Origin of the sequence: Mucilaginibacter sp. SJ (assembly GCF_028993635.1) — a bacterium.
In the GTDB taxonomy this organism is placed as follows: Bacteria; Bacteroidota; Bacteroidia; order Sphingobacteriales; family Sphingobacteriaceae; genus Mucilaginibacter.
Window position 1 is genome coordinate 977,499 of sequence record NZ_CP118631.1, and the last position, 230,686, is coordinate 1,208,184.

Annotated in this window: 176 protein-coding genes, 1 tRNA gene and 1 other RNA gene (2 of these 178 only partly in view); 79 read left to right on the forward strand and 99 right to left on the reverse strand. The window is 41.7% G+C overall.

Going from position 1 to position 230,686, the window contains the following annotated elements:
• From MusilaSJ_RS03905 to MusilaSJ_RS03925, 5 genes are all read left to right on the forward strand, one after another.
• Positions 1-85, forward strand: the final stretch of a protein-coding gene (locus MusilaSJ_RS03905) for a rhodanese-like domain-containing protein (protein ID WP_274988759.1). It extends 191 nt beyond the left edge of the window; only the last 85 of its 276 coding nucleotides appear in the window; the start codon falls outside the window, past its left edge; it ends in the stop codon at positions 83-85.
• A 28-nt stretch (positions 86-113) separates the two neighbouring features.
• Positions 114-1,166: an endolytic transglycosylase MltG gene (mltG, locus tag MusilaSJ_RS03910; protein ID WP_274988760.1), complete on the forward strand. Its 1,053-nt coding sequence runs from the start codon at positions 114-116 to the stop codon at positions 1,164-1,166.
• The gene (locus MusilaSJ_RS03915) at positions 1,166-1,573 is read left to right on the forward strand and encodes an acyl-CoA thioesterase (protein ID WP_274988761.1); all 408 of its coding nucleotides are present in this window, start codon (positions 1,166-1,168) and stop codon (positions 1,571-1,573) included. Before mltG ends, MusilaSJ_RS03915 begins: the two co-directional genes overlap by 1 nt.
• 11 nt (positions 1,574-1,584) lie before the next feature.
• The gene (locus tag MusilaSJ_RS03920; protein ID WP_274988762.1) at positions 1,585-2,565 is read left to right on the forward strand and encodes a YihY/virulence factor BrkB family protein; all 981 of its coding nucleotides are present in this window, start codon (positions 1,585-1,587) and stop codon (positions 2,563-2,565) included.
• Positions 2,566-2,663: 98 nt separating this feature from the next.
• A tRNA-Ser gene (locus MusilaSJ_RS03925) sits at positions 2,664-2,753 on the forward strand.
• A gap of 249 nt (positions 2,754-3,002) precedes the next feature.
• Here MusilaSJ_RS03925 and MusilaSJ_RS03930 read toward each other — a convergent pair.
• On the reverse strand, positions 3,003-3,143 hold the full coding sequence (locus MusilaSJ_RS03930) for a hypothetical protein (RefSeq protein ID WP_274988763.1): 141 nt from the start codon (positions 3,141-3,143) through the stop codon (positions 3,003-3,005).
• Positions 3,144-3,386: 243 nt separating this feature from the next.
• Here MusilaSJ_RS03930 and MusilaSJ_RS03935 point away from each other — a divergent pair, with 243 nt between their 5' ends.
• The 7 genes from MusilaSJ_RS03935 to MusilaSJ_RS03965 are packed head-to-tail and all read left to right on the forward strand — an operon-like array spanning position 3,387 to position 8,711.
• Positions 3,387-4,346 carry a fibronectin type III domain-containing protein gene (locus MusilaSJ_RS03935; protein ID WP_274988764.1) on the forward strand — a complete coding sequence of 320 codons (960 nt, stop codon included), beginning with the start codon at positions 3,387-3,389 and terminating at the stop codon, positions 4,344-4,346.
• Positions 4,347-4,354: 8 nt separating this feature from the next.
• Positions 4,355-4,858, forward strand: coding sequence for a hypothetical protein (locus MusilaSJ_RS03940; RefSeq protein WP_274988765.1), 504 nt, complete (start codon positions 4,355-4,357; stop codon positions 4,856-4,858).
• Positions 4,855-5,457 (forward strand): toxin-antitoxin system YwqK family antitoxin, encoded by a 603-nt coding sequence (locus tag MusilaSJ_RS03945; RefSeq protein WP_274988766.1) that lies wholly within the window; start codon positions 4,855-4,857, stop codon positions 5,455-5,457. The genes MusilaSJ_RS03940 and MusilaSJ_RS03945 overlap by 4 nt, the downstream gene beginning before the upstream one ends.
• 1 nt (position 5,458) lies before the next feature.
• Positions 5,459-6,727, forward strand: a complete 1,269-nt coding sequence (locus MusilaSJ_RS03950) for a hypothetical protein (RefSeq protein ID WP_274988767.1) — start codon at positions 5,459-5,461, stop codon at positions 6,725-6,727.
• Positions 6,709-7,083: a hypothetical protein gene (locus MusilaSJ_RS03955; protein WP_274988768.1), complete on the forward strand. Its 375-nt coding sequence runs from the start codon at positions 6,709-6,711 to the stop codon at positions 7,081-7,083. The genes MusilaSJ_RS03950 and MusilaSJ_RS03955 overlap by 19 nt, the downstream gene beginning before the upstream one ends.
• Positions 7,067-7,576, forward strand: coding sequence for a PulJ/GspJ family protein (locus MusilaSJ_RS03960; RefSeq protein WP_274988769.1), 510 nt, complete (start codon positions 7,067-7,069; stop codon positions 7,574-7,576). Before MusilaSJ_RS03955 ends, MusilaSJ_RS03960 begins: the two co-directional genes overlap by 17 nt.
• Complete coding sequence (locus MusilaSJ_RS03965; RefSeq protein WP_274988770.1) at positions 7,563-8,711, forward strand: type II secretion system F family protein; 1,149 nt, start codon at positions 7,563-7,565, stop codon at positions 8,709-8,711. The genes MusilaSJ_RS03960 and MusilaSJ_RS03965 overlap by 14 nt, the downstream gene beginning before the upstream one ends.
• Before the next feature lie 260 nt (positions 8,712-8,971).
• Here MusilaSJ_RS03965 and MusilaSJ_RS03970 read toward each other — a convergent pair whose 3' ends face one another.
• The 7 genes from MusilaSJ_RS03970 to MusilaSJ_RS04000 form a co-directional block, all read right to left on the reverse strand.
• Complete coding sequence (locus MusilaSJ_RS03970) at positions 8,972-9,499, reverse strand: hypothetical protein (protein ID WP_274988771.1); 528 nt, start codon at positions 9,497-9,499, stop codon at positions 8,972-8,974.
• A 1-nt stretch (position 9,500) separates the two neighbouring features.
• Positions 9,501-10,715 carry a hypothetical protein gene (locus MusilaSJ_RS03975; protein ID WP_274988772.1) on the reverse strand — a complete coding sequence of 405 codons (1,215 nt, stop codon included), beginning with the start codon at positions 10,713-10,715 and terminating at the stop codon, positions 9,501-9,503.
• Between the two features lie 5 nt (positions 10,716-10,720).
• Positions 10,721-12,649, reverse strand: a complete 1,929-nt coding sequence (locus tag MusilaSJ_RS03980) for a secretin GspD/PilQ domain-containing protein (protein WP_274988773.1) — start codon at positions 12,647-12,649, stop codon at positions 10,721-10,723.
• 8 nt (positions 12,650-12,657) lie between these two features.
• A complete protein-coding gene (locus MusilaSJ_RS03985; RefSeq protein WP_274988774.1) occupies positions 12,658-14,109 on the reverse strand; it encodes a GspE/PulE family protein in 1,452 nt (483 codons plus the stop codon).
• Positions 14,088-14,579 carry a hypothetical protein gene (locus tag MusilaSJ_RS03990; protein ID WP_274988775.1) on the reverse strand — a complete coding sequence of 164 codons (492 nt, stop codon included), beginning with the start codon at positions 14,577-14,579 and terminating at the stop codon, positions 14,088-14,090. The genes MusilaSJ_RS03985 and MusilaSJ_RS03990 overlap by 22 nt, the downstream gene beginning before the upstream one ends.
• A gap of 34 nt (positions 14,580-14,613) precedes the next feature.
• The gene (locus MusilaSJ_RS03995) at positions 14,614-15,039 is read right to left on the reverse strand and encodes a prepilin-type N-terminal cleavage/methylation domain-containing protein (RefSeq protein ID WP_274988776.1); all 426 of its coding nucleotides are present in this window, start codon (positions 15,037-15,039) and stop codon (positions 14,614-14,616) included.
• Between the two features lie 368 nt (positions 15,040-15,407).
• On the reverse strand, positions 15,408-15,707 hold the full coding sequence (locus tag MusilaSJ_RS04000) for an Arm DNA-binding domain-containing protein (protein ID WP_274988777.1): 300 nt from the start codon (positions 15,705-15,707) through the stop codon (positions 15,408-15,410).
• On the opposite strand from MusilaSJ_RS04000, the gene MusilaSJ_RS04005 reads away from it, so the two are divergent.
• From MusilaSJ_RS04005 to MusilaSJ_RS04020, 4 genes are all read left to right on the forward strand, one after another.
• Entirely contained in the window at positions 15,694-16,095 is a 402-nt protein-coding gene (locus MusilaSJ_RS04005; RefSeq protein WP_274988778.1) for a hypothetical protein, read from the forward strand. The genes MusilaSJ_RS04000 and MusilaSJ_RS04005 overlap by 14 nt on opposite strands.
• A gap of 340 nt (positions 16,096-16,435) precedes the next feature.
• Positions 16,436-17,746, forward strand: a complete 1,311-nt coding sequence (locus tag MusilaSJ_RS04010) for a hypothetical protein (protein WP_274988779.1) — start codon at positions 16,436-16,438, stop codon at positions 17,744-17,746.
• Positions 17,747-17,766: 20 nt separating this feature from the next.
• The gene (locus tag MusilaSJ_RS04015) at positions 17,767-18,699 is read left to right on the forward strand and encodes an RHS repeat-associated core domain-containing protein (RefSeq protein ID WP_274988780.1); all 933 of its coding nucleotides are present in this window, start codon (positions 17,767-17,769) and stop codon (positions 18,697-18,699) included.
• A gap of 4 nt (positions 18,700-18,703) precedes the next feature.
• Positions 18,704-19,366, forward strand: a complete 663-nt coding sequence (locus MusilaSJ_RS04020; RefSeq protein WP_274988781.1) for a hypothetical protein — start codon at positions 18,704-18,706, stop codon at positions 19,364-19,366.
• Between the two features lie 213 nt (positions 19,367-19,579).
• Here the strand turns inward: MusilaSJ_RS04020 and MusilaSJ_RS04025 are convergent, their stop codons facing one another.
• From MusilaSJ_RS04025 to MusilaSJ_RS04075, 11 genes are all read right to left on the reverse strand, one after another.
• The gene (locus MusilaSJ_RS04025) at positions 19,580-20,338 is read right to left on the reverse strand and encodes a hypothetical protein (protein WP_274988782.1); all 759 of its coding nucleotides are present in this window, start codon (positions 20,336-20,338) and stop codon (positions 19,580-19,582) included.
• Positions 20,339-20,758: 420 nt separating this feature from the next.
• The gene (locus MusilaSJ_RS04030; RefSeq protein ID WP_274988783.1) at positions 20,759-21,157 is read right to left on the reverse strand and encodes a hypothetical protein; all 399 of its coding nucleotides are present in this window, start codon (positions 21,155-21,157) and stop codon (positions 20,759-20,761) included.
• Positions 21,158-21,159: 2 nt separating this feature from the next.
• Positions 21,160-24,807 carry a DUF6443 domain-containing protein gene (locus MusilaSJ_RS04035; protein ID WP_274988784.1) on the reverse strand — a complete coding sequence of 1,216 codons (3,648 nt, stop codon included), beginning with the start codon at positions 24,805-24,807 and terminating at the stop codon, positions 21,160-21,162.
• Positions 24,808-24,884: 77 nt separating this feature from the next.
• Positions 24,885-28,784: a DUF5977 domain-containing protein gene (locus MusilaSJ_RS04040; RefSeq protein WP_274988785.1), complete on the reverse strand. Its 3,900-nt coding sequence runs from the start codon at positions 28,782-28,784 to the stop codon at positions 24,885-24,887.
• Positions 28,785-28,923: 139 nt separating this feature from the next.
• A complete protein-coding gene (locus MusilaSJ_RS04045) occupies positions 28,924-29,829 on the reverse strand; it encodes a hypothetical protein (RefSeq protein ID WP_274988786.1) in 906 nt (301 codons plus the stop codon).
• The gene (locus tag MusilaSJ_RS04050) at positions 29,822-30,745 is read right to left on the reverse strand and encodes a hypothetical protein (protein WP_274988787.1); all 924 of its coding nucleotides are present in this window, start codon (positions 30,743-30,745) and stop codon (positions 29,822-29,824) included. Before MusilaSJ_RS04050 ends, MusilaSJ_RS04045 begins: the two co-directional genes overlap by 8 nt.
• Entirely contained in the window at positions 30,742-31,287 is a 546-nt protein-coding gene (locus MusilaSJ_RS04055; RefSeq protein WP_274988788.1) for a hypothetical protein, read from the reverse strand. The genes MusilaSJ_RS04050 and MusilaSJ_RS04055 overlap by 4 nt, the downstream gene beginning before the upstream one ends.
• 8 nt (positions 31,288-31,295) lie before the next feature.
• The gene (locus MusilaSJ_RS04060) at positions 31,296-31,817 is read right to left on the reverse strand and encodes a hypothetical protein (protein WP_274988789.1); all 522 of its coding nucleotides are present in this window, start codon (positions 31,815-31,817) and stop codon (positions 31,296-31,298) included.
• A 939-nt stretch (positions 31,818-32,756) separates the two neighbouring features.
• Positions 32,757-34,289 (reverse strand): DUF1593 domain-containing protein, encoded by a 1,533-nt coding sequence (locus MusilaSJ_RS04065; protein ID WP_274988790.1) that lies wholly within the window; start codon positions 34,287-34,289, stop codon positions 32,757-32,759.
• A gap of 194 nt (positions 34,290-34,483) precedes the next feature.
• Entirely contained in the window at positions 34,484-35,593 is a 1,110-nt protein-coding gene (locus MusilaSJ_RS04070) for a deoxyribonuclease II family protein (RefSeq protein WP_274988791.1), read from the reverse strand.
• A gap of 290 nt (positions 35,594-35,883) precedes the next feature.
• Complete coding sequence (locus tag MusilaSJ_RS04075) at positions 35,884-38,622, reverse strand: bifunctional YncE family protein/alkaline phosphatase family protein (RefSeq protein ID WP_274988792.1); 2,739 nt, start codon at positions 38,620-38,622, stop codon at positions 35,884-35,886.
• Between the two features lie 158 nt (positions 38,623-38,780).
• Between MusilaSJ_RS04075 and MusilaSJ_RS04080 the strand changes: the two genes are divergently transcribed.
• Complete coding sequence (locus tag MusilaSJ_RS04080) at positions 38,781-42,170, forward strand: DEAD/DEAH box helicase (protein ID WP_274988793.1); 3,390 nt, start codon at positions 38,781-38,783, stop codon at positions 42,168-42,170.
• A 447-nt stretch (positions 42,171-42,617) separates the two neighbouring features.
• Here the strand turns inward: MusilaSJ_RS04080 and MusilaSJ_RS04085 are convergent, their stop codons facing one another.
• Positions 42,618-43,769 (reverse strand): beta-1,2-mannosidase, encoded by a 1,152-nt coding sequence (locus tag MusilaSJ_RS04085; protein WP_274988794.1) that lies wholly within the window; start codon positions 43,767-43,769, stop codon positions 42,618-42,620.
• 186 nt (positions 43,770-43,955) lie between these two features.
• On the opposite strand from MusilaSJ_RS04085, the gene treF reads away from it, so the two are divergent.
• Complete coding sequence (gene treF, locus MusilaSJ_RS04090; protein WP_274988795.1) at positions 43,956-45,548, forward strand: alpha,alpha-trehalase TreF; 1,593 nt, start codon at positions 43,956-43,958, stop codon at positions 45,546-45,548.
• A gap of 134 nt (positions 45,549-45,682) precedes the next feature.
• On the opposite strand, the gene MusilaSJ_RS04095 is transcribed toward treF, so the two are convergent.
• Positions 45,683-47,722 carry a kojibiose hydrolase gene (locus tag MusilaSJ_RS04095; protein ID WP_274988796.1) on the reverse strand — a complete coding sequence of 680 codons (2,040 nt, stop codon included), beginning with the start codon at positions 47,720-47,722 and terminating at the stop codon, positions 45,683-45,685.
• A gap of 31 nt (positions 47,723-47,753) precedes the next feature.
• Positions 47,754-49,082: a vanadium-dependent haloperoxidase gene (locus tag MusilaSJ_RS04100; protein ID WP_274988797.1), complete on the reverse strand. Its 1,329-nt coding sequence runs from the start codon at positions 49,080-49,082 to the stop codon at positions 47,754-47,756.
• A gap of 247 nt (positions 49,083-49,329) precedes the next feature.
• On the opposite strand from MusilaSJ_RS04100, the gene MusilaSJ_RS04105 reads away from it, so the two are divergent.
• Positions 49,330-50,259, forward strand: coding sequence for a GyrI-like domain-containing protein (locus MusilaSJ_RS04105; protein ID WP_274988798.1), 930 nt, complete (start codon positions 49,330-49,332; stop codon positions 50,257-50,259).
• 7 nt (positions 50,260-50,266) lie between these two features.
• Here MusilaSJ_RS04105 and MusilaSJ_RS04110 read toward each other — a convergent pair whose 3' ends face one another.
• From MusilaSJ_RS04110 to MusilaSJ_RS04130, 5 genes are all read right to left on the reverse strand, one after another.
• Positions 50,267-53,614: an FG-GAP repeat domain-containing protein gene (locus MusilaSJ_RS04110; protein ID WP_274988799.1), complete on the reverse strand. Its 3,348-nt coding sequence runs from the start codon at positions 53,612-53,614 to the stop codon at positions 50,267-50,269.
• Positions 53,601-56,903, reverse strand: coding sequence for a VCBS repeat-containing protein (locus MusilaSJ_RS04115; RefSeq protein WP_274988800.1), 3,303 nt, complete (start codon positions 56,901-56,903; stop codon positions 53,601-53,603). Before MusilaSJ_RS04115 ends, MusilaSJ_RS04110 begins: the two co-directional genes overlap by 14 nt.
• 70 nt (positions 56,904-56,973) lie before the next feature.
• Complete coding sequence (locus tag MusilaSJ_RS04120) at positions 56,974-58,512, reverse strand: RagB/SusD family nutrient uptake outer membrane protein (protein WP_274988801.1); 1,539 nt, start codon at positions 58,510-58,512, stop codon at positions 56,974-56,976.
• A gap of 10 nt (positions 58,513-58,522) precedes the next feature.
• A complete protein-coding gene (locus MusilaSJ_RS04125; protein ID WP_274988802.1) occupies positions 58,523-61,564 on the reverse strand; it encodes a SusC/RagA family TonB-linked outer membrane protein in 3,042 nt (1,013 codons plus the stop codon).
• Between the two features lie 507 nt (positions 61,565-62,071).
• Positions 62,072-63,682, reverse strand: a complete 1,611-nt coding sequence (locus MusilaSJ_RS04130; RefSeq protein ID WP_274988803.1) for a SusR family glycan utilization regulator — start codon at positions 63,680-63,682, stop codon at positions 62,072-62,074.
• Between the two features lie 475 nt (positions 63,683-64,157).
• On the opposite strand from MusilaSJ_RS04130, the gene MusilaSJ_RS04135 reads away from it, so the two are divergent.
• Positions 64,158-64,754, forward strand: coding sequence for a hypothetical protein (locus tag MusilaSJ_RS04135; RefSeq protein WP_274988804.1), 597 nt, complete (start codon positions 64,158-64,160; stop codon positions 64,752-64,754).
• A 171-nt stretch (positions 64,755-64,925) separates the two neighbouring features.
• Positions 64,926-65,342 (forward strand): RNA recognition motif domain-containing protein, encoded by a 417-nt coding sequence (locus MusilaSJ_RS04140; RefSeq protein WP_274988805.1) that lies wholly within the window; start codon positions 64,926-64,928, stop codon positions 65,340-65,342.
• An 82-nt stretch (positions 65,343-65,424) separates the two neighbouring features.
• Here the strand turns inward: MusilaSJ_RS04140 and MusilaSJ_RS04145 are convergent, their stop codons facing one another.
• The 7 genes from MusilaSJ_RS04145 to MusilaSJ_RS04175 form a co-directional block, all read right to left on the reverse strand.
• On the reverse strand, positions 65,425-67,161 hold the full coding sequence (locus MusilaSJ_RS04145) for a phospho-sugar mutase (protein ID WP_274988806.1): 1,737 nt from the start codon (positions 67,159-67,161) through the stop codon (positions 65,425-65,427).
• A gap of 273 nt (positions 67,162-67,434) precedes the next feature.
• Positions 67,435-69,534: a hypothetical protein gene (locus tag MusilaSJ_RS04150; protein ID WP_274988807.1), complete on the reverse strand. Its 2,100-nt coding sequence runs from the start codon at positions 69,532-69,534 to the stop codon at positions 67,435-67,437.
• Positions 69,535-69,581: 47 nt separating this feature from the next.
• On the reverse strand, positions 69,582-70,685 hold the full coding sequence (locus tag MusilaSJ_RS04155; RefSeq protein WP_274988808.1) for a S8/S53 family peptidase: 1,104 nt from the start codon (positions 70,683-70,685) through the stop codon (positions 69,582-69,584).
• Positions 70,685-71,740 carry a hypothetical protein gene (locus tag MusilaSJ_RS04160; RefSeq protein WP_274988809.1) on the reverse strand — a complete coding sequence of 352 codons (1,056 nt, stop codon included), beginning with the start codon at positions 71,738-71,740 and terminating at the stop codon, positions 70,685-70,687. The genes MusilaSJ_RS04155 and MusilaSJ_RS04160 overlap by 1 nt, the downstream gene beginning before the upstream one ends.
• Before the next feature lie 194 nt (positions 71,741-71,934).
• Positions 71,935-72,249 (reverse strand): HTH domain-containing protein, encoded by a 315-nt coding sequence (locus MusilaSJ_RS04165; protein WP_274988810.1) that lies wholly within the window; start codon positions 72,247-72,249, stop codon positions 71,935-71,937.
• A gap of 104 nt (positions 72,250-72,353) precedes the next feature.
• The gene (locus MusilaSJ_RS04170; protein WP_274988811.1) at positions 72,354-72,929 is read right to left on the reverse strand and encodes a dihydrofolate reductase family protein; all 576 of its coding nucleotides are present in this window, start codon (positions 72,927-72,929) and stop codon (positions 72,354-72,356) included.
• A 62-nt stretch (positions 72,930-72,991) separates the two neighbouring features.
• Positions 72,992-73,414, reverse strand: a complete 423-nt coding sequence (locus MusilaSJ_RS04175) for a DoxX family protein (protein ID WP_274988812.1) — start codon at positions 73,412-73,414, stop codon at positions 72,992-72,994.
• A gap of 157 nt (positions 73,415-73,571) precedes the next feature.
• On the opposite strand from MusilaSJ_RS04175, the gene MusilaSJ_RS04180 reads away from it, so the two are divergent.
• Together MusilaSJ_RS04180 and MusilaSJ_RS04185 are read left to right on the forward strand one after the other, a co-directional pair.
• Positions 73,572-74,552: a GlxA family transcriptional regulator gene (locus tag MusilaSJ_RS04180; RefSeq protein ID WP_090525495.1), complete on the forward strand. Its 981-nt coding sequence runs from the start codon at positions 73,572-73,574 to the stop codon at positions 74,550-74,552.
• Between the two features lie 230 nt (positions 74,553-74,782).
• A complete protein-coding gene (locus MusilaSJ_RS04185; RefSeq protein ID WP_090525492.1) occupies positions 74,783-76,177 on the forward strand; it encodes an arginine decarboxylase in 1,395 nt (464 codons plus the stop codon).
• 57 nt (positions 76,178-76,234) lie between these two features.
• On the opposite strand, the gene MusilaSJ_RS04190 is transcribed toward MusilaSJ_RS04185, so the two are convergent.
• The 7 genes from MusilaSJ_RS04190 to MusilaSJ_RS04220 form a co-directional block, all read right to left on the reverse strand.
• Positions 76,235-76,468, reverse strand: a complete 234-nt coding sequence (locus MusilaSJ_RS04190) for a hypothetical protein (protein WP_274988813.1) — start codon at positions 76,466-76,468, stop codon at positions 76,235-76,237.
• Positions 76,469-76,486: 18 nt separating this feature from the next.
• Positions 76,487-76,888 (reverse strand): hypothetical protein, encoded by a 402-nt coding sequence (locus tag MusilaSJ_RS04195; RefSeq protein ID WP_274988814.1) that lies wholly within the window; start codon positions 76,886-76,888, stop codon positions 76,487-76,489.
• Positions 76,889-77,150: 262 nt separating this feature from the next.
• Entirely contained in the window at positions 77,151-78,167 is a 1,017-nt protein-coding gene (locus MusilaSJ_RS04200; protein WP_274988815.1) for a PorP/SprF family type IX secretion system membrane protein, read from the reverse strand.
• Between the two features lie 2 nt (positions 78,168-78,169).
• A complete protein-coding gene (locus tag MusilaSJ_RS04205; protein ID WP_274988816.1) occupies positions 78,170-81,700 on the reverse strand; it encodes a PKD domain-containing protein in 3,531 nt (1,176 codons plus the stop codon).
• A gap of 658 nt (positions 81,701-82,358) precedes the next feature.
• Positions 82,359-83,063 carry an NUDIX hydrolase gene (locus tag MusilaSJ_RS04210; protein WP_090525482.1) on the reverse strand — a complete coding sequence of 235 codons (705 nt, stop codon included), beginning with the start codon at positions 83,061-83,063 and terminating at the stop codon, positions 82,359-82,361.
• A 174-nt stretch (positions 83,064-83,237) separates the two neighbouring features.
• Positions 83,238-84,998 (reverse strand): ABC transporter ATP-binding protein, encoded by a 1,761-nt coding sequence (locus MusilaSJ_RS04215; RefSeq protein WP_274988817.1) that lies wholly within the window; start codon positions 84,996-84,998, stop codon positions 83,238-83,240.
• Positions 84,999-85,033: 35 nt separating this feature from the next.
• Positions 85,034-86,827, reverse strand: coding sequence for an ABC transporter ATP-binding protein (locus MusilaSJ_RS04220; protein ID WP_274988818.1), 1,794 nt, complete (start codon positions 86,825-86,827; stop codon positions 85,034-85,036).
• 209 nt (positions 86,828-87,036) lie between these two features.
• On the opposite strand from MusilaSJ_RS04220, the gene MusilaSJ_RS04225 reads away from it, so the two are divergent.
• The 5 genes from MusilaSJ_RS04225 to MusilaSJ_RS04245 all read left to right on the forward strand — a co-directional run bounded on the left by MusilaSJ_RS04225 (position 87,037) and on the right by MusilaSJ_RS04245 (position 92,361).
• The gene (locus tag MusilaSJ_RS04225) at positions 87,037-87,669 is read left to right on the forward strand and encodes a MarR family winged helix-turn-helix transcriptional regulator (protein WP_274988819.1); all 633 of its coding nucleotides are present in this window, start codon (positions 87,037-87,039) and stop codon (positions 87,667-87,669) included.
• A 27-nt stretch (positions 87,670-87,696) separates the two neighbouring features.
• Positions 87,697-88,296, forward strand: a complete 600-nt coding sequence (locus MusilaSJ_RS04230) for a GNAT family N-acetyltransferase (protein WP_274988820.1) — start codon at positions 87,697-87,699, stop codon at positions 88,294-88,296.
• Positions 88,297-88,401: 105 nt separating this feature from the next.
• Positions 88,402-89,091: an ABC transporter ATP-binding protein gene (locus MusilaSJ_RS04235; protein WP_274988821.1), complete on the forward strand. Its 690-nt coding sequence runs from the start codon at positions 88,402-88,404 to the stop codon at positions 89,089-89,091.
• A 4-nt stretch (positions 89,092-89,095) separates the two neighbouring features.
• Complete coding sequence (locus tag MusilaSJ_RS04240; protein ID WP_274988822.1) at positions 89,096-91,654, forward strand: ABC transporter permease; 2,559 nt, start codon at positions 89,096-89,098, stop codon at positions 91,652-91,654.
• A gap of 20 nt (positions 91,655-91,674) precedes the next feature.
• Complete coding sequence (locus MusilaSJ_RS04245; protein ID WP_274988823.1) at positions 91,675-92,361, forward strand: arylesterase; 687 nt, start codon at positions 91,675-91,677, stop codon at positions 92,359-92,361.
• Between the two features lie 57 nt (positions 92,362-92,418).
• On the opposite strand, the gene MusilaSJ_RS04250 is transcribed toward MusilaSJ_RS04245, so the two are convergent.
• Both MusilaSJ_RS04250 and MusilaSJ_RS04255 read right to left on the reverse strand, forming a co-directional pair.
• Positions 92,419-93,432, reverse strand: coding sequence for a LacI family DNA-binding transcriptional regulator (locus MusilaSJ_RS04250; protein WP_274988824.1), 1,014 nt, complete (start codon positions 93,430-93,432; stop codon positions 92,419-92,421).
• A 191-nt stretch (positions 93,433-93,623) separates the two neighbouring features.
• Entirely contained in the window at positions 93,624-94,433 is an 810-nt protein-coding gene (locus MusilaSJ_RS04255; protein WP_274988825.1) for a hypothetical protein, read from the reverse strand.
• 273 nt (positions 94,434-94,706) lie between these two features.
• On the opposite strand from MusilaSJ_RS04255, the gene MusilaSJ_RS04260 reads away from it, so the two are divergent.
• A complete protein-coding gene (locus tag MusilaSJ_RS04260; protein WP_274988826.1) occupies positions 94,707-96,014 on the forward strand; it encodes a PQQ-dependent sugar dehydrogenase in 1,308 nt (435 codons plus the stop codon).
• A gap of 241 nt (positions 96,015-96,255) precedes the next feature.
• On the opposite strand, the gene MusilaSJ_RS04265 is transcribed toward MusilaSJ_RS04260, so the two are convergent.
• From MusilaSJ_RS04265 to MusilaSJ_RS04305, 9 genes are all read right to left on the reverse strand, one after another.
• Positions 96,256-96,759, reverse strand: coding sequence for a RidA family protein (locus MusilaSJ_RS04265; RefSeq protein WP_274988827.1), 504 nt, complete (start codon positions 96,757-96,759; stop codon positions 96,256-96,258).
• A 12-nt stretch (positions 96,760-96,771) separates the two neighbouring features.
• Positions 96,772-97,284 carry a hypothetical protein gene (locus MusilaSJ_RS04270; protein WP_274988828.1) on the reverse strand — a complete coding sequence of 171 codons (513 nt, stop codon included), beginning with the start codon at positions 97,282-97,284 and terminating at the stop codon, positions 96,772-96,774.
• Positions 97,278-98,504, reverse strand: a complete 1,227-nt coding sequence (locus MusilaSJ_RS04275) for a carboxypeptidase-like regulatory domain-containing protein (RefSeq protein ID WP_274988829.1) — start codon at positions 98,502-98,504, stop codon at positions 97,278-97,280. Before MusilaSJ_RS04275 ends, MusilaSJ_RS04270 begins: the two co-directional genes overlap by 7 nt.
• On the reverse strand, positions 98,504-99,466 hold the full coding sequence (locus MusilaSJ_RS04280; RefSeq protein WP_274988830.1) for a FecR family protein: 963 nt from the start codon (positions 99,464-99,466) through the stop codon (positions 98,504-98,506). Before MusilaSJ_RS04280 ends, MusilaSJ_RS04275 begins: the two co-directional genes overlap by 1 nt.
• Before the next feature lies 1 nt (position 99,467).
• On the reverse strand, positions 99,468-100,076 hold the full coding sequence (locus tag MusilaSJ_RS04285) for an RNA polymerase sigma-70 factor (protein WP_274988831.1): 609 nt from the start codon (positions 100,074-100,076) through the stop codon (positions 99,468-99,470).
• Between the two features lie 240 nt (positions 100,077-100,316).
• A complete protein-coding gene (locus MusilaSJ_RS04290) occupies positions 100,317-102,686 on the reverse strand; it encodes an ATP-binding protein (protein WP_274988832.1) in 2,370 nt (789 codons plus the stop codon).
• 297 nt (positions 102,687-102,983) lie between these two features.
• Complete coding sequence (locus MusilaSJ_RS04295) at positions 102,984-104,840, reverse strand: glycoside hydrolase family 35 protein (protein ID WP_274988833.1); 1,857 nt, start codon at positions 104,838-104,840, stop codon at positions 102,984-102,986.
• A gap of 276 nt (positions 104,841-105,116) precedes the next feature.
• Complete coding sequence (locus MusilaSJ_RS04300) at positions 105,117-105,971, reverse strand: sigma-70 family RNA polymerase sigma factor (protein ID WP_274988834.1); 855 nt, start codon at positions 105,969-105,971, stop codon at positions 105,117-105,119.
• Positions 105,972-105,982: 11 nt separating this feature from the next.
• Positions 105,983-106,981 (reverse strand): NAD-dependent epimerase/dehydratase family protein, encoded by a 999-nt coding sequence (locus MusilaSJ_RS04305; protein WP_274988835.1) that lies wholly within the window; start codon positions 106,979-106,981, stop codon positions 105,983-105,985.
• Between the two features lie 148 nt (positions 106,982-107,129).
• Here MusilaSJ_RS04305 and MusilaSJ_RS04310 point away from each other — a divergent pair, with 148 nt between their 5' ends.
• Positions 107,130-107,603 carry an Lrp/AsnC family transcriptional regulator gene (locus MusilaSJ_RS04310; RefSeq protein ID WP_090525447.1) on the forward strand — a complete coding sequence of 158 codons (474 nt, stop codon included), beginning with the start codon at positions 107,130-107,132 and terminating at the stop codon, positions 107,601-107,603.
• 10 nt (positions 107,604-107,613) lie between these two features.
• Here MusilaSJ_RS04310 and MusilaSJ_RS04315 read toward each other — a convergent pair whose 3' ends face one another.
• A complete protein-coding gene (locus MusilaSJ_RS04315; RefSeq protein WP_274988836.1) occupies positions 107,614-107,922 on the reverse strand; it encodes a hypothetical protein in 309 nt (102 codons plus the stop codon).
• Positions 107,923-108,155: 233 nt separating this feature from the next.
• On the opposite strand from MusilaSJ_RS04315, the gene MusilaSJ_RS04320 reads away from it, so the two are divergent.
• Both MusilaSJ_RS04320 and MusilaSJ_RS04325 read left to right on the forward strand, forming a co-directional pair.
• Entirely contained in the window at positions 108,156-108,431 is a 276-nt protein-coding gene (locus MusilaSJ_RS04320) for an ArsR/SmtB family transcription factor (RefSeq protein WP_274988837.1), read from the forward strand.
• Positions 108,432-108,509: 78 nt separating this feature from the next.
• Positions 108,510-109,718: an MFS transporter gene (locus tag MusilaSJ_RS04325; RefSeq protein ID WP_274988838.1), complete on the forward strand. Its 1,209-nt coding sequence runs from the start codon at positions 108,510-108,512 to the stop codon at positions 109,716-109,718.
• A gap of 70 nt (positions 109,719-109,788) precedes the next feature.
• Here MusilaSJ_RS04325 and MusilaSJ_RS04330 read toward each other — a convergent pair whose 3' ends face one another.
• From MusilaSJ_RS04330 to MusilaSJ_RS04355, 6 genes are all read right to left on the reverse strand, one after another.
• A complete protein-coding gene (locus MusilaSJ_RS04330; protein WP_274988839.1) occupies positions 109,789-111,036 on the reverse strand; it encodes a DUF4998 domain-containing protein in 1,248 nt (415 codons plus the stop codon).
• A 34-nt stretch (positions 111,037-111,070) separates the two neighbouring features.
• Positions 111,071-112,276, reverse strand: coding sequence for a DUF5000 domain-containing lipoprotein (locus MusilaSJ_RS04335; protein ID WP_274988840.1), 1,206 nt, complete (start codon positions 112,274-112,276; stop codon positions 111,071-111,073).
• A 39-nt stretch (positions 112,277-112,315) separates the two neighbouring features.
• Positions 112,316-114,292: a RagB/SusD family nutrient uptake outer membrane protein gene (locus MusilaSJ_RS04340; RefSeq protein WP_274988841.1), complete on the reverse strand. Its 1,977-nt coding sequence runs from the start codon at positions 114,290-114,292 to the stop codon at positions 112,316-112,318.
• A 19-nt stretch (positions 114,293-114,311) separates the two neighbouring features.
• Positions 114,312-117,800: a TonB-dependent receptor gene (locus tag MusilaSJ_RS04345; RefSeq protein WP_274988842.1), complete on the reverse strand. Its 3,489-nt coding sequence runs from the start codon at positions 117,798-117,800 to the stop codon at positions 114,312-114,314.
• Between the two features lie 242 nt (positions 117,801-118,042).
• Positions 118,043-119,188, reverse strand: coding sequence for a FecR family protein (locus MusilaSJ_RS04350; RefSeq protein ID WP_274988843.1), 1,146 nt, complete (start codon positions 119,186-119,188; stop codon positions 118,043-118,045).
• A 36-nt stretch (positions 119,189-119,224) separates the two neighbouring features.
• On the reverse strand, positions 119,225-119,758 hold the full coding sequence (locus tag MusilaSJ_RS04355; RefSeq protein ID WP_274988844.1) for an RNA polymerase sigma factor: 534 nt from the start codon (positions 119,756-119,758) through the stop codon (positions 119,225-119,227).
• A 445-nt stretch (positions 119,759-120,203) separates the two neighbouring features.
• Between MusilaSJ_RS04355 and MusilaSJ_RS04360 the strand changes: the two genes are divergently transcribed.
• Positions 120,204-120,599 carry a hypothetical protein gene (locus MusilaSJ_RS04360; protein ID WP_274988845.1) on the forward strand — a complete coding sequence of 132 codons (396 nt, stop codon included), beginning with the start codon at positions 120,204-120,206 and terminating at the stop codon, positions 120,597-120,599.
• 345 nt (positions 120,600-120,944) lie between these two features.
• Complete coding sequence (locus MusilaSJ_RS04365) at positions 120,945-122,636, forward strand: sensor histidine kinase (RefSeq protein ID WP_274988846.1); 1,692 nt, start codon at positions 120,945-120,947, stop codon at positions 122,634-122,636.
• Positions 122,637-122,705: 69 nt separating this feature from the next.
• Here the strand turns inward: MusilaSJ_RS04365 and MusilaSJ_RS04370 are convergent, their stop codons facing one another.
• From MusilaSJ_RS04370 to MusilaSJ_RS04380, 3 genes are all read right to left on the reverse strand, one after another.
• Positions 122,706-124,901 (reverse strand): carbohydrate binding family 9 domain-containing protein, encoded by a 2,196-nt coding sequence (locus MusilaSJ_RS04370; RefSeq protein ID WP_274988847.1) that lies wholly within the window; start codon positions 124,899-124,901, stop codon positions 122,706-122,708.
• A gap of 353 nt (positions 124,902-125,254) precedes the next feature.
• Complete coding sequence (locus tag MusilaSJ_RS04375) at positions 125,255-126,319, reverse strand: M20 family metallo-hydrolase (protein WP_091162833.1); 1,065 nt, start codon at positions 126,317-126,319, stop codon at positions 125,255-125,257.
• A gap of 193 nt (positions 126,320-126,512) precedes the next feature.
• On the reverse strand, positions 126,513-127,817 hold the full coding sequence (locus MusilaSJ_RS04380) for an MFS transporter (RefSeq protein ID WP_274988848.1): 1,305 nt from the start codon (positions 127,815-127,817) through the stop codon (positions 126,513-126,515).
• A 145-nt stretch (positions 127,818-127,962) separates the two neighbouring features.
• Here MusilaSJ_RS04380 and MusilaSJ_RS04385 point away from each other — a divergent pair, with 145 nt between their 5' ends.
• Together MusilaSJ_RS04385 and MusilaSJ_RS04390 are read left to right on the forward strand one after the other, a co-directional pair.
• Positions 127,963-129,249: a DUF2851 family protein gene (locus MusilaSJ_RS04385; RefSeq protein ID WP_274988849.1), complete on the forward strand. Its 1,287-nt coding sequence runs from the start codon at positions 127,963-127,965 to the stop codon at positions 129,247-129,249.
• Positions 129,250-129,253: 4 nt separating this feature from the next.
• A complete protein-coding gene (locus MusilaSJ_RS04390; RefSeq protein WP_022830549.1) occupies positions 129,254-129,475 on the forward strand; it encodes a PspC domain-containing protein in 222 nt (73 codons plus the stop codon).
• A 97-nt stretch (positions 129,476-129,572) separates the two neighbouring features.
• Here MusilaSJ_RS04390 and MusilaSJ_RS04395 read toward each other — a convergent pair whose 3' ends face one another.
• The gene (locus tag MusilaSJ_RS04395) at positions 129,573-129,932 is read right to left on the reverse strand and encodes a DUF1493 family protein (RefSeq protein WP_274988850.1); all 360 of its coding nucleotides are present in this window, start codon (positions 129,930-129,932) and stop codon (positions 129,573-129,575) included.
• Between the two features lie 204 nt (positions 129,933-130,136).
• Here MusilaSJ_RS04395 and MusilaSJ_RS04400 point away from each other — a divergent pair, with 204 nt between their 5' ends.
• Entirely contained in the window at positions 130,137-130,859 is a 723-nt protein-coding gene (locus MusilaSJ_RS04400) for an HAD family hydrolase (RefSeq protein ID WP_274988851.1), read from the forward strand.
• A 67-nt stretch (positions 130,860-130,926) separates the two neighbouring features.
• On the opposite strand, the gene MusilaSJ_RS04405 is transcribed toward MusilaSJ_RS04400, so the two are convergent.
• Positions 130,927-131,439, reverse strand: a complete 513-nt coding sequence (locus MusilaSJ_RS04405) for a GNAT family N-acetyltransferase (RefSeq protein ID WP_274988852.1) — start codon at positions 131,437-131,439, stop codon at positions 130,927-130,929.
• Between the two features lie 174 nt (positions 131,440-131,613).
• Here MusilaSJ_RS04405 and MusilaSJ_RS04410 point away from each other — a divergent pair, with 174 nt between their 5' ends.
• Positions 131,614-132,537, forward strand: a complete 924-nt coding sequence (locus MusilaSJ_RS04410; RefSeq protein WP_274988853.1) for a DnaJ C-terminal domain-containing protein — start codon at positions 131,614-131,616, stop codon at positions 132,535-132,537.
• A 12-nt stretch (positions 132,538-132,549) separates the two neighbouring features.
• Positions 132,550-132,837 carry a chaperone modulator CbpM gene (locus MusilaSJ_RS04415; protein ID WP_090526009.1) on the forward strand — a complete coding sequence of 96 codons (288 nt, stop codon included), beginning with the start codon at positions 132,550-132,552 and terminating at the stop codon, positions 132,835-132,837.
• Between the two features lie 23 nt (positions 132,838-132,860).
• On the opposite strand, the gene MusilaSJ_RS04420 is transcribed toward MusilaSJ_RS04415, so the two are convergent.
• Positions 132,861-134,546: a MutS-related protein gene (locus MusilaSJ_RS04420; protein ID WP_274988854.1), complete on the reverse strand. Its 1,686-nt coding sequence runs from the start codon at positions 134,544-134,546 to the stop codon at positions 132,861-132,863.
• A 92-nt stretch (positions 134,547-134,638) separates the two neighbouring features.
• On the opposite strand from MusilaSJ_RS04420, the gene MusilaSJ_RS04425 reads away from it, so the two are divergent.
• On the forward strand, positions 134,639-134,920 hold the full coding sequence (locus tag MusilaSJ_RS04425) for a hypothetical protein (protein ID WP_274988855.1): 282 nt from the start codon (positions 134,639-134,641) through the stop codon (positions 134,918-134,920).
• Positions 134,921-135,093: 173 nt separating this feature from the next.
• On the opposite strand, the gene MusilaSJ_RS04430 is transcribed toward MusilaSJ_RS04425, so the two are convergent.
• The 5 genes from MusilaSJ_RS04430 to kaiC all read right to left on the reverse strand — a co-directional run bounded on the left by MusilaSJ_RS04430 (position 135,094) and on the right by kaiC (position 139,993).
• Complete coding sequence (locus MusilaSJ_RS04430; RefSeq protein WP_274988856.1) at positions 135,094-135,870, reverse strand: enoyl-CoA hydratase/isomerase family protein; 777 nt, start codon at positions 135,868-135,870, stop codon at positions 135,094-135,096.
• Between the two features lie 86 nt (positions 135,871-135,956).
• Positions 135,957-137,624 carry a PAS domain-containing sensor histidine kinase gene (locus MusilaSJ_RS04435; RefSeq protein ID WP_274988857.1) on the reverse strand — a complete coding sequence of 556 codons (1,668 nt, stop codon included), beginning with the start codon at positions 137,622-137,624 and terminating at the stop codon, positions 135,957-135,959.
• A gap of 2 nt (positions 137,625-137,626) precedes the next feature.
• Positions 137,627-137,944: a circadian clock KaiB family protein gene (locus MusilaSJ_RS04440; RefSeq protein WP_274988858.1), complete on the reverse strand. Its 318-nt coding sequence runs from the start codon at positions 137,942-137,944 to the stop codon at positions 137,627-137,629.
• Between the two features lie 4 nt (positions 137,945-137,948).
• On the reverse strand, positions 137,949-138,245 hold the full coding sequence (locus tag MusilaSJ_RS04445; RefSeq protein ID WP_274988859.1) for a circadian clock KaiB family protein: 297 nt from the start codon (positions 138,243-138,245) through the stop codon (positions 137,949-137,951).
• Positions 138,245-139,993: a circadian clock protein KaiC gene (gene kaiC, locus MusilaSJ_RS04450; RefSeq protein ID WP_274988860.1), complete on the reverse strand. Its 1,749-nt coding sequence runs from the start codon at positions 139,991-139,993 to the stop codon at positions 138,245-138,247. Before kaiC ends, MusilaSJ_RS04445 begins: the two co-directional genes overlap by 1 nt.
• A 401-nt stretch (positions 139,994-140,394) precedes the next feature.
• Here kaiC and MusilaSJ_RS04455 point away from each other — a divergent pair, with 401 nt between their 5' ends.
• The 4 genes from MusilaSJ_RS04455 to MusilaSJ_RS04470 all read left to right on the forward strand — a co-directional run bounded on the left by MusilaSJ_RS04455 (position 140,395) and on the right by MusilaSJ_RS04470 (position 144,932).
• Positions 140,395-143,394, forward strand: coding sequence for a PAS domain S-box protein (locus MusilaSJ_RS04455; protein WP_274988861.1), 3,000 nt, complete (start codon positions 140,395-140,397; stop codon positions 143,392-143,394).
• The gene (locus tag MusilaSJ_RS04460; RefSeq protein ID WP_342457021.1) at positions 143,378-143,845 is read left to right on the forward strand and encodes a response regulator; all 468 of its coding nucleotides are present in this window, start codon (positions 143,378-143,380) and stop codon (positions 143,843-143,845) included. Before MusilaSJ_RS04455 ends, MusilaSJ_RS04460 begins: the two co-directional genes overlap by 17 nt.
• A 279-nt stretch (positions 143,846-144,124) precedes the next feature.
• A complete protein-coding gene (locus tag MusilaSJ_RS04465; RefSeq protein ID WP_274988862.1) occupies positions 144,125-144,631 on the forward strand; it encodes a ferritin-like domain-containing protein in 507 nt (168 codons plus the stop codon).
• Between the two features lie 22 nt (positions 144,632-144,653).
• The gene (locus tag MusilaSJ_RS04470; protein ID WP_274988863.1) at positions 144,654-144,932 is read left to right on the forward strand and encodes a hypothetical protein; all 279 of its coding nucleotides are present in this window, start codon (positions 144,654-144,656) and stop codon (positions 144,930-144,932) included.
• A 25-nt stretch (positions 144,933-144,957) separates the two neighbouring features.
• Here MusilaSJ_RS04470 and MusilaSJ_RS04475 read toward each other — a convergent pair whose 3' ends face one another.
• From MusilaSJ_RS04475 to MusilaSJ_RS04510, 8 genes are all read right to left on the reverse strand, one after another.
• Entirely contained in the window at positions 144,958-145,347 is a 390-nt protein-coding gene (locus tag MusilaSJ_RS04475; protein ID WP_274988864.1) for a hypothetical protein, read from the reverse strand.
• Between the two features lie 75 nt (positions 145,348-145,422).
• Positions 145,423-146,217, reverse strand: coding sequence for a DUF6438 domain-containing protein (locus MusilaSJ_RS04480; protein WP_274988865.1), 795 nt, complete (start codon positions 146,215-146,217; stop codon positions 145,423-145,425).
• Positions 146,218-146,228: 11 nt separating this feature from the next.
• On the reverse strand, positions 146,229-146,861 hold the full coding sequence (locus tag MusilaSJ_RS04485) for an HAD family hydrolase (RefSeq protein WP_274988866.1): 633 nt from the start codon (positions 146,859-146,861) through the stop codon (positions 146,229-146,231).
• A gap of 273 nt (positions 146,862-147,134) precedes the next feature.
• A complete protein-coding gene (locus MusilaSJ_RS04490) occupies positions 147,135-147,794 on the reverse strand; it encodes an MBL fold metallo-hydrolase (RefSeq protein WP_274988867.1) in 660 nt (219 codons plus the stop codon).
• A 282-nt stretch (positions 147,795-148,076) separates the two neighbouring features.
• Positions 148,077-149,417 carry a PhoH family protein gene (locus MusilaSJ_RS04495; RefSeq protein ID WP_274988868.1) on the reverse strand — a complete coding sequence of 447 codons (1,341 nt, stop codon included), beginning with the start codon at positions 149,415-149,417 and terminating at the stop codon, positions 148,077-148,079.
• Positions 149,418-150,071: 654 nt separating this feature from the next.
• Positions 150,072-150,830, reverse strand: coding sequence for a TIGR03915 family putative DNA repair protein (locus tag MusilaSJ_RS04500; RefSeq protein ID WP_274988869.1), 759 nt, complete (start codon positions 150,828-150,830; stop codon positions 150,072-150,074).
• Between the two features lies 1 nt (position 150,831).
• Complete coding sequence (locus MusilaSJ_RS04505) at positions 150,832-152,088, reverse strand: putative DNA modification/repair radical SAM protein (protein WP_274988870.1); 1,257 nt, start codon at positions 152,086-152,088, stop codon at positions 150,832-150,834.
• A gap of 151 nt (positions 152,089-152,239) precedes the next feature.
• Complete coding sequence (locus tag MusilaSJ_RS04510) at positions 152,240-152,680, reverse strand: Hsp20/alpha crystallin family protein (protein WP_274988871.1); 441 nt, start codon at positions 152,678-152,680, stop codon at positions 152,240-152,242.
• Between the two features lie 136 nt (positions 152,681-152,816).
• On the opposite strand from MusilaSJ_RS04510, the gene MusilaSJ_RS04515 reads away from it, so the two are divergent.
• Positions 152,817-153,263 (forward strand): acyl-CoA thioesterase, encoded by a 447-nt coding sequence (locus tag MusilaSJ_RS04515; RefSeq protein WP_274988872.1) that lies wholly within the window; start codon positions 152,817-152,819, stop codon positions 153,261-153,263.
• 123 nt (positions 153,264-153,386) lie between these two features.
• On the opposite strand, the gene MusilaSJ_RS04520 is transcribed toward MusilaSJ_RS04515, so the two are convergent.
• Together MusilaSJ_RS04520 and folB are read right to left on the reverse strand one after the other, a co-directional pair.
• Positions 153,387-154,784: an FAD-binding oxidoreductase gene (locus tag MusilaSJ_RS04520; protein ID WP_274988873.1), complete on the reverse strand. Its 1,398-nt coding sequence runs from the start codon at positions 154,782-154,784 to the stop codon at positions 153,387-153,389.
• Between the two features lie 2 nt (positions 154,785-154,786).
• Complete coding sequence (gene folB, locus MusilaSJ_RS04525) at positions 154,787-155,146, reverse strand: dihydroneopterin aldolase (RefSeq protein ID WP_090526249.1); 360 nt, start codon at positions 155,144-155,146, stop codon at positions 154,787-154,789.
• Between the two features lie 237 nt (positions 155,147-155,383).
• On the opposite strand from folB, the gene MusilaSJ_RS04530 reads away from it, so the two are divergent.
• From MusilaSJ_RS04530 to MusilaSJ_RS04540, 3 genes are all read left to right on the forward strand, one after another.
• Positions 155,384-156,565: an acyl-CoA dehydrogenase family protein gene (locus tag MusilaSJ_RS04530; protein WP_274988874.1), complete on the forward strand. Its 1,182-nt coding sequence runs from the start codon at positions 155,384-155,386 to the stop codon at positions 156,563-156,565.
• Positions 156,566-156,669: 104 nt separating this feature from the next.
• Entirely contained in the window at positions 156,670-158,766 is a 2,097-nt protein-coding gene (locus MusilaSJ_RS04535; RefSeq protein WP_274988875.1) for an ATP-binding protein, read from the forward strand.
• 143 nt (positions 158,767-158,909) lie between these two features.
• On the forward strand, positions 158,910-160,991 hold the full coding sequence (locus MusilaSJ_RS04540) for a tetratricopeptide repeat-containing sensor histidine kinase (protein WP_274988876.1): 2,082 nt from the start codon (positions 158,910-158,912) through the stop codon (positions 160,989-160,991).
• Positions 160,992-160,995: 4 nt separating this feature from the next.
• On the opposite strand, the gene MusilaSJ_RS04545 is transcribed toward MusilaSJ_RS04540, so the two are convergent.
• Positions 160,996-162,354, reverse strand: coding sequence for a GH1 family beta-glucosidase (locus MusilaSJ_RS04545; RefSeq protein WP_274988877.1), 1,359 nt, complete (start codon positions 162,352-162,354; stop codon positions 160,996-160,998).
• 298 nt (positions 162,355-162,652) lie between these two features.
• On the opposite strand from MusilaSJ_RS04545, the gene MusilaSJ_RS04550 reads away from it, so the two are divergent.
• The 8 genes from MusilaSJ_RS04550 to MusilaSJ_RS04585 all read left to right on the forward strand — a co-directional run bounded on the left by MusilaSJ_RS04550 (position 162,653) and on the right by MusilaSJ_RS04585 (position 169,164).
• Complete coding sequence (locus MusilaSJ_RS04550) at positions 162,653-163,120, forward strand: DinB family protein (RefSeq protein ID WP_274988878.1); 468 nt, start codon at positions 162,653-162,655, stop codon at positions 163,118-163,120.
• 42 nt (positions 163,121-163,162) lie between these two features.
• On the forward strand, positions 163,163-163,576 hold the full coding sequence (locus MusilaSJ_RS04555) for a hypothetical protein (protein WP_090525977.1): 414 nt from the start codon (positions 163,163-163,165) through the stop codon (positions 163,574-163,576).
• On the forward strand, positions 163,573-164,220 hold the full coding sequence (locus MusilaSJ_RS04560) for an SCO family protein (protein ID WP_274988879.1): 648 nt from the start codon (positions 163,573-163,575) through the stop codon (positions 164,218-164,220). The genes MusilaSJ_RS04555 and MusilaSJ_RS04560 overlap by 4 nt, the downstream gene beginning before the upstream one ends.
• Complete coding sequence (locus MusilaSJ_RS04565; protein ID WP_274988880.1) at positions 164,217-164,633, forward strand: c-type cytochrome; 417 nt, start codon at positions 164,217-164,219, stop codon at positions 164,631-164,633. The genes MusilaSJ_RS04560 and MusilaSJ_RS04565 overlap by 4 nt, the downstream gene beginning before the upstream one ends.
• A gap of 105 nt (positions 164,634-164,738) precedes the next feature.
• An RNA gene (gene rnpB / locus MusilaSJ_RS04570) (RNase P RNA component class A) lies at positions 164,739-165,125 on the forward strand.
• Between the two features lie 181 nt (positions 165,126-165,306).
• The gene (locus tag MusilaSJ_RS04575) at positions 165,307-166,692 is read left to right on the forward strand and encodes a sigma-54-dependent transcriptional regulator (RefSeq protein WP_274988881.1); all 1,386 of its coding nucleotides are present in this window, start codon (positions 165,307-165,309) and stop codon (positions 166,690-166,692) included.
• A 97-nt stretch (positions 166,693-166,789) separates the two neighbouring features.
• On the forward strand, positions 166,790-167,257 hold the full coding sequence (locus MusilaSJ_RS04580; RefSeq protein WP_274988882.1) for a DUF4488 domain-containing protein: 468 nt from the start codon (positions 166,790-166,792) through the stop codon (positions 167,255-167,257).
• 290 nt (positions 167,258-167,547) lie between these two features.
• Positions 167,548-169,164: a hypothetical protein gene (locus MusilaSJ_RS04585; protein WP_274988883.1), complete on the forward strand. Its 1,617-nt coding sequence runs from the start codon at positions 167,548-167,550 to the stop codon at positions 169,162-169,164.
• On the opposite strand, the gene MusilaSJ_RS04590 is transcribed toward MusilaSJ_RS04585, so the two are convergent.
• On the reverse strand, positions 169,161-170,027 hold the full coding sequence (locus MusilaSJ_RS04590; RefSeq protein WP_274988884.1) for a fructosamine kinase family protein: 867 nt from the start codon (positions 170,025-170,027) through the stop codon (positions 169,161-169,163). The two genes, MusilaSJ_RS04585 and MusilaSJ_RS04590, sit on opposite strands and share 4 nt — an antisense overlap.
• A 93-nt stretch (positions 170,028-170,120) precedes the next feature.
• On the opposite strand from MusilaSJ_RS04590, the gene lepA reads away from it, so the two are divergent.
• Together lepA and MusilaSJ_RS04600 are read left to right on the forward strand one after the other, a co-directional pair.
• Positions 170,121-171,908 carry a translation elongation factor 4 gene (lepA, locus tag MusilaSJ_RS04595; RefSeq protein WP_274988885.1) on the forward strand — a complete coding sequence of 596 codons (1,788 nt, stop codon included), beginning with the start codon at positions 170,121-170,123 and terminating at the stop codon, positions 171,906-171,908.
• 386 nt (positions 171,909-172,294) lie between these two features.
• Positions 172,295-173,176 carry a tetrahydrofolate dehydrogenase/cyclohydrolase catalytic domain-containing protein gene (locus MusilaSJ_RS04600; protein WP_112575444.1) on the forward strand — a complete coding sequence of 294 codons (882 nt, stop codon included), beginning with the start codon at positions 172,295-172,297 and terminating at the stop codon, positions 173,174-173,176.
• A gap of 80 nt (positions 173,177-173,256) precedes the next feature.
• Here MusilaSJ_RS04600 and MusilaSJ_RS04605 read toward each other — a convergent pair whose 3' ends face one another.
• Together MusilaSJ_RS04605 and MusilaSJ_RS04610 are read right to left on the reverse strand one after the other, a co-directional pair.
• Positions 173,257-173,595 (reverse strand): Rieske (2Fe-2S) protein, encoded by a 339-nt coding sequence (locus MusilaSJ_RS04605; protein ID WP_274988886.1) that lies wholly within the window; start codon positions 173,593-173,595, stop codon positions 173,257-173,259.
• Positions 173,596-173,616: 21 nt separating this feature from the next.
• On the reverse strand, positions 173,617-174,381 hold the full coding sequence (locus MusilaSJ_RS04610) for a hypothetical protein (protein WP_274988887.1): 765 nt from the start codon (positions 174,379-174,381) through the stop codon (positions 173,617-173,619).
• 321 nt (positions 174,382-174,702) lie between these two features.
• On the opposite strand from MusilaSJ_RS04610, the gene MusilaSJ_RS04615 reads away from it, so the two are divergent.
• Together MusilaSJ_RS04615 and MusilaSJ_RS04620 are read left to right on the forward strand one after the other, a co-directional pair.
• Positions 174,703-175,326 (forward strand): 7-carboxy-7-deazaguanine synthase QueE, encoded by a 624-nt coding sequence (locus MusilaSJ_RS04615; RefSeq protein WP_274988888.1) that lies wholly within the window; start codon positions 174,703-174,705, stop codon positions 175,324-175,326.
• Positions 175,327-175,365: 39 nt separating this feature from the next.
• A complete protein-coding gene (locus MusilaSJ_RS04620; RefSeq protein ID WP_274988889.1) occupies positions 175,366-177,270 on the forward strand; it encodes an OmpA family protein in 1,905 nt (634 codons plus the stop codon).
• A 95-nt stretch (positions 177,271-177,365) separates the two neighbouring features.
• Here MusilaSJ_RS04620 and recQ read toward each other — a convergent pair whose 3' ends face one another.
• Positions 177,366-179,558 (reverse strand): DNA helicase RecQ, encoded by a 2,193-nt coding sequence (recQ, locus tag MusilaSJ_RS04625; protein WP_274990437.1) that lies wholly within the window; start codon positions 179,556-179,558, stop codon positions 177,366-177,368.
• Between the two features lie 260 nt (positions 179,559-179,818).
• Between recQ and MusilaSJ_RS04630 the strand changes: the two genes are divergently transcribed.
• Positions 179,819-180,904, forward strand: coding sequence for a mannose-1-phosphate guanylyltransferase (locus MusilaSJ_RS04630; RefSeq protein WP_274988890.1), 1,086 nt, complete (start codon positions 179,819-179,821; stop codon positions 180,902-180,904).
• A gap of 70 nt (positions 180,905-180,974) precedes the next feature.
• Here MusilaSJ_RS04630 and rlmB read toward each other — a convergent pair whose 3' ends face one another.
• Positions 180,975-181,745: a 23S rRNA (guanosine(2251)-2'-O)-methyltransferase RlmB gene (gene rlmB, locus MusilaSJ_RS04635; RefSeq protein ID WP_274988891.1), complete on the reverse strand. Its 771-nt coding sequence runs from the start codon at positions 181,743-181,745 to the stop codon at positions 180,975-180,977.
• A 305-nt stretch (positions 181,746-182,050) separates the two neighbouring features.
• On the opposite strand from rlmB, the gene dnaB reads away from it, so the two are divergent.
• Complete coding sequence (gene dnaB / locus MusilaSJ_RS04640) at positions 182,051-183,616, forward strand: replicative DNA helicase (protein WP_090525995.1); 1,566 nt, start codon at positions 182,051-182,053, stop codon at positions 183,614-183,616.
• 78 nt (positions 183,617-183,694) lie between these two features.
• Here dnaB and chrA read toward each other — a convergent pair whose 3' ends face one another.
• On the reverse strand, positions 183,695-184,915 hold the full coding sequence (chrA, locus tag MusilaSJ_RS04645) for a chromate efflux transporter (RefSeq protein WP_274988892.1): 1,221 nt from the start codon (positions 184,913-184,915) through the stop codon (positions 183,695-183,697).
• A 96-nt stretch (positions 184,916-185,011) separates the two neighbouring features.
• On the reverse strand, positions 185,012-185,353 hold the full coding sequence (locus tag MusilaSJ_RS04650; RefSeq protein ID WP_274988893.1) for a tetratricopeptide repeat protein: 342 nt from the start codon (positions 185,351-185,353) through the stop codon (positions 185,012-185,014).
• Between the two features lie 45 nt (positions 185,354-185,398).
• Here MusilaSJ_RS04650 and MusilaSJ_RS04655 point away from each other — a divergent pair, with 45 nt between their 5' ends.
• From MusilaSJ_RS04655 to MusilaSJ_RS04670, 4 genes are all read left to right on the forward strand, one after another.
• The gene (locus tag MusilaSJ_RS04655; protein WP_274988894.1) at positions 185,399-186,136 is read left to right on the forward strand and encodes an electron transfer flavoprotein subunit beta/FixA family protein; all 738 of its coding nucleotides are present in this window, start codon (positions 185,399-185,401) and stop codon (positions 186,134-186,136) included.
• A 29-nt stretch (positions 186,137-186,165) separates the two neighbouring features.
• Complete coding sequence (locus MusilaSJ_RS04660; RefSeq protein WP_274988895.1) at positions 186,166-187,143, forward strand: electron transfer flavoprotein subunit alpha/FixB family protein; 978 nt, start codon at positions 186,166-186,168, stop codon at positions 187,141-187,143.
• 23 nt (positions 187,144-187,166) lie between these two features.
• Positions 187,167-187,766, forward strand: coding sequence for a bifunctional nuclease family protein (locus MusilaSJ_RS04665; protein ID WP_091164922.1), 600 nt, complete (start codon positions 187,167-187,169; stop codon positions 187,764-187,766).
• Positions 187,767-187,978: 212 nt separating this feature from the next.
• A complete protein-coding gene (locus tag MusilaSJ_RS04670; protein WP_274988896.1) occupies positions 187,979-189,238 on the forward strand; it encodes a nucleoside permease in 1,260 nt (419 codons plus the stop codon).
• A 125-nt stretch (positions 189,239-189,363) separates the two neighbouring features.
• Here MusilaSJ_RS04670 and MusilaSJ_RS04675 read toward each other — a convergent pair whose 3' ends face one another.
• A complete protein-coding gene (locus MusilaSJ_RS04675) occupies positions 189,364-190,080 on the reverse strand; it encodes a ThuA domain-containing protein (protein WP_274988897.1) in 717 nt (238 codons plus the stop codon).
• Between the two features lie 141 nt (positions 190,081-190,221).
• A complete protein-coding gene (locus tag MusilaSJ_RS04680) occupies positions 190,222-191,931 on the reverse strand; it encodes a GMC oxidoreductase (protein WP_274988898.1) in 1,710 nt (569 codons plus the stop codon).
• 186 nt (positions 191,932-192,117) lie between these two features.
• On the opposite strand from MusilaSJ_RS04680, the gene MusilaSJ_RS04685 reads away from it, so the two are divergent.
• From MusilaSJ_RS04685 to MusilaSJ_RS04715, 7 genes are all read left to right on the forward strand, one after another.
• Positions 192,118-192,963 carry an MOSC domain-containing protein gene (locus MusilaSJ_RS04685; protein ID WP_274988899.1) on the forward strand — a complete coding sequence of 282 codons (846 nt, stop codon included), beginning with the start codon at positions 192,118-192,120 and terminating at the stop codon, positions 192,961-192,963.
• Positions 192,960-193,244: an Rdx family protein gene (locus MusilaSJ_RS04690; RefSeq protein ID WP_274988900.1), complete on the forward strand. Its 285-nt coding sequence runs from the start codon at positions 192,960-192,962 to the stop codon at positions 193,242-193,244. Before MusilaSJ_RS04685 ends, MusilaSJ_RS04690 begins: the two co-directional genes overlap by 4 nt.
• A gap of 117 nt (positions 193,245-193,361) precedes the next feature.
• Positions 193,362-193,796, forward strand: coding sequence for an RrF2 family transcriptional regulator (locus tag MusilaSJ_RS04695; protein WP_090525408.1), 435 nt, complete (start codon positions 193,362-193,364; stop codon positions 193,794-193,796).
• A gap of 240 nt (positions 193,797-194,036) precedes the next feature.
• Entirely contained in the window at positions 194,037-196,127 is a 2,091-nt protein-coding gene (locus MusilaSJ_RS04700) for a ferredoxin-like domain-containing protein (protein WP_274988901.1), read from the forward strand.
• Positions 196,127-196,912 (forward strand): uroporphyrinogen-III C-methyltransferase, encoded by a 786-nt coding sequence (cobA, locus tag MusilaSJ_RS04705; protein ID WP_274988902.1) that lies wholly within the window; start codon positions 196,127-196,129, stop codon positions 196,910-196,912. The genes MusilaSJ_RS04700 and cobA overlap by 1 nt, the downstream gene beginning before the upstream one ends.
• Positions 196,890-198,398, forward strand: coding sequence for a siroheme synthase domain-containing protein (locus MusilaSJ_RS04710; protein ID WP_274988903.1), 1,509 nt, complete (start codon positions 196,890-196,892; stop codon positions 198,396-198,398). The genes cobA and MusilaSJ_RS04710 overlap by 23 nt, the downstream gene beginning before the upstream one ends.
• Positions 198,395-199,105: a phosphoadenylyl-sulfate reductase gene (locus MusilaSJ_RS04715; RefSeq protein ID WP_274988904.1), complete on the forward strand. Its 711-nt coding sequence runs from the start codon at positions 198,395-198,397 to the stop codon at positions 199,103-199,105. The genes MusilaSJ_RS04710 and MusilaSJ_RS04715 overlap by 4 nt, the downstream gene beginning before the upstream one ends.
• A gap of 324 nt (positions 199,106-199,429) precedes the next feature.
• Here the strand turns inward: MusilaSJ_RS04715 and MusilaSJ_RS04720 are convergent, their stop codons facing one another.
• The gene (locus MusilaSJ_RS04720; protein WP_274988905.1) at positions 199,430-202,378 is read right to left on the reverse strand and encodes a TonB-dependent receptor; all 2,949 of its coding nucleotides are present in this window, start codon (positions 202,376-202,378) and stop codon (positions 199,430-199,432) included.
• A 337-nt stretch (positions 202,379-202,715) separates the two neighbouring features.
• Here MusilaSJ_RS04720 and proB point away from each other — a divergent pair, with 337 nt between their 5' ends.
• From proB to MusilaSJ_RS04750, 6 genes are all read left to right on the forward strand, one after another.
• Complete coding sequence (gene proB, locus MusilaSJ_RS04725; RefSeq protein WP_274988906.1) at positions 202,716-203,795, forward strand: glutamate 5-kinase; 1,080 nt, start codon at positions 202,716-202,718, stop codon at positions 203,793-203,795.
• 3 nt (positions 203,796-203,798) lie between these two features.
• Positions 203,799-205,046, forward strand: a complete 1,248-nt coding sequence (locus tag MusilaSJ_RS04730; RefSeq protein ID WP_274988907.1) for a glutamate-5-semialdehyde dehydrogenase — start codon at positions 203,799-203,801, stop codon at positions 205,044-205,046.
• 761 nt (positions 205,047-205,807) lie between these two features.
• Positions 205,808-206,896 carry a tRNA 2-thiouridine(34) synthase MnmA gene (gene mnmA, locus MusilaSJ_RS04735; RefSeq protein ID WP_274988908.1) on the forward strand — a complete coding sequence of 363 codons (1,089 nt, stop codon included), beginning with the start codon at positions 205,808-205,810 and terminating at the stop codon, positions 206,894-206,896.
• 233 nt (positions 206,897-207,129) lie between these two features.
• A complete protein-coding gene (topA, locus tag MusilaSJ_RS04740; protein WP_274988909.1) occupies positions 207,130-209,523 on the forward strand; it encodes a type I DNA topoisomerase in 2,394 nt (797 codons plus the stop codon).
• 74 nt (positions 209,524-209,597) lie between these two features.
• Entirely contained in the window at positions 209,598-210,002 is a 405-nt protein-coding gene (locus tag MusilaSJ_RS04745; RefSeq protein ID WP_090525388.1) for a hypothetical protein, read from the forward strand.
• A gap of 65 nt (positions 210,003-210,067) precedes the next feature.
• Positions 210,068-215,674: an alpha-2-macroglobulin family protein gene (locus tag MusilaSJ_RS04750; protein WP_274988910.1), complete on the forward strand. Its 5,607-nt coding sequence runs from the start codon at positions 210,068-210,070 to the stop codon at positions 215,672-215,674.
• A 166-nt stretch (positions 215,675-215,840) separates the two neighbouring features.
• Here the strand turns inward: MusilaSJ_RS04750 and MusilaSJ_RS04755 are convergent, their stop codons facing one another.
• From MusilaSJ_RS04755 to MusilaSJ_RS04790, 8 genes are all read right to left on the reverse strand, one after another.
• Complete coding sequence (locus MusilaSJ_RS04755; protein WP_274988911.1) at positions 215,841-217,616, reverse strand: glycoside hydrolase family 9 protein; 1,776 nt, start codon at positions 217,614-217,616, stop codon at positions 215,841-215,843.
• A 249-nt stretch (positions 217,617-217,865) separates the two neighbouring features.
• On the reverse strand, positions 217,866-218,456 hold the full coding sequence (locus MusilaSJ_RS04760) for a porin family protein (RefSeq protein WP_176624508.1): 591 nt from the start codon (positions 218,454-218,456) through the stop codon (positions 217,866-217,868).
• Positions 218,457-218,627: 171 nt separating this feature from the next.
• Positions 218,628-220,058, reverse strand: a complete 1,431-nt coding sequence (locus tag MusilaSJ_RS04765) for a TolC family protein (RefSeq protein WP_274988912.1) — start codon at positions 220,056-220,058, stop codon at positions 218,628-218,630.
• A gap of 13 nt (positions 220,059-220,071) precedes the next feature.
• Positions 220,072-220,749: an ABC transporter ATP-binding protein gene (locus MusilaSJ_RS04770; protein WP_176624504.1), complete on the reverse strand. Its 678-nt coding sequence runs from the start codon at positions 220,747-220,749 to the stop codon at positions 220,072-220,074.
• 314 nt (positions 220,750-221,063) lie between these two features.
• Complete coding sequence (locus MusilaSJ_RS04775) at positions 221,064-223,460, reverse strand: ABC transporter permease (RefSeq protein WP_274988913.1); 2,397 nt, start codon at positions 223,458-223,460, stop codon at positions 221,064-221,066.
• 117 nt (positions 223,461-223,577) lie between these two features.
• Positions 223,578-225,971: an ABC transporter permease gene (locus MusilaSJ_RS04780; RefSeq protein WP_274988914.1), complete on the reverse strand. Its 2,394-nt coding sequence runs from the start codon at positions 225,969-225,971 to the stop codon at positions 223,578-223,580.
• A gap of 61 nt (positions 225,972-226,032) precedes the next feature.
• Entirely contained in the window at positions 226,033-228,411 is a 2,379-nt protein-coding gene (locus tag MusilaSJ_RS04785) for an ABC transporter permease (protein ID WP_274988915.1), read from the reverse strand.
• 114 nt (positions 228,412-228,525) lie between these two features.
• Positions 228,526-230,686, reverse strand: the 3' portion of a protein-coding gene (locus MusilaSJ_RS04790; protein ID WP_274988916.1) for an ABC transporter permease. Its footprint extends 227 nt past the window's final position; the window shows 2,161 of its 2,388 coding nt (coding positions 228-2,388); its start codon lies off the right edge, out of view; its stop codon occupies positions 228,526-228,528.

The following is a 230,686-nucleotide window of genomic DNA, read 5'->3' on the forward strand; positions in this document are numbered from 1 at the left end:
AGCACAAAACATATTGGAGCGGCATGGCTATAACAATGTGCGTAATTTACACGGCGGATTAGTTGCCATTCAAAAATTAAAATAAATACAACAAACACCATCTATTCAATATCATGACCGCGGAAAAACAAGGATCAGGCATACTGAAAAAATTTATTATAGCGCTGGTAATCATTATCGTTGTGCTTTTAGGCTTTACAGGTTTCAATTATTACCTTAAATACTTCGGCCCTAACGTTACTGATAAACAGGAGTACTTATACATTCACACCGGCGCTACTTTTGGCGATGTTTTTAAAACCATACAGGATGAGGGCATTGTGAAAGATACTGCTTCATTTGGCTGGGCTGCCCGTAATATGAATTATATTAACCGTGTAAAACCAGGTAAATATCGCCTGCATGAGGGTATGGGAAACCGCAAGCTCATCAATATGCTGGCATCAGGTACACAGGAACCTGTTAAGGTTGAATTTCATGGTTTAAGGCTTAAAGAACAGTTTGCAGGCTTTATCTCTAAAAAAATCGAACCCGATTCAATGTCAATCATCAGGCTGCTCGATTCGGCAAGTTTTGTAGGTAAATATGGTTTTACTACCGATAATGTATATACGGTGATCATGCCCGATTCATACCAGATGTACTGGAATACGAGCCCGGAAAAGTTCTTTAAACGAATGTATGACCACTATCAGGCTTTTTGGACACCTGAACGTAAACAACTGGCCGCTGCAATAAACTTAACCCCACAAGAAGTATCTGTCCTGGCATCAATAGTTGATGCTGAAGCGCTGCATGATGATGAAATGCCCGCCGTAGCAGGTTTATACCTTAATCGTCTTAAAAGAGGAATGAAACTGGAGGCCGACCCTACCGTGATCTTCGCACTGAACGACTTTACTATAAAACGCGTGCTTACCCGATATCTTTCATATAACTCGCCATATAATACTTATCTGCATACAGGTTTGCCCCCAGGTCCTATCATGATGCCATCGGTTAATGCGGTTAAAGCAGTGTTGAACTATCAAAAGAGCGATTATATTTACATGTGTGCTAAGGCTGATTTTTCCGGCTACCATGCCTTTGCCACCAACGTGGCGGATCATTTGGTTAATGCGCATAAATTTCAGCAAGCCCTTAACGAACGCAACATCCGCAGGTAATGTTTGAGCATACCACCAAAATCCGGGTGCGCTACGGCGAAACCGATCAGATGGGCTATATGTACTACGGTAACTATGCCGAATTTTATGAAGTTGGTCGTGTAGAGATGCTGCGCAGCCTTGGCCTTACCTATAAAGGCATGGAAGAATCGGGTATTATGATGCCTGTGCTCGAGCTTCAATGCAAATACCTGAAGCCTGCTTTATATGACGAGGAGATCAGCATCAGAGTGATCATGGATAAGCTACCCGGTATTCGCATCCATTTCAGGTATGAACTTACAAATCCCAAAGGCGAACTTATTAATACCGGCGAAACATTACTCGTATTCATTAACATGAAAACCAATCGCCCATGCCTGCCCCCACAGGATTTTGCCAACAGATTAATGCCCTTTTTTAAGTAGCTTTGGTTTAAATGAAATGGCTGCACCGCTTTTTACTCCGGTTTAGGTTCTACAGGTACATCATCGAGTGGACGAAGTCTGTCATTATTCCAGGTTTCAGGCCATTGCCTCTTTATACAGTTATAGACTTTTTTGTAAAAGAAATTACCAATAACTCGCTCATTAACCGGGCTTACGCATTAGCATATAGTTTCATGCTGGCCGTTTTTCCCGCCACCATTTTTTTGTTTACCCTTATCCCCTACGTGCCCATAAAACATTTTAAAGGCAACCTGATGATGGTACTGGCGTCTGTAATGCCTACAAATGCTTATATGGCATTCAGGGAAACCCTTTTTGATATCGTAAGCAATCAAAACGGCAAGCTCCTTTCGTTCGGTTTCCTAACAACCTTGTATTTTGCTACGAATGGCGTTATCAATCTCATGAAAGCCTTTAATAAATCCTCATTAATTGAGGATAAGCGGAGCTGGCTCAAAAGGCGCCTGGTAGCAACAGGGATTACCGTAGCTATAAGCTTTGCGTTATTGCTGGCCATTTCCATACTCATCCTGGGTCAATCTATTATCCGGTTTATCCAATCGCATGTAGCGTCTGAAAATCATTTTTGGGTTTACCCGGTTATGCTGTTCAGGTGGGTAATTATTGTAGTGATTATTTTTGTGACCATAGGGTGCTTGTACCGCTACGCTCCTGCACATAAAAAGAAATGGAATTTTATTAATCCTGGTTCCATACTGGCTACGGCACTGGCAGTTTTAACCTCACTGGGCTTTTCCTATTATATCAACAATTTCTCGTCGTACAATAAAGTTTACGGGTCCATTGGTACGCTCATCGTTGTGATGATCTGGATGTATATAAACTCATTAATTTTAATAATCGGGTTCGAATTAAATGCGTCCGTAGAGCTTTCCAAGCGTACAATTCGCATTGTAAAACCCCGATTTAACACTTTTCGGGCAAAAAAAACCGACCATTCAAAAAATTAACTTATTATTAATCAATAATTTATATAGATTATTTAATTAAATGAAAAAAAGTGAAATTCAAATTTGGCAATTCGCCCCGGATTTGTACTTTTGTCCCCGGAGAGTTGGCAGAGTGGTCGATTGCGGCAGTCTTGAAAACTGTTGAACTGTGAAAGGTTCCTGGGGTTCGAATCCCTAACTCTCCGCCAAGTATTATTCAATTAGAATCAAAAGCACTGTAAATGAATCATTTACGGCGCTTTTTTGTTTTTAGCCCTCTCGAAAATAAACCAATCAATCGCGGATCCATATCACGCACCATATCCTGCGTAAACTTAGACAGTGGGTGTTTGTAAATATCTTACGACTGATCGTAATTGCCAATGATCAGGCTGTTCAACATAACCGGATAAGATTGGAAAAAAAGGAGAGTAACTAAAAGCTACCGATGCATATCCTCACATGGTATCCATGAAAGATAAAGTAAATTGGTGAATACCGGGATTGTTTAACCAGGTATTGGATATGGAAACAGGTGAGTTGATATACACATTTGCTTTTGCTACTACTAACACAATCAGCTGATGCGTCAAATTCATAATAAGACTATAAATCGCGTATGCCCGCTGTGCTAAGCGACGATGTTGTATATGACTGATTACTTAGAAATTAAGTCTTTGTCTGTAAGTATTCAACCTTTTTCCCGGTCAATTTTAGGATCGCTCAAGATTACGACTGTTATTTGAGACCCAGTTAACAGAATCGGGTATGGGCGTTGCATACCTGTTTTCACAAAACGAAAAGCCGTCCCAGTTTCATATATTTTTTTTAATTTAGTCCCAATGAAACTTAAACCCGCACACATCTTTTTTACACTTTTTGCTATACCGCTGATTTTCCTGTCTTCCTGTAAGGATTTTATCGAGCCGAATATTGACAAACGTCCGGTTACCCTCCAAGCCCCTTCAGATAAATATCAAAGTACCAACTACAATATTAATTTTTGGTGGAATGAAGTCGAAGATGCATTGTCTTACAGACTCCAGGTCGTTTCTCCGGGCTTCGATACCATCGGCGGGCTTGTTGCAGACACTCTTATTAAAGGAAACCATTTTACGTTTACATTGGATCCGGGAGAATATGAATGGCGCGTAAGGGCAGAAAACGGCAGTTCCCAAACAGCGTTCAGTACCGCCAGCCGGCTTACTGTTATTCCTTCAACGCTGGCCGCCCAAACGGTGACGCTCAGTTCCCCGGCGAACAACACCATCACCAACCAAACCAGCGCTAATTTTAAATGGGGAGCACTTTTCAACGCTACTGTTTATCATCTGCAAGTGGATACCAACAATTTTGCCGACGCGAATAATATCCTGATTGATCAAACCATTCCTGGTCAGCAATACAATTATAAATTTCCGAAGGACCAGAATTATCAATGGCGTGTGAGGGCAGAGAACGCTACCGAACAATCCAAATGGTCTACAGTAAATAATATTGGTTTCGATTCTACCCCACCTGGGGGTGTCACGTTGTCTGCGCCCCAAAACAATGCAGTGGTTGCCAAACCAGTGAGCCTGCAGTGGAGCAAATCTTCCGGCACCGTCAATTATAAACTATATGTATACAAGGCGGATTCCACCACCCTTTACAGTACGGCTTTTCCGATGCTGTTGAACACCAATTCATACAGTTTTTCGCTTGGGGCATCCGGAGAACGGATTTACTGGCAGGTCTCCGCATTAGATGGCGCGGGTAATGAAAGCGTCCTTTCTGCGTTGCAAAGCTTCGCGCTCCAATAACAGGATTTATGAAGAATAAAAAGTCCACATATCTCCTTGGCGCAGCTGTCCTGATTGTTTGGAGCCTGATCATTTACCGTGTATTCAGCGCCGTAAATGACAGTGGATCGGATGAGCCTGTCATGACTGCTCCGGCAAAAAAGGAGGCATATAACGATTATGCCCTCCCTCCTGATACCACGCATTTATTGGCAAATTACTCTGATCCTTTTGGTAGTATTCAGCCGGTAGACACAATCCGTCATTTGCATGAACCCAGACCTCCGGTACAAATTAAACCACATACAACCGTTCCCGCCATGAGTTGGGATTTTATCCGATACGTCGGTTATATCCGCAACCCCGATTCAAAAAAACTGGTAGCCATGGTACATCTTAACGGAACTGAACTGATGATGAGCGAAGGTGATTTGAACGGTAGTCTGAAACTGATTAAAAACTACCGCGACTCGATCAGGGTCAGCTATCAGGGCAAAACAAAATTCATCCTCTTAAAACCGGCAACCCCATGAAGCAACTATTGACCTTTATACTACTTTTCCTGTTCTCCCGTTCCATGGCCCAAATGCCTGACTACGGGCTTTACAATATCCATATTACCGACTCCGGAAAAAATGTCCGCACGCAGGTAATTCCTTTTTCTGGCACAATACACCCCAGGGCAGGGCTGCTTTATTATTGGTTTGGCAATAACAGCGTCCACGAGCAGCAGGGAGGTTACAGCGGGAAACTGCTTAACGGCATCTACGAAGAATCTGATAAAAACCATCATCTCCTGCAACAAGGCACATTCAGGAATGGCCTAAAGGAGGGCACCTGGAAAACATGGGCCGAATCCGGACGGTTAACCAGCATCATTACCTGGGAAGCAGGCATAAAAACAGGAAAGTTCACCTATTTCGATAATAACGGTACCGAAATTCAATCCGGTATGTATAACCTCGGTCAGTTGGAAGGCAAAATCCTTTATTATCCGGGCACCGATTCTGCCAAAACCGTCCTTTACAAAAACGGAAAAATTATTCCTGCCCGAAAAGGCAACTTCCTGAAAAGGATCAATATTTTCAAAAAAGAAAAAAAGGAAAAAGTTACGCAAACACCAAAGCCATAACATGCTCAAAGCCTCCGCCCTGTATATGGTCATTGTGATCACGCTAGTGATAGGCCTGATCTGTTCTGCGCTAATTGCTGCAGCATACCTGTATAAAGCCCGGTACCAGGCGAAATTCCGCTCCGATCATCTGCAAAACAACCTAAATTCCGGTATTACAATACTGCTTAATAGTCGCGACAGCTCTTACAACGGTGGGCGAACTTTCAGCCTGTTCAACGGCGATGCCGACTCCGTAAGCCTAAAAAAAACGCGTTGGGGCGTTTTTGACGTATGTAGTATAAGTTCTTTCGCCGGCCGGGATACGCTGTACAAAGTATTTTCAGTGGCAAATGTTATTGACTCTAATAAATGGGCAGCCTTGTACCTTATCGATGAAGACCGCCCCCTCTCCGTCAGCGGCAACACGCTCATTCATGGCAATGTAGCAATCCCTAAAGCGGGTATCAGGACCGCTTATATAGACAACGAGGCCTATACCGGAGATCCTGACATCATCAGAGGTAAAACTTCGGATAGCGAAAGAAAACTACCGGCCCTTTCTGCCTCCGGGCTTGAAATGCTTAAAAAAGCATTGGCATTGGCACCGGCAGAAAGCGATCTTCCGGCAGTCACGGACAGCCTCAACCGGTCTTTCCTTAAGCCGGCCCTTACCTACAGCTTTGGCAAAAAGGTAAAAACCATTAGCCATATCAGCCTCAGCGGCAACATCATTTTGTATTCTGACACCACCATCAACATTGACAGTACGGCCCGGCTGAACAACATTCTCGTATTCGCAAAAGGAATATATGTTAACGCAGGTTTTCGGGGCAACTGTCAGCTTTTTGCCTCGGATTCCGTTAGCACAGGAAACCGTTGTTTTTTCAGTTACCCATCCTGCCTCGGCGTGCTTCGCCTTACCACAGGCAATACTATAGGGGTTCCTGCCAAACTGAATATTGGGGAAAATTCGGTGTGTGAAGGCATTGTTTTCAGTTACCAGGAAGATGAGCAGCAGCTCCCGCCGGTTATTTCACTCGGAAAAAAGACGACTATTCACGGCCAGGTTTATTCCCAGGGGATTTTAAACCTGAGAAACGGCGTCAGCATATTTGGCAGCGTTTTCACTAAGCGTTTTTTATACCAAAGCGAATTTACCCGATATGAAAACTACCTGATCAACCTATCCATCGATTCGCATTCGCTTTCACCATATTATTTAAGCAGCGACCTTGCGCCTGTTGCGGGCAGTTCCAAAAAGATCTTACAATGGCTGGAAGCAAACTAAATATACTCCACAAGGTCAGAGCATCTTCGATACTGGAAGTGATCGTTTCGATGATCATCATTATCATCGTGTTTGGTATTGCCATGATGATCTTCACCAATGTTGGCCGCCTCTCCCTGTCGGCCAAAAAGTTGAAGGCCGAGGCAATTTTACAGGAAAGCCTGTTCCGTGCCGAACAGGCAGGCAGCCCAACTGACCAGACAACGACTATTGATGATATGACCGTCAGGCAGGAGCTTATCCCCTTTGGAAATGAACCGAACCTGTCCGTCATTACGCTGACTGCATTTGATATCAGCCACGAACAGATAGCGCAATTTAAAAAAATAATCCTCATCCATGAAGCTCAACCATAAGATACAGGCATTCACAATCATGGAGCTAACCATAGCCATGCTAATTTCAGCCATCGTGATTGGTATGATGTACAGCGCCTATGCAATCATCAATCATTCCTACCAGTCTTTTATCGACCGGAATGGCGGCACCGCAACTCTGTCCCTCCTCGACCAGCGCCTCAACCGTGATATCAGTAAAGCCGAAAGCATATCGAGATACAGCAACACCATTATCCTGAAGAGCAGTCACGATACCGTCAGCTATCAATTCCTGCCCGACCGGGTTATTCGTAAAAAAGCCCTGGCCGATACATTTAAGGTAACCTCCGAAAATTTCAACACATCCTTTGAATCATCGCCTGTTGAAGCCGATCCTTCGCAGGGAAAAGAAAAAAGGATAGACGACTTGCAGGTAACCCTGGTACTGGATGGGCAGAAAATCCCTTATCATTATTATAAAATATATAGTTCTGTTAACCTTTTCCAGCCTTTGAACGATGCCATCCATTGACCTGAGCAGATATACCCCTAAAGAAGATCCAAAACCGCCCAAAAAAAGCGGCGAAAACAGCCTATCTGCTCTGCTTAACAAGGATATCAGTTTTGGGAGCCAGGAATTGAGTGATAAAAAGAAGGAAGCCCTTTACCTTGAGTTAAGTTCGTTGCTCCTGGCCGGTATCAACCTCAAGAGCAGTTTCGAACTGGTCACAGCCGACCAGGAAAAAGAGAAGGACAAGCAATTGTTCAACACCATACAAGAATCTGTGCTGAAAGGGGCACCATTTTCCCTGGCTCTGGAACAGACCGGTAAATTTTCCCTTTACGAGGTTTACAGCCTTCAGATTGGGGAAGAAACAGGCAAGCTTACCGAAGTACTTGAAGACCTCGCCAAATTTTACCAGAACAAGATCAAACAGCGTCGGAAAATCGTATCGGCGCTTACCTATCCGTGTGTTGTACTAAGCACGTCCCTCGGCGCGGTATTTTTCATGCTGAAATTTGTGGTACCCATGTTTGGCGACGTATTTAAGCGTTTCGGCGGACAGCTACCCTGGATTACCGAAAAGATCATCAGTGTATCGCAAGCCATGGAGAATAACTTTTACGGATTTATCACCCTTGTGGCCATCCTGGCCGGCCTGACCTGGTACAGCCGTAAAACCGAGCGCTACCGGCAGTTTGTATCCAGACTGGTACTGCGCCTACCCCTGGCTGGCAATATCGTTCAAAAAATCTATCTCGCCCGCTTCTGTAATTCCATGCGCCTGCTCATCAACGCTAAGCTCCCCTTGCTAAGAGCAATTGCACTGAGCCGCCAGATGATTGGCTACTATCCTATTGAGACTTCTCTACAAAAGGTAGAAGACGATATCCTCAAAGGACAATCCCTGCACCAGAGCCTGCAGCAATTTAAGATATACCCTGCCAAAATGATCCAGTTGCTGAAAGTTGGCGAGGAAACTAATCAGCTTGATTATTTTTTCGCTAAAATCTCCGAGCAATACATCGATGAAGTGGAATATAAAACCTCCACCATCAGCAGCATGATGGAGCCGCTGATCATCATTTTCCTGGGCCTGATTGTGGGTGTCATCCTGATCGCCATGTACCTTCCGATGTTCCAAATGAGTAATAGCTTTCAATAGCTTTTATCTGACATTGGATACATTCTTTTAAACAGCTTATCGAGATAATCCGCAAGATTGCCGTAAATGCAAATGAATAGCAAGCCCTGGCTAACACATGCAGGCTATGACGTTAGAATTTTACTCATCAGGCTTATATTAAAACGCGTAAAACATCTTGACCTGAGCACTTGGTATCCAAGTAATTTATTCAGATTAAGTAAAAAATGATTGCAGATCAGGTAAAGCAAAATGACGCTTCAGTTTCAGACAAGAACGAATTACTTTACTACCACTTCAAAAACAAGGTCTAATAAAATACTTTTAGGGCCCTCAGATGATTCACCCCGCGATGGCACCCTGAAAGAACAGGACCGGATCATACCTATACCATTTGCTGATGGTAATTGGTGCAGCAATCTCAACAATGAAAAAAAGTCTCCCGAAAAGGTCAGTTTCTGAAGTAAATACTTTTCGGTACGGTAGCTTTTATCCGGTACGGGCGCACCGACCAGTCTGACATTGTTTCTTTCCGCCAGCAGGGCTATCGAGCCGATCGCATTACTCCTGTAATTCAATGTATCTGCACGGTAAAGCGCGATAATCCGGTCCAGGTTTGCATTCTTCCTGTCCGTATAGCCCGGCTGTTCGGTTACGCTATGTTGTTGCATGAGCTGCTCTTTGTACTGTTTGTTCAGGGCTCTGGCCTCAAGTGTATGTTTAATAGCCAGTTCATAGGAAGCTACAGCCATCACCACAGCTGCCAGTACCAGTAAGTAATTTTTCTTAAAAGGCCAGTATTTCAGCATATTAATAGCCTAAAATTATGGTAAACAACCCGGTATTCAGTTCATTATTGAAATTGTAACTTTCGAGTTCCGCACTTTTTACCCATTTCTTTGATTTCAGTCGGGCCACCCATTCATTAACCGGGATGATCTGGGAAGATTCTCCGCGGATCAGTAATTTCCGATCTGTGAATTTCACACTGCCCAAACTCCGGTCAGCTGCGGCATCAACAGGGTCAATGTCGATTTGCTTAAGTATAATCCCGGCGGGCATTAATGCCGCCGCCTGGTCCACCAGACCGCTTTTGTTAATACCCTCTTCCCAACCAAGCGCGGTTAACAAAGATTCTTTTTGCCGGATCTCGTCAGCCAGGGCCCGAACATCCGTACTTGTCCTGGCCGAGGTACTAACCTCATCCGCCAAACGGGCATTCTCCGCATTCAGCCCGGAAAGCCATATAAAATTACCCAGTAGCAACACAAAAAAGAGCACAAGAACAAGCATGCCATTAACTCTGAATTTATGGTTACTGATCAAACCGTCCAATGTTGCCGCCAGATCTGGCACATCCGCTTTAACCGGGTTTACTTTCCCTGATAGCAATAATTGAAAAGCCGATGCATAAATCACGATAAGCGACTCATCCAGCACCTCGTTTTCAACCTTCATAGCGTAAACGGCCTGAAAGCCTTCATTGAAAGTGAGTTTTTCCCAATGTTTATCCGCCGAGCGCTCAACCCTAATACCACCGAACATCAATTCCTCATTATAGATGTTTAATTGGGGCAGAATATGCTCTACCGGAAAAGGCCCCAGGCTTAACATGACCGGCAAAAGCCCCCCTTCCATGAGCAAATCCAGCCATTTATCAGCCTCAGCCTTACGGATCACTGACACAAAAGAATATTTCCCGGAAGGAAAATGCTGCACATAAAAATCCTCCATGGCAACATTGGGTAGCACTGCTGAAAAATTCGCAGGGCTGATCTCCTCCACCCGCTCAAGCTGCTTGTACAATACACCCCGGCCCGAAATATTGATACTCAAAGGCACTGCTTGGCCAATATGCTTAATCAATTCATTCAAGCCAAGCGTTGTAAGCTTCTTTTCAAAAGTCAGGTTATGGCCATCCAACGCAACCTGACAGTAATTAAACGCAGCACTGCCGTCCTTCAGGACCGTAATCCCCAGTCCCCCTGCCTGTTTAATTCCGTAAAACCGGTCCAGTATTGCCATGTCCCTTATCGGATTATTGTAGATTTAATAAATAGTACGCTGACCACCTTGGATTTAGATTTTGTCCTACTGCTAAAAATCCACTTCAGCACAGGGATACGTGAAAGGATCGGGATACCCGAACCGCTTTCGTCGCTTTCCGTCCGTTCGATTCCCCCCAGCACGATGGTATCCTCGCTATGCACGCGCAAGCTGGTTTCAAACTTACTGATTGCCTGGGGCGGAGGTGAACCGTCTGTAGGTATGGACGTAAAATCAGAAATATTTACACTGATACCCAACGTAACCTCATCATTTCCGGATACCAACGGCTTGATCCCAATGGACAAGTCAGCATTTACCGCCTCATAAACATTCGAAAAAATAGACTGGGTAGCCGTAGTCGTGATGACGTTCTGGGTTGTATTTTTATAATATCTTTTACTTCCTATGCTCATCTTCGCCGTGTGGCCGTTCAAGGCAACCAACTTGGGGACCGAGCGGACATCAACGTTGTTACTTTCCTCCAATGCCTTCAGGCTGATATAAAAATTGGGGGTCACGTGTCCCAGGTTAATCGAACTATTTTTACTGAGGCTGCTCAGGAAACTGTTGATCGATTTGGCCCCGAAGGTATAGTCCAAACCCGACAACACCGTTCCTCCCGTTTTTACACTATCCGAAACACCAGCCGTAATCCCTGTAGATACCGTACGCGACTTATGAATATCAATCAGGGTCACCTCTACCAACACGCTCGGTACCAGGACATCCAGTTGCCTGATCAGTGCTTCCACCTCGTTGATCTGTGCGTCTGAGCCTGAGACCAGGAGCGTGTTCTGCTCCCTGAATTCTTTCAGCTCGATCCCCCGTTTCCAGTCTGCCGGGATCATCATCATCACAGTATCTATCGCCCGGTTTTGAAGATGGATCGCTCTCACCGATCTTAAACCTTCCTGTTTGCGGTCACCAATAATATAGATCCCGCCCTCCGAATGAAACGTATATTCCGTACTTTTAAAAAGCAAGTTGAGAAAAGTATCGTAACTGACATCATTCACATGCAGGGTGATATTACCTTTAATCTCGGAATAGATCGAGTAGCTCTTCCCTGTTTCTTGCGAAGCCTGCTTTACCAAATCGCTGATCGGCGCGCCGACAGCGTCAGCAGAGATCAGCTTCTGGCCATTCACCATCCTGACATATAACCCCGTTGCCCCACCTGCGACTGCACCTGTCGGCCTGAAATTTTTACGTACCGAAGTATTCTTGTCGCCGTTTATATATAATTCTTCATTTTCTCCCAAAGGCTGGAACAGGTAAAAACCATCGCCCGTTTTCACCATTTTCAATTCATTGGTATACGCCAGCTTTTCCAGCGCGCCGTCAAAAGGCGCACTTTCAATAAAGGCCGTTACCAATTTACCCTGCAGTGAGCCCGGTACAATCACATTTTTACCCGAAACCTGGCTTATCTTTTTAGCTACCGCAGGAAGACTGTCGTTCTGCAGTTCCAGCGAAAGCGCATTGCCTGCCTGTATATACTTTACATTGATATCTTTTACCAATGGCTTCACAAAACGATTGGGATCCTGAAAAGGGGTAATATAGATGATCGTACCCACCACAGTAACATCCAGGTTATACTTCTGTGCCATGAGCATCAGGATATTGGCAGCTGTGGCATTATTGAAATTGTCATAAACAACTATATTCAATGCTGGATCTACACTAATGTTCAGGTTATTGGCCAGTGCAAGTGTGTTCAGGTACTCCCGGATTGAAACCCCGCTAACCCGCAACTGTACCCGCTGCCCCAGACCCGGCACCCGGACTCCCAGATCATCCAGTTTTTGGTGAATCCCCTGGATACGCTCTGTCTCCTGTGCCAGGGCAGAAAAGCTAAAAGCCATCCCTAAAACAAAAAATAAAAAAAGTAAAAGTCTTTTCCCCATATCTCTTCTTAGTAATTAAATAAAAGCGGATATATCTCCTCGATCGACGTTAGTCCCATGCTAAAGATCTCAAAAGCATTCTCTGCCAAAGTATGAATACCACGCTCTGCCAGCAGCGCATGTACATTCGCATTCCCCTTTTTGATCTCCTCCGCCAGGTCAAGATCTACCGGGATCACCTCATAAACCGCCTTCCTTCCTTTATATCCCGTATAATAGCATTGCTCACAACCATGCGGCTGGTAATGAAGTTTTACCTCTTTTGAGGGACGGTACTGACGCGGGTACATCGACGGATCAAAATCATGCACTGTCTTGCAATGTGGGCACAACAGCCTGATCAACCGTTGTGCCACCGTCGTACTAAGCGTATTCGCCACCAGAAAAGGTGGAATGCCCATATCGATCAAACGCGATACTGTCCCCCAGGCGGAGTTGGTATGGATGGTTGACAACACCAGGTGTCCGGTCAACGCCGCACGAATTGCCATATTCGCCGTCTCGGGATCCCTGATCTCTCCTACCATGATTACATCCGGATCCTGCCTGAGGAAAGTCCGCAGCGCTGCCGCAAAACCCAGGCCGATTGATTCCTTTAGCTGTACCTGATTGACTCCTTCCAGCGTATATTCTACCGGATCCTCAATGGTCAGGATATTCCGGGTCTCCTTGTTCAGTAATTTCAGCGTGGCGTAAAGCGTCGTCGTTTTACCCGAACCCGTAGGCCCGCTGATTAGTAGGATCCCATTCGGGCGCTTAACGCCCTGCAGGTAATTTTCCAGATCGAAATCCGAAAAGCCAAGACTGTTCAGATCAATATTGGTAGCATCATTGTTAAGCAACCTGAGCACCACCTTTTCTCCGTACAATGTGGGCAATACCGACACCCGGATATCGAATTGATGCACCCCGCTTTTAAAATTGATCCTACCGTCCTGCGGCAGGCGTTTTTCAGCGATATCCAGGTTCGCACTAATCTTAATCTTATTAATCAATGCCGGGTAATCATCATTTTTGAGCAGGTACCGCTCCACCATATTCCCGTCAATCCGGATCCTCACCCTACATTTCTGTTCATATCTTTCTATATGTATATCACTGCTTTTCAAATTCTTCGCTTCCGAGATCAGGTCTTCAAGGAAATCATCACCCTGCTTCCCAACCTGGATTTGTCCTGTTCCCTCGGCCACGTTTTCCCGGAGGTAATACTTGGACAGTAATCTGGCAATCATTGTAACGGGCACAGGTTCCAAAATCACCTCGTTTCCCAGGAGCACTTCCAGTTCTACAGCCAGGTCGTTCTCATCAACGCCCGCTTCGCAATACAGCTCTATCCGTAAACCATCCCTCCCCTTAGGCAACACCCGGTAATGCCAAGCCTGCTCCTTGCTCAAAAAATGAATGTTCTCCGTCAATAAAAAAATCTCTTCCTGTTCCATTAATAAAACATCAGGCGCCATAACCAGAAATTGTTTGTTACATTAAAATGGAACAGGAACCAATCACAGCTTAGCATCAACAATAAAAAAAACGCGTAAAAGCCCACCAGCGGAATAAATAAAGCCACCCTTCCTGAAGCCCAACGCCAAAGCCTCCAGCAAAACAGCACCATTATAGAGGAAGCCACAAAAAAAAACGCAAAATTCAGCTCAGACAAATAGAACGCGATGGCCACCAGGAACAAAATATCCCCCAACCCCAAAAACCTCATGATATTCACAAACCGTCGCTTCCTGATTGAACAATACGCAGTTGTCATCAGGAGCACTAAGGCAATAAATTCAAGATTAAAAAACACTGGCAGCCAATACCCTCCCCAATCCCGCAGCCTGGAATAAGCCAAGCCGGCAAAAGCGATTGCTAAAAGCGGCGGCAAAAACCAGAACACCGCGCGTTCCTTAAAATCCTGGGCAGCAAAAACTCCGAGCATCGTCAGGATCATCAACTTTAAAAACAGCACCACGTCAATCGGGGGTTACCTCCTTTAGGTTCTTGTCCTGGTCAATCTCCCAGACATTGAACGTACCATTACCGTTAAAATCCACTACAGAAGTCGCCCTCGCCGTAAAGCCGGAACTGGAAACATTGACGATCTCGATCCGGTAATTAGCTTTGGCATCCTTGCCTTCTGTGCTCAACTTTTCCTGGATAAAACCCAACTCCGCCAAATCCTTCGAGTATTTGGAATGTTCATAGAAATAGGTCTTTTCCAACAACTGCAAATGATTAAGCTGTAATTTAGCTTCTGTAGTTTTGGCTTTCGTAATTAACGGCAGCAGGTTTGGCAGGATCAGTAAAATAAGGATACCGATGATTACCAGTACAACCAGAATCTCGGTAAGTGTATACGCAGGAAGGCGTCTTTGTGATCTCAATTTAGGTAATTTCATTATTTAAACTCAGTGCTAAGCTAAACAATATTTCCCTTAACGCAAACAAAATCAAAAATCAGTGATTAAATATTAATAATGTTACCGAATAATTAGCTTGGATTCCTTATGGCAACAAAAAATATCCCCCGGATATCAGTATTTACACTGGCATAAAGCATTAGGCTGAATAGCTGCTTTTCGCATATTTTTTGCTATGGTTCCGGCAATATCGCCAAAAGCAGTCTGTTTGAGTTCATTTCAGTCGATATGTTACTACGTTAATATACTTTAATACAGTTACTCACGGAATTTCGACTACCCAAAATAAAAGCAAATTTTTGGTCATTAAACAAATGTAGAAATAATTTGCAAAAATACTAAAAGTATTAGCATTTTTGCAACCCGTAATTAACAGCGCGTGTCAGAAACCAGGAGGGGACCTCTTTACCAGCAATCTGCAATTGCTGATAATAGGTAGTGATAGTAAACTCAACTTGTTCGAGGTAAGCGTTCGTTTCTTTGGCTTCCGGTACTTTTATGCGTAAGCCACCTTTTCCGCTGTCCCAATTTTCGACCTTTACGTAGTGCTTTAAAGCAAATCGCAGGCGCTCTTTGTTAACAGTTACAACGGCATAGACGTTGGTCACGCCGTCTTTCGCCTTTTCCTTTTTGATGGTGAAATGCACACCAAATGACCAGCCTTATCTCAATTACCAGGGACAATTCAAGTTCCCGGAGGTGGGCGGTTTGGCGCAAGGTGGGTTTAGTGATCTATTCGAGAATCATCATTTTACGATTGCTTATCGTATGCCCGCAGGTACGGAAGGCAGCGACTTCTTTGTAAAGTATCGTAACACTGCAAAACGGCTGGATTGGGGGTTGACTTACTTTAGAAAAGTAGAAAGCCTGCAGCCTGATCCCAAACGTAACTGGGTAGATGATGAAGGAAGGTTATATCCCAACACCGCGAAAGTAAAAACCAATTACTACGAAGTGTCCCTGCACTACCCGCTAAGCTGGTACAGCAGTTTGAATTTTACCACGGCACTCCGCAATGACCGTACTATATTTTAGCTACAGAAACATACAGTCTGAAGTTTGCGCCACTGCAAAGCAACTGGAGTATTTCGTCACTAAGTTATGAGATCAACAAACTAAGGCCCACACTACCCTTACTATACAAGGGCTTTTCAGCCAAAGCAACAATAGACCTGTTTAAAGGCTTTTCGCAAAAAGAGCAGGCGCCCACAGGCAGTACACTACAGTTGGCTTATCACCAACCGCTGCATAAGTACATTACGCTGGTCACGAGATTACAGGCTGGTTACAGCGGCGGCGATGCGCGGGTATTGTATAATCTCGGTGGCGTAGACAACAACCTCTCTCCGCGTGTTGACAGCAGTTGACCACGACTGTGAGCGACATCAAGACCAATGTATATGATTTTTCTGGTAGTCCTATTCAAACCAAAGTGTCGAAAGTAGTGGCGGGCAATACCACCTCTGTTGTAACTACTATCGGTTATGACCCGATGCGGCGAATTAACAGTATCGACCAGAGCTATAACGGCGCAACGGCTATAAGGATAGCCTCCTATGTGTATAACGAACTTGGACAACTGGTAGACAAGAAACTCCATAGCACCAACGGCGGATCGACCTATATGCAGTCTGTCGATTACCGGTATACCATCAGGGGCGAACTGCTGAGCATCAATAACAGCAAGCTGAGCCTGGATAACGGCAGTGGCAGCGGTTATACCAATGATGACAGCAACGACCTTTTCGGGATGCAGTTCCTGTATGATAGTGCCGATACCAATATTGGTAATACGGCTTACTATAACGGCAACCTATCGGCCATAAAATGGATGAGCAAGGACGGAAGCGGCGTAAGCAGTGTCGAACGAAGTTATAAATATACCTATGACGCCGTTAACCGCTACAAAGGCGAAAGCTATGCCGAGCGGGCAACAGCGTCCACAGGTACTTTCGGGAGTAATGTTGGCGGCTTTGACGAAAATGTAGGCCTTTATGACAGCAACGGCAACATTCAAACCTTAACCAGGAAAAGCTCTACACCCGGAACTCCTTCTATTAGCACCATAGACAACCTTAGCTATATCTATGATACAGCGAATCTTAATCAGCTGAAATCTGTAACAGATGCCAGCGGTAATGCTGGCGGTTTCAAAGGCGGCACAGGAAACTATGCCTATGATGCCGTGGGTAACCTGACGGCAGATCCTTACAAAGGACTTGGGATCACGTATAATGACCTGAACAAGACCAATGTGATCACGGTAACAGCGGGTACCAATCAACATATTGACTATACCTATGATGCCTCCGGGTCGGTAATCAGGAAACAACTGTATTATAATACAAACCCTGTAGTAACCACCGATTATATTGACGGCTTTGTGTATATTGGTAACTCCTTAAGTTATTTCCCGATGCCGGAAGGCCGGGTGCGTAATACGGGCAGTTCTTTAAAACCCGAATATATCATCAAAGACCAGCAGGGCAATGCCAGGATCAGCTTTGAAGAAAGTACAACTGCCGGCGTACCGGTGGTTAGACAGGAGAACAGCTATTACGGAATGGGCATGACTATCACCAACACCATGACTTTGCCTACAACTCCGAACAAAAACCTGTATAACGGCGGCACAGCGAATGGCAGAATGATTACGGTAGTGCGCCGGATTACTACCAAACACTGAACCGCAATTACGATGCGGCATTGAGCAGGTTTATTGCTGCAGACCCAATGGCAGAAGCAACAGAATCCATGAGCATTTACCAGTATGCCAACAATAACCCTATCATGATGAATGATCCGGAAGGTAATTATGCGCAGTCGTTGTATTACTCATTCATGAGTAACCCAGGGGCAGCAGAAGCAAGTCCTTTCTCTGATCCTAATTTCAACGCAAGAATGAGAGCAGCTTTTAAATTGCGCGGCAGCAATGACATGTGGAATACGGACGGTGGTGGTATTACCGGAGCCTGGCTTACCAATGATGCTGATGGATCTGGTGGTGGAGCAGGTGCGACCAAATTGTATGATGCAGATGGCGGCGGATTGATAGATAATGTTGACGATGCCATGGAAGCGGTAAGGCGTGCCAAATTTGAAGACGGTGGTTTTAGGATAGATTGGACTGAAGCAAATCCTGACAAATGGGGTGGTGTTTTAGGGAAAAGTAAGTTTATATCGTACGATAATACCGAACAGGAAAGTGGCCCAATGATGTTCCCAACCTCTCCGAATGTTTTTGTTTATAGAGTGAGAGATAATTTAATCAACACCAATATTTTTTACACCGAAAATTATATTCAGCTTGATATTCTCCATGGCGCATACAAAGTTGAACATGTTCAAGTTAACAATATTAACATTTGGATTCCTTACGGGTCTTTTTTACAAGGTCAAACATTGGATTATAAATTATCGTATTTAAGCGACGCATTAGCCGCTATGGTGGATGATATTCGGGAACGGGTAAATACCAGATGGGTTAATGGAAGCCTACGAGGATCACCTTCAATGGAGTCAGAGTTCAAACGCGAATTTAGAGCTTTGGTTGAAATGAGTTTTCCTGGAGTGGCAATAGATTTCAGACCAACGGTTCCAACTTGGACACCGTCGTTGATAATTCATAATATTTTTTAACAAGATGAAGAAAGAAGTAAAAAATATATTTTTATTGATAATATTGATCTGCTCTTTAAAAAAAACAATGGCACAAAATAGCAAAGACACATCTGGCCGCACGGTGCTCACATATAATACTGTAAACGCGGATTTTGGGCCCTTGAATGGCCGTGCAAAAATTATAGAAGCCACCATTGACTATTCGTTGATTAGTTTGGATGGAAAATTGTTTATGGTGTTTGCAACACCTGTGTTTAATGAAGGAAAATGGTGGATGGAACATTATGCAGAAGTTGGATCGATACAAAGATTAGTACTTCAACCGTCACATCAATACGAAAAACTCCAAGAGAAGTATTGTGAATTGCCTACATGGGTTGCAAAATTAACAGGGCTAACTTATCTTAGGTTAAATCAAGTATTTGTTGATCGGCTTGACTTATTGAAGGACACAGAAATTAAGTTTTTGGAATTTAATAACGTTAAGTTCCAAAATAAGCGAAGCAATACTCTTATTGATGATATAAAGAATTTGAAGCGTCTACGAGGAATCGCATACGATGATTCTGTTCCCTTAGATATAGTGCATTCATTGAAGATGGGTTGTGTGAACTGCGAATTGTATTTAACTACCGATGAGAGCCAAAAACAAAAATTTATGCACGATTTGAACATTGATCTATAATGCCATCAACCTAACTGGCCAAAAATGTCGGGCATGGTCAGTTAGGTTATTAAAGTGTTTTTAATAGGTATAAAAAAACAGACATGTTGTTCATGGTGCCTGAATACTGCGAAGGATGTCTTCCGAAAAATTGTTTATCAAATCTAACTTTTATAGCGAATATTTCCATAAAAAACGCCCATACATTCCGCATGGGCGTTTTTTATGGAAATATTACGGCAAGGGAATACTATAGATCACCAATATTGCCATTGCCGAACTTGTATCAATGGCCTGTTGTATCATACCTCCTGAAGTTCCGGTATTAATAAACCCTTCAACAACACCAGCCATATCACTTGTCACCTGTGCAATAAACTTGATTATGTTTTTCAGCTTACCTATGCTACCGGGATTAAACCCCTGAAAATTCAGCCAGTAGTAAGCGGAATAACGTGCAACCGACGCCGTACCAAGTATTGCCTGCTTTTCATTTAAAGACAGTTTTGCGTCTATCGCTACATCATTTTCAATGGCAATCAAATTCTGTTTGAGCAAGGTATAATCCGGGTTTTGTGGATTGGCCTTTTCAACGGTTTCAAACAGCTTTTGCAGCCAGGTCTTTGCTGCTGCAGAGAGCGGCGCTTTGGCAATGATGTTTCGGAAATGAGCCGCCGAATCAGCCAACACCCGGTTCAATGAGGCAAGCATTTTAGGACTGGCTTCGATGTTCATTACTTCATGACCAAACATAATAGTTGCCTGATTTACCTGCTCCAGTCTGGTTTGTTTGCGGTCATTCAGGTAAGCCAGCACATAATTAAGGCCGGTATTATGCCAAACGCCAACGCTGTCAAAAAGGTTTGCACTATTGGCAGGCTGTAAACCAGCCGTGGAAATTATTGCCGAATCAGACTGCTTGGTATCTGCTGTTTCTATGGAATTGCCGCCTTTTTTACAGGCTGCGGTGATTAAGGTAATAAATAATTGCATAAATGAAGCAGGAGCTTCCTCTCGACATGGCTTCGACAGAAGCCAATTAACAACCCTCACAACACCAACCGAAACTGGGCTGCACAAGGTAACATACCATCGAAGTATGTTTCCTCTCGGCTTGGCAAAATTAAGAAGAATATAATTCTATTTTTATTTATCGTTAATGATAATACCGCACGCCAGTTGAGGGAACCAATTGTCGCAGTTATTTTGTCAAAACCCCCAAAATAAAGTTTATGTTAAAAGTAATCACCATAACCCGTTTACAACAAAATCCCGGATGAACTAACAACCGGGATTTGCGTATTACTTACTCACATTCACTACTACTGGATTAACACTGTCACCAGCACAACCGCATAAGTGCGACACTCCAGTTTGGCCCTTCCTACCCAATTGCAGTTTTATTATAACGACTCAATAGTTGGATAACCATATTACTAAAACAAGTATTATTATGAGAAATGGCAATGTGGAATAGCATATCCATTTTTGAAAAGGATTAACTTTCATATCTTTCTTCTCATCAGTTACTATAATCCTCTTTAATTTTTCAAAAAAATACAGATAAGTTATAAATATTAGTATTCCAAGGATTAATTTGAACCATTCAAAATAGGTTTTATAATTGGCTTTTGATTGTAATATTTTATATTCCGGAAAAATTTTCAATGTAAATACTAAAAGTATTCCTCCAATTAAAACCCAGTGAAGACAATAATAATATATAGCACTGTTAACTGCTTTATCATCGTTGTCTCTGGCTTTAAATAATGCATAGAAACCAATTAAATAATATCTCAATATTCTTTTCATTTTTACCAACTTACTAAAGCGTGATTGGGCGTATTTAATGATTCATCTATCCTATCTCCAATACTTTTGCCCGTTGTTACCTTAAAACCAATATCCAGTAAAAAGTACCCCCCCGCTATCAAACTACCAAATCCTGAAACTGATATTCCGGCCATTGCACCATTAATCAAGTCTGAAGGTTTAATTGCACGATTATTAATAACGTTAGCAACAGTAAGACCGGCACTAACCAAAGCTAATCCCTTCGCGTATTTATCATATTTCGCTACATCATTTAAAGCTTCACTCCACGATTTATTGACAAAATAATTATTCTTAACCGCACTGAAAACAGATCTTACTATACCATTTTTTTGTAAATGATAGACATCATTTACAATATGGGCATTAGAAATATAAGACAAACCAGCGCCAGCAAACCCAACTATCGCATTAGCATAAAACATAGGATCATGCGTGTAGTCGTCCCCCTGATTGACATTCTCTGAATTTGGCGTACTTATTTCAGGCGCCCCATCCATCGGCTTAGCTTTTTTCCCATCGCTGTTATAGAATATCTGGGTCAAATTTATTTGGCCGCCATCTGAAATCATCCTGAATGCCTCATTATCTATTCCAGTGCCATTAACAAATTGAACTGTTCCTCCATTGTTACTTGCTATTTGAAGCGCTCTATAAAAATCCTGCGCTTCCTGGGCATTATCTGATGTCCATCCATTAGCCGTTTGCGTCCATAAACCATCTATATCAACAGAGCCGGCAGGGTTATTTAATACATACGCATAAGGAGAAAAACTTTCATAAATCTCCTGTAATGCGTCTGGCACTCCCCACCTACCTATCGCAGGATCATAAAATCTCGCACCATAATCATATACATTCAGCTGATCCTGGAACTCTTTATTATTGTAAAGATATTTATTTCCTCCATTTTGCTGGCGGTGCACGTTCAGGCCAAAGGGGTAATAATCATCTTCGCCAACCTTTCCGTTTGTCTGGTCAAACGTTACCCTGTTGTTGCCAAGATGATCAATCAGCCGGTACTCATAAATATAATTGCTTCCGGACCTAAGCGCATGGCCTTCTTCAGTTTGGATAAAGTCTATCGTGCCATCTGCTTTATACTGAATTCCCCCGATGTAATCAGTTGATGCCCCGGCACTTACTCTTCTCAACTTATTGCCGGCAGCATCATAGGTATAAGTTAAGTTTTTGCCGGGCACGCTGGCCGGTAAATTCAGCAGGTTATAGGTGATGGTACTCCCTTGGCCATCGCTGGTCGCATTTCCGTTAACATCATAGCTGTAGTTCCGGGTTATGCTATTGTTATTGCTGGTAACAGTTTGTAACTGGTTGCCGCTATAGATATAACTGAGGGTGCCGCTGTTTGGCCCAAAACGGGTCATCCCCTTTATGTTCCCGTTAGCATCGTATGTAATGTTGTTTTCACTGAATGCCTCTGCCGAATTACCTGCCGTCAAGCGGTTCAGTTGATCGTAGCCAAAGGTAACAAATTTTTGCCCTATACTCCCCTTGTTATATAACTGCTCTGAGATACTGCCATTATATCGCGGACTCCCGTTATTCGCCTGTACCGGCGTATTGTAATTAAGTGCCATACTAAACAACTTATCGGGGGTGGGAGCCACATTCGGATCATTGATCTTCGAAAGCCAGCCGCGTTCATTATAGGCATAGCTTGTGTTTTGCAAAAAAGATACACCGGCGTCGGTACTGTGCAAGTGTTTTATATTCAGCTGACCACGCTCATTATAATCTGCCTCACTTAGTAATACATTGGTTCCGCCGTTAAGTTGTTCAAATGTTTGCGTTTTACGGCCCATGTGGTCATAAACATAAACGTTAGCTACAGTTAACACGGGAGTTGTGGTGCTGGTGGTGTTATAATGTTTACGTGTTGTCGTGGTTACCGCATTCGTAAAGTCATAGCTAAAGGTTATTACGTCATAGTTGTTTATATTTGGTGTGCCGCCACCCAGGTAGTGCTGTTTGTAGGTTTGGATATTGCGCCCGAGATTATCATAGTAACTTACGTCCCAAAGCATATTAGCGGTACCCAGTACATTTATTTTCCGGCCGGTAAGCCGACCTGTGGTTTGGCTGCTTGCTCCAGATGGCATGGTATTAAACACCGGGGGCAGCCCGGTAATATTACTGAAGCTGTAGTCGTCATAATAGTTTATGCTCAGGTAAGTGCTGATGGCTGGATAGCTGTTGACAGCAGGATTATTGCCGACGACATATCCTATATTTACATCACTTTTATCGCGGGTATCCCATTGAACGGCTGCATAAATATTGGCCTGTAAAGTAGATTGTGCCATTACAGCGCCTGCATTCCACAATCCGGTCATAACTACCCTGCCTAAGGCATCATATTTGGTCACTGTCCATTGGTTGGTTAACCGCTGTATACCATCCTGGGTAAGTACGGGTTGGTTCAATTTATTGTATACCATGAATTCCCAGTCCCTGCCAGGCAATTTTTTTTGAATTAACCGGACCTGCTCATCGTAATTGTACTGATAGCACAGGTTGTCGAGCGTCGCTTTTACAGGCAACCCGGTATCGGCACTGCTCAGCGGCGGCAGTACAAAGGCAAGCTGTCCGAAATCATCGTAAACATAGTAAGTGGATAAAAACTGCAATACACCTCCTATATAATTAAATGTACGTTTAAGCACAACATTCCCATTTTTGTCTTTATATTCTTCGGTAGTACCGCCCCGGCCGCTCTTCCAGTTTTCATCTTTTAAAACCCTCACGGATAATTGATTAGCCGGATAGACGGCACCATTGTTATTGGATAGGGTGCGGGTAAGATCGCTGTTGACTGTTGCAGTATAGAGCAGTACCGCAGTACTGTTAGCAGTGTCACTTAAGGGGAGTGCATTGTTGAATTTGTAAACCATTTTCACGGTATGCCCAGTGGTATTACCGGCTACCGGTTGCCAGTCGGTCCCCGGCGCACCCTGTTCTGTTACCCGGTTCAATGGCGATGGCTCAAAGTTGGTTACCGCAAAGGGTTGGGGGTTATACACTATTCCATTGCTTTGCTGGGCTCCGGAAGCTGCTGTACTACCAGCGGGGTAATAAAAATTCAGCACGCCCGCACCTGCTGCAAGGGCGTCTGCTTTGTACCCGCCATCAGCCGTAGTTGCTGCATAAGGCAGGTATTTTCTTACTTCCCTGCCTAAAACGTCGTAAGTAAAAGGTTGCACTAAATCTTTATCTAACGGCGAACCCTTTACCTGGATGTTTTGAAGCTCTCTGCCCAACCCGTCAAAGTATTGTACCGTTTGCATGATATCACAGCTGGTTTTGCCCGTGGTACTAAATGAGCTCATTGCTGTACGTGGTGTGCTGGTAACGATGTAGTTTTTGCTCTGACTAAAATTGTTTGTTAGCAGTTGGCAGTCGGGATTAGCTATATACAAATTTAAGCTGCTACCTGCCGCTGCTGCAAAACTAAACGTAGGATTTAGTGTAATACCCGAATAATTATAATACGAGCCAGCAGCCAACGTGGCAGTATACGTTGCCGGCGGCGCCAGGTATGTACCAGTTTGTGCCTTTAAGGCGAGCGCACTAAGTGTAAAGCTCAAAACAAAATAAAATTGTTTGAGCATTGATTTTATTGTGATATGATTAGCGTTCATTATTTTCAGTTTTAAGGTATTGGTTTTGATAATGGTAATCTGTTATTTTAGTAGATCCCAATATTTTTTTCAGATCCGGTACCATTATTAATATTGACATTACTAAAACTAACATGGTTCCCGGCAACCGCTGTCCTTCCGCCCACATAAAAGTTATGGCTGTTGCTTGAACCAATGGTAGAAAAAGATACGCTATAAGTACCGGCAGGTAATACAAGTGTAGATGAACCCGGAGGGCATACATAACTTTTGTTATATCCGGTACCTGCGGAAAAGTTCAGTCCCGTTGAAAAATTTATCCCGATAGAATCCGATGTGGAGTTACTAAACGTAACTGTTATCGTGATGGCGCATACACAATTGGCATTGGCATAATTTTGACCATTTGCGTTAACCTCGTTTTGGGCCTGGTTGTCAGCATCAGCCTGTGAAATAAGCGAACTATAGGTTTGGGCGGGTACAACGTAATATACCTGTCCTGGTACCGTACCGGCTGCGCAGTTATTCCTTGTAAAGAGAGTAGATAAAGCCGTATTATAATATTTCAGCACACAGGTACCGTTTGCATTAGCATATGCCTGACCTTTCACATTAATATCGCTCAAAGCCTGCGCATTGGCATCTCCCTGAGATATCAAAGATGTATACTTGCCGACAGGAACTGTATAGCTTACCGCCGGACCGGGTATATAATTACCCGCGGGGCAATCATTTTTCAGAAAGCTTGCAGACTGTGCTATATTTGAAATTGGGGCAGCATAATTATAGGCATAGTTTTTAATAATATTATTGTTCGGATCTTTAAGATTAACAAGACGTGTAAAGTCGTCATATTCAAAATAGCTGCTTTGATTATTGGCATCGGTTGTGCTTTCAAGCTCAATTCCTTTGTAATAATTAGCTGTAGTCATTTGTGCGGTTTGCGGGCTTAAAGCTACTTGGTCAACTAAATTACCATTTGTATTAATGGTTACCGCAGTAATACCGGTTAGTACCCATTTGTATAAATTCCAATTACCGTTAATAGCAGTACTTACGCCATTTACTGTTACTGAACCGCTTCCTTTTGCCCATAAACTTACATTGTAATTGCCGGATGATAAACCGCTTTTCGTAATAGTACCATTATAGCTTTTTAAACCTGATTTACCTGACAATGATGAAATACCGGCCGGCGTGTAAGTCCAATTACCTAAATCATCCGTTTCGAACCCAGAGTAAGCAATCGTACTAAACGATGCATTATCAGCTTTAGCCAGCGTATTCCCAGATTTATCTAAAATAATAGCAGTTTTAATGCCTCCCTGGTTCTCAAATTCAACAAGCCTGCTCTTGCTATCGTAACTATTATATGTTAAGACAGGTTTGAAATTATGATCTGCAGGCAACAGAACAGTGCCCGAGAATGAACCAGGGGTGCCCAGCAAAGGCTTTGTCAACCGCGCCGTGTACGTTTTAAGCGGTCTGATAACTCCACTGCTTAGCGTCTGATATTCCGTAACATTTGATTGTATCAGGTAACTGCCCGAAGGCTTGGTTAGCCACCACTCTGTCAATACCGGCTGGTCAATGATATTATTAGTAACAAGTGTAGATAACGAACCGCCAAGACTGTAATCAAATGGATAATAAAAATATTTAGTTACTGCATTTCCATCGGAATTTAGTTGTGACGATGTGCGGGGCAAAAAATAATTCGGATCATACGTATTTTGGGTAAGCAGTTCGCTGGAAGCTGTTTCGGTTGTTGACGGATAGTTATATTCATGTGTAGCCTTCAACTCCATTCTCCCCGTTACAGGATAATAATTATTGAATTTGTATATGAATCTGATCGCGTAAGGGTCAGAACTCCCACTAGTATTTAAAACATCAACTTCTCCATCCTTTGACATATATAATGATCTGTAGTTATCATCAATCTTTTGTTGCTGAAATATGTTATATTCATTTACAATCCGCTTGGTCATCGCCCCGGTTGAAGAAAAATAAGTTGTAGTCACCGGTAGTCCCACAGCCCAGTAAGGCCGGTCCACCGGCCGGTAGGGATAATAATCCTTCGGGCTCCAAAGAGTAGTATAGCTCAGATCAGAGTACTCATATACAATCTTTCCGTTGTTGCTGCTGCCATTTTGCAGCACTTCTTCCACTCGCCTGTAACCGGCAAAGCTTCCGTCGATATTGGACAACGGATTTACAGGATTTGTAAACGAAGTTGTTATAGTATATTTTACATGAGGATTAGATGGCCACCCTCCATCATCATAGTAACCATTTTTAACAAAAGTAAATTCCGGCGTTTCCCCTATAAAGCCGGAAGACAAACCGTCAGTCTCCACATAATTATATTGTTTGATGATATCATTCTGTGGGTCTATCCCGTCATGTAAAATCCGTCTTTTTATACGTAATCCGGCTATAGTTACATTGCCACTACTTCCTCGTTTGTCATTTAACTCGTATTGAAATTCCTCAGAGCCGCCTGTTGGATAGATGATTCTTTTTAATGCTCCTAGTCTTGCATAATTCAGATCAGGCGTTCTATCTGCAGCCGGCCCCAATGGAGTGGGTATCACAAAAGCGGTAGCATTTGTTGAAGCAGTGGCGTTGGTTTTCCCATTGTAATAACCCCAAAAATCCAGACCAGCTTCTATGTATGAACTATTCACAAAAGTGCTGTGAGGCACAACAGTTTCATTTAAGTTTTGATCTAAAAAATAATCGAAAGCATAAATTGTCTGATTATTATTATTGCTGCTTACCAGGTCAATAGCATTTAAATAGTCATTCCTTTTCGTAGCAAAATATGTATTTGTTGTGGTTTGTGTATTGGTATAATTGGCAGTAGTGCCGGAATCCCAATAGAGATATTTCAAATAATAGGATTTTACAATCTCCTGCTGGGGGTTAAGTATATCAATCGATTTTAATAAAGGTGACGTAGCTGGATCGGTACCATCCAAAAAATAATTTAGATTAATTTTTGTTTGATCTGAAAAAGTAATACTCTGAAGATCTGCTTCTTTTGCTCCGAGTCCTCCAGAAATTGAAATACTCCCGGATGGCATGTCTGACCGTTTACTATACACTCCTGTCATTCCGGCTCCTGTCCATATTTGCCTGGGTATATATTGATACGTAATCGATTCTTCGCTAAACGGCGCTTCTATTTTAGTTAATAACCAAGATGATGGATACTCCTTCATATAATAGACAGCGGTAGGAGTCAGGCCCGGATTAGGATCCTCTTCTTCGGTTACCTCAGTCTGATTAAAGTAATATTTAATTCCGGCTTCATCAATTATCAGGAACGAGGCTAATTTAAATTCAGTAGTGCTCGTGAAATTGGGAATGACTTTCAATTTACTATCAGGTACTACTATCACCTGCTTGTCTTTACCGATATAAAACTTGCCTGATTTCCCCGGAATATTAAATTCAAAAATATCATGCTGTGAATCTGCCGTTCCGTCAGCATAATTAAAGGTTGGATCAGTATTGGATATCCTACTATCACCATCTGCCTTATATGTTATACCATTGTTGTATAAAACACCATTCCACTTGGTGATCGGGGTTCCATTTGATGAAGTTTCATTGGTTTGATAATCGTCTGGAATACCCCTTGTATGCCTGACAATGGCTCCACCAGCACGAAGCAGCCAGCCCCTCCCTGTTATATTAGTATATTCACTCGCTTTAATACCACCGGCACCGGTATAAGCCATGTGCATGCTGAAATCCAAAACCGACATCTTTTTTTCATATAATGGCAAATCTATATTCGCCATCCCAGTGAAGTTATTCATTGGTATATTGTCAATCTTGCTGAATGCATATGCATTCGGCGAGTGCATACTAAAATTATGCGTATAATCAGATTGGGCCTGGAGGGTTCCCTGTATAAATGAAGTAAAAAATAATACCAGTAATAAACGGTAAAACATAGTCTTTAGGTTAAAGTGAGTGAAAAGGCTTTATTATGTAAAATTATGTTGCTTGTTACAATTGTTGCATTCATTAAATCAACATGTCGTGAAAAGCTATCGATAACAATTAATCGGTTTATATTTATGATTGAAACATTTATTTGATTTTGTTGGCAAGTAGCTCCATTTTCTTGTTTAACCGATCAATTTGTTCCTGCTGTATTTTTAGTTTTGTCTCAAGAGCATAATTATTTTGTGATTGGGCTTTCACCTCTTTATCCTTCTCAATCAAATACAAAGTCAATTCTTCCACCTTTTTGAGTAACAGCTTATTCATCTCGCCAAGATCTTGCCCATCCTTTGCGATTTCCTGTTCTGAGGGTATTTCAGGCAAATGCTGGTGTTGATCAATATAAGTTTTAACTTCTGATAGGGGCGGCAGCTGATAGCTTGGTTTGAAGACATAGTCAGGCCATACATTATTAAGCTTAACTGTTACTGATGTTGCAATAGCACTGCCGTTTACCGCAAACTTGTAGCCTTTGGTATCATTTGTATTTATGGCTATATTCCCATTGGCGTCGGTAATTAATACAGGCAATATAGCCGGCGTAATATCGGTACCAATTGGTGTTTGGGAAGTAATGGTTTGCAATTGTGATTGCGCACCATTACCCAATTTACAAGACTTAACGGAGAACGCTGGCCAGTCCAGGGTACTGATAATATATATATCAGTATTACCGTTTGGATTGGCATAGGCTTTTATTGTGAAAGCGCTTGTAGCATTGCCATTTGTTACCTGGTGAATAATTAATCCCCCGCGATTACCTACATAATAGGTAGTTACTCCAGTGTTATTTGAACCCCAGCCACCGCCAAAAACATCTATTTGCAATTTGGCAGCATTAGAATCGTTATCAGGCGGAAGACTGCCAACTAATAAAGATACCCTGGCGGTGCCTCCTACATACTCATATGAGTATTGCGCATGCACTAAGCCGGGTAGTGAAATTAAGCCCAACAAAAATAATACTACTTTAAAAAAGTCTATTTTATTCATGTGATTTATTTATTTGTGATTCAAGTTTTTCTATCCTTTTATTTTGTTCTATTAGGTACAGAGTCAGTTCTTCTACCTTCTTTAACAAAAGTTTGTTCATCTCCCCAAGGTTCTGCCCCTCGTTGGCGATTTCCTTTTCTGAAGGTATTTCCGGTAAATGTTGGTTTTGGTCGATGTAAGTTTTAACTTCTGATAAAGACGGTAGCTGATAGGTTGGTTTGAAGACGTAGTCGGGCCACGCACTTTTTAATTTTACAGTAACTGATTCAGCTATTATACCACCGGCAACTGCCAGCTTATTGGTACCCATACTGGTTGTAAACTGACCAAGCTGCAACCTTCCGTCACCTGTCAGCCACATAAGCAGGTTTTCAGTATTGCTGTTATTGTGATTATAAAAAGCAAAACCTCCTGTATTTCCAGCGCCCTGGTTGGAAATAAAATCTGTTTCACCTGCTCCTGCAGTTCTATTCCAGCCTATTAAAACCTTGCTTGAGTTTGCCAAGAAGTTAGTGTTTACACCATCCAGATTGGTATTTCCCCCAAGCAAAGCGCCGTTTACATCCAAACTCATCGCCGGTGTAGTTGTATTTATGCCAACTTTGCCGGCAAAATAGCCTTGGCCATCGGCTCTAACACTGAAATTGACATTGCCATTGGTAACACCATCATAATAATAATTGGACGTTCCTGTTGGGTTGTCTGTCCATGCCCTGAATATTCCGGCAGATGGAAAAGCATAGGTTGATCCTAATTGATGACCAGTAAAAAATACTTGTCCTACCGAAGTCTGTGCTACTATTTTCGTATTGCTGTTCAGCGCATCGTTGGCGTCAACAGTTACAGTCTTCGTTTGCGCAAACGCCATATGTACTCCGGCCGAGACCACCAATGCCATTAAAAAAATTCTTTTCATCGTTTATTCTGTTTACTTTTTAGTTGTTTAACCTCTTTTTTCAGGATTGTTATCTCTTCTTTAGCCTCAATCATGTATAGCGTCATTTCTTCCATCTTTTTAAGCAAAATCTTATTAGCCTCGCTAACATCAAGACCGGTTTTGATCATCTCGGCCTCCGATGGGACTCCAGGTAGATGCTTGTTTTCCCGGATATAGCTTTTAACCTCATTCAAGGCCGGTAGCCTGTAATCCTTTTTGAAAACATAGTCAGACCATCCATTCAGGTCGATCACTACAGACTTAGCATGAATGGTACCATTAACAGACAGCTTCTGGTCAGGCGTTAGGGTGCCGACGCCAATATTCCCGGCTCCGTCAATAATAAGGTCATTCCCATAATACCATTGGGCACCAGTCCCCAGTTTATCAAAACTTCGCCGGGTCCCTAAGATCATTTTCCCGGTGGCATTACTGTTGCTTGTATTTCCCGCTACGGTTATTATCCTTGCCTGCCCCCAGGCGTTACTACCATCCGTATTAGCGGGAATAACGAATTCCAACTGAGCCCCTAAAGTTGTTGACCTGCCCCCGTGTTGGCCTGGATGGCCACATCATTATTATTGATGCTAATACTGTTACCACCGTCTATGGAAACACCATTTCCAACTAAATGTAAACGTGCAATAGGACCTGTCGTGCCAACACCCACATTACCGTTGTAAGTCCAGGTCATGGCGTGCTGATCGGGGATGTCATTTTGGTTACTGCCTCCATTGATAAATAAATCCACCTGTGATCCCCATACATTAGGGCCTCCGTGCCCTATTCTGAATTCCGCACTTTCATTGTAAGTATAACCGGAGGTACCTAATCTGGAAAGTTTAAAAACCGATTTGGTTGGTGCTAAAGCACCACCTGGTTTGCTTGTTGTTAGCTCTACAATCTGTAGATTACTTGAAGGTGTCGCTGTGCCAATACCTATCGCATTTGCAGTTGACGTAACAGTATTTGTTCCATTAGTTATCCACTGGGCATGTACCAATGAGGGACAGGTTAAAAATAGCAATAGTAAAAAGTTACTTTTATTCATGATGGTTGTAGTAAATGCTTATTTATAGCTTTAGGTCCGTGTTCAATCTGCAAGCGATAGATTATTGCTATTTATTGATTAGTTAAGAAATAAAATAAAAAGTTGGCAAATGGTTATCTACTCTTTTGCAACAAAAAGAAACTAATACCGAAAAGATGAAGCGTGGGTATCTATACCGAGCCTTGATAATGTTGAACTAAAATTGAAAATATCAATTTACATAACTCCGGCTGGCCGATATATGATGTTCTGATAACAAAAATTAGTCCCCATTAACAAAGAATAATATCCTGGCTGGTTTAATAACGGTGAGAGCCATGCCGAGGTTAGCAAGGCGACGTTTAATTGTTTCATTATTGTGATGGTTTAGATAAATAATATTTGTTACAAAGATATCAATTAAGCGAAAATTGCAAGCAAATTCTAAATATTATCTTTTCAACAATTATGTCGATGCTTTCTAAGCATATAGCAAAATAGGCAACTATTAAAGCATCACACCGCTTACTTCATAAAAAAAGTTGTCAATAAAATTGACAACTTGCCTAAAATAGTACTCTAAACCGGAGTCGAACCGACAAGCTTCCGATGCGCGTTACCGACCAGCGCGTCTTTGGATTCTTTTGTGTTAGGTTTGCAATTTTTCTATTTTAAAATAGTTATCTTTGTTTAATAAGCACAAGCGATTTGGTTCTATAAAGGTGATCTATTAGGTGACCTCTAATTGAATAAAAATACAAAACATTGGTTTACAGCAGAAGTTAAACAAGTTATTGTTCCCTAACTCTCCGCCAAGTATCTAAGCCCTGAAATAGCTGATTTCGGGGCTTTTTCTTATACAAGAATGGCCACACTCCTACCTGAACAAAATGGTTGATGTGACCAAAGGTAAGCGCTTGGGTTTGAAAAGACAGCCGATGCATTTAGAAAGGTTCCTGTCTACCGCACCGTTATAATCACACGCTGATAGCTGGTAAGAGATGGTGTGCCGTTATCAGTTGCCTGAAAAATAATGTGAATCGTTTGGCCTGAAACAGCGTCTTTCGGCACTCCGATCTGTGTTTGCCTGGCTTCGGGATTTAATATCGACGCTTTTCCCGGATAAGTTCCTTGTTGAAATTGCCACCAACTAACAGAAACCGGATTTCCGTCAGGGTCAGAAACGGCTCCGTTCAATCTGATCGTTTCGCCGGCTGCTGCCCTGACATTTAATGGCCCTTCTATTTTGGCGACCGGCTCGTGATTTGCTTTTGTATATATTGGCGTCACCGACCATTTAAGCCGGGCTGCAAAATCCCGCTGAGCGGCAGGAAAAAAGTCAGGGTACGTATTATTTCGGTCTTTCGGCGCAGCGAGTGAAGCTGCCATAGCCCGGGATGATGTATCGCTATTCTGGAAGAAGATGTTTTTAGCTTTAGGATCAATAAATCCGGTACCGCCCCAGCCTCCATAAGTGTCTTTTTCATATGCGCGTAATCCGTTGCCAAGCATGTTCATAAACGTTGGGTCATCGCCCTCCCCTAACCATGAACCTTTTTCCTGAACAGGCATCCACACAACATAACCCATTTTCTTCAACTCATCATTGGTATGGCCGACGAGACCAAAATAGTCCATAATATCGCCTTTTACCATTTGTTTTCCATCGCCCCATACCCTGTACAGTGCTCCCAATGGCCCCTTGCCTGATATATTTTCCTTCATCCAGGATGCTGTCATATAAACGGAATCCGGTGAAGCTGCATTTAGCTGAGCGCCATATCCATAGTTCGGTCCGCCTTTAAACTCGCGATATTCAATACCCGGCCAGTTTGGTTTAATGTAGTTTGCATAAGTATCATCCTGGTCACCGGAGGGAAGTAAAACCACCTTTCGATAAATTTTTAATTTTATTTGCTCCCAATTGGTGGTGGACTCATATTGTTCTTGAATAGCTTTTAAAGCACGCGCTATAGTGCTTTGGCCCCCCCATGCTGTAATAAATAATTGACCCGGTTTATCATCAAGTATCAGGGTTTTGATGAGATCTGAACCCGGCGAATCTTTTGAAATATCACCATCAAATTCAATATTTCCGATCCTGATTTTGCCTTTGAGTACATCAGGTGCAGGATAATTGGGATTATGTATTTTTAGATTGGGATAAACATTTGCATAGGTATACACAGCATCATGAATAAAATGCTCATCTTCACCCCACCGCCATGATTCACATGGGCACAAGTTTAATCCAAAGCGGGTATACTCCCGTCCCGGTACAAACCATTTGGTTCCTTTGCCATCTCCCTTCCAATGAAAAGCGCTGCTCGCGTAAATCAATCCTTCAATTTCAACATCACTGCTATATAGCAGGAACCGAATAAGCGAGTTATTATCATCCAATTCCGGATCGGCTGTAATTATGATGCGTGGTCTTGTTTTGTTGGGTAAGTTTTGAGCATGCGCAAGGCCGTTAATCGTAAAAAGAGCCATTAGTATAAATGCATACCGCCTCGCTCCGAAGCTAAAGTATTTCAGGTTTAAAATCATTGGCTGCACTGGTTTATAATTCTCTATCAAACAGAGACTTAAAAATAAACAAATCAGCCATAATATATATACAAAATCCCGCTTGAGCAGGTTTTTTGTATATATATTATGAAAAAGTTTTAAATTGTAAATTACGTTTACGGTTGTTCCCTCAATGGTGCTTCCGCATGAAGATGATGTGTTTTTTGGATCAGCACGTGAGCTTCGGTCCTGTTATGCCCCGGGGGCGCTAAAAGCAAACTTGTTTTGGACAAGCCCGACCACAAAGTTTGATTTTGAAAAGCGATAGTGCAACCGCCACGTCTCCTTTGCGAAATCATACGGTTGATATCGCCAACACAAACCCAGGGATCATGCAATGTAACTCCCCATTTGGCATGATCATGTGTTTCGGGCCAGGCCCAGTGCGCGCCCATGAAACCTAAGTTGATATACTTGATGTCAAAAGTTTTATGAATGCCGTCGCTATCGGCAATAGGTGGAATAGGGCCGCGGATCCAGGTTTCGATGTCCAAATCATCGTTTAGGATAGGCCCTACCAATTCGTTCCAAAAATCTTTATTCCATTCCCGGTTCTTGGCTATAACTTTGAATGGCATGCCGCCAATAGACTTTAAATCAATGGAGTCGCCCAAGGCAACCGGGTGGCTCGCCAAAGGCTGTGTCAGCGAATGCAACTCGGCAGTTGCGGGCAGGTTGGCGGTATTATGAAGATAGATTTGTGGCTCCTGGTGGTTCAGCATCTGTTTGGCAATAAGATTAGCGGTATCCAAATCCAACGAAATGCACAGGTAGGTTTGTCCGTATTTGGGCGTAGGATCTTTGATAGCACCGGGATCTGCAAATTTCGGCCATGAGTGAAGTAACCAAAATGCAGTTTTCGATTCGGTATCAAATGCCAATACTCCCTTGGTATGCCCTTTGGTGCCATCATCATGTTTATTGGCACTTTCGGGCATCTCGTCATTATAAAGAACCCATCCGGTACTCGGAGCCGGTGATTTAATGTTTTTGAATACGGAGTCCATAGTCAGGTTGAGTGCTCCTTTATCGCCATTCAAAACATTTGGAGACTTGGTAATCGTTCTTTTTCGGGCATCGGTATTTGCATCGACAGTGGAGTCGTAATAAACATATTCGTACCCTGTAGCTTTGTCGTTACCCACACCTCCGTCAAGTTGCGGAACTTTGTAGATAAACCACCAGTCGACTGGTGCGCCGTTCTCATCAAGCGCAGAAATTTTCATAATTTTTTTGGTTAAGGTTGAAAAATTGATTGATTAATCGCTTGCAGGCGTTGATGAGGTTTGCGATAAAGATAAAGCAATGTCGCGCACAGATGACCACGTAATTTCACGGTATTTACATGAGAATTTCCCGTATTTTTACGTATAAAACACTAAATCAATCATTAAAAGTTTAATGCGATCGGCTATAAAAAAACTCGCCATGTGGTTAAGACAGCGAGCTCTAAGCATACATATAATATTATACAGTTAACCTCTGAGCGGGATGTTGAAGTTAACTATTTTCTCCATCAATCATCATCGTCTTCATCTTTGCCCGCCAGTTTAGCGGGATAAGCTTTTTTACCCTTAGCCGCAAACCAAAGTATCCTGTTCATCACATCATCATTACCACCGTCAATATGATCGTATTCAGATCTTGATGATAACTGTGCAAAATGCAATGCAGAACCTTTGAGCGCAGAAAAAGGTTGGTTGATTTTATTAATCGGCACCTTGTTTTTTAAACTGGTATAAGTGTATGCAGATGGTTTGCCGGTAAAGCAATCAAACATAGGTAATGCAGTAGCATCGATGATATTCATTGGAGGTAAGCCCAATATTTGTTCAATAGAACGCACTATACAGGTTTGATTATAGTTTTTGCTCACTTTGTGCTGTAACCTGCTATACGGACTAATCACAAACCCTGTAGTGCGATATGCAGATACATGGTCCCACCCTGCCTGTGAATCATCTTCGGTAACAAATATTACCGTGTTTTTCCAGAAACGGCTTTTTGAAACTGCTTCAACAATACGGCCGAGCGCCAGGTCGTTATCAGCTACCATGGCGTCAGGTGTCGGGTAGCCTGGCCGGGTGCCTACAGTATGATCGGCCGATAGGGCCATGATCATCAGTTGTGGTAACTGATCACCGGGCTTTTGCTCATATTCATGAAGCTCTTTAATAAAAGCGGTGGCCCTTAACTGTTCATTGATCTTATGCTCGTCGGATCCCGGGAAGTTTTGCGACAGCATTGGCCTCACCCGCGAAATAGTGCTGGTATTTTTAAATTCAAAAGGCTTACCTGCTGTGTAGTTGCTATAAATATCGCTCCAACTTAACCTATCATCAAAATGCACAGCACAGGCTTCGCCGTAAATCCTGACTGTTTTGCCGTGATCGGCGGCATTATTCCAGATAAAGCCATTCCCGTCATAAACCAGGGCATCCTCCTGCACATGCGGATAACTCCTAAACCAGGAGCGTACACTTTTTTCAACATAATCGGTAACCATGGCAGCATCAGTCCACTGGTGCCCTTCGGCAGAGCATTTTCCGGAAGCATAATAGTTATCAAGCAATAAAAAATTGCGCGCCAAATTATGTTGATTGGGGGTAACACTATCACCATAAATGCAAAGCGATTTATTGCCTTCACCTTCAGGCATATCGCCCAAAACCTGATCATATGTGCGGTTTTCCTTGATAATATAAAGTACATGATTAAAAACCGAGGGCTCGCCGATACGCTCTGGTATGGGTTTAGGCGCAATGTTTTTGCGGGGCAGTAGCTGGGCTATCTGCTGGCGGAAACTCAGGTTTAGGTTTTGGACTTTTTGAGTATACTTTTTTAGCAAAGCATCATCGGGAATGGTTATCATTGATACTGTAGCCTTTGAATGGTGCGAGTTGTAAGCTGCAATATCTGCCCCTGAGGGTAAATCACCTTTTAAATTGCTTTTGCCTATCTCGTCAGCACTTACCCTCGAGCCTTCTCCTTCCAGGTTGGTTACAAATAAATTATTGCCGTCAACAGCCAATCCGCCGGGGTATGCTTCGGTTGGAATAAAGCCTTTCACTTCGTTAGTGCCGGTTCCTTTAAGAGATGTTTTACTACCCAATTTTACCATGGCCACAGCGTTATCCAAACCATTTGCTACATAAAGTATTGTGCCATCGGCATTAATGGCTAAAGCATTGGGAGTATCACCTATATAACTCTTTTTGCCAGGATTTAATTTAACATCAATCGCTGCTACATTTTGTAATGAACTTGTTGAAATTACCGATACCATGTCACTATTGCCATTCGCAACATAAACAAAAGCTTCATCGGCACTGTTGATAATGGCATTAGGATGCAGCCCCACAGTAATTTCCTTGATCACATCTCCCTTTGCCAAATCCATAACCATTACTGTTCCCTGCACGGTTGCCCCTGTTTTGGGATCGACATAAGCCTTACCATAGGGTACACCCGCTGTTTCACGCTTCAATGTATCGATAGCTTGCGGCCCGGCCCAATTGGTTAAAAATATCTTATCCTTTGCAATCGTCAACCCATAAGGTGCAACTCCGGTTGATCTCGTCCAAACGGTTTTATTATCAGTTAAATTGATCTTTACCAGTTGGTTGTTGCCGTTTAAAACTACATATAAGTAATTTATGCCATTTTCTTTATTGATAGCTAAATCGTTAGGCAATGCCAATGGCGATTCACCTTCAGCTTTAAAATTGAAAGTGTTTTGTATACTGATGTTGCCATCTTTCCAAATAGCTTTGAAAACGTAGGATTTTGAATCCTTACCCTTGCCTGCCGCAGCACTCCAATATATTTGAGTTTGACTATCAATATCCACAACTTTTAAGCCGGAGTAGGTGCTTGTAAGTCCGCGATAGCGGGAATCTTGTTTATAGGTCCAGCGATTGGAAACTTTCTTAGTTACAGTATCGATTATAGTAAGCCCATACCGGTCTTCGACAGCGATAAACCTGGTGCTCGGGATCAGTCTTACGTCCATACTATGATTTTCATCAGCAGCGTCGCCAAATGAAATCACTGTTCCTGCCGGATCAATAATACGGTTGTAAGGCATTAAAACCGGTAATATATGGCGATTTAGTGTACTGTCGTCATAAGCACTGTGCATATTAACCTGTTCATTATCGGAGATTTGTTTGTTGCCAGAAACGGTATGGCAGGCATATAGGCAAAAAGAAAGTGCTAATATGGATAGATGTGATAGTAATTTGGAATACTTCATAGTACTGAACTAAGTGGCTAAATTAAGGCAGATACGTTTACTAAAGGTAAATATTTGATAAAGAATATAATTGTTACATAGTTCACGAAAATGCATTGGTGATTGTCTTCTTTTCTATAATTGTTATGATATTTACCGGGTAACACATCAAAGCAAGAGTGATCAGGATAATCAGTTACCAGGAAAGCGAAAGCAACCATAATGTCATCATCAAAGGCGCAACCATAACCGACCTTAGCGAAAGTGTTATTGCCGCTCACGCAGCCGTCAGCATTTATTTTGACAAGCAAAGCTACAGGCAAATACTGGCCAAACATTTGGAAATTAACCACGGGGCTTTTACCAATCAGTCAGGTACAGTTGCCTTTCCCGAGGTAATTGTTACCAGTCATGAAGGGCAGCTGGCTCTTTCGTGCGGGTGCCATGCTACAGGTAATAAACTTTGCGAGCACCAGGCACAGGTACTATCGGCTATAACACAGCGTGATGAGTTACGGTTATTTTTTGATGACGAACTAAGGCATAAAAAGTTAAAAAAAGCAGCAGCTGATTACGGACTTGAAGAAGAACCTGATCTGGACAAGTTTTTCGAGGTAAGATCATTGTCTAAAAATTTCGAGATAGTCCCCCGCTCCATCGCGTTAACAGCCATTACCAAGGAGAGCCTTGCCAACTTGCAAAGTGTTATAGTCAACGACATTGCTGAACCGATTGGGCAACCCGGCGAGGACACTGATAAAACAACCTGTATCATACTAAAACAGCATAAATACTATAAATATTTATTTATTGAACTATATGCCGCACAAAGCACCAAAGATGGAAAAATCAAGAACCCATTGGTGCCTATTGCTCCTTTAGACCTGATCTGGGAAACGAACGACGCACAGCAACTCAAATTCTTTACCGGGGTACACAAGTTTCAAAATCATATTAACACGCAAAGAACTGCAACCGATATTGCTGCACTAAGGGCTATCGTTAAAAACCCGTTGGTCTACAGTTTCTACGCGCATGACAATACTGTTTCGGACAAGGTAACGGCTGGCTCGATAAGTCCTGTACTGGTTAAGAATTTTAAAAATGATCTCGAGTTGAAAGTAAATACCTGGGATGAGTTTTATGAAATAAGCGGCATTTTTAACATTGATGGTTTGCTGTACAATCTTAAGGATCTTGATATCAGGTATACCTATTTTATAGGTATAGGCAACGTACTTTATCTTATTGAAAGCCTGCAGGTATTAAATATTATTGACCTGCTGAAAAAGAAACAGGGTAGCCTGCAGATACATAAGAGTAAGTTTGCAGAATTAAAATCACACTTGCTTAATAAGCTGGAAAACAAACTCCGTATTGATTACACTTACATTAAACCTGCAACAGAGGAACAGATAATAAAAGACGGCTTTGACCAGCCTGCCGAGAAGATCATTTATCTATCGGACTTTGGCGCACATGTCATGATCATTCCTGTGCTGCGCTATGGTGAGGCCGAGATCCCTATCCGCACGCAAAAGCAGATCTACGGTACCGACGAAAAAGGCAACCAATTTTTAGTTAAACGGCGCGATGATGAGGAAATAGCCTTTACAGCCCTGCTTGTAAAACAACACCCTTATTTTAACGAACAGTTGGATAACGGCCTTGATTACTTCTACCTGCATAAAAGGCATTTTTTAGATGAGGAGTGGTTTTTAAATGTATTTGACGAATGGCATAACCACAAGATCGAAATACTCGGCTTTAACGAACTGGAAGGCAACAAGCTGAACCCGCATAAAGTAAAGATAACCATCAACGTAGTGAGCGGGATCAACTGGTTCAATACAGTTATCGATATAAAATTTGGCAAAAAAAGAGCTTCGTTGAAACAGGTTCACCAGGCTGTAAAAAATAAAAGCAAGTATGTACACCTTGATGATGGAACCCGGGGAATTTTACCCACCGAATGGATAGAGAAATTCACTGATTATTTTAATTCGGGAGAGATTGCTGATAATGACACGCTGCATACTTCAAAAAGTAATTATACTGCTATACAACAATATTACGACGAGGAAATGCTTGACGAGGACGTGCGAAACGAGCTTGCGATATACAACAGAAAGCTTACCGGTACAGAAACCATTGATGAAGTACCGGTTCCTCCTGGACTAAACGGAACGCTTCGCGCTTACCAACGCCAGGGGTTAAACTGGTTAAATTTTTTAGATAACCTTAATTTTGGCGGCTGCCTTGCCGATGATATGGGTCTGGGTAAAAGCCTCCAGGTGATTGCCTTTATCCTTTTACAACGCAGCAAAACCGAAAACAATACCAACCTTATTATAGTGCCGACCTTGCTCCTGTTTAACTGGCAGCAGGAGGTTCAAAAATTCGCGCCATCTATCAGTATTCATATTATTTACGGTGCGGAACGGCTTAAGCATACCAGGCACCTGCACCAATATGAAATTGTGCTTACCTCCTACGGTACTTTACTGTCAGATATTAATTTCCTGAAGGATTTTAATTTCAATTATATCTTTCTCGACGAATCCCAGAATATAAAGAATCCCGAATCGCAGCGCTACAAGGCTGTAAGGCTCCTGAAATCGCGGAATAAAATTACAATAACGGGTACCCCGATAGAAAACAACACGTTCGATTTATATGGCCAGCTATCATTTGCCTGCCCCGGTTTATTGGGGAGCAAGCAATATTTCAAGGATATTTATGCTGTTCCTATCGATAAATTTAAGGGCAGCAAACGCGCCGCTGAACTGCAGGAAAAAGTGAGGCCTTTCATACTTCGGCGCACCAAACAACAGGTAGCTACCGAACTGCCGGAAAAAACCGAAATGGTATTGTATTGTGAAATGAATCAGGAGCAGCGCCATATTTACGACTCATACGAAAAAGAATTCAGAGAATATATTTCGGCCACAACAAATGAGGAGCTAAAAAAGAGCTCAATGAACGTGTTAAAAGGGTTAAACAAATTGAGGCAGATCTGCGATTCGCCGATGCTCATAAAAGGCGAGAAAATGCATGGTGACGCATCGGCCAAGCTTGAGATGCTGATAGAAGAAATAGAAAGCAAAAAGCATCAGCATAAGATCCTCATATTCTCGCAGTTTGTATCCATGCTTGATCTTATCCGCAGGGAATTGATATGCCGTGACATTCGCTTCTCATACCTCACCGGTCAAACCCGCAAACGCGAGCAGGTTGTTAATGAGTTTCAGAATGATCCCGGCATCAGGGTATTCCTGATTAGCCTTAAAGCCGGCGGTACCGGTCTTAATTTAACAGAAGCAGATTATGTTTACCTCGTCGACCCGTGGTGGAACCCGGCTGTCGAAAATCAGGCCATAGACCGCTGCCATCGCATCGGCCAGGGCAAAAAAATTGTGGCGGTAAGGCTTATTTGCCCCGGCACTATCGAAGATAAGATCATGGTGATGCAGCAATCAAAAAAGGATATCGCCAATAGCCTGATCAGGCCCGACAGCGCTGTTACAAGTTCATTGTCAAAAGATGACCTGCTTGGTTTATTGAGTTAGTTAATTACTGTTAAGCCTTCATGCTACCCATCGTTATTGCGTTTTAGATTTTCGTAACCACGGGATGACTAAAAAAGTTACAATAGCGTGAGCAACTAATGACAGCCCAAAAGTAAACAGCACGATATATGATTTCCTCATCCAGGTATTAAAATAATCGAGGAAGGCCGACCTGTTTGTACCACTATATAAAGCAGCTAAAGCAAACACAGATAAGCCAGTAAGCCAAAGTGTTAGGTGCGAGTAAAAATAGCGTGATGGAATAATGCCGGCATTTGAAAACGAAGTGAATAACAAAATAACGTGAGCAATAAAAAGAATAACTGCCACTGAGATTAAGATATAAAGCATGATAAAGATTTTCAACTATGAAGATAAAACTTTAGCCATCACAATCAAAAGTTCTAAGTTGTATTTTTATCTTTAACAATAAACAAATGTCAAATACTATTCAACCGGATCAGGAGGTGCTGGCTTGGATGGATCATATATAGCTACAGCTACCCGCGAATCGGCACAGCCATAGTAAAGGAACCACTTCTTTTTAAAATAAACCATCCCTTCAATAAACACTGTTCCGTTAATATATTGACCACTTTTCTCAAAAGGTTCCATGGGCCTTAAGAAAGGAATATCAAGACGTGTTTTGAATTTAGACGGATCTTTTGCATCAAACAAGGCCTGCCCTGCACAGTATGAATTGGCGTTAAACCGAGTGTCCCTGCCTTCGGCAGGTTTGTTCTTACCGTTGTAAAATAGGATTATACCATTTTTGGTCATCAAAGCAGGCGGGCCGCACTCAGTTAAGTCACTGTCAAAATAACCATCACGCGGCGACATCAGTTCTTTCAGAGCTCCTTTATTATCGACCACAGGGGTCCAGTCCACCAGGTTTGCCGATGTCGCCGCGTAAACATGATGCTCGCCCCAGTATAGCCAATATTTTCCATTTGTTTTAATAATCACTTGTTTACCGTTTATCAACCGGGTTAATATGGATGCCGATTTACTGGCGATATTGAAAAATTTGCCATGATAAGCTGTTTCAAATATCGGCCCATGCTTTTTCCAGTGGACGAGGTCTTTTGATGTGGCCACACCTAATCTTGGCAGATCACGGTTCCATTCGGTGTAAAAAACAACATAGGTACCGCCGGGCGTAACGGCTACGCGGGGGTCCTCACAGCCTCCGGGCCATTCGTACTTTTTAGCAATATCATTATCAGGATACAGAACCGGGGTTTTCCTTCTGCTAAACCGAATTCCATCAGTGCTTTCGGCATACCCAACACGTGAAGTACGGAAGCCAATACCGATACCGTACAGATCTTCAGCCCGGTATAATACTATTATTTTATTGTTCCTGACGGTTGCGGCCGGGTTAAAAGTGTCATTGGCTTCCCATTGCACCTGCTTTTTACTCATCGGATCAAGAAAGCGGGAAACCGTATCCGGCGAAATAATGGGGTTGATATTTGCCGGCCGGGCAAAGCCACCAAACGCCCAGGAAGGCAGGGTATTAACCCGCAATTGACCATAGCATAGCTGGGCAAGTAATAACGAAAATATAATACTTCCCTTCCGTAAAAAGTTTATCATAATAAATGGCTTATGTGTTTGTTTTTAATTGGTCCATACTTTGATATCTATTATTTCCCTGCGATAATATCGCACAAAAAACCCTGAAAACAAATCAGATATCGGTTATATTCGTTCCAAAAATAGTAAATTTATAACCTGTTATAAACCAATTACCCATCCTGCAAAGGGTATAATTTTAGGCTGATGAGAAAACTTTTTTTACTCGCATTTTTATTCTTTGTAATTAACGCAAAATCACAAACGCTTACGCCCCGGCAACAATTTCCGGGATTGTTCGAGGCGGTTCAAACTTCAACCATTTTCCCGGATAACAAAACTTTTGTTGATGCTGTACCCAAACAGGACCCGGCGCTGATCATAAAGGCTTATAACGAACAGAAAGATCAGCCCGGGTTTAACCTGCAGGCATTTGTATTGGCCAATTTTAACGTACCTGTATCGCATAACAATTTTCAAACTGATATATCTGCTGGTATCCGCAAACATATTGATACTTTGTGGCAGGTTTTACAACGCCGACCGGATGAAGCAAAACCTTTTTCATCAACCCTGGCACTGCCTAACCCCTACATTGTGCCTGGCGGCAGGTTCAGAGAAATTTACTATTGGGACTCGTATTTTACCATGTTGGGTTTACAGGAAAGCCACCAGGTTAAAGTGATCCGCAATATGGTCGAAAACTTTGCTTACCTCATTGATAAATATGGCTTTATACCCAACGGCAATCGAAGTTATTATCTTACCCGTTCGCAACCGCCATTTTTTGCTATGATGGTAAACCTGTTGGCAAAAATTGACGGAGAGAAAGTATTGGTGCATTTCAGGCCGCAATTGATCAAAGAATATGAGTATTGGATGCATGGATGGGAGGCTGTACAAGCCAACCAGGCCACACACCGGGTTGTACGAATGCCGGATGGGCAGATATTGAACCGTTATTGGGACGAAAGTGATGAACCCCGCGAAGAATCATATATAAAAGATGTTAATGCCGCCAAAGAAAGCAAACAACCGGCAGCACAATTTTACCGCAACGTGCGGGCAGCGGCGGCTTCGGGTTGGGATTTCAGTACGCGCTGGTTTGATGAATCGGGTAAGTTGCCAACTATACAAACCACCGATATTATACCGGTTGATTTGAATTGCCTATTATATAACCTGGAAATGACTATTGCACGAAGTTTAAACCAACTTTCAAATGCAAAGCTTGCCAAAATGTATAGATATAGGGCAAACAGCCGCAAAAATGCTATCCTGAAATATTGCTGGAACCAAAAAACAGGCTGGTTTGATGATTACAACTGGCAGCTGAAACAACTATCTGCCGTGGAAACACTTGCAGGTGAGTTCCCTCTCGAATTTAAAATTGCCAACGATGAGCAAGCCCGCCTTGTGGCCGACGGGCTTAAAAATAATTTCCTGAAACCCGGCGGACTGGTTACTACCCTCAACTTCTCCGGCCAGCAGTGGGATGCACCCAATGGCTGGGCCCCGCTGCAATACATAGCTATAGACGGGCTTGAAAAGTACAATTACAATACACTGGCCAAAGAAATAGCCACCCGCTGGCTTAAACTTAACATCCGGGTGTTTAAACAAACGGGCAAATTGCTTGAAAAGTACAATGTGGTTGATACCCAATTAACTGCCGGCGGTGGTGAATACCCCCTACAAGATGGTTTCGGCTGGACAAATGGGGTATTACTGCACTTAGTAAACAGGTATCATATTGATACCCAGCAATTAGAAAGGGCTCCGGCAGAAGTTCAGAACTAAGTACCTGGTAAAGCAAGTTTCAGAAGCCAGACTGACGAAGTTTTTAAAAACTTCGTCAGTCTTCCATTCGCCAGTTCTCTCTCTGTCAAACGCAGGAGATGTTAAAGGGCATAATGTATAAAGTTATAAAACAGTTACTTTATTGTATAAGTAGCCTTATCCATTCCCACGCCTGTAATTTTCAATGATTTCCAGTTAGCAGGCAACTTGCTTTTAACTTGTACTATACCGGTTGGTGTAATATCCAAACCGCCAAAACCCATGAGCAAGCTTTGAATAATACCACCTGCGCCTGTAGCAAAATACGGATTGGTTCCACCTTTTGTTTCGGCAATTACCCGGAATGGCGGGTTTAGATTAGGTTCGTAAGCATCCTTAAAAAAGTGAAATGCCTTTTCGCCATTACCCAACCGCGAGTATAATAAGGCAAAAACGGCCTGGGTCATGGCAGGAGTACCTTCGTTAGGTACACGGGTTTCATAATATTCAAGGTCTTTCTTAATTTGTGCCGGATCGGTTATTGTTTTAAGCGGATAAGCTAACAGGTTAACATCAGCCTGTTTAATTCCTTCACCTTTATAAGAAGCATGTTCGCTGGTAACGCCATTATCCAACTTCAGGATCGGGATGTTTTGAGCAACATTTACCCAATCGGCATCGGCCTTTTCTCCCAGGATTTTGGCAGCAGCGGTAGCATTTAGCAAGTTAGCTTTCGCTGCGGCATTGGTGAAAGCATTATTGTCAATGTTTTCGGCCCATTCATCTGCAGCTACTACGTTTTTAATATCGTAATGACCGGGTCCATTGCGTTCAACTCTGCTTGCCCAGAAATCAGCAGTGGCTGAAAGTATTGGCCAACCTTTTTCTTTTAGCCATTGTTTATCCTGGGTTACGCAATAGTAATTCCACGCGGCCAGCGCTACATCCGCAGTAATATGGTGCTCAAACGGACCGCTCAACGCCCAAACCGGTGTTTCCTCTACCCCACTGTCAGCACTTTCCCAGGGGAACATCGCTCCTTTATACCCATGCGAAAAAGCATTTTTACGCGCGGCATCCAATCGTTCAAACCGGTATTCAACCATAGATTTGGCAATGTCGGGGTGTAAAACCAGCATAGCCGGATACATCCAAACATCACAATCCCAAAAAACGTGGCCATTGTAACCCAACCCCGAAAGTCCCATGGGTGAAGGTGAGTATGCTGTGCCAGCCCTCGAGAATGAATATAAATGATATAACATGCTGTGAATATCCTGCTGCGATTGATCGTCGCCTTCTATTTGGATATCGCTTGTCCACAGCTCACTCCAGGCCTTATTATGAAATTTAATTAGCCTGTCCCGACCTTCCAATTTGGCAAAAATGGTGAGGCGTTCGGCTTCATTCAGTGGGTCGACATGGTGTGCTGAAGTTATGGATGAACCAGTTACCGCATAATTATAAGTTTGCCCCGCAGCTATTGACTTGCTAAACTTCATAAGGTGCATGTTATTGTCCCACATTTCATGAATAATGCGCGGCTCTTGTCCATGCGGTTCATTGAATAAGAACGAAGTAGATGCACATAACTGCATTTTACCTGTAGGGCTCTTTGCTGTTGAAGTAAGCAAACTAATGGTTACATGCGGTCTGTCGATTTCGTTATAATAATTCTGCACTTCTTTGAGCGCATCGGGCGCTTCCATTACACTGGCCGATGTAATGTTGATGGCCTGTTTTGCTGTTACCGAAACATCCATCAAAACGGTAAAGGGCAGTTGCCGCAGCGAGTAATAAGTATATTTTATGGTCGCTTTATCGGCATAATCAAAGGTAGTAGTGAAGGCGGCGTGTTGCATATCCAATTCCTGCTTAAAATTGTTAATACTTTTAGCATCGATCCGTCTGCCATCTATTTCAAGGTACATATTAAGCAGGTTAAAACTGTTCAGGAAATTGCTTACCCGCCCCCTGCCGTACAGATCATAGGCGCCGGCCAGTACTACATTTTTAACCTTGAAAGGCTCCGGTGCTGATACTATCCCAATCATCCCGTTGGCTACGGTAATTCCGTAATAGTTTGCATGATCAATTTTGTCGGCTTTAATTTTCCATGGATCGATGCTTTGCGCCTCAGACACAGCAGGTGTTAGCAAAGCGAAAAACAAGCTCAATTTAAATATCTTGTTCAAAATCAATTATTTAATAAAAATAAATAAAATACTACTTAATTTTTAATTGTAACTTTTTCACCACCAGTTGACCAATCTCGGCGCCTTGTTTATTGCCCACAATACAGGCATTCTTAAAATGGATTCCTCCCATTACCCTTGACATCCCTGCTGATTTCGCGGCCGCCCGGAATGATTTAAAAGAAAGCGGATCGATCCCAAACTCCATTTCTGATGAATCTGTATATGCAAAATTATCACCGATCCTATTGGTAAGTACTTCGGCCGCGGCTGCCGAAATTACAGCATGGCCGCTACTATACTCCGGAAAGGGAGGCGTTTGAATATATGGGCGCCATTCGGCATCCATATATTTGGTAATTATGGTTTCGGGGCGAACGTAATTTGAGCGGTATTTAAGGTACCAGCAATTAATAAAGCCATCAAACAGAGCGATCGCCGTTTCGGTATAAACGCTTACTGTGGTTCCAAAATCAAATTTTTTAATTCTTGTGCCAATTGCGGTAATATTCATCCAGTGCCCTCCCGGCGAAAACTTCTTGGTCGCGAACGATGCATGGCCTACGACGTTGAGTTTAAAGGCATTATCATCCCAAAAATCGGCCTGATGTTTCTCTTCTTTGGTTAGGCTGTCAACTATTTGCTTTACTTCAAGCGCCTGTTTGTAAAAAGGACTGTTATGGTCTTTAACATTGAAAGCCGGCGGATCGGGCGGAATAAATTGAGCTGTAGAATCCAGCACCATGGGCCTGATCTCACCCCAATGGGCCTCAAGGGCCTGCGCGTACATGGGCGGCGTGGGAATCCAACGGCCATCCTGCTGTTTTACCGTGTATTTACTTGCCGACCGAGTTTGTGCGTAATGATCGCCTTTGCTCCACTTTAATATAAATTTAGCGACTTTATCAGCGTAGTTTACAGAGCCTTCGAATAAAACCGACGGCATACCTGCATCTTTAGCCTTCTTTTGAAGCTCATCAACATACTGATCCATACTTCCTTCCGGAAACGTTACCGCGTTGCCAACCGTGCAAAAGGCAAGCAACGAAGCAAACTGGTAATCAACAGCAGTATCTTTTGATGCTTTGGGTACGGCCGGTAAGTGTTTGATTTGCCCGGCTAAAGATCTAAAATGCTCAGGATCGCCGGAAGCTATAACTTCATAGGCCGCTATATTGGCATATACATAATTACGGGAGGCTGTAACCGGCGGAAAGTTATTTTCCAGTACAATATCATTAAGTTTTTTAACGGTTATACGATAAAGTTCGGGATCGTGGAGTACTTTTTCATAGTAGGGCTTTTTACAGGAAGTGAATAAAAGTAATACACCGGCAAGGCAAAATAAAAAGGATCTCATAAGTTATAAAATAGGTTAAAAACCGAACAGATACACAAGGAGAAAATCTGCTGGTTTTTTAATTGATCAACAGCCAATATAGGCTTTTTTTAGTACGCTACAGCATATTTACATTAGTTTTTTAACCCGATGAGGCACTTTTTTTATTTAATCAACAGGCGATATATTTTATAACAATATGCACCTGTTAATCCATCTGATATTATTAAATTTATCACCCCAAGGTATCCGCCTTTTTATAAACTAAATGAAGAAGATCTTTTTTATTATACTCACCATTATCGTAATTATTGTAGTAGCTAACATTTTGCTTCCCGAAAAACCTGTTATAGCACAAGACCTGTCAATTGATATCTCCGATGTTATTGCTGGAAAATTCCTCACCACCGAAAGCGGATGGGATAAATGGTGGCCCGGCACCAAAACCGGGGACAGGCAATACAATTTTAGAGGTGCAAAGATCAGTATCGATAAAATGACCAATAGCAGTACCTATCTTAAATTGAAAAAAGATAACCTGACCTTTAACGGCAAGATAAGTTATTTCGCCGACGCCGAAGGTTCTGTCAAGTTTAAATGGGATGCTGTTGATGAGAATAACGCCCAATTTTTATCACGGATAACTAATTATTTCAAAACCAGAGATGTCGAAAACCAGGTTGCGGAAATTTTACTTAGCCTTAAACATTTCCTTGAGGATGAAAGAAACGCATATGGCTATAGGATCTACTTAAATCATGCTAAAGACACAGTTTTGCTCGTTTCAGCTAATACCTATCCAATATACCCCTCATTACAAGCCATTTACAACACCGTTACAACCCTGCAACAACAGGCTGTCGGCCAGGGCGCCAAACAAACCAACTTCCCTATGCTTAACGTTACACAAACAGATGAACACGAATACCAGGTTAACGTTGCGCTTCCAATCAACAAAAAGATCACTCCTTTTCAAAAAACAAGTATAAACAACATACCTAAGGGGGGAAATTTATTGGTGGCCGATGTACGTGGCGGACAAGGTACGGTTAACAACGCCCTGGCACAAATGAAGATATACATGAAAGATCACAGGTTGATATCACCTGCCATGCCTTTTCAATTGCTTGTTACCGATAGACTGGCACAAAAGGACACCTCAAAATGGATAACTAAAATATATTATCCAATATTGTGATATTACGCTACTTGCTTAGTAACATTAACCGGCCATCATAGGTAACCGTGAGATAAGTATTGAAGTTAGTTGCCGTTTTCACTGGCGCCAGGTAAGTAATTTCCTGGGGGTTAATAGCCCCGTTTATTAAATAAGTTGGTGCATCAAATTGCTTTTTCTGTTTGTTGTAGTGTAAGCCAGCCAGACCGAGCGCATCGTACTTCCCTTCATAGGGCACAACGCCCCAAAAGTTTCCATTCAGCAATATATCGCCATTGTTATATTTTAGCATCGATTTAATTGGGGCCTGCTGATAAAGATATGGCAGTGCAGTAACCGAAGCAGCATGCAATACATCGCTCACAAAAATACTATTGAACTGGTTTACACTTAAACGATCATTGTCATCCAGTTTGTCCTTAAATACCTCAGTGGTGGTTTTATCGGCCATTTTTTGATAGCTGAGCCATTCTTTTTTAAGGTAGGGCAGTTCCTGCTCCAAATCATTTTTAGGGCGGAACGGGTAATAGAGGCCTTTATAAAAATATGATAATATCAAATCGTTTTTGCCATCCTTGTCCAAATCGGTATTATAGGCATAAAGCGGCTGATCGGCAGTAACATTATATTTATTATTCAATCCCCAATTGCCGGCGATAAGGTCGGCCTTGCCGTCGCCATCTATATCGCTTATGATAGCCGACTGCCACCAGCCTTTTTCCTTATCCAAAACCGGTGATGAAAAACGATTTAATTTTTTTCCATCATTCAGGAAAATGTAAACGGGTTGCCACTCGGCCGTAATCAGCAGATCGGGCTTGCCATTGTGATCGATATCAGCAATTGTTATACTGGTGACATATTGCAGGTTCGTGATTTGATCATATGCCTTATCGTTACTTATTTCAAACTTTCCGTTCCCTTTATTTATCAATATCGACGATGGCACGACAGCCGTGTAGTCTTTAAATGAAACGGCGCTGATAAATAAAATATCGTTCAGCCCATCTCCGTTAAAATCAAACAGCGTAATTTTTGATGCCTGGTAATTGAGGTTTGGTAAACGCTGATATTCAAACTGGAAATTGCCCTTATTGAGATATAACCGTGGCTGTACCAATTTCTCTGTTTCCTGGAAAGGATGGTTAGCGCTGATCACGATCAGATCGGCCTTACCATCGTTATTTACATCAGCCCATACAGCCTGCTCATCCGCAGTATATTTATCCTGATCAAATAATGGTACTTTCACTTTGGTAAATCCCCCCGATTTATCACCTGCAAGTATGTATTTTTCTTCGTCGGCTATGCCCCCTACATAAATATCATCAATGCCATCATTATTGGCATCAGCTACAGCAACTGCGGGGGTGTGCTGTAAATAGGTGTGCGGCAAAAGCGAATAATAGTTAAAGTCGGGAGTGTCGAAAGTTTTAACGTTGGCTAAAAGCTTTGCTTGTATAGATTTGCTGTCAAACTGTTTTTTATCGCTGATGAAAGCTTCAATAACCTCAGCTATAGGTTTACTATTTTCAACTGCTTTAGGGTTATATCTTAAAGTAGTTTTCTGACCGGGCCTAAAATCATTCACCACTTCATAACTATTGTCAGGCCATACCACTAACAACGATTCTGGTTTATCGTCAGGGGCAAATGTAAAAAGCAGTTCGTTATTCAAATTACTTTCGTACGCGCTGCTGGTTTGTATTTCCTGGTGATCGAGATGATGCTTTGACTTAAGGAAAAATTTAGTACCGATGCCATCACGGTTTAAAAGGTTATATTTTACAGTGTATTTAAGATAGCCCGGCTTGCTTTCTTTGCGGCCCTCCATTGTGGTATTGTTATAGATATATGCCGGCTCATCCATGTTGTTGGTCACAATATCGAGATCGCCATCATTATCTAAATCAACGGCAACAGATCCTGCCGATATAGATGCCTGCTGCATATCGTTGCCGTTAGAAACATCTGTAAATTTCAATTTATCCTCACCGTGATAAAAGTAATTATGCACACCGCCTTCGGGCATTCTGTTGATCTTGTCCTTATCAAAAACGCGATTTTGTTTATATGCCTGCATAACCATGGGGTCACCAAGATATTTCAGGTAGTCCATATCATTGAGACGGCGTTTAATACCGTTGGAGAAGAACATATCTTTCATTCCGTCCATATCAAAATCCTGCACCAGTGGCGACCATGTCCAATCCGTAGCAGAGTTCCCGCTGTACAAACTCAGGTCGACAAACTTATTGCCGTTGCCTACGTTCAATTGCATACAATTTTTTGAATATTGATAGTAATACCCGGCATTAACTTCCTGATTATAAATATCCAAAGGTTCGTCGTTGATGGTTGATCGTAACACCTTCATTTCCTCCGGAAGCATGTCGGTGCTAAGCACATCTAAATGGCCATCCTGGTTGATATCACTGATAGTATTCCCCATTGAAAAAAGGCTCGTATGTCCGAACGCACTTTTCAACTCTTCTTTAAATGTGCCGTTATGTTGGTTAACGTAGTAATAGTCCTGCTCAAAAAAGTCGTTACTTACATAAAGATCATCCCAGCCATCATTATTCAAATCACCTACACTCACACCTAATCCGTAACCAATTGGCGCCGAATAAATGCCTGAACCCGCAGTTACATCTGTAAAGTGTCCATTGTCATTCCTGAAAAGATGATCGCCGGCATCATGGCTGTATTTAAACCTTTGGGTTGAATCGCCATAGGTATCATTACTATGAACTGATGAAGTAAGCAGGAACATATCCAGATCGCCGTCTTTATCATAATCAAAAAACGAAGCCTGGGTAGAAAGTCCTGCAAAATCGATCCCATATTTGGCCGCGCTTTCGGTAAAAGTTAAATTACCGTTATTGATGTAAAGCTGATTTTTACCTTTAAAGGTTTTATAACCTGACACCACGCTTACGTAGATATCTTTAAATCCATCGCCATTGATATCAACTACAGTTACACCTGTTTTCCAATTCCCGGTACCTGCAACACCTGCTCTGTCGGTGATATCTTCAAACTTCATCCCTCCTTTGTTAAGGTAAAGTTTGTCAGGACCCTGGTTTGATACGAAATAAAGATCGGGCAAGCCGTCGTTATTAAAATCAGCAGTTGCTATGCCAGCACCGTTATAGAAATACAAATAATCTAAAACATTAACCGAATCGGATACTATGTTCCTGTTTTCGAAGGTAACACCCGTTTCATTAGCCGGGAGCAATTTAAATACACCTTCTCCGGCTTTTTTGGATTTACAAGAAGACAAGCCGGCAACACCAATACAAAGAAGGATAAAGAAATATCTAAGAATATATTTGGCAAACAGCATTAAATTGATGTTAACGTAGTTCATAAGCTTTAAGCGGTTCATCATTAATGCCAAACAGGTAATAATTTTTACCGGCTGCATTTCTTATACCTAACGATGAGCGTACCTGTCCGTTTAAATTGAGGCCCGTTTTGGCAGCTGGAAAATAAGAAAACCCATTTTTTGTATATTGATAAACAAGCCCCCGATTAGCATCAAGCCGGCCGACTTCGGGTTTAAAGCCGTAAAAGTTGCCTCCTAATATGATCTTCACAGTTCCGGTATTATTAAAATCTGCACACAAAATAGTATTTATCATAGATAACTGTGCATCGGCGGGCAGTGGTTTACAAATAAATTTTCCGCCTTTGTTAAAAAATACAGCCGAAGCCAGGAAATTCATTTGGTGCTTTTCGGCTCCATCAAGCATATCTGCAGGAAATACTTTGTCAAATGGTTTGCCTGCATAGTCGATATAACGCAGAAAACGTTTTTTGAAGATTGGCATCTGGCCCACTAAATCAGGCTTCATATGAAAAACATAGTTTACTCCATCGCTTTTATACATGGAAGTTACACATTCTTTTGTACCATTATTATCAAAATCCTTTACAAAAATTTCCATCGGCTGCTCAAACGAAGCCCTGAATTTTGAGTTAAGCCCGATGTTACCACCAATAATATCAAGGGCGCCATCGCCATCCACATCAGCAATTTCAAGACTGCTCCACCAGCCTTTGTAATTGGCCAGTTGTTTATCTTCAGCAAATTTCCCTTTGTTGTTTTTGAAGATCTTAATCCCCATCCAATCACCGGCAATTATCAAATCGGGCGAACCGTTATGATCAATATCAGCCCATTGGGCTGCTGTTACCATACCGAGCCTTGTATCCGCGCCCAATACCAATTTTGACACATCGGTAAAATGCCCGTTGCCTTCATTATGAAAAACAAATGATTGCGGCGAACATCCGTAAAGCCCGGGCACACTTCTGCCCCCAACAAAAAGGTCGGGTTTGCCATCGCCGTCATAATCGGCCGAAATAATGGCCGAGGCGTTAACAGCTGCATGGAGTGTTCTCTCAGGATCCCTATGAAAATTCCCTTTGCCATCGTTCACAAAAAAACGCGGATTGTAAACCGGTGTTTCAGCTTCATCGGCATTACCTCCTACTCCTATAATTAGGTCCTGGTCGCCATCGCCGTCAAAATCGCCAAAAACAGCCCCGGCATTTTCCAGGTATTCCTGCTTTTTAAAATCTTCAGGAATCGTTTGTTTAAACTTACCGTCCTTTTGCTGAATATAGATGCTGGCAAAGCTGTTTTTTGAACTTCCGAAATAAAAATCAGTCAGTCCGTCGCCATTAACATCACCGGTAGCCATATACGGATTTTCTGTCGATAACATCTGGAGCATCAGGCGCTCGTTATCGAAATCGATAAAATCATCCTCCTTATGTTTAGGAATGCTGTCAAATATCGATTTGGTAACATCGGCAAATAGTGTTTTAACAGCAGGCTTTGTCCAGTTATATTTCAAGCCGGCATCGGGTTGCTTAACTGTGTAAACTTTATCCGCGTTTACGTTTTTTAGCACCTGATAGGTATTACCCGGCCAAATCACCTGTACCGAATCAATTGATTTGTATTTACCTATACCTATTGTAAGTAAATTGGGCGATGTGCAACTTTGAAAACCACGTGTAGGCTGATTATAATAAATTAGCGAACTGCCCTTCATAAATACTTTTACCGTAGTACCTATTCCAAAAGTATTCAGACCTGTTCCTTTTAATTTTATTTGGATATGATGGTTCCCATTTTTTTCGGCATTGTTTTTAAAGATCGACACCTGGGCATTTTCGTTATTTACGATGAGGTCATTGTCTCCGTCGTTGTCGAGATCAGCGTAGGATGATCCGTTACTAAACCCTGGCTTATCCAAACCAAAATCGGCCGACTTATTAGTAAAAGTAAGGTTGTGATTGTTCAGATAGGCATAGTTAGATAAAGGCGACGAGGCCATTTTATCTGTAAAATCTTTATAATCAAATTTCTTCCGGCCTTCGGCTATCTTGGCCATGTTATCGCGGTTCCCTAAAAACTCAATATAGTCCTGATCGGTCAGATCTTTATAGATCCCGTTTGATACAAAAATGTCTTTCCATCCGTCATTATCCATATCAAACATAAGGGCTCCCCAACTCCAGTCGGTTGCAGCTACGCCAGAATAGAAGGCAGTTTCGGAGAACGTACCATCGCTGTTACGCACCTGCAGGCAGTTTTGCATGTATTGGTTATAATAGCCGTCGCGCTGCTTGGCTTTGATCACATCGTATGATTCAAACGAGGTCATTTTTTTTAAACGCCGATCGCCTTCAGGCAGCATCTCTGTAGTAAAAATATCATACTGCCCATCGTTATTGATATCGGCAATGTCCGATCCCATTGAGGCCAGGCTCAGGTGCCCCGTTTCATTTTGAATATCCTCTTTAAAAGTTCCGTTTTTTTGGTTGATATAGAGATAATCGCGCTCAAAAAAATCATTGGAGACATAGATATCAGGATATCCATCCTGGTTGATATCGGCTACAGAAACGCCTAAACCAAAACCTATATCGCTCGAATATATGCCCGCTTCTTTGGTTACGTTAGTAAAATGGCCACCATCATTACGATAAAGACGGGCACCACCCAACTCATCAACAACAGCACGCAGGTTTTTACTAAAATCAAATGACTCTATAGGCCTGAAAGAATTATTTAGTACAAAGCAATCCAGATCGCCGTCATTATCATAGTCGAAAAAAATGGCCTGGGTGGATAACCCATTATCTACCAGGCCATACTTTTGGGCTTCTTCCTTAAACGTACCATCATGCTGATTAATAAATAGTTCGTTGCCTTTTTCGTTGCCGCGGGCATTACCACTGTGGCAAACGTAAATATCAAGCCAGCCGTCGCCATTGATATCAACCATGGTAGCTCCGGTGCTCCAGTATTTGGTACCCTTAACCCCTGCCTTATCGGTTATATTTTCAAATTTCCAATTTCCTTTATTGATATAGAGTTGATTGCCGCCCATGTTTGATGTCAGGTAAACATCATTTAGCCCATCATTATTTACATCGCCAATGGCAACCCCGCCTCCATTGTAATAATTACGAAAGGTGAACACATTGGTACGATCCTGGTCATTGAGCTGATTAGCGAAATTGATGCCGATTGCCTCATTATTCTGCTGGGTAAACAGGGTTTGTTTATCACCACCATTACAGGCGCAAAAAATAGTAAGGATTAAGATAAGCAGAAACAGGGGTATTTTTGGTTGCATATACTTTGCGAAAAAACAAACGTAGCGGAAATTTCCGCTACGTTCCTTTCAATCAAATAAATCTCAAATATTAATAACCTGCGTTTTGTTTAAGGTTAGGGTTGGTATCAACCGCGCGTTGAGGAATTGGATAAACTGTTTTGCTTTTATCCGTTTTTGCGGGACGCTGATCAACCGGGTCATTAAATTTTTCAAAGCGGATCAGGTCATTCCTTCTCCAGCCTTCCCAGTAAAGCTCACGGCCTCTCTCAGCAAGCATGGCAGTTAAATCAACAGTTGCCATGGCAGTAGCACCACGTGGAACGCGGACAGAGTTAACAAGCTGTAACGCTGTTTGGCCCAATGGATCGGTACCACCGCGCAGAATAGCTTCAGCTTTTTCAAGTACCACATCGGCATAGCGTAAGATCACATAGTCATTTGAGGTATTATCATCGTTAACCGTATTATCAGCTTTAGGCTGCGGGAAGTATTTGAACACCCTGATACCCTGGGCTTCGGTTGAAAAATTGAGGTTAACATCAGGAGTAAAAATCAATGGCTTGCCACTACGTTGCGTTAACGCTTTGTGACCAGGACCATATTGCTGCCCGACAGCAAATCCAGCCCTTAAACCAACTTTATCAGTTAATCCCGGATAGTCTACCCCTCGGCGTTCGTCGGTAGCTTCAAATGAATTGTAAAAATCGGCCAGGGTAGTAAAGCCATTCCAACCGTCCGGAGTTTGGTTATAATGTAAGCCCATTCTCCAGCGATTTTTAGCTGGTGCAGGAGAAGATGTGGCTGTATTATAGAAGCCAAATATATTTCCATGTGATTGTTCTGAATTGTCCCACGCAAAATCCTGGAAGTATTTGCCGGCGGGCTCCAAAGTATATCCTGCTGCGGTAACCTTGTTGGCATATTCTATCACTTTATCCATATCTGCCTTAGCAAATGTAAACGGACCGCCAACTGTGGTTGCGGCGTAAACCGCCCTGTTTAAATAAACTTTTGCCAACAGTGCCTGGGCTGCCGCTTTATTAGCAACACCAATATTTGCGGTGGTGGCTGCCAGGTTAGCTTCGGCAAATTCCAAATCTTTGATAATAAAATCGGTAGCTTCTGCACGTTTCATAACGGTTGGAATGGATGAGGTTGGCGCATCGGGGTCACGCATTGGCTGCTGTCCGTACAAATCCACTACCTGGAACATAAAGTAAGCCCGTAAAAAACTTGCCTGAGCTTTGATATTGTTATCTGTTGCCTTTGAGATTACCTGTGTTGCGCGAAACACACCAATATTTAGCTGATCCCAGGTGTCATTTACCTGGTTGTGGGTAGGTGTCCATGTGTGTGTGTGCAATTTACGCCATGTACCAAAATCTCCCCAGTCAGTACCGCGGGTTGGGCCCATCATTTCATCTGTTGGGTGTTCCTGTAAAGCATAGGTATTGGCCTGGTCAGTTTGTCCATATAATTGTGTATAAACACCATTCAGTTCGGCCGATCCGGCATTGTTACCATATAACGATTTCGATCCGTAAAGTTTTTCATCCAGTTTTGCACAACCGGCTGCGGTTATCAGAACTAAGCTACAAAGAGCTGCTCGTGACGTAATATTTTTCATTTTCATGTTGTTAAAAGCCTGCGTTTAAACCTAAAGTGAATATACGGGCTTTGGGGTAAGAGGTATAATCGATACCCTTTGAAGCCACATCGTTTCGTTGTTTATCTGTGTTAATTTCCGGATCCAAACCTGAGTAACCAGTGATCAGGAATAAATTCTGCCCTGTAAATGATACCCTTAAAGTTTTTATCGCCTTAGATTTAAGTGGGAAGGTATACCCTAATGTGGCGTTACTTAATCTTAAGAAATCGCCCTTTTCAAGAAAACGAGTTGACACCTCACCAGAGTTAAGCGGGTTTTCATTGGTTGATGCTACTTCTTTTGTTACGTTACGACCACTAACAAGGTTGCCTTTGTAAAAGAACGCGTTTGCGGTGTTATTGTAAATATAGAAACCTGTGGCGGCATTCAGGAAGAAGCTTAAGCTCCAGTTTTTATAACTAAAGTTATTGGTTAAGCTGGCAGTAAATTTAGGGTTAGGGCTTCCTTGCAGTGAAGAAACATCGACACCCTGGGGATAGATACTAAAGCCATTTGCATCAAGTCCTTTGTAATTTGGAACATTGAAGGTATACAGCGGAACCCCATTGGTAATCAATTGTGAATAAGCACCTGAAAGGCCTTGTCCATCAATATTACCGGTAACAATGTAGTTTTTGAAGTTTTTAAGCGTATTGCTTATAAAGGTCATATTGTAAGCAATATCCCAGTTAAAATCTTTGCCCTGAATAGCAGCAAGATTTAAACCCACTTCGACCCCTTTGTTTATCACGTTACCATCCAGGTTTTTATAAATCCTTGATGAAAACGTTGGCTGGGCAATATCCTGGAAGAACAGCAGATCCTTAATTGATTTATTGAAGTAATCAACCGAACCGGTCAACCGTCCTTTTATTATAGAGAAATCGAGCCCTGCTCCATATGTGGTATTGGTTTGCCATTTCAGATCGGGGTTAGCCTGATATAAAGGAGCAACGGAATTACCCGGAAAATCCTGCAATTGCTGAACCGGCAATGATGCATAAGCCGGAATTTCCTGGTTACCGGTTTTACCGTAGTTTAACCTAAGGCTCAGATCATCAAAAAAACCTTCTTTAGGCATAAAACTTTCATTGGTTATGCGCCATTTTACAGCCAAAGCCGGGAAGTTACCATATTTATGATTGGCCCCAAAGCGTGAGGAACCGTCTCTCCTGATTGTACCGGTAACGATATAGCGGTCTTTATAGGAATAGTTTACACGTGCAAAATATGATTGTAGTTTGTAGCTGGAGCTATCACCAACCGGATAAGGCAGGTGGGTTTTAAAATCATCATAATTTTTAACTAATACACCGGCAGTTGATGTGCCGAAACCAAACTCATTACGGTTAAAGTTTTTGAAAGTCTGGTATGAATAACCGGCCAAAGCTGTAAGCGAACTTCCATCCTTCCACTTCTTATCATAGTTTAAGGTATGTTCCGTGGTATAATTTGTTAACTCATTGTGTGTAAGGATTGCAGTGCCATTGCCGGTTGGCGACGGAAAATTTATTTGCCTGATACCGATAGCATCCGTATAGCCGACAATTTTAGGGTCATAAAAGGTCTTTCTTAATCCCCTTGATATATCGGCGCCAAAGTTGCCTTTATACGAAAGACCTTCAAATAGTTTTAAGGTAAGTGTAAGATTATTCAAAAACCTGTTAATATTATCCCTGTCATCAATCTGGTTTAATAATGATACCGGGTTTCTGAAACTGTTACCATTAGGGTATCCTGCGTCATTATAACCATTTAAGTTAAAATACCGTCCCTGCGAGTCAAATACAGGCGCCGTAGGGTTTAGCTGTATGGCAGCACCTACCAAGCTTCCGTTAAAACCAGCATTATTGGTAATCGGAGCGTATTGATTTTTAACATTTGAATACGTTGATTGCAGGTCTAATTTAACTCTGTCTTTCAGGAATGACTTTGATGCATTAATACGTGCGTTAAGGCGTTTCAATCCGGAATTTTTTACAATACCCTGCTGATTGTCATAGCCAAAGGAAGCACGATAATTGCTCGTGTTATCCTTACTCGCACCGCCCAGACTCAAGTTATAATTTTGCGATATCGGACTGCGGAATATTTGCTTCTGCCAGTCTGTATTGGCACCGTAGTCAATACCTCCATCAGCTACAGGACCTGCATTTGCGCCAACTGCAGCTACCGCTTTTAAGAATGCATCTCTGCCAAGTACGTCATAACGCTTGGCAGTACTTGAGACACTTGTATTTGATGAAAATTGAATACCCTGGCCTTTGCGTCCTTTGCGCGTTGTAATCAAGATTACACCGTTTGCACCACGCGAACCGTAAATAGCTGCCGAAGATGCATCCTTTAATACTGATATATTTTCTATATCAGCAGGGTTTAAGAATGCCAGTGGATTACGTGCAGATGAGCTACCTGCACCAACGCCGTAGCCTCCGCTTGTACCCCCACCGTTGTCCAATGGCACACCGTCAACTACGTAAAGCGGACCATCGCCGGAGCGGATGGAACCAGCACCACGTATCGCTATGGTAGCACCAGCCCCAGGCTCACCACTTGAAGGAGTAACCTGTACGCCTGAAATACGGCCCTGAAGTAATTGATCAGGCGTTGAGATAACACCCTTGTTAAAATCTTTTGTGCTCAATGAGGCCACAGAGCCTGTCGCATCACGTACACGTTGTGTACCGTAACCGATTACCACAACTTCATTCAATGCTTTACTGGCCGATTCCATTTGCACATCGATTGATGTACGGCCGTTAATTGGCACTGTAACATTCAGATAGCCTACATAGGTAAATGTAAGGCTGCTTGTGGTTTGGGGTACTGAGATCCGGTATCCGCCGTCTACATTGGTAATAGTTCCGCCTGAAGCTCCTACAGCAGTAACTACCGATACACCAATTAACGAAGAACCATCTTTTTTGTCCGTTACTTTACCTGTTATCACCTTATTCTGGGCCATAGCAGGCTCCATCAAAAAGAGAAAAACAGCAAAGAAACATACGTTGAGTAAATGTTTAATTTGCATAAAACTTGAGATTTAGTTGAAATTGGTTGTTGTTTGGGTTTAGTTTTTAATCTGTAAAAGAGCCCCCTAACATTTATACGAAAAAATGCTAATTATGGTTTCAGGTTATCATAATAAATAATACCCAAAACATACGCATAATGTCACGCAAGCATCGCCCGTACCGGTAGATTAGCAGGTCTGTACAGGAAAAAGGTTAACAATGACTGATCGTTTAAAAATGTAATGGTTTACAATAATTACAGGTTAAATTCTGATGCAATTTAATTATAAATAAACTCAGAAAAACACTTATCGGTTGCGGTAAAGGTGAAAAGGGCTTATTTTAATATTTTTATAATTTTTTTCGATGTTTTTAAAATTTAAAAATCTGAAAAACAGATATTTATATAAAAAACAACAGTAAAAAATATAATGTTTTTTTAATCATTTATAATACTTTTTTTGCTAAAAACCCTGTAAGGTTTAGCTGCCTTACAGGGTTTTTAGCATTTATTTTCTTAAAAGTCAATCGTAGTCAAAAGCCTTAATATCCATAATCCGTTGTTCAAATTGATCCGGGTGCAGCGATTTGGCTTTGATCCTCATTTTGTAAACATAGATTGTATTGACAGAATATTCCAATATTTTGGCAATAGTTTCATTATCGGCAATACCCATCCTTATAAGCGCGAATATGCGAAGATCTGTATTTAATACTTCATCCTCATCAGGCCAGATCTGATCTTTCTCGGCAAACAGGCTGTTGAACACCGTAATAAAATTAGGGAAGATCTTTAAAAAAATATGATCAAAGCTGTAGTATAAACTCTCTCTTTCTTTTTTAATATCAATATTATTTACAAAAGTATGAATGGCATCGTACTTCTTCATCGAGAGCTTGGCATCAATGGAGATTTTCAAATTTTCGAGCTTAACTATATAGCCCGAAATGGCTTTAAAAAACTGCCCGATATATTCCTCTTTAATTTTTGCATCTTCAATCAGTTTCCCGTTTATGTGGTTTAACTGTACATTTTTCCCTTCAATTATTGCTTCTTTAACCTTCAACTTCTTTAATTGGTTGATGATCATCACCAGAAAAAAAACCACCAGCAATGCAAGCGAGGTAATAATTAACAGTAACACCAGGAAGCGGTTTTTTTGATGCTCGGTATTATTAAGCTCGGCTGCTGCTATTAATGGTAAAATTGAAGCAATCTGTATTTTACGCTGGCGGGCTCCGTAAAAGTCGGCATCGGCTTTTGCCAATTGAATGAAACTGTAAGCATCTTTGATGTTGCCCTGTTTATACAACAGTTCTGCCAGCGTATAAAGTGCAACCGTTTCACGGGTTGATGATTTGATATCGGCTATTGCAGCCCTCATCATCAAATTAAGGCCTTCCTGCCTTTCGTTATCTTCAAGACAGATGGCTCCCAATGAGCATGACACCATTGCCCGCAGGTGCATGGAAATTGGCATATCCTTCTCCAGTAATTTTTTAAACCGTATCCGCCCTTCTCCATAATTCTTTTCCTGGTAATCCTTCAAACCAAGTAAATAAGTATGCATTATATGGTCGTTACCGCAAAACGAAACCGCCGAATCAATGTATTTATTACCGGCCTTAATATAATCGGGACTAAAGTATTTGTCATTGCTGTAATTCGCCAGATCATAATTGCACCTGCCTAAAAAGAAATAGTAATCAACTTTATCGGCATTGCTCAGCGCTTTTACATTTACTTTTCGTAAATAGTCAAATGTTTCGTTAAACATCCCCGACGAAAGGAGAATAAAAGCCATTCTTACATAACTATAATACTCTTTTGGTTTATTACCGGTTACTTTGCTTAGTGATATCATTTTATCAACATAAACATATGCCGAATCAAACTGATATGATTTGTATTCGGTGTAAAGCTTGTCCCAGGTATCAAACCGTACATCATAATTGGTTTGCGAAAGATTTGATTGGTATGCCTTTAATTTTCGGATTCTTGCTTCTTTACTGCTATCATATATATTTTTTTTTGCGATTTCAGTTTTTAATTCTTCGAGTAAGGTATTAGGATCAGTGAATGCATTTGCCGAAAGAATAATTAATGAAAAAAGCAAACAGAAGATATATTTCATTTTTGGTATAAAGGTTTTAAATGGCGTACCGATCCGATGATTAATCAAACACACAATTTCTGCAAATCAAATACGGCAATAAATTAATTAAACTGCAACCAACAAGGCTATCATTTTAGGAGATAAATTGCACACCTATCCCCGGTTTATATTCTCAAATATATGGATTTACAGTATTGCTAATGCGTTTTAGTTTAGTTTTTTGATCAGCAGAGATTACACTGTCCGAACCTGAAAAAGATTGAGATCATGCCACTCAAACGACGAGTTTTGTTTTTAACCAATAGTTAACAAAAGCAGACAATATTTTCAATCACTGCGTTCTTTTCTATACAAGAAATACATAACTAATTAAAATATTGCAATAAGTTTAATTATATAAACTCATTGCAATATTTAAGTAAAAATTAATACAAACTAATTTTTAGGGCGAAGATGGCATCCCCCTTGTTTTTATTATTGTAAAACCTGACTTATGAAAGCATATTATGAATCTCTAACAACAGGCATCAAAACCCTATTGATTGCAATAGCCTGCCTTTTACCATCGCTGGTTTTCTCACAGTCTAAAACACCAGGATCGGTTGAGTATTTAAAATTTTGCAATGGAATTAGCGGACTGACACTTGGTGAGGACATTAGCCAAATTCCGGCCCGTAAGCTTACCTATTTAGATAATGATGCTAAACCCGATGCAGACAGCTGTATCCGTTATCAATATAAAGACAGTAGCTCATTGATACAGGGAGATAGTTTGTTATTAGATGCAATAGGTTTCCGCGTTTACAAAAACAAAATAGTGAACATTTATCTTTTCTTTAAGATGACTGACGCTTATAAAATACTGGACTATTTCTTAAAAGCATATGGGCCATTTACAGGGCGCCCGAACGCTTATGCTGATATTTATAACTGGGATACAACCGCACTGAATTTGTCATTGAGATACCAGGTAAAAACCGAGATGGGGGTAGCTATATTTAGCAATAAAAACCTTGAAAACGAAATTGCAGCCAACCGGCCTTCAGTACTCCTTAAAGATGCATATCAGTCGTTTTCTGTTTTGTATTGATGACGTTCTGTTATTAAGGGTTACAAAATGCCTCTTCAGGACCATTACTGACTTGAAAACAACGAATTATTAAATAAACTTTGGTTTTAACGCGAAAACATCCTTTATTTAAAAAAAATCAAACGAAATTTGTGTACGGTGGTTATCTATCATCTTAATCTCAATTTATAAATGGTCAAATTATTTGTAGGCGGCTTTCCTCTGGAAATGACAGAGCTGGAACTTGTTAAAATGATAGGTCCACATGGCGATGTGGAAACGATTAAAATTGTACGCGACAAAAAAACAAGGATATGCAAAGGATATGCATTTCTTGAAATGAAGGACCGCACCGGGGCCGAGAACGCGGTAATTGCCTTAGACGGTACGCCCATTGCCGATCGGGTATTAAGTGTAAAAATAAACGACGACTTTGTTAAGAAAACTCCTCCGCCACGTAAGTCATTTGGATACGGCAACAACAATAATAGAGGCACCGGTGACAGAACTAACAATACCCGAAACTATAATAGCCCAAGCAATTACCGGAGCAATAATGATCAGTCACCTGGAGGTGACAGACCAAGGCGCCCCAGAAAAACGATGTAACAAACCACTGATAGGTCATACTAAAAAAAATCCCGGCCAGATCTCAATCGGCCGGGATTTTTTCAAACATCATTATCCGTAGTTAAACACCGAGGTCCTGCATAATTGAGGCAATCTTAGCGTCAAGTTGTTTGTCTGTTTCACTGTATGTTTCTTTACTTTCAAGTTTGCCGTTCACACTGCAATAAAACTTAATTTTAGGCTCCGTGCCTGACGGACGGGCCGAAATGATACTACCGTCCTCGGTAATGAATTGTAAAACATCAGATACAGGCAATTCAATTGGTTTGCTTGTATTGGTTGCTAAATCAGTTTCAATACGTTTTTCATAATCCTTAAGCGTACTTACTTTTGAGCCGCCTAAGGTATCCGGAGGATTAGTACGGAATTTCTCCATCATTTCCTTAATTTCTTCGGCACCTGTTTTACCTTTTTTTGTGAGGGAGATCAGCTTTTCCTTATAAAATCCATATTGCACATAAGTATCAATTAACGCTTCAAAAAGACTGCTTCCTTTGTCTTTGTAATAAGCGGTCATTTCTGCGATGAAGGCGCTTGAAACTACAGCGTCCTTATCCCTTACAAGTTCGCCTATCAAATAGCCGTAGCTTTCTTCACCGCCACCTATAAAGGTTTGTTTACCCTCAAAGTGGGTCATTAACTCGCCGATATACTTAAAGCCGGTAAGAGTGTTATAGTAAGTAACATTCTTGGCTTCGGCTATGCGTTCGATAAGATTTGTGGTAACAATGGTTTTAACAATATACTCTTTACCGGTAAGCTTGCCTTTTTCTTCCCATGCGCTTAATAAATAATTGATCAGCATAGCGCCGGTTTGGTTACCATTGAGCAGGATAAACTCGCCATCGGTATTTTTCACAGCAATACCCACACGATCTGCGTCGGGATCTGTAGCCAATACCAGGTCGGCATCAGTTTCCTGGGCTTTTTTAAGGGCAAGTGTAAGCGCTTCCTTTTCTTCGGGATTAGGGTAAACTACTGTTGGGAAATTACCATCAGGAGTTATTTGCTCATCAACCAGGATCACATTTTCAAAACCAAACCGTTTCAGGGCTTGGGGTACCAATGTGATACCTGTACCATGGATTGGCGAATAAACTATTTTAAGATCTTTTTGACGTGCAATAGCATCAGGCGAAACAGAAAGTTCGGTGATCTTGCTCAGGTAAAGCTCGTCAATGTCCTCTCCTATTTCTTCAATATTAGCATCAACGCGGTTAAATTTGATGTCATCTATGCTGCTGATTGCAGCCACCTCGTCCATTACGGCTTTATCGTGCGGAGAAACAAATTGCCCGCCATCGGCCCCATAAGCTTTGTAGCCATTATACTCTTTAGGGTTGTGCGATGCAGTAAGCATTACACCGCTTTTGCAGCCTAAATGGCGTACTGCAAACGAAAGCTCGGGTGTGGGACGTAATGCCTTAAAAAAGTAAACATAAATGCCATTAGCTGAAAAAACTTCGGCCGTAATAGTCGAAAAGAAATCGGCATTGTTACGGCTGTCATGAGCGATAGCTACTTTGATTTTTTCGCCTGGGTAGGTTTTTTTCAGATAATTAGCTAATCCCTGTGTGGCGGCGCCTATAGTATACTTATTGATACGGTTTGAACCCGGCCCCATAATACCGCGAAGGCCGCCGGTACCAAACTCCAGATCGCGGTAAAATGAATCCGTCAGTTCAGTATATGCCTTATCGTCAATTAATTTTCGGATTTCCTGCTTTACATCAGCATCATAATTTCCTTGAAGCCATGAGTTTGCTTTTTGAAGAATGGTGGGGTCTAATTCCTGCATAAGTGGTTGTATATTTTCAATTTATCTGATTCGGTTTTGTTTTAAATATGATAATAAATAATCAAAACAGAACGCCTTAAAGTTAAATCATCTTTTTAATTATGCCAGCCCAATATGCAATAAGTTTTAAATATAATGTACAGCAAGAGCGGCACACCGAACGTTATCTGAACAAGATACTCCGGTAAAAGTTTTATCAACTTCAAGCTGTAAAGGCGTTGCCTTCCTTTGCCCTCGATTTATCGTTAGCCGACGAACCATTAATCAAATCTGTTAACGCCCTTTAGTAAACAAATTGAGTATCGGTATATCAACTAAAACCCCAACCGACCAACGAGTATATAATTTATTATCGCCGTAAGAGTTAGTTATCACGTCTTTATTGGCTCCTGTTAAACTAACACTACGCAAATTGGGAGCAACCTGGAAACCACCCGAAATTGAGATTGGTGTGGATGGTATGCCTATAGATAAAAACAAACCGGGACTTATGATATTCTTCAGCTCAATTTTTGGCACCTGTGCTACAGTAGCGCTGGTATCTTTTGCTATCGGGGTACTTTCGGATGTAAAGCGGTATGAGGCAAGTGCGCCGATATCAATTAAAGAAACAAAAACAGAAGTCGACCATTTTTTATCGCCCGTAGGAACAAATAATAAACGGTGCCCCCAGCTAAATGAAATTCCTACCGGTGCTGATAGTCCGTATGCGCCTTTATACTTTTCATCAATGCCATGCACTTTTTCGCTACCTACATAAGGGCCAACATAGGCGTTCAGAGCGACATTAAAAATAGCCTCGCGTTTAACGGTTGAACTGCCTACCGGTAAAGCAATTGCTTCAATAGCGTTTTTTACTTCGTCGCTGTTTTTCGCTTTTGATACCTCCGCGGCGAAATTGGCATATTTAATAAACATTTTATTTATTGCCGGCCACTCGGCGAACGCTGCAATTTTTGTTTCAAGTTCATTTATTTCTTTCTTTATGGCTGTTTTGGCGACTGCATCCTGTAGTTTATCATATTCTGCTTTTTTTTCTGCAAGATTTCTAACTAAATCCTGTTTTATCGGGTTGGTAACGACTTTATTAATAAACAGGTTATCGTAAACGCCGCTAAGCTCAACTATGGCCGATGGGTACTGTTTTTCGTAAACATCAATGTAAACGTTGCCAAGGCTACGGGCTGATGACAGATATTGATCAATCTTTGGATCTTTCCTGTCAATCATCGCTATAGTGATATTAGCCGGGTTGACATTTAAAAGCAATGGCGATTTCAATAATTGCTCAAAAAGGTTAAGGGATGAATTATAAAGCGCGTAATAATCCTGGTAATTAAAAGTGTTTTCACCTTTTTGCTGAAGCTGCTTTAAATTAATAAAATACCTGTTTACTATCGTTGCTTTTTGTATAAGTTCAATGTTATACTTCTGATAAATTTCCTCAAATTTTAAAAAGTCACCACTACGGTCTTTGAGGAATTGCCTCATAGAACCCTCTTTAAAATTAATATCTTTTTTTTCCAATTGCTGGTAAAGCAAACCAAGGTAGATTTGGAAAGTTACAGAGCTATTAAACAACATCTTTGCCGAATCGACATCAACCCAGTATTTATCTTTCTGATTTGAACGTAATGATTGTGAAAAAAGATCGAAAGCCTGCAATGCCGGATATACATTTTCATTTACAAGCCGTAAGGTGCCATTGTCTGCTTTATTAACCAGGTAGTTATGAAAAATATCCCCGGGATGGGAACCCTCATGAAACTCGTTGGCTATATACAAGGCATCAATGAAGATTATCCTGACATGAGGCATGGCAGCAAACAATTGATCCATGCACGGGTCTTCAATCAAATTGGAAACATTGGGAAGTAATAGTGCCAGATCTTTTTGAAATGATTCCCGGAGCAAATCGGTATAAGCGGCGTAGTTATAGATCTCAACATCTATAGCCGTAAGTGATTTGTAAGTAACCGGAAATAATAACTGCAATTGCCTCGTACTGTCCAGTTCTTTTTTAAACCGCGAAAAAAAGGCCGTTGAAAGTTCTTGTTTTGTTCGTTCCACCAAAAACTTTGCAAGACCGTCGGCAAGATTGGTAACATCAAGAGAGCCTATGGATTGTATTAATTCGGATGGGCTGGGTATTGTCCCCCCGCTTGCACCGCCAGCTTCATAAATCCCGTTCAGATTAAAAAACGGGTTTTTCTTAATAACAGTGTCTACATTGGTGGTGTTTTTAAGATTAAAATAATAAGCAAACAGCGGCTTATTTTGTGGGCTGATCCTTATTTTCCCGTCTTTGTCGTAAAGGCTTTTTAAATATAATACATCATAAAAAACGCGCCTTTCGGGTTGTTGTGCAAACATTTTGCAGGATAGAAGCAAGAGCAAAAAAAGAGAGGCATATTTATATTTCATACAAAATCGTTAAAAAAATTCAATAAAAGTTCGGGTTTTAGCAATGGAAGATCGAAGGATACCGGCGGGTTCCCATCTTCAGTTATAATGAAGGTTGTTTTCTGCGTCATAGCCGCCAATTTTTCAGTGATCGCAGCCAATGAATAACTAAAATTCATTTTTTGAATCATCAGCGCAATTATGCCCGATGTAATAGCCGTCGCAAAACTACTCCCGCTATCAGCTATCAATTCGTTATTCTGATCATATGATTTTATTTGCGAGCCATTGGTCACCAGCGATAGGAACTCATTTATACAAGGATAGCCATTCTCTTTATCCGGAACCATGCCAACCCCGATTGTATTTTTTAAACAGGCCGGATAGTATTTACTTGTATCTCCAAATACTATCGAATTTCCGATAGAACAAACAACTATTTTATTGTTAGCTACGGCATTGTTTATAGCCTCCTGAATTAAACCTTTAGTGACTTCATTGCCTAACCCTGATGACCAACTAATTGAAACCACATGAATATCAGGCATTTTTGCGCACCAATTAATCGCGTCAGCATATCTTTGGGCATCTCTCTCCGTGTTTTCAAATGTTCTTTTTTCGGATATTTTACAGGCGAATAAATTAGAGCCCGGAGCCACACCGACATGGTTGCCGCTGGTATTCCGTAGCCCAACAAGGGAGGCACAAAATGTACCATGACCGGCGTTGTCTTTTATCTCTACATCATCATCGCCATAAACATAATACTTACTCTGATTATAAAACAGGTCTGTTATGCCCGGCGCAATGCCAGTGTCAACCACAGCAACACCAACGCCTGTACCTGCATACCGGCCCCAAATCTCCGGCAGGTTCAAGTCAATCATCCATTGCTGATAATTGCTCCCGGTACCATCTATTTGTTCGGCCCCGCCGCTCCAATAATGACTATTGGCATCGTCACCCACTTTATACCAGGTATTGTTTCCATCAAGTTCCTCTCCCTGCACAATCCCGGTTACTTCTATAACGTCGCCCGGCTCTCTTACAGCACCGGTTTGATAGGTTGTATGAGCGCCTCCTACCCTGGTATTAAGCAGCTTGGTTACTTTAATACGCATTAGCCTACTGGTTTTACGGTTACGGTAGTGTTTTTAGTTGGCGTGGTTGCTTCTTCTTCGGGCTTTTTGCCTGCCGCACGTAAACTTACAATTTTATTGATCAAATCGAACCAAAAGGGAGCGCCTAACATTAAAGCTACAGCTGTTAATAATAAACCCATTATTTTGATTAAAAGCGACAAAAAGTTTTGGCAAAATGTTTTACCCTTCAAATCCGGAGTATTTTGTGCCGTCCAGCCAACAGGGATGCCTGCGTTGTTCATAAACGTTTTAACCGTACTCACCTGATTTACAACTTTTTTTCCATCGCGTAAAGTTTTGCTTGTGTCAACACGTGCATTTTTAATTACGGTAATCTTGTCTGCTTCAAATTCAATAAAATCGGTGTTAGGATTATATTTTTCTTTATTAAGTTGATTAACTGTAGATTGAACGTTGTCGGCGGTGTGCTTAAGAACGTCTTGCTTGCTCCAGAGTTTATTTACGATATTGATGGTATCAACATTTAAGGAGGCGCAGATTACTACCGAAATAATAAATACAATAAACTGGGACGATCGTTTGTAAACTCCCGAGGCCCTGTCCATGGCCGAATTATAAAATGTTTCAATCTGTTTTTGAAAACTCTGAAGATCGCCCTGGGCGCGCTCATAAAAATTAAGAAGAAGTTTCCTGATCCCGGCAGAGATCCCAACCTGTGCCGCTATGCCGTCATCTGTTAAAACATCCCTGATCTTATTCATATCAAGGATAATATTTTCATCGTCTTTAAACTGATCCATTAAAGCTGCAGCGAAATTGCCCGCCGGGATATATGATGGCAAACTGCTTGAATCTTTTTTTAAAGATGTAATGTTCGGATTATTATAAAGCTTCTCAGCTATTTTTTTCCAGTCCTGGTCAAAAAGTAAACATTCAATAGCATTTTTCAGATACTCTCCCCGCTTGTTGAGCAGGGCAGACAAATACTCGTGAACTGTACTAACAGTTAGGCTCAGCGAAAAATAGGTGAACGACAGTGTGAGCGCCAGGTCAATAATTGGGGAATTAAACATAAGGTTGTGGGTTTAGCAGGCGTAAAAAATATTTTTCAATTTACAAAGGAATGCACCGAATATCAATCCGTTAAAACACGGTATTTTCATACGTATTTTTGCGCAACCGTCAGTGTTACATCGCTTTAAATTGGATCAAAACAGCGAAGGCGTAAGTTTTTATGAATTGCCGAAGAATTAAGATATTACGACGATCAGTTTTGAGAATCTTTATTTACCGCATGCGGAATAGTCAATAATACCTCATTTTTTATGGCCGGCGGAATAACCAGCATCGGCTGAGAAATAATCTCACTTTTACTATCCGGCGAAAGGCAGCTTGCAACTAAAACTAAACATCCCTTTTCAGCTTCAAATGTCACTGTTATTTTTAGTTGCTTCAGGCATTCAAGGTCCTGGTAGGCTGTACGGGTACTGATATGAAAATGTGATTTCAGCAGGTCGATAGAAACCACATCCCTGGTTTGCAGCAGCACCAATACTCTGAGCAACCTGTCGGCTCTGTTCATAACGGATCACATTTTTTCATACAAAGGTGTAACTCGCTATTGACAACAGTGTGTCAGCAGTAAAATGCGTTTTTAAACCGGCTGGTTCGATTCTGTTACCTACGTTAATTAGGTGATTGGTAAACCATCAAAATAACACCCGATGAAAAAACTTTCTTTAAAACCAGTTTTAAAGGCAAGTTGTTTTTTACCTCCTTGAAAAGCGACTTACCATTGCCTAAAATTACTGGGTGGATCCAAAACTGGTACTCATCAACCAAATTCGCGGCCATCAGTTTTTTGACCACACGGATGCTTCCGTAAGTAAGAATGTCACGGCCCTGCTGCTTTTTTAAATGCTCAACAACCCTCCTTAGATTTCCTTTGAACAGTAATGAATTGTTCCACCACACGGAGGTCATTGTTGAGGACATAACCACTTTTTGGTAATTGTTCATCATATCTGCATAAGCAATATCCGTACGGGGAAAGTTCATACACTTAGCCTGAAAGGGCCAATAGGCAGCCATAGCCTGATACGTGTTTTTGCCCAATAAAATAGTATCAGCCCGGCTAAGCAATTCTGTTGTTGTCTCGGCTATTTCATCCGTCCAGTATTGATAGTGCCAATCCAGGCCCTCATCCTCTGCTGCTACAAAACCATCCAGCGTAATGTTTAAGGATACGATTAGTTTGCGCATGGTAATAAACAAACAAACCGGGTTTATTGATAAACCCGGGATTTATAATTAAACCAATAACATTAAGCCAGTTCGGTATTTCCGGCAAATTTAGTGTTGGTTAAGCCTAGTTCTCTTACCTGCTCATACCTTTTCCATAAATAGTAGGTAAAAAACATAACAAGCAGCATAACTACCGGCGGAATGAGCATTGCAGCCTTGGCTCCAATAGCAAGCCATGATAAAAATGCACCGATAAAGCTAATGGTGAAGCCTGAATAAGCCCATTCTTTAATAACCAGGTACCTGGTTTGCGCTATGGCCAATACACCTGCTATTTTTGCCCATCCCATAATAACCATGAGGTAAAAGGGATAACCAAGTTTAGCTAATGAATCTTTGCCCGCCTGCTGCATAGTGATTCCCCCATAAGCATCGCCAAGCATAGCCAATAAAAAAAGGACGGTAAAGATCCAGTACAGGGTTTTAATTGTTTTTGGTTTCATGATGATATTTGTTTTGCGTGATTATATGTTTGTTAACGATACAAAGTTATCTGGGACAATAAAGTTGTGTAGCACGTAAAAAGGACTTGTTAAGGGGTTGTTTGCGACTTTAGTGTTCACTATCTTTATCCCAGATAACCAGTTATACAATAAAAAAATGAAACATGTTGCCATTCTGATACCCAATGAAGCAGTTTTAGCCAGCATAGTTGACGCCCGAACCATTTTTACAGGTGCCAACGATTTTTTACAATCGATGGGGAGGCAACCTGTTTTTGACGTACAGATGGTTGGGCTTTCTAAAGAAGTTAAGGTGCATGGCGGCATGTTTTCGGTTCATACGGATATTTTATTAAGCGATCTGCAAAAAAGCGATATGGTAATCATCCCTGCCATAAGCGGTGATCTTCAAAACGCGGTAAACGTAAACCGGGATTTTGTACCGTGGATCATCAACCAATACAATAATGGCGCAGAAATAGCAAGTCTTTGCATCGGCTCATTCATATTGGCGTCTACGGGATTATTGAACGGTAAAGAATGTTCCAGCCATTGGATCACAGCCGATGCGTTCAGAAATATGTTTCCGGAAGTGAAACTGGTTGACGGACGTATTGTTACCGAACAGCAGGGTTTATATTCAAGCGGTGGTGCCACTTCATACTGGAGCTTATTATTGTTACTGATTGAGAAGTATGCCGGCCGGGATATAGCCATCATGGCCGCCAAAATCTATGCTTTGGAGATCGACCGGAAAAGTCAGTCCCCTTTTGCGATGTTCACGGGACAAAAAAAGCACGAGGACAATCCTATAAAGCAAGCCCAGGAATACATAGAAAATAACGTTACTGAAAAAATCTCAGTTGAAGACCTGTCATCAATGTACGCTATTGGCCGCAGGCATTTTGAACGCCGGTTTAAAAAAGCCACCAATAATACGCCGGTTGAATATATACAACGCGTAAAAATTGAAGCAGCCAAAAAGCAATTGGAAAGTACCCCCAAAAACATCAATGAGGTAATGTATGATGTTGGGTATACCGATGCCAAGGCATTTCGTACAGTTTTTAAAAAGATCACCGGGCTCTCGCCAATTGATTACCGTAATAAATATAACAAAGAAGCGGCTGTAGCATAGGTATGTCCATCAGAATTTTGGACTTCTGCTAACTCTCGGTTACCTATACTCCAGCTTTGTTATTATCGAAAATACCTATTGATTATCAACCGGAGCCTATTGTATTGCAGCAAGTACTGACCAATCCGGCTTCCACCTTAAAAACATTACATTCTGTCAATAAAATTAATCCTAACAAATAGCCAAATATTCCGTTTAAAAATTACATTTTTGCCCCAAAATTTTTAAGGATGCAGAGTTATCAGGAATTTCTTGACTTAAGTGTAGGCTTTCCACAGGATGGTTTTGAGATCATCGACGATGAACTATACTTTCAGGACCTAAATTTGATGGAGATGATTGAAACGTACGGTACTCCCCTACGCTTTACTTATCTGCCTATGATATCCAAAAAGATCCAGCAAGCCAAATTGCTGTTTCAACAGGCCATCATCAAAAACAACTATCGCGGCAGCTATAAATACTGCTATTGTACCAAGAGCTCGCATTTCAAGCACATTGTTGAAGAAGCCCTGAAAAACGAGATCCACCTGGAAACATCATCGGCGTTTGATATGCCTATGATTGATGCGCTGGAGAAAAAAGGTACTGTAACAAAGGATATAACCGTAATATGCAACGGCTTTAAAACCTTCCAGTACAAAACATATATTATTGATATGCTGCATGATGGCTTTAAAAACATCATTCCGGTATTGGATAATAAAGAAGAATTTAACCTTTACGACGACGAAATTGAGATGGACACCCCTTGCAACCTGGGCATCCGGATTGCAGCTGAAGAACAGCCTGATTCTCAGTTTTATACTTCACGTTTGGGTGTGCGTATGGAAGATGTTATTGATTTTTATCATAACAAAATTGAGGATAACCCTAACTTCCAGGTTAAGCTGTTACATTTCTTCATCAACTCCGGTATATCCGATACACCATACTACTGGAACGAGCTTGAAAAATATGTAACTCTTTACTGCAAATTCAAAAAAGTGAATCCGCATCTGGATACGCTTGACATTGGCGGTGGTATGCCATTTAAAGACTCGCTGGTTTTTGATTTTGATTATGAATACATGATCAACGAAATTGTAAGCCGGATCAAAGAGATCTGTGCCGAGCATGACACCATGGAACCGGATATCATTACCGAGTTCGGTAAGTATACTGTAGCCGAAGCTTCAGGCATCTTGTACAAGGTATTAGGCCGTAAACAACAAAACGATCGCGAACGCTGGCTGATGCTTGATGGCTCATTCATTACCAATCTACCTGACGTTTGGGCGCTGAACCAAAAATACATCCTGTTGCCGGTTAACAACTGGGATTCGGAATATGAACGTGTAAACCTTGGGGGTATTACCTGCGATGGGCAGGATTATTACAACCAGGAAGCGCATATGAACAGCGTATTTATGCCTAAAACCCGTAAGGTGCAATATTTAGGCTTCTTTAATACCGGCGCCTACCAGGAAGTATTAAGTGGCTACGGCGGTATCCACCACTGCCTGTTGCCATCACCCAAGCATGTGATCATTCGCCGTAACAGGGACGAAACATTTAACTTTGAGGTATTTGGAGAAGAGCAAAACAGCAAGCAAGTATTGAAAATTCTGGGTTATACCACGTAACGGTATATCTAATCATAACAGCATAAAAAAGGTGGCCATTTCGGTCACCTTTTTTGCTTAACGGCCTATGGTGCCATCTCCGACACCTGCTCCTTCAACATTTGGATCCGGAAGATCAGCCAGGCTCCCATCCTCATGTAAAACTTTAAAGTGTTTTCTTTGAGGACCTCTTGTTTCAAGACAGGGATTGTTTCGGGCAGCATAGTTATAGCTGTCTGTAATGTTACTTTCCCTTGTCTCCTTAATATTACCCTGCCGGGAAGCAGGATAGTCATTTTTATAATCATTCATGATTATACCCTCCTTTTATTAAATCCCTTCAGTTCCTGGTTCGTGACCAACCATTCTGCCTGTAGTGCGTCCTTGCGGGCGGCTCTCAAAATCGGTTTTAGCTGGGCCCACCGACGGAAATTCCTTTTTATTCGGCGGTGTTACATCTGTTTGTTCGCTAAATGACGTATCGGCACTTCTGTTGGGCTGGTCAATCTCCGATTGGCTATGGGTACCCACCTGTTCGTCTTCGGTTTTTTCTACCTCAGGCTGTTCATCATAGTCTACTATATCGTCTACCTCATCCAGATCATCATCATCGTTTTCAAGATCACGGTTTGGATAGGCTTCATTACCATTCACAGAAAATGAATTGGTGTTGTTTTCAAAATCATTACGATCATTATCCTGGTTTCCCCAGTTTTCATTATTGGTATTCATAGGTTTTAATTTTAGTTGTCATTAAATAAACCCACGAAATAATTGTATTGTTTTATTTTTTATCCTTTTAAGAAATTAAATATCGTAAATTAAAACTATTATAGTTGTAATTATCAGGAAGCTTCGAAATGGTTTATAAATGCTTACGCTGCATGGCATAATTGCCTCTTCACAAGCCAAACCGAATTACAGAGCATAATTCGGACTAATTTTGAACGATACAACAATTTATGCGCCGGTATATTAAAAACGCTTTTAAGAATTAAAAAGTATGCTGAGGGCAAGTTACTTTATATCGATTATTAAGCAGGATGCCTAACACAATTTCATGCGAACCATGACTCACCGTGTTTAGGGCAGATGTCGTAAAATCATATGAATAGCCAACATTAATAAGCGAACTCAGGTTAAATCCAACCAATGCCGCGTATGAATCATTCCGGCGGTATGAACCACCAATCCAAAATCTGTCTTTGAATGACATTTTCATGTTCACATCAAAAGTTACCGGAACCGGTGCTATAAATTTCAACAAGGCTGAAGGCATAAGCGTAATATCATCAGATACAAAAAGCTTAACACCGCCAGTCACAAAATAATGCGGTACCGTTTTGTTTTGTACAGCAGTTGTCGAAGTAGTTACATATAAATTTTGCGGAAGGATTTGCTGTACCGAGGCGCCAAAAAAATAATTAGATGAATATGCCCATACACCGACTCCCAAATCAGGTTTCCACTGTGCCCCTGCAATGCTATTGATAGTTGGATCATTTTGGTCGACATACGTAAGTTTACTTTTGTCGATAATATTATGACTTACCCCGGCAGATACCCCTACCGCTAAATTTAACTTTTCGGTAAGGCCGAGGTGATAAGCATAAGTTGCGTCAATATTGGTTTGTGTTATCGGGCCTGTTTTATCAGACACTACCATTAAGCCTACACCATGATGCGGCTCGGCAGCCATGTAATTTTGTGTATATGACCTGCTTGATGGGTTTAAACCTCCACCCGCAGGAAATGCAGTAGCATCGCCCTGTAAAAACCGGTTACCTATAGGCGCGTTTACTGAAAAATAGGATGTTACCGGCGCGCCTTCAAGCCCTGTCCATTGGCTGCGATAACCCAGTTTTACATCGGTATAATTTTCAATACCACTTAACGCAGGGTTTAAAAGGTAATTATTGAATACGTATTGAGTGTACTGCGGCCGTTGCTGTGCTTTTGCCAATTGAATTGTTACAGCAATAATAAGTAGAGTATATAAAATTCGCTTCATTTTTATCTGATAATGGTCACATTACCGGCAATAACCTCCCGGCCATTTTTGGGGTCAATAATATAATAATAAGTCCCTGGAGGCAAATATAAGCCTTTGTATTTCCCATCCCAGGGTACACTATAACCAATTGACGAATATACCTTTTCTCCGAATCGGTTGTATACGTCAACCTTATTATTTGGATAACTTTCTAAATATTTAACATTCCAAATGTCATTTACCCCATCTCCATTAGGCGTAAACACATTGGGAACGACTAAAAACTTTAAAACCTTTACTGATACGCTGGCCATAGCCTGGCATCCATGTGCCGATGTAACCACTACCTGATAGGTAATATCCTGTGACGGGCTTACAACAGGATAAGCCACATCATCATGATCAAGGCCTGTTGCCGGTGTCCATTTATAACTTAAGTTATTATCGTTTACTATGGGTTTTAAAACGCGTTTTGTGCCTTCAAGCATAGTTAAATCCGGTCCTAATGAAACAAGTGGTGACGCATCCACTTTAACCTGCTGTACAACCGTATCAGCACAGGCATCAGCAGCCTTATAAATGTACCTGATATCAAATATGCCGGCATTGGAAACAGCAGGATTAAACACGCCATCGGCACTAACCCCGGCTCCTGAAAATACTCCGGAGCCTGCAGGGCCGTTAAGCTTCGGTATCAACTTATATGGTTGCGACTCGATGCAAAAAACAGGCGCAGGATCAAAGGTTACCACGGGAGATGCTTTTAACGTGAAAGGAACTTCTGCGAAACCAGAACATGAAGTTCCCGAATAAGCTACTGCCTGTAAAGTAACAGTGCGTGATCCCGCAGTAAACAAAGGGTATTTATGCCTTAGCTTTAATCCCAAAGCCGGGTGATCATAAACCACGGTAGTTGATGGATCGTTGCTGTCATAAGTAACCTCAAGCCTGGTGATCTCCCCGAAATTAACGGACGACCGGTTTTCAAAAAACACTTCCTGTGCACTGCATAAATCTGCCGGGTTTTGGACGATCACCTCAGCTTTTGGCTTACTGCCGTTAATTGTTAATGACTTTGAAGCCGATGAAGAGCATCCATTTTTTGAAGTAACCTTAAGTGTAACCTGGTAATTACCTGCTAAAAACTTGTGCTTAGGATTTTTCTCGTGGAAAATATTCGGGTTAGCTGGTGTTGCATTAGGGTCGTTAAAATTCCATTCGTAGGTAAAATCAGCTTCTGCGGCATCAGCAATTGTGCTTTGATAAGTAAATTGAGCAAAGTCATCTTCACAGGCATCGGGTAATAAAAAATCAACTACTGGCACAGGATAAATGTTAACAACCTGCGGAGTTATACCACTTGTGCAACCATTATCGTTTGTAACGGTGAGCTTAACCAAATAATCTCCCGGTTCACTAAACGTATGGTTAAACGGACTTTTACTGGTAAGGGTTTCAACAGGAGTACCATCACCAAAGTCCCATTGCCAGCTAATGATACTTCCTTCGGCAGATGTGGAGTTATCCGTAAATGTAACATCCTGACCTGTACAGCCTGGCGATGAATAACTAAACGACGCGACCGGCGGTTTTGAAACATGTATTTTTATCGGATCGGATGTTTCTCCGCAATCATTTTCATTTGTAACAAACAATGTAACCAGGTAATCGCCTGTCTGGGCATACTTGTGTACCGGGTTTTGTACCACATCAGTTATTCCATCACCAAAATCCCAATGCCATATTTTTATTTGCCGGGTACCCGATGTTGACTGGTCGGTAAATTTAACGTCGCTACCGAAGCAGGTATTTGCAAAACTAAACTTTACAACCGGCGGCACTGCGATGTTAAAATCAAACTGAATATCTTCGTTCGATCCGCATTCATCAGCAATGGGATTAAATACGGTAGCAACTACACTGTAGTCACCATCGTTATACACCTCATCTCCCGGATATTCATAGGTATAAAGCACCTTTGAGTCTTTTACTGTTGAACCGGTTGGTATTGGGTTATTGATAATAACGGGCGGGGTTCCATTTTTTAAATCCCATGTAATTTTATTTGTTTGAAACGGTAGCGTCAATTGCAGTTTATAATAAGTGCCAGTGCAGCCGTTTGCGTGTGTTGAATTGTCTGCCGGGTTTCGTAATACAATAAACTCATTCAGGTTTTTAAGATTGGTACCTGCAGCATAACCATATGATTCTGTTCTGCCAAACCCATAAGCTATCGCATTAAATCCATCTGACGCTCTGATATTATGCACGCCTGCATTTACGCTGATTTGGGCATACGAATATATACTGTTGGGGACTTGTGAAAACTGGGTATAAGGTTGCCCGTCGAGCGAAAAGGTAGGCACGGCAGCTGTTTTTATAATAACATTAATAAAATCGTTCTGGATCAGGTAATTAGGGGTTGAATTTAGCGTTACATGATCAAGTGTTTGTTCGATAGGCGTTAAATATATCATTTCGGGGTCGCCGATATCTCCGTTAATGAACTGGCAATTTAAGCCGTCGCCCTGGGTAACCGCGTATTGCACTACCTGAATTGGTTTATCAGCAGCGATGACATTGGTTGCAGTTGAAGTAAATTCATAGTAAAGGCCATTAATTAACCCTCCGTGGGGTGCTGCCCCATTTACTGTTACCTTTGTATCCGGCGAACTAAGTACTATTCTTAAAATATCATAGTTGCGTGTTTTTAAAGGCGCGGTTATATAATTTTTACCCCAAACCGCTAAAGGATAAACCTGCTGAAAAAGGTTATCTGATGATCCCTTATCACCCTGACACCCGATACTTATTTTTGAACTACCCGAAAAAACAGCAATTTTTTTGCAGGCGCTTGTGGCACTTACAATTGAACGGATACGGGTACCGGTTAAATCCGTAGCCGATAAGCCCTGGTACACCTCTCCTTTTTTTAAGTTTACGGTAAAGGGCTGGTTTGCGGGGATACCGTTCAGCAACGGCTGTGAGGGCGTTATTTCAACAGTGGTATTATCTTCTGTAGCTATTACTGCAAAGGTTGAATATGAGGGCACCCCTTCAGTATTTTTTGTACCGTTGTTTGAGTTTGATATTTGTTTATAGTTAATGGAGAGGTAATCTTTACCCAGGGTATTTACCGGCAGCAAAAGGGTTGCCCCGGATACATTTTGCGCAAAAATATGCGCGTAAACCGCGATGGGTTTGAGCGAAATTATATGGATGCCCTTTAAAAACTGTCCCTGGTTCCCAATAAAAGCTCCGGGAGGGATATCTACCGTTAATATATCATTTGCCTTAACCTGGTAGGTACCCGAAAAGCTGCCATCAGCAACTTCAACAGTTACAGATGTATTTGCATCGGCAGTTATATAAAGTTCCATCTGGCTGCCCCTGCCTAATGCGTCGGGATTGCCTGCTGCACCATCAACATGGTCAATATATGCAGTATAAAACTCCGTACCCTGGTTTGAACCTTGCGCGTTAGTGCAAATAGCAATGCATATGAAAATAAAAGAGAGGCTTAAGGACCGCAAAAAAAATATCTTGCTCAAAGGTATACAGTTGGATTTGGTTTTGTAGTATTAAACTAACCCTTTAAAAATACAAAAACCTTTAATTGATACGGCATGATTATATAAAATAACCAGCCGTTTAATTGCCCGGTCAATTTCATAATTAGCTACGTTTAATTTATAACTAAGCTCAAAGTGATCTTTCTGCAGATCATAAACTTCAAGAGCATTGGATTGTGTATTTCAGGGCGTCACGTTGACACGGTTTGGCGATGGCTTTCTGAACTATCTCCCTTATCAACAGTACCAATACCACTATCTAAAAACCCGGCCAGCAAGATACTGATAGCAATTCAAAAAATACTTGCTAAAACAGGGCAAACGTAACTAAACAGGGGTTAACACGACTTAACACATTTTAAATATCACACATTCAAATACCTAATAATCAATTATTTATATTTTTACAGGGTTAACACTTAACTGTTTTTTTAATTAATCACGCACATCCTACTGTTTGCATATGTTATTAGTAAAAGCATGCTGATACGACCTCACGTATTTAACCCGCATCACGCCATAAAACAAGTATCATTTGATACTAATAACCAACCGACGTCCTAACCTTGTTTCATTGGTTATAATAATAATAATAGGGCATCGTCATTAAAATATTAAAATGCATTGCTCCCGCATGCTAAAAAAACTTATCTGGGTTAGGTACCAAATTCAGGAACTTTTCAAAATTTTCTTCGTAATGGGACTGATCAAGCTTGTAATAAAACGCACCCTTCTTTGATGAGAGCTTATCCTTTTCAGGAAGCTTTACAAGCAAACCTGTTGAAAGTAGCTTACGGCTAAAGTTCCTGTCATCAAACTTGGTTTGATAAACACCTTCATAAAGGGCCTGTAATTGCGGGATGGTGAACTTTTCCGGAAGCAATTGGAATAAAATCGGGTGAAGTGCTGCTTTATAACGCAATTGTCTTTTAGCCAGGCGCACCATTTCATTATGGTCAAAGATCAGGTCGGGCATCTCATCCAGCAAAAACCATTCGGGGTGATATTCTTCGCTTAGCTGGGCCTCATATTTATGAATGTCGATAAGTGCGAAATAGGCAACGGAAAGTGTTCTTTCTACCGGATCACGCTCTGGCTTGCCAAATACCTGGAACTGCTCCATATACACATTCTTAAGCCCGGTACGCAATTCAAGCACACGGTTTGCAGCATCTTCCGGTGATTCGGTTGGCTTTATAAAACCACCTATCAGGCTCCACTTGTGTTTTTCGGGCTCAAGTCCACGCTGAACAAGCAATAACTTAATATTTGCCCCGTCGAATCCAAATATGATACAATCTGTCGCAACTAAAATGCGCGTTTCGCCGCTGTACTTATGCATAACTTAGGTTAAGTTTATATGCAATGGTAAAAATAATTTAGCAATTATTTAGTGTTGATCGGACAACTATTTTATACGCCGGCAATTTATCGGCAAAAATTTAAAACGATTTATCAAATCCGGATAAAAAACAAGGCAAAACCGTGATACCGCATATCCATATCCCAAGAAAGATCAGCTTACCCTCTTTCCCTGCAACAATAAATCCATAGCGTCATCAAATGATCCGGCCCTGATCACCTCACCCGAGTTTACAAAAAAGATCTCATCAGCATTTTCAATCGTATTTAAACGATGTGCTATGATTACCCTTGTAGTCGTTTTGGGCAGGTTATCCAAAATGTCGCTCAGCAATTTTTCGGTAATGGTATCAATGTTGGCTGTTGCCTCATCCAGTATCAAAATTTCCGGGTTGCGTAAAACAGCTCGCATAAAGGCAATAAGCTGCTTCTGGCCTAAACTAATACTATCGCCACCTGACAGAACTTTGGTGTCCAATCCCTCCTCAAAAATTGCCAGCAGGCTGCCCAGGTTAGCATCCCTGATCACCTGTTCCATTTCGTCGTTGGTATGATCTTTAAAAAGCTCGTTGCCATACAGGATATTATCCCTTACCGTACCTGTAAACAGGAACGGCTCCTGTAAAATAAAGCCTATTTTTCGGCTGCGTTCCTCGGCCGTAAAACTCCTGATATCTTTTCCGCCAAGTAATACCAGTCCTTTAGTAGGGTCGTACAAGCGTGCTATTAGTGAAGCAGTTGTTGTTTTGCCGCCACCTGTAGGGCCCACTAAGGCATAGGTTTTGCCGCGCTCTAATTTAAAGCAGATATTATGGAGGATCTCCCGGCTTTCATCATAACTGAAATGCACATGCCTGAACTCTAATAAAGCAGCATCAGGTTCGTTAATGCCTGCCTGCAGCACCGGTAAATCAGTTTCAAGGGATAAGATCTGCGAGATCCTGTCCCAGCCCGCCATCGCCAGCTGAAAGTTTGTCCATAAGGCAGCTAATTGCCTTAACGGGTTGTAAAAATTGGTAGCATATGATAAGTAACTCACCAGCAACCCGATAGAGAACATACCTTTACTGATCAGGTAAATGCCAAAGCATAGTACGGTAAGCTGGGCCATGCTGGCAAATAAACCATATACCGGCACAAAAACGTTGTTAGCCAGGCCCGATCCAATGGCTGTTTTATAGTTTTGATTGTTAGCTATGTCAAAACGCTTCCTGAAATAATCGCGCCGGTTAAAAGCGATGATCACTTTAAAATTATTAATGCTCTCCTGGATCTCACCGCTCAATGCACCTGTACTTTTCAGGTTGGCGGCGTTCTTTCTTTTTATCCATGGTGATAATACCAGCGTTAAAAACAGGATCACCAACGCCGGAGATAAAGCAGCCGATCCCAGCTCAATATTGATAGCCAGCAAAAAAATACCGGCTCCAATCATAATAGAGATATTGCCGATAAACTGCATCAGTGACTGGGAGAAGAATTGATTAAGCTTATCGGTATCGTTATTAACCCTCGATATCAGGTCACCTGCCTTATTCTGATTAAAAAAGGCTACCGGCAACTGCTGTAACTTATTAAAGATAGAATTGCGCAAGGTAAACAACATCCTTTGCCCCACCCCGCCCATTAGCGTGGTTTGCTTATAGCTGGTAAATAAAGCTACCAGGTACATACAAAATAAAATAGCTGCATTATGTAAAACTCCGCTAAAATCCTTGTGCTGCACATATTTATCAATAGTATGACCAATAATAAGCGGCCCGAGCAGGTTAAGTGTAGAGTTAACAAGGATGGCAAAAAAAGCAATGATGAGCGTACGCTTTTCATGGGCTATCAGCTGGAGCAGCTTTTTTAACCCGGCCAGCGTAGAAGTTTTTGGCTGATTTTTACCTAATTGGTTAAGATCGTAGTTCATTGTAATCAATATTTTTTCAGTCGTTAACTTTATGTTTAATGGTTAACACCCTGTTCGTAATTGCTGGTGCTTTGCTGTGAATTAAAGATCTGTACATAATCCGGACTCGTTTTCATCAGCTCATCATGTACCCCACTGGCCACTATTTCGCCTTGCATCAATAATATGATTTGGTCATAGTGTTCAACAGATGCAATTTTCTGGGTTACGGATATCAGCGTTAAGCCAGGATAATTTTTTTGGATGTTAGCCAGGATCTTCCTTTCTGTGTTGTTATCAATCCTGGCAGTAAAATCATCAAGCAGCAAAACCTTTGGATTAACTGCAAGTGCCCTGGCCAGCATAATGCGTTGCTTTTGTCCGCCCGAAAGGCTTGAACCCCGTTCAGAAACAATGGTGCTCAATTTGTCGGGCAGGTTATCGATAAACGTACTTAACTCGGCCGTTTCAATAGCTTTTTGAAGCGATTCATCAGTTACGGTATCACTGAAAGCGATATTTTCACGGATGCTCATATTAAAGATGATACTGTCCTGAAAAACAAAGCCAACCTGCCGGTGAAAGGTTTCGCTGTCATATTCGGCAAGGGCTTTACCGTCAAACAGCACTTCGCCTGCCGTAGTATTGATCAAACCTGTAAGCAGGTACAACAATTGTGTTTTACCGGCAGATGTAGGCCCGATGATTGCGATCTTTGATCCCGCCTTTACTTTAAATGAGATGTTTTTCAGCGCCGATTTCTGGCCGTAGGTTATGGTAACATTCCTGAGTTCAACATCACCGCGCAGGGTATCTTTCAACGGACCGCCATCGGTGACATCCGGTGCATTCAAAACCAGGCTGATCCGGGTAAATGAGGCAGTGGCCTGAGCTATCAGGTTGCTCATAAAACCCAAAATAAATATCGGGAATATCAATAACGACAGGTAGCTGTTGAAAGCCGCGAAACTACCCAGGGTCATGCTGCCGCTGATTACGAAACGCCCGCCCATTACCAAAATAGTAAATGCTGCCATGTTAGCGGTAAACGTTACAATGGGAATGAGGCCGGCAAAAAAACCAAGGATCTTTAAGCCGTAATCCTTTGCTTCGGTATTGGCAGCAAGGAATTTATTGTATTCCAACTGCTGCGAGTTGATCACCCTGATGAGTGCTGCGCCAAGTATGCTCTCGTTAATTACCTTATTAAGCTGATCGATAACACCGCGGCTTTTCATAAACAGAGCACGTACGTTTTTCAAAACGTAAAAAAAAGTACCGCCTATAATAGGAATAATAGTGATCACAACCAACGCAAGTTTCCAGTTAATGGTAAGCAGCATCACACTGCAGCCAATAATGATAAACAGCGATGATACTATGGAAACCAAAGCCTGCGATACGAATAGTTTGATCGAATCGATATCCGAAGTAAGGTTGGTTAACAGTTTTGATGGATTTGCCTGTTCGATAAAAACATGGGTTTGGCGGGATATTTTATCAGCCAGTTGCTGCCTGAGATCACGTGCCACTTTTTCAGATGCATATATTTGAACAATTGCCTGTAAGCCTGCAAACAAAAACACCACAATAGTTGCCGTCAGGAATTTGGCCATAACCTCATTTATCACAAAATGATGATTGGAGTAGGCATCAATACCGTTAGCTATAATTTTAGGCAGCCAAAGGTTCATGGCGTTGCCCAGTAATGCAAATAATAATAGTAACGCCACAAGCCCTTTATATGGTTTTAGCAAACTAAATACACCGGGAGGTTTACTGTTTGTTTTTTTTGTAGGATCAGGTTGCATAATGATCTTTGATTTATAATTCTCTTTTGCGGATCTCAAATCGCGTCTTTATTATGGTTGACGACTGAGCTTGCAAAACATTTTTATTTCAATCTAAAATTATTGAAATAAATCAGAACGGAACGGTAAGCCATTCTCATTTTCCATATATTTCTATTTTGACATAATTTGACAAATATATTTCTATTTGGGAATAATTAAAACATTTTAGAAATAAATTTATAATTTTACACCTAAACCGGAATAAAATGAAACCAATAGTGCAATTAGTTGACGAATGGACTGCTTTTGAAGAAGTAAGCGAACAACCTACTGTAGAAGCATTTTGCAGATATTACCTGCAAAAGCAACGCCCAAAGCCTAAACAAGCCGGCAAAAAAGGTGAGCGCATCATGAACGGCGCATACCTGCTTAAAACCCTTGGCCGTATCTTAAGCGCTTATTCCCTTTATTTCCGGTCGGCAGTTAACCACATCGGCATCCCTCCTGCCGAAAGTTTCTATTACCTGAACGGCTTGCTTCACCTTGGTGAAGTAAGAAAAAGCGACCTCATCAATTATATGTTTGCCGAAACAACCACCGGTATGGAGGTCATTAACCGGCTCATCCGGGAAGAGAAAATAGATGAACGTACCTCACCTGATGATAAACGGGCTAAGCTTATCAAAATAAACCAGAAAGGCCTTGCCGCACTCGATGAATACTATAAAATTTCGGGCAAAGTGGTTGAGATGACGTTTAAAGGGGTTGATGATGATATTTTAACCGATTGCTATGAAATGCTCAAATATTGTGAGCAGCGGAACTCCACTGTTGCTATCGAACTAAAAAATAAACCTTTTGACCAAATGTATGAGCTTGCAATAGCCAATAAAGCTTAACTTCAGTACCAGTAATAACAACTAACGATGAGCACTGCATTCCACCCCGAAGCAACCTATGTTTTAGAAGACGACAGGGTACTATTACGCCCCTTACAGGAAACTGACCTTAACTACCTGCTGTCTTTTGCCATCAACGAACCCGATACCTGGAATTATTCGCTCACAAGTGCCGCTGGCGAGGTCGGCATGCGGGCTTATATTAAAGCAGCTGCTAATGGCCGCGCTACAGGTAAGGAATATCCTTTTATAATTTTTGATAAAGCAAGCGGTGAATGTGCAGGCAGTACCCGCTTTTATGATATTCAGCCAGCTCATCAAACGCTCCAATTAGGATATACCTGGTATGGCGAAAAATTTAGGGGTAGCGGCCTTAACAAACATTGTAAATTTTTGCTGCTTCAATTTGCCTTTGATATACTTGCGATGGAACGCGTGGAATTCAGGGCAGATGCCCGCAATCAGCGAAGCATAGCTGCCATGAAAAGCATTGGCTGTACAGTTGAAGGCGTTTTGCGAAATCATACGCCTCTTGCCGATGGCAGCCGCCGTGACTCGATAGTACTGAGTATTTTAAAAGAAGAGTGGGAAAACAAGATACGACACGATTTGAAAAGCCGCCTTTAAACTCAATGTCAGTTAAAAGTAAAGATGGCATAATACTTGGGCATTCAACGGCCGGGCTTGGTAACAACCCCGGCTTTTTTGTATCTATACCATAAAAAAACATCTGTGGACAATATCCTCAATATCTCTGATTTAAGTAAAACATACCAAAGTGCCGGTCGTACGCTCGCCGTGCTCGATCAAATAAATTTTTCGGTGGCGGCAGGTTCAACCAATGCTATAGTTGGGCCATCAGGCAGCGGGAAAACTACTTTGCTCGGGCTTTGCGCCGGGCTCGACCGCTCAACTTCGGGTACTGTTGAACTCAACGGCATTACCCTCAATAAACTTACCGAAGATCAGCGTGCACAGGTACGCAACCAACACGTGGGATTTATATTTCAAAATTTTCAGTTATTGCCAACACTTACCGCGCTCGAAAATGTGATGGTGCCACTTGAGCTCAGGGGCGAAAAAAACATCCGGGCAAGGGCTTTAGATCTTTTGGATAAGGTGGGGTTGTCAGAACGTGGCCATCATTATCCGCTTCAGCTTTCGGGTGGTGAACAGCAACGTGTATCATTGGCTCGTGCTTTTTCAAATGCCCCCCGGATCCTCTTTGCCGACGAGCCTACGGGAAACCTCGATGCAGAAACCAGTGACAAGGTGATCAAACTCATTTTCGATCTGAATAAGGAAGCCGGCACTACCCTCGTGGTGGTAACACACGACCTTGAGCTGGCAGCCAAAACCCAGCGCATTATCAGAATTAAGGGCGGCAAACTTATTGCTGACGAAAAAACCATTAACGGATAAGCTAATGGATAATACCGCTGTTGATTTCAAAAGAAAAATAAATATCCCCTGGCTGTTTCGGATGGCCTGGCGCGATAGCAGGCGCAACCGTTCAAGACTGTTCCTTTTTATATCGGCCATTGTATTTGGCATAGCGGCACTGGTGGCTATTTATTCGTTCAAATACAATGTGCAAAATGATGTGAACGATCAGGCAGCAACCCTGATCGGAGCCGACCTGGCTGTATCAGGTAACAAACCGGTTGACGATAAATTGAAGCACCTGCTCGATTCATTGGGTGATGAACGCTCGCAGGAACGGAGCTTTGCGTCCATGCTTTATTTTCCGCGTACTAAAGGCACCCGACTGGTACAGATCAGGGCATTACAGGGAGGTTTTCCCTATTATGGTACTTTGGAAACCACACCCGAAGCTGCCGGGGTCGATTTTAAACAGGGTAAAATGGCCCTGGTTGATAAAACCCTGATGCTGCAATTCGATGCCAAAGTAGGCGATTCGGTAAAAGTGGGTAATCTCAATTTTCAGATAGCCGGCATCCTGAATAAAGCACCCGGCCAAAGCGGCGTAATGGCGGGCATTGCCCCGGTTGTTTATATCCCCATGCAGTACCTGGAGCAAACGGGGCTTGTAAAAATTGGCAGCCGGGTTAATTATAGTTTTTATTATAAGTTTAATTCGTCGGTTAATGTAGATAAGATCGGGAAAAAGATCGATCCTATGCTTGACAAGGCAGGGATGCGCTTTGAAACCATCGAAACAAAAAAAGACAATACGGGGCGAGCCTTCGGCGACTTAAGCCGCTTTTTATCCTTAGTTGGTTTTGTTGCCCTATTATTAGGTTGCGTTGGTGTAGCCAGTGCAATCCATATTTATGTAAAAGAAAAAATCGCGTCAATAGCTATCATGCGCTGTTTGGGCGTTAAATCATCCGAAGCATTTTTGATTTACCTGATACAAATCGTTGGGATTGGCATTATCGGTTCTGTTACCGGGGCAATATTGGGGACCGCTGTTCAGCACTTATTACCCCTTGTATTCAAAGACTTTTTACCGTTTACCATTTCCGTACAAATTTCGTGGATGGCAATTGGGCAGGGTATTTTACTGGGAGTCATTATCTCTATACTATTTGCGTTGCTGCCTTTAATCTCTGTTCGCAATATTTCGCCGCTCAATACGCTTCGCATCTCGTTTGATGAAAGTGGTAACAGACGCGATCCTTTGCGCTGGCTGGTTTATTTGCTGATACTGATTTTTGTAATAGCTTTTACTTATTTGCAATTGGATAGCGTGGCAGGAAGCATCCTGTTTACGATGGGAATTCTGATTGCCTTTATGATCCTTACGGCAACGGCCTGGCTATTAATGCGCATCACTAAAGCAATAGTAAAAGGTTCATGGAGTTACCTGTGGCGACAAGGCTTTGCTAACTTATCTCGACCCAATAATCAAACCATTATTCTTATCGTATCCATTGGTTTAAGTACCATGTTTATTTGCACGCTTTATTTCGTGCAAACATTATTGGTACAGCAGGTTAATCTTTCAACCAGCGGCAATCAATCAAACATGATCCTGTTTGATATTCAGAGCAGCCAGGAAAAGGGAGTTGTTCAGTTAACAAAGCAACAGGGGCTACCTGTGCTGCAGCAAGTGCCTATTGTTACTATGCGTATTGAACAAATTAATGGTAAAACGGCCGCCGACCTTACAAAAGATACTACTATAAAAATACAGCATGGGGTATTTGCCTGGGAGTACCGTGTAACGTTCAGAGATTCGTTAACATCATCAGAGAAATTGCTGGATGGCAAATGGATTGGCAAAGCCGATCCCGCAAAAGAAATCCCGGTATCTGTTGAAGAAAACCTCTCCAAACGGGGCAACCTTAAAATTGGCGACAAAATAGAATTTAATGTACAGGGCGTACAAATGCCGGCGTATGTTGCCAGTATCCGCAAGGTTAACTGGGGTAAGGTGCAAACCAATTTCCAGGTGGTTTTTCCAAAAGGAATACTTGAGGATGCCCCACAATTTCATGTGTTGATGACACATGTATCATCAAACAAAGTATCGGCAGCTTTTCAGCAGATTGTAGTAAGGGCTTATCCTAACGTTTCGATAATAGATCTGGGGTTAATTTTAAGCGTTGTTGATGAATTGTTGAGCAAAATCAGCTACGTTATACGTTTCATGAGCGTGTTCAGCATTATAACAGGTATTGTGGTACTGATAGCATCTGTCCGGATCAGCAAATACCAGCGCATCCAGGAAAGTGTTTTATTGCGTACGCTTGGTGCAAGTCGTAAACAAATATTCACTATAACAGCGTTGGAGTATTGGTTTCTGGGTAGTTTGTCGGCCTTAACCGGGATTCTGATAGCATTTGCAGGCACTTATTTCCTGGCAAAATATAGTTTCGAGATACCATACAGTGTGAACATATTACCGGCACTTATACTATTTTTAACAGTAAGTTTGTTGACTGTTGTTATTGGCTTACTGAACAGCCGTGGAGTGTTAAACAAGCCGCCGCTTGAAATTTTAAGAACAAACGCCTGAGCGCATTGTATTTATTTTATATGAACAAAGTTACATTAAGCGGTATCTTGCTTGCAGCCCTCACAATGGCAGGATGCGGCGACGGTGCTAAATCATCAAACAATGATCAGACGCAAGCTGCCACAGAAACTGCTAAAACTGATTCGGCTTCAAAAAAAATAGTTTTATTTTTTGGCGATAGCCTCACTGCCGGTTATGGTCTCGATGACCCTGCCGATGCATTTCCGGGTGTGATCAGTCGCCGGGTTGATTCGTTAAAATTACCGTATAAAGTAATAAATGCCGGGTTAAGCGGCGAAACTACCGCAGGCGGCAATGGCCGGATAGACTGGCTGTTAAAGCAAAAAGTAGACGTTTTTGTATTGGAGCTTGGGGCTAACGACGGCCTTCGCGGGATCCCGGTAAACGAAACCGCCAAAAATCTTCAGTCCATAATAAATAAGGTAAAAACCAAATATCCCGACGCTAAACTTGTTTTGCTGGGCATGCAGGTACCGCCGAACATGGGCGCCGATTATACCGGTAAGTTCAAAAACATTTTCCCCGATCTGGCTAAAAAAAATAATATGGCCCTTGTACCTTTTTTATTGCAAGGCGTTGGCGGAGTACCATCACTTAACCAGGGCGATGGCATCCACCCTACCGCTCAGGGTGCGAAGATTGTAGCCAACAACGTATGGGCAGTTTTGCAGGATGAATTGAAATGATCAATCGTTCAGGACCTGGTATACCATCGCCCTGAATTCATCCTGCAAAACAGTTCATTAGTTTGATGAATCCCTGATAATTAGTTCGGTTGCTAATGTTATATGTTGATTTTTCTCCTCTGGAGTTGTGGCGTTAAGCCTTTCCATCAGCAGCTTGATCACATTATCGGCTATTTCATCAATGGGCTGGGCAATAGCGGTAACAGCCGGGGTATACAATTCAAAAAGTTCGTAATCGTCAAACGCGATCAAAGCAATATCATCCGGTATATTTTTACCTGCTTTCCGGATGGCCTTCAAGCCGCATTTGCCTAAATGATTATTGGCGAACAGGATGGCATCGACATCTTTATTTTTTTCCAGGAAGTTTGTCATTAACTTAAGCATCTCCTGAACAGTAGTGTGAAAATCAACCTCGGTGATATTGGGCTTTAATTTGCTTTGGTGCATGGCTTTTTCATAACCTTCAAGCCTCTCTATCATTTGAGTTTGGATAGAACTATAAGTTATAAAAGCGATATTTTTATGTCCTTTATCAATAAGGTACTGTGTGGCGTTAAAAGTGCTGAACAGGTTATCAACCACTACATAATCGGTAGCTACTTTAGGCAGGTAGCGGTCAAACAGCACCACCGGGAAACCGTCTTTGATCAAATCGCTGATATCATCTTCAATATTATCGGGCGGGGTAATAATGTAGCCATCAACATGCCTGTCGCGAAACATAGCTATCAGTTCGCGGGTTTTTTGAGTATCGTTATCTGTACTGCTGTAAATGATCTTATAACCGTTTTGGTAAGCAAGATCCTCTATGCGGCGGGCTATTGTGGCAAAAAAATGATTGGAAATATCCTGTACCAGCAAGCCAATAATATTTGATTTGCCGGTGCGTAAACTTTTGGCTAACGAATTTGGTTTGTACCCTACCTCTTTTACATATTGTAATACGCGTTTTACCAGTTCATCACTGATACGTTTTTCCTGAGCGCGACCGTTAAGGATAAAAGATACCGTAGTTTTAGATATATTAAGGCTATTGGCAATGTCAACTATAGATAATTTCTTCTTCAAGGATTTAGTATTTTAAAACCAAATATATAATATAAATGGTAATGCTAAACAGGTTTAGTAGATAATAAATGGTTTATATTGCCTATTAATTAATGAATGCCGGATAACTTAAAAACGGACAACTATATTTAAAACAAAAAAGATCGCCCATAACAGGCGACCTTTCAGTTAATATATAGGGAGTTAGAATATTAAAATCTGCGCATGCCCCGGCCTGGGTTTCCATTTTGAGAAAAACGTTCGCTACTATTACCTCTGCCATAACTGCCACCGTTTGATGGTCGGCCATCCCAGTTGCCGCGATTGTCATGACCGCCATGGTTATTATTGTTGCCATTGTTAGGCTGTCCGTTACCCCATCCACCATGATTACCATGGTTGTTATTGTTAGATTGGTTTCCATTACCCCAATTACCACGGTCATGATTACCGTTGCCCCAGTTATGATTATCCCTGCCACTTCCCCAGTTACCGCGGTTATCATATGGGTTAGGTCTTCTGCCCCAGTTTCCACGGTCACCACCCCAACCCGGGCGATAAGCATAGCCATTAGCAGGCCTTCTGTCAAAACGGTGTCCCCAGTTACCACGATCGCCCATGTAACCGCCCCACCTTTGCCTGTAAAAATCGTGACGCAAGTATGGTCGTGGCGCTCTTACCTCGTATCGTACAGCAGTACGCCAGTTATAATCCCGGTAGGCGCCTGGCAGGTAGGCACAGCTTACCCAGCGGCTGCCATCATTGTAGTAGTAACATCCTGCTCCTACATTATAATATGCTTCTACTTCCGGTAAATAGTAATAATCATCGTCGTCACTAACGTTTACGTTATCGTAATCGTCATAAACGGGCTGCTCTTCAACCACAGGTGGCGGAGGGGCCGGTACGTAAACACGGTGAGCAGGGATATTGATACCAAATTGTATAGATACCTGAGCGTTGGCTTTACTGATAAATAAGCTTCCGGCTGCTATTGCTGATAATATGGCTAAATGCTTCATAATTGTAAATTTTATATAGTTAGGACGATATCTGTCAGCAATGGTTTAACCGGACATTGCTTTATATGTTAAAACATTAGTTGATTAGTACAATCTTTTATACGGGATTACTTTAGCCAAACTTTATTTCGAGAAAACATTACAACAATCTATTGTAACCAAATTTTATTAGCCGGGCTTATAATAAAAATGAAAGTGTCACTTTAATACTACAAAACAGATTTTAGGATTATAGGTATATTTACTTAATTTGATAACCTTTAATCAATTACTATGAAAAACCGCAAATTATTACATTCCATACTGCCTGTAGTTGCTATGGGGGGCTTTATGTTTTTTACAGCCTGCAAAAGCAACAACGACTCAAAGAAAACTGCCGACAGCACTTCTACCCCTGCTTCAACAACAGAAAACGCGGGCCTTAAAACCCCGGAAGGTTTTAGCGCCAGCATTATTGCCGAAAAACTTGGTGGTACCCGCCATATTGCCATTACACCACAAGGCGATATCTATGTAAAACTTACCAACGTTAAAAACAACAAAGGCATTTTAATGCTGCATGAAGATGGTGGTAAGGCTGCTGTTAAAAACAGCTTTGGAGATTACAGCGGTACGGGTATGTCTATAAAAAATGGATATTTATACGCCTCCTCAGATGAGGAAGTTTTTCGCTATAAACTGAACGACAAGGGCGAGGTCATCAATCCTGATCAGCCTGAAAAAATAGTGACCGGTCTTATTAGCCGTCATGAGCATGAAGCTAAGGCCATAACGCTTGATAACGATGGCAACATTTACGTAAACATTGGCGCTTACTCAAATGCCTGCCAGGTTGAAGACCGTAAAAAAGGTTCTCCCGGCCAAAAGGGCTGCCCTATATTAGATTCGGCCGGCGGTATCTGGCAGTTTAAAGCAGATAAATTGAACCAGCATTATGGCGATGGTATACGTTATGCCACCGGTTTGCGTAATGTTGTAGGCATCACCTGGAACCAGCAAAACAACCAGCTTTTTGTAATGCAGCACGGCCGCGACCAGCTGTTTGAATTCTATCCACAGTATTTCACTGCTAAACAATCGGCCATATTACCTGCCGAGTGTATGTACGCGCTTAAAAAGGGTGATAACGCAGGCTGGCCTTACATGTACTACGATCAGGAACAACATAAAAAAATGCTAATGCCTGAATATGGCGGCGACGGTAAGATTGAAGGCGGAAAAGATGCTATCGACCCCGCTGCTGCTTATCCTGGTCACCTTGCCCCTAATGGCCTGTTATTTTACACCGGCGATCAGTTCCCGGCGAAATATAAAAATGGTGCATTCATAGCTTTTCACGGCTCATGGAACCGCGCACCTGAACCGCAGGCCGGTTACTTCGTGGTATTTCAACCATTTAAAGATGGCAAGCCTGAAGGTCAGTGGGAAGTTTTTGCCGATGGCTTTTCTGGCTCTGCTGCTAATACAGCTTCAGGTGCTGCGGCCCACCGTCCATGCGGCTTGGCGCAAGGCCCGGATGGCTCACTGTATGTTACCGACGATGTGGCTGGAAATATTTACAAAATCACCTATAAGAAATAATAACGGACTAAAAAAAGCTGTCATTTTATTATCATAATCACTTACAAGTATTGCGTCACAGGTATAAACAAGGCATAAAAACCGGCGACAAGGAAACCTGTCGTCGGTTTTTAAAAATTAATGGCCAAGCCCTTTTTACTCAATATTGCACAGGTAAAGGCAGCAAGGGTTGTCAATAAAAAATGGTAACACGTAAATCAGCCTGCGAAGTTTTTAAAACTTCGTAGGCTTAATATTAACCTCACTTCTTTTTGATAACAGCCGTCGCTTTTATCTCAATTAAAATATCATCCCTGAAAAGCTTGCTTACCTGCACCAGTGTACTTGCCGGTGGTTGCTTTGTATTCACATATCTATCCCTTATATTACGAACTACCTGTACCTGCGATGCATCTATGATATAATAGTTCAACTCAACCAGGTCATTCATAGTCCCGCCTGCGGCCTCAACAATGTTTTTGATATTCGTAAAAACCTGTTCAGTTTGGCTGGCCAGATCACCATTACCGGCAAGCTTACCAGCCTGATCCAAACCAACCTGGCCCGACATGATCACCATTTTGTTTTTACCAAGATCAACAATTACAGCGTGCGAATAGCCAAAAGGCTTACCTACTGTAGATGGGTTTAAAAAAGTCACATTTTTATTTGCCTCCTGGGCAAAACAAACCGACGGTGCGCAGAGTAAAATGAGATAAAGGAGTTTTTTCATCAGGTGATTATTGGTTTGTACAAATTTGGACATATTAAAGCACACTTACAATATCGTAATACCGGCCGACCAACCGATCCAACCCTTTGTACGATTGCCCCAATCAATCAAACCGGGTTTGCTTTTTATGATCTGCTGAATATCGCTGTCTCCGGCATGACGGCCGTAGTTGGTGTAAACGTTAAATGACGGCCCTGCAAAGAAGCTAATTTTTGAACCTGCCCTGAAATTTAGCAACGCACTTACCCGGTTTATCTGATTTTGATTTTTCCATCCTTTAGCCAACAACAAATGCGTTGAGCCCTCGGCCGATAGTGACATGTTATTATTGAAGATAAAATCGTGTCCCAAGCCAAAACCTGCGCTGTAATAAACATGCTTGTCCGTAAAATTAACGCCGCCTGAAATGATGGAATACAGTTTAGCATTCCCCGATTTAAAGGCGATGTTTGTCGTAGCGATCTCGTTAGTGTATACCTCAATTTTGGCATATCCATTACGCGAAATATTTAGCAAGCCTATACCATAACCATCGAGCGTATCCGCAATATTTACCATAGCAAATGACACGCCTTTATCACCCGGGCTTTATTAAAAATTCCTGCTACCTGTATTCCGCTTGCTTCGTTGCCTGTAACATTGGCTATCCCCGCAATACTAAACCCGTTGCTGTTTTTCCGGGTGTAATTGTAAATACCTGCCGCCTGGATACCTTTGCTATTGCTCACGTGGTTAAAGATCCCGGCAAGCTGAACACCCTTAAGACTGTCTTTTACCATATTATATATGCCCGCCGCCTGGATACCTTCTATGTTTTTCTGGTCGTTATTATTAATGCCGGCCAGTTGAACGCCTTTGCTGTTACCCCCAACAATATTAAAGAGCCCGGCCGCCTGTACATATTTAACTTCCTGTTTGTTGATATTAAACAGTCCCCCAAGTTCAACGCCATTAACGCCACCGTTATACCCCCCTAAAATATTGAGCGAAAAGTTATTGACTATTTGTCCGCTCATCATACCATGGCTTCCTAAACTTGGTAAAAGCGAGGTTTGTACCGGAACCGTTGAAAGGTAACCGCCTAAATTAAGGTTCTGTATTTTCTGGCCGGATGAAAGGAACATTCTGCCCAACCAGCTCCTGTCTGATTTTGAATTTGCGGCATCGGCGCTGTAATAATATTCGCGTGATTTTATGGATACGTTTACATTATTTAAAAAATTGATACTGGTATCACGATATAGCTCCTTACTCACATTAAGCGTAATCATACCATTGGCTTTTATTTTGAGCTGGAAGTAACCGTTCTGATCGGTAAGGGTTGATTCCAGCGAATTTTTTTCATAAACACTGGCATTGTAAAGTTTTTTGCCGGTGATATCATCATACACGTAACCGCTGATGTAATAAACATTGCCTGGCCCGGCCAGGGTATCAGGCACAAGAGCTAACCTGTACGGCGTAGGCCGGAGTATAATATACCCCGGCGACTCCTTATAATCAACCCTGCCATGAAACAGCTCATCAAGCAGGTTTTTGATCGTTTGCCCGGATGATACTATGCTCACCACACTATCGGTTTTGATGACATCATTGCTGTATGAGAAATAAAACTTGCCTTTTTCGCCGATAATGGTCAGTATCTCGGCTATCTTTTTTTGTTTAACATTGAGCGCTACAGTACGGTTCAGGTTATCCTGTGCAAGCGCGTTGGTAATGAGCAGGCAGCCCGCCAATACGAGCATTATATAAAATAATATATTTAGTTTCTTTTCCATCAGTTTTTGATTATGATGAGATGAGGTTTTTTGATCACTTTAACATCGCCAAGGGTTTTGCTTATGACCTCTAAAATCCCATCAAGTGAACCTGCTTTAAATGTGGTTGTTATAGTCCTGTTAGCCAGTTTTTTATTATCTATCACAATATTTGCGTGATAGGCTTCATTAAGCACATCCACAAGCCGCCACAGTGGTGTTTTATTGGCTACGAACTTTTGGGTACGATAATAATTATATAGCTCATCCTGGCTGCTGCCTTTCTGCAGGCGGCCACTTTGTACCGATGCTTTCTCCTTAGGTTTTAGTTTCACCACTATCTCCTGCTGAATTACCTGCACAACGCCGGTTTCAACAATAACCTCGGTATTGGGGCCGGTAGTTTTAATATTGAACGATGTACCTACCACCTTCACAACCAGGTCATTTACGTGGATCATAAATGGTTTTGATTTATCATGCGCCACATCAAAAAAAGCTTCTCCTTTTAACGAAATCTCCCTGGTATCGCCGGTAAATCTGTCAGGGTAATTCAATACCGAGTTTTTATTCATGGTGATCAATGAGCCATCGGCTAAAGTAACCTTGCGAACCATGTTGCCGCTTTTTAACGTGAGCATATTGGGCTTACCGGGTTTAAGCACCGCATACAATATTCCCGCGCTCCCTAATATAACCAGCCACATAGCAGCCATTTTAAGCCAGCGGTTTGCCGGCTTTAAAGATTTAATTGTAGCCGATGCCTCCCCCCTGTTTTGTGACAGCTGTTTAAATTCAGCCCATGAAGCATCAGGATCAAGCTTACTTTCTATTTTAAGTTCGCGGCTGGTATCCCAGATCAGTTTAAAATGATCAAAATACTTTCGGTTATCGTCATTTTCGCCAAGCCAGCGGTTGATGGTTTCATTCTCAACCGACGTGGTTTCGTTCAGCATGTATTTGGTTAATAAATCGTCCATCATGTTAAATAATATTAAAAGCCCGGCTGATAAGCCAAATGATCAACGGCAGGTAATCAACTAATTTGAGCCGTAATGTTTTCAGGGCTCTGCCCATCTGGTTTTCTACTGTTTTTATGGAGATGCCTAATTCGTCGGCAATTTCCTGGTATTTTAAATCCTCAAACCTGCTTAGCTGAAATACCGTCCGACATTTTTCGGGCAAATCGTTTAGGGCTTGCTGTAATTTTTCTTTGAGATCAAGCAGCTCCATACCGCCGGCGCTTCCATCAACTTTATCCTTCGTCATATACAGTACATGCTGCTGGTGATTAACCTTTACTTTCTGGTGCCTCAGGTTATTAAGGCATTCGTTATAAACCGCGCCATACAAGTAGGCCTTTATCGAGCCGGTGAAATTCAGCCGCTCTTTGCGTTCCCAGAGCCGCATGAAAACGTTTTGTACCATCCCCTTCGCCGTATCTTCATCTCTTAAAATAGAGATAGCATACACATGTAACGGCCTGATGAAGTGCTTATAAACCTTTTCAAAGGTTGCTTCATCGCCCGAGAGCAGCAGCGGGATCAATTGTTCGCTATTTATATCCAAAATATCATCAGTTTGGGTTAACATTCAATTAAATCTTAATGCGGTAATTAATGGTTGTAAGGATGTTTATCCATTTATTCTCCTCAATTATCCGCCTGGCCCAATTATTATCGGGAGAGTAAATAAAAGTAATAAGAAGTAATAAGGAAGCTAATCTGTTCATTTTAGTAAAATTTATCCTGAAACACGCCAGGATCATTTTACCCCTATGAGCAAATGAATTTTTATTTAAAAAACGAACAGAGAGTTTGATTCAGGAAGATCTTATACATGCTCCTGCTTAAAAACGTGATGTAATACTTTACTATGCAGCTCATCGGGTAAAAAAGGTTTCATCACAATGTCATCAAAACCTGTTTTATAAGCTTCGTCCTCTACATCTTTGGGAAGATTGGCGGTAAGGGCTATAATGGGAATGCTTATGCCGTTCAATCTCATTTTTTTTGTGGATTCATACCCATCCATCACAGGCATTTGCAAATCCATCAGCACAAGGCGATGTTTTAACGTATCCAGCTTGTCAAGTGCTTCCTGTCCGTTGGTTGCCACATCAGTAATAGCCCCCCAGCGTTTTAAATAAGTTTGCGCTACCAGCACATTCATCGGGTTATCATCAACCAGCAAAATAGAGATCCCGCTCAGGAGCTTATCATTTGCATCGGGTTTAACGTTAACATTAACCGCCTCTGATATTTTACCGGCTTTTTCAAAGGTTTTAATAAAATAAAATACCGAACCTACCCCTTCCTCACTAATCAATTGTAAAGACGACTCCTGTAACTCCAATATTTTTTTACTGATTGCAAGACCTAAACCTGTCCCACCAAAACTGCGTGATATGGACGAATCGGCCTGGGTAAAGCGCTCAAATATGAGTTTCTGTTTGCCACGGGGGATACCGATACCGGTATCTTTAACAAACACCATTAACGTGGCTGTGGTTTCGGTTTGTTCTTTCACCTCAATACCTAACACTACCTCGCCGCTTGGGGTAAACTTTATGGCATTATGAACGAGGTTAGTAATTACCTGCGACAAGCGGGTGGGGTCGCCAAGCAGTTTATGCTGCAATCTCTTATCAAAATCAAGCTTCAGGGTTATATCCTTATCATGTGCTACTGTTTGCAAACCACCTACTACATTGCGGGCAATTGCAGCCAGGTCCATCTCTATGTTTTCAAAAGTTATTTTCCCGGCTTCTATCTTGTTATAATCCAATACATCATTCACTATTGCCAAAAGGTTATTAGCCGAAAAAAGCATAACGTCGAGATGTTCGATCTGATCCTTGCGTGGCTCGTTCTTAAGCAGCAGATGGCTCATCCCTATTACCGAATTAAGCGGTGTCCGGATTTCGTGGCTCATCGTACTCAAAAATTCACTTTTAACTTTTAAACCCTGTTCGGCTTCGGCCCTTGCCTTTTTCAATACAAATGATACCCGGTGCGCTAACACAAGCGACTGCAAAAAGAAAAAAGCGATATATCCTAAAAAGCTAACCAGTTGCAGCGGAGGTATTAATGCCCAGTAATGAAAAAGCGATATCGCAAATACTGACATTAAAGCAAACGCGCTCATTAAAGCATAAACAGATCCGGGCCTGTTATTGCGCCATGCTTTTGAGTATACATATGGAATATAAACCAGGCAAAACAGCATCACTGCTAAAAAAGGGTTCACTAACTGGGTAAAAATCCAGGGAGGACTAAACAATGTCATTAAAGTGAACGAAAAGCAAATGCCATTAATAACATTTACAACCCGGCGATCTACATCTGCCGGATATAAGTATAACGTGTAAAGGCCGAACAAGCCTATTCCTGAAAATAAGCTCATATATTCCAGCCGGGCTGTTACGTACCAGTTAATATCGGGCAATAAGGTGTGCAGCACATAGTTATCTGTACCTATGATCCGGTAACTATAAACTATAGAGAACAGGGCAAAAAGTAAAATGGCTTTGTCGCGACTGCCCAGCAAGTATAAGCCAAGGAAAAATAGCCCGCCCATTAATAAACAGCCTGTCAGCATCAGGTCAATACCTTCGGCACGATGCCGGGCCAGGTCAATTCTTTCTGCAGGCCCTATGAATATAGGTTTACTGATCCCTCCTTTACTGTGTATAAAATTAGAAATTTGCAGTGTGATATTGATGGTATCAATGTTGGGCAGATCAACAGCATGATATTCCCAATGTGCTTCAAATCCTTTTCCGGAAGTAGTTACCTTCCCGTTTGACGATACTAACTTTTTGTTAATATAAAGCCTGTATGCGCTGTAAACATCAGGCATGGCCAGCTTTAATTCGCCGTGCTTCTGGGGAAGTAAAACTTTGAGCCGGTAAGTACCATAGCCAAACGCAGGTAGCCTTTTGCCCCGCCAGGTATACCCACTCCATTTAAACGGAAACTCAACCAAAAGCCTGTCCTTAATAGCAGTAGTGTCATTGGGATTTATCAATTGGTTCCAGTAGAACAGCCAGTTTCCAGCCAGTTCAATTTTATCGTTGACAGGCTGATTGCGAAGGTCGAGTACGCCGTGCACCGCGGCTACATAGTTATTTTGTGCAGATACCCTTACTATGGTTCCGATCAATAATATAAGTATAACGTATAGAATCTTACTGATCTTCATTGATTTACGGCACTTATTATCAAATCAAAAGCTTGCAAATTTGTTTTGCTCGGGAATATGAAACAGGATTTATTTTCCTTAACCTAACTTAAGGATTTCATAATTAAGTGTGAATATAACAACCCGTACGAATATTTAGAACTATTATTAAGGCTTATCTATTGATATAAACAATAGGTTAAATTGCGCCCATGTTTAAATAGTAATAGTTAATACAAAAACCCAACCCTGCTGAATAACAGCCATAAAAACGACGGCAGGATAATTTCCTGCCGTCGTTGCTTAAGTTAAATTATATTATTTACTTACCGGGCCATCTAATACCGGTACGGTTACTGTAGTGATTTCAGTTTGTTGAGTTTCATTCAACTGATCAAGCACAACAACGCTGTTTGTACCCTTTTTAAGCCAGCAGCCTGGTAAATAAAGCGTTTGCTGCGGGCCAATTTTCCAATAGCGGCCAACGTTGATGCCGTTTACGAATACTATGCCTTTACCCCAATTCTTCATGTCTAAAAAGGTATCCCCCACTTTATTCAGGTCAAATGTTCCCTGGTAAAGTGTTGGATGGCCGGCTGTGTTTGTTGTGCCTGCCCCAAGCGCAGGAGCTTTATCCATGGGCAGCTTATACATTTGCCAGTTGCCTGTAATTTCATGATCGTCAATCTTCACCGGGCTGATGATTCCTTTAAGATTGTGAATGATCTCGCCGCCGTAATTGATCCGGCCAAGGTTTTCAACCAAAATATCCAAACGCGCATTAAAAGGAATATTTATAGGGCAGCTGAATTTATTACTTTGCCTGTTAAGCTCCGCAACTTTTTCGCCATTTACATATATGGTTGCATAATCCCGCAAACCTTCCAGGTTTAAAGTGCCGCTGACAGGTTGGGTAAATTTACGGCTGTATAATACATAACCATGGCCCTGATTAAGCGCTTCAAATGTTTGTGGGGTATCGCTTTCTACTGCCTGCTGGGCTTTCGCCATCTCCAGCAAATCGACTGTTTTGGTAAGCTTAATAGCCGGGATCCCGATCACAGGGATCTGCGCGGGCACTTCAGGAATGGCATAGGCTGCGTACCTTTTCATAAGGTTGCGGATAGCTGTAAACTTGGGAGTTACCCATCCTGCCTCACTAATAGGAGCGTCGTAATCATAGCTGGTAATATCCGGCTGAATTTGATGTTCCTTGTCGTAATTAGCACCGCTTGTGAAACCAAAGTTGGTGCCACCGTGTGCCATGTATATATTAAATGATACGGTATCTTTCAGGTACTTCTCCAGGTCTTTGATTACCGATGTTTCTGATACTTTTTCAAATTTCTCGCCCCAATGGTCAAGCCAGCCGGGATAATATTCGGCCACCATATAAGGGCCTCTACCTTCGTTATATTGGTTAATGAGTTTCTTCAAATTTTTGGTATCGCCTTCGCCATTGGCAGTTGGCAATGCCCCTTTAATTACGCCGCCTTCAAACAACCAGTCGCCATCAGAAGTAAACAATGGCACATCAACGCCCGCTTTTAAAAGCAGGTCTTTTATAGCTGCGCTGTAAATTTTATGATCGGCAAGCGGCACATCCTTACGCTGGGCTACATATGATCCAAATTCATTTTCGGCCTGAACCATAATTATTGGCCCGCCATGAGTTATTTGCAGGTCTTTAACCTGCCCCATCAACTGGTTAATGTAAGTTTTGCAGGAGTCCAGGAAACGATCGTTTTTACTGCGGATAACCAATTGTTTATCATTTTGGAGCCACCACGGATAGCCGCCAAATTCCCATTCGGCACATGCATAGGGGCCTGGTCTTAATATTACCATTAAGCCCTCCTGCTGTGCGGTTTTTACAAACTCGCGGATATCGCGGTTATCCGTTTTAAAGTCCCATACACCCGGACTAACTTCATGATGGTTCCAGAAAACGTAAGTAGCAACAGCGTTCATGCCCATTGCCCTGAGCATTTGCAGGCGCTGCTTCCAGTAAGCTTTAGGAATTCTTGCAAAATGCATTTCGCCTGAGTGGATCTGGATAGGTTTTCCATCATAAATAAAATTACCATCAGCAATTTTAAAACTATGTTTCGCCTGGCTAAAAACCTGTGAAGTTGTGAGGGTTAGCAGTAATAAAGAGAGGAGTATTTTTTTCATTTGCAATTGTAGAGTTGAACATGATTGACCGTGTATAAGTGTACCGACCATGATGTTTTTAAGCTTCTAAATTATAAAGGTTAAATAGTAATGCCTAATTTCCTGCGATCTTAATTTAGCGCAAACGTTTGCTTAATTCAGCAGATGCAAGATAAATGGTTCAAGAATTTATTTTAGTCGGCAAATTAACCCTGAACAATGAACTGGTGAAATTCATGAGGAGTAAAGTACTGAAAGAAATTAAGACACAGAAAATAAAATCCCTGCCTGCTTATCTTAAATTTTAAGCTTTTTCAAATTAGCACTTTCCCTAAGCTTATCAATTGCCCGGTTTCTTAGCTGCCTAACTCTTTCTGCGCTAATACCAAGTCGGTTACCGATTTCGGGGGCCGAGAGCTCGCTGTGTCCGTTCAGGCCATAATGATAAAATATAACAGATCGTTCGGCATCGTTTAGCTTGCCGAGCAAATCATCAAGCTGTTGTTTAAGTTGAAAGGCTTCCAAAAGGGCCTCTATTCCAGGTTCATCAGTATGTAACCGATCAAGCAGGCTATATCCCTCATTGCCGGGCGTATCAGCTTTATCATACGAATGAGTAAAAGGAGCAGCTTGCAAAGCTTCTTTTACTTTCCATTCAGCAGTTTCCAGGAATGCCGCTATTTCATCCTGAACAGGCAGTCGTTCAAGTTTTTGTTCCAGAACCCCTGTAGCCCTGTTAACATGTACAATCATATCCACCTGATTGGCAGGCAGTCGGATCATCCGTGTTTTATCCAACAGTGCTTCCATAATTCGTTGCCTGATCCACCAAACTGCATAAGATATAAATTTGAAGCCGCGGGTTTCGTCAAACCGTTTCGCGGCTTCAAGCAAACCCAAATTACCTTCGCTTATCAGGTCGCCCATGGGCATGCCCTGGTGCTGATATTTTTTTGCCACGGAAACCACAAAACGCAGATTGGCCTTTACCAACCTATGCAAAGCCGACAGATCTCCCTGCCGGATCTTCCCGGCTAACAGAACTTCTTCTTCCGTATTGATAGTTGGCTCGCGGGTAATATCACTAAAATACTTTTCCAGCGAAGCAGCATCCCGGGCTGTGATCGATTGGGTAATATTCAGGTCTCTCATTAAAACCTTATTTAACTCACTGCTGCAGTGTTGCTGTTATTTTTATAAACAAGTGCCAAATGACCAAGCATATCTGCTGCCATAGCAGCAAGGTTGTATTCAGGATACCAGCTCCAGTCGCGTGTTGCCTCAGCATCATCAACACCGGCCGGCCACGAGTTTGCAATAGACTGGCGCTTATCTGTGTTATAACTAATGGTAAAATGGGGCAGGTGCTTTTTCAACTCTGCGGCAAGTTCGGCAGGTGTAAAACTTAAAGCACCGATATTATATGCTCCGCGTTCTTTGAGTGCTTCCACAGGCGCGTTCATCAGTTGAAGCGTAGCCCTTACCGCGTCATCCATATACATCATAGGTAATGCGGTGTCGGGGTTCAGGTAGCAATCGTAACATCCATTCTGCAAAGCTTCGTGAAATATAGCTACTGCATAGTCTGTGGTGCCGCCGCCAGGCGGGGCGCTGTAGCTGATCAATCCTGGATAACGCAGGCTGCGCACATCCAGCCCATAATGCTCCCTGTAATAGGCGCACCACTGTTCACCAGCTTCCTTACTGATACCATAAACCGTTTGCGGGTCAAGCAAAGCATCCTGCGGACTGATTTTACGTGCTGTTGATGGCCCAAATACGGCAATGCTGCTCGGCCAGAACACTTTATCCAATTTATGATCTTTGGCTGCTTCCAATATATTGAGCAGGCTTTGCATGTTCAGATGCCATGCCTTTAGCGGGGCCTCTTCTCCTTTGGCAGATAAGGTAGCTGCAAGGTGATAAATTTGAGTTACTCCATAGGTAGCAACCAGGTTTTCCAGCTCATCTTTATCTAATACATTTAACTGATGATATGGCCCCTCTAAATCCGGGATTGCCGCAGCATCATGTAAGTCGGTGGCAATTATTTGTTCCCTGCCATAAACGTTTCTTAAAGCGGCAACCAGTTCGGTACCGATCTGCCCTCGGGCACCCGTAACAAGGATTACCGGAGATGGTTGTTTTTTGTCGTGCTTCATAGTATTACGATGTAAAATTGTATATTCACAATCTCATAATCCACACAACACTTAAAATTTGGTTTTCAAGACTAAAAACATTCTTAAAAACAGGTTTTAGAACTTTTTATAAATATTTAAAGCTTATATTTTAGTTTTTATAACTCTTATGCTCAACCAGCTCGATGAAACAGATATCCGCATACTCCAGCTTTTGCAGGAAAATGCGCGCCTTACCGGTCAGGAGATAGGCCTTAAGCTTAACAAAACCACTACACCGATTAATAATAGGATCCGCTCATTACAAGAACGCGGCTATATAAAAAAATATGTTGCGGTGCTTGATCATGAAAAGCTTGAACTGGATTTCATGACCTTTACGCATGTGCAACTGAAGGACCACAGCCAGCACAGCTTAAGCCATTTTGAAAGCGAGATCATTAAACTCCCGGAAGTGTTGGAATGCTATCATCTCACCGGTGATTTTGACTTTATCCTTAAGGTAACCGTAAAAGACCGCAAAGAATACTATGATTTTTTGATGAACCGGCTTTTCGCAGTCGTTGCTATTGGCAAAGTGGAAACCAAACTCGTGATGAAGGCTGCGAAAACAGAAACGGCTTTACCAATCGGCAAACAGTAGTTTCAGAGCATTAAAAATAGGTCTCAGTAGACGCCACAAGCGAAAGCAGCTCAAGCTTAGGTTCGACTTCTAAATCACTGGCCTCAAGTTCGTCAGCAAATTTATGGAACGAAGCCAGCCCCTGTAATACAAGGTGGGCCTCTTCATTTTCGAGCTGGTCAAAATGCATGAATGTTTTACCATCGGACAATAACCACGCCGTATACTTGATACCGGGATGATTTAAGGTTTTTAATTCTTCAACAATGGCAGTTATGTTGCGTTGATTGGTTGCCACAAATTCGGGGCGTGTGGTATATTGTACTCTTACTACTTTCATACCATAAAATTAACACTCAGCACCATCACTATTAAACAGGCAAAAGTGCCAACAAACGGGTGTGTTTGTGACAAAATTGAACACACCTCAGAAGCCTCCCGCCCCTGAGGTGTGCCCATGTATATCCTTCTATTGTCATTTATGCGCTTTAAATACATCGAAACATTTCTATGTATTAATATTATTTTACCTTTGCACTATAACGTTGATTGTATATCATCGAGAGTAAGAAAATGGACAACAAAAAAATAGAGAAAATATCCAGGGCGCTGAGCGATGCAAACCGGATAGCTATTTTGCAACAGTTTAAAAAAAGGAAAGATTGCCTTTACTGTGCGGAAGTAAATGATCTGCTTGACCTTACGCAGCCTTCCGTATCACACCACCTTAAACAACTGGTTGATGCCGATTTATTGTTATCGCAAAAAGAAGGCCGCAACCTTAAATATGTATTGAACCAGCAGGTACTTGATGAGTACATCGCCTGCCTGACCGAATTGAAAAGCTAAGTATTAATATTTTTTGACTTAACCCGCTATTTCAACTTAAGAACATCGAAACATTCAAATATTTAAATATATCTACTCATGAATAAAATAATCTACATTATGGCCCTTGGTGCCTTCGGTATCATAACCACGGAGTTCGGAGTTATCGGTATCCTTCCTGATCTGGTGAAAGAGTTTCATATTTCCATTGATACGGCTGGCTGGCTGCTTAGTGCCTTCGCGTTAACTGTGGCGCTTGCGGGGCCGTTTACCAATATGCTTACAGCGCGCCTTAACCGCAAATTTGTGATGAGCCTGGTATTAGGTATATTTGTTATTTCCAACCTGTTATCGGCGATAGCGCCGAACTTCACCGTGCTTATGATTGCCCGTATATTACCGGCGTTTTTACACCCCGTATTCTGGGCAGTATCCATGACTGCAGCTGCAAAACAGGCGGGGCCAAAAGATGCGCCAAAAGCCATCTCGATAGTAATGGCCGGGCTTAGCGTTGCTACCGTGTTGGGGGTGCCCTTAACCACCTACATGGCAGATCTTTTTAGTTGGAGGGCATCTTTTATCTTATCAGCCGTCATTAACTTATTAGCCTTTGGTGCGTTGACACTATTTGCACCTTCAATGCCGGTTAATGAGGAACAGGCAAGTCCCAAAAGCCAGGTAAAGCTGCTGCGGAGTGTACACTTATGGATTAAGCTGCTGGCTTCAACCATTATCCTGGCAGGCATGTTTGCCACCTATGGTTATCTTGCCGAATACCTGGATAAAGTTTCGCGTATGAGCGGGACTCAAATTAGCATCATGTTACTGGTATTTGGCGGGACAGGGATAGCGGGCAACTGGCTTATGGGTGTAGCGCTTAGTAAAAATGTAACGCTTACAACGCGGCTGTTTTTGCTGTCCTTAGTTGCAACCCATGTATTGGCCTATCTGTTTGGCGGACATTTTATTCCGATGGTTATTATTCTTTCGGTTTGGGGATTTATACACACCGGAGGATTTTTGGCGGCAAATATACAGCTTACCCATGGCATTCAGGAACCAGCGCTTGACTTTGTAAACAGCCTTCTTCCCTCCTTCTTTAATGCAGGTATTACATTGGGCACTTTACTGGGTGGTTTTGTGATTGCTTATTATGGTATCCATCAGGTAATCTGGATGGCAATACCCCTGCTTTTACTTGCACTTGGCATGAGTTTTATTACCTCAAATGCTACAAAAAAATCAATATCAGCTCAAATTGAGGAAATACCTGAGGACGAACCTGTACATGTAGCCATTTATGAATAAGCTAAATTGTAAACGATAGCTATATTAAAGTAAAAAGTCCCTGGCTAATACCAGGGACTTTTTATCATTCTTAATTTTTAAACAATTTAATATTAAACACCGTGAAGTAATTGCCCGGGTTTCCATTACCGACCAGATTACCCAGAAATCCTATGGATACTACCTGCGATGAAGAGAGTGTAAAAGTGAAGGTTTTCACCTCCCTTGAACTCGGACCGGTTGTACCTACATTTGCGCCGTTATACATCTTTACAGATCCCAACGCTGTTGAAAGGTCTGCGAGTATCGGGATGCCGTTCCCTCCGGCAGCTGCGACACAATAAACAGATGAATTTGATTGCACCTCCGAATAAGAATCGAACGAGACGATATAATTACCTGCAGGCAATGCTGATGAGGTAGCCTGATATACTATACCGTTTACCACCGGGGTATTATTCCATGTTTCCCAGTTAATGGTACCACCGCCATCAGAACTATAGCCACCATTAGTACCGCCATCTTTATTTTTGGCTGCCGCGTTGGTTATCCACGGCGCGGCAAGTGTTCCCCAACGACCATCAAAGGTGTTCCTTTGAAAAGGGCCTGTATTTGAGAGGTAAATACTTGTCACATCAGCCTTAACGCTATGATCCTGGTAATCTGTATAAAATGTATCAATAGCGGTTTTGTTGGGTTTAAACGCGGTACGATAAGTGATCACGCTACCTGCTTTAAATTTAGGCAGTGATGTGCTTAACCCGGTTGGTGATGAAATAATCAACGTATCATGCTGCTTATTGGAAGCATCGGTAAATTTAATCCGCATAGAGAGCAAACCATCATCGGCATTCACATCAGCCCAGTTGATTAAGGCCGAGCCATCTGTTTGCAGCTCTGCTTTGGCTATACCGCGGTTACTAAGCGAACTTTGGTATAAACTGCCATATACGTTGCCTGCCAGTGTAACCGGGATAGATACATGCCCCCCATTGTCATAAGTACGGATTTCGAAAGTCATGATCCCTTCTGGTAAATTAGGTATCAACAATTTTGCCGTATCAACTCCTGAAGTACGGGTTACCGGAGTTTCTATTGAATCTTGTTTACTGTTCCAATATACCCGGTATTTTATAATTTTAGGATCGGATGTAAAAAGCCCGGTTAACAGTACGCGGTTCCGGCCCGAAAACACCTGTACCGAATCCAGCTTTCCCGGATATATAATTGGCCCGTTCGGCTCATATTTCTTTTTGTAATCATCCATTTTAGTACAGGCACTTACAACGAAAGTTACCAGTACCAACAGATAGTATGATGTTATTTTATATAGTTTCATGATTGAAATTAAATTGATAAATAAGTAAGCCTTATTATTTTCCAAACAGCGTAAACTCACTGATACTCATAAAGTACGATCCTGTCCAGTTACGCAGGCTCCTGATCCTGAGATACCTATAACCACTTAAACCGGCCGGAAAATCAAAGCCCCATCCGTCATGAGCGTATTTGTAATCAGCAGCTGTTTCCGTACCCGATGGAGAACCGGATGGCTTCACTATATTACAGGTTACTAATTTTGTCCATGATGCATCCAGCGCGCCATTCACGTTTGGTGCGTTTGACCCCCATATTTCAAAATCACGCAGGTTACCCCTTACATAGTACACGTTACCTATCTCGATAAAAGGATTAAGGATAAAACGGCTGAATACACGCTGCTTGCCAAGGTCGATAGTTACCATTTGCGGACTGCCGGCGCTCTCAACCGTAAAGAGGCAATTTGGCCAGCCACCTGTAAAGTTCCCGTCAAAAATCTTGGTTACGTCAGTATACGAATACAAATTGGTAGCATCACCCGGCAACTTATAAACCGACCAATCCGATTTTGCAAATTGCTCTTCGTAAAATGGTGTAAATTTCAAAAACAAAGTGTCGGATTTATTCAAAAACCTGTCCCGCACAAAAAACGCGTATTTACGTTCAATAGCCGGCTGGCCTCTTACTGCTGCCTTTATTAAAACGCTGTTGCTGTATATATTATCCATTCCTTTTGGCTGCACATATTGGCCATTATTGGCGGTATCAACCATTGGTACAATAGCAAGGTTATCTTTAGCTGCGTTATCACAAGTGACATTAAAACCGCCGAAAGTAGGTGTTACTTTTAGCGACCGGAAAGCAAGTAAAAAAGGAGGTGTTAAAGGGTTTACTGTGACTGAAACCGGTGCCGAAGCTTTTTCGCTGGAATTAACCGCATATAGTTTTACTACATGCGCCAGCGTATCTCCAAAGCCATCCACAGTTAAATTGTTGGTGTAATGCGATGCTATTACTTCGCGGGTTTTGCCAGGCGAAGTTTCGTAAACAGCCTTTACATAAAAAAGATCGTTATCGCCTGGTAAAGAATAGGTTAAAGTAGCCTGACCATTGAGGTTTTGTACCTGTACGTTGCTTACAGTCCCCGGGCCATTGTTATTGGTTATAGTAGGTTTATTGAGTGATTCCTGCTTACAGCCTGCTATTACTATCATTAATAGTAAAATGCAGAAAGCAGCTTGTAATTTCCGTGTTTCCATGTTAATGCTTTTAATGTTAAACATATTATTGCTATGCATTTACCAGTTGGGGTTTTGCACCAGGTTTTGGTTAACCAGGAGGTCGTTTTCCTGTATAGGCCATAAATAATCGCGTGGGATCACAAAATGCCGCGAATAAATGGTGCGTTCGCGATAATATAATTCAGGCGAGTTTTCGCTGATTGACCAACCCGTTACGTTTCCGTTAAGCTCAACTCCTGCGGTTTTCCAGCGCAGCAGATCCCAGAAACGGTGTCCTTCAAAGCAAAGCTCAAGGCTGCGTTCGCGCTGAATGATTGAACGCATACCATCTTTAGTGGTATATTTAGTTGGGTTGATACTGTAATTTGACCACGACTCCTGAACAGTAGGCAAACCAGCCCTTGCCCTTATACGGTTTACGTAGGTATACACATCGGCTACAGGTCCCTGTGCTTCATTTAATGCTTCCGCATAAAGTAAATAAAGATCAGATAAACGCATTTCGGGCCACGGATAGTTGATATAGGTAACAGTTGCCCATTCATAATGCCAGTTCAGTGCTTTTTTCATATAAAAGCCGGCAATTGGTATTGGTGACGATTGACCTACTTCGGCGCCGCGGGATTTCATCCACCAGGTATCTTCGTCGGTTTTGGTTGGGCTGTTGGCCATATACCACACACCGCGATCAAATCCAAGGTCGGCATAATAACGCGGTTCTCTGTCAAAATTGAGCCTCGCAGTTGTTTCTCCTTCTTTGATATTAAAACGTTCATCGTGCGTACCCACCCTCAACTGCGATATATCACTAAAATCAAGCGTTTTATCTTCGTTAATAGGTACGCCGTTTTTAGTGTAGAACATCTTAGCCATTTTTATGGTAGGACCAAGCAACGGGCGGTTTGCTGATTTTGCGGCGTCGGCATTATTAAAATCATACTGCCCCGCGCACATCGACTGGAAAAAAGAATTGTAATTGATATTATTATTAGCGGTTAAACCCCATATCAGCTCATCATTCCACTTTTCGCTCATCGCATTCCTGATGCTCATTTGCGTCATGGTAGTTTGGCTAAGCGGAATAGTAGGTGCAGGAAACGTATACAGGTGTATGCTTTGAGTTTCGCAAAAATCAATAGCGGCTTTGCACGCATCTGCTGCGCGTTGCCATTTTTCGGCGCTAAAAGCTGGGTTAAATAATTGTTCACCGTCTTTATTTTTGAATGAGCTATAATCAGGGTTGCCATTAAAAAGCGGGCTCGCAGCTGTAACCAGCAGTTTTGCCTTCATACTTAATGCTGCACCTTTAGTAACCCGGCCTAATTCACTCCCTTCATTTCGAATCGTTAAAGGTAACTTTGCAGCTGCCAGATCATATAAATTAGCAATATAGTTTACAACTTCATCAACCGGGCGGCGTTTAACCCTTATTTCGTCAATAGGTGCATCGATGGCCAGGTTTTTATCAATAATTGGAATTGGCCCATAAGCCCTAAAAAGTTGAAAATGATAAAATGCCTTTAAAAACTGTGCTTCGGCTATCCAGCGTTCGCGGGTATCGATATCTAAATCAAGCACTTTGCCCTTGTCGCTTACATTTTCAATAAAAACATTACAATCGCGTATGGCTTTGTAGTTTGCCGCTGCGTCCCTGGTGCCGTTCATATAATTGGCAATAGGGTCCGACGAGTTTTGGAAGCCTCTTGGCAGTTGCAGTACGTTTGTCGACCTGATGTGATTGGCAGGGTCTTCTACCCAAACCTCATCGCCGGCAGTAAGGCCAACGTTATAAGTAGGATCGGTTTCTGTTGGGAGGTATGAGTAGCAGGTAAACAGGTACTTTTCTGCCTCGGTTTTTGAAACAAAAGCATTTGCTATTGTTGACACGTTATCAGGAACAACATCCAAAAAAGATTTTTTACAGGATGATACCGGCACAATCATTATTAAGCCAACCATTAAAAGGGTAATATTCCCTTTAGTTGCGTGGCCCAATACTGAATGCTTAATTTTTTTTATAAAATTAGTTTTCATATAACTGATTTGAAAGCTTTTAAAATTCTACCCTTAAGCCTAAGTTGAACACTTTTTGAATCGGATACCCCAATCCAGATGTTCCCATTTCAGGGTCCCAGAGTTTAAAGCTGCTTAAGGTTAACAGGTTTAAGCCATTTAAATAAATACGTGCGCTGCTCAAATGGATAAACTTGAGCTGACTCTTGTTGAAATTGTATCCCAACTCAGCCGATTTAAGACGTACAAATGAGCCGTTACGCAGCCACCATGTGGATGTTTGGGTATTATTACCCTGTATATTAGTACTTAACCTTGGCCAAAAAGCGTATGGGTTGCGGTTATCTTCCGACCAGTGGTCGTTAGCAATTGTGCTTAACAAACCACTTTGGTTACCGGAGTTAAGGCCGTTACTCTGCAAGCCGTTTACCAGGTAAAAAGGAGAAATATCTGCCGAATTGATAACAAAAGATGAGCGTGCTGATCCCTGGAAGAATGCGCTGATATCGAAATTTTTATACCCTACAGAAAAACCGAAGCCATAAATAATTTCGGGTACCAGGGGATACCCTATTGGCACAACATCCGAGCTGGATATTTTACCATCGCCATTCATATCACGATATTTGATATCGCCTGCTTTATAATCACCAAAGCTTTGCACCGGTGAATTGGCTACATCTTTATCATCAACAAACAACCGTTCGGCCAGGAGGCCATAGATCTGGCTTAAAGAGTTGCCAACCTTGCTGAGGTATTTCAGGTTATCGCTGTAAAGAGGTTCTTCGTTTTTTAACAGTTTGCTTTGGGAATAGGTAAGCGTACCGCGCGATTGAATCCAAAATGAATTATTAAAGTTCTTTTTATAATCCATGGCGATATCAATACCCTTGCTCGATGATTTACCGGCGTTTGAGGATATATTGGCCTGTAACCCCATTGAAGTAGGTATAGTACTACGTACCATCAGGATGTTATCACGCTTTTGCTGATAGGCATCTACAGTTAAAGTAAAGTTTTTAGCTACCGTTAAATCCATACCTATGTTGGTTTGCTTTGATTGCTCCCAGGTAATATTTTGGTTTTCATAACGATAGGTAACTACGCCAGGCCTGCTATAGGAATAATTAGTACCGAATTGGCCATTAGAACCATTATTTAAATTAACATCAGAAAGATAGAAGAAGCGATCATTAGCCGAACCAATCTGATCGTTACCTACTAAACCATAAGTAACCCTGAATTTAAGGTTGTCAATGGTTGACAGTAGTGGCTCAAAAAACTTCTCGTTTGATACCACCCAACCCGCACCCACAGATGGGAAAAAGCCAAAACGGTGGTTGCTGGCAAAACGCTCCGAGCCGTTATAACCAAAGTTAAATTCAACCAGGTAACGATTGTCATAGCCATAGGTAAATCTGCCTGATACGCCCTGGTTACGCGATGGCAGGGATAGCTGAAGCGTTGGTGCGTTAGCTGTAAGATAATTGCGCATTGTACCAATTAACAAGCCGCTAACAGCGTGTTTTTGCCCAAATGTGCGGCTGTAGTTTACCGCTGCTTCAATATATGTGGTTGCGTTGGATACACTTCCTCCGGGGCTATAAGTTAAGTACTCCGTTGGAGTGGCACCTACGCTGCCTGCCGCTCCGCTATTAAGTAAAGTTAAACCATTAAATTGACCGTTAAGTACGTTTGATTGGTAGTAATAAGGGCTGTATTGGCGGGAAACCGTGAAGTATGAATAACGGGTTGTGTATGCCATTACCCTGCTGGATAAGCCCTGGGTAATAAAATCGAGCTTTTGATTCAAATTTAGTTGCGCCGTCAATGTGCTGGTATTGGAACTTTGGTAACCAGACAGAGATTGCGCGTATGGGTTCATATACAGGCCGCCACCGGGTATGATAGCATTACCAAAAAGCGGATGACTTACATATGGCAACAGGTTGCCGGGGTAAATAGCCGGAAAAGCTACCGGGTTACTCCATAAAGCATTTAAAAAAGTATAGCCGCCACCATTTATCGGCCCATGATAACTATCAAACTGACCTTTTAAGCTCACTACTGCTTCAGTGGTTTTAGTGAGGTTTAAGGTGGTGTTTGACAAAATGGAGTATGATTGCAGCTTAATGTTGTTGCTGAAATTATTAAGGCTGTTTTCGGCCAGGTTACCATTATCAATATTGTAGGTCATGGCTAAATAATACTTAGCTTTTTCCGATCCGCCGCTGGCGTTCATATTGAATCTCTGGTTATTGGTCTTGGTTTTGATCAACTGCTTGATCCAGTTATTGTTAGGATATAACAACGGATCATCACCTTTGGCCGTATGATCTATTTTATTTTGCGAGTAAGGTAAAATGCCCAATGGATTACGCGTAAGCACAGCCTCGTTGGCCAGTGTCATATACGTTATATTGTCAGCCAGATCAATATTCTTGATGTTTGAGGATGTTGAGTTTTCACCGCGGATATTGAATTTCACAGTGCCTACATCGCCACGTTTGGTAGTAACCAATATTACGCCATTTGCACCTCTCGCACCGTATAATGATGAAGCTGTAGCATCCTTCAATACCGAAAAGCCCGATATATCATCCGGTTGAAGCCTTGCCAGATCGGTAGTGCCCGATTCAATACCATCTATTAATATCAGCGGATCAACCTTACCTGCACCAAACGTCCCTACACCCCTTATAAAGAACTGGGCATTATCAGCACCAGGTTCGCCGCTTCGCTGATAGGAGATCATCCCGGGTACAACACCTGCCAGCATCGTTGTAAGGTTACTTGATGGCCCTTTAAGTTGTTTAGGGTTTACAGTGGTAATGGAGCTAACAAGGCTTGTCTTTTTTTGCGTACCATAGGCAACAACTGCAACCTCTTCAAGTGCATTTTTATCAGCGCCCATTTGCACGTTTATTTTATAAACGCCGGCTGCTGACGGAGAATAGTTTGCAAGGTCAAATTCCTGCGATTTTGAGCCTACGAATGAAAACACGATGATTGAACTTCCGCTCTCCTTTAAATTAAGGGTATATTTACCATCAATGTCTGATTGCGTTCCATTGGTGCCGCCTTTAACCTTAACAGTTACGCCTGGTAAAGTAAGGCCCTTGTCATCAGAAACAATCCCCTGCACTTTTTTAGGAACGACGGCTCCTGCAGGTTCTTTTTTGGGAGGGTTTACAACGGGTGCGGGTTCACTCTTTTCAATAACAATGAGTTGGTCGCGCACTACATAATTCAGGCTTTTTCCTTTCAAAAGAACGCCGAACACTTCTTTTAATTCAGCGTTTCTAAAATCTACAGTAACAAGTTCTTTGTCATTCAACAGCGTGTTACTGTAAAAAACGGTTAGGCCCGTTTGCTTTTTGATTGCTTTAAATACTTCGGCCAAACTGATGTTGGCCTTTTTAAGTGTTATTGGTCCCGTACTCTGCGCTTGTACAGCGCCATACCGGGTTACCAATAAAAGAAAAATAAAGGGCAGTATAAGCCGCCGGCTGAATAGAATTCTCTCCATATTTATTGGGTTTACGATTTGGTTTTCTCTAAGACCTGTTCTTGCTAAAACGGGTGAACGGAAATAAGAAAAATTGTATTTTTTTTATTACAATGAAAAACAGACACTGTTAATCGACACTATTTCAATGTATTACAAATACTATCCATTTGACAAACAAGGGCAAATAATTTCCATGGCGCTTAAGGGGCCAGGCATTAAATAACCAGGAAACAAGTTGTGGTTTAACCGACGTCGTTTTCTTACCTGATGTGTAAAACCCCTTCTTTTAAAAGGGCAGAAACTCCTGCAGATGCCTTAATATTTTGAATGAAAACTTCAATTGGTTTGTTTTTTTGAATGGCGCCACTAAATGCTTCATCAGCTGTCGCGGGATCGTCAAAAACTACTTTTACATCAAACCAGCGGAGCAGCACATCGCTTATATCGTGAAGTTTAGTATTATGGAAATAATAAATATCATTCATCCAGGCCAGTTCAACAGCAGGATCAAATGGCTGAGCCCGGAACCCGGCCCCCGATGTATAAACAGCCTGGTAGCCTGGTTGTAAAAGCATTTTTTGCTTATCCTGACCGCTTGTTGATACCGAGCCTTCAACCAACGAAGTTACTATTTCATCAGCATGATAAGTATTTACATTAAACTCCGTACCTAAAACTTTTACATCAGTTTGGCCCGTATGAACTATAAAAGGGTAAGCAGCATTTTTTGCAACTTTAAAAAAAGCTTCGCCTGTTAAATACACTTCCCTGGTTTTGCCTAAAAATGAAAACGGAAAGCGCAGGCTTGATACCGAATTTAACCAAACCTGTGTACCGTCTGAAAGTACTATCCGGTAGTTTAATTTTGAAGGAATAACGAGTGTGCTCCACTCCTCACTTTTATTATTATCCACCTGGTAACTTAAACCGTTAACACCTTTATTTAAATGAGCAAACGACATATTAATCACCTTTTTGCTGGTATCAGACAGGTTGATATGCTGCCCGTTTGCCAGCCGTAACTCGATGGCCGGTGTTTTAAGATTTTTTTTTGCAGCAACAAGAGTATTAACAGGTATTTGCCGCCAATAATATCCAGCAGTAAAAGCGATACATAATAAAGCCGCTACAGAAAGCCATTTTATTGCGCCTGTCCAGTCGGGCCTGATCGAGCGTACCGGCTTTATTTCGCGCTGGATTGTATCCCAGGCTTTATTTTCATTAATATTGTTAAAAAAGGTTTGAGCCTTATCTGAAGTAAGTACCTGTTGCATTTCATCCCACAGTTGTTTAATCCGGGGATCATTTTGTATAGCCTGTTCGAGCAAATGACCGTCTTCCTCACTTATTACCCCCGTAATTTGCTCAATTATCAGTTCCTGAAAATACGCTTTATTGTATGTCATTATTTATAAGACCTCATTATGGATAAAAGGGTGAACTTATTTGGCACTTTTTAACCCTTCTTTTAAAGTTTTTATTGCCAATTTTAAATGAGTTTTCAAAGAATTTATGCTAATACCCATTTCAAGGGCTGCATCTTTATACTTTTTATGCTCATAATGCACCAGGGTAAAAGCCTGCATCCGCTGTATCGACAAATCGGCCAGCACTTTTTCAGGATAAATTTCTGGTACAGGTATTTCCTCCTCCTCCTCTATTTCGGTAAGTGTATATTTATAATCTACTAATTTTTTTTGCGTTCGTGTTTCGCTTTCAACTTTTTTGAGGCATCTGTTGCGGATTGCTGTAGTTAAATAAGCTTTTAATGACGAATTAATATTGGTATATAATTGTCTCTCCCAAAGATCAACAAAAAAACCCTGAACGGTATCTTCAGCTTCCATTTCATCCCTTAAAATATAAAAGGCCGATACGTTAAGCAGCTTATAGTATTTTTTAAATACTGCTTCAAAGGCCTCCTTGTTCCCCAATTTTAATTGCTCAATAATATGAGCATCGTTCAAAATTTCCATGAATTGGTCTTAACTGGTTTATAATTAAATAGGTTGGGCTACTATAGAAAGCTAAATGTAAAAACTTTTATTGTCAAAACAACAATTATTAGAAAAATATTGAAAATCTTTCACTCTATTTAAAACCTGAATCTCGAACAGGCCTTTTTTAATAACCGGACTATTTAAAAATTAAAGTTTATAGCGGATACACCCTGGGTAAATCGTAACCAAACGGGATATACCATGATTTTTTTTAAATATTTAAAAGCAATCGATTTCGTACAGTAATTAATGTAATAAAAACAATTAAAAGATGAAATACTGATTTTTCTTACAAATCTTTTTAACTCAGGCCATCCAGTTCAGCATCAAAATTTACCTGGTGCTTTTTTCAAAAATGGGCAAAAAAAACGCTTGTATTTCGCATTTCATTTAATCCGGCTTTGTTTTTAATTTTGTTTTGATGATGAACAGCTTGCAAATTAAACTTCACAAAGGGCAGCTCGATGAGCTAAAGGATGAACCTGCCAGCTTATTGAAATTTTTGAATACTTTATTTGAGCCTTTTTCAGAAAACCGTAAACAGCTTAAGTATGCCCTTGAACGTGAATTCAGACCTGAAGGCTCGCCGGAAGTGGTCAACTTAAATTTTGACCGGATCAAATTTGATCAGAACACAGGCCAGGGAAGTTTCCGGATAGTATTAGATATTGATTATGCGTTCGGCTGCGAAGACCTGGTTACCCATAAAAAAAATCAAACATCAGAATGGACTTTCATCGTTGATTACAAGCTTTTGATTATTAATCTTTATAGTTCTCCATATACAGACAGCCGTACAACGTTTGATGAATTTTAATTACGCTGTCAACTAATACTGACAGGTATCAAATCTTTAACTATGTAATCGTATTTTTTTTAAACAGCCCGATATTTTTCATCTCAAGTTTTTTTTACCTCATAACTTGTGGTTAAAATAAGAGCTCCCATTTCCATAACACCCACAACATTTAACCCAAGCGAAATTATCTGGTAAAGTATAAGTTACATATTTAATCTTACATTAAAGAAGCCAGACAATCAATGGTAGCAATCACTGAATGATTCTATTATTTTTATCATTATCATTGTTCTTCAAAACCATTGGCAACGCCGGTATCGATTTTAAATTGATAAAATCCGGCATACTGATGAAAATAAATATATGAACGTTTTATCAAGGAAGATCCTGCTTGCTTTTTTAGCATTTACTATAATTTTAGTCATCGCCGCTCTTTTTGTGAGGGACAGGATCACCCAAAGATTGGCGCATACGGCCCAGGTATCGCACCTTATGGATCTTAACAACTCCAGGCCGCAGCAGGCATTATTACTACTCCACGAAGCCGAGGATCTGTTTCAGTCGTCGCTTGTAGATGCAAGTACCGCTAAAGCTCAGGACTATCAGGATAAACTTTCAATGGCCTTTGCCGAAATTGACACGCTGCTTAATATGCAGCATGATACTACCAGGCTTAACACAGAACAACGTGCACAACTCCATACATGGCACACTCAAAAGGTAAAGTTATCTGCCGAGCTCTTCTCCGCCAGACGCGACTTTGACTCGCTGTTAACCACTTATTCAGACCTGAATACGGCGGCAACTCAAAATAGGTTGGCAGTTAAAAGTAGCCGAACGGTGCAAAACAGCAGCGACACTTTAACTCAACCAGGAAACTTAAAAAGAAAAGGTTTTTTTGCAAGGATCAAAGAGGCTATAAAAAATAAAAATGCCTATGCAACCGGCACGGGTAATGTTGTTATTAATCACCAAACACGCGTTTACATAGATTCGGTTACTCAAAAGCTCCGAACTAAAGATAAATACGCCTATCTCAACAAACTCAAACAGTTAGAACAGAGCAACTTAAAATTACAGGAAACACAACGGCAGCTCATTGTGCTTAATATGCGTATTACACATAAAATGGAGCAATTAATTGCAGCTATTAAAGACATCAACTACAGTATGACCGACGCCTTTAAGGGTTTGGCTTTTAACAGCTACCTTGAAACTACAAGCTTACTGAATAAACTTTACCTTATTACGCTGTTGCTGCTTTTGGCTTTTGCTATATTGCTGATTGTATTTGTTATTAAACTGGGAAAATCTGAAGAACTTTTACTTAAAGAGAATGAACGTGCAGTAATGATAGCCCGGCAAAAAATGGACCTGCTACTGCACATGAGCCATGAAATTCGCAATCCGCTTACATCAATAAATGGCTTTCTATACATTTTCAGCAGAACGACACTCACCCCAAAACAGTCGGAAATGTTGGGTACAGTGCGGGCATCATCCGACCTGTTGTTACAAACACTCAATGATACACTTGATGCTGCTAAAATGGAAAGCAGTGAACTAAAAATCCATCAAGATCCGTTTTGCCCGGATAAAATATTGAAAGAGGTTATTGAAAGTATGGCATTCAGCGCCGATAAAAAACAACTGGGATTAAACTATCATTTTGAAGGGGACCCGGACGCTGAAGTTTTGGGCGACAGCTTTAGGCTTAAACAGATCATGGTGAACCTCATTAGTAATGCCATTAAATATACAGATACCGGTAGCGTAAAGATCATAGCAACCCTGAAATTTGCAGATAGTAAAGGCGCATTAACAATTGATATTACTGATACAGGGGCGGGTATCAGCCAGGAACAGCAGGTTAACCTGTTCTCTAAGTACTATCAAACCAATTCGGCCAAAGGCAATACTGGTACCGGGCTCGGTTTGTACATCTGCAAGCAGTTGCTCGAGTTGCAAAAAGGAAAAATCAGTGTAAAAAGTGATGCTGGTAAAGGAAGCACTTTCAGCTTTGAAATCCCTTACGAAAAGTATGAAATAGATTAACCGCCGGCGTTTTACTTAAAATTGATGTATATACCCAGAATCTTAAAAAACTCTTTATTCTCCAGCTAATTATAAGTTACACCAGTACGTCCATTTTAAAGTTAACTGCCTGTTTTTTACCGTATAAGGAGATGGCGTGGTATTATCGCCGTAAACAATAAACAGATCGGACGCAGGTTTATAGCGCCATTGCAGGCGGGTGTTAATGTTGATATTATCAATCTGCTCGTTATATTGTACATAGGTGGTAAAGTACAAGCTATTGGTAAAGGTAACGTCAATCTTTGGCCCTACCAGCCAGAAAGTGTTATGGCCAAATGGCTGCGGCAACCTTAAATCATTGAAGGAGGTATTGATAGCAATATTTACATAAGGCTGAAAACGATAGCCTATTAAACTTGTAATACTGTTGCGTACGCCCTTATCATAATACCCCCCGTGCGATGCTTCCAGCAAATAGGTAAACACATTTTGCGGCTTGGATACAAACTGCACATCAATAGTGTTCCAGTTATGCTCAGAGCCGGTAGGTAATAAACCTTTACCGATATTAGTTGGATCATAAGGCCTCAGGAGGCGCACATAATCATTTATGCCGGACACAGACAGCGTTGCCCTGTTACGGAATGTGATCAGATATGACAGGATACTCTCATTATCCGTACGGTGAAACGACTCATCGAAAAAGTAATTGGAGGTAAGCTGGATGCCATGGCTCAGGATATTACCCTGCTTAGGAAAAAAGTTACGGAGTAACAACGGACTCAGCTTCACATAACCAACACGGGGAACATACCCCACTTCGGCATTGTAGTTCTTACCTACGTACTCCTCCTGCATATAAAGCGTCCAGTATTTGCTCAGGTATTGAAAGTGATCAGATAACACGTAATCATGCCCGCTCACGCCGGGCGTAAATGATTTAAGGGCCAATACTTTGCCTGTCCAGATATTACTGCGCGAGGCAAGGTTAAACTCAGCGCCTATATTACGGTTATAAGCAGTTGATCCGGTATTGGTGCCGGGAATATTGGCAGTAGCGTCCTTATTTACAAATAGGAAAGCGATATTTGAGCGATCAAGGATCCGTCTTTGCAGGGTAATGATGCCATAGTTTTCAGGAGCCTGCTGGGCGCTGCCCGAGCCGCCTGTTTGAATATCCATAGCGCCAATACGCCAGTCCTTATCTAATTTACCGGTCAATCGTGCTCCAAAATCAATCGGTACGTTGAGGCCTATCCGCCTTGAAAAAAAAGGGCGAATATCAGAGTAACCAAAGTTGGCAAACAGGTCACCATTTTCTAAAAAAAACTGTCGTTTTTCAGGGAAGAAAAGTTCGTATCTGTTGAGGTTGATCACCTGTTGATCAACATCAACCTGCGAAAAATCGGGATTGACTGTTAAATCCAGGTTAAGGGCTGGTGTAACGGAGATCTTGGCGTCCCCTCCTATTTCATGTTTATATTCGGTTTTGGTATTATGCTGATAATCTTTAGATAAACCCGTAAGCGCGTACGGGATTATAGATACGTTGCTGCTGGCTGTTGGGGGCGCTTCGTCCCAAACAAGTGTGCCGGTATAAGCCAATGAAGCTGTAGGGAATTGCCGTGGGATGGGTGTCCAGCTTGATTTTTCGGCAGTCTTTAGATCGTTACGGCTAAAGTTGATCCCCCATTCCTTTATACCTTTTTTATAACGGATACTTTTAAATGGGATAGATGCTTCCCAAACCCATTTATCAGGGTAATTTTTTACTGCCGAATACCAGCGGTTATCCCAGCTCAGGTCAACCTTGCCGCCTTCATACATGCTGCCGTCCCACTGCCCTCCCGCCGCGTTGGCACCAAAACTAAAGCCATCGGTACGAGCATCAAATGGATCCATGAAGATCAGGAAGTTATCATTTTTTACAAAACTGAAATCACGTTTTAACGATTCAACCATGTAAGGCCCTGGCACCGAATTATAATTTATGGCTATGATGTACAGGTTTTTATCATCGTAGGTCATCCGCACCTCGGTTTTAACAGTAGCCTTGCTGGTATCCATCGGCAGCACCATAAAAAAATCTCCCGCCGAATCAGCCTGCATCCAGGCTTGCTCATTCATCACTCCGTCTATATTAATAGCCGAAGCAGCCCTGCGGATATGGTACTTATACCCCGCGTTCTTTTTTTGAGCCGACGCATAAAAGCAGGTTATACAACATAAGATGATGAGCAAGAATGTTTTTGCCGAAAGCCGGCAATAGCGTTTTAGGGGCATTAAGATAAGGGTATATAAGTTTATTGGATCACGAATTTTAAAACTACATTTTTTTAGCAAAAGTAAATGCCTTGTATCATATAATTTACCGCTTCGTTTCCCCAAGCAATAGCTATATACCTATTAATCAGCAAAATATACTTAGCTCCGGTAAATTAGGTTTATTCATTTAACCAACAGCCCGCTTAACCAATCGGTTAAGCGGGCTGTTGGTTACCCGTTATCATATGTTTGAAATCCTGTGGGCTTTGAAAGGCAATAACAAATCCGGAGAATCCAGACTTACGAAGTTTGAAAAGTTCTCAAGTCTGGATTCTACAACATGTCATGAGTAACTTTTTATTTTTAAAATGTTAATTAATACTCTCCAGCATCTTAATATACAACTCAATGCCTTCCCTGATCTCATCTACATAAACAAACTCATCGGCAGTATGTGAACGTGCGGAATCGCCGGGGCCAACTTTTATGGAAGGGATATCCAGCAATGATTGATCGGATGTTGTTGGTGAGCCATAGGTGGTACGGCCAAGCGCTATGCCAGCCTGAACTATGGGATGTTCTTTAGGGATAGATGATGGTTTTAACCTGATAGAACGCGGTTTTACATCGCTGGCAACATGCTCACGGATAATCTCCAGCACTTCCTCATTACGGTAAGCATCAGTTACACGCACATCAACGGTATACACGCAGCTGGCAGGCACAACGTTGTGTTGTGAGCCAGCATTAATAATAGTCACCGACATTTTTATCGGCCCAAAAACTTCTGATTCTTTCGGAAACTTAAAAGTACGGAACCATTCAATATCTGTTAATGCTTTGTAGATAGCGTTCTCTCCTTCTTCGCGGGCGGCATGTCCGGCACGGCCATGAGCAGTACAATCTAACACCATTAAACCCCGTTCGGCAATTGCCAACTGCATCAGGGTTGGCTCACCTACTATGCCAAAAGATAGTTGCCCTAAATCGGGAATGATCAGTTCCAGACCGTTTACGCCTGAAATTTCTTCTTCGGCAGTAGTCGCCAGGCAGAAATTATATTTCAGGTTCTCCTTATCATGAAAATAAAGAAATACGGCTATCAGTGAAACAAGACAGCCTCCGGCATCATTACTGCCAAGGCCATATAATTTACCATCTTCAATTTTGGCATCGTAAGGATCGCGTGTATAGCCCGAATTGGGCTTTACAGTATCATGATGTGAGTTAAGGAGGATAGTTTCTTTAGCCGGGTCGAAGTGTTTATTCCAGGCCCAGATATTGTTAAGCTTACGATGAGTGGTTACCCCATGCGACTGCAGGAATTCGTTGATCAGATCGGCTGTGCGATCTTCTTCTTTACTAAACGACGGGATGGATATTAGTTGTTGCAGTAATGTTACCGCCAGTTGAAATAAATTGCTTGTGTCAGTCATAAATTTAAGGGTTATCCCTTGTGATGAACGGGCAAAATTAATACTTTTTATTGATCAGAATTTTCAGAATTCAAGAATTCGCAGAATTGACATCAGAAATATTAGCCTCATTGATCTATAATTAACCATTAAATAACAATTAATTAACGCACCCATTCAGTTAATTCTAAAATTCTGTAAATTCTGATTCAAACTACTCATCTTCCATTTTTGAATGCTTACGCGTATCGTTCATAGTGATGTACAAGATCAACGACAGCGCAATACAAACAGTTACATACCAATAAAACCATTGCGCATGATGTTCATTTTTGAACCACAGGGCAATATATTCGGCAGTGCCGCCAAACAGGGATACGGCTATTGCATAAGGGAAACCTACGCCCAGGGCACGCACATTGGCCGGAAAAAGTTCGGCCTTAACAACAGCATTGATCGAGGTATAGCCGCTTACAATGACCAGCGCACAAAGGATCAGCGCGAATGCAACCCATACATCTTTAGTGTGGCTTAGCAATGTCATGATAGGAATTGTACAAAGCGTACCCAATATGCCGAAACCAATTAATAATGGTTTCCGGCCAACTTTATCCGACAGTAAGCCAAATAAAGGTTGTATCACCATAAATACAGCTAATGTTAAGGTTGAGATGAGCGTAGCGGCACTCTTACTAAAGCCGGATGTATTAACCAAAAACTTTTGCATATAAGTAGTAAAGGTGTAAAACGCCAGCGTACCGCCAATGGTTAATCCTATTACCGTAAAAACAGCTTTGGGATGTTGTGTTAAAGCTTTTATCGTGCCATTCAGACTACCGGCTTTTTTACTTTCTTTATCAAACGATGCCGATTCCTGTAAGCTTCGCCTTAGATACATAGTGGTGATAGCCAGTATTGCCCCGATTCCAAACGGAATGCGCCAACCCCAGTCATGCAATTGTTTTTCAGATAAAAACGCTCTTTGCAGCAACACTAAAACGCCCAACGCCAGTAATTGCCCCATAATAAGCGTTACATATTGAAAGCTTGAGTAAAAACCACGGTACTTTTTTGTAGCCATTTCACTCAGGTAAGTGGCGCTGGTTCCATACTCCCCTCCTACACTCAGGCCCTGGATAATGCGGGCCAACACCAGCAATATAGGTGCAGCAACTCCAATGGATTTGTAGCCCGGAGTTATGGCAATAATCAAGGAACCAACGCTCATGAGCAATACAGAAAATGTAAGCGCTGTTTTACGGCCGCGTTTATCCGCAAAGGTCCCCATTACCCAACCGCCTATAGGGCGCATTAAAAAGCCGATGGCAAAAATACCTGCTGTGTTTAAAAGCTGTACGGTTTGGTTGTCTGAAGGAAAAAAAGCATCTGAAAAATAAAGGGAAAAGGCAGTGTAAGCATACCAGTCATACCATTCAACCAAATTTCCCAGCGATCCGCCTATGATGGACTTGATGCGTCCGCCCGTGGTTTGGGGTATTGGTGATTTTATTTCATTCATAGGTTTGGCAGATACTGTTGGTTTCCGTAATATTAGGAATTTTAAAATAGAGGCGCAATACCAATATAATAACCGGCATATTTGCTTTAATAAAAACTTATTCAACCTAATCTAATACTCTCCCCCATTCACTCAAACCACAACCATGCTTTTCACCGAAGATTTTTTGCATTACATCTGGAAATTCAGGCTTTTTGAGCGCGAAAACCTTCAAACTGTAGATGGTGAGGAACTGGAAATCTTTTCGGCAGGGCTGCACAATTCAGATTCAGGTCCAGATTTTCATAATGCGAGGATCCGTATTGGCGAAACTGTTTGGGCAGGCAATGTAGAAGTACACCTTTCCGCGTCCGACTGGCAAAAGCATGGTCATACCAACGATGGCGCTTATGATAATGTAATACTGCACGTTGTTTACCGTAACGACGTGCCCTTATTTTTACCAAACGGTCGCAAAGTACCTACCCTTGAATTACAAAGCCGCATTAGTGAAGCGCTTTATAACAAATACCATACACTGGTTTTCGGTAATCAGAGTTTTATACCCTGCGAAAACGGCATCGCCACGGTGGATGGCCTCACCATGCAAAACTGGCTTACCCGCGTATTGGTTGAGCGGATGGAAAAACGATCGACCAATGTGGCAGCGGCTTTGGCACTTAATAAAGGCGATTGGGAGGAAACTTTTTACCAGTTTTTAGCGGCAAACTTTGGTTTCAAAGTAAACGCCCTGCCGTTTGAGCTGACGGCTAAATCGCTGCCGCAGCTTATCCTCGCCAAAAACAAAAACAGCCCAATGCAAATTGAAGCTTTGATATTTGGGCAGGCAGGCTTTTTAGAGGGTGAATTTAAAGATGATTATCCCCTCAAACTTCAAAAGGAGTATGAATATCTGCGCAAAAAATACAACCTTAAACCGATAGAAAGCCACCTGTGGAAGTTTATGCGGCTAAGGCCCCAAAACTTTCCAACCATCCGGCTGGCTCAATTTGCCGCACTTATTGTACAGTCAAACCACCTGTTATCTAAAACATTAGAGATTAAAGAGGTGAAAGCACTGCGTAGTTTATTTACAGAGATCAAAGTAAACGATTACTGGGATGATCATTACCGGTTTGATGTACAATCCAAGCCATCATCAAAAAATATGGGCGATGGTTCTGTTGATATTTTGCTGCTCAATACTGTGGCTTTGTTCCTGTTTAGTTACGGTAAGCAGCATCAGCAGCAATATTATATTAGCCGCAGCCTTAAATTATTAGAAAATTTACCGGCCGAAAAAAACAATATTATTGCTGATTTTGTTAACTTAGGAGTGAAAATTGAAACTGCGTTTGAATCACAGGCATTGCTTGAGTTAAAAAATAATTACTGCAATTATAAGAAATGCCTGCAATGCGGCGTTGGTAATAAGATACTAAAACTGGCCTGACACCATGCTACAGCGGATACTTACTTTTTTTGAACGGTACTCTTTTGGTGTATGCACCTACCTTGGCGAACGCTTTAATATCTCGATCTCCAAGATCAGGCTTTTCTTTATCTACTCCTCATTCCTGGCGGTAGGCTTCCCGCTTATATTTTATTTTTTTGCAGGTATTGTATTGGATATCCGGAACTTTATTAAACGCAAGCATACCGGGGTTACTGATCTTTAACCGCTGATCATTTCTGATTACGTTGATTTTTATTGGGAGATTTCACCAATTATTTCCTGATTTCACCGGTTTTGATTAGTGGAAGCACATCTTATCATTAAACCAATTTGCCCGTTTTTACGGCATCTTGTAAGTTGCGCACTTTAAATTTGGGAGTGTAGCAGTATTGAGCCAGCTGTTTAACCCATGTGGTGTTGTAGCCAAACATCAATTTTATCATTTTTACCCGCGTTGAGCCTTTGGGATAGCCATATTTATACCAACTGAATTTAGATGGATCTATATTGAACTGTTCGGCAAAATCGGCAAGAAAAAGGTCTATCTCAATATCAAAAATATCCAGATCAAGATCGATACTGGTATCGAGGCTCAGGCTGCGCGGATCAACTTTATGGATCTTATACCTGTTGCAATAATCAACAATAAACTCTTTTAAGGGTGGCAGTATCTCTTCCATTTAAACGAATATTAATTTGACCATTTAAGTTATGAGACGTAGCTTTTGAAATAAGGTTGCATACAAATTCACTTTATTTTTAAATCGCTAAAAATCAACCAAATAGTTAATAAATGTTAAATTTTCATTATTGGATAAAAATGTTACATACTATATAATGAACCCGATGTATTATTATTGCATTAAGTAAATCAGATACTTCAAATGAACCTGAAAGTAATTGCCTTTGATGCCGATGATACCCTTTGGGTAAATGAGCCGTATTTTCAAAGTACAGAAGAAAGGTTTTGCAGCCTGCTCGAAAATTTTTCGCCCCAGCATACCATTTCAAAAGAGCTTTTTAAGGTTGAGGTTGATAACCTGCCACTTTATGGCTACGGGATAAAGGGCTATATCCTTAGCATGATAGAAGCAGCGTTAAGCATTTCTGAAAAAAACATCAGTGTTGATGTAGTAGAAACTATATTGCAATACGGCAAAGACATGCTTAATCAACCAATAGAGATTTTAAATGATGTAGAACATGTACTCTCCTCGTTAAAAGATCATTACAGACTGGTGGTTGCCACCAAAGGTGATTTGCTTGACCAGGAACGCAAACTCAAAAAATCGGGGTTGGCACATTATTTCCACCATATCGAAATCATGAGTGATAAAAAAGAGGATGATTATATCAAGCTGATCAAACACCTCGACATTAACCCAAATGAATTCATGATGATTGGTAACTCCCTGAAATCAGATGTAATGCCGGTTATCAATATTGGGGGGCATGCTGTTCATGTGCCCTTTCACACCACCTGGGCACACGAACATGTGGAAACCGTTTTAACCCACGAAAACTTTAAACAGGCTGATAAAATCAGTGAGGTGTTGGAGTTTGTGTTGGAGTCCGGAAGTTCGAAAGTTGGCAAGTCCGGAAGTTAGCATCAGAGAGATAATCATTAAAGTATTTTCCATCTTTCGGACTTGCCGACTTCAGGACATTCCGACTCTAAATATCTTTCTCCATTACAATCAGCTCAATGTGCTGTTTGGCATCGCCAAAACGGCCGTGGGCATGAAAGGGCTGTATCTCGCCTGTTGGTTGGTAGCCGCGGCGCTCGTACCAGCTTATTAGTTCAGAACGGGTGCTGATCACCGTCATGGTTAAGGTATTGCAGTTATATTTACGTGCATAAACTTCAGCTTCTTCTATCAGTGCACGGCCCACACCTTTATTCTGCAATAATGGCGATACACTAAACATGCCAACATATAGTTTTGGAGTCCTGACTTCAAGATAAACTGAACCAGTAATATTGTCCTCCTCATCGGTATGCTTTAAAATGATAATATTTTCATCATTCATGTAACGAGCAAGAGTTTCTTCATCTATACGGACGCCGCCAATTAAGTCGGCTTCGGTTGTCCAGCCCTGTTTGGAGCTTTCGCCACGATAAGCGCTGTTTACTAAAACGTTAAGTTCAGTAACATCAGCAAGGGTGGCTTGTGTTATTGCAGACATATGATTTAATTTAAGGACGCTAAAGGTAGTACTTGCGAATTTTAAATAAAAGCTATAAGCCATAATTTTAAAGTCTGCTCACTTATATCAAATGACATTAAAAAAGCCATTCGTTTTAAAACCAAGCTGTATATTTAGTAGTTAATAACACATCTGTTTATATTAAATCCTGCCATGGCTTTTATAGATTATTACAAAGTATTAGATCTCGACAAAAATGCATCCGAAAAGGATATTAAAAATGCTTACCGTAAACTGGCCCGCAAATATCACCCCGATCTTAACCCTAATGACGAAGAGGCCCACAAAAAATTCCAGCAGCTAAACGAAGCAAATGAAGTATTAAGTGACCCGGAAAAGCGAAAGAAATACGACAAATATGGCGAGAACTGGCAGCATGGCGAAGCATACGAACAACAGGCGCGCCAACAGTCCGGTGCACAAGGAGGTTTTGGTGGCTATGGCGGCTTTACCGGAGCCGAAGGATTTGGCAGTGCCGAAGGGTTTGGAAGTGACGATTTTTCAGATTTCTTTCAATCGATGTTTGGCGGTGCAGGAGGCGCGCGTAGCGGCAGGCAGGCAAAATACCGCGGACAGGACTATAACGCCTCGTTAAGTTTAAACCTTCGTGACATCCTTGAAACACATAAGCAAACGTTGACTGTCAATGGCAGAAACATCCGGATAACCATACCCGCAGGTATTGAAAACGGGCAAACTATCAAAATAGCCGGGCATGGCGCCCCGGGTGTAAACGGCGGCCCCGCCGGAGATTTGTATATTCAGTTTAATGTTGCCCCTGATGAAAGTTTTAAGCGTGATGGCAATAATTTGTACACCACATTGAAACTTGACCTGTACACTGCCGTTTTAGGCGGAGAAATAACTGCTGACACATTAAACGGCAAAGTTAAAGTGAAAGTAAAACCTGAAACCCAAAATGGCACTAAAGTAAAGCTCAAAGGCAAAGGCATGCCCGTTTACAAAAAAGAGAATGAATTTGGCGATCTGTACCTGACCTATGATATCCAAACCCCTACCAACCTTACCGAAAAGCAGAAACAATTATTTGAAGAACTGGCAAAATCCTCTGCCTAAATTAAAAACATTATGAAAACAGCAGAATTAATAGCAGCAAACGATTTTTGTGTATATCATAATGTTGAATACACGTTCATCACATCTTTACATGAAGCGGGCCTGGTTGAGGTAACCATCATTAATGAAATCGTATTCATCCCTCAAACTGAGCTTCAAAAGCTGGAAAAACTGGTGAGCCTGTACGAATTGGATATTAACGTAGCCGGCATTGAAGCTATCTCCCATCTGCTTGACCGGGTTGAAAAATTACAGGAAGATATGCGGTATTTAAAAAACAGGTTGAGCTTATATGAATAAGAAAGCTTTCTTTTCAGGAATGCTTAAACCAAATATTTATTCATCATTCGCTCGCTTACAATATTGGCTTCATCGATAACAGGTTCTGGATATCCCATGGATTTGAGTATGGCGATTCCGTTAGTGTTTTTAAGGAGGCCCTGCTTCAGGATATAGTCAAATACCAGCACGCGCCCGTTTTTTGATTCTGAAAAGGAATATACAACAAAATCTTCGTCCAGCAGTTCGGCCAGCTCAAGGTCATGGGTTGATACAAAAACAAAATTTTGATTAGCGGTAATGTACGAAAGCACAGACTTTGCTGCGGCTATACGTTCGATGGTATTGGTACCCCTGAAAATCTCATCGATGATCACCAGGCTTTTCATATCTTCTTTCTGAGAACTGTTATCAATGATATTTAAAATAGCTAAGGCCTGTGCCTGAAAATAACTCTTGTGTTCATCAATGTTATCGCTGGTTTTGATGCTGGTTTGTATTTTGAGAAAAGGAGCCTTGTAGGCCTTTGCACAACTTGTAAATATAGTTTGCGATAGCAGCGTATTTAATGCCAGCGCTTTAATAAATGTAGTTTTGCCAGACATGTTTGACCCTGTGATCAATGCCCCCCTGTCTGCATCAGTTGTATAAAGGGAGTTGGTTACACAGTTAGCTACTAATGGGTGAAATAGTTCGGTAATCTCTATTTTGCCATCAACACCAGTAAACGCGGGTTTTGAATAAAAAGGCATACCGTCACGTATTGATTGTATGGCTATCAGCGTATCGGCCCGGCCAATAAATTTATACACTTCTTTAATGTCTTCACGGTATTTACTGACTTGTTTTAATGATGATGTATAAGTATTAAGCTCAATCACAAAAAGCAGTTTAAACAAATGGAAGGCTGCGTAAGCAATATCACTTTTACCATTCACGAAGCCGCTTTCTATATTTACAAACTTAAGCGCTCGTTTTAAACCTCTTAGGCTGGTAAGGGAACGCTTTACCTCGGGTACCCGACCAAATTTTCCGCTTTTAACTAATGCCACTGCAACTTTATACATAACCAGCAATTGCGGTAACGATTTGGTATACCCTGAAATGGCCTTGCGGTTGCTGAAGTAAATAACAATGTTATACGCAAACAACAATAGCAAAAAGATAAAGCTGAAAATATTAGGAATAACAATCAGCGATAATAACGCAGCCAGGATCAGAAAAGGTGAAACCTTTATATAAAAATTAATTACCGATGCAAATACCGGTTCGTGTGCCCTGAGAAAAAGATCGGCTATAAAATAAGCATCGGGGTGGTTAAGCTTTGACAATTCCACTTCAAGCAATTCGCGGCCGGGTATATCCATGTTAAGATCCTCAATATCATTGTCGAGGTCATGCAAAACATCAAGCTCGGTTGTAGGGCAATGTAATAAATTAAACAGGTATTGTTTGCCAGGCTTACTGTTTGTTCTGTCGAGATAATTGAAAACACTTATCAGGTCAAGATCGTCAGCGGTTTGAGCCGAAAGCTTGTTTTTACTATCTGCCGAATCCAGGTAAACCTTTATTAGGTCAAAGTTTCGGCGGGCGTTAACCGGCTTGCCCCATTTCCCCTGAATTTTTATCAGCCGCTTTTTTGCCCAGCGTAATTTATCATAATACGACTTAATATAAAGCAATCCAATTATGATAATGACAACTATCGCAGAAAAAACAAAGTAATACATGTCTAAAAATATAAAATTTTAATTAAACCAACTTATCCATCGCCAGTCATAATTGTGTATTACAATTCAGGTATTAACTAAAATTTACGACCATGAAATTTATCCGATTTTCAATAATAGCTTTTGTAATGATGTTTTCATTTCAATTTGCAAAAGCTCAAAGCATAAGTATAAGCGCACATTTTGGCCGTCCTTATCATAGGGTAGTTTACACACGCGGATATTACGGAACACCTGTTTACTATGGCAGGGACGTTTATTATGACCGTCCTGTTTATTATGGTCGTCCGCGCTATTACGCAGCAAGATATTATGACGCGCCAGTATACTATCACAGGCACTATCATGTTCATCGTTACTACCGGCACTGGTAAAACGATAAAGCCTCCGGGTTGCCGGAGGTTTTTTTTTATAATAAGCAACTATGCCAATATAAAACGGCCCTATAGAGTAACCAATACTATTTAGATGTGCAATCTTAAAACCTGCTAAAAATGACAAGTATCAGGCGTATTGTGTAAAAATACAGGAAATCATTACTGAAATGTTACTTTGATCTATCCTTAAAAAAAGAATGTAATGCCTGTTGTGTAAACTCTGATAAAACCAGTTCTCCGCTTATAGCCGCGCGTTGTTTAAGCAAATCATCCCAATCGGCAGTGCCTTCCCAAAGCACCTGTTTTAAACCGCCGAGTGCTGCCGGGTTATATAAAGCTATTTTTTGAGTAAGTTCATATACAGCCGCATCAAGGGTTGGAGTATCTTCATAAACTTCGTTATACAAGCCATTTTGTTTTGCCCATTGGGCAGTTTGAAAATCTGAAGCCTTGATAGTGAGCTGGGAAAATGCTGATAACCCTATTTTACGAATCACAGCCGGGGCTATTACAAAGGGGCCAATACCTATAGTAAGCTCACTTAACTTTATTGATGCCGCCTGGCTGGCCAGGCAATAATCGGCAGCGGCGGCAAGGCCAACCCCTCCTCCAACTGCTTTACCCTGCACTCTCGCAATTATTATTTTAGGGCATTTGCGGCAGGCGCTGATCACGTTTGAAAACCCTTCAAAAAATAATGCGCCGGTTTCCTTATCCCTAATTTGCAACAGCTCGTCAAAGCTTGCACCCGCGCAAAAAGTACGGTCTCCCGCGCTCTTTAAAACAATGACTTTTGTCTCCGGGTTATTACCGGCACTGAATACCGCATCGGCAAGTTGTTTTAATAGCGCCGAAGGCAGGGAGTTTTGTGCCGGATGATAAAAACTAATCGTAGTTACACCATCAGGCTCATTTGTAATGGATACATTTCCGTTTTCGGCAGACATATTTTATGTTTTATATCAGGTGGTTTTCCAGCCAATATCAGAAGTATTTATGTCAACTGCAATTTTGCGCCTAAATAAACAATCGCTTACTTTTCAAGCAAAGGCAGCTCAAAATAAAAAGTAGCGCCTTCACCAAGCTCGCTTTCAACCCCTATATCACCGTTATGATTATTAATGATCTCAGCCGAGATATAAAGTCCCATACCAAGGCCGCTCGTCATAAATTTTTTATCCTCGACACGATAAAACCGCTCAAAAATATGCTCGATCTGTGCGGCCGACAATCCTATGCCAAAGTCTGTTACTGATACACGTACCTTTCCGTTTATATTCCTGGTTTCAATAATGATATTTTTATTGTCGGTTGAATATTTTACAGAGTTGTTAATGAAATTTACGAGTACCTGTTCCAGGCGCCCGGCATTTCCGTCTATAAAAAAATCATTTTCCGATTTATTGATAAAATTAAATTCAGGGTACAGGTGGATAGCATTTTCTAAAGTTGACGCTACGAGGTCACGAAGATTTACTTTCGCCATGGCATACTCAAGCCCTCCCGCATGAATTTTGCTTACATCAAGCAAATCGTTAACCAAACGCTGAAGCTTATTTAAAGCAGTGCCGGCCTTTTCAATATATTGTTTTACTATTGATGGTACTTCCTCTTTTTTATAAGCCGAAATAAGTTGTAAATAGCCTTTCAGGCTGGTTAAAGGGGTTTTAAGTTCATGGCTGGCCACACCGATGAACTCATCCTTCAAATCAAGCTGCTTTTTCTGTTCCTCAATGTCGGTCGCGGTACCTACCCAAAAAAGAATCTCCCCGTTATCATCTCTTAACGGCACTGCGCGGTTGAGGTGCCAACGATAAGTATTATCCCAGCGGAGGTACCTGTTTTCCAGTTCAAAAACACTCCCGCTTTGCAAAGAGTCCAGGTAAGCACGCATTGTTTTTTGCAAATCATCTGGGTGTACGATCTGTTGCCAGCCCCAGCCTGCTGTTTCACCATATCGCCTGCCCGTATAATCAAACCAGCGCTGATTATAGAAATCGACTTCGCCGCCAGGCAAATTTGTCCAGGTCATTTGAGTAATGTTATTAGCCAGCAACTTAAAATGCTCCCGGCTTACAAGCAAATCATTGGTACGCTCCCTTACAGTATCTTCCAGGTCATTATTCAACCTTTCGGCAATGTTCTGGGCTTCTTCCAGTTGATCATTTTTAATTTTCAGTTCCCATTCTGTTTCCTTTTGGGCGGTCAAATCGGTCAGGATCAAACTCAATGCCGTTCCTTCATCAAGGTCAAGTGTGGTACATGATAATAAACAGGGCGTCAGCTTACCATCCCGATTTGATAACAAAACCTCGCCCTTGCAATCGGCATTCCAGCCCTCCCTGATTATCTGCGCATACTTGTCCACCGAAACTTCGGCAACAAAAGTGTTAAAGTTTAGCCCGATCACTTTTTCCAACGGTTCATTAACCATAGCCGCGAAGCTCGAATTGCTATATAATATAACGCCCTCGCGATTCAACGTAACCGCCCCTTCATTCATTTTTTCAATAAAAACGCGGTAGGTTTGATCGGCCGTTTTCAACGTATAAAGCTGGTGGCCTTCATCATCTTTAACTATAAAGGCATCAACCTGACCATTACGAATAGCAGAAATGGCGTCGGTAGCTTCTTCTAATTGATATCGAAGCTTATTGTTTTCCGCAAGCAACTGCTCATATGTAAGTTTGTCCGGCTCCATAATTAGCTTTCTGTAAGTATTCCCAGCCCTTTTAAAACTTTGTCGGTGTTTGACATATCTCCGATAAGCTTGCGTTCGATGCCGGGAGATTTTTTAATAAGTAAAGGCAATGCTATGATCTGTTCTTCCCGGGCAATGAGCGGTTGCTGATAGACATCAATTATCTCGAGCTCGTAATTAGGCTTAAGGTATTGCTCACAAATAATTTTCAAGTTGGCTATTGCCCTGACAGAATTGGGCGATGCCCCAATTACAAATAAACGCAATCGGAAAAATTGACTTTCTCCCTGATCTAAAGGCAACTGGTTTTGCTCGGTCATCTAACTATTTACTTACTGGTATTATATTCAATCCAACCAAAACTTTTTCCTCATTGCTCAAGTCGCCTATTATTTTGCGAATCGGTTCAGGTACTTTTCTTACCAGCGTGGGGATTGCAAATATTTGATCCCCTTCGGCCAGTTGAGGCTGCTGCAGCAAGTCAATTACTTCAATAACATACTGACCTTTCAAATGTTCTTCACAATATTTTTTAAGGTTGGTGAGCGCGGTAACTGATTTAGCAGTTTTGCCCGCTATATACAGCCTTAACTCATATTTTATACCTTCATCCAGTTCCATTATTTTTTACTTTTTGATTTACTTTTAAGCGTATCCGCATTTCCTCGTCGAATGTCGGTTATCTCTTGCCGGTTTCTTTCCATAATATCCTGTTTCAACTCTTCTTCCAGGTATATTTTGTTTAATTCCTCCTCTGTCGATTCAAATTCGGCCTGCAAGCTTGCAATTTTTGATTCAAGCATCATACGCCGGCGCAATATCTCTTTGTCTTTACGGGATATAGCAAACTCCCTCAGCGCTACGCCAGTTTTTTCTTTTAATTTTTGTGCTTCCCTTGCCGATCCTGTAAGCACTCCATCGGGGCCAAGATAAACATCAACCAGGCTTAACCCCTCGTCGGTAATAGTAAACTCGCGTACCTGGTTTGAGTGGCTCATCCCACGCGATTTCATAATATATAACCCCCTGTTACGTTCACCGTTCGATTCGATATCCCTTACAAGCAGCCAGGTATCAACTAATGATGATACGCCTTCATCGGTTTGTTCACTTACCACCGTATTTAAACCAAGGGCGGTAAACATAACCGTGATCTGCTCATCCTGTAAAAAATCTATCAGCCTTATCAGCATCGATTTTACTTCACTTACCGAACCCACCGTAATGAGGTTTGTAATCGGGTCGAGGATCACCGCCGCGGGTTTAAATCTTTTAATAATTTTATAAATAGCAACGAGGTGCATTTCAAGACCGTAAAGCGTAGGACGCGAGGCATGAAATTCAAGCAAGCCATTGTCAATGTGTTTTTGCAGGTCGAGATTGATTGATTTCATATTGCGAAGGATCTGTTTGGGCGATTCCTCGAACGCAAAATAAAGGCACTTCTTTTTGTTATTGCAAACCTCATTGGCAAAGCAGGCCGCAATACTTGTTTTGCCGGTGCCGGCCGTGCCCGAAACCAGGATACTGCTGCCCTGAAAAAAACCCTTGCCTCCAAACATGCTGTCAAGAGAAGGTATCCCCGATGAAATTCTTTTTGATGATACTTCTTTTTCGAGACCTAAAGATGTTACCGGAAGCACGGAAATGCCATCTTCATCAATTAAAAATGGATATTCGTTGGTACCATGCTGTGTACCACGATATTTTACCACGCGCAAACGACGGGTTGAGATCTGATTTACAACCCTGTGATCAAGCAGGATCACACAATCTGAAACATATTCTTCAAGCCCCTGCCGTGTCAATGACGAGCCGTCACCTTTTTCGCCGGTTATAATAGCAGTTACACCTTTTTCCTTTAAAAAAGTAAAAAGCCTTCTAAGCTCGGCCCTCAATATAATTTGGTTTGATAAACCCGAAAAAAGATTTTCCAGGGTATCCAGTACTACTCTTTTTGCCCCGATGCTGTCAATAGCAAAGCCTAAGCGGATAAACAAACCTTCCAAATCATATTCGCCGGTCTCCTCAATCTCGCTTCGGTCTATATGCACATGATCAAGCCTTAATTTTTTATCATCCTGGAGTTTATATAAATCAAAGCCAAGCGATGCTACGTTCGAAGCCAGTTCATCTGCCTTTTCTTCAAAAGCCATAAAAACACCGGGCTCATTAAACTCGGTAGCTCCCCTTACGATAAACTCAAGCGACATAAGTGTTTTACCACAACCCGCTTCACCACATATCAGCGTTGGCCTTCCCTCGGGTAAACCGCCGCCTGTTATTTCATCTAAACCGGTAATACCGGTAGGAGTTTTGGGCAATTGCGCAAACGTTATAAGCTGCTGTTTTTTATGCAATTTGGTCATAACAAATCCAATCTGTTTAAACTACCCGCATACCACAACCATCAAGTATACAGGATTTTGTTTTATTGGTATGGTAATAGTGATACTTATAAAATTGTTTTGGCATAATTGATTTTGTGAATTAAAAAAATCAAAAAACGTGGTGAACTTACCGTACTGATAATACAAATAAATCTCCCGATTATACAAACGTTTGAAACCTCATATTATCAAATTCTCTAAAAACAGATTTAAACATTTATACAGGTATACCGTTTAAAAAACAAGGTATACGCTTCTATAACCCGTTTTTATCAATAACTGCTATATAACGGCATACTCATTAATTGAAAATTATGATGTATGAATTGAGATTTTGATCTTAATTATTATAGCCTATATTTATAAATATTATTTATATAATGAATAACGACGCCGGCCTTCATCAACAATTAAGCGAAGATATTTTCCGTATGCTGATCAGGGAATCTCCTACCCCGGTAGCATTATATATTGGCAAAACAATGGAGATCAGGATTGCCAATAAAGCCATGATAGATATATGGGGGAAGGGCGATGATGTTATTGGGCATAATTACTTTGACCTGCTCCCCGAATTCGAAGAGCCGGGCTTTCATGCAATATTATCAAATGTATACGATAACGGTACGGCTTATGAGTGGAACGAGCAAAAAGTTGATCTTATGGTTGACGATAAACTTGAAGAATTTTACTTCAACTTTATTTTTAAACCATTACGGAACAATGATGGTGAAGTTTGGGGTGTGCTGAATACAGCTACAGATGTTACCGAGCTGGTTAACACCCGTAAAAAGCTGGCCGAAAGTGAACAGCGTGCTCAATTTGCCCTGCAAGCTGCCGAACTGGGTACCTGGGATTTAAACCCCAGATTACAAACCGCAACATGGGACGACCGCTGTAAAGAGCTTTGCGGTTTTCGAAAAGATGATGAGATAAAGTATCATGATCTGTTGAAATTTGTCCACCCGGAAGATGAGCAACGATTGCGAACAGCAGTAATGCAGGCTTATGATCCTGTAGGCAATGGTAATTATGATATGATCGTCCGCACTGTTGATGACACGGGACACTTGAAATATTGGATCCATCTGAAAGGTAAAGCGTATTTTAACGATAATCATGAGCCTATCCGCTTTGCAGGTACCGTACAGGATATAACCCGTGAAATATTAGATAAACAGGAGCAACAAAAACTGATTGCGCTGATCGATAAAACAGCCGACGTAGTTGCAGTAGGTAGCATGGATGGTTCTGTAACCTATATCAATAAAACAGCTTACACTATATTGGGCATCGGGAGTACAAAAGAGGCTTTAAAACCCGGCGTTGAATATTTTGCAGATCATGAAGCAGACAAAGTAAATAATGAGATAAACCCCGCTGTACAGCAGCATGGTAAGTGGGAAGGTGAAATGCACTACCGGCATTTTAAAACGGGAGAAAATATTCCGGTTTACGTTAACTGTTTCAGAATTGATGATCCATTAAATGGCCTGCCTATTGGTATGGCATCCGTGGCCCGCGATCTGCGCCCCGAAAAAGCGGCACGAAATGAACAGTATAAATTATTATCGCTTATTAACCATAGCTCAGATTTTGTAAGCCTATCCAACCTTGATGGTAATGTAACCTATGTAAATACCGCCGGGCGAAAAATGTTGGGTATCAAAGGCACTAATGAGCACAGGAGGCATAACAGCGAATATTTAATGCCTGATGAGCTTGATAAGCTGAGGGACAAAGTAAATCCAATTTTAATGAAACATGGTAAATGGAGCGGTGAAGTACTTTACCGTCATTTCCAAACCGGCGAAGCCATACCTGTGTATGGCACCACCATGCTGGTTTATGACGCTGTAACCGGCTTGCCGCAGGGCCGGGCTTCAATTGCCAGGGATATGCGAAGGGAAATTGCTGATAAAAAAGCCCTTACTGATAGCGAGCAATTACTTAAAAGCATCACAAATGCGTCGCCAACAGTACTTTGGATGGCCGATGCTGAAGGTAATATCACTTACGTAAATCAAACCTGGGTTGATTGGACCGGCATTAAATATGAGGATAATATGGGCGCAGGGTGGATCAACGCGCTTTTAGAAGAAGACAGAACCAGGGCTGCTGAAAAGTTCTTAGCCGATTTAAATGCCCGTCGGTTCTATGAAGTTGATTTTAGGATCACACGCCGGGATGGTGAAATAAGATGGTGTATAGCCACCGGCAATCCGCAATACAATGAGCACGGGGAATTTACCGGGTACATAGGTGCCTGTACCGATGTTACCGATAAAACACTTGCCGAAAGCGAAGTAAAATTACGTAACAGGGAACTGAATAACCAGATCAGGCAGTTTGAGTTTGTTACTGATTTTATGCCGGTGCAACTTTGGACGGCCCGCACGGATGGTAAGATCGACTACGTTAACCAACGTGCTGTAGATTATTTCGGTGCCCAGGCAAATGAAATGGCAGCATCCTGGCTCAATTCTATTCATCCCGACGATAGAGATGCTTGTGTTGAGGCATGGAACTATGCAGTGAACAGCGGCGATGCTTACCAATGCGAATTTAGATTAAAGGATAAAGACCAAAATTACAAATGGCACCTGGCAAGGGCCTTACCCTTTATCATTGACGGTAAGATCATTAAATGGTTTGGCACTAATACAGATATTGATGAGCAGAAACAACTTCAGCGTCAAAAAGATGATTTTTTAGGTATTGCAAGTCATGAATTGAAAACCCCGGTTACCAGCATAAAAGCATATGCCCAGGTATTGGGTGCAATGCTTACCAAAGAAGGCGAACAAAAAAAAGCCGAAATGGTGCTTAGGATGGATGCCCAGATTAACCGTCTTACCAACCTCATAGGCGATCTGCTTGATGTTACCAAGATTAACTCGGGCAGGCTACAGTTCAATAAAACATGGTTCGATTTTAATGAAACCCTGCAGGAAACTGTTGAAGACCTGCAGCACACTACCCAAAAACATAAACTCATCCAAAACTTTACCCCAACAGGCCGTATCTATTCAGACAAAGATCGGGTAAGCCAGGTTATTACCAACCTTATTACAAATGCTATCAAATATTCTCCGCATACCGATACCATCATCATCAGCACTCGCCGCGAAAACAATGAGGTGATTGTTTGTGTGCAGGATTTTGGCATCGGCATACCCGAAGACAAGAAGAACCGGGTGTTTGAGCAATTTTACCGGGTAAGCGGGAATAAGCAGCATACTTTCCCCGGTTTGGGGTTGGGATTATACATCTCATCAGAAATTATTAAGCGCGAAGGCGGCAGAATGTGGGTAAACAGCATTGAAGGCAAAGGGTCTACTTTTTGCTTTGCATTACCTGTAGATGATATCAACAGTTAATGATCTGTTGGATAGTTTACAATCAGGTAAATTTATCACAGCTAATTTCAGAGGGTTTAACCAAGCCCTTACGCCTAAAATGGATACAAAGAACAAGAAAATCATGATTGCAGATGATGACCCCGGCATTGTAGATGCTGTGGAAATGCTGCTTGAATTTGAAGGCTATGAGGTAACTTCAACCGTAGATGGTACAACAGTACTTGATATGAAAGACGAACTCCCCGACTTGCTACTGTTAGATATCTGGATGAGCGGCGAAGACGGTCGCGATATCTGCAGGAAGCTAAAACAAGACGAGCTAACCAAAGATATACCTGTTATCATGATATCGGCAAGTCGCGATATACGTGATTCTGCAATGATGGCCGGTGCCGACGACTTTTTAGCCAAGCCTTTTGATATGGATGATTTACTAAAAAAAGTGGCCTATTTTGTTCAAAAAACTTAATAATAGACAAGCAACATCAATCAACTAACAACAATTACCCCTCTTCGGACAGAACCTTATGGCGGCCGTCTCACCCGGGCGCCGGTTCTTCCCGTTGCTTAAGTATCCCTTTAAAATTAATATAAAACTGACATGCTAAAATGCTATTACGCCTCCCCGGGATAAGTCCTCGCGATGGCCGTTTTATCGCCGATTCATCCAGTTGTATTTTATGGCATGCAGTTAAACAGGTCATTTCACTGGTCAACACCTAACTAAAACATAAAAACATTAACCCATATGATACGTTATTTATTAAAACAAAACAATAACGCCATGGGAGTTTTACAGCACGTACAACATCAGATCTCGGCACTGAACGATCTGATCAAGATAAATAACGACCGGATAGCCGGATATCACAAGGCTACCGAAGCAACAGATGAAACCGGATTGAATTTACTTTTTAATGAATATATTGATCAAAGCAAAAATTACGTTAGTGAAATACGCGATTACATTCAGGTATTAGGAGGAGATCCTGCAGGCGGTACTACCCTCGCGGGAAAATTTTATCACGCCTGGATGGATGTAAAATCGGTTTTTGTAAGTAAAGACAGTCGCTCGATACTTTCGGATTGCGAATACGGCGAGGATATAGCTAAGAAAGCTTATTGGGCCGCACTTGATGATAAGGAACTGATATGGGAAGATGAGCAGGTTGTAACCCTACTTAATAACCATTTGGAAGGTTTAAAAAAAGCGTATGATACCATTAAATCGTTAAGAGATACGGTTAATGCCTGACCATAATTTTGTTATATAGCAAATGAGCAATTCAAATCAATCATTTTTTTCGGCATGCCGCATGCCTGATCAATACGCTAAGGTTACCTGCACACAGGATAAGGTAATTTATACGCTTTCGCAATTAAAACAGGCCACAGTTGCTGATATAGCATTGAAGTTAAGGGAGTATGAACCAACGGTAAATACTTTCACACACGAGAAAAACACAATTGAAGTGCTTGATTATTTGTTTGCCCGCGGCTTGGTAAAGATCAGCAAACAAAATGGCCAGTTAAACTACAACCTGATTAATGCTTAACCGGATTGTAGTTTGATATTTTTATTTACATACCAGGTGCAAGCGGTTTTGCCGAAACTACGCTATCAACCACAAAAACGCTTACTCCCCGCCATGGCAGCGTATGCAGGTATTCTTTATAGTGGAGTTCTAAAAATGAACCAGCATTGCTGCTCAGTTGCTTAGCTACCTTTTCATCTGTTACCGAAAACATAAATTCATTTGAGCCAATTGTGCCCCCGGTAACCTGTGTGCGGATGCCGCTTTGAATTAACCGGCCTTCGTAGGTTTTAAAAACATAACCCTTTTTTACAAAATAGTTCATGGTACCGGCCTTGGTTCCCTCGCCAAAAACAAAATAATAACGATAGTAAAAAAAGCCTACTATAATCAGTAGTAATATGAGGGTGATAATAACCTTGGTTTTTGTTTTCATCGGAGATTTTATTTGCTAACTAAGCTACAAAAACTTAGCAGGTAAGCAAACATTTATATCATGACCATGGCCTGTTTAGTTTGCCGGCTTCTCTCCTTCTTTGATTTTCGTGAGGGTTACTTTTTTAAAAGACTCCACTAAGAAGGTAACCAAACCGGTTAGGCTAAAAGGTGGATCATTGGTAGTTAGCGTAAGTTTGTCCTTATTGTTTTCAAAATCGATATCCAGGTAATAATTAGGCGCATCTGTAACCTGGCTACCCTGTTTCCAATCGTACATCTTTTTTAATTCACTCCGTTTTAGCCAATAGTTCAGACTATCAAGTTGTTGGTTAGTGAGCTTCCCCGCATAATCTCCTTTATAAGGATCTGCAAACTCGCCGCCTTTTAATCTATAAGTACCATCTGCCCAAATATTGATCAGTAATTGAGGGCAATTGCCATAACAGGTTGAGGATAGGAAACGAAGTTTTGAAAATTTGATCCCGTTATCAAAACTGGCCTTATAATTTTTAAACTGTAAGGGAGGGCGACCGGCTAATTTTATAGCGTTATCATTAACAGCTTTAATGGTTAATTTCTTGCCATCGAAATAATTGATTATAAACTTGGAAACATCAATATGCTGTTGTTTAAAATTGTCTGCACTGGTGGTATACGTATCAATTATTTTAAGTGTATCATGCTCTATTTTGTATTTGTTTTCGTGTTTCTTATATCCATCCAAATTAAAATAAACCTTGCCGCTATTAAAATAAAGGTAGCCGAGGTCTTCGGTAATCCATTGTTCCGACTCAACAGTTGCATGCTGGCCCGATACTGTGCCACATAGGATAGTTAGCAATAAAACAAGCAGGGATACGCTTTTCATTTAAATTTAACTTACAAACTCAAATAATATTGGGTAAGGGATTCAAAATCGTCAAACTTATTATCATAATCATCGGTATTACCAAAGCCGTAGCTAACAAACACAAAGGGTATACCGGCAAGGCGTGTTTGCTCAGCATCGCCATTGGTATCGCCTATGTAAACCGGGTTCTGCAAATTGTGTTTATTCATGAGCAGATGCATGTTGTGGTTTTTAGGCATCTGGTTGGTACCATAAGCCATGCTATCTGTAATAACCTCATTGATACCCGCCCATGTTAAAAACAGCGGAATAATACCAACAGCACAGTTACTTAATACAAATAATTTGTATTTACCTGCCAATTGTTCCAGGCCTTTAGTAACTCCTTTATACATAATACCACCGCTGGTTGGTAATATTTCGCGCCTTACCTGGTTTACCGCATTGTAGATCTCTATCCCCGTTTCCTCATCAAATTCGGGCAGCATTACCCGGGTAAGCTTTTTACCATCCATACCGATCACGTGCAGCAGTTCATCTCGTTTAATAGTCCGTTGAATATCAAGCTTTTGAAATATCAGGTTCCATGATTCGGCGTAGGTATCAACGGCATCCCAAAGGGTTCCGTCCATATCAAAAATGAGGCTGTCGGGTTTCTGCATTAGCTAAAAGTATGTTTTTCGCTAAGATGAAAATTTAACGGCAATTAATGTTCATGTTTTCTTCATTATTAATCCTCACCTTAGCATTGTGATAAGGTTAACGCGGGTCGGCTTAGCAGGAGGCTGAGCCCGCAAAGAACCCCCGCCTCTCGGCGGGGGTTTCTTTTTATACTGGTGGCTTTAAAAGTCGTAAGTCTTAAGTTCAAAGTCTTAGGTCGTCACGATAATGGTTTCTAATCCTCCGGGTTAAGCCTTGGAGCGCAAGACTTCCGACTAAATACTTATCCCGTCGCCTACTTTATAAATTTCATGAAACTTGATTCCTTTCTTGTCAAAATGTTTTTTGTAAGCGGCATAACGCTGAAATATAAAGAAATCTTTTGCATAGCCGTCATGTACGGGAAATATCTGTTTAGGATGTAACTCATCAGCAAAAGCAGAAATTGTTGGTTCATTGGCAAATGGCGCCATGGTAACCATAATTAACAATTCAACTCCTTTAAAATTCAACAGTTTATCCTCCATCGAATCAACCGGGTGCAGCACTTTGTTATTGATCAGGAAACCCGTCATTTGTGGCAGTGGGTTATCCATGATAAGCTCATGCCTTACCGGGAATGCCTGGAGTTTAAATGGCCCTGCACGATGGGTACCCTCTTCAAGAAGTGTATATTTTAAATTGATCTTATCCAATTCCCTGCCTACCTGCGAATTAGTGACAACAGTCGCGCCGCTTAACTCTACAATACTTTTTAAGATATCTATATCGAAATGATCGGGGTGGATATGGGTGATCACAATAGTTTTTACATCAACAAACATTTGCGGTGTAACTAAACCCTCGGCAAAAGAAAACTTCCCCGGATCAAATAATAACTGGTAACCATCCAGCTCAAAAAGCAGGCACGAATGCAGGTATTTTGATATTTTCATAAGCAGATAGGAGTTTATTTCCTAAAGATACACAGGAAAGGCTTATGAAGTTTGAAAAATCAAGCTGTCTTTTTGAGAAGTTATTGATATAAATTTCATTGTCGCCTAACGGCTTTAAAAACGGATCATGCTGAGGCTCCCGAAGCATGGTGGGTTGGACCTCTGCGCACGAGTCTTCCACAGGCTCAGACTAACAGGCCATTTTATCATTTCAACTTCAGGGTCCGCCGGATTTTCAAACTACCCATGGCAAGCTCTATACGCTTAACAAAGCGTTGGATTCTACAATAGTTCGGTAGCCAGATTGGCCAGTTCGCTCCTTTCCCCTTTTTGCAGGGTAATGTGAGCGTAAAGCGGATGCCCTTTGGCTTTATCTATTAAATATGACAGCCCGTTACTTTCGGCATCGAGATATGGGGTATCTATTTGATAAATATCACCTGTAAATACAAATTTGCTGTTTTCACCGGCCCTGGATATGATAGTTTTCACTTCGTGCGGGGTTAGGTTTTGTGCTTCATCAACAATAAAAAAGATCTTACTAAGCGTACGCCCGCGAATAAAAGCCAGCGGAGCTATCGAGATTTTATCGTTGTTAACCAATTCATCAATTTTGGCCTGCATTTTTTCGTCATCACCAAACTGATCTTTTATGAATTTAAGATTATCCCATATCGGGGCCATATATGGGTCAATCTTTGATTTGATATCGCCAGGTAAAAAGCCAATATCTTTATTACTTAAAGGAACTATAGGACGGGTAACAAAAATCTGGCGATAATATTTACGCTGTTCAAGCGCACTTGCCAACGCCAGCAACGTTTTACCGGTGCCTGCATTGCCCTGTATGGTTACCAGCTTAATATCAGGATGTAATAAGGCATGAATTGCAAAGGACTGCTCCATATTGCGCGGAAAAATATTAAGCACGGGCTGTTCTATAACTTTTTCAAGCTGTTTACTATGCGAATTGTAAAAACCTACCGTATCACTCTTTTTACCCTTTAATACATAAAAGTGGTTGTTGGTGTACGAGGTGATCTTTAAATTTTCGGCCGGTACGTTTTCATTTTTATTCAGAGTTGTAATGAGCTTTTCAGTCACCTTATCTACATCCGTTTTACCAGTATAAAGTTCCTCCAGATTTTTGATCTTGCCCGTTTCATAATCTTCGGCATGCAGGTTAAGGGCTTTGGCTTTGAGGCGAAGGCAAATATCTTTTGATACCAACACTACCTTTTTGCCAGGATTTTCTTCCTGTAAACCGAGGGCCGCGTTGAGGATGCGGTGATCCGTTTTATCCGAACCAAAAATCTGCTCGGCATCCTGGCCGGTAGTCTTAGTATCCATGGCAACTTTAAAGCTGCCTTTAGTTTTACCGTTAAGCGGGATCCATTCGTTGATCAGTCCATTGTGCGACAGGTCATCCATCAACCGGATAAAGCTTCGGGCCTCAAAGTTACGGGTATCATTACCGTTCTTTTTATTATCGAGCTCCTCCAATACCTGGATGGGTATGGCAACATCGTGCTCCTGAAAGTTTTGAAATGCGTTGTGATCATATAGGATCACAGAAGTATCTAAAACAAATATTTTCTTCTGGTTACGCCGGCCGTCCTTCATATCCGCCTAAAATAACGATTTTAAGGTTTGAAGAAAAATTTCTCCTCAAACAAAAAAACCTGTAAAAGCGAAAACGGGAGTCATCTCTTGCGATTTGAACTCCCGTTTCCAAACTGTTGTTTAACCGTAGTTGCCCAACAGCATCAAGTTTTGTGTATCTGTAACCGACATGATTTTCGTCAGTTGCTCTCTCGAGCGGGTCGACTATTTTCAATGTCACCGGTTTCTGTTGTTTCCCTCCGTAGAGTTCTTCTTCTTAATTCCGGTACCTCCTTTAATCACTTTCTTTTTTCTAAAGACTCTCGTCTTCTTCATTTTTTCTTGTGACTCAGGGACTTCCCTTGATCTTTAGTTCCCCCGAAGGTTCACCCGATTCAATTTCTGTTTTCCTGAAAGGCTGTCAAAGTACGTCGTTCTTGATGATTTCAATATCGGGACATTACTGTGATTTGGCAAATATTTTTGATTGTTTTTATTAACAGGTTATTAACAACAAATCAACACTTATCAACATTAACGTTCAGTCCATCTCAAGTATAAATTAAGGTAATTTACTGAAATACAAGCTACGTTATTAACATTGTCCATTATCAACAAAGGACGTGAAAAACTATTTCTATCGAAAGAGAAAAAACGCGTAAAATAATAAAAACGCTAAATTTTCTCTGTTAAATGCCGCCAATATCGCTTGGGAATATGGCGTATATGAAGCCCGGTGTTTTTGCGCGAAGGAATGTATAAACTGGCAAAATAATCTTTCCAAAGGTTTTGATAAACACCTTCATCCTCACTATAAGCGGCAATGACATTAATTGGTTTATTTAATTCGGCAAAATCCATTTCAATGAATTGCGTATCATGCAGGTCATAATATAAGCCATATGCCCTTTTAACATCATAGATCATCCATTTTTGATCGGCATACCGGCTTTTGAAGTGCTTAATCAATAAAGGCAATACGTTAAAATCAGGTTCGATAGCCGCATAAAAAGTACCATCATTCAGTTTTTGAAACCTAACAAAAGCTTCCATCCTGTGTTTTTCGCGCCGCACCATTTTTAAAATTTCCGACAGGCGCATCACATATTTATTCCCGTAATCTTCTTCAATATTTTGGTCGCTGTCAAAAACATGGCGGATAAAACCAAGCACGTTGCAGTCTTCGCCGGCAATTTCGGCCATGTGACTAATGTAAAGGCGCTGCACACCGGCAGCTGAAAGTTTTTTCCGCAATCCCTTTAATACCCGGCCGGCGCGCGCCTCGTCAGTAACAATAGGAATTATCTCTTCAAACAACGCACCGCTGCGCCACTCTCCTTTCAATAACTTTACAGGATACAGTTTACGTTCGTAAATCTCGAACACAGCTGTAAGGAGCCCCTCAAACGTTCCGTCATAAACCAGCGTGTTCATATTAAAACAGGTTAAGTTGGGTTTGTGTATTTTTAATGTACTTGCTTTGCGATTGAGCCATAATAAATTGCTTAATGTTTTGCCCCGTTAAATCCCGCCGTTCAAATTCATTGCTTTTGCAGGTAATAAAGTATCGCGCCCGGTTAATGGCCACTCCTATTTTTTTTAGCTGTTCCCAGCCCAACCCGGAAAATTTACGTGCAGCCACAATTTTTTGTGCCGATAACAAACCGATACCCGGCACCCGGAGGATCAGTTGCAAATCGGCCTTATTGATATCAATAGGAAAAGCGTACATATTGCGGATAGCCCAGCTGAGTTTGGGATCAATATCCAGATCAAGTAATGGATTTTGATTATTGACGATCTCGTTTACATGGAAACCATAAAAACGCATGAGCCAGTCGGCCTGATATAAACGATTTTCACGCACCAGCGGCACCGCGGTATTAAGGGCAGGTAGCCGCTTATCGGCCAGCACAGGTACATAGCCCGAATAGTACACCCGCTTTAAATTGAAACTCTTATAAAAATAATCAGCCGATTGCAACACCTGCTGATCGCTTTCCGGTGTGGCGCCTACAATTACCTGGGTACTTTGTCCCGCTGGTGCAAATATGGGCGCGTTTTTGAAAAGCTTTTTCTCTTCTGTATTTCGAATGATCTCCTGGTTCAAAAAACGCATCGGATCAATCATGTCCTGCCGGTTTTTATCAGGTGCCAGCAGCTTTAATCCGGCCTCGGTTGGCATTTCCAAATTCACGCTGAGCCTATCTGCATATAAGCCAGCTTCGTGCATCAGCTCGGCATTTGCGCCGGGGATGGATTTTAGATGGATGTATCCGTTAAAATTATGCTCGGTTCGCAGTTTTTTAGCTACGTGCACTAATCGCTCCATGGTATAATCAGCATTTTTAAAAATACCGGAGCTTAAAAACAAGCCTTCAATGTAATTGCGGCGATAAAAGTTAATGGTAAGGTCAACCACTTCCTGCACCGTGAAGGCGGCCCGTTTGATATCATTATTTTTCCGCGACACACAATAAGCGCAATCAAAAATACAATGATTGGTAAGCAGTATCTTCAATAACGAAACACAACGCCCATCTTCCGTATAGCTATGGCAAATTCCGTTACTGGCATTTCCCAAACCCTTGTCCTTATTTTTCCTGTCACTTCCGCTCGATGCACATGATACATCATACTTAGCCGCATCGGCCAAGATATTGAGCTTTTCCGTTATCCTGTCTACATTCATACCAATCAAAAATACTAATATTATTAGTAATTAATAAAAACGCAGTTAAAATATCTTACAACCACAGCTTGGTTATCTTGCAAAAAAAAGACCGCCCCATAACAGGGCGGCCTTCAAACCAAACTAACTACTTTATGAAAACAGCCTTTAATTATTTCACAGCTATTTCTCTTGTTTGAAATTTAGCTTCTTCTCTTTTTGCTACGGTGAGCTTCAGGATACCATCGGTATAATCTGCTTCAATTTTTGATTGATCAGCGCTTTCGGGTAATGTGAATGACCTTACAAATGAATTGTAGCTATATTCACGTTTACTAAATTTTTTACCTTCTTCAACATTTTCGGCTTTCTTTTCTGCAGCTACGCTCAATACGTTTTTGTCAAGATTGATTTTAAAATCTTCTTTCTTTAAGCCAGGTACAGCCAGTTCAACATGAAATTCATTTTCAGTTTCTGCAATGTTTACCGCAGGTACACGGGCGATTAACTTATCGTTTAAAAACGAGTCATTGATCAGTGAATCAAATACATCGCTAAAAAATGGGTTAGCTGAAGTGTTTTTAAGGCCGTTGTTAAATTTTACTAATGTCATTTTTATATCCTCCTAAAGTTTTGTTTTTTGTTAACTTCGTAACCTATTGATCAACTGCTGTACCAACAGCAAAACCGTCTATACCAAACGACAAAAAGTCACTATTAAATATTTTAGGCGGACAAAATGACCGAAAATGGCTGAAAAACTTACAGATTATAAATATAAAACCCTTATCCCCATCCGCTTTTCGGATATCGATTCATTTGGACACGTAAACAACGCTGTATATCTTACTTATTTTGAAATAGCCAGGATTGGGTATTGGAAAGAAATTATTAACTGGGACTGGAGCAATACCGGCATTATTTTGGGCCGTTCGGAAATCAATTACCTAAAACCGATTACCGTTCAGGATAATATTGCCTGCTATGTACGTACCATTCGTATAGGTAATAGCAGCTTTGATATAATGCACGTGTTGGTAAAAATTACCCCTAATGGCGAGGAAATTGTAACAACCGGCAAAACGGTTTGTATCAGCTACGATTACTCGGCCAATAAATCTGTTTCTATTCCATCACCTGAAAGGCATAGGATGATCAATTATGACGAACCGAGGTTAATTTTAAATACGAATTGATGTATTGATGTGCAGATGAAGCTTGTATTGTGCAGATTTCAAATATGCAGATGGAGCTTACATATCTAATTCAAACATTTACGCACCTGAAATCTGCACATCCATAATCCGCACATCTGAAATCTAAAATATCTTCCCGGGATTTAAAATCCCTTTAGGATCAAACACTTGCTTTATCCCTTTCCATAATGCAAAATGTATATCTGAATATTTTATCGGCATAAAATCTTTTTGCACCAGGCCTATGCCGTGCTCACCAGATAAGGTACCACCAAGAGATACGGTTAATTCAAATATTTCCCTGATGCCGAACTTCAGCTTGTTATTCCAGTCCTCATCGCTCATGTTGGCTTTAATGATATTTACATGCAGGTTTCCATCGCCTGCATGGCCATAACAAACTGATTCAAAGCCATATTTAGCTCCGGTTTCTTTTATTCCCTTAATTAATTGTGGCAGTGCGGCACGCGGCACAACAGTATCTTCCTCTTTATAAACCGAGTTTGATTTTACCGATACCGCCATGGTACGCCTTAAACGCCAGAGTTCTTCTTTCTGGGCAGTCGAATCGGCAAACAACACATCACGGCAATCAAACTCTTCAAGCACTGCATTTATTTTTTCGCAATCGGTAAAAATCACATCCTGGTTGGTGCCATCTACTTCAATCAATAAGAACGCTTCAATACCATCCTGCAAATCAAAAGCAATATCATCATGCTCCTTAACCCACTCCACTCCTCTTCGCTCCATAAACTCCAGTGCAGACGGGATGATCCCTGCCCTGAATATAGCCGAAACAGCTGCGCAAGCCATTTCATTGGTTGGGAATAAGGCCAGCATTAAAGCATCTAAAGTGGGCGCAGGAATAAGCTTCACCACAATTTTAGTGACAATGCCAAGAGTGCCTTCCGAACCGATCATCAATTGGGTTAAATTATAACCTGATGCATATTTAAGCGTATTTGCACCCGTCCAGATGATCTCGCCCGATGTTAAAACCACCTGTAAGTTCAGCACATACTCCCTGATGGTTCCATATTTAACAACCCGCGGCCCGCCCGAACCATGAGATACGTTGCCTCCAATAAAGCAACTACCTTTACTGGCCGGATCAACGGGGTATAACAAACCTTTTACAGCTACGGCGTTCATGAACTCTTCGGTTATAACGCCGGGCTCAACAGTAGCCTGCAGGTTTTGCTCATCAATTTCAAGAATTTTATTAAAACGCTCCATGGCTATCAGCAAACCGCCATTAACCGGCAGGGCGCCACCGCTTAAACCAGTACCTGCCCCGCGCGGTGTTACCGGGATCAGGTTTTCGTTACAGATTTTCAACAATGCAGCAACTTCTTCGGGGGTTTGCGGACGGGCTACAACTTCCGGATAATAAACCAGGTCTTCGGTTTCGTCATGGCTGTACTTTTCGAGGCTTTCGTGGCCGGTTAAAACATTACCGGTGCCAACAATTGCGGTTATAGCCTCTAATATTTGAGCCGATATTTTATTGAATTCCATGATCAGGATTTCTTGTAATTTATAATAACAGCCGAATGCGCTACCTTGCCACTTAAGGGCGGAGTAAGTTTTTTAATGGTAACCTCAATACTTTCAACAAACGGGTATTTCTTTTTTATACGATCGATAATTGCCTGGCCAACGGTTTCAATCAATTTACGTGGTTGTTTCATCTCTTCGCATGTAATAATATACACACGTTCATAGTCAACAGTTTTACTTAAATTATCTTCCAGCAAATCGCCGGGAGGCACAAAACCAACATTCACATCAACTAAAAAACGGCAACCTATTTTTTGTTCTTCGGGATAAAATCCATGGTACGCGAAAAACTCCGCGCCCTGCAAGGCTATATTGATCATGGCCAAAAATAAAAAAAAGCCCTCTCTAAATCTCACTCTCTATAGAAAGACTTTTCAAAATATTTTTATTTCGGCTGATTTCCAGCACCTCAAAAAATATTTTGCAATCAAAAACATGCTTTAAACCGTTTAAACCTGCTTTTTACCATAAAGTGGCTTCACACATCAAAAAATGGCCTTTTTGACTTGCTTTTACCGGCGATAAATGCTTTATATTTGCCCACCAACTATAATATTATGGCCAAAACAGATCTGTACGAAGCCCCCGATTATTATTTATTAGATGAGTTACTAACCGATGAGCATAAGCTGATCCGCTCATCAGTTCGTGACTGGGTAAAGAAGGAATTGAGCCCCATTATTGAAGAGTACGCTCAAAAAGCTGAATTCCCTTCACAGCTGTTAAAGGGCCTTGCCGAAATAGGCGCTTTTGGGCCTACCATACCGGTAGAATATGGCGGAGCGGGCTTAGATTATACTGCTTACGGCATTATCATGCAGGAATTAGAGCGGGGTGATTCGGGCATCCGTTCAACAGCATCGGTTCAGGGTTCGCTGGTGATGTATCCTATTTATGCCTACGGCAGTGAAGAACAGCGTAAAAAATATCTCCCTAAGCTGGCGAGTGGTGAATTAATGGGATGCTTTGGCCTTACTGAGCCCGATCATGGCTCAAACCCTGGTGGCATGACCACCAACATTAAAGATGCCGGCGACCATTATATCCTTAATGGCGCTAAAATGTGGATCTCCAATTCGCCTTTTGCTGATATTGCCGTTGTTTGGGCTAAGGATGAAGCTGGTAAAATTCGCGGGCTGATAGTTGAGCGCGGCATGGAAGGTTTCACCACACCTACAACCCATAATAAATGGTCGTTAAGGGCATCGGCAACCGGTGAGCTGGTTTTTGACCATGTTAAAATCCCAAAAGAGAACCTGCTGCCCAACGTAGCCGGTATAAAAGGCCCGCTGGGTTGTTTAAACCAGGCACGTTATGGCATTGCCTGGGGTGCATTAGGCGCTGCGATGGATTGTTACGACACAGCCCTCCGTTACACCAAAGAACGTGAGCAGTTTGGCCGGCCGATAGCCGGGTTTCAGCTTCAGCAAAAAAAACTGGCCGAAATGATAACTGAAATTACCAAAGGGCAGCTATTAGTTTGGCGCCTTGGGGTACTTAAAAACGAAAACAGGGCTACTCCTGCCCAAATATCAATGGCTAAGCGAAACAGCGTTGAAGCGGCTATTACTATAGCCCGTGAAGCCCGGCAAATGCTCGGCGGTATGGGCATTACCGGCGAGTATCCTATTATGCGGCACATGATGAACCTTGAATCGGTAATAACTTATGAAGGCACGCATGATATCCACCTGCTTATTACCGGTATGGATGTTACCGGACTCGATGCTTTTAAGTAATAGACAATCAATATGCTTTAACTTTTAGCAGCGCCGGTGTTATTCATGCGCATAAATATTGTTCATTATAATTATGAGCGTTATATTTGTTGTGTAACCACTTAATGTTGTCAACCCCTGATAGCCCCGTTAGTTTAAACAAACTGCTGGTCAACCATTTAATTTGGCTGGCCCTGGCTTTTTTATTGGTATTTAATTCCTGCGCAAATAGCATCAATGATACAGGCGATTACTCCAGGCAGTTTAAAACACTATTTGATACAGTAAACCTGTATAATGGCGAAAGGGCTCAGCCGCATAAGGGTATTCAGTACCTTGACTCGGCTTACAGAACAATAAAAAGCCCGTTTGTAAACGACAGGTTCCGTTTTTATGCCTTCCATTTTCTTTACAATTTAAAAGGACTGCATGACCCTAAAAAAGCCATGCTTTATGCTGATACAATGCGAGCTGTGGCTATCGAAAGTGTTACCCCGGATCAGCATATTAAATTAACTGCCGAAGCCAATTTCGCTACCGGCGATGCCTATTCGGCCCTGGTAAGGTACGATCAGGCTTACAGGTATTTTTACAAAGGTTACTCTATCGGCAAAAACGCAATTGACGATGCCATCCTGGCCGAATACACTTACCGGATGGGGATGATCATGTTTAAACAGGGGCGTTTTAGGGAAGCGGCCAATTATTTCAAGATCAGTCACAGGCAAAGCTATGCCTATACTGATGATTTTAAGGCCTTTTACCAGCGGCAGGAGCTTTTGGATAATATTGGCGAGAGCTATAAAAACAGTGGCGATATTGACAGCTCAAGCTTTTATTTAAATAAAGCGCTTGTTTATATCAATGAAAATAGTTCAAGGTTTGCCGAAAGGGCAAACCTGCTTGAAGTTGCACGAGGCGTGGTATACGGCAACCAGGGTGATCTGGCTTTATTAACCCATAATTATAACCAGGCACACGACTTACTGAAAAAAAGTATCGCTATTAATTTAAAACAAGGTTATGACAACCGCGATGCTGAATTAACCGAAATAAAACTTGCCCGGCTATATTTAATAACCAATAAACCAAACGATCTTTTTGAACTGCTGAAAAGACTCCGCGCCCAGCTCGATACTATCAAAAATGATGATGCTGAAACCAACTGGAACGGATTAATGAGTACTTATTATCTGCAGAAAAAAGACTACCAGAAGAGCTTGTTGTATTTAAAAAACTATTCATCATTAAAGGATTCGGCGACGAAAAGAACTTCATCGTTAAAACGGACGGATATTAATCAACAACAAGCCAATTTTGATAAAGAAAATCAGATAGAAGATCTTAAAAGCCATAATAAACTGCAATTGATATACATTTACCTTGCTGTGCTTTTTTCAGTGATGGCAGTGATCATTATCTTCCTTGTTTTTCGTAACCTTAAAAGGTCGAAAAGAGATATCGTAGCTATAAAAACACTAAATGACCAAATTAAGCTGCAAAAAACCGAATTAGAAAACACCCTTGAAGAAGTAAACCGGGGGAGCCGGGAAAAGGACCGAATTCTACGGGCTGTAGCACATGACCTCCGCAACCCGCTCGGAGGAATAGCATCGTTATCGGCCTCAATGGTTGATGATGCGCGTGATGAAGAACAAACAGACCTGATCAACCTCATAAAAGAAACTTCCTATAATTCCCTCGAACTCATCAATGAAATTTTAGAGGCGGCAAATACTGCCAACATGACTTTTAATAAAGAATGGGTTGAAATTAACAGCCTCATTAATAAAAGTGTTGATCTGCTGCGGTTTAAGGCAGCCGAAAAAGACCAGGATATCATGCTCAGCTTATTGGATACCCCCACTGAAATATTGATAAACAGGGAAAAAATATGGCGGGTTATCAGTAACCTGATCAGTAATGCCATAAAGTTTAGTCCCAAAGGTGCCGTTATTTATGTAATTGTAAACCAAAAACATCAAGGCGTTGAAATATGTGTTAAAGATTACGGTATAGGTATTCCTGATAAATTACAGCAACAGGTGTTTAATATGTTCACCGAAGCTAAACGGCCTGGCACCGACGGCGAAAAATCATTTGGTCTCGGGCTTTCCATCTGCCGTCAAATAGTTGAAAAACATAGCGGCAGAATCTGGCTAAAAAGTGAATCAAATAATGGTTCAAGTTTTTACGTTTATCTTCCGGCCCGGGCATCTTAGTATATCAGTTATTCCAAACCAGTTTATTTTAAACAGATGATAAATAGATAAAATATTGGTAAAACAAACCTGTCATTTTTTATTTTTTTTATAGATTACCCTTGTTTTACAATCAACTCTAAACCTCGCATAATTTAATATTGATGTTTATATACAAAAGCTTCAGGCAAATATGGCTATCCGGTAATATACAGGGTCGTTTGCTTTTTGTTTGCTTTTTGCTGATAATCACTTCGTGCGGGCAACAGTCAAAGGGCTTTCTTTCGTCTTCAGCATATACTAAGGCTGTTGACACTGCAACTATAATGTATGATAATGGGCATTACAAAGCTGCCGTAAATTATCTTGATTCAGCCTTCCGTCATTCAAGCAACCTCAGCTTCAAACAGGTTTATAATTACTATTATTTTATCTATAATTATGCTTCGCATATAAAGGCCGATCGAAAAATGGCTTTGCTGTACGCCGACAGTATGCTCAATATTTTCGACACGCCGGAGAAGAAGCTAAAATTTACCAGCGAATATGGACAGGCTCATCTTGTCAAAGGAGACGTGTTATTTGACGAACATCGTTACAACGAAGCTTACGGTTATTTTTACGAAGGGAAAGTAATTGCCAATAATAACCTTGACGATTGCACCATGGGTGATTATAGCTATCGCATGGGCATGATCCTGTATAAGCAGGAACATTACAGCCGGGCCGCGGTATATTTTAAAGAAAGCTTTGATGAAACCAGGTCATGCGAAGGGAATTTCAATTATTTTTATCGCAGGCAGGAACTATTGAATAATATAGGCTTAAGCTACAGTAAAATGTTGATGAATGATAGTGCTATGTATTTTTACACCAAGGCCCTTGATTACATTAATGATAATACTGCAAGGTTTAAAGACAGGCCCCAAATGGGGGAAGTATCCAAGGGCGTTGTATATGGTAATATGGCTGATATAAGTATCAGGCAAAAAGATTATAACAAAGCTAAAAGTCTGCTTAGAAAAAGTATAGCTATCAATCTGCGCAAAGGAAACGATAATAATGACGCTCAACACTCCGAATTAAAGCTTGCATCTATATATGATCGTCAAAACTTAAATGACTCTTTATTAAATCTTCTCAATGTTATCAGCCTCCAGTTTGATAGTGTTCAAAGTCCGGAAACAAAACAAAACTGGCACTTATTGATGTCAAATTATTTCGAGAAGCAAAATAATCATCAGCAAGCTATGACGCATTATAAGCAATATGATGGGCTTAAGGGCATCATAGCAAATGAAAACAAAAAACTAAAAGAAGCCGATGTTGCAGAACAGGTTAAAAGCCTTGAAAAAGATAACGAGTTTAATAACCTTAAGAAAAACAATGAATTGCAGCATATTTATCTGAGGGTAACTGTTGTTTTTGCTCTGATGCTCATTATTATCATTTCCCTGGTATTTTTAAACTGGCAAAAATCAAAAAAGAACATTAAAACGCTTGGAAGTCTTAACAGTCAGATAAACCATCAAAACCACCATCTTGAAAATGCTCTCCGTGATTTAAAACTCAATAACCAGGAAAAGGACCGCATTTTACGCACTGTTGCACATGATTTGCGCAATCCAATAGGCGGAATAGCCTCTCTTACCAGCGTAATGACAGAGGAAAATTATAGCGACGAACAAAAAGAACTGTTAAATATTATTCGGGAAACTTCATTTAACTCTATTGAACTGATCAATGAAATCCTGGAAGCTACTGAATCTGCTTCGGCTATATTGCATAAGGAAGCAGTTGAAGTTAATTCCTTATTGAGTAATAGTGTTGAACTGATGCGTTTTAAGGCCGCTGAAAAGCAGCAGATTATCAATGTCTTCCTGTTAAATTCACCGCTTGAAATTTGCATTAGCCGTGAAAAAATATGGCGGGTGATCAGTAATCTCATCAGTAACGCCATTAAATTCAGTCAGGAAGGATCGGCTATTTTAGTCATGGCCATTGATTTGGAAAATGAAATCCAGGTTTCTGTAAAAGATCACGGCATAGGAATTCCCGAAAAGCTCAAAAACCAGGTATTTAACATGTTTACAGATGCTAAACGCCCCGGAACCGCTGGCGAAAAATCATTTGGTCTTGGTCTTTCCATCTGTAAGCAAATTATTGAAGATCATAACGGTCAGATCTGGTTTGAGAGCGACACCGAAAATGGCACGTCTTTTAATTTCACGCTCCCTAAAAACTAACAGCTTATTTCAAAAATTCAGCATACCACCTGCCGGATGTTTTAACCGTGCGCTGCTGGGTTGCATGATCAACATGGATCAGTCCAAAACGAGGATGATACCCTTCGGCCCATTCAAAATTATCGGTAAGTGTCCATACAAAATAGCCGTTAACTTTACAGCCTTCATTTTTTGCCTTTAACACCTGTGCTATGTAATCCTTTAAATATTTTAATCTTTTGGGGTCATTTACTTCACCATCAGTAACCTCGTCGGAAAAAGCTGATCCATTTTCCGTAACGATAATCTTTTTAACATTAGGATATGCATCATATTTTTTGATCATATGATAAATCGAAGGCGGGTAAACCTCCCAGCGCATAGCTGTAAGGTCAACACCCCTCTTTTCGGCTTTGACCATACTTGCGTTGATATAGGGCGTAAAAAACGAATATTTTACAATTTCGCGAGTGTAATTCTGTATGCCGATAAAATCAAAATCAAAGCTCAGCTTATCCTCGTCGCCGGGGTAAAAATACTTTTTAAGGTCTTTAAGTGCAGGAAGATCTTTTATCGGGTACCCCATCCCCAGCAAAGGTTCAATGTATAAACGATTGATCAGCGCATCGGCACGGACTGCAGCAGCTATATCCCTTGGCTTATCTGTGTAAGGCTCTATTTGCGAACACGAAAATGTGGTACCTATTTGCGCCGTTGAAGGCAGTATTTTTCGCAGGATCCTGCCACCTTCAGCAATACTCATGGTTACGTGATGTATAGCGGGTACAAAGTTTTTCATACCACTGCGGCCCGGCGCATGGATGCCGAAAAAATAGCCAGCTCCCGTAAAAACTACAGGCTCGTTCATCACCATCCAGTGCTTCACCCTATCGCCAAAGTTGTGAGCACAAATAGTGATAAAGTCACTAAACCAGTTTATTGCTTCACGATTTGTCCAGCCGCCTTTAACTTCAAGCACATGCGGAAAGTCCCAGTGATAAACAGTTAACCAGGGTTCAACGCCTTGCTTAATACAGTAGTTGATTACCCGGTTATAATAATCAATGCCGGCGTGGTTAATTTCCCCGGTGCCTTCGGGCAAGATACGGGTCCAGGATATAGAAAAACGAAAATTGGGAATATTAAGTTCTTTTATGAGATCGATATCACGCTCATACAAATTGTAAAAATCGCAAGCGGTTTGTGCATGGTCGCCATTCAGGATCTTTCCTTTTTTTGTGGTAAAAACATCCCACACAGATAGTCCTTTTCCATCGGTATCATGAGATCCTTCTACCTGAAAAGCAGCAGTTGAAACGCCCCATTCAAAGTCGTTACCAAAAAGATCTTTGCTTAAATGTATTTCCCGGTCAGTAAGTTCCATTAATTTGAGCTACAAAAGCTCAAAAGTGCAATTATATTTATAAATGAAAAATTATAAGTGATAACTTAATGTATGAACGATGAACGCATACTTTTAAGCATCATCCACTGACGAAAATTGATGAGCAATCTGGAAATATTAATAATGAATTTCATGCCCTTATGTGATTTAACTATAATAATAAAGGTAACAAGCAGATGTTTGCTGAATGTGACAACTATGTTATTTAATTGTTAACCAGCATTTTCATAAATATACAAAATTGCTTTAATACATTAGCCATTAATTTACAAACGCTATGAAAACACACTTTATAAAAATGTTTGGTTATAACCTGTTTGCCAATCAGCAGTTGATACAGACAATGGAAGCAAACGGTTCGCCGGAGGTAACGCTTAAACTGATGGGCCATCTGCTGGCCGCCGAACAGGTATGGCTCGAAAGATGCAAACTTATCCTTTCTTCTCTGCCTAACACATGGCCTGAAAATGTTACAATTGAGCAATGCAAAAAACAGGTACCGGAGCGTTATGAAGCATGGGTCACATTTTTAAACGAAATCAATGAGGAAGATCTGAATAACATAATTCCGTATCATAGCTTTACCGGCGACTACTTTGAAAACCAACTTGGCGATATTATTACGCAGGTACTTAACCATGGTACACATACCAGGGCCCAAATTGGGCAGCAGCTAAAGTTTGCGGGTACAAAAACTTTACCTGTTACAGACTATAGTTATTATTTAAGAGTGTTAAACAGCTAAACATTTAGCATATTTGCCAAGTTTTATCACGCATCAAAAACCATGAAAAAACATCTATTCGCAGCCGCGGGCGTTGCCCTGCTATTGGGTTGTACCGACACTAAAAAACAGGAAAAAGATCTTTTGAACCAGGTAATTGCCGTACATGATAAAGTAATGGCCAATGACGAGCAATTGATGAAAAATAAGATGCTGCTGGATAGCCTTGTAAAAAACAATGCCCCTAATATCAATAAAGACACAGCAAAAGTGTATTTAAAACTGGTGGATGATGCCGATAATGCGATGAGCGACTGGATGCATAAATTTGACGCAGAAAATAAAGGCAAATCGCACCAGGAAATTATGGACTATCTTGAAGCTCAAAAGAAGCTCATCAGCAAAATAGATACGCAAATAAATGTAGCTGTTACCGGCTCAACTAAATATATAACCCAAATACCGGCAAAAAAATGAGGAAATTGTGGATAGGCATTGTGATATTAATGCTTTTCAATGCCTGCAAATCAAATACTAAAACCGCCCTTCCCATATTGGGTTATAAAACTCCGGTAACTAAAACGGTTAATGGCAAAACAGTAACAGATACTGAGTACGCCACTATCCCACCCTTCAAGTTTGTAAACCAGTATGCTGATACCATCACTCAGAAAAACCTGGATGGAAAAATTTATGTAGCCGACTTTTTTTTCACCACCTGCCCTTCTATTTGCCCGGTGATGCACCGAAATATGCTTAATGTATACAAGGAGTTTAAGAATGATGATAACTTCAGGATCATTTCGCATACCATCGATCCCAAATATGATACCGTGCCTGTATTAAAACGCTATGCGGATAAATTAGGGATTGCGGGCAATACCTGGTGGTTGCTGCATGGTGAAAAAGGCGATACTTATAAAATTGCCAAAAGCTACCTGCAAAGTGTATCCGAAAAAAATCCCAAAGGCGAATATATCCATGACGGCTTCTTTATTTTGATAGATAAACAGAAACGCCTTCGCGGTACTTACGAAGGAACAGATCCGGCAGAAGTAACCAAACTGATTGCCGATATCAAAACCCTGAAGGCCGAACCTGACCAAATAGCTGCCAAATGAAATTAAAGGTAATAGGCATTATAGCCATTTTGTTAGTTGTAATTGGCGCATCATGCCAAAGCGATGATCAAATTGAGTTTAAACGCTATTACTCGGGCGGAAGCCTTGTTTACCAGCAGCATTGTCAAAATTGCCATGGAGATAAAGGACAAGGCCTGTCATCACTTATCCCGCCATTAACGGATTCAACGTTTCTAAAACAGAACAAAGCGGTACTGGCCTGCTTCGTCAAAAACGGCCTTAAGGGAAAAATAACCGTAGCAAGCCGCTCTTTTGACGACCAAATGCAGCCTGATGATATAGCCCCGCTTGAAATTGCTAAAGTGCTTACCTATGTTACAAATTCTTTTGGTAATAAAATGGGGACTGTTACATTGCAGCAGGTTCAGGATGATTTGAAAAATTGTCAATAGTTTTTTTAGTTAATAGATCATGGTTCATGGCAAATAAACATCACGTAATCCTACCATGATCCATGAACCATCAACCATTAACCACAAAATTTCCGTACCTTTACAACCGCAAAACGTTCTATCGCTGCCAGCTTGTTTGGCGGAGGAAAGTCCGGGCAACACAGAGCATCCTGCTTCCTAACGGGAAGGCGCCGGCAGCCGGCGACAGCAAAGTGCCACAGAGAAAATACCGCCCGCTTAGGTGGGTAAGGGTGAAAACGTGAGGTAAGAGCTCACGGCATAACCTGGTGACTGGTTATGACGGTAAACCTCAGGAGTTGAAAAACCAAATAGGTCCTGAAAGCGGAGTTGCTCGCTCCCGTATTAGCCCAAGGGCTAATCGTTAGGATGGGTAGGTTGTTTAAACCTGTTAGTAATAACAGGGCCAGATAAATGATAGAAGTTGCCTTTAACGAGGCAAAACAGAACCCGGCTTATAGGTTTGCTGCTGTATAACCCCTTGCTGTAAAGCGAGGGGTTTCTTTATTTACACCAATTTATTTTTAATAAATTTTACAACCCTGCAAACATTTAGGCCCCTTAAACCTTTATAGCACATTAAAAGTGTTTATTTTTCTATACAAACCCATATATTAGCAAACAACAATTACATATCGGTACATAATTACAAAACATGGCTAAAATTTTAATAATTGATGATGAACGGTCTATTCGTAACACGCTTCGCGAGATTTTAGAGTATGAAGATTACGAGGTTGAAGATGTAGATAACGGGGTTGACGGTCTTCAGTTAATTGAAAAAAAAGACTATGACCTGGTACTGTGCGACATTAAAATGAACCGCATGGATGGTATGGAGGTACTTACCGAAGGACTCGCTATTAAACCCGATCTTCCATTTATCATGATATCGGGCCACGGCACGGTTGAAACCGCTGTAGAAGCCAGTAAAAAAGGTGCGTTTGACTTTATTTCAAAACCACCTGACCTGAACCGCCTGCTCATTACCGTTCGTAACGCGCTTGATAGGGGAAGCCTTGTTGTGGAGGCTAAGGTCCTTAAACGTAAGGTATCAAAGGTACGCTCCATTTTAGGCGAATCGCAGGCTATCCTCAAAATAAAAGAAACCATTGACCGGGTGGCCCCAACCGATGCCCGTGTATTGGTTACAGGCGCCAATGGCAGTGGAAAAGAGCTGGTTGCACGCTGGCTCCACGAAAAATCAAATCGCTCGGCTGCACCTATTATCGAGGTAAACTGTGCGGCCATTCCATCAGAATTAATTGAGAGCGAGTTATTTGGTCACGAAAAAGGCTCATTTACATCGGCCATCAAACAACGTATTGGCAAGTTTGAATCAGCAAATGGAGGAACATTGTTTTTGGATGAAATTGGCGATATGAGCCAGTCGGCCCAGGCTAAAGTGTTGCGTGCATTACAGGAAAATAAGATTACACGCGTGGGCGGCGAAAAGGAAATTGACGTTGATGTGCGTGTAGTAGCGGCAACCAACAAGGATTTGCTGAAAGAAATTGAAGCCGGCAATTTCCGTATGGACTTGTACCACCGCTTAAGTGTAATATTGATCCACGTACCACCACTTATCGAACGCAAAGATGACATCCCGTTGTTAACTCAAAGCTTTTTGGATGAGATTTGCAATGAATACGGCATGCCGGTTAAAAAGATCTCGGATGCTGCACTTGAGGCCCTTAAAGCCCTGCCATGGACCGGTAACATCCGCGAACTCCGTAACATGGTTGAGCGTTTGATCATTCTGAGTGATAAAGTTATTACTGATAACGATGTGCGGTCATTTGCAAATCCATCTGCACCAACTGCTATTGCCGCGGGTAGCACAGCTGCTCCTGCCCCACAAACAGATTTTGACCAATTCAATAATTTCCAGGAATATAAAGACTTTGCGGAGCGTGAATATATCAAATTCAAGCTGGAGAAAAACAACTGGAATGTGTCAAAAACTGCTGATGATATCGATATTCAACGCAGTCACTTGTACAGTAAAATTGAAAAATTTGGCCTTAAACGCGGCGAATAACATACACTTTTGAAATTATTTTAAAAAGCATCGGCAAATATGATAGCCGGTGCTTTTTTTATATTATTATTGTATATCAATAACCTTTATTAACACCATGAAAACCTATTACTTAGCATCTTTTTTATTACTCGCGTTATGCTCATGCGGTAACCCGCCAAAGGCAACTACAGAAGCAATCGAATCGGCCGGTAAGCTTGACGGAACCTGGCACCTGATATCAAGCAAAAGCATTATGAAGGGCGATACTACGGTAACCACCCCTCCTAAAGACCAGGAAATGTTTAAAATGTTTAACGCCACTAACTTTGCCTTCTTCACGCATGACCTGGTACACGGCAAAACAGCCAAACCGGTTTATTCGTCGGGCGCGGGCACTTATACCCTATCCGGCGACGATTATACCGAGCACCTGGCTTATTGCGATGCTCGCGATTGGGAAAACAGGGATTTCAAATTTAAGCTCACTATGAAAAATGACACCCTAACCCAAAAAGGAATTGAGAAGATAGACAGCCTCAAGGTTGATCATGAGATCATTGAAACTTATGTAAGGGTGAAATAAACCTGAAAACTTATATTTTAAAGCCCGGCGTGTTCCGGGCTTTTTATTTGCACTGTTTATCTGAACGAGCCGGACAACATTTCACCTTTACAATAACAATAAATCGTAACCTGCACGGTAACCCATTCGTTAAAACCTAAATTATCCCTGTTTATAATAAGTCACATTTTATTGGAAAGCCTTCACAAAAAGTTAGCCGGTTGTTATTTATAAAACGATGAAATTTATTGAAGAAGTCTTTTTATCAGCCCTGATTTTATTGTAGTTTAAGCATAAAAAACACTCAAAGAATGAAGCTGTTAATTAACCATAAGACACTATTGATGTTACCGTTATTTACTTTTTCATTCAATCGCTGCCGGCCGCAAAAAAGCTCAGAAGGCATTACAACTACCAAATCTATTCGCACAATTTCAGCTACGAGTTCAAATATTCCGCTTAAAAACATGTTTGGCATAAACGCGTATGAATGGAATTTTTTGCAGGATCCCGCCAATCCGGAGCTAAAAGGAGCCATTTACGAAACCAACATGAACCTTATCAAGTCATTCAGCGCGGTACGGCATTATTTAGGCTGGGCCCGAATGGAAAGCACTAAAGGCAGCTATACCTTCAATCCCACTCATAAAGACAGCTGGAACTATGATCTCATTTATAGCCGTTGCAAGCAGGAAGGTATATTGGTTTTGACAGATATAAAAAATTGTCCGCCATGGTTGGTTAACACTTATCCTAACAATATGCGGGATCTTGAAAATGCGCCCCTTATTTATGGTTTAAGTAAGGCTGATCCGGCAAGCTATGTTGACCAGGCGCATATGGCCTTTCAGTTTGCAGCCAGATATGGCTACAATACCAATATTAACAGGGCATTTATAAAAGTTGACACCAGCATACGATGGGCAAATGATCAGCCCAACCACGTAAAAGTGGGCATGGGCCTTATTACTTACATAGAATGTGACAATGAGCGCGACAAATGGTGGAAACGACCAGCGACCCAGCAAACCGCCGAAGAATACGCTGCTAACATGTCGGCCTTTTATGATGGCAACAAGGGGAAGTTAGGAAAAAATGCCGGTGTAAAAAATGCTGATCCAAATATGAAAGTAGTAATCGGCGGATTAGCTACAGCCGACGTAAATTTTGTAAAGAAAATGGTAGAGTGGTGCCGTACCAACCGTGGTTACAGGGCCGACGGCAGTATCAATCTGTGTTTTGACATTATCAACTACCACTATTACAACAATAACGGTAATATCTTAACACATCAATCTGCCACGTTTGGCCTGCCGCCCGAATTATCGATGGCGGGGCAAATTGCTGATTCTTTTGTTCAGTATGCAAATTCTTTTGTTAAACCAATCCCTGTATGGGTAACCGAATCTGGCTACGATATAAACAAGGGAAGCTATCAGAGGGCATTATATGTAGGCAAAAAGACACCTAAAAGCACCCAGGCCGATTGGATTTTAAGAACTTCGCTACTTTATATAAGGCATGGTATACAACGTGTGTTTTATTACCAGCTTTTTGACGATGCTCCTAATGTTGCTGTTCAATATGCAACATCTGGTTTAGCCGAAAATGGCAAACGCAGGCCTGCTGCCGATTTTATATTGCAAACATCAAAATTAATGGGTAACTATACCTACTCAGCCACCATTAATACCGACCCGTTGGTTGATAAGTATTCATTAGGTTTACAAAGCATGTACGTATTAACCATTCCTGATTATCAGGCACGTACAGGTACATATACACTTAACCTTGGTACAGCTAAAGCAAATGTTTATACACTAAAAACAGGTGCCGATGATGTTGTTAAAACAACCATAAAAACAGTTAACGGGAAACTTATTGTTAAAGTAACCGAAACACCAATCTTTGTACAGGGCACAAACTAAATAAACGCCGACAGATTCTCCCTTGCCTGTCTGGTGTACATGCTGCCAAATAGGTTTACGTGAACCAGCAGCGGATAAAGGTTCCAAAGTTGAAGCCGCTGTTGCCAGCCAGACTGCAAAGGAAACTCCTGATTATAAGCCTCATAAAAAGCATGGTCAAAACCACCGAAAAGCATGGTCATCGCAATATCAAACTCGCGATTGCCGTAGCTAACCGATGGATCGATCAGGTAAGGGTTGCCATTGGTATCAATCAAGTAATTGCCTCCCCAAAGGTCGCCATGCAGTAATGCGGGTGGTTCTTCTGTAAACAGGTCCGGGAGTCTTTTATAGAGTTCGTCAAACCGGTACATGTCGGTTTGGGTAAGCTCTCTTTTATCTACCGCCATTTTAACCATCGGTTGCAATCTTTCTTCAATAAAAAACTGGGCCCAGCTATTGTGCTGGTTGTTGCTTTGATGGAACGAACCCATATAATTATCTGCTTCAAACCCAAATTGCGCAGCAGTGTAATAATGCATGAGAGCAAGTTGCCTGCCCAATTTTTGCGATGATATAACATCACCATGCCCTGCTTCAATCCATTGCAGTATAAGATAACTTTCGTCACCGGTATCGCCCTGTAAAACAACCTCAGGCACAGCTATTGTATTTGTTTTACGGATAATAGCTAAACCCCTCTCCTCACTTTTAAACATGCCCGGAAATTTATGGAAGCTATTTATTTTTATAAAGAAATTACCTAACGTGGTTTGCAAGCGGTAGGCTTGATTAATATCACCTCCACTTACCGGACTCATATTCTTAATATGAGCGTTTAACTTGCCCTCAATATCACTTATTACACCTGCCGATACAGTCATTTTGTTGGGATATTATTTAAATTAAACATTTCAAAATAGTTAATTTATTAGCCGGTACAAATTATCGGTTTAAAAAGCTATTTTTGCGGTTCAATGGAGCACATTCGTAATTTTTGTATTATAGCACATATCGACCACGGCAAAAGCACACTTGCCGATAGGTTATTAGAATATACTAACACCATAACCCAGCGCGAATCGCAGGCACAATTGCTTGATGATATGGATCTGGAACGCGAGCGCGGCATCACTATAAAAAGCCATGCCATACAAATGGACTATGTGCTTGACGGACAAAAATACGTGCTCAACCTAATCGACACCCCAGGTCACGTGGATTTTTCCTATGAAGTATCACGTTCAATAGCAGCGTGTGAAGGCGCGTTACTGATAGTTGACGCGGCACAGGGCATTCAGGCGCAAACCATTTCAAACCTCTATCTGGCTTTAGAGAACGACCTGGAGATTATCCCCATCCTAAATAAAATGGACCTTCCCGGCGCTATGCCCGAGGAAGTTAAGGATCAAATAGTCGATCTTATAGGTTGCAAACGTGAGGAGATTCTTGCTGCATCGGGTAAAACCGGGATGGGTGTACATGACATCCTGCGTGCTATTGTTGAGCGTGTACCTGCTCCGGTAGGTGATCCCAAAGCCCCGCTGCAGGCATTGATCTTTGATTCGGTGTTCAACTCATTTCGTGGTATTATAGCTTATTTTAAAGTTGTAAACGGCGAGATCCGCAAAGGCGATAAAGTAAAATTCGTAGCCACCGAAAAGCAATATCTTGCTGATGAAGTTGGCACGCTTAAATTGCGCCCGTTAGCTAAAGACGTAATCAAAACCGGTGATGTAGGTTATATCATATCGGGCATAAAAGAAGCAAAAGAGGTTAAGGTTGGTGATACCATCACCCATGTAGATCGTCCGTGCGAAGTTGGAATACAGGGTTTTGAAGAAGTGAAGCCGATGGTATTTGCAGGTATTTATCCGGTTGATACTGAAGATTACGAGGAACTGCGCGAGTCAATGGCGAAGCTACAGTTGAACGATGCTTCACTGGTTTTTGAGCCGGAATCATCAGCGGCATTAGGTTTTGGTTTCCGTTGCGGTTTCCTCGGAATGCTACACATGGAAATTATCCAGGAGCGTTTGGAGCGTGAGTTTAACATGACGGTGATCACTACCGTGCCCAACGTGTCATACCTGGCCCATACTACAAAAGGCGACTCGTTCACTGTAAATAACCCTTCAGATCTGCCAGATCCATCAAAAATTGATTTTGTGGAAGAGCCTTATATCAAGGCTACTATCATCACCAAATCGGAATTTGTTGGCCCGGTAATGTCGCTTTGTATCCAGAAACGCGGAACCATCACTAATCAATCATATCTTACATCGGAGCGTGTTGAGCTGATCTTCGAGATGCCTATGGGCGAGATAGTATTTGATTTTTATGATAAGCTGAAAACCATTTCAAAAGGTTACGCCTCTTTCGATTATCACCAGATTGGTTATCGTCAGTCAGATTTGGTTAAACTCGATATCCGCTTAAACAGCGAACCTGTTGACGCACTTTCATCCCTGATCTTCCGCGGTAATTCTTACGATTTTGGAAAAAAAATCTGTGAAAAATTAAAAGAACTTTTACCTCGCCAGCAGTTTGAGATTATTATCCAGGCTTCTATCGGCGCTAAGATCATAGCCCGCGAAACAGTAAAAGCTTTACGTAAAGACGTAACAGCTAAATGTTATGGTGGTGATATTTCCCGTAAGCGTAAACTGTTGGAAAAACAGAAACAAGGTAAAAAACGCATGCGTCAGGTAGGTAACGTAGAGATACCGCAGTCGGCATTTATGGCAGTTTTGAAGTTGGATTAATCTCTTAATTCCTTTAAAGGGGAGCGAGAGTGAATAAATTAATAATTCTGTACAGGTTAGTTACATATCTTACAGCAACCGGATTTGTTAAACATATTCATTTAGGAGACTTTGTTTATGGCAAATGGATTGTGTACCAGCATAACAAGCCGAAATATTACATCGATGCTTTCAATAAGGGTGCTACCTCAAATAAAATTATATTTGAAATGCTCTTGAACAATAAAACCGAAACCATTGAAAGTATCATTAACAAGATAAATCAAAACCACACATTAAAACTATCCCTGGATAACAGGCCTTTTATAAGAATACGATTGAAATCAAAACAGGCGAGTTTAAATTTGCCCCCTTTTACCCGATTATTTCGTAAAAAACATTTAACAATGCAGCTTTTAGACGGAAAATACGTTTCAGAAAAACTTAAGGTTGAAATAGCTGAAGAAGCAGCTAAAATATTAGAAAAAACCGGCAGAAAGCCTCACCTGGTGGCAGTATTGGTTGGTCACGATGGTGGCAGCGAAACTTATGTAGCCAGCAAAATGAAGAACTGCGAAAAGGTTGGCTTCAAATCATCGCTGGTACGTTATGAAGATGATGTTACTGAAGAAGAACTACTAAAAAAGGTAGAAGAGCTCAATGCCGATGCTGATATCGACGGCATCATAGTACAGCTTCCTTTACCAAAACATATTGATCCTGAGAAAGTAACTGAGCGTATCGATCATCGGAAAGATGTTGATGGCTTTCATCCGGTTAACCTGGGCCGTATGCAGCGTAACCTGCCTTCGTTTATCCCGGCAACTCCTTATGGCATTACTTTAATGCTTAAAGAATATGGCATTGAAACAGCCGGTAAACATTGCGTGGTTGTTGGCCGCAGTAATATCGTTGGCTCGCCCATGAGTATCCTCATGGCACGCAATACTACGCCGGGCAACTGTACGGTAACCATTTGCCACAGCCGTACACCCGATATCAAAAAATTCACCCTCGATGCAGACATACTGATCGTAGCTATCGGTAAAAAGAATTTCATTACTGCTGATATGGTTAAAGATGGTGTAGTAGTTGTTGATGTGGGTATGAACCGCGAAACTTCAGCCACAACAAAATCAGGCTTTAAACTTTACGGTGATGTTGATTTTGAAAACGTAGCACCAAAATCTTCATGGATTACCCCGGTACCGGGTGGTGTAGGCCTCATGACTATTGTTGGCTTGCTTAAAAACACCTTGGCATCGGCTAATAAAGAGGTTTATAAATAGTAAGTGGTTTATTAGGTTTATTAGGTTGATTAGGTGAATGGTTTTAGTTATGCTAACTAACTATTCATTTAATCAGCCATTCACTTCAAACCATTCTTTAACTTGTCCCAAACAGAGTTTACGCCGATGTAAACACCATCATCCCTTATTTCAATGGGATAAGTTTCAATAAAATCATTTTGCCCTTCGCCACCTTTACCTGTTTCAAGATCATAGGTATACCGGTGATAGGGGCAAACAATAAGTTTTCTTACGCATAAACCTTCACTCAAATCGGCACCAGCATGCGGACAGGTTGCTGCCACAGCATATAATTTACTTTCAAAACTAACGATGCAAAGGTTTTTACCCCCAACCTTTTCCTTTATGATAAAAGGTCTGGTTATGTCTTGGGTAACTTTAAGTTTATGCCACTTCATCAGAGTAAAATAGCTCTAACCTTAAAAATCAATCTTCAAATTCATCACATTGGGATTTTTGATCACCTCATCCATACTTGTAACAAGGGTGACCTCCCTCCTGTCGGCCGAAAGCATGGCTTTTGAATTATTGATTTTTTTTACCGGATGGGCAAACCTGAGGATTACTTTATAAGGCATATCGATAAGCATTGCCTTGGCCATCATGAAAGTTGCCTGGGTTTTCTTTAAAAAAGCGTTGAATTTAGCTTTGTCAATTATACGATAAAATTTGTGAGGTGTAATATTATATGAGTAGTAATCTTGCCCTGCTACCATTTGTCGCGCGTCAAATGGCTTGTTTGTTTTATCGGTCGTTGTTATTGCGCTAATCTGGGTATTAAGGGCTATTTTTGATACGTTTTGAAGATAGTATTGCAGATCTGCGGCATTTTTAGCCGTATGATTAAGCGTTACTTTCATAACACTCTTTTTAAGGTTCATATTAACTGTTAGCTCACTGCTTTTGGCCAGTTCAATTTCAGCAGCTTTCAGTTTTTGCTGGGCGCTATCTGGTATCGCGTTATAAAAATTAAGCGTTGTATCCTTAACCAAACTAAATTGAGGTGTTTCCTTAACCGAATCAGACATGAGATTAACTAACACCGATACAGCCCTGCTCATATCAAACGCATAAGCAACCTTACAGGTTCCGTCGCTTTTAAAGTCGTAATGTTCTTCAATATCCACACATGAACTAAAACAAAGCGCTACCAGCAACATTAACGGAAGGTAAAGTTTTTTCATACCCGGATACAGATTAAGCGTTATTGATACAGTTATAACATTTTACGAATTTTAGGCTAATTGGTTATCTCAAAATTAGGGTAATAATAACAATTATTAATGAAAATAAAAAAGGCAAAAGGATAAAGGTGAAAGGCAAAAGGTATTTTAGCGTGTACTTTTATTTTTTTTTATAATGTAATTTGATGATAAAGCCAAGACCTTTCACCTTTGGCCTTTTACCTTTCGCCTTATTAAGGTACTTCCATATTAGTGTAACCTTTTGCCTTTCGCCTTTTAGCTTTTGCCCATCTTTCAGTACCTTTGCACCCTTAAATAACTATGGCACACCAAATACCAGACGACGGCACGCTGCTTCCTTTAATGGAAGAGTTTTATACGATACAGGGGGAAGGGTACAATACGGGTAAAGCCGCATATTTTATTCGCCTTGGCGGCTGTGATGTAGGTTGCCATTGGTGTGATGTTAAAGAAAGCTGGGATGCCGAGTTGCATCCCCTTACTGCGGCCGATACAATTGTGAACAACGCTGCCCTTCATCCCGCAAAAGCTGTTGTAGTTACCGGTGGTGAGCCGCTTATTTACAACCTTGATTATTTGACCCACAACCTGCACGAAAAAGGAATAAAAACATTTATTGAAACTTCAGGAGCATATCCGCTTTCGGGCGATTGGGATTGGATCTGCCTTTCACCCAAAAAATTCAAAGCGCCTACACCAAAAGTGGCCGAATGCGCCCACGAGTTAAAAGTGATCGTTTTCAATAAATCCGATTTTGAATGGGCCGAATATCACGCTAAAATGGTATCGCCCGACTGTAAGCTTTACCTGCAGCCCGAATGGTCAAAATCCAAAGAAATGACCCCACTGATTGTTGATTATGTAAAAGAAAATCCACAGTGGGAAATTTCACTACAAACACATAAGTATCTGAATATTCCATAATCTTTGTAACTTACGGTATTAATTATCCTAAAGTTACAAATGAAAATTGCAGTATTATTGGTGCTTGCATTGTGTTTACCTGCTTTGCTTGGCGCCCAGCAGCAAACCCGGTATTCGTCATCCAATAAAGACGCTGTAAAATATTTTGCTACCGCTTATCAAAACCTTGACGAACACCTTTATGACGAAGCGATCCAAAACTCGCTTAAAGCTATTGGCGAAGATTCAAAGTTTGTAGAAGCCCGGTTATTACTCGCTGATCTGTACCGAATGAAACGTATGTACAAGCCAGCTGCTGAGCAATACGCTAAAGTCATTTCACTTAGTCCAGAATTTAACAGGGGAGTGTATCTCAAAGCCGCTGAAATGGAAATCCATGATGCAAACTATACACAGGCCCAGCAACACCTCGAAAAATACCTTACCTACCCTGATATCAGCCCTCAAAACAATACCTACGCAAAAAAACTGCTTGCCGATGCCAAATTCAGTATTCAGGCAATGACCCATTCGGTGCCATTTAAACCTGTAAATATCGGCCCTGAAATAAACACTGTTAATGACGAGTACCTCCCGGTTGCTACAGCCGACGAAGGCACGTTGATATTTACCCGAAAAATTAATAACAACGAAGATTTTTATAAAAGCGAAATGATAAATGGCAAGTGGAATACTGCCACTTATTTAAGCAACCAAATTAATACTGAAAAATATAACGAAGGTGCGCAATCCATATCGCAGGACGGTAAATACCTGTTTTTCACGGGATGCAATCGCCCCGACGGTTTGGGTCGTTGCGATATTTATATCGCTCAAAAACGGGGAAATGACTGGGGAAAACCTGTTGACCTAAACCCACCGGTAAATACGTCGGGCTGGGAATCCCAACCCTCGATAAATGCCGATGGCCGCACGCTTTATTTCGTAAGTAACCGTAAGGGTGGTTATGGCGGCTATGACATTTGGAAAAGCACACTGGGTGAAAAAGGATGGGGCGAACCTGAAAACCTTGGCCCCAATATTAATACCCCCTACAATGAATTATCACCGTTTATTCACCCTGATGACAGTACACTTTACTTTAGCAGCGACGGGTGGCCGGGTTTAGGCAGCAAGGACCTGTTTGTTAGCCGCATGGATAAAGACGGTAAATGGCAAAAGCCCGAAAACCTTGGATATCCTATCAATACCAGTGGTGACGAGGGTGGTTTATCATTAACTGCCGCCGGAGATTACGCTTTCTTTTCATCGGATAATTTAAACGGCTTGGGCGGTTATGATATTTATAAGTTCGAGCTGCCCGTAAAGTTGCGGCCCCATTTGGTAACTTATGTTAAAGGCTTTGTTAAAGATGTAAAGACGAAAGCCCCCCTTGAAGCTGCAATTGAGATTATTGACCTGGAAAGTAATTTGCCGGTTTACCAGGATTACAGTGACGATGAACAGGGGGACTTTTTAGCCACACTTACGTCGGGCAAAAACTATGCACTTAATATTTCAAAAAGCGGATATCTGTTTTATTCCGAAAACTTTTCGCTTAAAAATTATAAGATTAAAAGCCCATTTAACATTGTGGCACTCTTATCACCCATTGAAATTGGCAATAAGGTAATCCTTAAAAATATTTTCTTCGATACTAATAAGTTTGACCTTGAAAAGGAATCAAAAGCCGAACTTGCCAAGCTCATTGAATTTTTAGGGGTAAACTCAACTACCCGTATTGAGATCTCAGGTCATACAGATAACACAGGTAATCATCAGGGTAACCAAACTTTATCTGAAAACAGAGCAAAGTCTGTTTATCAATACCTTGTGTCGAAAGGAATTGCCCCTACCCGCCTTATTTACAAGGGATACGGTGAAACGCAACCCATAGCGTCTAATACAACAGAAGAAGACAGGGCAAAAAACAGACGCACGGAATTTATGGTCATAACTAAATAAGCTTAAAAGCCGCAAGCAGAAATCGGGGAAGAGCGGAAAGCAAAAAGCCTTCAGAATTTAATCTAAAGGCTTTCTGTAGTAGAACTTTTAAACCACTAATTCCCCAACTCCGACATGAATTTAATACGCATTAACTGCACCTCTTCACGGGTGTAATCATCGCTGCCCAGTTCGGCTAAGGCTTCATCAATGGAATCGGCTTCTGCAGTACGGAAATAATCAAATACTTCTTCCTGCTTATCTTCGTCAATCACCTCATCAATATAGTAGTTCAGATTGAGCTTGGTTCCTGAGTTAACGATAGTTTCAACTTCTTTCAGGATCTCCTCATAAGTAAGACCTTTTGAAGCAGCAATATCATCAAGGTTTAAATGTCTGTCGATATTTTGGATAATGAACACTTTAAGCGCCGATTTATTGGCAGCACTCTTGATCACCATATCAATTGGCCGGTCAATATCGTTATCCTCTACATATTTCTGGATCAAATCCGTAAAAGGTTTACCAAATTTCAGCGCCTTGCCTGCACCAACGCCCGAAATTTGTTTAAGTTCTTCGGTGTTGATCGGATAATGGGTGCACATCTCTTCTAACGAAGGGTCCTGGAATATTACAAATGGTGGCAATCCTTTTTGTTTGGCCAGCTTTTTACGCAGCTCTTTAAGCATTTGCAGCAATTGGGTATCAAGTGCACCGCCGCTTTGTTTTGGTCCGTCATCATCGTTGTCATCGTCAGCAGCCTCCATTACCTTATTCAAAACAAAACGGATACTGTGCGGATTCTCAATAAAGCCAATGCCACTTTTAGTGAGCCTTAAAAGCCCGTATTGATCAATGTCTTTTGAAATGTAATTATTGAGTAACGCCTGCCTTAAAAGCGAGTTCCAAAGATTTTTACCTTGTTCTTTGCCCGAGCCGTAATAGTCAAGCTGATCATGCTCATAATTTTTGACCTGAGAATTTTCCTCACCCATTAATATGCTGAGGATATGGTGGTCGTCAAACTTCTCGCCAATATGCTTAATCAAACTTAATGCCCTGTGCAGGTGCTCCTCCCCATCAAAATGCTCTTTATGGGTGCAGCAATTATCGCACATGTTATTACAGCCTGCCTCATTGAAGTTTTCGCCAAAATAATGCAACAACTGTTTACGACGGCAAACCGATGATTCGCAATAGTCAATAACTTCCTTTAGTATCTGAGTACCTATTTCACGTTCTGAAACAGGCTTGTCTTTCATAAATTTCTGAAGCTTATCAATGTCCTTTTCCGAATAAAAAGCCACGCAAACACCTTCTCCTCCGTCACGCCCGGCCCTTCCTGTTTCCTGGTAGTAACCTTCCATACTTTTAGGCACATCATGGTGTATAACGTAGCGAACATCGGGTTTATCAATACCCATACCGAATGCAATCGTAGCAACAATAACATCAACATCTTCCATCAGGAATTTGTCCTGCGTTTCTGCACGCACTTTAGGATCAAGCCCTGCATGATAGGGCAATGCTCTTACCCCGTTAAGGTTCAGCGCCTCGGCTACTTCCTCAACCTTTTTGCGGCTAAGGCAATACACAATTCCCGATTTGCCCTGATTTTGTTTTACAAATTTTACAATCTCTTTGATAACATTACGCTTGGCCCTAACTTCATAAAACAGGTTACCCCGGTTAAATGACGATTTAAATACGGTTGCGTTATTCATTTGCAGGTTTTTTTGAATATCCTGCTGAACTTTTGGGGTAGCTGTAGCTGTTAGAGCAATTATGGGGATATTTTCGCCTATATTACTGATCACCTGGCGTATTTTACGGTATTCGGGCCTGAAATCATGCCCCCACTCCGAAATGCAATGCGCTTCATCTACCGCCACGAATGAAACGTGGTTAAGGCGTAAGAAATCAATATTTTCCTGCTTGGTTAACGATTCGGGGGCCACGTACAATAACTTGGTTTTCCCTGCCAGTACATCTTCCTTAACCTTGCCTATCTCTGATTTTGTAAGTGATGAATTTAAAAAATGGGCTATACTATCTGATCCTCCAAACGCCCTGAGCTGATCTACCTGATTTTTCATCAGGGCTATCAATGGTGAAATTACGATTGCCGTGCCATCGCTCATCAAAGCTGGTAACTGATAACACATCGATTTGCCGCCACCAGTAGGCATAATAACGAATGTATCATTACCGGCCAGGATGTTGGTTATTATCGCTTCCTGTTCTCCCTTAAAATTATCAAACCCGAAAAAATTCTGGAGATTGTCAAATAGCGATTTCTTTGTTTCTATCATTATTTTAACAAATTCTTAAATTGTATTTAAAAGTTTAAAGTAACAAAATTTTCTAAATAAACGATGGATTTACTTTTAAATTTTATGCAAAAATGATGATTAGATGAAAAACAATTTCTGTGCTTATTCATTTAAAGAACCAGACAAATTTGTGGTTATGTCCGGTGTTAAATTATTTAGCTACACTTAATGGATAATTAACAAATTATTACACATTTTTACGGTCGATATACCAAATTAAAATTCTTTACTTGCTCATGAATAAAAACTATTATGCGATAATTATGGCTGGAGGGATTGGAAGCCGCTTTTGGCCGATAAGCCGTACATCGCACCCAAAACAGTTTATAGATATACTTGGTACCGGTAAAACTTTAATACAAAACACCTACGAACGTTTCCTGAAAGTATGCCCCAAAGAAAATATTTACGTTGTTACTAACGAAAACTACACCAAACTTGTAAAACAGCAATTGCCCGACATGGAGGATCAGCAGATCCTTACCGAACCAGTAATGCGAAACACCGCACCTTGCGTTGCCTATGGCTGTTTTAAAATTGAAAGTCTTAACCCTGATGCCGCAATTGTTGTAGCCCCTTCCGATCAGCAGATCCTGGATGAAGATGCTTTTGTTGCCGCTATTGAAAAATCCCTGCAAACTGCTGCTTCAAATGATTACCTGATAACCCTGGGCATTAAACCATCAAGGCCCGATACCGGTTATGGGTATATCCAATACACCGATAACGTTATCAATGATGAGTTTCATAAAGTAAAAACCTTTACTGAAAAACCAACTCTTGAAATAGCTAAAACCTTTATTCAAAGCGGCGACTTTTTATGGAACGCCGGTATTTTTGTCTGGTCGGCCAGGGCTATTGTTAAAGCTTTTGGCCAGTACCTGCCCGAAATGCATGAGATCTTTGCCGATGCAAAACCGGTTTATAACTCGGACGATGAAAAGCCTTATATACACAAGGCTTACCAACAATGCGTTAACATCTCGATAGATTACGGCATTATGGAAAAAGCCGATAATGTATATGTATTACCTTCGGATTTTGGCTGGAGCGATCTGGGTACATGGGCATCGATATATGACCTGGCCGATAAGGATTATGTAGGTAACGCTGTTATCCCTGCCGAAAAAGTGATCATGTATGATTCCTCAAACTGCATGGTAAACGTACCGGGCGAAAAACTGGTGATATTGCAGGGGCTGCATGATTATATTGTAGTAGAATCAAACAACTCTCTGCTCATTTGCCCCCGCGACCAGGAACAAAACATTAAACAGGTTGTGGCTGACGTGAAAAGTAAATTTGGGGCAAAGTATATTTAGTATTTAGAGATTAGAGGCTGGAGATTAGAGATTAGTTAAAGACTGTTTCCTAATCTCCAATCTCTAACCTCTAATTAACTGACAAAGATCGCTGCCTCACCGCCTCATACAAAATCACCCCGGTTGATACAGATACATTCAATGATTCAATTTCACCAAACATAGGAATCTTGGCCAGGTGGTCGGAGATTCGGATGATCTCGTTACGAATTCCGTCCTCTTCCGATCCCATAACGATGGCCGTAGGTACTGTATAATCCGGAGTGTAAATATTGTCCTGTGTTTTTTCGGTGCAACAAACCAGTTGCAAGCCCGATTCCTGAAGGAAGCGTACAGTTTGCATAAAATTATCATGCCGGCAAACAGGGATTTTGTATAATGCGCCAGCCGATGTTTTAATGGCATCAGGATTTATCTGCGCCGAGCCCTTGGCCGGGATCACGATAGCATGCACACCTGCACATTCGGCAGTACGGGCAATGGCACCCATATTCCTCACATCAGTAATGCTGTCTAAAACTAAAATTAACGGCGTTTCCCCCCTCTCAAATACTTCGGGAATGATGTTCTCTATCTTTTGATAAACAATAGGCGAAATCACAGCTATAACTCCCTGGTGATTTTTTTGGGTAATACGGTTCAGTTTCTCAACAGGGACCTGTTGTGCTGTTATCTGATACTCGTTCATCAGTTCTTTAAGCTCCTGTATCAGGCCGCCGCTTATGCCTCGCTGTATAAATAACGCCTCAATCTCTTTACCCGAACGGATCGCTTCTACTACCGCCCTGATACCAAAAACCATTTGATTGCTTTCGCGCTGAGGCCTTGAATTAAATGCCATTTTATAATTTAAATTTTGGCAAAAGTAGCTATATTAATTGATTAAGCCGTTATTGAACTGATAACCCTTTTGGGTTTACCGAGGTTTGAGTGCAGATGCTATCAACACTTCAAAACTTTATTAACATTGGTTCAATTACCTGAAAATCAAGCCACCCAAATTTCGTTAAAAAGTTATCAACACTGAGGTGTTTATTAAAAACCTTAAAATTATCACCCTGTGTATGATTATTTTAAAATGCCGATACACTATGTTAGGTGTTTCCTTTGCCTGTCGAAGCATTTTTTGTATATTTTTGTACCCTTATGAGTTTTGAGAATAACAACCAGTATAACAAGCCGAATACTTTTGAACGCCGCAGCCGGATCCCCAATCCTACGCCATTTATTGCAGGAGGCAAATTGCAGCCACAGGCTACGGATTTGGAGGAAGCCGTTTTGGGCGCCCTTATGCTGGAGAAAGATGCTCTTTCATCTGTTATAGATGTTTTAAAACCCGAAGTTTTTTATCAAACCAATCACCAGAAGATTTTTTCTGCAATAAAAATCCTGTTTGAAAAAACACAGCCTGTAGATATCCTTACCGTGACTGCCGAATTGCGCAGGCTTGGCGAGCTTGAAATGGTCGGCGGTGCTTACTATATCACTGAACTTACAAGCCGCGTTGCATCAGCTGCCAATATCGAATTCCATTCGCGCATCATCATTCAAAAATTTATCCAGCGCGAACTTATCCGCATTTCCACAGAGGTGATCAACAATGCATATGAGGATACCGCCGATGTATTCGACCTGCTGGACATGGCCGAAAAAAATCTGTTTGAAATAGCCCAGAGCAATTTACGTCGTGACGCCCGTAATATGGACGATCTTGTTCATGAAGCCCTACGCGATATCGAAGCCCTGAAGGATAAAAAAGACGGTTTAACAGGTGTTGCCTCTGGCTTTACCAACCTTGACCGAATGACGTCAGGCTGGCAAAAATCAGATCTGGTGATCATTGCAGCTCGTCCGGCGATGGGTAAAACAGCTTTTGTATTGAGTTGTGCCCGCAACGCTGCGGTTGATTTTGACAAGCCGGTTGTGGTGTTTTCGCTGGAGATGTCATCGGTACAGTTAGTTAACCGTTTGATAGCTGGCGAGGCAGAAATTGAACAGGAAAAAATCCGTAAAGGCACGCTTGAAGAATGGGAATGGCAGCAGGTACACTCCAAAATTGGCAGGCTTGAAAAAGCAACGTTTATCATTGATGATACACCTGCCCTGAACATCTTTGAGTTCAGGGCAAAATGTCGTCGCTTAAAATCGCAATATGATATTCAATTGATCATCATTGACTACTTACAGTTGATGCACGGCAAGGCCGAAGGTAAAGGCGGCGGCGGTAACCGTGAGCAGGAGATCAGCAGTATTTCGCGTGCTTTAAAGTCGGTGGCCAAGGAGCTCAACGTACCGGTTATCGCACTTTCGCAGCTAAGCCGTGCGGTTGAAAGCCGACCGGGCAACTCAAAAAGGCCAATGCTTTCGGACTTACGTGAATCGGGTGCTATTGAGCAGGATGCCGACATGGTATTATTCCTCTATCGTCCCGAATATTATGGCCTGACCGAAGATGAGGACGGTAACCCTACTCAGGGCGTAGGCGAAGTAATCATAGCCAAGCACCGTAACGGTGAAACAGGCACTGTCCGACTTAAATTTGTGGGCAAATATGTTAAGTTCGCAAATCTTGAAGAAGGTATGGATGGCTTCCCTCCTCCCGCAGGTAACGCTTTCGCAGGCCTCGCCCCTTCACAGGATTTTGAAAAGCAGAGTAACTTCATTATACGTCCTTCAAGAATGGACGATATAGATGATGAACCGCCATTTTAATCTCATTTCGAATGTAGAATTTCGATTTCGGACTTATTTAAAGACAAATATCCGAAATTGAAAATGCGAAATCCCAAATCAAAATATTATCCCTAAAACCACACCGATAATGATCACTATCGGTGTTTTTATTTTGGTAAAATGCAGCACCAGGAAGGTACCGATCATTAAGGCATAGGCTGTCCAATTTAAACCAAAAGGCCTTACCAGTAAAATTAAGGCCGTTGCCATAAAACCCACGGCTACCGCATTTATACCGCTCAGGGAGTTTTTTATACGTGTAATCTTCTTCAAATCCTCCCAAAACGGCACAATAAAGAGGATAAGGATAAGGCCTGGTGTATTGATGCCAATAACAGCAACCAGGCTCCCGATTACCTGCCCCCAAATACTGTATCCTTTGTTGCCAAGCGTTATGCCGCCCAAAAACGAAGTAAATGAAAATGTAGGCCCGGGCAAAGCCTGCTGCAAAGCATATCCCGACAAAAACTCCGACCGGCCCAGGTAGTGCTTAACCTCAACAAATTCGGTATACATAAGTGGTACCAGCACCTGCCCTCCTCCAAAAATAAGGATGCCGTTGCGGTAAAAGTTTTCAAATAAACGGATTGGTAAACTTAATGGGGACGTTTGATTTACAACCGCACCTAAAGCAGCAAAAAAAAGCAGAATCCCTATAAAATAAGCTACTTTATTAGGGTTAACATTTGAATATAGTTTTACCCTCAATTCGTTTTCATGCTGCTGGGTTTCCATGGCCGATGATATAATACCGCCAAGCAATATCAGTATCGGGAAGGCATAAGCATTTTGAAGGATGAGTGTCACAATCAGTGAACCTATAGCCAGCATGGTGCTGATCCTGGTCTTTAAAAATTTGTTGGCAAATGTATAAGTGGCATAAGCAACTATGCCTACAGCTATAGGCTGCACATAACTGATTACATGTGCAAATTTACTCTTATTAGCAACCATATTGTAGCTAATTGCCGCCATACACATAATAGTGGCCGAAGGTAGGATCCAAATTAGAAATGTAATAATAGCCAGCCTAAGCCCACCCACTTTCCAGGCTATCCCAACCAGTGTTTGGGTTGACGAAGGGCCGGGTAATACCTGCGATAAGGCATTAAGCTCCATCAACTCATCTTCGGTAATATATTTCCGTTTTTCCACAAATTCGCGCAGTAAAACGGCAATATGGGCTTGCGGTCCGCCAAAAGCAGTAAAGGTATATATCAGCACATCCCGCAGAAATAATAGTTGCCGTTTCTTCATTTTTGTTTGCAGATAGTTCATAGATCGTGATTCATAGACAAATCGGAGATGGAAACTGCTATGAACCATGATCTATGAACCATGAACCCAAAAACCATCAGCTATGAACACTAAAGACTAATAATCGTCATCGTCTTCTTCAAAACCCATTGCCTGCCTGTATACTGCCTGCAATTCAGAAAAAGCATGATTATCGCGCTTTTCTTTTGTCATTTTCATGCCGGTTTCATAAGTTTTAATGGCGTCATCCTTTCGGTTTAGCGCTTCATAAAGCTTACCCAAATGATAATAGGTACCTGTATAGCCGGGGTGGTTATTTATCAGGTCTTCATAATAAGCAAGTGCCTTATCTGTCTCATTCAGACGCAGATATTCTGTTGCCAGGGCATATTTCAGGAACTCATCATCCGGTTCATTTTTTATAAATTCCAACAGCTTATTCAATCTGTTCAACTCCATTTTAAACTCTATCTTTTTTAACTAAATTTGCAAAAACCTATTGATATGAAGATTCTGGTATGTGTAAGTAATGTTCCTGATACCACCACAAAAATAACTTTTACTGATAATAACACACAATTTAATACAAACGGGGTTCAGTTTATACTTAACCCTTATGATGAAATTGCACTTGCCCGCGCCATTGAACTAACCGACGGCGGTAAAGGTACAGTAACTGTAATAAATGTTGGGGAATCAAATACAGAAGCCACTATACGTAAAGCCCTGGCTATTGGCGCTACGGATGCGGTACGAATAAACGCTAAACCGCACGATGCCTGGTATGTAGCGTGTCAGATTGCGCAATATGTAAAAGCCAATCCTTTTGATCTGATCCTAACCGGTCGTGAATCAATTGATTATAACGGATCGAAGGTTGCGGGTATGCTGGGCGAACTGCTTGATTTGCCATCTGTATCTATCATTAAAAAATTAGACGCGGGTGACAGTGATGCAACCGTTGAGCGAGAGATTGAAGGTGGTAAAGAAGTTTTAACTATCCCCTATCCTTTTGTAGCCGGTACTGCCGAAGGGGTGGCCGAACCCAAAATACCCAATATGCGTGGCATTATGTCGGCCCGGACCAAGCCACTTGCAGTTGTTGAACCGGTTGAGGTAAAAACATTTTCGGAGATCGTTAGTTATGAAACACCTGCCCCGCGCGGCCAGGTGAAGCTTATACCTCCCGATGATACTGCTAAATTGGTTGAGTTACTGCATACCGAAGCGCGTGTTATATAAATTATGATCTAAATCATTAACAGATAAATATGTCAGTTTTAATATATGCGGAAAACGCCGGGGGCAAATTCAAAAAATCAATTTTTGAAGCAGTTTCTTATGCCCGTGCTATTGCCGATCAAAATAATACTTCCGTTACTGCTGTTTCAATAGGTAATGTTGATGCCACAGAATTAGCTTCATTAGGTAAATATGGCGCTGATAAAGTGCTTAACGTATCCGGAGATAAACTAAAAGATTTTATAAACCAAGCCTATGCCTCTGTTATAGCCGAAGCTGCTAAAAAAGAAGGCTCAGCTGTTGTCGTGTTATCCAACACCTTCTCAGGACGTGGTTTAGCCCCCCGAATAGGAGTAAAACTGGAGGCAGGCGTTGCTGATGGTGCTGTGGCACTCCCTGAACAGGCAGTCGGCTCGTTCAAGGTTAAAAAAACAGCATTTTCAGGTAAAGCTTTTGCAATGGTCGAGCTTACTTCGGCTATTAAAGTTATCGCTCTCGTACCTAATTCTTACAAAGTTGTGGAAACAGGAGGCGCTGCCCAGGTTGAGGATTTCAGCGTCGAAACCAAAGCTTCTGACTTTAAGGCCATGATCAAAGAAATTGTTCGTTCAACCGATAAAGTTTCCCTGCCCGATGCTGAAATTGTGGTATCAGGAGGCCGTGGTTTGAAAGGGCCTGAAAACTGGGGCATGATAGAAGAACTGGCTGAGCTTTTAGGTGCTGCCACCGCTTGCTCAAAACCTGTTTCGGATGCAGGCTGGAGGCCACATAGCGAACACGTTGGACAAACCGGTATAGCTGTCAGTCCAAATTTGTATATTGCAGTCGGAATTTCGGGTGCTATTCAACACCTGGCCGGGGTAAGTTCATCAAAAGTCATAGTAGTAATAAACAAAGATCCGGAAGCACCGTTTTTTAAGGTGGCAGATTACGGAATTGTGGGCGACGCTTTTGAAGTACTCCCTAAATTAATAGCAGCCGTTAAAGAATATAAAGCTTCAGCATAAATACAGGTGCGATGGGGAATAACATGAAAAAAATAAAGCTTGATATTGTCGGCTTATCATATAGTCAAACCCAATCGGGCGCGTATGCGCTTGTTTTGGGCGAAGTTAGCGGTCGCCGCCGTTTGCCTATTATCATCGGGAGTTTTGAAGCCCAGGCTATAGCTATCGAAATAGAAAAGATGACCCCGAGCCGCCCGCTTACGCACGACCTGTTCAAGAGCTTCGCCCAGGCTTACCAAATTGAAGTTCAGGAAGTGATCATTTATAATTTAGTTGATGGGATATTTTATGCCAAATTAGTTTGCAGCGACGGAAAGCGTTCTGTAGAAATAGATGCCCGCACTTCTGACGCTATTGCAGTAGCTGTACGCTTTGACTGCCCTATCTTCACTTATGAATTTATTCTTTCAACTGCGGGCATTGTTATAGAGGGCAATGATTTTGTTTATCTGGAAAATATCAATGAAACGCCTGAAGAAAAATCTGTAAGCGCATCAGTAAGCGGTTACGCTTCTATCAGTACCGAGGAGCTGAAAACCAAACTACAGGAAGCCCTGGCCGAAGAATCATATGAAAAAGCCGCCAAGATTCGCGATGAACTGAACAAACGTAAAGCTTCCTGATTTCGGAGTTCGGATTTTCGATTTCGGATTTAGCCGAATGTACTTTTTCAAAAAATATAATTTAATCGTGAATGACATATAACAGAAACTCACCCCTGGGTTTCTGTTTAACAATCGTAATTTCTACACTTGTAGCTTTCTGATTTACATTTATTTCACTACTTTCCGCTTTTAATTTAACACTGACTAAAATTATTTAAACCAGGTACCGTATGAATATTAAGTTCCGCTTAATACTGATGAATTTTATGCAATTTTTTATCTGGGGTGCCTGGTTGCTTACCATCGGTGCATACTGGTTCCAGGATAAACATTGGTCGGGCGCACAATTTGGGGCTATCTTCAGTACCATGGGTATTTCGGCAATATTTATGCCTGCCCTTACCGGTATTATAGCCGATAGGTTTATCAATGCTGAAAAGCTGTACGGTATCATGCATATTTTAGGGGCGGCATCCTTATTTACCCTGCCTTTAATTACCAGCCCTTCCGCCTTTTTCTGGGTAATGCTGATCAACATGATCTTTTATATGCCAACCCTTTCACTATCAATAACAGTGGCATATTCGGCGTTGAAAAGTAATAACAAGGATGTAGTTAAAGATTATCCCCCTATCAGGATTTGGGGCACTATCGGGTTCATAGCCGCTTTATGGACGGTGAGCCTTACGCATAATGAGACCTCACCCAACCAATTTTATATTGCATCGGCCGTCGCCCTTGCACTTGGCATTTATTCTTTTAGTCTTCCTAAATGCCCCCCGCTCTCCACAAAAACAACCAACAAATCATTTGTAGACTCATTGGGGTTGAATGCTTTCAAATTATTTAAAGACCCAAAGTTTGCTATTTTCTTCGCTTTCTCCATGCTTTTGGGAGCCGCCTTACAACTTACCAATGCTTATGGTGATACCTTTATACAAGATTTTAAAAATATAGCCATCTATAAAGACTCGGTCGGCGTAAAATACCCGGCCATTATCATGTCTATCTCCCAGTTTTCTGAAACGTTTTTCATTTTACTGATCCCATTCTTCCTGCGCAAATTCGGTATCAAGTATGTGATGCTGTTCAGTATGCTGGCCTGGGTATTAAGGTTTGGTCTTTTTGCTTTCGGCGATCCGGCCGGTGGTTTATGGATGATCGTATTGTCATGCATTGTTTACGGTATGGCTTTCGATTTCTTCAATATATCTGGTTCACTTTTCGTTGAAACCCAAGCTACTCCCAACATCAGGGCAAGTGCACAAGGTTTGTTTATGATGATGGTAAATGGCTTCGGGGCTTTTTTCGGAAGTATAGCAAGCGGCCTTATCATTGATAATTTCTTTTTGCTGCCAGGCGGTGGCAAAGACTGGCACGGCATCTGGCTTACCTTTGCAGGCTATGCCCTGGTAATAGCCATTGTGTTCCCTTTTGTATTCAGATATAAGCACAACAAGGCTCTTGTTGAAGCGATACAACATGCGTAGTTTGGACCTGATTTTTAAGATTTCCGAATCTCCTTAATAGCATAAATAAGAAAGGGCTCGCGCGAATATTGCGAGCCCTTTCTTATTAGAAAAATCAAGAAATCCTAAAATCCCTTAATCGAGGTTCATTTCTTCCTTCCCATCGCATATTTGATACCGCCTAATAGATGGTTCAAATATAACGGATCACCATATGATTCATCAGTATGACCTAATTCGGTATAAAAAGCCCTACCACCGGCGAAATTATGATACCAGGCCATTGGGTGATTATCACCGTTTTCGCCGCCAGTGTAGCTTTTCTCATCTATCTTGATCAGTATATGCAGATCATCACCTATCCATTTATAGTTATACCATTCATCCCATCGTTTCCATGTTACAGGCAGGTGTTTGGTGGCAATAAAGTTTCGATCAACTACATTTAAAGTAGCCTCCTGCTGTTTGGGGTGACTTTTAAAATAAGCACCTACCAGTTTACCATACCATGGCCAGCCATATTCGGTGTCTGTTGCAGCGTGTACACCAACAAAACCACCACCTGCTTTAATGTATTGCTCAAAGGCCGCTTGTTGGGTATCATTCAAAACATCGCCTGTGGTACTTAAAAATATCACTGCTTTATATTGTTTTAAATTATCGGCAGTAAACTTTGCAGCATCAGTGGTGCTGTCTACATCAAAATTATTCTCCTGGCCCATTTTCATAATAGCAGGTACACCTACCGCTATCGAATTATGATGAAAGCCGGCCGTTTTACAAAATACCAGTACTTTATCCTTAGCAAGTACCTGGCTTATTACTGTGCCTATTAAAAGGCAAATGGTAAGTAGTTTTTTCATAGTTGATGAGTGGTTGATTATGTTGATTAAGTGAGTAGTTAGTCTTATGTTTAGTGAATGGTTGATCAAGTGAGTGGTTAATTAAAACTTGACAATTAGTGCCAAACCATTCACCTAATCAACCACTCACTAATCACCAAATTATAAATTCCCTTTCTTCAATTCATCTACTGCAAAATGAGCAGCGCGGGCTGTCATAGCCATGTATGTTAACGATGGATTTTGGCAAGCTGATGAAGTCATAGCTGCACCATCGGTAACAAAGACGTTTTTGGCATCCCATACCTGGTTGTTGCCATTCAATACTGATGTTTTGGGATCGCGCCCCATTCTTGCCGTACCCATTTCGTGAATTCCATCGCCAACGTTGTGTCCTCGGTCATGGGTTTCAATATTTTTTACACCAGCACTTTCAAGCATGGCTTTCGCTTCCCTTACAATATCAAAGCGCATCTTTTTTTCGTTCTCTTTGATCTCGGCATCCATCGCTAAAATAGGTAACCCCCATTTGTCCTTGCGGGTTTTATCAAGGGTGATTTTATTTTCGTGATAAGGCAGCAATTCACCAAAGCCGCTTAAGCCTATAGTCCAGGGGCCTGGCTCGGTAAGTGCGTCCTTATAGCCGGCACCAATATTCAATTCAGCAATCTCACGGCTCCAACCCATGCGGCTTGCCGCGCCCTGGTAACCGAAACCACGCAGGTAATCGCGTTTATCACCAAACAGGTTGGCAAAACGCACAACATAAATACCATTAGCCCGGCGACCATAATAATATTTATCCTCAAAACCTTCAACCAATCCGCTTGCGCCAAGGTTGTAATGGTGATCCATAATGTTGTGCCCAAGTTCACCGCTGCTGCTGCCTAAGCCATCCGGCCAAATATCCGTAGCAGAATTCATCAAAACCCAGGCGCTGTTCAAAGCAGAGGCGTTTACAAAAACTATCTTTGAATAATACTCATAAGTTTGGTTGGTTTCGGCATCAAGCACTTCTACCCCTTTTGCTTTTTTAGTATCCTTATCATACAATATCTTGGTAACGATAGAAAATGGCCTGACCGTTAAATTGCCGGTTGCCAAAGCGGCGGGCAAAGTTGACGATTGCGTACTGAAATATCCGCCAAACGGGCAACCTTCCCAGCACCGGTTCCTGAATTGGCAAGCCGTGCGTCCTGGAATTGCGGCCGTTAAATTCGCCGAACGGCCAATAATCATGTGCCTGGCTCCGTTATAGTTTTTCTTGATACGTGCGGCGACATCCTTTTCAACTACGTTCATATCCATCGGCGGTAAATAATGACCGTCGGGCAATTGTGGCAAGCCCTCCATGGAACCGCTTATACCTGCAAATTTCTCTACATGATCATACCATGGCGCAAGATCTTTATAGCGGATTGGCCAATCAATAGCCCAGCCGTCCTTAGCATTTGCTTCAAAATCAAAATCGCTCCAGCGATAGCTTTGCCTTCCCCATAAAATGGAGCGACCACCAAGCTGATATGAACGCCACCAGTTAAACGGTTTAATCTCGGTATATGGTGCGGCTTGCTCATCAGTCCAGTAATCCATAATAGGTTCGGCAGCTCCCCAGTTACGTGAAATTACGGGGCGTTGTTTACGCTGGGCTTGCGTTGGCTTTCCGGCATGATGAAGGTCCCAGGGGTCCTGGCTGGCGGTTTTATAATCTTTAATGTGCTCAAAGTTGCGGCCCCGTTCAAGCATAATGGTTTTCAAGCCAAGTTCAGATAACTCTTTTGCTGCCCAGCCACCGCTGATGCCTGACCCTATTACAATGGCATCATAGGTATTATTAGCCTTAGCCTTGCCGTTTATATTACTTAATGGCATAGTTTATAAATTGGTTTTGAGATTGGATAAAACAATTATATTAATTAAAAATCGATATAGCAATCGATTGTGAAAAAGAACCACGATTTTTAGGATTGAAGGATTATCAAGATTATAATTTCTGGTTTAGGTATCATGAAATTGTCTAATCCTGAAAATCATGGTTCTTTTATTTATTTTTACCCCATGCTACAAGTAAGTGAATTATATATCTACCCTATCAAATCATTGGGCGGCGTTGCTGTGCAAAATGCGGAGGTTACCCGTCGTGGTTTACAACACGACAGGCGTTGGATGCTGGTTAATGAACACGGGCACTTTATAACCCAGCGGGAGTTTCCGCAAATGGCACTGATCAAAACGACAGTAGAAACTGATGGTGTAGCTGTACATCATCATTCGGGCGGGTCATTATTAATTCCATTTAATGGCGAAAGAAACCCCTTACAACAATTTACTGTATGGGACGACACCTGCATGGGACAATACATAAATAATGGATTTGACCAGTGGTTCAGCGAAGCACTCAATATGAAATGCCGCCTCGTTTACATGCCCGATGACAGTGAACGCGAAGTCGACCAGCGCTACGCCAAACCCGGCATTATCACTTCATTTGCAGATGCCTATCCTTTCCTGCTTATTGGGCAGGCTTCGCTTAATGACCTTAACAAACGAATGCCATTGCCTTTGCCAATGAACCGCTTTCGTCCCAATATAGTTTTTACCGGCGGTGATGCATATAGCGAAGACCTGATGAATGAGATTGAGATAGCAGGGATAACCTTCTACGGGGCAAAACTTTGCGCACGTTGTGTGTTAACCACCATCGATCAGCAAACAGCCGTGAAAGCTAAGGAGCCTCTAAAAACCCTGGCCTCTTACCGTATGAAAAACAATAAGATCATGTTTGGACAAAACTTGGTACATGAAAATGCAGGCGTAATTTCGGTGGGTGACGAACTTAAGGTTTTAAGTACCCATAATGAGGATAGATTTATTGTAGCAAAGAAACCAATCACAACAGCATGAAACCAACTATCATTATTGAATATTGCCCAAAATGCAACTGGATGATGCGTGCCGCTTATATGGCCCAGGAACTGCTTACAACCTTTACCGATGACCTAAACGGGGTTACCTTAAAACCAAGCGAAGTGAGCGGCAGATATACGATAAGCATTGATGAAGAAACGCTGTTTGACCGCAAGCGTGATGGCCATTTTCCAGAAATCAAAGAGTTAAAACAGGCCGTTCGTGATAAAGTTAACCCGGGTAAAAGCCTCGGTCATTCAGACAGGCATCAGTTGTAACTTTTATATAACAATGTCTGTATAAAATATCCTTTCTATATAATCTATAATATTACTCGAAAAAATAGTTAATTTAGAGAATATCTTTATTTACCTTTGTGAGTTTTATTTTAGAAAATGCTTTCAAAAAAAACTAAGTATGCTATAAAGGCACTTGTGGTTCTTGGCAAGAACATGGACCAGCCGCCTATGCAAATTTCGAAGATTGCCGAAATTGAACGAATCCCTAAAAAGTTTCTTGAGCAGATACTGCTTGATCTGCGCAATGCGGGGTTTCTTTACAGCAAAAAAGGAGCAGGCGGTGGCTACAGCCTTAACCGCGATCCCAAAGAAATATTCCTGGTAAGTATCATGCGTATAACCGACGGACCTATTGCCATGGTGCCCTGCGCCAGCTTAAACTTTTACCACAAATGCGATGAATGCCACCAGGAAAGCACTTGCGGCATAAGGGATGTATTTGTTGATGTAAGAGATGCCACACTTAAAATATTAAGCGAAACCAGCATCGCCGATATCATCAAACGCGAAACCACCCTCATCAGCGTTTAATTTTAAAACTTCATAAAACTGTCATAACGCAGTTTTTTTTAATTAAATGCTACTTTTTCCGTATACTATATATATATTTGGGAAATGAATCGTGAGAGCATTAATATTACCTGTCTTAACCAACTGACTTATTGCTATATGTGCAATGAGAAAACGAGGCTGTAAACGTAATATTTAACCATATATGCCTCTTTAGCCACAGCCAAAGGGGCTTTTTTATAAAAGATTAATACATAGAATATGCAGAGCTTCAGAACGGAACTGGAGAACCCTATTGTTGAGAAGGATATTATAGATCTTGAAAAAAAGATCCATGCTTTTCGTGAAGGTAAAATTCATGATGAAAAATTCAGAAGTTTACGTTTGGCGCGCGGTGTTTATGGCCAGCGTCAGCCAGGCGTGCAAATGGTACGCATTAAACTACCTTTTGGTAAAGTTAGCTTTAAGCAACTATTGAAAATTGCCGAGATTTCTGACGAGTTTGGGAGCAGTAATCTCCACCTTACCACCCGCCAGGACATCCAGATCCACTATGTAAGTCTTGACCGTACACCCCAGCTTTGGGCCAAGCTTGCACAGGATGATATCACTCTGCGCGAAGCATGTGGTAATACCGTGCGCAATGTTACAGCCTCTCCTACTGCAGGTATCGACCCAAAAGAACCATTTGACGTTTCTCCTTATGCATATGCTACGTTTGATTATTTTCTGCGTAACCCGATATGCCAGGAAATGGGCCGCAAATTCAAAATCTCTTTCTCGTCAAGCGATGAGGACACAGCGTTTTCATACATTCATGATATCGGCGCTATCCCTAAAATAAACGCCAATGGGGAACGTGGGTTTAAGATCATGCTTGGCGGCGGTTTAGGTGCACAGCCAATTTTAGCCAGTATTGTTGAAGAGTTTTTACCAGAAGATCAGCTGATCCCTTATATCGAATCAGTGATTCGTGTTTTTGACCGTTACGGCGAACGCAATAACCGCAACAAAGCCCGTATGAAATACCTTATCCAAAAATTAGGTTTGGATGAAGTATTGCGTTTAACCAAAATCGAGCGTACTGCCAACAAAGTAAAATCATACCCTATCAACCGGGATGCCATTGATGCCCCGGCTTTACCACCAACTGATAGCTATCCCGAAGTAACCATCAGTAACCCGTTGCGCTATGAGCAATGGCTGGCTACCAACGTTTTTGAGCAAAAGCAAAAGGGTTTTTACGGCGTTTATATTAAAGTGCCTGTAGGTGATATCTCATCAGATACTGCCCGTGCACTGGTTAAAACACTGGAGCCATTGGTTGGTCACGAGATCCGCATTACCCAAAACCAGGGATTGCTTTTAAAATACGTTCAAAAAGAAGCATTGCCTGCTTTATATGAAGGCCTGGCTAAGCTTGAGCTGGCTGCACCGGGCTTCGATAGCATTGCTGATGTTACCACCTGCCCGGGTACAGACACCTGCAATCTTGGCATCTCCAACAGTATGACCATGGCCCGCGTACTGGAAGATCTGATCTATAATGAATACGAGGATTTTATTTATAACCGTGAGATCAAGATCAAAATAAGCGGTTGTATGAACTCTTGTGGTCAGCATGGCTTGGCGCATATCGGTTTCCATGGCAGCTCGCTTAAAGCGGGTGCTAAAGTATTACCTTCTGTACAGGTAATGTTAGGCGGCGGTACCGTTGGCGACGGCGTTGGCCGCGCCGCCGAAAGGGTGATCAAAGTACCTACCAAACGTGCTACCGATGTGCTAAGGTGGTTATTGAACGACTATAAAGAGTTTTCGCCCGAGGGTGAAACTTACCATGAATATTATGACAGGCAGGGTAAAGATTATTTTTACCGTTTGCTGAAACCACTTGCCGATTTAACTACTCTTACCGATGACGAATACATTGACTGGGGTCACCAGGAAACATTTGTTACCGCGATTGGTGTAGGCGAATGTGCCGGTGTGATCATTGACCTGGTAGCTACGCTGCTGTTTGAATCGGAAGAAAAATTAGGCTGGGCTAACGAAGCTTATGCTGATGGCCGCTGGGCTGACGCTATTTATCATGCCTATAATGTGTTTGTAAGCTCAGCGAAAGCGCTGTTGCTTGACAAAGGTGTTAACAGTAGTACCCAAATTGGTGTGATCCGCGAATTTGATGCTCAATATGTTGAAAAAGGTGAATTTGAATTGAACGGAACGTTTAATGATCTTGCATTACAGCTCAACCAAAACGAGCCTTCGCAGGACTTTGCCGCAGTATATTTAGCACAGGCCACAGAATTTTTAAGCAGAAGCAAGGATAAGAGAGAGGCGCTTGTACAATAATGACTGATATTAATAAAAATATAAAAGAACCGCGTATCACATTGGTGGGCGCAGGACCCGGCGATGCCGACTTGATAACTGTAAAAGCGATCAAAGCTTTGAAAACAGCCGATATTGTTTTGTACGATGCTTTGGTTAATGAAGAACTGCTTGAATACGCCCCGGCCAATTCAACGAAAGTTTACGTAGGCAAACGTTCTGGCGACCATACCTTTTCGCAAGAAGCAATTAACAACCTGATGGTTGATTATGCTGTGAATTACGGTCACGTGGTTAGGTTAAAAGGCGGAGATTCTTTTGTATTCGGTCGCGGATATGAGGAACTGAGCATTGCAGCGGCGCATAACATACCTGCGTCTGTTATTCCTGGGATTTCAAGCTCGATAGCGGTGCCCGAACTACAGCAAATTCCTGTTACTCACCGCGGTTTAAGCGAAAGTTTTTGGGTGGTTACCGGCACCACTGCAAATGGCAAGATCTCGAACGATCTTATTGACGCTTCACGATCAAATGCTACCGTAGTTGTATTGATGGGCATTCATAAGCTGACTGAAATCGCTGAAATATTTAAGCTACAAGGCAAGAACAAACTGCCCGTAGCCGTTATCCAAAGCGGATCTACTGTAGACGAGAAGATCGCTGTTGCTACGGTTGATACTATTGTCGATACTGTTGCAGAAAGTAAGATTTCATCGCCTGCCATTATCGTTTTAGGCGAAGTAGTATCGCTTCATCCAAAATTCCAACTGATACAAGAAGTTTATGACGTTGTTGCCCGGGGATAAGAGTTTAACCAACATCCAGGATGAAAAACAGGACGGCAATCAGCTTTTTCCTGTGTTTTTAAAACTGAATGATCTGCATACGGTGCTTATTGGCGGCGGTAATGTTGGTTTGGAAAAACTTACCGCTGTACTTAATAATAGCAATAGTGCAAGGATAACCGTTATTTCGCGCGAGTTTTTGCCCGAGGTACATATGCTTGTATCACAATATCCAGGCATCCGCATAATACAAAAATCATTTACCGATGATGACCTGAACGATGCCGATATAGTTATTGCCGCTACCAATGACAGCGAACTTAACAACTATATCCGCAATTCCGCCCATGAACGTAAGCTACTGATCAATGTAGCTGATAAGCCTGCATTATGCGACTTTTACTTAGGATCGATAGTGCAGAAGGGCGACCTGAAACTGGCCATATCTACCAACGGAAAATCACCTACTGTGGCTAAACGATTAAAAGAAGTATTAAATGAAAGCCTTCCTGCCGAGCTTGACATCACTTTGCAGCAAATGAGCGAACTAAGAAATACCCTTGAAGGCGATTTTGCCGACAAGGTAAAAAAACTAAACAGCGTAACATCCGTTTTGGTTGAGCCCAAAGTGGCTAACCGGAAAAACTTTATCTGGTTGTTATGGTCTACCATTATCATATCCTTAGCTATTGTTATAACAGCACTTTATTTTAAGGAACCCAATTTCAAAAACTTTGTAACTGGTGTCGACCCTCTCTTTTATTACTTTTTAGGAGCTGGCTTCGTATTTGCAATGATAGACGGGGCAATTGGCATGTCGTACGGCGTAACATCCACCTCGTTCTCCTTAGCTATGGGCATCCCTCCTGCTTCGGCAAGCATGGGTGTTCACTTATCCGAGATTTTAAGCTGCGGGATAGCCGGCTGGATGCATTATCGTATGGGTAATATCAATTGGAAACTCTTTAAACTTTTGGTTGTGCCGGGTATTCTTGGTGCGTTTTTAGGAGCATTCATACTTTCATCGCTTGAGCATTACGCCATGTACACCAAACCTGTTGTATCGGTTTATACCTTAATATTAGGTATAGTGATATTCAGGAAAGCATTTAACACACAAAAGAAAAAATCGGCCGATAAGGTAAAACGCATTTCGCTGCTGGGTTTAGGCGGTGGCTTTATCGATGCTGTTGGCGGCGGCGGTTGGGGATCAATCGTGCTATCAACCCTGATAGCCGGCGGCAGGAGCCCTCGCTTTTCGTTAGGTACAGTTAAACTTTCACGTTTTTTTGTGGCCATGATAGGTTCTATAACCTTCATTGCCATGGTTAACAGCAATCACTGGCATGCTGTAGTTGGGCTGGTATTGGGCAGCGCATTAGCGTCGCCAATAGCAGCTAAAATCTCTAACAAAATTTCAGCAAAAACTATCATGGTTGCTGTTGCGGTTATCGTTATCCTGATCAGCATCCGTTCTATCCTCAAATTTTTTGTCCCGGTACCATGAGCGCAACATTAGCAGATATACAACAAGATATTATCGGTCTTGGCCCTGTTGAAGCCCTGACCAAACTTGCAGAACTATCTCCCGGCGAGATCGTGTTTTCTACCAGTTTTGGCTGGGAAGACCAGGTGATCAGCCATATGATATTTTCCAATAACCTGCCCATCAAAGTATTCACGCTTGAAACCGGCAGGCTCTTCCGCGAAACTTATTCGGTTTGGGCGGCTACCATGAACCGGTATCAAAAACCTATTCATGCCTACTATCCGAATAATGAACTATTGGAAGAGATGGTAAGCAAAAAAGGCCCTAACAGCTTTTACGAGTCGGTTGAAAACCGCAAGGAATGTTGCGGCATCCGTAAAATAGAGCCACTTAAACGTGCCTTAAAAGGCAATAAAATCTGGATTACCGGCATCCGTGCCGAACAATCGGTTAACCGTCATGATATGCATGACCTGGAATGGGACGAGCAAAATCAACTTGTAAAGTTCCACCCTATTTTCAGCTGGACACTTGATGAAGTTAAAGCCTATATCAAACAATACAATATCCCCTATAACTCATTACATGATAAAGGCTTCCCAAGCATCGGCTGTATGCCATGTACCCGCGCCGTAGCCGAAGGTGAAGATTTCCGTGCAGGCCGCTGGTGGTGGGAAGATCAATCCAAAAAAGAATGTGGATTACACGAGGTAGCAAAACCCTGATTTTTAGGATTTGAGGATTACCTTGAAAAATATACAAGTTGGAACAATAAATCAATTCATGAAAATCCTCTAATCAGGCAAATCAAGGTTCAAGACGCTTTTTTTTATACGTAGGTCAATTAGTCGGAAGATTAGTTGGCCTTTTTTACTGAACCATGATTTTTAGGATGATGGGATGGCCATGTTTTGTCTGATTAAGGTGTTCCGAATTCTACATAAAACTCAAGGTAATCCTTTAATCCTAAAAATCATGGTTCAAAAAAAAGGAGATGAAGTTTTTAAACCCCATCTCCTTACAAACCATATAAAACGTAATAAAAGCTCTTACTTGTTGTTATTATTGCCTGCTAATAAACCGTCAAGCGTTACCGAAACATAGTATAAGCCACCGATTGTTGGGCCGCCTGCGTATTGGTAATATCTTTTGTTAAAGATATCGGTAGCACCTAACTTAAAGGTTGCATAGTATGACGGCACACGATAAGTAACCTGTGCATCAACTGTTTTGATTGATGGTACGGTACCTGTAACCAGCGGGCTTTCCCACAGGTATGATTGCTGCCATTTGTAAACTACGTTGAAACCAAAGTTTTTAACCACCTCGCGATTACCGAATGATATATTGCCCGACCATTCTGGAGTATTAAAACCTGTAACGAAGATATCTGAAGCTGTTTGGGCTTTTAATTTATTAAAGCTTACGTTTCCTGATACCGTATAATGCTGATAGAAATTGTAAGTAATACCTGCGGATGAACCGTAGTTATGATAGATGTTTTTGGCATTGGTATAAACGCGGTACCGGCTTTGGCCCTGGCTGGCTGCGTTGGTTGATGTGCCTGTTGTAGGATCACGGTTAATGTCAAGCATGGCTAATACAGCTGCGTCTGAGCCAACAGTAGCACCGTTTGGTACAAACACCTGTACCTGGCCGAGGAAGCCGTCATAACGGTTGGTGTAAGCATCAATATCAATGAACACTTTATTATCGGCTACGATGCCTTTATAACCAACCTCGAAAGAAGTGATCTGTTCTGGACGTGCCGGTGGCAGGTCCGCTACTTTTAACAAATTACGGTTAGCCAAAGCAGCCTGATCTGAGCCGCCTGCAGCATTTACCGCAGCATTGAAAGCCACTACCGACGTTTGGGTGTAACTGTTACCAAGGTAACCCAAGCCTTCATTAATAAACGGCAAGCTGCCTACACGTTTTACGCGACCGTTATTTACATATGATAACGCCTCAAACAGTGAAGGGAAACGATAACCGTTCTGGAACGTGAACCTGAAGTTATGGTTTTGATTGACAGTGTAAACTGCGGCTAAACGTGGCGTGAATTTAGGATCAAAGTATGGATTGCGATCCCAGCGGATAGAGCCGAATAATTTCAATTTCTCATCAAAAAAAGTTTTGGTAACCTGGGTAAAGGCGCCATATTTTTTATAGATCACATCTTTACCGAAAGTACCGTCGGCCAATGGGGTATTCCTATCGGCAATAGGGCGACTAAAATCTACGAAGTTATTACCATCCGGCGTAATGCTGTACACACGCACATCGGCACCAACCAACAGGTCAACAAATTTAACCTTGCTGCTCAAATCCCACTGGGCTTCGCCGTTATACATATGACTTTTTTGAACCAATGCGGCGCCGCCCGTAACCGGGGCGTTAGGGATCAGGCTCGATTTAATATCCCAGTTATTGATACCAATGATAGTTTTTCTCAACGCATCAAACTCAGGAGTACCGGGCTCAACACGGCCTTTATCAGCAGCAGCACGGGCGGCTTGCTCGGCAGCAGCAAGATTTGCAGAAGTAAGAACACCGCCATTGTAGGCTTTTAACGCATTACCATATAAAGTTGCCCATGCCGAGTTACTGGCGTGGTTAAGATCAAGATTGTCAGCTAATGGTTTTACGTTGAACGAGTTACCAGTATTTTCAATTGATTCATAACCACGTACCAGGAAATCTTTTCCTTTTAACTCAATCTTATGATTCTGAACTGTAGCGCCTTGTAATGAGATCTTGTTACCACGTTGAAATACACCATCAAGCCTGCCATAGCGATAAGTATACGATAAGATGGTGCTTGGCGATAGCTTATATGCCAGCGTACCATCTAACTTTAAATTTTTAACATGTGGGTCGACCAAATCAACCTCGTTATAGCCGGTACGGGCTACCGTAAGGTTTGGACGGGCTTTGCCATCAACCGTGATACCTTTTATTGATACGGTGTTACTGCCTGCAAGTGCATCATCACCGTACTTATTCCAGCCATCATAAGCTGCGTTGCTGGTACCTGTCAATTCGGGGTAAGCAGGGTTGGCCGATTTCAGATTAGTTGGGTTTTGATCAAGGCGGGTATCTGATTGCCAGTCTTGCCCTTGCATATAGCTAAAGTTCACTTTAACAGCAAACTTATCGTTAAAAGCTTTGGCATATCTTAAAGCATCTTCGGTAAGGGAACTTGCCCCTAAGCGATCTTTCCCAACGTGGTTTAAACCCTGGCGATGGTAAAAACTTAAACCCTGATATTTAAATGGATCTTTAGTAAACAGATTTGATAAACCATTAATGGCATTAGTGCCGTAAAGCGCGGCGGCAGCACCCGGGGTGATCTCCACGCTGGCAATATCCAGTTCGGTCGGCCCAATGGCATTGCCAAGCGGCACACCTAATGTAGCCGATTGCATATCTACACCGTCAACCAGCTGCATAAACCTAAAGTTGTTTGGGCTGTTGAAACCACGGGTATTAGGCACTTTAAGGGTGATACTGGTGGTGGTCATCTGTACACCTTTAACATTTTCTAAAGCATCATAAAAACTTGGGCCAGGCGACTGTTTTAACGCTGTAATACTCAATTTTTCGATAGCTACGGGCGAACGAAGTAACTTTTCTTCCTTACGGGATGCCGTTACTACTACCTCATTAACCAGTAATGATTGCGTAGTAAGCGTAATGTTAACCGCGCTATTGGCATTTTTAATGTAAAACTCCTGTGGTTGATAACCTATCGCGGTAAAAACAAGCGTGTAAGGTAATTTGGCGCTGGTTGTTAATGAAAATTTACCGGTTGTATCGGTTGATGTTTTATTGGTTGTACCTTTAATAGATACGGTTGCCCCTATCAGCGGCTTACTCTGATCGTCGTTTACTTTTCCGCTCAATATATATGAGCCGTTAAGCTGTGCATAACCTATCCCCGGCAATAGTACCAGGAAGAGCACAATTATTCTAACTGAGTTTGTAAAAATTTTCATGAAGTAATTTGTGGTGGTGGTAATTAAAATTGTGATTAGTAATTGTGTTATCGTTAATGAGGGTTACGCTCAACAACAACATACTGCAGTTAGGAGCTGCATTTTTAACATGGACTGAACGGCAATTGCATTAATATGATACATTGTCTATAGAATTAGTCGACAAAAATATAAATTTAATACAGACTGTCAAGCTTTCCTGTCTGTTTTTTTAAACTTTTGATGATTTTCGCACCATTTCACTATAAAATCCATCACTTTACTGGATATTTCAAAATAAACAAAGCCTAATTTCTCCCAAATTTGTAATATTGAAGCCTCAATCTGTACTGTACTAATGGCTTTCAATTATCAGCGTATCGTTATCAAAATCGGCTCAAATGTTATTACTCAGGAAAACGGCCTCCCCGACCTGCCTCGGATAACCCATTTGGTTGAACAGATAGCTGCGATAAAAAAACAGGGCACCGAAGTGATTCTGGTTTCATCAGGAGCTGTGGCATCCGGCCGTAGCCTGATCACGGTAGTAGAAAAATCAGATGCTGTTGCCGCCCGCCAGGTACTGGCCTCTATTGGGCAGGTAAAACTGATCAATACCTATTCGCATTTGTTTGAGCAATTTCAAATACTATGCTCGCAGGTTTTGGTTACCCGCGAGGATTTCAGGGACAGGATGCACTACCTCAACATGAAAAACTGCCTTGAGGCTTTGCTGCAATATGAGGTGATCCCTGTGGTAAACGAAAACGACGTGGTATCAGTAACCGAGCTTATGTTTACCGATAATGATGAATTGGCAGGCCTCATAGCATCTATGCTAAACGCTAATGCGCTCATCATCCTCACCAACGTTGATGGCATTTACAATGGCGATCCTAAAGCAGCTGGTTCGGCAGTGATAGATGAGGTTAGCGGTAATGAACTTGATTTTTCAAGTTTTGTATCATCAGGCCGTTCGCAATTTGGCAGAGGTGGCATGATCACGAAGTCAACCATGGCGCAAAAAACCGCCCAGCTTGGTATTTCAGTGCATATAGCCAATGGTAAACGTGATCAGATCTTAACAGATGTTTTGGAAAACCAGGTTACACATACCCGCTTCATTCCCAATAAAACAGCATCGGGTAAAAAGAAATGGATTGCCCATTCCGAAAAATCAGCAACCGGAAGTGTACTGATCAATGCCGGTGCAAAAGCCGCGTTAATTTCAAACAAAGCAACCAGTTTATTACCCGTTGGTATTGTTGGCGTAATAACCGACTTTAAAAAAGGAGATATTATTAAACTGATTGATGATACCGATAAGCTAATTGGCTTAGGCATTGCCGAATATGGTGCAGATAAGGCCCGTGAACGCATCGGCCAAAAAAACCAAAAGGCACTGGTACACTATGATTATCTTTACTTACAAGGCTAAAAAATGAACTATAACAGCTATTTTGATAAAGCACGTGAAGCAAGCCGCAAAGCTCCCCTTGCTCCCGCCATCATCAATAAGATTTTGGAAGATGTTACTGCCGAGGCTATAGCACAAACCGAATATATCCTGGCCGAAAACCAACGAGACCTTGACCGCATGGATCCGGCCGATCCAAAATACGACCGGCTTAAACTGACTGCCGACCGCATCAAAGGTATTGCAGGCGATATGCAAAGCGTAGCCCAACTGGACAGTCCGCTTGGAAAACAACTTTCGGCTACCGAAATGCCTAATGGCTTATCGATATCAAAAATACGCGTACCGCTTGGCGTAGTAGGTGTTATATATGAAGCCCGCCCCAATGTTACTTTTGATGTTTTTGCGCTTTGCTTTAAAACAGGCAACATCAGTGTATTAAAAGGTGGTAGTGATGCCGATTTCTCCAACCGGGCCATTATCTCAGTTATCCATAAGGTATTAACAAAGCATGGCGTTGATGTTAATGTAGTTACCCTGCTCCCTGCCGAACGTGAGGCTACAACAGCTTTGCTGAATGCAATTGGTTATATTGATGTGCTTATCCCGAGAGGAAGCCAGTCGCTGATTGATTTTGTGCGGGATAATAGCAAGGTACCGGTTATTGAAACAGGTGCCGGTATTGTGCATACTTATTTTGATGAATCGGGCAATGTAGAGAAAGGTGCTGAAATTATCGCCAATGCAAAAACCCGAAGGGTAAGTGTTTGCAACGCTTTAGATTGTTTGATCATCCACTCCGCGCGCTTAAGCGACCTGCCGCAACTGGCACACATCCTAAACGAAAAAGAAGTAGAGATCTTTGCCGATGAACGGGCCTTTGAAGCGTTAAAAAGCAATTATCCCTCCAACCTTTTGCATAAAGCCAGTCCGGAACACTTTGGTACTGAATTTCTTTCGATGAAGATGGCTATTAAAACGGTAAGTTCATTTACTGAAGCGTTAGAATATATCGCTGTAAACAGTTCAAAACATAGTGAAGCCATTATCTCTGAAAATGCAGAAAACATTGCTAAATTTTTAAATGATGTGGATGCTGCAGCTGTTTATGCAAACGTATCAACAGCGTTCACTGATGGCGCCCAGTTTGGTCTTGGCGCCGAGATTGGCATCAGTACTCAAAAACTCCATGCCCGCGGTCCTATGGGCCTGGAAGAACTTACCAGTTACAAATGGATAGTTAAAGGCAACGGACAAACACGCAATCCGTAAAATATCCTGCAAAAAACATATCGCATAAAAAAGGTGCTTACTCTGTGTAGTAAGCACCTTAACGTGTTTATTCGTATTGTTAAGCGTTACTTTATTAAGTAGTTGGCTGCTGCAATAAAGCAAATAATCACTAAAATTACGCCCTGTAATTTTTGTTCTAAAGTTAATTGAGTTAACATTGTTTTATTAATTAGGATATAGCAAATTTATAATGTAATAGGTCCGTTACAATAGGCAGCATCACTTTTACGTTTTTTTTAATAAATAATGTTGCTTGTTTTTATAATAGTCAACTCTACATTTATTATTTAAAATTTTAGCAACAAATGTCTTTTAATGTTGAAATTAGTGTATCACCTACACCTGTTACAAACACACTTTTTACAACGAAATGAACTCTCTGAGCGCCCGTTTAATTCCCTTTTTTAATCAGCCCTTTTTACACTAAGTAGATTAAATTTTTTTGCCTTATTATACAATATTAATGTGATATTAAGAATGTAGCTATCGGAGCATTTTAATTTATATTAAAGAAACAATGAAATTAACAGCGGCAAAATCAGGATTTATAAACAACATTTATCCTAATTTTGTCTTGTATCTTACCATCATCTTTACTTAATATAACCAATGTAAAATTCTGAATAACAATCTTAATTAACTATTAATTAACACAAAATAATGATTATCTAAATACATTTTACCCTATACTGACTAAGCTTGTGTTAACATAAAAATCAAATAGGTATCTTTGCAGCATTATGAGTAAGCATGGCAGGATATTAGTGGCAATGAGCGGCGGGGTTGATAGTTCGGTGGCGGCGGTGATGCTGCATGAACAGGGCTATGAAGTTATTGGTTTAACCATGAAAACCTGGGACTATGCCTCATCGGGCGGCAGCTCAAAAGAAACCGGCTGCTGTAGTTTAGATAGCATCAATGATGCGCGTGCCCTTGCCGTTGGTTATGGTTTCCCTCATTATATATTAGATATCCGCAATGAGTTTGGCGATTTCGTGATCGATAACTTTGTTGATGAATACCTGGCTGGTCGTACCCCTAACCCATGCGTTTTGTGCAACACTCATATTAAATGGGAAGCGTTATTAAAACGTGCCGATAAACTCGATTGCGAATTTATAGCTACCGGTCACTATGCTAATATCCGTTTGCAGGACAATGGCCGTTACGTGATATCAAAAGGTAGGGATACCAATAAAGATCAATCGTACGTGTTATGGGGGGTATCTCAAAAAAACCTTGCACGTACTAAATTCCCGTTGGGTAGTTTTTCAAAACCCGAGATCAGGCAGATGGCGCTCGATATGGGCCAAATAGAACTTGCAGGTAAAAGCGAAAGTTACGAGATCTGCTTTGTACCAGATAACGATTATCGCTCATTTCTGCGCCATAAAGTTGAAGACCTTGACGAACGTATCGGCCCGGGTAATTTTGTACTTACCAACGGCACCGTAGTGGGCAAACACCAGGGTTATCCTTTTTATACTATTGGCCAGCGTAAGGGCTTGGGCGTGGCATTAGGACATCCTATGTTTGTTACGCGCATCGATCCTACCACCAATACAGTTGTTTTAGGCACCGCCGACGAGCTTGAACGCAAACAAGCCTGGGTAAAAAACCTCAACCTCATTAAATATGAAAATATAAATGAGCCGCTCGAAGCCATTACCAAAATCCGTTATAAAGATGCCGGAGCGCAAAGCACCATTCTTCAAATGGGCGAACATATGAAAGTTGATTTTCATCATAATGTATCAGGCATAGCGCCGGGCCAATCAGCTGTATTTTATGAAGGAGATGACCTTGTTGGCGGTGGTTTCCTGATGTAAACACCCTATTTCCTGCATTTTCTAAGCTTGACAATGCGAGCTGCCGCATTTGCTTGTTATCATTTTGTTAAAATGAGTTTAGTTATTTTGCAAGAATATAATTTCCAAAGGCATTTTTTCATAAAATTCTCAACTTAAAACATATTTTGCCTTCAACTTTTGCACCTTTTACCAAAAACTAATTGGTGTTTCGCTTACTTTATGTTTTATTTGCAAAAACTAAAACTGATTAAATGGCCAAAAACTTACTGATAGTTGAATCACCTGCAAAAGCTAAGACCATTGAGGGTTACCTTGGTAAGGACTTTACCGTAAAGTCCAGCTATGGGCATATCCGTGATCTGGTTAAGTCGGAAGATGCAATTGATATAGCTAATAACTTTAAACAAAAATACGAGGTACCGGCAGATAAAAAGCAGGTAGTTAGCGAATTAAAGAAGTTAGCTAAGGAAGCCGAAATGGTTTGGCTCGCATCGGACGAGGACCGCGAGGGTGAGGCCATTTCCTGGCATTTGTTTGAAACATTGGATCTGAAGGACACGCATACCAAGCGTATCGTTTTTCATGAGATCACTAAGCCGGCAATTTTAAAAGCAATAGATACACCACGTAAAATCGACTATAACCTTGTTAATGCCCAACAGGCGCGCCGTGTTTTAGACAGGTTGGTAGGTTTTGAGCTCTCCCCTGTTTTGTGGAAGAAGGTAAAACCATCACTTTCGGCAGGTCGTGTACAGTCAGTTGCAGTAAGGCTTATTGTTGACCGTGAACGTGAGATCAATAAATTTAAATCAGAAGCAGCATTTAAAATCGTAGCCATATTTGGCAAAGGCAAAGAAGCTTTCAAGGCCGAACTACCTGAACGTTTTGCTAAACAGGAAGATGCTGAAAAGTTTTTACAGGATTGCATCGCTGCCGACTTCGACGTAAAGTCATTGGATACCCGGCCGGCAAAACGTTCACCAGCCGCGCCATTTACTACCTCAACCCTGCAGCAGGAAGCCAGCCGTAAACTTGGTTATTCGGTTGCGCGTACTATGCAAGTTGCACAAAGGCTTTACGAATCAGGTTACATTACCTATATGCGTACCGACTCGGTAAACCTGTCTGAACTGGCCTTAAATTCGGCGGCAAGCGAGATTGTATCAGCCTATGGCGAAAAATACCATCAGCAAAGAAGATATAAAACCAAAAATACCAGTGCACAGGAAGCACACGAGGCGATCAGGCCAACCTATTTTAATAACCACTCCATCGATGGTGAATCCGCAGAAAAGCGCTTATATGAGCTGATCTGGAAACGTGCCATTGCTTCGCAAATGAGCGAAGCCCAGTTTGAGAAAACTACTGCAAAAATCAGTATCTCAACCCGTAGTGAAGATTTAGTGGCAAACGGCGAGGTAATGAAATTTGATGGCTTCCTGAAAGTTTACCTTGAATCGCAGGATGATGAAGATGAACCACAGCAAGATGGCGAAAACGCGATGTTGCCTCCTTTAACCAAAGGTCAGCGTTTAGCTCTGCAGGAGATGTCGGCTACAGAACGTTTTTCGCGCCCGGCTGCCCGTTACACCGAGGCAAGCCTGGTGAAAAAACTGGAAGAGCTTGGTATCGGCCGCCCGTCAACCTATGCCCCTACTATCTCAACCATTCAAAACCGCGGTTATGTAGTTAAGGAAGAACGCGAAGGTAAGCAACGTAATTTCAGGGTGTTAACACTGAAAGCAGGCGGCATTACCAAAGAAGAAAAAACGGAGAATACCGGTGCCGAACGAGGTAAGCTGTTCCCAACCGATATCGGTGCTGTGGTGAACGATTTCCTGGTTCAATATTTCAAGGATATCGTTGACTTTAACTTTACCGCCAGCGTTGAAAAACAATTTGACGAAATTGCTCAGGGTATGAAAGAGTGGACAGCTATGCTCCATGATTTTTACAACCCTTTCCATAAGGAGGTTGAGAGCACTATTGAAAAAGCCGACAAAGCAACCGGCGAACGTGAATTAGGCATCCACCCTGAAAGTGGGAAAAAAGTTTCTGTGAGGATAGGTCGTTTCGGGCCATTTGTGCAGGTTGGAGAGAGCGCTACCGACGAAAACGAAGAGAAACCCCTTTATGCAAGTCTTCGCAGTGGACAGAGTATCGAGACCATCAGCCTTGAAGAGGCACTTGAGCTATTCAAACTCCCCAAAGTTGTGGGCGAGTATGAAGGCAAGGTAATGAAAGTGGCCATCGGCCGTTTCGGACCTTACATTAGCCACAACAGCGCTTTTGTATCGTTACCTAAAGAAATCGACCCACATGATGTTACTGAAGAACAAGCGATTGAACTCATTAACCTAAAGCGCAAAAAGGATGCGGAAAAACTGATTAAATCTTTCGATGAAGACCCGGACGTAAAAGTATTAAACGGGCGCTGGGGGCCTTATATTGAATTTGGCAAGCTGAACGTTAAAATACCCAAAGATAAAGATCCTTTGACCCTGACGTACGAAGAATGCAAGGCACTCGCCGACGCAACACCGAAGGATGCTAAAAAAGGGCGCTTTGGTAAAGCTGCTGCCTCAGCCAAACCCGCTGCAACAAAAGCACCGGCTAAGAAAAAAGCGGCAACAAAGAAGAAGTAGTGAATGGTTGATTAGGTGAATGGTTTAGCAATGCAATTAGACCACTCACCTAATCAACCCAATCAACCAAAAGAATGAAAAAAGACCTGCCAGAAAATAATGTAAAGGATATTGCTATCGCGGTAGCATTGGAGAGCGAGAGCGTGGAAAGTAAGGTATGGTATGTATATCTCATTAACCTTAAAAACGAGCCGATCGAAAACGTGCTCATAACCTCAAAAGGCTATGGGGAAAAGGACGGCGAACAGGTAAAAACCTCTACCCTGAGACATATGATCCCTGTTGTTGACAGCAAAGCATATAAGCTTATCGAGCCTATTGATGAGCAAACCTTCGGCCTTAATAACGAATATTGGCTCAGCTATTATATAGGCAAAGACATTTTCGACAAGAAATTTATATTCCTTCCTGAAAGTATTGTGGAGATGAATTTTATCAAGATCCCGGTTTTAAATAAGCCCGGGGTTATGATAAAATAATTTTCGCTTTAAATTATTTATTGTCATAAATTTCATAATTTACCTGATAATAAATAAACCTATTCATGGAAAACGGATACAATCAATTCCGCAAACGCCGAACCTTAATCACTGTTGTCACTACCATTGCTCTTGCATTACTCATCGTATACCTGGTAGCTCATGGCCATAAAAAAACAATAGTTGATCCTGCTTTCAGCAAGTATATCGAGTCGTATACAACTGGTGTTATTTCCAAACAGAGCCCCATTCGCATCAGGCTGGCCAATGACGTGCAGGTAACGCACCAACAAAATGAGGAAATAACCGAAGATCTTTTCAACTTTTCACCGGCTATAAAAGGAAAGGCTATCTGGACGGATGCACGAACCATCGAGTTCAGGCCCGATGAAAAGCTCGACCCCGGTAAAAACTATACTGCCGATTTTAAATTGGGCAAGCTTATTGAAGTGTCGGATCATTTTGAGCACTTTAAATTTAATTTCCAGATTATTCAGCCCGATTTTACGGTTTCATTTGTTGGCATGCAAACTGCAACCAGCACTTCAAACACCGAAATGAAACTGACTGGCGATGTACAAACAGCCGATGCAGAAGATCCATCGGCTGTTGATAAGATCCTCATATCCAACTACGCATCTCCGGTAAAAATAAACTGGGAGCATGACGCTGCCCACAAAAACCATCATTTTACCATAACCGGCTTAATCCGTATTGCAGGCAAAGCCAATCCACTTACTATTAAGTGGGATGGCAGCAGCATTGGCGTAGATAAAAAAGGTAACCAGAGTTTTGAAGTGCCCGCCATTGGCGATTTTAAGGTACTGAATATCCGCGCTGTGCAGGACAATGATCAGTATGTTGAAGTACAGTTTTCGGATAACATTTTGGTTGGCCAGGAGCTTAACGGGCTTATCACAATCAATAATATAACTGATCCTGCTTATAGCATAGATGGCAGCCTGGTCAAAGTTTACGCACCTGATCGTTTGCAGGGGGATTACACCATATCTGTGAACGAAGGCATTAAAAACACGCTCCTTAAAAGGATCACGAAGGGTTATACCGCTAATTTATTCTTTGAAAATCGTTTGCCTGCAGTTACTATCCCCGGCAAGGGTGTGATCCTCCCCGATTCGGGCCGCATTATGATGCCGTTTGAAGCAATTAACCTGAACGCGGTTGATGTCACCATCATCAAGATCTACGAAAACAACGTACCTCAATACTTTCAAAGCAATGGTTTTGACGGCAGTGCCGAATTAAGGCAGGTTGGTAAGCCCATAGTGCAAAAAACTATCCGCCTGGATAATGATAAAGGTCTTAACCTGCACAAGAAAAACCGCTTTATGCTTGATCTTGACCAGATGATCCGAACTGAACCCGGCGCTATCTATCGCGTGGTAATCGGTTTCAGGCGGTCGTACTCGTTGTTCAACTGCAAGGTTTATAGCGGTAAAGTTCAAAAAGATAACGGTGATAGTGACGAAGGCGAATACTATGGCGGTGAATACAGCGACAATTCATCAAAAGTAAGCGACGAGGACGACGACTTTTGGAAGCGCTATGATAATTACTATCCCGAAGGCTACAACTGGCAGGAACGCGACGATGCGTGCACAGATTCGTATTATAGCAAGCAGCGCTGGGCTACCCGAAACATCATATCCTCAAACATTGGTCTTATTGCCAAACGTGGCAATGATAACAGTATGCTGATAGCTGTTACTGATATACTTAGTGCCCAGCCGATGAATAACGTGGATTTGGAATTACTTGACTACCAAAAACAGGTGATTTACAAAACAACCAGCGACGGCGATGGGCTTGCCAAATTCGACCTGAAGCGTAAACCGTACCTGTTGGTAGCCAAAAAAGGCGTACAGCGCGGTTACCTAAAGCTGGATGACGGAAGCTCTTTACCTCTGTCAAGATTTAACGTTGGCGGTGAAGAAGTGCAGAATGGCCTCAAAGGATTTATTTATGGCGAACGCGGCGTTTGGCGCCCTGGTGATTCTATTTATACATCCTTTATTCTGGAGGATAAATTAAAAACTCTTCCTGCCGATCACCCTGTTGAGTTTGAATTATATGATCCGAGTGATAAGCTTTACAGGCGCATTACCCAAACCAAAAGCTTAGATGGATTTTACAGTTTCCATACAGCGACGGAAACCTCGTCCCCTACTGGTAACTGGACAGCTAAGGTTAAAGTTGGAGGCGCTACTTTTGAGAAAAAAATAAAGGTTGAAACCATAATGCCTAACCGGCTTAAGCTTAGCTTGTCTTTCGGCGGGGCTGCTGAATTGACCAAAGGAAACAACGCCAATGGAAAACTAAGCGCACAATGGCTTTTTGGTGGTGCGGCCCAAAACTTAAAAGCCAAAGTTGATGCTTATTTATCGGCACAGAATACCAGCTTCAAAAAATATAAGGATTATGTTTTTGATGATCCTACACTGGCTTTTAATACGCAGGTTCAAACCGTTTTTGATGGCAAACTAAGCGAAACAGGTACGGCCGATGTTGACGCCAATGTAAATGTGGAGAAACAGGCCCCTGGTCAGCTTCGTGCGAATTTCCTGGTTAAGGTATTTGAGCCGGGCGGTAATTTAAGCATCAACCAGGTGAGCATGCCTTATAACGTTTACCCAGGCTACGTAGGGATCAAGACACCTGAAGGCAGTGACCTTTCGGGCATGTTGATTACCGATAAAGATCATATGGTTGATATTGCCGATGTGGACGTGAATGGAAACGCCCTGCCGGGTAGCCGCGACGTGCAGGTTGAACTATACAAGGTACAATGGCGCTGGTGGTGGGACCAAACCGGTAATGAAATGAGCAACTTTACCCAGGATAAATACAACAAACTCATTAAAACCGAAACCGTAAATCTGACCAACGGCGCAGGCAAATGGAAGCTGCATATTAACAAAGCCGACTGGGGCCGGTACCTTATTAAAGTTAAAGATGAACAAACCGGACATTCAACAGGTAAGATCATTTATGTGGATTGGCCAAACTGGTCGGAAAGGTTACAATCCACCAATCCTACCGAGGCCGCAATGTTATCTTTCACTTCAGATAAACCTGCTTATAAAGTTGGCGATGAGGCAACTTTGACCATTCCAACAGGGGAAGCTGGTCGAGCACTGATTAGTTTTGAAAACGGCAGCAAGGTTTTAAAAACAACCTGGATAGATACGAAAAAGGGACAAACCCGATATACATTTACTGTTGATGGAACAATGGCACCGAACGTTTTTGTTAACGTTACCCTGCTTCAAAAACATTCGCAAACGGTTAATGACCTTCCTATCCGCATGTATGGCGCCATTCCGCTGCAGGTCGAAAATCCAGAAACGGTCCTGAAACCGATCATCAGCATGCCTGATAAGATCAGGCCGGAAACACAGTCGGCCATTACCGTATCCGAAGCATCGGGCAAGGAAATGACCTATACCATTGCAATTGTTGATGAAGGCCTGCTTGATATCACCAATTACAAAACGCCGAATCCACATGATACCTTTTATGCTCATGAAGCTTTAGGCGTAAAAACCTGGGACCTGTTTGACTATGTGATAGGCGCGTTTGGCGGAGGGCTGGAGCGAATTTTAAGCATAGGAGGAGATGGGAATCTCGGCAACAACAAAAACGTGTCTGTAAACCGTTTTAAACCTGTTGTAAAATTCCTTGGGCCTTTCCACCTCAATGCCGGCGAAAAGCAAACACAACGCTTTATATTGCCTCAATACGTGGGTTCTGTTAAAGCCATGATAGTAGCCGGGCACAACGGTGCTTATGGTATAGCTGAAAAAGCGGTAGCAGTTAAAAAGCCGCTGATGATTTTGGCAACCCTGCCCCGAGTTCTCGGCCCGTCCGAAAGCATTCAGTTGCCGGTTACTGTGTTTGCTATGGAAAACAATGTCAAAACCGTTAGCGTGCAGGTACAAAGCAATGCTTTCAGCAATCTTAGCGGCAATAACCAAAAGACGCTGACTTTTGACAAGCCCGGTGACCAAATGGTAACTTTTGATTTAAATGTTAAGGATTTTGTTGGCGTAGGCAAGGTAAAAATAATTGCCAAAAGCGGTTCAGAAACAGCGGCTTATGATGTTGATCTTAATGTGCGAAATCCTAACCCGCCGGTTACCCGCATTATTCAGAAAGAGCTTGCGCCGGGCGAAGCATGGAACACCGATTATCAACCGGTTGGCATCAACGGCACTAATAAAGCCACGCTCGAAGTAGCTTATATCCCGCCGCTCAACCTTTCAAAACGTTTGGATTACCTAATCGAATATCCGCATGGTTGTGTGGAACAAACCACGTCATCAGCTTTCCCCCAGTTATACCTGAACCAGTTGCTCGACCTTTCACCAAAACAAAGGGCCGAAACTGACCGGAATATTAAAGCCACCATTAACAGGCTCAATGGCTTCCAGGTACAGGGGGGTGGCTTAAGCTACTGGCCTTACGGCGGCGAAGCCGATGAGTGGGGAACCAATTATGCCGGGCATTTCATGTTAGCGGCACAAGCAAAAGGCTTCAGCATGCCGATCGGCTTTATTGACCGCTGGAGAAAGTATCAAAAAGAAAAAGCCCTGAGCTGGGCACCACGCAAGCAGCCATATTATTATGAAGATGACCTTACTCAGGCCTATCGTTTATACCTGCTGGCCCTCACCCGCTCACCCGAAATGGGCGCAATGAACCGGCTGCGTGAGTTTGCTTTGCTGAGTGATGCAGCTGCATGGCGCCTTGCTGCTGCCTATAAACTTGCCGGGCAACCCGAAGTTGGCCTGAGGATGATAGCAAAATTATCCACCACCGTTAAGCCATACAATAGCCTCTACGGCACCTATGGCTCCGATTTAAGGGATCAGGCTATGATACTGGAAACTCTTACCCTATTGGGCCAAAAACAAAAAGCAGCCGGCCTGGTACATACAGTTGCCGCACGTTTATCACAGGACGATTGGTACAGCACCCAAACTACAGCATACTCGCTGATAGCATTGGCGCAATTCTATGGTCAAAACAAACCTGCCGGTAAACTTGAATTTAACTATGCAGCAGGAAGCGCTAAAACAACCATCAGTACAAGTTCGTATTTATGGCAGGGAGCACTGGCAGGCAATGGTGGTAAAGTTTACTTCAAAAACAACAGCAACAATAAACTGTATATTAGGCTGATACAAAAAGGACAACCATCATCAGGGCAGGATACCAAATCAATTATTAATCCGGATGTATTGCAAATGCGCGTTGGCTATTTCTCGCTTAAAGGCAAGCCAATAGATCCATCCTCGTTAAAACAAGGAACTGATTTTGTGGCGCAGGTAAACATCAAAAATCCGGGCAAACGCGGCAGGTATGATAATCTCGCCCTCACCCAAATCTTCCCTTCGGGTTGGGAAATCTTAAACACGCGGCTGCTCGGTGATGAAGCATTCAAATCATCCCCTTCTGATTACCGCGACATCCGTGATGACAGGGTTAATACTTATTTCAGTTTATACGAAGGGCAGGAATCAACCTATTATGTAATGCTTAATGCAGCATACACCGGTAAATACTATTTACCGGCGGTTTACTGCGAGGCGATGTATAATAACCAGATCAGCAGCTTATTGAAAGGACAATGGGTTGAGGTGATGAAGTAACGATAAATTCAAACTTACGAAGTTTTAGAGACCTCATAAGTTCTTAAAAAATAAAAAGCGCTTCTAATTAATTGGGGAAGCGCTTTCTTTTTATTGCGACAATAAAGTCTTACAACCTGCCGATTCTTGAAGGTTGATCTGTCGCAGATATATGCCTAATGCTTTATCATCTTGGGATCTGACTCGCTAACTTGTGTTGCAAAGCCTCTAACGCATTAGCCAGATAAGCCAGCGGGGCATTCCAGTTTATGGCTATTTCATTGGCGGCGTAAGCGTGCTCATTATCAATATAAGCCTCATCGGGCACTTTTGATGGCACTGTGACACCATCTTGCATACCTGGATTGGGGCCGCCAACAAGCAGGCCTGGTATTGGGTCAACTATAGCGTCAGTTGCAGAAGGCCTGTGGTGCGGATGCATTGGCGTTTTAGTACCATACCCTGTTACAAAGGAATAACCAGTGCCGTTACGACCGAGCAGGTAGTCAAGATTTGCTAAAGCATAATCCAGGTATTTTTTATCGCCCGATAACTTGTAAGCCTGGATAAGCAGAACTCCTTCGTTTGCGGCCTCGGATGTGCTGCCCCAGCCAAAATGCCTGGCGGATTTAGTCATCACTGTTTGATAAGCGTTTGAGTCAACGCCTTTGATCATATCATCGGCAGTGTTGATAAGCCGTTTCTTTATTTCCGGCAACGCCGGCACAGTTTTCCCTGTTATATCATTTTTGATCAGCGTATAATACCCCAACAGCCTAACCTGCGACCATGTAGGTACCGGCATCCGGCCATCAGGCAAAAGATCAATATTTTTAAGATAGTCAACCTCACCGGTGCTGACTGCCAGCTCGGATGCCGCCCAGATAAACTCGTCGGTAAAGTTATTATCGCCATACCCCCCTGTAGTAATCTTCGGTTCAAACTTTTTGTTCATCTCATCCTGCCGGTATGCCGCCATCGGATTTTTACCAGCCCAAGTCCAGGCTTTTTGAGCAGCATTGATACATGAATCGGATAAGCCCGGTAGGTCGTTAGGATATTGTTTAAAAATGCGGGACGCTTGTGCCATAACCGCTGCAAAATCAAGCGTAGCCGCAGTACCTTTTTGTACCACATAACGTGGCGATGTGTCTTTATCAGGCATTTCAAACTTATCAAAAGCGGCATTGGTAAGCTTGTGATATACGCCGCCATCGACAGGATCCTGCATAGTGAGCATCCAACGCAGGTTCCAAAGCACCTCATCCAAAACATCCGGAATTTTGTTGCTGCCTTCGGGGATACTAAGCTTAACTGTTTTCATGTAGGCGGGAAAATCCTCATATAAAGAAAGCAGTGTGCTAGTGGTAATACCACTATTTACTATATACTTATTATAATCGCCGGCATCATACCAACCGCGCGGTGATGAGATTATTGAGCCAGCCTTCCGCCCTTCACTTTCGGCAGATGGATGGATCAGTACAACAGTATCAGGATGACCTTCGGCCCGGTGCCATTTGCCGGCATACTTTTCGGGCAAGGGTGTACCCGATCGCATAAAATAATAAGCTTTAATAGCAGCGGCGGCAACATCTTTATGAACCGAGGCCTTAACTTCAAAGGGATAAGAATAACCCGCAGATGGGACATAAAGCACATACCTGCCAGGCTTGCTGAACGTACTAAAGTCGGCCGATTGAACAATATGACCGGCAAAGTTCGGTTTAAGTGATGGCTGCAGCTTACCAGTAAATACTGTTTGCTTTTGAATGGTTTGGATAAAAAAGTCGCCCCCTCTGTCACTTAAAACAACAGCCTTTTTAATGGCAGCCGGGTAAAAGCCTATTTGATTGAGTCGGATAGGCCTCGAAGTTGTATCGGTTTGAGCAGAAGCATTGCCTCCTATCAGCGACAACACAAATAAAAATTGATAAAATGATGTACGAAGACGCTTTTTCATCTGCCCTGAATTTTAGGAAACGTCCGAAACCCGCGTTTAAACAGATAACTGACGGATAAATGGCAGATAAATATAGGTGTACGTTGTACAATAAGCATAATACTATTCTATCAAATAAAAGCTAAAATATAATACTAAATATACAATCGATTGCGCAACACGAACAACAGTAAAGCTTATACTTTGATCTAACGCAAAAAAGACCCGCACGCCGGCAGGTCTTTCAGTATTTTTTGAGGGACCGGGAAACTATAATGAGAACAATTTATAAGCTACAGCAAGGCTGAACAAGCTAACACGTGTGTGTGAATTATCGTTACCATAAGCTATTTTATTTAAACCTCCTTCGTAACGAAGATCGATAGACAGGCTGCTGATATCAACACCTGCACCTACCTGTATTGCGTAGTTGGCATCTTTATACCTTAAAGCTGTTGCATCGTTAAATGCATCCCTGTCTCTTCCGGTTGTAAATGAAAGTACTGGCCCACCATAAAACCTTCCACCTAAACCTAAGGCGCCAACTTTAGCTCCTACAAGTAATGGAACATCAAAACTTTTAAAGCTTTGTTTGTTTGAAACACCTCCATTATTTACAGTTACGCTTTTATTAGTATAATAAAGTTCGGGTTGAAAAATTAAGCCCAGGCCACCTATCCGTGCCCATGCACCAGCCTGGTAACCTGCTTTATTATCGTTGTTAAAAACTCCGTTTGAGGGAAATGTTGAATAGTTTAAACCGCCTTTAAGGCCGAAAGAAAAGCTCGGGATTACCTGGGCTTTTGAAACGCCGACTGACAGTAAAAAAATAGATAAGGATAGTAAAATTGCTTTTTTCATTTTTTTAGGTGTTTGAATGATGTATTAAGTCTTGGCAAACCTTATTATTTGCAAAACCGCTGCTAAATTAGAAATATCCAGCTAAACCCCACTGATAATTCAGTAATGTTTAACCGGATATTTAACTTATAATCTTTAATAAAAGTATAGGCTGTGTTAGTCTTATCGCATTTACAACGCTAATTTGCCCTGGTAATAATCAAGGATTTTGTTATAAATGTAACAGTCATAGCGGGCATTGATCATGTTTATCTTTGATTTATCAAGGTTATTTTTCGCTACTACATAATCAACGGAAGTTAAAACACCTGCATTGAACCGTATTTCGGCAGTACGAAATGACTCGGCATAAGCTTTAACCTGCTCAAGCAGCACAGTATACCTGTTATAGGCCGACGTCATGTTAAGATAAGCCTGTTCAACATCTTGTTTCAGTTTAATTTTAGTATTTTCTTCTATGTACTTATAATTGAGCAAATCGATCTTTGCTTTGGCTACTTTATTATGATTTTGAAAATAATTTAAGATCGGGATCTTCAGACTTACACCAAACTGTGTACTGTAATTATTTTTAAACTGGTCATAGTAGCCGATATCTTTATTTACATAATTGGCCTGCGTAGTTAAAACTGGTTGCTTACCGCCTGGTGTATTTATAAAGTTACCGGTATTTACGGTCGATGAGTCGGTGAACACTGAGCTTTGCGCTGCGCTTGAATAATTGGTATACAAACCACCATATAACGAAACATTTGGCAGCAAAGCCCCTTTAGCTACGCTAACAGCTTTTTCGGCACTTTGACGGCGAAGCGTGGCGGCTTTAACCAGGGCCAGTTGCTGTAACGCTGTATCGTAAACCTGGTCGGACGAGAGCACAGTTTGATTTGCAACGTCCTGCGCATTAATAGGCTGCAGCACAATATTTTTATTATACGGGATATTAAGTATTTGTAATAAGCTCAGTTTGGCACTTTCCAACGCGCTGTTGGCCGCAACAACATTCAGCTTATTATCGCCCAGCGTACCCTGCAAATCATAAAGATCGGACGGTAATTTATTAGCGCCGTCCTTTTCTAAAACAGTTAGCCTTTCAACCTGCTTTGCTGAAACATCAACCTGGTTTTTAACCTGCGCCAACAATTCTGTGTTATCCAGTACAAGCAAATAAGCAGTAATCACATTAATAGTAACCAGATCCTTGGCCTGCTGCAAATCCATTTTACCGGCCTGGTAAGCCAGCGAAGTTTGCTTAATAGCATTTACGTTTTGCAAGCCGCCAAAAAGCGTAAGGTTCGACTCGAGGCTATAGTTACCATAAGTTAATGACTGATTTACATAGGTATTTGTAAAGGGGTTAATATTACGCCCCTGGTTTATACCGTGGTTTATATTAGCATTTAAAGTTGGCAGCATATTTTCTTTAGCCTGCATAAAATCAATGCGGGCACTTTGGGCCTTTAATTCGCTTTGCTTTACATCAAGGTTATTTTTTATAGCAATATCAATGCATTTCTGCAACGAAAGTGATGTATCAGATTGGCCAAACGCTTTTGCCGACGACAACGTAACAAGACCGAGAAATAGTAATTTATAGTATCGCATTTTATTATTGAGTTCAGAGTTTTCTTGATGAATCGATCCTGCCATCCAGCAGATCGATAATGCGCGAACCGTATTCGGCATTTTTTTCGGAGTGGGTAACTTGTATAATAGTTACGCCATCTTCCTTATTCAGCTTCCGGAACAGTTCCATGATTTCCTCCCCTTGTTTTGAGTTGAGGTTACCGGTTGGTTCATCGGCTAATAACAATTTGGGTTTGGCAATAAGCGCGCGGGCTATGCCTACAAGCTGCTGCTGCCCGCCCGATAACTGCGCCGGGAAAAGATCTTTTTTACCAACGATGTTAAAACGATCGAGCATATCGGCAACCATGGCTTTACGCTCGGCACTTTTAAAATCCTGGTAAATAAGTGGGGTTTCAATATTTTCGTAAACGGTAAGCTCATCAATTAAATGGTAAGCCTGGAAAACGAAACCGATGTACTGCTTGTACAAAGCCGAACGTTGTTTTTCTTTGAGCTGATGCACCGCATGCCCTTCAAAATAATGATAACCGTCTGATGGTTCGTCGAGCATACCTATGATATTAAGCAACGTTGATTTGCCCGAACCTGAAGGACCCATGATCGAAATAAATTCGCCCTCGTCAACCTCAAGGCTAAGATCATTGAGGATGATGTTTCTGTTGCCCCCTACCTGGAAATACTTTGAAATATGCTGCAGTGATAACATTTTTAGTTATTGAATTAGTTGTTAGTAAATAAATGAGTTAAACAATAATACTCATCATTTTGCTATTAACATATCAATAACATACCAAAGTTATATCTAACTAATTATCAATACATTAAATCATTATATCAAAACTTTACTGTACGCTTATGTAACAGGATGCGTACGGTTATGATACAGTGATTTGAAGTCAATGGTCCAAAGTCGGGAGTTCAAAGTCTTTAATTGCAGAAGCCTTACATATTGGCTTAATTGAACCAATAGTAAGGCATTTACTTAAGACTTTGTACTTAGAACTTACTGCTCCCGACTAATCATTCGGAACGCAAGCTCTTAACCGGATTAGCAATTGCTGCCTTAATGGCCTGGAAGCTTACAGTAGCAAAAGCTATAACCAGTGATGTAAAACCAGCCATGCCAAATATCCACCAGCTAATATCAATGCGATAAGCAAAATCCTGCAGCCATTTATTCATGGCATAAAACGCTATCGGCCATGCTATAACGTTGGCAATGAGCACCAATTTTACAAAATGGCCCGAAAGCAGCAGTAATATATTTTGTACCGATGCACCAAGCACCTTGCGTACCCCTATTTCCTTAACCCGTTTCTCGGCCGAATATGATGCCAATCCGAATAATCCCAAACAGGATATAATGATGATCAACCCAGCTAAAATACTTACTACAGTGCTTACCTGATTGTCAACACTGTAAACTTCTTTAAAATGATCGTCAAGAAACTGGTATTCAAAGGGTATCCCCGGAAATTCCTTTTGCCAGGTTGATTGGATAAATGCAACAGCATCTTTAGCCCTGCCGCCGTTGACCTTAACCGACATTTGGTTGAACCCCTTACCGTTTACCAGGAACAGCGTTTCAATTTTATAATGCAGGGAATTGAAATTGAAATCTTTGGCTATTCCGGTAATCACACCCAACGAATCAAAACCAAACCTTTGCCCCAGTAATGATTCCATATTTTTTCCTTTATGATCTTTCAGCAGTTCCTTAGCCAGCGCTTCATTAATGATATACTGTTTCCAAACGGCCGAAGTATCGGTAGAAAAATTCTTTCCCATCAGCAGCTTGATCTTATACAGATCGAGGTAATTATTATCAACCACCAACAATGTTGACGTAAGCTGACGCAAAGGCGAATCGCCCAGTTTAAATGAGATCCCTGTTTGATCGAGATGACTGCCTAAAATATCCTGCGATGCGGTAACTCCCAGCACTATTGAATTGGAGAGTAATTCCTGCTTAAACAGATCATACTTATTTTGCGGAATCAAACCTAAGGGAACGTTAACAATCTGATCGCGGTTAAAACCGGGATCCTTTTTTTGCATAAACTTAAGCTGCCTGATAACCAAAACGGTAGCTACCATTAAAATCACAGCACTCGTAAACTGGCCAACAACCAAAATATTACGCAGCGGCACCTTATTGCCTCCTGCTGAAGTTAAAGCCCCTTTTAATACCTTGACCGGCTGAAATGACGACAGAAAGAGTGCAGGATATATACCGGATATCATGCCGACAAGCACTGTGCTTACTAACATCACTGCGATAAGCATTTTATTATCATGCAACGGCAAACTGATATCACGCTGGCTTAAACTATTGATAAAAGGAATAGCAAGGGTCACCAAAACACAGGCAAAAACTAAAGCTATCAGAGAAAGTAACACCGTTTCACCCAAAAATTGCATGGCCAGCTGAATACGCCCTGCCCCAATAGACTTACGTACGCCAACCTCTTTTGCCCGCTCCGACGACCGCGCGGTTGAAAGGTTAATGAAATTAATACAGGCTATTACCAAAACAATGATCCCTATAACTGTAAACAGGTTGGTGATATGTTTATCAAATTTTTGATAATTGATATAGTCCAACCCTATATCGGCCGAGTTTGCGTGAACATCTTTCAGGGACAACAGGAAGAGCTCGTAATTTTTAGGACCATCTTTACCTTTATATTTTTGAAGATAGGCCGGGAACTTCTTTTCAAGTGCCGCCATATTAGTGCCCGGTGCCAATTCAAGATAAGTATTTAACCAGTTGCCGCCCCAATTGGTAAACATCCAGGGTTTATAAATACTGCTGAATGAAAATAAACAATCAAACTGTAGCTGTGAGTTTTTAGGCACGTTGGCCAATATGCCGGTAACCGAATAAGTTATGGTATCCTGCCCGTAATTGGTCACGGTTTTACCTATCGGGTCGTCATTACCAAACATACGCTTGGCTGCATCTTCGGTTAATAAAACACTTCGCGGCTTTAGCAAAGCGGTCGCCCTGTCACCTCTTAATAGCTTGAAATCAAACATCTTCAAAAAAACCGAATCCACAAAGAACACCTGCGGCATATACACGCGTTTAAGCCCGTTGTTGAGCGGAAATTTTTGCTGCCAGCGCACACGCGTGAAGTTTTTTATTTCCGGGAAATCGGCCTTAAGCGTCGGGCCCATAGGGAACATAGATAAGGCTACTTTTTGCGTGGCGCCCATTCCCTCAAACTTTTGCACCTCGTTTAAGCGATAGATATTTTTTGTATGCAGGTTATCAAAGCTTTTTTCATAATAAACAAAAAGCGTGATCACAATGCAGGCCGCCATACCCACAGCCAGCCCAAAAATGTTGATGGCCGAAAAAACCTTGCTTTTCCAGATATTCCGCCAGGCGATTTTAAAGTAATTTTTTATCATCTCTTTTGTTCACTTGTTCATCGGTTCATTAGTTCATTGGGACTTATAGCTTAGCATATATTACACCCGCCCCGCGTTCGCCTAATGAACCAATGAACAAGTGAACCAATGAACTTTCTATTCGCTTCTTAAACTTTTAACCGGATTAGCTATAGCCGCTTTAATAGCCTGAAAGCTAATGGTTATCAACGTAATCACAATAGCCACTAAGGCCGATATAATAAATACATCGGGGCTAACCGTTACCCGGTAATCGTATTTTTGCAACCAACCCTGCAAAAAGTAAAAGGCTACCGGAGAGGCTATTACACAACTAATAAGCACCAGCAGCACAAAATCTTTCGACAGTAAAAACCATAGCTGGCTTACAGTTGCGCCTAATACCTTACGTACACCAATTTCTTTGGTGCGTTGCTCAGCGATGTATGCGGCCAGGCCAAACAAACCAAGGCATGATATAAAAATAGCCAGTCCCGCAAAAATGCCCGATAATTTACCTACCAATACTTCCTGGCCAAACTTGCGGTTATAATCATCATCTACAAAGCGATATGTAAATGGATACGCAGGACTATATTTTGAAAACACCTGCTCTATTTTATCAATAGCATCGTGCGGAATTACTTTAGGCGAAAGCCTGTAGATCATGTTTTGATGCGGATCATTATTATACAAAAACATGGTTGGATCGGCTTGTGCAAATGGCGATAGCATCAGCGCGTTTTTGACTACCCCAATTATCTTGCGTTGCTTACCTCCATATATTATTACCTGGCTTATCGGGTCGCCTTTAAGGCGCAGGCGCTTAACCGCTGCTTCATTGAAAATGATATTCAATGAATCGGACACCACATTATTATAATCTCTCCCGGCAAGCATTTTCATGCCCACAGTCTTAAAATAATCATTAGCTACAGCTATTACGCCCATTTCAACGGTTTCACCGGCAAATTTACCAGGCCATTGGTCAATGTTATTGTGCATGTTAATATCCGTAATGGTGCTTGATGCTGTGGAGATACTTTCAATCACACCGCTTTGCAATAATTCATTTTTAAAAGCGGAATAGTGCTTACCCAAATCTTCGTTGGCATTAGTGGCTATTAACCTATTAATATCGTATCCCGCCGGGCGGTTTTTGGCGTACTGAATCTGCCTGTAAATAACAGCTGTACTTATGATCAATGCTATTGAACAGCTAAATTGCATCACTACCAAAACTTTACGCGAATACGATGCCGAGCGGCCAACCTGAATTGTACCTTTTAACACCCTAACCGGATTAAATGACGAAAGATAAAACGCAGGGCGGCTACCGGCCACCAGGGCTGTAAGCAATACACACCCTATGGCAATCAGCCAAAAAATTGCGCTGTTAAAGGGTATGGAAATAGTAGTACCGGTAAGCGAGTTAAACAGCCCGAGCGCTATTTGAACAAAAAGCATTGAGCATATAAAAGAGATCAGTGTGATCAGTGTAGATTCTGTCAAAAACTGGAATATTAGATGCTGACGTTGTGATCCGATAGCTTTACGGATGCCGACCTCGCGCGCGCGTTTTTCAGACCGGGCAGTTGTGAGATTGATGAAATTCACACAAGCTATCAGCAGTACCAGTACACCAACAATACTAAAGGTGCGTACGTAATCAATAAACCCACCTACTGCAGCTCCATTTTTATAATCGGAAAAAAGGTGCCAATCGGTCATGGGTTGCATAATTACATCCGAGTTTTCGGCGTTGATATTTTTTTCGCCTTTTTCGATATGAAGGATCTTTGGGGCCAGTTGTGCGTACGTTACACCTGGTTTTAGCTTTGCAAATAGTTCGAAGCTATTGTTACCAAAGCTATCGTGGGCGTCTTTCATGTAAGGCTGTTGCTCCATCAAACTGAATGGAATAACATATTTAAATTGAAGCGACGAATTCAATGGTACATCCTGAATCACGCCGGTAACTTTTAAATTGTAGTTATTATCAACCTTAACTACCTTATTGATCACATTCCCGGTGCCAAATAAAGCGAGAGCGGTAGCTTTGGTCAATACAATTGAATACGGATCATTCAAAGCGGTTGTACGGCTCCCCTGTAAAAAATTGTATTGAAAAATTTTCAGAAAATCGCTACCTGCCTGCACGCCATCAATAGATAACTTCTTATCGCCTACCATTAACCCATGTGTGCCCCCCCAATCTGTGGGTGCTACATATTCTATTTCGGGCATAGTTTTCAACACATCTGCCAGTTTTAGCGATATTGAACTAAACGTCAAGGTTTCACCATTGCTGTTAAAATTACGGCGAACCTGGTATACCCTGTTGGCATCGGGCAAAAACCTGTCGTACGAGTACTCATTAGCAACCCAAAGCGCTATCATCAAGGCAACAGCCATCCCGGCCGCCAACCCCAAAACATTGATAGCTGTATAGGCTTTGTTGTTAGCGATGTTTCGCCAGGCTATTTTGATATAATTTCTAAGCATCTCTTCTATCATTAGGTCATTAATCATTGAGTCATTGGCCTCGCGAAAAAATGACTTAATGACGCGAAGCAAATGACTCAATGACTATTTATTCAGAACGCAAACTCTTAACCGGATTGGCCAACGCAGCCATAGTAGCCCGATAGCCTACCGTGATCCAGGCTATTATTAGGCTTGACAGGATCGACATTACAAATATTTGTGGACCGATACTAATCCGGTATTGAAAATCTTTTAGGTAATTATGCATTGCCCACCAGGCCAGCGGAGAAGCTATTACAAATGCAACAAGCAACAATATGCTGAACTCCTTACCAAACAACCATAAGATACTGCTGATATTTGCACCCAATACCTTACGAACCCCTATCTCCTTAGTTTTTCGTACAGCCATGAACGATACCAGGCCATACAAACCAAGACACCCTATAACAATTGCGATACCGGCAAACACTTCAACCAGGGTTAATAATATTTTATCCATCTCATAGAAACGGGCAATGGTATCATCCAGAAACTGGTAAGAATATAATTCTTCGGGGAAAGTTTGGTTCCAGATTTTATCAATATCCGCCAGTGTAGCTTTGGCATTACGCATATCTATCTTCACGGCAACGGTAGATAGTGACTGATAGTTAGGCATTACACATAATGGTGAAATCTCCGAATGGAAAGAGTAATTGTAAAAATCTTTCATTACGCCTACAATGGTACCTTTATAGTCGCGGCCATTAATTGCCATTTGTTTCCCTATTACATCCTGCGGTTTAAGGTGCAGTTTATTAACGAAGGTTTCGTTCACCAAAAACTCTTTAACCGAGTCGCCTTTGAAGAAGTTTCTGCCGGCAATCAGTTTAATGCCAAAAGTGGAAATGTAATTTTCGTCGGCCTGCTTGGTGTTGATGCTCCAATGCTCGTCTTCGGCGCGATTATCATATTGAATACCGGTATTACTATTTGAACGTGACGCCGGCGGGTTATAACAGTAAGATACATTTTCAACACCCTTAATTTCGCTGAGGCGATTACGCATAGTGCTCATTTTCATCTTATCGTTTTGAGGAAGCGGCACAAGCACTACGGCATTTTTATTAAAGCCAAGGTCGGCAGTTTGTGAATAATGTAATTGCGATACTACGATAATAGTACCGATGATAAGTACCTGCGATATAGTAAACTGGGTAACTACCAGTACCCTGCGTAACGAAAAACCGCCAACATCTTTTTGTGACAGTTTACTTTTAAGCGCTTTAATTGGCTGAAACCTCGCCAATACCAAACCAGGATATGAACCCGAAAGAAATACAACAACAATAGTAATAACAACTATAAAAGCGCTCAATTCGGCCCAGTTAAAGGTCATCCTTGCATGGAAGAGATTGTTTAATGGCGTCAGAGCTATCTCTGATAAACCAATAGCCACTCCAACAGCAATAATGCTGATGATAGCGGTTTCTGCAATAAACTGCCAGAATAATTGGAAAGGCTGGCTACCCAATACTTTACGGATACCCACCTCTTTTGAGCGGTTTAGCGCCTGGGCCGTAGCCAGGTTTATAAAATTTACCGAGGCTGTAATGATCAGGAACACACCGATAAAGAACAGCGCCCATAAATAGCTTTTATCGGCATAACCACCAAGTTCACGGTCAAAGTGCATTTCGGCAATAGGTTGTAATTTAAAGCGCCAAACCTGTAAATCCCTGCCGGTGTAATTCTTTTTAACCAATTGCAGCATGGCAGTTTCAACCTGTGCTTTGGTTACGCCCGGCTTCAACCTGGTAAAACCCTGACAACCGCTGTAAACACCGCCCCAGTTATTTTCACGGCCTTTACCTGCGTATGCTTCCATACTTGCATACGAAATAAAGATCTGTTGCTTTTGGTCGGTGTTATTTGGCAAATCTTGTAGTACACCAGTTATAGTAACAGTTATGTTATTATCCAGCTTAAAAGTTTTGCCTATTGGGTTATCATTACCAAAATATTTTTGGGCCATTTTTTCGGTAACCAAGGCTTCATTCGGGTTAACAAGCATGGTTTTCTTATCACCTTTAAGCAATGGAAAATTCAGGATGTCGAAATACTCGGGCTCAACAAAGGCAACACCATCATCCTCACCAAATTTTTTCACTTCACTTCCCTTGGTAATCGTGATCAGCGTTTTATTAAAGCTGATGTATCTCGCCGTTTTTTCGCTAAAAGCAAAGTCATTTCGATAACCCTTGGCCATCGGTTGCGGAATAGCGCCTACCCGATCTACACCCTGATCGTGAAACTCGGTATAAAAACGGTAGATCCTGTCTTTATCCTTATGAAAGGTATCAAAGCTCAGGTGGTAAGTGATCAGCGTAAATATTAGTACGCCGCAGGCTATACCCAAAGCCAAACCAATAACACTGATGGTTGCGTAAGCCTTGTTACGCACCAAATTTCGCCATGCAATTTTTATGTAGTTTTTGATCATAAACCCCTCCTAACCTCCCCAAAGGGGAGGAATTGTACTTGTGATATATTTAGTTATTAGTCATGTATTTTAATCTTCTTAAAGCCCTCTCCTTTGGAGAGGGTTTGGGTGAGGTTACTCACTTCTCAAACTTTTCACCGGATTTGTCAGCGCAGCTTTTATAGCCTGGAAACTTATAGTCACCAACGTTATAATTATAGCGGCCACTGCCGAAAGCACAAACACTCCCGGACCTATTGTTATCCTGTAATCATATTTCTGCAGCCAGTCTTTCAAAAAATAAAAAGCTACAGGCGTTGCTATTATGCAACTTAACATCACCAGTAAAATAAATTCTTTTGATAGCAGCAGCCACACCTGTGCTATTGAAGCACCCAATACTTTTCGTATACCAATTTCTTTGGTGCGTTGCTCGGCTACGTACGCAGCTAACCCAAACAAACCAAGGCATGAAATGAAAATAGCTAATCCGGCAAAAACGCCGGCAAGTTTGCCAACTAATGCCTCGAGGCTAAATTTGCGATTGTATTCCTCATCAACAAACTGATAGATGTACGGATATGCCGGGTTATAGGTATCAAAGATTTTCCCTATCTTTTTAATGGCATCCTGCATATTTACGTTAGGTGCCAGGCGATACATGATGTTATTACCTCCCCTACCATGATTAAATACAGCCGGCTGCACAGGTGTAAATGGCGATTCCATTAGGGCATCTTTAACCACACCTATAATATGAACCCGACCCATAAAGCTATAATTTATCACTTTGTTAATCGGATCTTTTAAGCCCATGCGTTTTACGGCAGCCTCGTTGATGATAACATTGGTTGTATCAGACGCCCACTCGGGCGAAAAATCACGCCCTTCTTTCATTGTCATGCCCATTGTTTTGAAGTAGTTGGGCGATATAGAGATAGCTCCAACATTGATACCTGTTTCACCCGCATTTTTACCAGGCCAGTTATCAACACCTGAGTGACTGTAAATATTAGTAACCGGGCTTGATGCGGAAGCTACACTCTCCACCAACCCGCTGGCAAGGAGATCATTTTTAAGAGCGCTATAATTTTTTTCAAGATCGCCGCTCATGTCAGTCATCATTAACCGGGTTGAGCTATAACCGTTAGGCCTGTTTTTAGCATATTGTATTTGCTGATAAACAATAAGAGTACTGATAATCAAAGCAACAGAACAACTAAACTGCATTACTACCAACACCTTGCGCGGCAATGAAGCCGACCTGCCAACCTTAATAGTACCTTTTAATACCTGCACAGGGTTAAATGACGATAGATAAAATGCAGGACGACTACCTGCTAACAAACCAGTAAGCAGCACATAGGCTATCATCATAGCCCAAAACAAAACATTGGTATATGGGATACTGATGGCACTGCCTACGATAGCATTAAAAGACGGAATAGCCAGCTGCACCATCACTATCGACAACAAAAATGAAATAAAAGTGATCATCACCGACTCGGCAAGGAACTGCGCAATAAGATCACTGCGTTGCGAGCCAATGGCTTTGCGTACCCCTACTTCGCGGGCCCGTTTTTCAGACCTGGCGGTTGAAAGGTTCATGAAGTTGATGCAGGCAATAAGCAGCACCAAAATACCTATCACGCTAAACATACGCACATAATCAATAAAACCGCCAACTGCCTTACCGTTTTTGAAATCATTATACAAATGCCATTTTTTTAATGGATGAATAATTACTTCCGGTTTCGCCGGGCGCATCTGTTCGTTACGGTCGTAAACTATGTTTTTAATTTTTGGTGCAATCTGATCCATAGTAACACCGGGTTGCAACTCCAGGTACATGTTAAAAGAGTTGTTTGTCCACGTAGTGCGGGCTCCTTTCATCCAGCCCTCGGTTGCTTCTTTAAAGCTGAAAGGAGTCAGGAAGCCGAATTGCAGCGTGGCATTTTTAGGAATGTCTTTTATTATACCCGTAACCTTCAAATTTTGACTATTATCGTAACGTATTACTTTATTAATCGGATCGGCATCACCAAAAAGAGCTATCGCGGTAGATTCATTAAGGATGATGGAATTTGGCTGGGTAAACACATCCTTTACATTACCTTTTACAAAGGTGTATTTAAAGATCTGTAAAAAGTCGGGATTCGCGGCACCGCCGGCAAGGTAAAGCTTTTTATCGCCTACCAGCAGGTCGTGCCATTGCATACCTACCCAATCTGTTTCGGCAACACGTTTAATTCCCGGGATTTCCTTACGCAATACCTCAGCCAACGGCAACGAAACC

Excerpts from the sequence above, each read along its gene's own strand:
- mltG (WP_274988760.1), top strand. The coding sequence starts at position 114 with ATGACCGCGGAAAAACAAGGATCAGGCATACTGAAAAAATTTATTATA.
- MusilaSJ_RS03915 (WP_274988761.1), top strand. The coding sequence starts at position 1,166 with ATGTTTGAGCATACCACCAAAATCCGGGTGCGCTACGGCGAAACCGAT.
- MusilaSJ_RS03920 (WP_274988762.1), top strand. The coding sequence starts at position 1,585 with ATGAAATGGCTGCACCGCTTTTTACTCCGGTTTAGGTTCTACAGGTAC.
- MusilaSJ_RS03930 (WP_274988763.1), bottom strand. The coding sequence starts at position 3,143 with ATGAATTTGACGCATCAGCTGATTGTGTTAGTAGTAGCAAAAGCAAAT.
- MusilaSJ_RS03935 (WP_274988764.1), top strand. The coding sequence starts at position 3,387 with ATGAAACTTAAACCCGCACACATCTTTTTTACACTTTTTGCTATACCG.
- MusilaSJ_RS03940 (WP_274988765.1), top strand. The coding sequence starts at position 4,355 with ATGAAGAATAAAAAGTCCACATATCTCCTTGGCGCAGCTGTCCTGATT.
- MusilaSJ_RS03945 (WP_274988766.1), top strand. The coding sequence starts at position 4,855 with ATGAAGCAACTATTGACCTTTATACTACTTTTCCTGTTCTCCCGTTCC.
- MusilaSJ_RS03950 (WP_274988767.1), top strand. The coding sequence starts at position 5,459 with ATGCTCAAAGCCTCCGCCCTGTATATGGTCATTGTGATCACGCTAGTG.
- MusilaSJ_RS03955 (WP_274988768.1), top strand. The coding sequence starts at position 6,709 with ATGGCTGGAAGCAAACTAAATATACTCCACAAGGTCAGAGCATCTTCG.
- MusilaSJ_RS03960 (WP_274988769.1), top strand. The coding sequence starts at position 7,067 with ATGAAGCTCAACCATAAGATACAGGCATTCACAATCATGGAGCTAACC.
- MusilaSJ_RS03965 (WP_274988770.1), top strand. The coding sequence starts at position 7,563 with ATGCCATCCATTGACCTGAGCAGATATACCCCTAAAGAAGATCCAAAA.
- MusilaSJ_RS03970 (WP_274988771.1), bottom strand. The coding sequence starts at position 9,499 with ATGCTGAAATACTGGCCTTTTAAGAAAAATTACTTACTGGTACTGGCA.
- MusilaSJ_RS03975 (WP_274988772.1), bottom strand. The coding sequence starts at position 10,715 with ATGGCAATACTGGACCGGTTTTACGGAATTAAACAGGCAGGGGGACTG.
- MusilaSJ_RS03980 (WP_274988773.1), bottom strand. The coding sequence starts at position 12,649 with ATGGGGAAAAGACTTTTACTTTTTTTATTTTTTGTTTTAGGGATGGCT.
- MusilaSJ_RS03985 (WP_274988774.1), bottom strand. The coding sequence starts at position 14,109 with ATGGCGCCTGATGTTTTATTAATGGAACAGGAAGAGATTTTTTTATTG.
- MusilaSJ_RS03990 (WP_274988775.1), bottom strand. The coding sequence starts at position 14,579 with ATGCTCGGAGTTTTTGCTGCCCAGGATTTTAAGGAACGCGCGGTGTTC.
- MusilaSJ_RS03995 (WP_274988776.1), bottom strand. The coding sequence starts at position 15,039 with ATGAAATTACCTAAATTGAGATCACAAAGACGCCTTCCTGCGTATACA.
- MusilaSJ_RS04005 (WP_274988778.1), top strand. The coding sequence starts at position 15,694 with ATGGTGAAATGCACACCAAATGACCAGCCTTATCTCAATTACCAGGGA.
- MusilaSJ_RS04020 (WP_274988781.1), top strand. The coding sequence starts at position 18,704 with ATGAAGAAAGAAGTAAAAAATATATTTTTATTGATAATATTGATCTGC.
- MusilaSJ_RS04025 (WP_274988782.1), bottom strand. The coding sequence starts at position 20,338 with ATGCAATTATTTATTACCTTAATCACCGCAGCCTGTAAAAAAGGCGGC.
- MusilaSJ_RS04030 (WP_274988783.1), bottom strand. The coding sequence starts at position 21,157 with ATGAAAAGAATATTGAGATATTATTTAATTGGTTTCTATGCATTATTT.
- MusilaSJ_RS04035 (WP_274988784.1), bottom strand. The coding sequence starts at position 24,807 with ATGCTCAAACAATTTTATTTTGTTTTGAGCTTTACACTTAGTGCGCTC.
- MusilaSJ_RS04040 (WP_274988785.1), bottom strand. The coding sequence starts at position 28,784 with ATGTTTTACCGTTTATTACTGGTATTATTTTTTACTTCATTTATACAG.
- MusilaSJ_RS04045 (WP_274988786.1), bottom strand. The coding sequence starts at position 29,829 with ATGAATAAAATAGACTTTTTTAAAGTAGTATTATTTTTGTTGGGCTTA.
- MusilaSJ_RS04050 (WP_274988787.1), bottom strand. The coding sequence starts at position 30,745 with ATGAAAAGAATTTTTTTAATGGCATTGGTGGTCTCGGCCGGAGTACAT.
- MusilaSJ_RS04060 (WP_274988789.1), bottom strand. The coding sequence starts at position 31,817 with ATGAATAAAAGTAACTTTTTACTATTGCTATTTTTAACCTGTCCCTCA.
- MusilaSJ_RS04065 (WP_274988790.1), bottom strand. The coding sequence starts at position 34,289 with ATGGCTCTTTTTACGATTAACGGCCTTGCGCATGCTCAAAACTTACCC.
- MusilaSJ_RS04070 (WP_274988791.1), bottom strand. The coding sequence starts at position 35,593 with ATGAAAATTTCTGCGCTTGATGAGAACGGCGCACCAGTCGACTGGTGG.
- MusilaSJ_RS04075 (WP_274988792.1), bottom strand. The coding sequence starts at position 38,622 with ATGAAGTATTCCAAATTACTATCACATCTATCCATATTAGCACTTTCT.
- MusilaSJ_RS04085 (WP_274988794.1), bottom strand. The coding sequence starts at position 43,769 with ATGATAAACTTTTTACGGAAGGGAAGTATTATATTTTCGTTATTACTT.
- treF (WP_274988795.1), top strand. The coding sequence starts at position 43,956 with ATGAGAAAACTTTTTTTACTCGCATTTTTATTCTTTGTAATTAACGCA.
- MusilaSJ_RS04100 (WP_274988797.1), bottom strand. The coding sequence starts at position 49,082 with ATGAGATCCTTTTTATTTTGCCTTGCCGGTGTATTACTTTTATTCACT.
- MusilaSJ_RS04105 (WP_274988798.1), top strand. The coding sequence starts at position 49,330 with ATGAAGAAGATCTTTTTTATTATACTCACCATTATCGTAATTATTGTA.
- MusilaSJ_RS04110 (WP_274988799.1), bottom strand. The coding sequence starts at position 53,614 with ATGAACTACGTTAACATCAATTTAATGCTGTTTGCCAAATATATTCTT.
- MusilaSJ_RS04115 (WP_274988800.1), bottom strand. The coding sequence starts at position 56,903 with ATGCAACCAAAAATACCCCTGTTTCTGCTTATCTTAATCCTTACTATT.
- MusilaSJ_RS04120 (WP_274988801.1), bottom strand. The coding sequence starts at position 58,512 with ATGAAAAATATTACGTCACGAGCAGCTCTTTGTAGCTTAGTTCTGATA.
- MusilaSJ_RS04125 (WP_274988802.1), bottom strand. The coding sequence starts at position 61,564 with ATGCAAATTAAACATTTACTCAACGTATGTTTCTTTGCTGTTTTTCTC.
- MusilaSJ_RS04130 (WP_274988803.1), bottom strand. The coding sequence starts at position 63,682 with ATGAAATATATCTTCTGTTTGCTTTTTTCATTAATTATTCTTTCGGCA.
- MusilaSJ_RS04135 (WP_274988804.1), top strand. The coding sequence starts at position 64,158 with ATGAAAGCATATTATGAATCTCTAACAACAGGCATCAAAACCCTATTG.
- MusilaSJ_RS04140 (WP_274988805.1), top strand. The coding sequence starts at position 64,926 with ATGGTCAAATTATTTGTAGGCGGCTTTCCTCTGGAAATGACAGAGCTG.
- MusilaSJ_RS04145 (WP_274988806.1), bottom strand. The coding sequence starts at position 67,161 with ATGCAGGAATTAGACCCCACCATTCTTCAAAAAGCAAACTCATGGCTT.
- MusilaSJ_RS04150 (WP_274988807.1), bottom strand. The coding sequence starts at position 69,534 with ATGTTTGCACAACAACCCGAAAGGCGCGTTTTTTATGATGTATTATAT.
- MusilaSJ_RS04155 (WP_274988808.1), bottom strand. The coding sequence starts at position 70,685 with ATGCGTATTAAAGTAACCAAGCTGCTTAATACCAGGGTAGGAGGCGCT.
- MusilaSJ_RS04160 (WP_274988809.1), bottom strand. The coding sequence starts at position 71,740 with ATGTTTAATTCCCCAATTATTGACCTGGCGCTCACACTGTCGTTCACC.
- MusilaSJ_RS04165 (WP_274988810.1), bottom strand. The coding sequence starts at position 72,249 with ATGAACAGAGCCGACAGGTTGCTCAGAGTATTGGTGCTGCTGCAAACC.
- MusilaSJ_RS04170 (WP_274988811.1), bottom strand. The coding sequence starts at position 72,929 with ATGCGCAAACTAATCGTATCCTTAAACATTACGCTGGATGGTTTTGTA.
- MusilaSJ_RS04175 (WP_274988812.1), bottom strand. The coding sequence starts at position 73,414 with ATGAAACCAAAAACAATTAAAACCCTGTACTGGATCTTTACCGTCCTT.
- MusilaSJ_RS04180 (WP_090525495.1), top strand. The coding sequence starts at position 73,572 with ATGAAACATGTTGCCATTCTGATACCCAATGAAGCAGTTTTAGCCAGC.
- MusilaSJ_RS04185 (WP_090525492.1), top strand. The coding sequence starts at position 74,783 with ATGCAGAGTTATCAGGAATTTCTTGACTTAAGTGTAGGCTTTCCACAG.
- MusilaSJ_RS04190 (WP_274988813.1), bottom strand. The coding sequence starts at position 76,468 with ATGAATGATTATAAAAATGACTATCCTGCTTCCCGGCAGGGTAATATT.
- MusilaSJ_RS04195 (WP_274988814.1), bottom strand. The coding sequence starts at position 76,888 with ATGAATACCAATAATGAAAACTGGGGAAACCAGGATAATGATCGTAAT.
- MusilaSJ_RS04200 (WP_274988815.1), bottom strand. The coding sequence starts at position 78,167 with ATGAAGCGAATTTTATATACTCTACTTATTATTGCTGTAACAATTCAA.
- MusilaSJ_RS04210 (WP_090525482.1), bottom strand. The coding sequence starts at position 83,063 with ATGCATAAGTACAGCGGCGAAACGCGCATTTTAGTTGCGACAGATTGT.
- MusilaSJ_RS04215 (WP_274988817.1), bottom strand. The coding sequence starts at position 84,998 with ATGAACTACGATCTTAACCAATTAGGTAAAAATCAGCCAAAAACTTCT.
- MusilaSJ_RS04225 (WP_274988819.1), top strand. The coding sequence starts at position 87,037 with ATGAAACCAATAGTGCAATTAGTTGACGAATGGACTGCTTTTGAAGAA.
- MusilaSJ_RS04230 (WP_274988820.1), top strand. The coding sequence starts at position 87,697 with ATGAGCACTGCATTCCACCCCGAAGCAACCTATGTTTTAGAAGACGAC.
- MusilaSJ_RS04240 (WP_274988822.1), top strand. The coding sequence starts at position 89,096 with ATGGATAATACCGCTGTTGATTTCAAAAGAAAAATAAATATCCCCTGG.
- MusilaSJ_RS04245 (WP_274988823.1), top strand. The coding sequence starts at position 91,675 with ATGAACAAAGTTACATTAAGCGGTATCTTGCTTGCAGCCCTCACAATG.
- MusilaSJ_RS04255 (WP_274988825.1), bottom strand. The coding sequence starts at position 94,433 with ATGAAGCATTTAGCCATATTATCAGCAATAGCAGCCGGAAGCTTATTT.
- MusilaSJ_RS04260 (WP_274988826.1), top strand. The coding sequence starts at position 94,707 with ATGAAAAACCGCAAATTATTACATTCCATACTGCCTGTAGTTGCTATG.
- MusilaSJ_RS04265 (WP_274988827.1), bottom strand. The coding sequence starts at position 96,759 with ATGTCCAAATTTGTACAAACCAATAATCACCTGATGAAAAAACTCCTT.
- MusilaSJ_RS04270 (WP_274988828.1), bottom strand. The coding sequence starts at position 97,284 with ATGGTAAATATTGCGGATACGCTCGATGGTTATGGTATAGGCTTGCTA.
- MusilaSJ_RS04275 (WP_274988829.1), bottom strand. The coding sequence starts at position 98,504 with ATGGAAAAGAAACTAAATATATTATTTTATATAATGCTCGTATTGGCG.
- MusilaSJ_RS04280 (WP_274988830.1), bottom strand. The coding sequence starts at position 99,466 with ATGATGGACGATTTATTAACCAAATACATGCTGAACGAAACCACGTCG.
- MusilaSJ_RS04285 (WP_274988831.1), bottom strand. The coding sequence starts at position 100,076 with ATGTTAACCCAAACTGATGATATTTTGGATATAAATAGCGAACAATTG.
- MusilaSJ_RS04290 (WP_274988832.1), bottom strand. The coding sequence starts at position 102,686 with ATGAAGATCAGTAAGATTCTATACGTTATACTTATATTATTGATCGGA.
- MusilaSJ_RS04295 (WP_274988833.1), bottom strand. The coding sequence starts at position 104,840 with ATGAAAAAAATACTCCTCTCTTTATTACTGCTAACCCTCACAACTTCA.
- MusilaSJ_RS04300 (WP_274988834.1), bottom strand. The coding sequence starts at position 105,971 with ATGAGAGACCTGAATATTACCCAATCGATCACAGCCCGGGATGCTGCT.
- MusilaSJ_RS04305 (WP_274988835.1), bottom strand. The coding sequence starts at position 106,981 with ATGAAGCACGACAAAAAACAACCATCTCCGGTAATCCTTGTTACGGGT.
- MusilaSJ_RS04310 (WP_090525447.1), top strand. The coding sequence starts at position 107,130 with ATGCTCAACCAGCTCGATGAAACAGATATCCGCATACTCCAGCTTTTG.
- MusilaSJ_RS04315 (WP_274988836.1), bottom strand. The coding sequence starts at position 107,922 with ATGAAAGTAGTAAGAGTACAATATACCACACGCCCCGAATTTGTGGCA.
- MusilaSJ_RS04320 (WP_274988837.1), top strand. The coding sequence starts at position 108,156 with ATGGACAACAAAAAAATAGAGAAAATATCCAGGGCGCTGAGCGATGCA.
- MusilaSJ_RS04325 (WP_274988838.1), top strand. The coding sequence starts at position 108,510 with ATGAATAAAATAATCTACATTATGGCCCTTGGTGCCTTCGGTATCATA.
- MusilaSJ_RS04330 (WP_274988839.1), bottom strand. The coding sequence starts at position 111,036 with ATGAAACTATATAAAATAACATCATACTATCTGTTGGTACTGGTAACT.
- MusilaSJ_RS04335 (WP_274988840.1), bottom strand. The coding sequence starts at position 112,276 with ATGGAAACACGGAAATTACAAGCTGCTTTCTGCATTTTACTATTAATG.
- MusilaSJ_RS04340 (WP_274988841.1), bottom strand. The coding sequence starts at position 114,292 with ATGAAAACTAATTTTATAAAAAAAATTAAGCATTCAGTATTGGGCCAC.
- MusilaSJ_RS04345 (WP_274988842.1), bottom strand. The coding sequence starts at position 117,800 with ATGGAGAGAATTCTATTCAGCCGGCGGCTTATACTGCCCTTTATTTTT.
- MusilaSJ_RS04350 (WP_274988843.1), bottom strand. The coding sequence starts at position 119,188 with ATGACATACAATAAAGCGTATTTTCAGGAACTGATAATTGAGCAAATT.
- MusilaSJ_RS04355 (WP_274988844.1), bottom strand. The coding sequence starts at position 119,758 with ATGGAAATTTTGAACGATGCTCATATTATTGAGCAATTAAAATTGGGG.
- MusilaSJ_RS04360 (WP_274988845.1), top strand. The coding sequence starts at position 120,204 with ATGATGAACAGCTTGCAAATTAAACTTCACAAAGGGCAGCTCGATGAG.
- MusilaSJ_RS04365 (WP_274988846.1), top strand. The coding sequence starts at position 120,945 with ATGAACGTTTTATCAAGGAAGATCCTGCTTGCTTTTTTAGCATTTACT.
- MusilaSJ_RS04370 (WP_274988847.1), bottom strand. The coding sequence starts at position 124,901 with ATGCCCCTAAAACGCTATTGCCGGCTTTCGGCAAAAACATTCTTGCTC.
- MusilaSJ_RS04375 (WP_091162833.1), bottom strand. The coding sequence starts at position 126,319 with ATGACTGACACAAGCAATTTATTTCAACTGGCGGTAACATTACTGCAA.
- MusilaSJ_RS04380 (WP_274988848.1), bottom strand. The coding sequence starts at position 127,817 with ATGAATGAAATAAAATCACCAATACCCCAAACCACGGGCGGACGCATC.
- MusilaSJ_RS04385 (WP_274988849.1), top strand. The coding sequence starts at position 127,963 with ATGCTTTTCACCGAAGATTTTTTGCATTACATCTGGAAATTCAGGCTT.
- MusilaSJ_RS04390 (WP_022830549.1), top strand. The coding sequence starts at position 129,254 with ATGCTACAGCGGATACTTACTTTTTTTGAACGGTACTCTTTTGGTGTA.
- MusilaSJ_RS04395 (WP_274988850.1), bottom strand. The coding sequence starts at position 129,932 with ATGGAAGAGATACTGCCACCCTTAAAAGAGTTTATTGTTGATTATTGC.
- MusilaSJ_RS04400 (WP_274988851.1), top strand. The coding sequence starts at position 130,137 with ATGAACCTGAAAGTAATTGCCTTTGATGCCGATGATACCCTTTGGGTA.
- MusilaSJ_RS04405 (WP_274988852.1), bottom strand. The coding sequence starts at position 131,439 with ATGTCTGCAATAACACAAGCCACCCTTGCTGATGTTACTGAACTTAAC.
- MusilaSJ_RS04410 (WP_274988853.1), top strand. The coding sequence starts at position 131,614 with ATGGCTTTTATAGATTATTACAAAGTATTAGATCTCGACAAAAATGCA.
- MusilaSJ_RS04415 (WP_090526009.1), top strand. The coding sequence starts at position 132,550 with ATGAAAACAGCAGAATTAATAGCAGCAAACGATTTTTGTGTATATCAT.
- MusilaSJ_RS04420 (WP_274988854.1), bottom strand. The coding sequence starts at position 134,546 with ATGTATTACTTTGTTTTTTCTGCGATAGTTGTCATTATCATAATTGGA.
- MusilaSJ_RS04425 (WP_274988855.1), top strand. The coding sequence starts at position 134,639 with ATGAAATTTATCCGATTTTCAATAATAGCTTTTGTAATGATGTTTTCA.
- MusilaSJ_RS04430 (WP_274988856.1), bottom strand. The coding sequence starts at position 135,870 with ATGTCTGCCGAAAACGGAAATGTATCCATTACAAATGAGCCTGATGGT.
- MusilaSJ_RS04435 (WP_274988857.1), bottom strand. The coding sequence starts at position 137,624 with ATGGAGCCGGACAAACTTACATATGAGCAGTTGCTTGCGGAAAACAAT.
- MusilaSJ_RS04440 (WP_274988858.1), bottom strand. The coding sequence starts at position 137,944 with ATGACCGAGCAAAACCAGTTGCCTTTAGATCAGGGAGAAAGTCAATTT.
- MusilaSJ_RS04445 (WP_274988859.1), bottom strand. The coding sequence starts at position 138,245 with ATGGAACTGGATGAAGGTATAAAATATGAGTTAAGGCTGTATATAGCG.
- kaiC (WP_274988860.1), bottom strand. The coding sequence starts at position 139,993 with ATGACCAAATTGCATAAAAAACAGCAGCTTATAACGTTTGCGCAATTG.
- MusilaSJ_RS04455 (WP_274988861.1), top strand. The coding sequence starts at position 140,395 with ATGAATAACGACGCCGGCCTTCATCAACAATTAAGCGAAGATATTTTC.
- MusilaSJ_RS04460 (WP_342457021.1), top strand. The coding sequence starts at position 143,378 with ATGATATCAACAGTTAATGATCTGTTGGATAGTTTACAATCAGGTAAA.
- MusilaSJ_RS04465 (WP_274988862.1), top strand. The coding sequence starts at position 144,125 with ATGATACGTTATTTATTAAAACAAAACAATAACGCCATGGGAGTTTTA.
- MusilaSJ_RS04470 (WP_274988863.1), top strand. The coding sequence starts at position 144,654 with ATGAGCAATTCAAATCAATCATTTTTTTCGGCATGCCGCATGCCTGAT.
- MusilaSJ_RS04475 (WP_274988864.1), bottom strand. The coding sequence starts at position 145,347 with ATGAAAACAAAAACCAAGGTTATTATCACCCTCATATTACTACTGATT.
- MusilaSJ_RS04480 (WP_274988865.1), bottom strand. The coding sequence starts at position 146,217 with ATGAAAAGCGTATCCCTGCTTGTTTTATTGCTAACTATCCTATGTGGC.
- MusilaSJ_RS04485 (WP_274988866.1), bottom strand. The coding sequence starts at position 146,861 with ATGCAGAAACCCGACAGCCTCATTTTTGATATGGACGGAACCCTTTGG.
- MusilaSJ_RS04490 (WP_274988867.1), bottom strand. The coding sequence starts at position 147,794 with ATGAAAATATCAAAATACCTGCATTCGTGCCTGCTTTTTGAGCTGGAT.
- MusilaSJ_RS04495 (WP_274988868.1), bottom strand. The coding sequence starts at position 149,417 with ATGAAGGACGGCCGGCGTAACCAGAAGAAAATATTTGTTTTAGATACT.
- MusilaSJ_RS04500 (WP_274988869.1), bottom strand. The coding sequence starts at position 150,830 with ATGAACACGCTGGTTTATGACGGAACGTTTGAGGGGCTCCTTACAGCT.
- MusilaSJ_RS04505 (WP_274988870.1), bottom strand. The coding sequence starts at position 152,088 with ATGAATGTAGACAGGATAACGGAAAAGCTCAATATCTTGGCCGATGCG.
- MusilaSJ_RS04510 (WP_274988871.1), bottom strand. The coding sequence starts at position 152,680 with ATGACATTAGTAAAATTTAACAACGGCCTTAAAAACACTTCAGCTAAC.
- MusilaSJ_RS04515 (WP_274988872.1), top strand. The coding sequence starts at position 152,817 with ATGGCTGAAAAACTTACAGATTATAAATATAAAACCCTTATCCCCATC.
- MusilaSJ_RS04520 (WP_274988873.1), bottom strand. The coding sequence starts at position 154,784 with ATGGAATTCAATAAAATATCGGCTCAAATATTAGAGGCTATAACCGCA.
- folB (WP_090526249.1), bottom strand. The coding sequence starts at position 155,146 with ATGATCAATATAGCCTTGCAGGGCGCGGAGTTTTTCGCGTACCATGGA.
- MusilaSJ_RS04530 (WP_274988874.1), top strand. The coding sequence starts at position 155,384 with ATGGCCAAAACAGATCTGTACGAAGCCCCCGATTATTATTTATTAGAT.
- MusilaSJ_RS04535 (WP_274988875.1), top strand. The coding sequence starts at position 156,670 with ATGTTGTCAACCCCTGATAGCCCCGTTAGTTTAAACAAACTGCTGGTC.
- MusilaSJ_RS04540 (WP_274988876.1), top strand. The coding sequence starts at position 158,910 with ATGTTTATATACAAAAGCTTCAGGCAAATATGGCTATCCGGTAATATA.
- MusilaSJ_RS04545 (WP_274988877.1), bottom strand. The coding sequence starts at position 162,354 with ATGGAACTTACTGACCGGGAAATACATTTAAGCAAAGATCTTTTTGGT.
- MusilaSJ_RS04550 (WP_274988878.1), top strand. The coding sequence starts at position 162,653 with ATGAAAACACACTTTATAAAAATGTTTGGTTATAACCTGTTTGCCAAT.
- MusilaSJ_RS04555 (WP_090525977.1), top strand. The coding sequence starts at position 163,163 with ATGAAAAAACATCTATTCGCAGCCGCGGGCGTTGCCCTGCTATTGGGT.
- MusilaSJ_RS04560 (WP_274988879.1), top strand. The coding sequence starts at position 163,573 with ATGAGGAAATTGTGGATAGGCATTGTGATATTAATGCTTTTCAATGCC.
- MusilaSJ_RS04565 (WP_274988880.1), top strand. The coding sequence starts at position 164,217 with ATGAAATTAAAGGTAATAGGCATTATAGCCATTTTGTTAGTTGTAATT.
- MusilaSJ_RS04575 (WP_274988881.1), top strand. The coding sequence starts at position 165,307 with ATGGCTAAAATTTTAATAATTGATGATGAACGGTCTATTCGTAACACG.
- MusilaSJ_RS04580 (WP_274988882.1), top strand. The coding sequence starts at position 166,790 with ATGAAAACCTATTACTTAGCATCTTTTTTATTACTCGCGTTATGCTCA.
- MusilaSJ_RS04585 (WP_274988883.1), top strand. The coding sequence starts at position 167,548 with ATGAAGCTGTTAATTAACCATAAGACACTATTGATGTTACCGTTATTT.
- MusilaSJ_RS04590 (WP_274988884.1), bottom strand. The coding sequence starts at position 170,027 with ATGACTGTATCGGCAGGTGTAATAAGTGATATTGAGGGCAAGTTAAAC.
- lepA (WP_274988885.1), top strand. The coding sequence starts at position 170,121 with ATGGAGCACATTCGTAATTTTTGTATTATAGCACATATCGACCACGGC.
- MusilaSJ_RS04600 (WP_112575444.1), top strand. The coding sequence starts at position 172,295 with ATGCAGCTTTTAGACGGAAAATACGTTTCAGAAAAACTTAAGGTTGAA.
- MusilaSJ_RS04605 (WP_274988886.1), bottom strand. The coding sequence starts at position 173,595 with ATGAAGTGGCATAAACTTAAAGTTACCCAAGACATAACCAGACCTTTT.
- MusilaSJ_RS04610 (WP_274988887.1), bottom strand. The coding sequence starts at position 174,381 with ATGAAAAAACTTTACCTTCCGTTAATGTTGCTGGTAGCGCTTTGTTTT.
- MusilaSJ_RS04615 (WP_274988888.1), top strand. The coding sequence starts at position 174,703 with ATGGCACACCAAATACCAGACGACGGCACGCTGCTTCCTTTAATGGAA.
- MusilaSJ_RS04620 (WP_274988889.1), top strand. The coding sequence starts at position 175,366 with ATGAAAATTGCAGTATTATTGGTGCTTGCATTGTGTTTACCTGCTTTG.
- MusilaSJ_RS04630 (WP_274988890.1), top strand. The coding sequence starts at position 179,819 with ATGAATAAAAACTATTATGCGATAATTATGGCTGGAGGGATTGGAAGC.
- rlmB (WP_274988891.1), bottom strand. The coding sequence starts at position 181,745 with ATGGCATTTAATTCAAGGCCTCAGCGCGAAAGCAATCAAATGGTTTTT.
- dnaB (WP_090525995.1), top strand. The coding sequence starts at position 182,051 with ATGAGTTTTGAGAATAACAACCAGTATAACAAGCCGAATACTTTTGAA.
- chrA (WP_274988892.1), bottom strand. The coding sequence starts at position 184,915 with ATGAACTATCTGCAAACAAAAATGAAGAAACGGCAACTATTATTTCTG.
- MusilaSJ_RS04650 (WP_274988893.1), bottom strand. The coding sequence starts at position 185,353 with ATGGAGTTGAACAGATTGAATAAGCTGTTGGAATTTATAAAAAATGAA.
- MusilaSJ_RS04655 (WP_274988894.1), top strand. The coding sequence starts at position 185,399 with ATGAAGATTCTGGTATGTGTAAGTAATGTTCCTGATACCACCACAAAA.
- MusilaSJ_RS04660 (WP_274988895.1), top strand. The coding sequence starts at position 186,166 with ATGTCAGTTTTAATATATGCGGAAAACGCCGGGGGCAAATTCAAAAAA.
- MusilaSJ_RS04665 (WP_091164922.1), top strand. The coding sequence starts at position 187,167 with ATGAAAAAAATAAAGCTTGATATTGTCGGCTTATCATATAGTCAAACC.
- MusilaSJ_RS04670 (WP_274988896.1), top strand. The coding sequence starts at position 187,979 with ATGAATATTAAGTTCCGCTTAATACTGATGAATTTTATGCAATTTTTT.
- MusilaSJ_RS04675 (WP_274988897.1), bottom strand. The coding sequence starts at position 190,080 with ATGAAAAAACTACTTACCATTTGCCTTTTAATAGGCACAGTAATAAGC.
- MusilaSJ_RS04680 (WP_274988898.1), bottom strand. The coding sequence starts at position 191,931 with ATGCCATTAAGTAATATAAACGGCAAGGCTAAGGCTAATAATACCTAT.
- MusilaSJ_RS04685 (WP_274988899.1), top strand. The coding sequence starts at position 192,118 with ATGCTACAAGTAAGTGAATTATATATCTACCCTATCAAATCATTGGGC.
- MusilaSJ_RS04690 (WP_274988900.1), top strand. The coding sequence starts at position 192,960 with ATGAAACCAACTATCATTATTGAATATTGCCCAAAATGCAACTGGATG.
- MusilaSJ_RS04695 (WP_090525408.1), top strand. The coding sequence starts at position 193,362 with ATGCTTTCAAAAAAAACTAAGTATGCTATAAAGGCACTTGTGGTTCTT.
- MusilaSJ_RS04700 (WP_274988901.1), top strand. The coding sequence starts at position 194,037 with ATGCAGAGCTTCAGAACGGAACTGGAGAACCCTATTGTTGAGAAGGAT.
- cobA (WP_274988902.1), top strand. The coding sequence starts at position 196,127 with ATGACTGATATTAATAAAAATATAAAAGAACCGCGTATCACATTGGTG.
- MusilaSJ_RS04710 (WP_274988903.1), top strand. The coding sequence starts at position 196,890 with ATGACGTTGTTGCCCGGGGATAAGAGTTTAACCAACATCCAGGATGAA.
- MusilaSJ_RS04715 (WP_274988904.1), top strand. The coding sequence starts at position 198,395 with ATGAGCGCAACATTAGCAGATATACAACAAGATATTATCGGTCTTGGC.
- MusilaSJ_RS04720 (WP_274988905.1), bottom strand. The coding sequence starts at position 202,378 with ATGAAAATTTTTACAAACTCAGTTAGAATAATTGTGCTCTTCCTGGTA.
- proB (WP_274988906.1), top strand. The coding sequence starts at position 202,716 with ATGGCTTTCAATTATCAGCGTATCGTTATCAAAATCGGCTCAAATGTT.
- MusilaSJ_RS04730 (WP_274988907.1), top strand. The coding sequence starts at position 203,799 with ATGAACTATAACAGCTATTTTGATAAAGCACGTGAAGCAAGCCGCAAA.
- mnmA (WP_274988908.1), top strand. The coding sequence starts at position 205,808 with ATGAGTAAGCATGGCAGGATATTAGTGGCAATGAGCGGCGGGGTTGAT.
- topA (WP_274988909.1), top strand. The coding sequence starts at position 207,130 with ATGGCCAAAAACTTACTGATAGTTGAATCACCTGCAAAAGCTAAGACC.
- MusilaSJ_RS04745 (WP_090525388.1), top strand. The coding sequence starts at position 209,598 with ATGAAAAAAGACCTGCCAGAAAATAATGTAAAGGATATTGCTATCGCG.
- MusilaSJ_RS04750 (WP_274988910.1), top strand. The coding sequence starts at position 210,068 with ATGGAAAACGGATACAATCAATTCCGCAAACGCCGAACCTTAATCACT.
- MusilaSJ_RS04755 (WP_274988911.1), bottom strand. The coding sequence starts at position 217,616 with ATGAAAAAGCGTCTTCGTACATCATTTTATCAATTTTTATTTGTGTTG.
- MusilaSJ_RS04760 (WP_176624508.1), bottom strand. The coding sequence starts at position 218,456 with ATGAAAAAAGCAATTTTACTATCCTTATCTATTTTTTTACTGTCAGTC.
- MusilaSJ_RS04765 (WP_274988912.1), bottom strand. The coding sequence starts at position 220,058 with ATGCGATACTATAAATTACTATTTCTCGGTCTTGTTACGTTGTCGTCG.
- MusilaSJ_RS04770 (WP_176624504.1), bottom strand. The coding sequence starts at position 220,749 with ATGTTATCACTGCAGCATATTTCAAAGTATTTCCAGGTAGGGGGCAAC.
- MusilaSJ_RS04775 (WP_274988913.1), bottom strand. The coding sequence starts at position 223,460 with ATGATAAAAAATTACTTTAAAATCGCCTGGCGGAATATCTGGAAAAGC.
- MusilaSJ_RS04780 (WP_274988914.1), bottom strand. The coding sequence starts at position 225,971 with ATGATTAATGACCTAATGATAGAAGAGATGCTTAGAAATTATATCAAA.
- MusilaSJ_RS04785 (WP_274988915.1), bottom strand. The coding sequence starts at position 228,411 with ATGATCAAAAACTACATAAAAATTGCATGGCGAAATTTGGTGCGTAAC.